At 72.7% G+C, this 187,729-nt stretch carries 173 protein-coding genes, 4 tRNA genes, 3 pseudogenes and 2 riboswitches; of the genes and pseudogenes, 80 read left to right on the top strand and 100 right to left on the bottom strand.

Going from position 1 to position 187,729, the window contains the following annotated elements; genetic code table 11:
- Nucleotides 1-8: 8 nt before the first annotated feature.
- Nucleotides 9-356 (bottom strand): YciI family protein, encoded by a 348-nt coding sequence (locus SM577_RS22970; protein WP_474580132.1) that lies wholly within the window; start codon nt 354-356, stop codon nt 9-11.
- Nucleotides 357-490: 134 nt separating this feature from the next.
- Nucleotides 491-573: riboswitch (ZMP/ZTP riboswitch) on the top strand.
- An 11-nt stretch (nt 574-584) separates the two neighbouring features.
- Here SM577_RS22970 and SM577_RS22965 point away from each other — a divergent pair.
- Nucleotides 585-1,481: a bifunctional 5,10-methylenetetrahydrofolate dehydrogenase/5,10-methenyltetrahydrofolate cyclohydrolase gene (locus SM577_RS22965; protein WP_474587944.1), complete on the top strand. Its 897-nt coding sequence runs from the start codon at nt 585-587 to the stop codon at nt 1,479-1,481.
- 88 nt (nt 1,482-1,569) lie between these two features.
- Complete coding sequence (locus SM577_RS22960) at nt 1,570-1,944, top strand: VOC family protein (protein WP_474587939.1); 375 nt, start codon at nt 1,570-1,572, stop codon at nt 1,942-1,944.
- Between the two features lie 56 nt (nt 1,945-2,000).
- Here SM577_RS22960 and SM577_RS22955 read toward each other — a convergent pair whose 3' ends face one another.
- The 3 genes from SM577_RS22955 to SM577_RS22945 are packed head-to-tail and all read right to left on the bottom strand — an operon-like array spanning nt 2,001 to nt 3,251.
- The gene (locus tag SM577_RS22955; protein ID WP_474587938.1) at nt 2,001-2,444 is read right to left on the bottom strand and encodes an SRPBCC family protein; all 444 of its coding nucleotides are present in this window, start codon (nt 2,442-2,444) and stop codon (nt 2,001-2,003) included.
- Between the two features lies 1 nt (nt 2,445).
- On the bottom strand, nt 2,446-2,796 hold the full coding sequence (locus SM577_RS22950) for an ArsR/SmtB family transcription factor (protein ID WP_474587937.1): 351 nt from the start codon (nt 2,794-2,796) through the stop codon (nt 2,446-2,448).
- On the bottom strand, nt 2,793-3,251 hold the full coding sequence (locus tag SM577_RS22945) for an SRPBCC domain-containing protein (protein WP_474587936.1): 459 nt from the start codon (nt 3,249-3,251) through the stop codon (nt 2,793-2,795). Before SM577_RS22945 ends, SM577_RS22950 begins: the two co-directional genes overlap by 4 nt.
- A 304-nt stretch (nt 3,252-3,555) precedes the next feature.
- On the opposite strand from SM577_RS22945, the gene SM577_RS22940 reads away from it, so the two are divergent.
- Nucleotides 3,556-4,734 (top strand): epoxide hydrolase family protein, encoded by a 1,179-nt coding sequence (locus SM577_RS22940; RefSeq protein WP_474587943.1) that lies wholly within the window; start codon nt 3,556-3,558, stop codon nt 4,732-4,734.
- Between the two features lie 139 nt (nt 4,735-4,873).
- Here SM577_RS22940 and SM577_RS22935 read toward each other — a convergent pair whose 3' ends face one another.
- A complete protein-coding gene (locus SM577_RS22935) occupies nt 4,874-5,305 on the bottom strand; it encodes a MerR family transcriptional regulator (protein ID WP_474580136.1) in 432 nt (143 codons plus the stop codon).
- A 32-nt stretch (nt 5,306-5,337) separates the two neighbouring features.
- On the opposite strand from SM577_RS22935, the gene SM577_RS22930 reads away from it, so the two are divergent.
- Nucleotides 5,338-6,555, top strand: a complete 1,218-nt coding sequence (locus SM577_RS22930) for an MFS transporter (RefSeq protein WP_302922385.1) — start codon at nt 5,338-5,340, stop codon at nt 6,553-6,555.
- 286 nt (nt 6,556-6,841) lie between these two features.
- Here SM577_RS22930 and SM577_RS22925 read toward each other — a convergent pair whose 3' ends face one another.
- Together SM577_RS22925 and SM577_RS22920 are read right to left on the bottom strand one after the other, a co-directional pair.
- On the bottom strand, nt 6,842-7,345 hold the full coding sequence (locus tag SM577_RS22925) for a hypothetical protein (RefSeq protein ID WP_474587945.1): 504 nt from the start codon (nt 7,343-7,345) through the stop codon (nt 6,842-6,844).
- A gap of 427 nt (nt 7,346-7,772) precedes the next feature.
- A pseudogene (locus SM577_RS22920) lies at nt 7,773-8,252 on the bottom strand (EamA family transporter); the annotation flags it as partial.
- On the opposite strand from SM577_RS22920, the gene SM577_RS22915 reads away from it, so the two are divergent.
- Nucleotides 8,182-8,472: a tyrosine-type recombinase/integrase gene (locus tag SM577_RS22915; protein ID WP_474587935.1), complete on the top strand. Its 291-nt coding sequence runs from the start codon at nt 8,182-8,184 to the stop codon at nt 8,470-8,472. The pseudogene SM577_RS22920 and the gene SM577_RS22915 overlap by 71 nt on opposite strands.
- A gap of 89 nt (nt 8,473-8,561) precedes the next feature.
- Here SM577_RS22915 and SM577_RS22910 read toward each other — a convergent pair.
- A tRNA-Gly gene (locus tag SM577_RS22910) sits at nt 8,562-8,635 on the bottom strand.
- 373 nt (nt 8,636-9,008) lie between these two features.
- On the opposite strand from SM577_RS22910, the gene SM577_RS22905 reads away from it, so the two are divergent.
- On the top strand, nt 9,009-9,995 hold the full coding sequence (locus SM577_RS22905; protein WP_474587934.1) for a zinc metalloprotease: 987 nt from the start codon (nt 9,009-9,011) through the stop codon (nt 9,993-9,995).
- 60 nt (nt 9,996-10,055) lie between these two features.
- On the opposite strand, the gene SM577_RS22900 is transcribed toward SM577_RS22905, so the two are convergent.
- A complete protein-coding gene (locus SM577_RS22900; protein WP_302922387.1) occupies nt 10,056-10,589 on the bottom strand; it encodes a pyridoxamine 5'-phosphate oxidase family protein in 534 nt (177 codons plus the stop codon).
- A 79-nt stretch (nt 10,590-10,668) separates the two neighbouring features.
- Between SM577_RS22900 and dcd the strand changes: the two genes are divergently transcribed.
- Nucleotides 10,669-11,247: a dCTP deaminase gene (dcd, locus tag SM577_RS22895; RefSeq protein ID WP_302922388.1), complete on the top strand. Its 579-nt coding sequence runs from the start codon at nt 10,669-10,671 to the stop codon at nt 11,245-11,247.
- Nucleotides 11,248-11,306: 59 nt separating this feature from the next.
- On the opposite strand, the gene SM577_RS22890 is transcribed toward dcd, so the two are convergent.
- The gene (locus SM577_RS22890) at nt 11,307-12,347 is read right to left on the bottom strand and encodes a C40 family peptidase (RefSeq protein WP_474587933.1); all 1,041 of its coding nucleotides are present in this window, start codon (nt 12,345-12,347) and stop codon (nt 11,307-11,309) included.
- A 12-nt stretch (nt 12,348-12,359) separates the two neighbouring features.
- A riboswitch (cyclic di-AMP (ydaO/yuaA leader) is annotated at nt 12,360-12,496 on the bottom strand.
- Between the two features lie 241 nt (nt 12,497-12,737).
- Here SM577_RS22890 and SM577_RS22885 point away from each other — a divergent pair.
- Nucleotides 12,738-14,777 (top strand): N-acetylmuramoyl-L-alanine amidase, encoded by a 2,040-nt coding sequence (locus SM577_RS22885; protein ID WP_474587932.1) that lies wholly within the window; start codon nt 12,738-12,740, stop codon nt 14,775-14,777.
- A 95-nt stretch (nt 14,778-14,872) separates the two neighbouring features.
- Here the strand turns inward: SM577_RS22885 and SM577_RS22880 are convergent, their stop codons facing one another.
- The 3 genes from SM577_RS22880 to SM577_RS22870 all read right to left on the bottom strand — a co-directional run bounded on the left by SM577_RS22880 (nt 14,873) and on the right by SM577_RS22870 (nt 18,358).
- The gene (locus SM577_RS22880; RefSeq protein WP_474580140.1) at nt 14,873-15,883 is read right to left on the bottom strand and encodes a C40 family peptidase; all 1,011 of its coding nucleotides are present in this window, start codon (nt 15,881-15,883) and stop codon (nt 14,873-14,875) included.
- A gap of 167 nt (nt 15,884-16,050) precedes the next feature.
- Nucleotides 16,051-17,052: a hemolysin family protein gene (locus tag SM577_RS22875; protein ID WP_302922392.1), complete on the bottom strand. Its 1,002-nt coding sequence runs from the start codon at nt 17,050-17,052 to the stop codon at nt 16,051-16,053.
- Complete coding sequence (locus SM577_RS22870; protein WP_302922568.1) at nt 17,045-18,358, bottom strand: hemolysin family protein; 1,314 nt, start codon at nt 18,356-18,358, stop codon at nt 17,045-17,047. Before SM577_RS22870 ends, SM577_RS22875 begins: the two co-directional genes overlap by 8 nt.
- 126 nt (nt 18,359-18,484) lie before the next feature.
- Here SM577_RS22870 and SM577_RS22865 point away from each other — a divergent pair, with 126 nt between their 5' ends.
- Nucleotides 18,485-19,165 carry a GOLPH3/VPS74 family protein gene (locus tag SM577_RS22865; protein WP_474587931.1) on the top strand — a complete coding sequence of 227 codons (681 nt, stop codon included), beginning with the start codon at nt 18,485-18,487 and terminating at the stop codon, nt 19,163-19,165.
- 55 nt (nt 19,166-19,220) lie between these two features.
- On the opposite strand, the gene SM577_RS22860 is transcribed toward SM577_RS22865, so the two are convergent.
- Together SM577_RS22860 and SM577_RS22855 are read right to left on the bottom strand one after the other, a co-directional pair.
- Nucleotides 19,221-21,416: a (Fe-S)-binding protein gene (locus SM577_RS22860; RefSeq protein WP_302922394.1), complete on the bottom strand. Its 2,196-nt coding sequence runs from the start codon at nt 21,414-21,416 to the stop codon at nt 19,221-19,223.
- A gap of 386 nt (nt 21,417-21,802) precedes the next feature.
- Nucleotides 21,803-22,066 carry a cell division protein CrgA gene (locus tag SM577_RS22855; protein ID WP_167180432.1) on the bottom strand — a complete coding sequence of 88 codons (264 nt, stop codon included), beginning with the start codon at nt 22,064-22,066 and terminating at the stop codon, nt 21,803-21,805.
- A gap of 229 nt (nt 22,067-22,295) precedes the next feature.
- On the opposite strand from SM577_RS22855, the gene SM577_RS22850 reads away from it, so the two are divergent.
- The 4 genes from SM577_RS22850 to SM577_RS22835 are packed head-to-tail and all read left to right on the top strand — an operon-like array spanning nt 22,296 to nt 26,202.
- Nucleotides 22,296-23,102, top strand: a complete 807-nt coding sequence (locus tag SM577_RS22850) for a DUF881 domain-containing protein (RefSeq protein WP_474587930.1) — start codon at nt 22,296-22,298, stop codon at nt 23,100-23,102.
- Nucleotides 23,099-25,261: a class E sortase gene (locus SM577_RS22845; protein WP_474587929.1), complete on the top strand. Its 2,163-nt coding sequence runs from the start codon at nt 23,099-23,101 to the stop codon at nt 25,259-25,261. The genes SM577_RS22850 and SM577_RS22845 overlap by 4 nt, the downstream gene beginning before the upstream one ends.
- A gap of 4 nt (nt 25,262-25,265) precedes the next feature.
- Nucleotides 25,266-25,547, top strand: a complete 282-nt coding sequence (locus SM577_RS22840; RefSeq protein WP_167180430.1) for a hypothetical protein — start codon at nt 25,266-25,268, stop codon at nt 25,545-25,547.
- 4 nt (nt 25,548-25,551) lie between these two features.
- Nucleotides 25,552-26,202 (top strand): aminodeoxychorismate/anthranilate synthase component II, encoded by a 651-nt coding sequence (locus tag SM577_RS22835; RefSeq protein WP_302922397.1) that lies wholly within the window; start codon nt 25,552-25,554, stop codon nt 26,200-26,202.
- Between the two features lie 191 nt (nt 26,203-26,393).
- On the opposite strand, the gene SM577_RS22830 is transcribed toward SM577_RS22835, so the two are convergent.
- The 8 genes from SM577_RS22830 to SM577_RS22795 all read right to left on the bottom strand — a co-directional run bounded on the left by SM577_RS22830 (nt 26,394) and on the right by SM577_RS22795 (nt 35,780).
- The gene (locus SM577_RS22830; RefSeq protein WP_302922398.1) at nt 26,394-26,735 is read right to left on the bottom strand and encodes a hypothetical protein; all 342 of its coding nucleotides are present in this window, start codon (nt 26,733-26,735) and stop codon (nt 26,394-26,396) included.
- Nucleotides 26,736-26,852: 117 nt separating this feature from the next.
- On the bottom strand, nt 26,853-28,673 hold the full coding sequence (gene pknB, locus SM577_RS22825) for a Stk1 family PASTA domain-containing Ser/Thr kinase (protein WP_474580142.1): 1,821 nt from the start codon (nt 28,671-28,673) through the stop codon (nt 26,853-26,855).
- On the bottom strand, nt 28,670-30,043 hold the full coding sequence (locus tag SM577_RS22820; RefSeq protein WP_474580143.1) for a serine/threonine-protein kinase: 1,374 nt from the start codon (nt 30,041-30,043) through the stop codon (nt 28,670-28,672). The genes pknB and SM577_RS22820 overlap by 4 nt, the downstream gene beginning before the upstream one ends.
- A gap of 1 nt (nt 30,044) precedes the next feature.
- Nucleotides 30,045-31,550 carry a peptidoglycan D,D-transpeptidase FtsI family protein gene (locus SM577_RS22815; protein WP_474587928.1) on the bottom strand — a complete coding sequence of 502 codons (1,506 nt, stop codon included), beginning with the start codon at nt 31,548-31,550 and terminating at the stop codon, nt 30,045-30,047.
- Nucleotides 31,547-33,037 carry an FtsW/RodA/SpoVE family cell cycle protein gene (locus tag SM577_RS22810; RefSeq protein WP_474580144.1) on the bottom strand — a complete coding sequence of 497 codons (1,491 nt, stop codon included), beginning with the start codon at nt 33,035-33,037 and terminating at the stop codon, nt 31,547-31,549. The genes SM577_RS22815 and SM577_RS22810 overlap by 4 nt, the downstream gene beginning before the upstream one ends.
- A 26-nt stretch (nt 33,038-33,063) precedes the next feature.
- Nucleotides 33,064-34,503 carry a PP2C family protein-serine/threonine phosphatase gene (locus SM577_RS22805; RefSeq protein ID WP_302922402.1) on the bottom strand — a complete coding sequence of 480 codons (1,440 nt, stop codon included), beginning with the start codon at nt 34,501-34,503 and terminating at the stop codon, nt 33,064-33,066.
- A complete protein-coding gene (locus SM577_RS22800; RefSeq protein WP_074315675.1) occupies nt 34,500-34,985 on the bottom strand; it encodes an FHA domain-containing protein FhaB/FipA in 486 nt (161 codons plus the stop codon). Before SM577_RS22800 ends, SM577_RS22805 begins: the two co-directional genes overlap by 4 nt.
- 6 nt (nt 34,986-34,991) lie before the next feature.
- Entirely contained in the window at nt 34,992-35,780 is a 789-nt protein-coding gene (locus SM577_RS22795) for an FhaA domain-containing protein (protein ID WP_088996759.1), read from the bottom strand.
- A gap of 225 nt (nt 35,781-36,005) precedes the next feature.
- Here SM577_RS22795 and SM577_RS22790 point away from each other — a divergent pair.
- The 3 genes from SM577_RS22790 to SM577_RS22780 all read left to right on the top strand — a co-directional run bounded on the left by SM577_RS22790 (nt 36,006) and on the right by SM577_RS22780 (nt 38,078).
- Nucleotides 36,006-36,091, top strand: a tRNA-Leu gene (locus SM577_RS22790).
- A gap of 68 nt (nt 36,092-36,159) precedes the next feature.
- Nucleotides 36,160-37,275 (top strand): NAD-dependent epimerase/dehydratase family protein, encoded by a 1,116-nt coding sequence (locus SM577_RS22785; RefSeq protein WP_474587927.1) that lies wholly within the window; start codon nt 36,160-36,162, stop codon nt 37,273-37,275.
- Complete coding sequence (locus tag SM577_RS22780) at nt 37,272-38,078, top strand: WecB/TagA/CpsF family glycosyltransferase (protein ID WP_474587926.1); 807 nt, start codon at nt 37,272-37,274, stop codon at nt 38,076-38,078. The genes SM577_RS22785 and SM577_RS22780 overlap by 4 nt, the downstream gene beginning before the upstream one ends.
- A 63-nt stretch (nt 38,079-38,141) precedes the next feature.
- Here the strand turns inward: SM577_RS22780 and SM577_RS22775 are convergent, their stop codons facing one another.
- Nucleotides 38,142-40,016, bottom strand: a complete 1,875-nt coding sequence (locus SM577_RS22775; RefSeq protein ID WP_474587925.1) for a S8 family peptidase — start codon at nt 40,014-40,016, stop codon at nt 38,142-38,144.
- Nucleotides 40,017-40,239: 223 nt separating this feature from the next.
- Between SM577_RS22775 and SM577_RS22770 the strand changes: the two genes are divergently transcribed.
- Entirely contained in the window at nt 40,240-40,905 is a 666-nt protein-coding gene (locus tag SM577_RS22770) for a hypothetical protein (protein ID WP_474587924.1), read from the top strand.
- Here the strand turns inward: SM577_RS22770 and SM577_RS22765 are convergent.
- The 3 genes from SM577_RS22765 to SM577_RS22755 form a co-directional block, all read right to left on the bottom strand.
- The gene (locus tag SM577_RS22765; RefSeq protein ID WP_474587923.1) at nt 40,870-41,280 is read right to left on the bottom strand and encodes a hypothetical protein; all 411 of its coding nucleotides are present in this window, start codon (nt 41,278-41,280) and stop codon (nt 40,870-40,872) included. The two genes, SM577_RS22770 and SM577_RS22765, sit on opposite strands and share 36 nt — an antisense overlap.
- Nucleotides 41,281-41,531: 251 nt before the next feature.
- Nucleotides 41,532-41,753 carry a DUF397 domain-containing protein gene (locus SM577_RS22760; protein WP_088996754.1) on the bottom strand — a complete coding sequence of 74 codons (222 nt, stop codon included), beginning with the start codon at nt 41,751-41,753 and terminating at the stop codon, nt 41,532-41,534.
- Nucleotides 41,723-42,604, bottom strand: coding sequence for a helix-turn-helix domain-containing protein (locus SM577_RS22755; RefSeq protein ID WP_088996753.1), 882 nt, complete (start codon nt 42,602-42,604; stop codon nt 41,723-41,725). Before SM577_RS22755 ends, SM577_RS22760 begins: the two co-directional genes overlap by 31 nt.
- A 623-nt stretch (nt 42,605-43,227) precedes the next feature.
- Here SM577_RS22755 and SM577_RS22750 point away from each other — a divergent pair.
- Together SM577_RS22750 and SM577_RS22745 are read left to right on the top strand one after the other, a co-directional pair.
- Nucleotides 43,228-43,515, top strand: a complete 288-nt coding sequence (locus SM577_RS22750; RefSeq protein WP_474587922.1) for a hypothetical protein — start codon at nt 43,228-43,230, stop codon at nt 43,513-43,515.
- A 99-nt stretch (nt 43,516-43,614) separates the two neighbouring features.
- On the top strand, nt 43,615-44,046 hold the full coding sequence (locus SM577_RS22745; protein WP_474587921.1) for a hypothetical protein: 432 nt from the start codon (nt 43,615-43,617) through the stop codon (nt 44,044-44,046).
- 174 nt (nt 44,047-44,220) lie between these two features.
- Here SM577_RS22745 and SM577_RS22740 read toward each other — a convergent pair whose 3' ends face one another.
- Nucleotides 44,221-44,994, bottom strand: a complete 774-nt coding sequence (locus tag SM577_RS22740) for a PASTA domain-containing protein (RefSeq protein ID WP_474587920.1) — start codon at nt 44,992-44,994, stop codon at nt 44,221-44,223.
- Nucleotides 44,995-45,253: 259 nt separating this feature from the next.
- Nucleotides 45,254-45,934, bottom strand: coding sequence for a PASTA domain-containing protein (locus SM577_RS22735; protein WP_474587919.1), 681 nt, complete (start codon nt 45,932-45,934; stop codon nt 45,254-45,256).
- Between the two features lie 188 nt (nt 45,935-46,122).
- Here SM577_RS22735 and SM577_RS22730 point away from each other — a divergent pair, with 188 nt between their 5' ends.
- Nucleotides 46,123-47,511: a hypothetical protein gene (locus SM577_RS22730; protein ID WP_474587918.1), complete on the top strand. Its 1,389-nt coding sequence runs from the start codon at nt 46,123-46,125 to the stop codon at nt 47,509-47,511.
- Between the two features lie 43 nt (nt 47,512-47,554).
- On the opposite strand, the gene SM577_RS22725 is transcribed toward SM577_RS22730, so the two are convergent.
- Nucleotides 47,555-49,033, bottom strand: coding sequence for a glutamate-cysteine ligase family protein (locus SM577_RS22725; protein ID WP_474580149.1), 1,479 nt, complete (start codon nt 49,031-49,033; stop codon nt 47,555-47,557).
- 320 nt (nt 49,034-49,353) lie between these two features.
- Nucleotides 49,354-49,935, bottom strand: a complete 582-nt coding sequence (locus SM577_RS22720) for a YceI family protein (RefSeq protein WP_302922414.1) — start codon at nt 49,933-49,935, stop codon at nt 49,354-49,356.
- A 102-nt stretch (nt 49,936-50,037) separates the two neighbouring features.
- Here SM577_RS22720 and SM577_RS22715 point away from each other — a divergent pair, with 102 nt between their 5' ends.
- On the top strand, nt 50,038-50,547 hold the full coding sequence (locus tag SM577_RS22715; protein ID WP_302922415.1) for a MarR family winged helix-turn-helix transcriptional regulator: 510 nt from the start codon (nt 50,038-50,040) through the stop codon (nt 50,545-50,547).
- Between the two features lie 310 nt (nt 50,548-50,857).
- On the opposite strand, the pseudogene SM577_RS22710 reads toward SM577_RS22715, so the two are convergent.
- From SM577_RS22710 to SM577_RS22695, 4 genes and pseudogenes are all read right to left on the bottom strand, one after another.
- Nucleotides 50,858-53,392, bottom strand: a pseudogene (locus SM577_RS22710) (ATP-binding protein); the annotation flags it as partial.
- A gap of 201 nt (nt 53,393-53,593) precedes the next feature.
- Nucleotides 53,594-54,748: an acyl-CoA dehydrogenase family protein gene (locus SM577_RS22705; protein ID WP_302922416.1), complete on the bottom strand. Its 1,155-nt coding sequence runs from the start codon at nt 54,746-54,748 to the stop codon at nt 53,594-53,596.
- A gap of 101 nt (nt 54,749-54,849) precedes the next feature.
- Nucleotides 54,850-56,382 (bottom strand): acyl-CoA carboxylase subunit beta, encoded by a 1,533-nt coding sequence (locus SM577_RS22700; protein WP_088996743.1) that lies wholly within the window; start codon nt 56,380-56,382, stop codon nt 54,850-54,852.
- 326 nt (nt 56,383-56,708) lie between these two features.
- Nucleotides 56,709-57,350, bottom strand: a complete 642-nt coding sequence (locus SM577_RS22695; protein ID WP_474580151.1) for a TetR/AcrR family transcriptional regulator — start codon at nt 57,348-57,350, stop codon at nt 56,709-56,711.
- Between the two features lie 34 nt (nt 57,351-57,384).
- Between SM577_RS22695 and SM577_RS22690 the strand changes: the two genes are divergently transcribed.
- Nucleotides 57,385-57,723, top strand: a complete 339-nt coding sequence (locus SM577_RS22690) for a rhodanese-like domain-containing protein (protein ID WP_302922419.1) — start codon at nt 57,385-57,387, stop codon at nt 57,721-57,723.
- Between the two features lie 55 nt (nt 57,724-57,778).
- Here the strand turns inward: SM577_RS22690 and SM577_RS22685 are convergent, their stop codons facing one another.
- Entirely contained in the window at nt 57,779-58,699 is a 921-nt protein-coding gene (locus tag SM577_RS22685) for a hydroxymethylglutaryl-CoA lyase (protein WP_474587917.1), read from the bottom strand.
- Nucleotides 58,700-58,919: 220 nt separating this feature from the next.
- Between SM577_RS22685 and SM577_RS22680 the strand changes: the two genes are divergently transcribed.
- The 6 genes from SM577_RS22680 (at nt 58,920) to SM577_RS22655 (ending at nt 64,435) form a co-directional block, all read left to right on the top strand.
- Nucleotides 58,920-59,459: a SigE family RNA polymerase sigma factor gene (locus SM577_RS22680; RefSeq protein WP_302922421.1), complete on the top strand. Its 540-nt coding sequence runs from the start codon at nt 58,920-58,922 to the stop codon at nt 59,457-59,459.
- Nucleotides 59,456-60,694 carry a sialidase family protein gene (locus SM577_RS22675; protein ID WP_474587916.1) on the top strand — a complete coding sequence of 413 codons (1,239 nt, stop codon included), beginning with the start codon at nt 59,456-59,458 and terminating at the stop codon, nt 60,692-60,694. Before SM577_RS22680 ends, SM577_RS22675 begins: the two co-directional genes overlap by 4 nt.
- Nucleotides 60,695-60,763: 69 nt before the next feature.
- The gene (locus tag SM577_RS22670) at nt 60,764-61,381 is read left to right on the top strand and encodes a hypothetical protein (RefSeq protein ID WP_474580155.1); all 618 of its coding nucleotides are present in this window, start codon (nt 60,764-60,766) and stop codon (nt 61,379-61,381) included.
- Entirely contained in the window at nt 61,378-62,499 is a 1,122-nt protein-coding gene (locus SM577_RS22665) for a peptidoglycan-binding protein (RefSeq protein ID WP_474587915.1), read from the top strand. Before SM577_RS22670 ends, SM577_RS22665 begins: the two co-directional genes overlap by 4 nt.
- On the top strand, nt 62,496-63,191 hold the full coding sequence (locus tag SM577_RS22660) for an ABC transporter ATP-binding protein (protein ID WP_302922425.1): 696 nt from the start codon (nt 62,496-62,498) through the stop codon (nt 63,189-63,191). Before SM577_RS22665 ends, SM577_RS22660 begins: the two co-directional genes overlap by 4 nt.
- A gap of 62 nt (nt 63,192-63,253) precedes the next feature.
- The gene (locus SM577_RS22655; RefSeq protein WP_474587942.1) at nt 63,254-64,435 is read left to right on the top strand and encodes an ABC transporter permease; all 1,182 of its coding nucleotides are present in this window, start codon (nt 63,254-63,256) and stop codon (nt 64,433-64,435) included.
- 78 nt (nt 64,436-64,513) lie between these two features.
- Here the strand turns inward: SM577_RS22655 and SM577_RS22650 are convergent, their stop codons facing one another.
- Together SM577_RS22650 and SM577_RS22645 are read right to left on the bottom strand one after the other, a co-directional pair.
- Entirely contained in the window at nt 64,514-65,851 is a 1,338-nt protein-coding gene (locus SM577_RS22650; protein WP_474587914.1) for an acetyl-CoA carboxylase biotin carboxylase subunit, read from the bottom strand.
- A 98-nt stretch (nt 65,852-65,949) separates the two neighbouring features.
- Nucleotides 65,950-66,573 carry a TetR/AcrR family transcriptional regulator gene (locus SM577_RS22645; protein WP_474580158.1) on the bottom strand — a complete coding sequence of 208 codons (624 nt, stop codon included), beginning with the start codon at nt 66,571-66,573 and terminating at the stop codon, nt 65,950-65,952.
- A gap of 107 nt (nt 66,574-66,680) precedes the next feature.
- Here SM577_RS22645 and SM577_RS22640 point away from each other — a divergent pair, with 107 nt between their 5' ends.
- Nucleotides 66,681-68,015, top strand: a complete 1,335-nt coding sequence (locus SM577_RS22640; RefSeq protein ID WP_474587913.1) for an MFS transporter — start codon at nt 66,681-66,683, stop codon at nt 68,013-68,015.
- Here the strand turns inward: SM577_RS22640 and SM577_RS22635 are convergent.
- From SM577_RS22635 to SM577_RS22615, 5 genes are all read right to left on the bottom strand, one after another.
- Entirely contained in the window at nt 67,906-68,445 is a 540-nt protein-coding gene (locus SM577_RS22635) for a VanZ family protein (protein WP_474587912.1), read from the bottom strand. The two genes, SM577_RS22640 and SM577_RS22635, sit on opposite strands and share 110 nt — an antisense overlap.
- A gap of 338 nt (nt 68,446-68,783) precedes the next feature.
- The gene (locus SM577_RS22630) at nt 68,784-71,177 is read right to left on the bottom strand and encodes an ATP-binding cassette domain-containing protein (RefSeq protein WP_474587911.1); all 2,394 of its coding nucleotides are present in this window, start codon (nt 71,175-71,177) and stop codon (nt 68,784-68,786) included.
- Between the two features lie 65 nt (nt 71,178-71,242).
- Nucleotides 71,243-71,653: a VOC family protein gene (locus SM577_RS22625; RefSeq protein ID WP_302922431.1), complete on the bottom strand. Its 411-nt coding sequence runs from the start codon at nt 71,651-71,653 to the stop codon at nt 71,243-71,245.
- A 5-nt stretch (nt 71,654-71,658) separates the two neighbouring features.
- Nucleotides 71,659-72,108, bottom strand: coding sequence for a helix-turn-helix transcriptional regulator (locus SM577_RS22620; RefSeq protein ID WP_474587910.1), 450 nt, complete (start codon nt 72,106-72,108; stop codon nt 71,659-71,661).
- Nucleotides 72,109-72,165: 57 nt separating this feature from the next.
- On the bottom strand, nt 72,166-73,353 hold the full coding sequence (locus SM577_RS22615) for an FAD-dependent oxidoreductase (RefSeq protein ID WP_474587909.1): 1,188 nt from the start codon (nt 73,351-73,353) through the stop codon (nt 72,166-72,168).
- Nucleotides 73,354-73,464: 111 nt separating this feature from the next.
- On the opposite strand from SM577_RS22615, the gene SM577_RS22610 reads away from it, so the two are divergent.
- From SM577_RS22610 to SM577_RS22600, 3 genes are all read left to right on the top strand, one after another.
- Complete coding sequence (locus tag SM577_RS22610; protein WP_302922434.1) at nt 73,465-74,043, top strand: TetR/AcrR family transcriptional regulator; 579 nt, start codon at nt 73,465-73,467, stop codon at nt 74,041-74,043.
- 68 nt (nt 74,044-74,111) lie between these two features.
- On the top strand, nt 74,112-74,639 hold the full coding sequence (locus SM577_RS22605) for a SigE family RNA polymerase sigma factor (RefSeq protein WP_302922435.1): 528 nt from the start codon (nt 74,112-74,114) through the stop codon (nt 74,637-74,639).
- Nucleotides 74,636-75,817 (top strand): hypothetical protein, encoded by a 1,182-nt coding sequence (locus tag SM577_RS22600; protein WP_474587908.1) that lies wholly within the window; start codon nt 74,636-74,638, stop codon nt 75,815-75,817. Before SM577_RS22605 ends, SM577_RS22600 begins: the two co-directional genes overlap by 4 nt.
- Before the next feature lie 15 nt (nt 75,818-75,832).
- Here SM577_RS22600 and SM577_RS22595 read toward each other — a convergent pair whose 3' ends face one another.
- From SM577_RS22595 to SM577_RS22585, 3 genes are all read right to left on the bottom strand, one after another.
- A complete protein-coding gene (locus SM577_RS22595; protein ID WP_302922437.1) occupies nt 75,833-76,735 on the bottom strand; it encodes a sulfurtransferase in 903 nt (300 codons plus the stop codon).
- A 177-nt stretch (nt 76,736-76,912) separates the two neighbouring features.
- Entirely contained in the window at nt 76,913-77,680 is a 768-nt protein-coding gene (locus SM577_RS22590; protein WP_302922571.1) for an SGNH/GDSL hydrolase family protein, read from the bottom strand.
- A gap of 164 nt (nt 77,681-77,844) precedes the next feature.
- Nucleotides 77,845-78,225, bottom strand: coding sequence for a hypothetical protein (locus tag SM577_RS22585; protein ID WP_474587907.1), 381 nt, complete (start codon nt 78,223-78,225; stop codon nt 77,845-77,847).
- A gap of 225 nt (nt 78,226-78,450) precedes the next feature.
- On the opposite strand from SM577_RS22585, the gene SM577_RS22580 reads away from it, so the two are divergent.
- Both SM577_RS22580 and SM577_RS22575 read left to right on the top strand, forming a co-directional pair.
- Nucleotides 78,451-79,254 (top strand): helix-turn-helix domain-containing protein, encoded by an 804-nt coding sequence (locus tag SM577_RS22580; protein WP_474587906.1) that lies wholly within the window; start codon nt 78,451-78,453, stop codon nt 79,252-79,254.
- Complete coding sequence (locus SM577_RS22575) at nt 79,245-79,427, top strand: DUF397 domain-containing protein (RefSeq protein WP_474587905.1); 183 nt, start codon at nt 79,245-79,247, stop codon at nt 79,425-79,427. Before SM577_RS22580 ends, SM577_RS22575 begins: the two co-directional genes overlap by 10 nt.
- A gap of 74 nt (nt 79,428-79,501) precedes the next feature.
- Here the strand turns inward: SM577_RS22575 and SM577_RS22570 are convergent, their stop codons facing one another.
- Complete coding sequence (locus tag SM577_RS22570; RefSeq protein ID WP_302922441.1) at nt 79,502-80,458, bottom strand: helix-turn-helix transcriptional regulator; 957 nt, start codon at nt 80,456-80,458, stop codon at nt 79,502-79,504.
- Nucleotides 80,459-80,521: 63 nt separating this feature from the next.
- On the opposite strand from SM577_RS22570, the gene SM577_RS22565 reads away from it, so the two are divergent.
- Together SM577_RS22565 and SM577_RS22560 are read left to right on the top strand one after the other, a co-directional pair.
- On the top strand, nt 80,522-81,640 hold the full coding sequence (locus tag SM577_RS22565) for an epoxide hydrolase family protein (protein ID WP_474587904.1): 1,119 nt from the start codon (nt 80,522-80,524) through the stop codon (nt 81,638-81,640).
- Complete coding sequence (locus SM577_RS22560; RefSeq protein ID WP_474587903.1) at nt 81,637-82,800, top strand: winged helix DNA-binding domain-containing protein; 1,164 nt, start codon at nt 81,637-81,639, stop codon at nt 82,798-82,800. Before SM577_RS22565 ends, SM577_RS22560 begins: the two co-directional genes overlap by 4 nt.
- A gap of 96 nt (nt 82,801-82,896) precedes the next feature.
- Here SM577_RS22560 and SM577_RS22555 read toward each other — a convergent pair whose 3' ends face one another.
- From SM577_RS22555 to SM577_RS22530, 6 genes and pseudogenes are all read right to left on the bottom strand, one after another.
- On the bottom strand, nt 82,897-83,055 hold the full coding sequence (locus SM577_RS22555) for a hypothetical protein (RefSeq protein WP_302922444.1): 159 nt from the start codon (nt 83,053-83,055) through the stop codon (nt 82,897-82,899).
- A gap of 93 nt (nt 83,056-83,148) precedes the next feature.
- Nucleotides 83,149-85,728: a hypothetical protein gene (locus SM577_RS22550; RefSeq protein WP_474587902.1), complete on the bottom strand. Its 2,580-nt coding sequence runs from the start codon at nt 85,726-85,728 to the stop codon at nt 83,149-83,151.
- Nucleotides 85,725-86,351, bottom strand: a complete 627-nt coding sequence (locus tag SM577_RS22545; protein ID WP_302922446.1) for an ABC transporter ATP-binding protein — start codon at nt 86,349-86,351, stop codon at nt 85,725-85,727. Before SM577_RS22545 ends, SM577_RS22550 begins: the two co-directional genes overlap by 4 nt.
- Nucleotides 86,352-86,418: 67 nt before the next feature.
- A complete protein-coding gene (locus SM577_RS22540; protein WP_302922578.1) occupies nt 86,419-86,541 on the bottom strand; it encodes a hypothetical protein in 123 nt (40 codons plus the stop codon).
- A 20-nt stretch (nt 86,542-86,561) separates the two neighbouring features.
- A pseudogene (locus tag SM577_RS22535) lies at nt 86,562-86,747 on the bottom strand (sigma factor); the annotation flags it as partial.
- Between the two features lie 179 nt (nt 86,748-86,926).
- Nucleotides 86,927-87,259, bottom strand: a complete 333-nt coding sequence (locus tag SM577_RS22530) for a winged helix-turn-helix transcriptional regulator (protein WP_474587901.1) — start codon at nt 87,257-87,259, stop codon at nt 86,927-86,929.
- 162 nt (nt 87,260-87,421) lie between these two features.
- On the opposite strand from SM577_RS22530, the gene SM577_RS22525 reads away from it, so the two are divergent.
- From SM577_RS22525 to SM577_RS22505, 5 genes are all read left to right on the top strand, one after another.
- Nucleotides 87,422-88,333 carry an SDR family NAD(P)-dependent oxidoreductase gene (locus SM577_RS22525; RefSeq protein WP_474587900.1) on the top strand — a complete coding sequence of 304 codons (912 nt, stop codon included), beginning with the start codon at nt 87,422-87,424 and terminating at the stop codon, nt 88,331-88,333.
- Nucleotides 88,334-88,494: 161 nt separating this feature from the next.
- Nucleotides 88,495-90,246 (top strand): proline--tRNA ligase, encoded by a 1,752-nt coding sequence (locus SM577_RS22520; protein ID WP_474587899.1) that lies wholly within the window; start codon nt 88,495-88,497, stop codon nt 90,244-90,246.
- A 72-nt stretch (nt 90,247-90,318) separates the two neighbouring features.
- The gene (locus SM577_RS22515; protein ID WP_302922450.1) at nt 90,319-90,744 is read left to right on the top strand and encodes a CBS domain-containing protein; all 426 of its coding nucleotides are present in this window, start codon (nt 90,319-90,321) and stop codon (nt 90,742-90,744) included.
- A gap of 53 nt (nt 90,745-90,797) precedes the next feature.
- Nucleotides 90,798-91,226, top strand: a complete 429-nt coding sequence (locus SM577_RS22510) for a SufE family protein (RefSeq protein WP_302922451.1) — start codon at nt 90,798-90,800, stop codon at nt 91,224-91,226.
- A gap of 19 nt (nt 91,227-91,245) precedes the next feature.
- The gene (locus tag SM577_RS22505; protein ID WP_474587898.1) at nt 91,246-91,881 is read left to right on the top strand and encodes a DsbA family oxidoreductase; all 636 of its coding nucleotides are present in this window, start codon (nt 91,246-91,248) and stop codon (nt 91,879-91,881) included.
- 78 nt (nt 91,882-91,959) lie between these two features.
- Here the strand turns inward: SM577_RS22505 and SM577_RS22500 are convergent, their stop codons facing one another.
- The 5 genes from SM577_RS22500 to SM577_RS22480 form a co-directional block, all read right to left on the bottom strand.
- Nucleotides 91,960-92,508: a YbaK/EbsC family protein gene (locus SM577_RS22500; protein WP_302922572.1), complete on the bottom strand. Its 549-nt coding sequence runs from the start codon at nt 92,506-92,508 to the stop codon at nt 91,960-91,962.
- A 53-nt stretch (nt 92,509-92,561) separates the two neighbouring features.
- Nucleotides 92,562-92,756 (bottom strand): hypothetical protein, encoded by a 195-nt coding sequence (locus SM577_RS22495; RefSeq protein WP_302922453.1) that lies wholly within the window; start codon nt 92,754-92,756, stop codon nt 92,562-92,564.
- A gap of 37 nt (nt 92,757-92,793) precedes the next feature.
- Nucleotides 92,794-93,573: an SDR family oxidoreductase gene (locus SM577_RS22490; RefSeq protein ID WP_474587897.1), complete on the bottom strand. Its 780-nt coding sequence runs from the start codon at nt 93,571-93,573 to the stop codon at nt 92,794-92,796.
- A gap of 88 nt (nt 93,574-93,661) precedes the next feature.
- Entirely contained in the window at nt 93,662-94,306 is a 645-nt protein-coding gene (locus SM577_RS22485) for a GAP family protein (RefSeq protein WP_302922455.1), read from the bottom strand.
- A gap of 173 nt (nt 94,307-94,479) precedes the next feature.
- Nucleotides 94,480-95,868 carry an MFS transporter gene (locus SM577_RS22480; protein WP_474587896.1) on the bottom strand — a complete coding sequence of 463 codons (1,389 nt, stop codon included), beginning with the start codon at nt 95,866-95,868 and terminating at the stop codon, nt 94,480-94,482.
- Nucleotides 95,869-96,234: 366 nt separating this feature from the next.
- Here SM577_RS22480 and SM577_RS22475 point away from each other — a divergent pair, with 366 nt between their 5' ends.
- Both SM577_RS22475 and SM577_RS22470 read left to right on the top strand, forming a co-directional pair.
- Nucleotides 96,235-100,716 carry a cation-translocating P-type ATPase gene (locus SM577_RS22475; RefSeq protein ID WP_474587895.1) on the top strand — a complete coding sequence of 1,494 codons (4,482 nt, stop codon included), beginning with the start codon at nt 96,235-96,237 and terminating at the stop codon, nt 100,714-100,716.
- Between the two features lie 68 nt (nt 100,717-100,784).
- Nucleotides 100,785-101,594, top strand: coding sequence for an MBL fold metallo-hydrolase (locus tag SM577_RS22470; RefSeq protein WP_302922458.1), 810 nt, complete (start codon nt 100,785-100,787; stop codon nt 101,592-101,594).
- Nucleotides 101,595-101,852: 258 nt separating this feature from the next.
- Here the strand turns inward: SM577_RS22470 and SM577_RS22465 are convergent, their stop codons facing one another.
- On the bottom strand, nt 101,853-102,272 hold the full coding sequence (locus SM577_RS22465) for a CBS domain-containing protein (protein WP_302922459.1): 420 nt from the start codon (nt 102,270-102,272) through the stop codon (nt 101,853-101,855).
- A 166-nt stretch (nt 102,273-102,438) separates the two neighbouring features.
- Between SM577_RS22465 and SM577_RS22460 the strand changes: the two genes are divergently transcribed.
- Nucleotides 102,439-103,080 (top strand): hypothetical protein, encoded by a 642-nt coding sequence (locus tag SM577_RS22460; RefSeq protein WP_474587894.1) that lies wholly within the window; start codon nt 102,439-102,441, stop codon nt 103,078-103,080.
- Between the two features lie 67 nt (nt 103,081-103,147).
- Nucleotides 103,148-103,663 (top strand): AAA family ATPase, encoded by a 516-nt coding sequence (locus SM577_RS22455; protein WP_302922461.1) that lies wholly within the window; start codon nt 103,148-103,150, stop codon nt 103,661-103,663.
- A gap of 186 nt (nt 103,664-103,849) precedes the next feature.
- Here the strand turns inward: SM577_RS22455 and SM577_RS22450 are convergent, their stop codons facing one another.
- Nucleotides 103,850-104,722, bottom strand: a complete 873-nt coding sequence (locus tag SM577_RS22450) for an aldo/keto reductase family oxidoreductase (RefSeq protein ID WP_474587893.1) — start codon at nt 104,720-104,722, stop codon at nt 103,850-103,852.
- 132 nt (nt 104,723-104,854) lie between these two features.
- Between SM577_RS22450 and SM577_RS22445 the strand changes: the two genes are divergently transcribed.
- Nucleotides 104,855-105,301 (top strand): winged helix-turn-helix transcriptional regulator, encoded by a 447-nt coding sequence (locus SM577_RS22445; protein ID WP_474587892.1) that lies wholly within the window; start codon nt 104,855-104,857, stop codon nt 105,299-105,301.
- 27 nt (nt 105,302-105,328) lie between these two features.
- Here SM577_RS22445 and SM577_RS22440 read toward each other — a convergent pair whose 3' ends face one another.
- Nucleotides 105,329-105,631 (bottom strand): hypothetical protein, encoded by a 303-nt coding sequence (locus SM577_RS22440; RefSeq protein ID WP_474587891.1) that lies wholly within the window; start codon nt 105,629-105,631, stop codon nt 105,329-105,331.
- A gap of 52 nt (nt 105,632-105,683) precedes the next feature.
- Here SM577_RS22440 and SM577_RS22435 point away from each other — a divergent pair, with 52 nt between their 5' ends.
- The 3 genes from SM577_RS22435 to SM577_RS22425 all read left to right on the top strand — a co-directional run bounded on the left by SM577_RS22435 (nt 105,684) and on the right by SM577_RS22425 (nt 107,284).
- Entirely contained in the window at nt 105,684-106,115 is a 432-nt protein-coding gene (locus tag SM577_RS22435; RefSeq protein ID WP_474587890.1) for an uL11 family ribosomal protein, read from the top strand.
- Entirely contained in the window at nt 106,108-106,512 is a 405-nt protein-coding gene (locus SM577_RS22430) for a hypothetical protein (RefSeq protein ID WP_474587889.1), read from the top strand. The genes SM577_RS22435 and SM577_RS22430 overlap by 8 nt, the downstream gene beginning before the upstream one ends.
- 274 nt (nt 106,513-106,786) lie before the next feature.
- Nucleotides 106,787-107,284 carry a GNAT family N-acetyltransferase gene (locus SM577_RS22425; RefSeq protein ID WP_302922466.1) on the top strand — a complete coding sequence of 166 codons (498 nt, stop codon included), beginning with the start codon at nt 106,787-106,789 and terminating at the stop codon, nt 107,282-107,284.
- 774 nt (nt 107,285-108,058) lie between these two features.
- On the opposite strand, the gene SM577_RS22420 is transcribed toward SM577_RS22425, so the two are convergent.
- The gene (locus SM577_RS22420) at nt 108,059-108,841 is read right to left on the bottom strand and encodes a MerR family transcriptional regulator (RefSeq protein ID WP_474587888.1); all 783 of its coding nucleotides are present in this window, start codon (nt 108,839-108,841) and stop codon (nt 108,059-108,061) included.
- Between the two features lie 113 nt (nt 108,842-108,954).
- Nucleotides 108,955-110,184, bottom strand: a complete 1,230-nt coding sequence (locus tag SM577_RS22415) for a serine hydrolase domain-containing protein (RefSeq protein WP_474587887.1) — start codon at nt 110,182-110,184, stop codon at nt 108,955-108,957.
- A gap of 628 nt (nt 110,185-110,812) precedes the next feature.
- On the opposite strand from SM577_RS22415, the gene SM577_RS22410 reads away from it, so the two are divergent.
- Nucleotides 110,813-111,097 (top strand): hypothetical protein, encoded by a 285-nt coding sequence (locus tag SM577_RS22410; RefSeq protein ID WP_474587886.1) that lies wholly within the window; start codon nt 110,813-110,815, stop codon nt 111,095-111,097.
- A gap of 2 nt (nt 111,098-111,099) precedes the next feature.
- Here the strand turns inward: SM577_RS22410 and SM577_RS22405 are convergent.
- The 6 genes from SM577_RS22405 to gyrB form a co-directional block, all read right to left on the bottom strand.
- Nucleotides 111,100-111,175: transfer RNA gene (locus SM577_RS22405), tRNA-Ala, on the bottom strand.
- Nucleotides 111,176-111,221: 46 nt separating this feature from the next.
- The gene (locus SM577_RS22400; RefSeq protein WP_231928447.1) at nt 111,222-111,350 is read right to left on the bottom strand and encodes a DLW-39 family protein; all 129 of its coding nucleotides are present in this window, start codon (nt 111,348-111,350) and stop codon (nt 111,222-111,224) included.
- A 42-nt stretch (nt 111,351-111,392) separates the two neighbouring features.
- A tRNA-Ile gene (locus SM577_RS22395) sits at nt 111,393-111,466 on the bottom strand.
- Between the two features lie 151 nt (nt 111,467-111,617).
- Entirely contained in the window at nt 111,618-112,547 is a 930-nt protein-coding gene (locus SM577_RS22390; protein ID WP_474580182.1) for a DUF3566 domain-containing protein, read from the bottom strand.
- Nucleotides 112,548-112,551: 4 nt separating this feature from the next.
- Nucleotides 112,552-115,071, bottom strand: a complete 2,520-nt coding sequence (gene gyrA, locus SM577_RS22385; protein ID WP_302922468.1) for a DNA gyrase subunit A — start codon at nt 115,069-115,071, stop codon at nt 112,552-112,554.
- Nucleotides 115,072-115,207: 136 nt separating this feature from the next.
- Complete coding sequence (gyrB, locus tag SM577_RS22380) at nt 115,208-117,151, bottom strand: DNA topoisomerase (ATP-hydrolyzing) subunit B (RefSeq protein WP_302922469.1); 1,944 nt, start codon at nt 117,149-117,151, stop codon at nt 115,208-115,210.
- A 516-nt stretch (nt 117,152-117,667) separates the two neighbouring features.
- Between gyrB and SM577_RS22375 the strand changes: the two genes are divergently transcribed.
- Complete coding sequence (locus tag SM577_RS22375; protein ID WP_302922470.1) at nt 117,668-118,222, top strand: hypothetical protein; 555 nt, start codon at nt 117,668-117,670, stop codon at nt 118,220-118,222.
- On the opposite strand, the gene SM577_RS22370 is transcribed toward SM577_RS22375, so the two are convergent.
- Nucleotides 118,207-118,692, bottom strand: coding sequence for a MarR family winged helix-turn-helix transcriptional regulator (locus tag SM577_RS22370; protein WP_474580184.1), 486 nt, complete (start codon nt 118,690-118,692; stop codon nt 118,207-118,209). The two genes, SM577_RS22375 and SM577_RS22370, sit on opposite strands and share 16 nt — an antisense overlap.
- 87 nt (nt 118,693-118,779) lie before the next feature.
- Here SM577_RS22370 and SM577_RS22365 point away from each other — a divergent pair, with 87 nt between their 5' ends.
- A complete protein-coding gene (locus tag SM577_RS22365) occupies nt 118,780-119,007 on the top strand; it encodes a hypothetical protein (protein WP_474587885.1) in 228 nt (75 codons plus the stop codon).
- Between the two features lie 3 nt (nt 119,008-119,010).
- On the opposite strand, the gene SM577_RS22360 is transcribed toward SM577_RS22365, so the two are convergent.
- From SM577_RS22360 to dnaA, 5 genes are all read right to left on the bottom strand, one after another.
- Nucleotides 119,011-119,616 (bottom strand): DciA family protein, encoded by a 606-nt coding sequence (locus SM577_RS22360; protein WP_474587884.1) that lies wholly within the window; start codon nt 119,614-119,616, stop codon nt 119,011-119,013.
- On the bottom strand, nt 119,606-120,739 hold the full coding sequence (gene recF / locus SM577_RS22355) for a DNA replication/repair protein RecF (RefSeq protein WP_302922474.1): 1,134 nt from the start codon (nt 120,737-120,739) through the stop codon (nt 119,606-119,608). Before recF ends, SM577_RS22360 begins: the two co-directional genes overlap by 11 nt.
- Nucleotides 120,740-120,755: 16 nt before the next feature.
- On the bottom strand, nt 120,756-121,628 hold the full coding sequence (gene gnd / locus SM577_RS22350; protein WP_302922475.1) for a phosphogluconate dehydrogenase (NAD(+)-dependent, decarboxylating): 873 nt from the start codon (nt 121,626-121,628) through the stop codon (nt 120,756-120,758).
- Between the two features lie 49 nt (nt 121,629-121,677).
- Nucleotides 121,678-122,811, bottom strand: a complete 1,134-nt coding sequence (gene dnaN, locus SM577_RS22345) for a DNA polymerase III subunit beta (RefSeq protein WP_302922476.1) — start codon at nt 122,809-122,811, stop codon at nt 121,678-121,680.
- A gap of 960 nt (nt 122,812-123,771) precedes the next feature.
- Nucleotides 123,772-125,586 carry a chromosomal replication initiator protein DnaA gene (gene dnaA, locus SM577_RS22340; protein ID WP_474580187.1) on the bottom strand — a complete coding sequence of 605 codons (1,815 nt, stop codon included), beginning with the start codon at nt 125,584-125,586 and terminating at the stop codon, nt 123,772-123,774.
- A gap of 626 nt (nt 125,587-126,212) precedes the next feature.
- Here dnaA and rpmH point away from each other — a divergent pair.
- The 9 genes from rpmH (at nt 126,213) to SM577_RS22295 (ending at nt 135,785) form a co-directional block, all read left to right on the top strand.
- Nucleotides 126,213-126,350, top strand: coding sequence for a 50S ribosomal protein L34 (gene rpmH / locus SM577_RS22335; protein ID WP_074478258.1), 138 nt, complete (start codon nt 126,213-126,215; stop codon nt 126,348-126,350).
- A 37-nt stretch (nt 126,351-126,387) separates the two neighbouring features.
- A complete protein-coding gene (rnpA, locus tag SM577_RS22330) occupies nt 126,388-126,804 on the top strand; it encodes a ribonuclease P protein component (protein ID WP_302922478.1) in 417 nt (138 codons plus the stop codon).
- 44 nt (nt 126,805-126,848) lie between these two features.
- The gene (gene yidD, locus SM577_RS22325) at nt 126,849-127,088 is read left to right on the top strand and encodes a membrane protein insertion efficiency factor YidD (protein ID WP_231928446.1); all 240 of its coding nucleotides are present in this window, start codon (nt 126,849-126,851) and stop codon (nt 127,086-127,088) included.
- A 3-nt stretch (nt 127,089-127,091) separates the two neighbouring features.
- Nucleotides 127,092-128,078: a membrane protein insertase YidC gene (gene yidC, locus SM577_RS22320; protein WP_302922479.1), complete on the top strand. Its 987-nt coding sequence runs from the start codon at nt 127,092-127,094 to the stop codon at nt 128,076-128,078.
- Nucleotides 128,079-128,290: 212 nt separating this feature from the next.
- Complete coding sequence (locus SM577_RS22315; RefSeq protein ID WP_302922480.1) at nt 128,291-128,881, top strand: Jag family protein; 591 nt, start codon at nt 128,291-128,293, stop codon at nt 128,879-128,881.
- 34 nt (nt 128,882-128,915) lie between these two features.
- Nucleotides 128,916-129,701, top strand: a complete 786-nt coding sequence (rsmG, locus tag SM577_RS22310; protein WP_474580268.1) for a 16S rRNA (guanine(527)-N(7))-methyltransferase RsmG — start codon at nt 128,916-128,918, stop codon at nt 129,699-129,701.
- A 551-nt stretch (nt 129,702-130,252) separates the two neighbouring features.
- Complete coding sequence (locus tag SM577_RS22305; protein ID WP_474587883.1) at nt 130,253-131,539, top strand: ParA family protein; 1,287 nt, start codon at nt 130,253-130,255, stop codon at nt 131,537-131,539.
- 27 nt (nt 131,540-131,566) lie between these two features.
- Nucleotides 131,567-132,577, top strand: coding sequence for a ParB/RepB/Spo0J family partition protein (locus tag SM577_RS22300; RefSeq protein ID WP_474587882.1), 1,011 nt, complete (start codon nt 131,567-131,569; stop codon nt 132,575-132,577).
- Between the two features lie 2,347 nt (nt 132,578-134,924).
- A complete protein-coding gene (locus tag SM577_RS22295) occupies nt 134,925-135,785 on the top strand; it encodes a hypothetical protein (protein ID WP_474587881.1) in 861 nt (286 codons plus the stop codon).
- 147 nt (nt 135,786-135,932) lie between these two features.
- On the opposite strand, the gene SM577_RS22290 is transcribed toward SM577_RS22295, so the two are convergent.
- Both SM577_RS22290 and SM577_RS22285 read right to left on the bottom strand, forming a co-directional pair.
- Nucleotides 135,933-136,922, bottom strand: a complete 990-nt coding sequence (locus SM577_RS22290) for a D-alanine--D-alanine ligase family protein (RefSeq protein ID WP_302922485.1) — start codon at nt 136,920-136,922, stop codon at nt 135,933-135,935.
- A gap of 7 nt (nt 136,923-136,929) precedes the next feature.
- On the bottom strand, nt 136,930-138,243 hold the full coding sequence (locus SM577_RS22285; protein ID WP_474580191.1) for an aminotransferase-like domain-containing protein: 1,314 nt from the start codon (nt 138,241-138,243) through the stop codon (nt 136,930-136,932).
- 294 nt (nt 138,244-138,537) lie between these two features.
- Here SM577_RS22285 and SM577_RS22280 point away from each other — a divergent pair, with 294 nt between their 5' ends.
- On the top strand, nt 138,538-139,203 hold the full coding sequence (locus SM577_RS22280; protein ID WP_302922487.1) for a GNAT family N-acetyltransferase: 666 nt from the start codon (nt 138,538-138,540) through the stop codon (nt 139,201-139,203).
- A gap of 50 nt (nt 139,204-139,253) precedes the next feature.
- Here SM577_RS22280 and SM577_RS22275 read toward each other — a convergent pair whose 3' ends face one another.
- From SM577_RS22275 to murJ, 7 genes are all read right to left on the bottom strand, one after another.
- Nucleotides 139,254-140,417: an N-acetylmuramoyl-L-alanine amidase gene (locus tag SM577_RS22275; RefSeq protein WP_302922488.1), complete on the bottom strand. Its 1,164-nt coding sequence runs from the start codon at nt 140,415-140,417 to the stop codon at nt 139,254-139,256.
- A gap of 226 nt (nt 140,418-140,643) precedes the next feature.
- Nucleotides 140,644-140,967 (bottom strand): thioredoxin, encoded by a 324-nt coding sequence (trxA, locus tag SM577_RS22270; RefSeq protein ID WP_088996685.1) that lies wholly within the window; start codon nt 140,965-140,967, stop codon nt 140,644-140,646.
- A 35-nt stretch (nt 140,968-141,002) separates the two neighbouring features.
- Nucleotides 141,003-141,956, bottom strand: a complete 954-nt coding sequence (trxB, locus tag SM577_RS22265; RefSeq protein ID WP_302922489.1) for a thioredoxin-disulfide reductase — start codon at nt 141,954-141,956, stop codon at nt 141,003-141,005.
- 178 nt (nt 141,957-142,134) lie between these two features.
- Complete coding sequence (locus tag SM577_RS22260) at nt 142,135-143,148, bottom strand: hypothetical protein (RefSeq protein WP_474587880.1); 1,014 nt, start codon at nt 143,146-143,148, stop codon at nt 142,135-142,137.
- The gene (gene sigM / locus SM577_RS22255; protein ID WP_474580193.1) at nt 143,145-143,918 is read right to left on the bottom strand and encodes an RNA polymerase sigma factor SigM; all 774 of its coding nucleotides are present in this window, start codon (nt 143,916-143,918) and stop codon (nt 143,145-143,147) included. Before sigM ends, SM577_RS22260 begins: the two co-directional genes overlap by 4 nt.
- A gap of 43 nt (nt 143,919-143,961) precedes the next feature.
- A complete protein-coding gene (locus SM577_RS22250; protein ID WP_302922492.1) occupies nt 143,962-145,563 on the bottom strand; it encodes a protein kinase family protein in 1,602 nt (533 codons plus the stop codon).
- Nucleotides 145,564-145,999: 436 nt separating this feature from the next.
- Nucleotides 146,000-147,745, bottom strand: coding sequence for a murein biosynthesis integral membrane protein MurJ (gene murJ / locus SM577_RS22245; RefSeq protein ID WP_302922493.1), 1,746 nt, complete (start codon nt 147,743-147,745; stop codon nt 146,000-146,002).
- A 126-nt stretch (nt 147,746-147,871) separates the two neighbouring features.
- Here murJ and SM577_RS22240 point away from each other — a divergent pair, with 126 nt between their 5' ends.
- Nucleotides 147,872-149,335, top strand: a complete 1,464-nt coding sequence (locus SM577_RS22240; protein ID WP_474580194.1) for a CCA tRNA nucleotidyltransferase — start codon at nt 147,872-147,874, stop codon at nt 149,333-149,335.
- 56 nt (nt 149,336-149,391) lie between these two features.
- Here the strand turns inward: SM577_RS22240 and SM577_RS22235 are convergent, their stop codons facing one another.
- Entirely contained in the window at nt 149,392-150,906 is a 1,515-nt protein-coding gene (locus SM577_RS22235) for a flotillin family protein (RefSeq protein WP_474587879.1), read from the bottom strand.
- Nucleotides 150,907-150,934: 28 nt separating this feature from the next.
- A complete protein-coding gene (locus SM577_RS22230) occupies nt 150,935-151,456 on the bottom strand; it encodes a hypothetical protein (RefSeq protein WP_302922496.1) in 522 nt (173 codons plus the stop codon).
- A gap of 116 nt (nt 151,457-151,572) precedes the next feature.
- On the opposite strand from SM577_RS22230, the gene SM577_RS22225 reads away from it, so the two are divergent.
- The 3 genes from SM577_RS22225 to SM577_RS22215 all read left to right on the top strand — a co-directional run bounded on the left by SM577_RS22225 (nt 151,573) and on the right by SM577_RS22215 (nt 153,719).
- On the top strand, nt 151,573-151,977 hold the full coding sequence (locus SM577_RS22225) for a hypothetical protein (RefSeq protein WP_302922497.1): 405 nt from the start codon (nt 151,573-151,575) through the stop codon (nt 151,975-151,977).
- A 146-nt stretch (nt 151,978-152,123) separates the two neighbouring features.
- Nucleotides 152,124-152,612 carry a methylated-DNA--[protein]-cysteine S-methyltransferase gene (locus SM577_RS22220; RefSeq protein WP_474587878.1) on the top strand — a complete coding sequence of 163 codons (489 nt, stop codon included), beginning with the start codon at nt 152,124-152,126 and terminating at the stop codon, nt 152,610-152,612.
- A gap of 171 nt (nt 152,613-152,783) precedes the next feature.
- On the top strand, nt 152,784-153,719 hold the full coding sequence (locus SM577_RS22215) for a hypothetical protein (protein ID WP_474587877.1): 936 nt from the start codon (nt 152,784-152,786) through the stop codon (nt 153,717-153,719).
- Nucleotides 153,720-153,807: 88 nt separating this feature from the next.
- Here SM577_RS22215 and SM577_RS22210 read toward each other — a convergent pair whose 3' ends face one another.
- Nucleotides 153,808-154,887 (bottom strand): inositol-3-phosphate synthase, encoded by a 1,080-nt coding sequence (locus SM577_RS22210; RefSeq protein WP_302922500.1) that lies wholly within the window; start codon nt 154,885-154,887, stop codon nt 153,808-153,810.
- A gap of 23 nt (nt 154,888-154,910) precedes the next feature.
- Nucleotides 154,911-155,549: a PadR family transcriptional regulator gene (locus SM577_RS22205; protein WP_088996671.1), complete on the bottom strand. Its 639-nt coding sequence runs from the start codon at nt 155,547-155,549 to the stop codon at nt 154,911-154,913.
- Nucleotides 155,550-155,723: 174 nt separating this feature from the next.
- Between SM577_RS22205 and SM577_RS22200 the strand changes: the two genes are divergently transcribed.
- The 4 genes from SM577_RS22200 to SM577_RS22185 all read left to right on the top strand — a co-directional run bounded on the left by SM577_RS22200 (nt 155,724) and on the right by SM577_RS22185 (nt 163,695).
- A complete protein-coding gene (locus tag SM577_RS22200; protein WP_474580197.1) occupies nt 155,724-156,191 on the top strand; it encodes a DUF5318 domain-containing protein in 468 nt (155 codons plus the stop codon).
- Between the two features lie 191 nt (nt 156,192-156,382).
- On the top strand, nt 156,383-159,271 hold the full coding sequence (locus SM577_RS22195) for a transglycosylase domain-containing protein (protein ID WP_474587876.1): 2,889 nt from the start codon (nt 156,383-156,385) through the stop codon (nt 159,269-159,271).
- A 113-nt stretch (nt 159,272-159,384) separates the two neighbouring features.
- Nucleotides 159,385-162,084, top strand: a complete 2,700-nt coding sequence (locus SM577_RS22190; protein ID WP_474587875.1) for a transglycosylase domain-containing protein — start codon at nt 159,385-159,387, stop codon at nt 162,082-162,084.
- A gap of 114 nt (nt 162,085-162,198) precedes the next feature.
- Complete coding sequence (locus tag SM577_RS22185) at nt 162,199-163,695, top strand: glycosyltransferase family 87 protein (protein ID WP_474580200.1); 1,497 nt, start codon at nt 162,199-162,201, stop codon at nt 163,693-163,695.
- Nucleotides 163,696-163,817: 122 nt separating this feature from the next.
- Here the strand turns inward: SM577_RS22185 and SM577_RS22180 are convergent, their stop codons facing one another.
- Together SM577_RS22180 and SM577_RS22175 are read right to left on the bottom strand one after the other, a co-directional pair.
- On the bottom strand, nt 163,818-166,280 hold the full coding sequence (locus tag SM577_RS22180; RefSeq protein ID WP_474587874.1) for a hypothetical protein: 2,463 nt from the start codon (nt 166,278-166,280) through the stop codon (nt 163,818-163,820).
- On the bottom strand, nt 166,277-167,068 hold the full coding sequence (locus tag SM577_RS22175) for a deoxyribonuclease IV (protein WP_474580202.1): 792 nt from the start codon (nt 167,066-167,068) through the stop codon (nt 166,277-166,279). Before SM577_RS22175 ends, SM577_RS22180 begins: the two co-directional genes overlap by 4 nt.
- Nucleotides 167,069-167,705: 637 nt before the next feature.
- Here SM577_RS22175 and rpsF point away from each other — a divergent pair.
- From rpsF to rplI, 4 genes are all read left to right on the top strand, one after another.
- Nucleotides 167,706-167,996 carry a 30S ribosomal protein S6 gene (rpsF, locus tag SM577_RS22170; RefSeq protein WP_076468436.1) on the top strand — a complete coding sequence of 97 codons (291 nt, stop codon included), beginning with the start codon at nt 167,706-167,708 and terminating at the stop codon, nt 167,994-167,996.
- A 77-nt stretch (nt 167,997-168,073) separates the two neighbouring features.
- Entirely contained in the window at nt 168,074-168,601 is a 528-nt protein-coding gene (locus SM577_RS22165; RefSeq protein ID WP_199235687.1) for a single-stranded DNA-binding protein, read from the top strand.
- A 41-nt stretch (nt 168,602-168,642) separates the two neighbouring features.
- Nucleotides 168,643-168,882, top strand: coding sequence for a 30S ribosomal protein S18 (rpsR, locus tag SM577_RS22160; RefSeq protein WP_007073789.1), 240 nt, complete (start codon nt 168,643-168,645; stop codon nt 168,880-168,882).
- A gap of 14 nt (nt 168,883-168,896) precedes the next feature.
- A complete protein-coding gene (rplI, locus tag SM577_RS22155) occupies nt 168,897-169,343 on the top strand; it encodes a 50S ribosomal protein L9 (protein WP_302922507.1) in 447 nt (148 codons plus the stop codon).
- A gap of 171 nt (nt 169,344-169,514) precedes the next feature.
- Here rplI and SM577_RS22150 read toward each other — a convergent pair whose 3' ends face one another.
- Nucleotides 169,515-171,179 carry a hypothetical protein gene (locus SM577_RS22150; RefSeq protein ID WP_474587873.1) on the bottom strand — a complete coding sequence of 555 codons (1,665 nt, stop codon included), beginning with the start codon at nt 171,177-171,179 and terminating at the stop codon, nt 169,515-169,517.
- Nucleotides 171,180-171,593: 414 nt separating this feature from the next.
- Here SM577_RS22150 and dnaB point away from each other — a divergent pair, with 414 nt between their 5' ends.
- The gene (dnaB, locus tag SM577_RS22145; RefSeq protein WP_474580269.1) at nt 171,594-172,982 is read left to right on the top strand and encodes a replicative DNA helicase; all 1,389 of its coding nucleotides are present in this window, start codon (nt 171,594-171,596) and stop codon (nt 172,980-172,982) included.
- A gap of 58 nt (nt 172,983-173,040) precedes the next feature.
- On the opposite strand, the gene SM577_RS22140 is transcribed toward dnaB, so the two are convergent.
- The 5 genes from SM577_RS22140 to SM577_RS22120 all read right to left on the bottom strand — a co-directional run bounded on the left by SM577_RS22140 (nt 173,041) and on the right by SM577_RS22120 (nt 178,987).
- On the bottom strand, nt 173,041-173,859 hold the full coding sequence (locus tag SM577_RS22140) for a maleylpyruvate isomerase N-terminal domain-containing protein (RefSeq protein ID WP_474587872.1): 819 nt from the start codon (nt 173,857-173,859) through the stop codon (nt 173,041-173,043).
- Nucleotides 173,860-173,947: 88 nt separating this feature from the next.
- Entirely contained in the window at nt 173,948-174,358 is a 411-nt protein-coding gene (locus SM577_RS22135) for a TFIIB-type zinc ribbon-containing protein (protein WP_302922511.1), read from the bottom strand.
- Nucleotides 174,359-174,377: 19 nt separating this feature from the next.
- The gene (locus SM577_RS22130; RefSeq protein WP_474587871.1) at nt 174,378-175,010 is read right to left on the bottom strand and encodes a phosphoribosyltransferase; all 633 of its coding nucleotides are present in this window, start codon (nt 175,008-175,010) and stop codon (nt 174,378-174,380) included.
- A 99-nt stretch (nt 175,011-175,109) separates the two neighbouring features.
- Entirely contained in the window at nt 175,110-176,399 is a 1,290-nt protein-coding gene (locus tag SM577_RS22125; protein ID WP_474587870.1) for a glycosyltransferase 87 family protein, read from the bottom strand.
- Nucleotides 176,400-176,473: 74 nt separating this feature from the next.
- Nucleotides 176,474-178,987, bottom strand: coding sequence for a putative bifunctional diguanylate cyclase/phosphodiesterase (locus SM577_RS22120; protein ID WP_474587869.1), 2,514 nt, complete (start codon nt 178,985-178,987; stop codon nt 176,474-176,476).
- 810 nt (nt 178,988-179,797) lie between these two features.
- Here SM577_RS22120 and moaC point away from each other — a divergent pair.
- Genes moaC through SM577_RS22100 form a run of 4 tightly spaced genes read left to right on the top strand, consistent with a single transcriptional unit; the run spans nt 179,798 to nt 182,479 of the window.
- Nucleotides 179,798-180,289 carry a cyclic pyranopterin monophosphate synthase MoaC gene (gene moaC / locus SM577_RS22115; RefSeq protein ID WP_474587868.1) on the top strand — a complete coding sequence of 164 codons (492 nt, stop codon included), beginning with the start codon at nt 179,798-179,800 and terminating at the stop codon, nt 180,287-180,289.
- A complete protein-coding gene (locus SM577_RS22110; RefSeq protein ID WP_302922516.1) occupies nt 180,286-180,756 on the top strand; it encodes a MogA/MoaB family molybdenum cofactor biosynthesis protein in 471 nt (156 codons plus the stop codon). The genes moaC and SM577_RS22110 overlap by 4 nt, the downstream gene beginning before the upstream one ends.
- Nucleotides 180,757-180,794: 38 nt before the next feature.
- On the top strand, nt 180,795-182,054 hold the full coding sequence (locus tag SM577_RS22105; protein ID WP_474587867.1) for a molybdopterin molybdotransferase MoeA: 1,260 nt from the start codon (nt 180,795-180,797) through the stop codon (nt 182,052-182,054).
- Nucleotides 182,051-182,479: a molybdenum cofactor biosynthesis protein MoaE gene (locus SM577_RS22100; protein ID WP_474587866.1), complete on the top strand. Its 429-nt coding sequence runs from the start codon at nt 182,051-182,053 to the stop codon at nt 182,477-182,479. The genes SM577_RS22105 and SM577_RS22100 overlap by 4 nt, the downstream gene beginning before the upstream one ends.
- A gap of 39 nt (nt 182,480-182,518) precedes the next feature.
- Here SM577_RS22100 and SM577_RS22095 read toward each other — a convergent pair whose 3' ends face one another.
- Nucleotides 182,519-183,964 (bottom strand): glycosyltransferase 87 family protein, encoded by a 1,446-nt coding sequence (locus SM577_RS22095; RefSeq protein WP_474587865.1) that lies wholly within the window; start codon nt 183,962-183,964, stop codon nt 182,519-182,521.
- A 215-nt stretch (nt 183,965-184,179) separates the two neighbouring features.
- A complete protein-coding gene (locus tag SM577_RS22090; protein ID WP_167180325.1) occupies nt 184,180-184,725 on the bottom strand; it encodes a DoxX family protein in 546 nt (181 codons plus the stop codon).
- A gap of 133 nt (nt 184,726-184,858) precedes the next feature.
- Here SM577_RS22090 and SM577_RS22085 point away from each other — a divergent pair, with 133 nt between their 5' ends.
- Nucleotides 184,859-185,404 (top strand): GNAT family N-acetyltransferase, encoded by a 546-nt coding sequence (locus SM577_RS22085; RefSeq protein ID WP_302922520.1) that lies wholly within the window; start codon nt 184,859-184,861, stop codon nt 185,402-185,404.
- A gap of 48 nt (nt 185,405-185,452) precedes the next feature.
- On the opposite strand, the gene SM577_RS22080 is transcribed toward SM577_RS22085, so the two are convergent.
- Together SM577_RS22080 and SM577_RS22075 are read right to left on the bottom strand one after the other, a co-directional pair.
- Nucleotides 185,453-186,694, bottom strand: coding sequence for an AAA family ATPase (locus SM577_RS22080; protein WP_474587864.1), 1,242 nt, complete (start codon nt 186,692-186,694; stop codon nt 185,453-185,455).
- 155 nt (nt 186,695-186,849) lie between these two features.
- Nucleotides 186,850-187,266 (bottom strand): LppU/SCO3897 family protein, encoded by a 417-nt coding sequence (locus tag SM577_RS22075; protein ID WP_368051297.1) that lies wholly within the window; start codon nt 187,264-187,266, stop codon nt 186,850-186,852.
- Nucleotides 187,267-187,729: the final 463 nt, after the last annotated feature.

Below are 187,729 nucleotides of genomic sequence, written 5' to 3'. Positions count from 1 at the left end.
CCGACGGGTCAGTCACCCGGCTGGTCGGCCAGGTCGGCGAACGGGCGCAGCTCGATCCGGCCCGCCCGGGCCATCGGGTGGGTGCGCGCCACCTCGATCGCCTCGTCCAGGTCCGCGCACTCCAGCAGGTCGAAGCCCACGATCACCTCCTTGGTCTCGGTGAACGGACCGTCGGACACCAGCAGTTCGCCGTTGCGGACCCGGACGGTGGTGGCCGCCGACGTCTCGGCCAGCACGTCGCCGGTCAGCCGGCGGCCGCGGGCGTCGTTCTCGGCCACCCACGCCTCGATGTCGGGCCAGTTCTCCCGGTCGGTGTCCGGCTCGGTGTCGCTGCAGACGAACATCATGTACTTCATCTCGGCACTCCCTGGTCGGTGATTCTCACCAGGGTGACGAACGGGCGGCCCGGTACCGGACCGCACCGGCCAAGATTTTTCCGCCGGCGGCGCCGGGGGTCGCCTGGCGCGGCCGGAACCGGATGGGGCAAGCTGGGTGGGAACGCGACTGGCGGCACGGGGATGGCACCAACCATCGGGGAGCTCGCCGTGGGAGTCGACCGCCTGGGCACCCACGTTGGGGGAGCCATGCCCATCGCCGACGACACCATCGTGACCCCGCACACCGCCCGGCTGCTGTCCGGCAAGCCGCTCGCCGACACGGTCTTCGCCGAGGTGGCCGACCGGGTGTCCCGGCTGCGCCGGGCCGGCGTCGTGCCCGCGCTCGCGACCGTGCTGGTCGGTGACGACGACGCCAGCGCCGGCTACATCCGGATCAAGCAGCGCCAGGCGGCGGAGCTGGACTTCGAGTCGCCGCACACCCACCTGCCCGCGGACGCCACCCAGGAGGACCTGCACCGGGTGATCGCCGGCTACAACGCCGACCCGGGGGTGCACGGGCTGCTCGTGCAGTACCCGGTCCCGGCCCACCTCGACTACGACCGGGCGTTGCAGAGCGTCGACCCGGACAAGGACGTCGACGGGATGCACCCGCTCAACATCGGGCGGCTGGCGCTCGGGCTGCCCGGGCCGCTGCCCTGCACGCCGGCCGGCATCGAGGCGCTGCTGGCCCACTACGAGATCCCGGTCGCCGGGCGCGAGGTGGTCATCCTCGGCCGGGGCGCGACGCTCGGCCGGCCGCTGTCGATCATGCTGGCGCAGAAGCGGCCCACCGCCAACGCGGCGGTCACCGTCGTGCACACCGGCGTGCCGGACTGGGACCGCTACACCCGGCGGGCCGACATCCTGGTCGCCGCGGCCGGCGTACCCGGGATCATCCAGCCCGAGCACGTCAAGCCCGGCGCGGTGGTGATCGGGGCCGGTGTCCGCTACGAGGGCCGCCGGCTGCTGCCGGACGTCGACGAGTCGTGCGCCGAGGTGGCCAGCGCGATCACGCCCCGGGTGGGCGGGGTCGGCCCGACCACGGTGGCGATGCTCTTCCGCAACGCCGTCGACGCCGCCGAGCGGCTGAGCGGACGCGCCTGAGCCGCCGGGTTCCCGCCGGCCGTCCCACCCGGGACGGCCGGCCGGGTTCGTGCTTGACGCGTGCCGGGATGCGGGTATGGACGGTGGCATGGGAGATCGACCTCGGCTGACGCTGACCGCCACCGTGCTGGATTCGCCCGACGCTCGGGAACTGGCCGGGTTCTACGAACGCCTGCTCGGATGGTCGCGGGACGACGACGAACCGGACTGGGTCACGCTGCGCGCCCCGGGTGGCGGCGCCGGCCTGTCGTTCCAGACCGAGCCGAACTACGTACCGCCGGTGTGGCCGGCCGGTCCGGGGGATCCGCAGATGATGGTCCACCTCGACATCCAGGTCGACGACCTGGAGGCGGCCTCGGCCCACGCCGTCGCCGCCGGGGCCACCCTGGCGGACTTCCAACCCCAGGACGACGTGCGGGTGCACCTCGACCCGGCCGGCCACCCCTTCTGCCTCTACCTCTGAGCGGGCACCGAACCCGGACCGGCGCCGGAGCGTCGGTCCGGGTCGGGCCGACGGGATCAGTGCCAGTCGCTGATCGCGACGTCGTCCGGCGCCGGCCGGCCGCGCCCGGTCTCGACGAGTTCCTTGAGACTCATCAGGAACGTCGCCCACTTGGTGCTGCAGTGGCGCATGAACTCGACCGGCTCGCGCCAGCCCTCGTGGGTGAACTGGACGATGGTGTACTCGCCACGCTGGTCCAGGCGCCAGTCGATCTCGGTGCCGAGCCATTCCGCCGGGCCGTCGGTGACCCGCCACCGTACGTGGCCGGCGGGATCGAGTTCCAGGACCTCCATGTCGAAGCCACCGACGTCGCCGAACCGGAACGCCAGCTGCCCGCCGACCTCGCTCTTGCCCGTCGTGTCGGTCGTCCACCAACCGGCGAGGCCCTCGGGAGTTGCCACCGCCCGGTAGACCTCGTCGAGCGGCGCGACGACGCCGACCCGGTGCAGGATGTCGACCATCTCAGTCTCCTTGGTTGTTGTCGCGGCTGCGTTCGATCGCCTCGGCGATCCGCTTGATCCGGCGGAGTCGGGCGTCCCAGGTGGCGCCCACCGCCGACAACTGGGCGACGGCTCGGGCGAGCTGCGCCTCGTCGACCTGGTAGCGACGCTCGCGGCCAGCCGGCGTGCCGTGCACCAGACCGACCCGGTCCAGGACGGCCAGGTGCTTCGAGACGGCCTGGCGGGTGACGGGTAGTCGCTCGCTCAGCGACGTGGCCGTGCCGGGCCCTCCGGCGAGCAGAAGATCGATCATCGTACGCCGGATGGGGTCGCCGACCGCCGACCACAGGTCGTCGTCGATCGCGGTGCTCATGACGTGGCGACCAGCCGCGTGACGTAGCTGCCGAGCCTGGGCAGGTAGTGGTCCCAACCGGTCTCGTGGTCGCGGTACTGCGCCTCCAGCTGGGCGATCTCCCAGCCCATCTCCCGGAACCCGGTCTCGGTCATGCGGACCCGGGTGCCGCCGGCGGTCGGGACCAGGTCGAAGGTGACGAACAACGAGTTCCCGGCCCGGTCCGGGTCCGCGTAGCACCACCGGAAGGAGAACCGCTTCGGCGGGTCGACCTCGACGACGGCGAGGGCGACGGTCGTCGTCTCGCCGGTCTCCGCGTCGCGCCAGACCAGCTCGCCGGGGGCGCCGGCGACCGGCTCGAACCGCGCGTCGTCGGGCCACCACTCCCGCATGTGCTCGGGCCGACTGATCACCTCGAAGACCACCTCGGGTGCCGCGTCGACCTGGATGTCGCGCTCGATGGATCCGTACTCCACGTCTGCCAACCTTTCGCAACCTTTGGTTGCGTCAACCCTACCCACCCGCTTCCCAACGCGCAACCTTCGGTTGCGCATTGGGGCCCTGTGCGGATGCGGTGCGCTCGGCGGGGGGCGGGTCGCGGTGTCCGATATTCAGTCCCGGGATCACTCCGGGGACCTACCAGTGCCCGCCCCCCGTAGCCGCGCTGTCCCACCTGGGGTTGCTCTGACCGGCCACCTGCGGCGCACCCTAGCCAGCGGGTACGACGCAAAGGCCCGACGTAACATGCGCGAAGTGACCACAGGGACCGCCGACGAGGGCATCCATCCATTCCGCATCGACATCCCGCAGAGCGATCTGGACGATCTGCACGAGCGTCTCGACCGCACCCGCTGGCCCGACGAACTGCCGGGCGTGGGATGGGCGTACGGCGTCCCGCGCGACTACCTCAGGGAGCTCGTGCATCACTGGCGCCACGGGTACGACTGGCGGGCCGCGGAGGCCGAGCTGAACCGATGGCCGCAGTTCGTCACCACCATCGACGGTGCGACGATTCACTTCGCCCACCTCCGGTCGCCCGAACCGGACGCCACTCCGCTGCTCATGACGCACGGCTGGCCCGGGTCGATCGTCGAGTTCGCCGGGATCGTCGGCCCGCTCACCGACCCCGGCGCGCACGGTGGCGACCCCGCGGACGCGTTCCACCTGGTGCTCCCGAGCATCCCGGGATTCGGCCTGTCGGGGCCGACGAGGCAGACCGGCTGGGAGTTCAAGCGGGTCGCCGCGGCGTTCGCGGTGTTGATGGAACGGCTTGGCTACCAGCGGTACGGGGTGCAGGGCGGTGACTGGGGATCGATCATCTCCCGAGAGCTGGGCCGTACCCGACCCGACCGGGTCGTCGGCGTACATCTCAACCTGCTGCCCAACTCGTTCCAGCCCGAGGAACCCGACCCCGGCGAGTTGGCGGCGCTGAGCCCGACCGAGCGCGAGCGCACGGTGGCCTCCTGGGAACGCCTCAAGACCTGGAGCCGCGAGCGTCAGGGATACGCCGACATCCAGGCCACCCGGCCGCAGACGCTGGCGTACGGCCTGACCGACTCACCGGTCGGCCAATTGGCCTGGATCGTGGAGAAGTTCAAGGAGTGGACGGACTCCGCGGACCGCCCGGAGGACGCCGTCGACCGCGACCAGATGCTCACCAACGTGATGCTCTACTGGCTGACCGGCACGGCCGGATCGTCCGCCCGCATCTACTACGAGCGGGCGCACGCCGACTACTGGGGCAAACCCCCCGAACCGTCGACGGCACCGACCGCGCTGGCCGTCTTCCCGCAGGACAACTTCATTCCCCTACGACACATCGCGGACCGCACGAACCACATCGTGCAATGGACGGAGTACGACCGGGGCGGGCACTTCGCGGCGATGGAGGTACCGGAACTCCTGGTCGGGGACGTCCGGATGTTCTTCCGGAAGCTCCGCGAGGGCGTCCCCGACTGACGTTGTCGGCGCTCCGGCCGGCCGGTCCCGGAGCAAACCCGCTGCGTCGGCCCGCCCCGGTCGTCACCAGTTGGTCACCCGGCCCGGGAGTCAGACCGTTGAGGCGGAACGTTGCGCCGGCGGACCTACTCCGTACGGATCACGGCGTTGTAGACGCTTCAGGGGCGGCGTCTGGGCGCTTGTCGCCCCGCACTGCGTCGAGGTAGTCAGCTATCGCATCCCTGTTGCGGACCAGGCACTCGATACGTTCGGTCATTCGGTCGCGTTCGTCTTCGAGCGTGGCGATCATTTCCGGGGTCGCATCAGAGAAGTGGATGACCCGGGGCTTGTTCAGGCATGGGAGGATCTGCTTGATGATCCGGGTCGGCAGTCCCGCATCGAGCAGCCCCCTGATCTGCAAAACCCGGTCCACGAGCGACTCGTCGTACGCACGGTAGCCGTTGGCGCAGCGGCTAGGGAAGATCAACCCCTGCTCCTCGTAGTAGCGCAGCAGCCGCCGAGGCGTACCGGTGCGCTCCGACAGTTCTCCGATACGCATGTGACTACCCTCATACATGTTCGCGTTGACCATCACATCGATGTGATGGTTTGAGCATACGCACCATGCGAACCAAGACCACGCAAGTAGCCGGCTCCCCCGCCGAGCCCAAGGATCGGAAACTCCCGCTGCCGGCGCTACTGGCGCTGGCCACGGCCGTGTTCATCACCAGCCTGACCGAGACGCTCCCGGCTGGTCTGCTTCCCGCGATGAGTGCTGACCTCAAGGTCAGCGAGTCGGCGGCGGGGCAGACAGTGACGATCTACGCGATCGGGACCGCGCTGACAGCTATCCCGTTGGCTGCGGCGACGGCAGGGTGGCGTCGCAAACGTCTGCTGTTGACGGCGACGGCGGGATTCGCCATTGCCAACACTGTTACGGCAGTCTCGGGGAACTACGCACTGACCATGGCGGCGCGGTTCGTCGCCGGAGTGGCCGCGGGCCTGGCCTGGGCGTTGCTGGCGGGATACGCCCGGCGCATGGCGCCCGTTCACCTGCAGGGCAAGGCGATCGCGATCGCGATGGCCGGCATTCCGATCGCGCTGTCGCTGGGAGTGCCCGCGGGGACCTTCCTCGGCGCCGCACTTGGCTGGCGGGCAGCATTCATGATCATGACCGGGCTCACCATCGTTCTGCTCGCATGGATCACCGTGACGGTCCCGGACTACCCAGGGCACAGGCCGGAAAATCGAACGTCGATGGTGCGGACCCTCCGCATCCCCGGCGTGTCGCCCGTTCTGTTCGTCACCCTGGTTTTCGTGCTGGCCCACACCATCCTCTACACCTACATCGCCACGTTCCTCGACCGGGTCGGCATGGGCACGTCCACCGACCTCGTGCTGCTGGTCTTCGGTGCAGCCTCCCTGATGAGCATCTGGATCGTGGGCGCTCACATCAACCGTCGGCTGCGAACCCTCACCATCGCCAGCACCCTCCTGGTCGCCGTGGCAGCAGCCATCCTGGCAGCGATGGCCGGCAGCCCCGCTCTGGTCTACGTCGCGGTGCTGCTGTGGGGGCTGGGATGGGGAGGCACGCCTACTCTTCTGCAAACGGCCGTCGGCGATGCGGGAGGCAAGGCGGCAGACGCCGCACAAGCGATGCTCGTTACCCTGTGGAACGTGGCCATGGCCGGCGGCGGAGTCGCCGGCGGGATCCTTCTCGACCTCCTTGGCCACACCTCCTTCCCCTGGAGTGTCCTTGTGCTCCTGATGCCGGTGCTGCTCGTGGTGACCACCGCTCGCGCGCACGGTTTTCCCGCAGAGCGCGTGAGCATGGCCCCATGAACGCAAGCCCGAACACAGCAGAGCAGAGATCGGGCACGTAGCTGGCGGAAGCGCAGGAAGCGGTGGCAACGATCAAGGCCCCAGCCAGGAAGTCGTCCTGAGCTGGGGCCTCGCGTTGGAGCGGGTGACGGGAATCGAACCCGCACTGTCAGCTTGGGAATCTCACAAGATCGGGTCGGAATTGACCGCCACGCCTGCTCGACGCGCTCATGTGGCCTGGGTTGGCCCCCGCTGACACCACTTTGTGGCCCGTGGAAGGCCCGGCGGGTCCTTGGCGGTCGCCCTGTCAGCCGTAGTCGCCTGCACAAGACACGTAGAGAGAAAGAACCACTAGCTGGCCAGACGCCACAAGAGCCCGCTCGTCGGTGGGCAGCTTCTTGAGGTTCCATCCGTCAAACGGTTCACGGTCACGCTGGTACCGATATACCACCACCCGGCACTGACCGCTCGCCTCGCTGGCCCCCTCACCCTCCAGGAGCCGATCCCAGACCGCGAAGGATCCATCGGTGGGCTGAAGGGTGAGCGCAGGGCCTGAGAAAACCTGGCCCGGCTCGATGTGACTCGGGCCGATATAGATGTACTCCAGGTTGCAGTTACAGTTACCCTGGCCGCCCTCACCCACTTTGCGGTACGCGGGGTCAACCTGCACCTGACTCAGATACTCGTGGGCGTGCCTTGGGCCGTCCGGCAGCAGTAGTACCAGCGCCCCAAGGCAGCCGAGCAGCCCTACCATCAACGAGCCGGCCGAAGCGCATGCAATGACGATCCAGACCCGTCTGCGCTGGCTCATGGCTCGCCCCCTCTCGCTGGCCACGGGGGACAATACTGGAACGTGGGCCATCGAATCGGTAGCGGATCTCCTCGTCGGGCAGTCGCCAGACCGTCCAGCCTCCCCGGGCGGGGACCAGGTGGAGCGCCCTGCCGGACGAACGACCTGGTCCCCGCCCGGGGAGGCTGGTAGCCCTTGTGGTGCCCGGCGAGGTGAGCCGCGGCGGCATCTCTGAGGAGGGTCGGGGTTCGGGGCGGAGCCCCGAGGTCTTCATGGTCTGGTCGTTCCGAAGCGTGGCCGGCCGGCCCGGCCGATGCCGGCCGGAGGTCGCCAGCAGGCCGGGCCGGGCCGGCGCCGGCCCCCGTGGGGGGCCCCCTGGTCCAGAAAAAAAGGCCCATGCGGCGACACACACCACCGGCCTCGGCCGGTTCCTCCGGCTGAGGGTTACCCCGATGAGGACCAGGGCGACGCCGGCCTGGATCGCGGGTGTGAGAGCTTCGCGGAGGACAAGCCATCCGAGGATCACGGCAACGATCGGCAGTAGGTACGTGACGACGGATGCCGCTGTTGGCCCTTCGTCCTGGATGATGCGGTAGTTCAGGACGTAGGCGGCTCCGGTGCCGAGTGTGCCGAGGACGAGCAGGCTGACGACGGCGTCGATTTTCCAGCTGGGCGGTTCCAGGCCGGCGATGGGCATGGCCACGGCGAGGAGCACGGTGGCCGCGCCGAGCTGGCTGGGCGACAGCATGAGCGGGCTGATCGCGCGGCCGGTCAGGAAGTGGCCCATGTAGACGTAGCTGATGGCGTAGCTGGCGGCTGCGGCGAGGCAGGCGAGGCCGCCCCAGCTTGCGATCTCGTTGGCGGCGGCGGTCGGCAACCTCGGCGTGCCGGGGCTGCACTTCCATGATCTGCGGCATACCGGTAACACGATCGCGGCGCGGACCGGTGCGAGCACCCGCGAGCTGATGGCCCGGATGGGTCACGACTCGCCGCAGGCCGCCATGATCTACCAGCACGCCACCTCTGAGGCGGATCGGGCCATCGCCCAGGCGGTGAGCGACGCGGTGAAGGCCGAGCGGAAGAAGGCCAGGAAGCCGGCGGCCGGCACGTCGGGCAAGCCCAAGGGTAAGGGGAAGAAGCGTGGCTAGTGGCCCGTGGATGGCCCGTCAGGCGTTCATGGCCGGCGGAGCATCGAAGGCCCCGGCTCGGACTTGCGTCCTGACCAGGGCCTCGATCGTGGAGCGGGTGACGGGAATCGAACCCGCACTGTCAGCTTGGGAAGCTGATGTTCTGCCATTGAACTACACCCGCAGGCGGCACCACTGTACCCGAGTCACCACCCCGATGCATCCAGGTACCCCCCGCGCCGTCGACCGCTGCGGCCAGCGCCCGACCCCACTCCGCAAGATCCACACAACTTCCGGGATGTAGTGGCCTCCGGCCCCCCGCGAGGCAACTACATCCGGGATGTTGCGCGGATCTTGCCCGGCCGCCCGTCCGCACGGCAGCCCGGCGAGGCAGGGCACGAGGGGGTGGCGGGCACCGGGCACCGCTGCCAGGAAAAAGTTTCACTCCGGCAACATATGGTCGTTCTCAAATCTGTCGATCGGTTGTAACGTCTGGCCCACGTTCTCAGCCACGGCGTGACATACCCCCTGTCGCGCCGCCAGAAAGAGGTGGGCCCATGGGACTTCGTCCCGACCTGCTGACCCGGCGTGCCGCCGGTGTCGCGTCGACGACCCTCGCGCTGCTGCTCAGCACCGCCGCGGTGGGCGTCGTACCGGCCGCTTCGGCCTTCTCCGCCGCGCCCGGTGAGGCGTGCGTCGAGCCGGCCGACGTCCACGCCGACGCCCGGATCAAGGCGGGCGGCGCGGCCAAGCACGAACCGAACGAGCTGACCCTCGCGGAGAGCCGCGAGCGGGAGGCCGACCTGGCCGCCGCGCTCCGGGAGCGCGCCCGGTTCCGCACCGGCGCCGGGGCGAGCACCCTCGCCGCCACCGTGACCGTCCCGGTGGTGGTGCACGTGATCCAGCGGGACAGCACCCGGGCCGGCGGCAACATCCCGGACTCGATGATCACCTCGCAGATCAACGTGCTGAACCAGTCCTACAGCGGCGCGACCGGCGGCGCGGCCACGGCGTTCAGCTTCCAGCTACAGAAGATCAACCGGGTGACCAACCCGGCGTGGTACCCGATCGTGCAGGGCTCGTCGGCGGAGCGGTCGATGAAGACCTCGCTGCGTGAGGGCGGCAAGAACACCCTCAACATGTACCTGGGCGAGCTGAGCGACGACCTGCTCGGCTGGGCGACCTTCCCGCAGCGCAAGCTGAGCAGCATGGATGGCGTCGTCGTGCTGAGCGAGTCGCTGCCGGGTGGCACCGCCACCAACTACAACCAGGGCGACACCGGCACCCACGAGGTGGGCCACTGGCTGAACCTCTACCACACCTTCCAGGGCGGCTGCTCGGGTCAGGGTGACAGCGTCAGCGACACCGCGGCCGAGGCTTCGCCGGCCTTCCAGTGCCCGACCGGGCGGGACACCTGCACCGCCCCGGGCGTGGACCCGATCACCAACTTCATGGACTACACCTACGACTCGTGCATGTACCAGTTCACCGCCGGGCAGGCGAGCCGAATGCTGACCGCGTGGAACGCGTACCGCGCGGCCTGACCTGACGTACGCCATCGGTGCCGGCTCCGGAGGACGGAGCCGGCACCGGTGTCTTCGGGCTCAGGCGGCCTCGCGGCGGCGCATCCGGGGGGCGGGGTCGGCGGCCGGGGCGTCGGCCGGCGCACCCGGGTCGAGCCAGACCTGGACGGCGGGGTGGCCGTGCCCGTTGCCGGGGCCACCCGCGGCGCCGGCGTCGCGGCGGGTCAGCATCGCCACGTCGACGGTGAACTCGAACAACCGCCAGTCGACGTGCGGGGCGGCCCGGTAGCTGCGGGCCAGCCGGGCGACCCGGGCCGGGTCGGTGACCGGGCGGGCGCGCCCGGCGACGTAGGCCTCGTCGTCGCTCTCCTCGGGCGGGAAGGAGTGCAGCGCGTAGCGGCCGTCGCGTTCCAGGTCGCGCCGTTTCGGCGAGTCGACCACGAAGCAGAACAGCCCCTCGTCGGTGATCACCGGGGAGACCGGGTGCACCCGGGGCCCGCCGTCGGCGCGGACCGTGGCCAGGTAGCCGAAGCCCGGCCCGTACTGCTGCATGAGAAGGCGGATCCCGTCGGCGAGTCGGGGCTCGTCAGCGGCGAATTCGGACCAGGATGCCATGTGGACATTCTATCGAACAGGTGTACGAAGACCTAGTCCGACACGCAGGTCACCCCGGCCGCTTCGCTATGGTGTTCCGATGCTGCTCTCCGACCGCGACCTGGTCTCCGAGATCAAGGCGGGCACCCTGGCGCTGGAGCCGTTCGAGCCCACGCTGGTGCAGCCGTCCAGCATCGACGTACGCCTGGACAAGCTGTTCCGGGTCTTCAACAACCACCTCTACACCCACATCGACCCGGCGCGGCAGCAGGACGAGCTGACCTCGGTGGTGGAGGTGCCCGACGGCGAGCCGTTCGTGCTGCACCCGGGCGAGTTCGTGCTCGCCTCCACGCTCGAGGTGATCTCGCTCGGCGACCAGCTCGCCGGCCGGCTGGAGGGCAAGTCGAGCCTGGGCCGGCTCGGCCTGCTCACCCACTCCACCGCCGGCTTCATCGACCCCGGCTTCTCCGGGCACGTGACGCTGGAGCTGTCGAACGTGGCGAACCTGCCGATCACCCTCTGGCCGGGCATGAAGATCGGCCAGCTCTGCATCTTCCGGCTCTCGTCGCCGGCCGAGCACCCGTACGGCTCGGCCGTCTACGGCTCGCGCTACCAGGGGCAGCGCGGCCCGACGCCGAGCCGCTCCTGGCAGCAGTGGCGCACCTGGCCGACCCGCTGACGCAGCCGAAAAGGGGCCCGCTCCGGCGCCGGAGCGGGCCCCTTTTCGGTGGTACGCGGTCAGCCCGGCCGGCCGTAGCTGTGGATCGGGCCGTCGTCGACCTTCTTCATCTTGATCGGCACCCCGGCGCGGGAGGCGTGCACCACCCAGCCGCCGCCGACGTACATGCCGACGTGGTGCAGGTCGGAGTAGTAGAAAACCAGATCGCCCGGGCGCAGCTCTCCCCGGCTGACCGTCCTGGTGACCCCGCGCTGCTGCGCGGCGTTGTGCGGCAGCGAGACCCCGGCCTTGGCCCAGGCGGCCAGCATCAGCCCCGAGCAGTCGTACGAGTTCGGGCCCTCGGCGCCCCAGACGTACGGCTTGCCGATCTGGGCGCAGGCGAACTTGACAGCGACCCCGGCCGCGCCGCCCGGGTAGCTGGCCGGGCAGGGGGCGGGGCGCAGCGGCCCGCCGCCGCCGTTGCCGTAGACCTTGATCCGCAGCTTCTGCAGCCGGTCGATCTCGGCGTTGATCTGCTTCTTCTTCGCCGCCAGTTGCGCCTCGGTCTTGGCGAGTTGGGCGACCATCTCGTCCAGCGGCGCCTTCTTGGCGGCCAACTGGTCGCGCAGGTCGGCGACCTGCCGAACGTCCTGCTGCTGGCGGTGGGCGAACCGGTCGAGCAGTTCGAGCTGCCCGACCACCTCGCTCGGCGAGCGGCTGTCCAGCACGGCGTTGATGGTGAGCACGTTCTCGCCCTTGTAGGCGCGGACGGCCAGCGCGCTGACCTTCTCCATCGCCTGGTCGACCTGGGCCTGGAGCGGCTTGATCTGGGCGGCCAGGGCGTCGGCCTGCTTCCGCTTGGCGGCCAGGTCCTGGCGGGTGGCGTTGTGCCGTTCGATGATCGGTTCGAGCTTGTTCCAGTCCTCGTCGATCTGGCGCTCGATCTCGGCGACGGTGGGTTCGGCGTGGGCCGCCGTGGCGCCGCCGGTCAGAACGACGGCGAAGCCGACCAGGGCGGCGAGTGCGGTGGTGCAGCGGGACCAGCGTGGGCGCGGCGCAGCCGTGGTCGGGTCGGCGGACGCCGACCGTGCCGACGGTGGCCGCGGGGCATGGTGTGCCACCGGGCTCCGTACTCCTTCTTCCCAGACCGCCTACCGGGTTAGCTGACGGGTTCGGGCGGGAAGGGGACGCCCTACCGCAGTGGCTGCGGATTCACCCCGGGTTACCTGGTTCCCCGGTTCGCTCGGAAGCGATTCGGCGGTGTCGGACCGTTACCGCCCGGGTTGGACGGACCTGTTGTCGGGCCGACGAATGACCAGAGTAGAGACGCTCGTTATCAATCCGCAACCCGTGTCGCCGTGACACTCCGTACGCCACAGGGATCGACAGCCTTCGGCGGGGCGGGCCGAAGGTTTTCTTCTTCAGGAGTTGATGCATGGAAAGGTATTGACGTAAGGCCGGGCCCGGGGTGAAGGTGACCGCATCGTCCACCCGTCTGAGCAGGGGGTCCGATGCAGTCGTCCACGAGATCCACGAGATCCACGAGATCGAGGAGCAGGCGCGCCCTGCTCGCCGCCGCCGCGGCGCTCGCCATGGCGGTCACCCCGTTCGCCGCCGGTCCGGCCGCCGCCGAACCCCTCGACCGGCAGCAGCAGTACGCCGCCGCGGCCACCGAGTTCGGCGTGCCGGAGAGCGTCCTGCTCGCCGTGTCGTACCTCGAGTCGCGGTGGGACACCCATCCCGGCAACCCGAGCACCAGCGGCGGTTACGGCCCGATGCACCTCACCGACGCCGCCCACGTCACCGCACAGCCCGCCCGCGGCCACATCGACGAGGGCGAGGACCCGCGCGGGGACGACGCTCGGCCGCTGACCGTCACCGCGCCGGTCGGAGCCGGGTCGCCCCCGGCCGCCCCGGCCGACGCCGCGCTGCAGACCCTCCAGGCCGCCGCCGCGCTGACCGGCGCCAGCGAGGAGGCGTTGCGCTCCGACCCGACCGCGAACATCCGCGGCGGCGCGGCGCTGCTCGCCGCGTACCAGCGGGAACTGGGTGCCCCGGTCGGCGCGGACAGCGACCCGGCGGCCTGGTACGGCGCGGTGGCCCGCTACTCGGGCGCCGGCGCCGAGGACACCGCCGCCGCCTTCGCCGACGAGGTGTACGGCCAGATCAACGCGGGCGCGACCCGGACCACCGACGACGGGCACCTGGTGACCCTCGCCGCGCGCGACGTCAGCCCGGACGAGTCGACGCTGCACAGGCTCGGGCTGCGGCGGGCGGAGCGGCCCGACGGGCTGGAGTGCCCGATCGGTCTCGGCTGCGAGTGGATCCCGGCCCCGTACGAGAAGTACGGCCCGGGCGCCGGCGACTACGGCAACCACGACCTGGGCAACCGGCCGGCCCAGCAGAAGATCGAGTACATCGTCATCCACGACACCGAGGGCTACTTCTGGCCCAGCGTCGGCCTGGTGCAGCGGGCGGACTACGTGGGCTGGCACTACACGCTGCGCTCGGTGGACGGTCACATCGCCCAGCACATCAAGACCAAGGACGTCGGCTGGCACGCCGGCAACTGGTACGTCAACGCCAAGTCCATCGGCCTGGAGCACGAGGGCTTCGCCGGCCACGGCACCTGGTACACCGAGGCGATGTACCGCACCTCGGCCAAGCTGGTCCGGCACCTGGCGCTGCGCTACAACATCCCGCTCGACCGGCACCACATCATCGGGCACGACAACGTCCCCGGCACGGTGGCGGCGAACGTCGCGGGCATGCACTGGGACCCGGGGCCGTACTGGGACTGGTCGCACTACTTCGACCTGCTGAAGGCGCCGTTCCGGGCCACCGGCACGGCGCGGACCGGGCTGGTGACCATCGACCCCGACTTCCCCGACAACCAGCCGGCGTTCACCGGCTGCTCGCGGCAGCCGCCGGGGGTGCCGACCCCGCCGCCGCCGGTCACCGACCCCTGCCCGCTGCGCGGCTCCTCCGCGGTGCTGCTGCGCAGCGCGCCGAGCCACGACGCGCCGCTGGCCGTGGACCTCGGCGAGCACCCGGACGGTTCGCCGGGCACCATGTACGTCCCGGACCACAGCGCCCGCGGGTCGGCCGGCCAGACGTACGCGGTGGCCGAGGTGCGGGGCGACTGGACGGCGATCTGGTACCTCGGCCAGAAGGCGTGGTTCCACAACCCCGCGTCGGCGCCGACGGCGAAGTGGGCCACCGGCTTCGTGGTGACGCCGAAGCCCGGCAAGGCCACCATCCCGGTCTACGGGCGGGCCTACCCGGAGCGGGACGCCTACCCGGCCGGCGTGCCGTACCAGGCGATCTCACCGCTGCAGTACACGCTCGCCGCCGGGCAGCGGTACGCGGTGGGCGCGGTCGTGCCGAGCGAGTACTACCGCGCGGTGACCTTCGACGGCTCGTCCCCGGGCGACTGGACCGTCGTCCGCGGCGACCTGCGCTACGTGCAGGTCCAGTTCGGTCACCGGATCGGCTACGTGAACCTGGACGACGTGCTGATCCTGCCGTCCCCGGTCGGCGCTCCGCGGTGAGCCGCCCGGCCTGAGACGGGGCTCGGCACCGATTCGCGGAAACACCGAGGGCCCCCGGTCGGTCGACCGGGGGCCCTCGGGCGGTTCGGGACGGATCAGGGTCGGCGGAATCCGGCGACCGGCATGGTGTTGATGCTGGAGACGTTGACCGGTTTGCCGGCGCGTGGTGCGTGCACCATCTTGTCGTTGCCGAGGTAGAGCCCGACATGGTGCAGGTCGCTGAAGAAGAAGACCAGGTCACCCGGGCGCGCGTCGGAGCGCGAGATGGCCTTGCCCTCGTTCCACTGGGCGCCGGTGTGGTGGGTCAGGTAGACCCCGGCCGCCTTGTAGGCGTACTGGGTCAGGCCGGAGCAGTCGAACGAGTCCGGGCCGTCGGCGCCCCACACGTACGGCTTGCCGACCTGGGCGCAGGCGGTCCGGATCGCGATCCGGGCCTTCTCGCTGACCACCCCGTTGATGGTCGGGCACTGGTCCGTCTTGACGGTGGTCACCGGCAGCATCTTCTCCAGCCGCTTGACCTCGGCCTCGATGTGCTTCTTCTTCGCCGCCAGCTCGTTCTGCTGCTTCACCTGGTCCGCGATCAGCGTGTCGAGCTGCTGCTTCTGGTCGTCGTACTTCTTGCGGACCGCGAGCACACCCTCGATCTGCTTGCGCTCCTGGGCGGCCAGCCGGTCGAGGAGGGTGAGCTGCTCGGTGAGCGTGCTCGGCTTGGCGCTGACCAGCAGGGCGGCGACGTCCTGGGACGGGCCGGTGATGTAGTAGCGGGAGGCGAGGTCGCCCACCCGGTCCATCGCCAGCTCGCTCTCCAGCGCCAGCGGCTGGATCTTCTTCTCCAGGTCCGCGGCCTTGCTGCGGTTCTTCTTCAGCTGCGCCCGCACCTTGTTGTACTGCTCGATGGTGGGCTCCAACTGCTCCCACTGCTTGTCGATCTGCGCCTCGATCTCCTCGACCGAGGGCGCGGCGTACGCCGGCGCGGCGAGCAGACCGGCTCCAACGGCCGCGGCGGCGACCAGGGTGAGCAGACGGTGGGCGGCCCGGCGCAGGCCACCCGGACGAGCAGACCGTCCCGGTGCGTGACGATGGGGGGGCATGGTTGCCACCGGCACCGACTCCTTAGCGTCCGACCGCCGGGCGCCTCGCAGAGGGGAAGAGGCGAGACAGACGACCCACAGCGGCCGGTGCCCCACATTAGGGAAGGCCCGCAGCGGAATCAAGGCGACCAACGTTCACATCACGCCTGCGCAACCGCTTGTGTACCTAGGGTGTGCGCCCGTCAGCCAACGATTGCCGTCAATACATCGTCGAGCGTCACCACGCCGAGCGGTCGCCGGCCGTCGCTCACCAGCACCATGTGCCGCCGCTCGCGGCGCATCGCGAGCAGCAGGTCGGCGAGCGTACGCTCCGGCGGCACCACCGCCAGCGGCCGGTACACCTCGGCCGGCACCGGCGCCCGCCGGCTCACCCCGGCGTAGCCGAGCACGTCCTTGACGTGCACGAAGCCGAGCACCCGCCGGGTCGAGCGCTGCACCACCGGAAACCGGGACCGGCCGGTCCGGGTGGCCAGCACCTCCAGCGAGGCGGGCGAGACGTCCTCGGCGACGGTGGTCACCGCCGACCAGGGCCGCAGGGCGTCGGCGGCGGTCCGCGCGTGCAGGGCGAGCGCGCCGGTGATCCGGGCGTGCTCCTCGGCGTCGAGCAGTCCCTCGGTACGCGCCTGCGACACCAGCCCGGCCAGTTCCTCGGCGGTGAAGACGGTTTTGACCGCCTCGGTGGCCTCGATCCGCCACAGCCGCAGCACCCGCCGGGACGCCCACTTCATGGCCAGCAGCAGCGGCTTGGTGGCCAGGCAGAACGCGAGCATGGCCGGGCCCAGCCAGAGCGCGGACGGCTCCGGCCCGGCCAGCGTGATGTTCTTCGGCACCATCTCGCCGACCACAGTGTGCAGGAAGACCACGATCCCGAGGGCGAGCACGAAGGCGACCGGGTGCACCGCCGGCGCGGGCAGCCCCAGCGCGTGGAACGCCGGCTCCAGCAGGTGGGCCAGGGCCGGCTCGGCGATCGCGCCGAGACCCAGCGAGCAGACGGTGATGCCCAACTGGGCGCCGGCGATCATCAGCGGGATCTGGTTCATCGCGGAGAGGGCCCACCGGGCCCGCTTCGAGGTCGCCGCGAGCGGTTCCACCACCGTGCGCCGGGACGCGATCAGGGCGAACTCGCTGCCCACGAAGAACGCGTTGCCGAGCAGCAGCAGGGCGGTGACCAGCAGCTCAGCCATCGTCGTCCGGATCCTCGGGGCGGAGCACCCGGACCTGCTCGATCCGGCGCCGGTCCACCTCCACGACGGTGAACTCGTACCCGGACTCCTCGACCGTCTCGCCGGCGACCGGGATGTGCCCCAGCCGGGCCATCAGGAACCCGGCGAGCGTCTCGTACGGCCCCTCGGGCAGCCGGAACCCGGTCTGCTCGACCAGCTCGTCCGCGCGCAGCACGCCGTCGACCAGCACCGTGCGCTCCCCGCCGGGCACGGTCAGCTCGACCGGTCCGACGTCGGGCACCGCGGCCGGGTCGAACTCGTCGGCGATCTCGCCGACCAGCTCCTCCACCAGGTCCTCGACGGTCACCACGCCGTCGGTGCCGCCGTACTCGTCGACCACGATGGCGAGGTCCGCGTCGGCGGCCCGGAGCGCGGCGAGCACCCCGTCCAGGTCGAGACTCTCCGGCACGTACACCGGCTCACGGGCCACCGAGCCGACGGTGGTCGAGGCGCGCTGGGCCAGCGGCACGCCGAGCGCGTCCGACACCCCGGCGACGCCGGTGACCAGGTCAAGCGTCTCCTCGTAGACCGGGAACCGGGTCCGGCCGGTGTGCCGGGCGAGAGCCAGCAGCTCGGTCACGGTGGCCGTGGCGCGCAGCGCGATCACGTCCACCCGGGGCGTCATCGCCTCGGCCGCCCGCTTCTCGCCGAAGCGGATGGTGCGGCGCAGCAGCATGGCGGTGTCCGGCGGCAGCGCCCCGGCCCGGGCCGAGATGGCCGCCAGCAGGCCCAGCTCCTCCGGTGAGCGGGCGCTGGCCAGTTCCTCCTGGGGTTCGATGCCGAACGCGCGGACCAGGCGGTTCGCCGAGCCGTTCAGCCCTCGGATCAGCCAGCCGAAGGTGCGCGAGAAGGCCCGCATCGGAGCCGCGGTGGCCAGCGCGGCGGGCATCGGTCGGGCCAGCGCGAGGTTCTTCGGCACCAGCTCGCCGAAGAGCATGGAGACCAGGGTGGCCAGGGCGAGCGCCAGGAACGGGGTGATCCGGTCGGTGGCCGACCCGGCGAGCGGCTCCAGCACCGGTGCGAAGAGCCGGGCCAGCGCGGGCTCGGCGAGGTAGCCGGTGAGCAGCGCGGTGATGGTGATGCCGAGCTGCGCGCCGGAGAGCTGGAAGGAGAGCTCCCGCAGCGCCCGGCGTACGGTCGCGGCCGGGCCGTCGCCGGCGGCGGCCCGCCGGTCGATCTCGGCGCGGTCCACGGTGACCAGGGCGAACTCGGCCGCGACGAAGAACGCGTTGCCGCCGGTCAGCAGCAGGAAGCCGACCAGGGGCAGCAGTGTGGTCAGCAGCAGGCCATCGATGGTCGTCTCACCTCGGCGCGATTCTCGCACGGGCGGGTCGTCGCGGCACGGCCCGCGCGTCGCGGGTGGAGCTCGCCCGGCCGGGCTACCGTCGGGGCCATGGCCGAATTCACCCTCGCGCACGAACTGGCCCTGCTGGCCTACGACGACAAGGGGAATCTCCAGCTCAACCGGCCCGCGCTCGACCACGGGCTGGCCGGGGCGCTGCTGCTGGAGCTGGCGCTCGCCGGCCGGGTCGAGGTGGTCGACGACCGCCTGCTGGTGGCCGACCCGACCCCGCTCGGGCAGCGGCAACTCGACGACTCACTGACCCGGATCGGGGCCGACGTGAAGCGCCGCCGGCCGAAGGACTGGGTCGGCCGGCTCGCCAGGGACCTGCCCGAGCAGGTGCTGGACGGGCTGGTCACCGCCGGCGTGCTGCGCCGGGAGTCGGACCGGGTGCTGTGGGTCTTCCCGCGTACCCGCTATCCGTCCGAGACCGGGGCGGAGCCGGCGGCGGAGGCCCGGGCCCGGCAGCGGATGACCGCCGCGGTGGCCGCCGACGGCCCGGTGGAGCCGCGGACCGCCGCCCTGATCGGCCTGGCCCGGGCGGTCCGGCTGGACCGGCACCTCTTCCGGGACCTGCCCCGGGACCGGGTGCAGCGCCGGCTGGCCGAGATCGCGGCGGGCGACTGGGCGTCGGCCGCGACCCGGAAGGCCATCCAGGAGACCGAGGCCGCCGTGCTGATGGTGATCACCTCGGCCGCGGCCGCCGCCACGATGACCGCCGCCACCAGCTGACACGCCGCGGGCGCGGCACCACCGCCCGGTGGCACCGCGCCCGCGGCGGTACGCCTCAGCCGGCGACCGGCTCGGTCTCCTTGTCGCCCTGCGCCTGCTCCGGCTTGACCGAGCGGAGCAGCACGCTGGCCACGTCGACCACCTCGACCTGCTCGCTGGCGCCCTTGCCGTTCACGCCGTCGTTGAGCATCGTCGAGCAGAACGGGCAGCCGACGGCGACCGTGCGGGCCCCGGTGGACATGGCCTCCTCGACCCGCTCCACGTTGATCCGCTTGCCGATCTTCTCCTCCATCCACATCCGGGCGCCGCCGGCGCCGCAGCAGAAGGAGCGCTCGCTGTTGCGCGGCATCTCGGTGAGCTCGCCGGCGATGGCGGTGCCGAGCACCTCACGCGGCGGGGCGAAGACCCGGTTGTGCCGGCCCAGGTAGCAGGGGTCGTGGTAGGTGACCCCGCCGTCGACCGGCTGCACCGGGGTGAGCTTGCCGGTGGCGACCAGGTGGGCCAGCAGCTGGGTGTGGTGCACGACCTCGAACTCGCCGCCGAGCTGGCCGTACTCGTTGCCCAGGGTGTTGAAGCAGTGCGGGCAGGTCGCCACGATCTTGCGCTTGGCCTTCTCCCGGTCGCCGAACGCCTCGTTAAGCGTCTCGACGTTCTGCTGGGCGAGCATCTGGAAGACGAACTCGTTGCCGATCCGGCGGGCCGGGTCGCCCGAGCAGGTCTCGCCCTCGCCGAGGATCGCGAACTTCACGCCCGCCTCGTTGAGCAGCGTGGCGACCGCCCGGGTGGTCTTCTTGGCCCGGTCCTCGAACGCGCCGGCGCAGCCGACCCAGAACAGGTACTCGAAGTCCTCGACCTCGCCGACCCGCGGCACCTCGAAGTCCAGACCCTTGGTCCAGTCCTCGCGGGTGTTCTGCGGGGCGCCCCACGGGTTGCCCTTGTTCTCCAGGTTGCGCAGCATCACGCCGGCCTCGGACGGGAAGCTCGACTCGATGAGCACCTGGTAGCGCCGCATGTCGACGATGTGGTCCACGTGCTCGATGTCCACCGGGCACTGCTCGACGCAGGCGCCGCAGGTGGTGCAGGACCAGAGCACGTCCGGGTCGATGACCCCGCCCTCCTCGGCGGTGCCGATCAGCGGCTTGTCGGCCTCGGCGAGCGCGAGGACGTCGACGTGGGCGAGCTGGGCGGCGGTGGCCTTCTCCTCACCGGTCAGGTCCTTGCCGCCACCGGCCAGCAGGTAGGGCGCCTTGGCGTACGCGTGGTCACGCAGGCTCAGCACCAGCAGCTTCGGCGACAGCGGCTTGCCGGTGTTCCAGGCCGGGCACTGCGACTGGCAGCGGCCGCACTCGGTGCAGGTGCTGAAGTCCAGCAGGCCCTTCCAGGTGAACTGCTCGACCTGGGCGACGCCGAACTGGTCCTTCTCCGGGTCGGCCTCCTCGAAGTCGAGCGGCTTGCCGGCGCTCATCATCGGCCGGAGCGCGCCGAGGCCGGAACCGGCCCGGTCCGGGTTGCGCTTGAAGAAGATGTTCGGGAACGCCAGGAAGCGGTGCCAGGCCACGCCCATGGTGACGTTCAGCGAGATGACGATGAGCCAGGTCATCGAGATAATGATCTTGATGAGCGCCGCCAGGCTGACGCCCGCCTCCCAGTCCGGCAGGACGGCGCCGAGGGCGTGGCTGACCGGGGTGGCCCAGGCCGGGTACACGAAGTGGTCGGTGGCGACCTTGAAGCCCCGGATCAGGAAGCCGAAGATCAGGACCAGCAGCACGACCCACTCGACGAAGTAGCCCTGCCACATGGTGGAGCCGGTGAACCGGGACCGGCCGCCCGGCCGGGTCGGCCGGTTGCGCAGCCGGATCGCCATCAGCACTCCGATGCCGAGCAGGCCGAGCACCCCGATCACCTCGGTGGCCAGGCCGAAGATCGTCCAGTGCCCGATGATCGGCAGCTCGCCGGTGGTGCTGACCACCTCGAAGTACGCCTCGAGCACCAGCAGCGAGAGCACGATGAAGGCGACCATCACGAACCAGTGCGCCGCGCCGACCATGCTCCACCGGAGCATCCGGGTGTGGCCGGCGGTCTCGACCAGCATGGTCTTCGTGCGGGTGCCCTTGTTGCCGAACCGCTCCGGGTCGGGCTGACCCAGCCGGATGACGGCCGTCATCTTCATGACCGCGCGTACCGCCAGCCCCACCGCCACGGCGGTGATGGCGAACGCGATGATCGTGGTGACGATCTGGACGCTGCCCATCGAGATTGGCCTCCCCGGTCTGCTGCCTGGCGAGCGGCTCGGCGACCGGGGGCCGGGTCAGGGCGCGATCGGCGAGTCGCCGCTGCCGCACCCTCGACCGGACCGGTCGATGACCTCGCTCCGCTCGGTCATGCAGTGCAGCCTACGCGCAAGGTTACCCAGCGGTAACGTGAGTCTTCTCGCACCCGGCCACGCCGCCCTGCGCACACCATAGGGTCCCCCGCCCGGAACTGCCGGGCAGGGGCCGCGTCGAGTGACGTGGATTGCCGCACAGGAGGCGCGGGCGACTCGGGTGCCGCCGCCGCCGCGTCCACGACGGCCTGGCTTCCGCTTGCCGCCGCGACGGCCTCGGGTGCCGCCGCCGCGCGGTCCGCGGCGGCCGAGCGTCAGCGCCAGCGGGAGAGCAGGAGCAGCGAGGCGACCATCGCGCCGAAGCCCACCGCGAGGTTCCAGTAACCCCACGACATGACCGGGTACTCCTGCTCGGAGAGGTAGTACACCACCAGCCAGCCGATACCGGCGACGATGAGCGCGACCGCAGTGATCGGCAACCACACCGGGCTAGGCTTGCGCGTCGCCGCCGTCGCCGTCGGACGCACGTCCGTCGGCGGGGTGTACACCTTCTTCTTGCGGACCTGAGACTTGGGCACGACGCTCTCCAGAGGGGATGACTGACCTCGTCCGGCCTGACAACCGGGCGCGGGGGCGACGGTCCATGGCCAATAATGTTCGACAGCTAGCGTAGTCCCGAAGACCCGTCCGGGCCACGAATGGGGTCAGGCCGGTGCACCGAGTGACCGAAAAAGGTGGGGGGAACCGGTCACCGCACCAGCTCGCGCGGTGCCGGGCGGAAACCAGACGACGCGGAAGGAACGCTCGGTGGAGTACACATCCGGCGCCGCCTCCTGGCAGAAGGTGCTCCGGCGGGCCGTCGCCGGGCTGCTGCCCCGGCGACCTCGGCAGCGACGACCGGGCTGGTCCGTCGGCGTGCCGCTGATCGCCGCCGCGGCCGGACTGCTCTTCACCACCACCGCCACCACCGCCGGTGGCACCGCGCTGCGCGAGGACCGGCGACCCCAGCTCAACCAGCTGATCGAGGACCGCCGCGAGCAGGTGGCGGCGAGCGAGCGCCGGGCCGCGGCGCTCCGCCACGAGGTGGAGCAGCAGACCACCGCGCTGGCCGACACCGACGGCCCGATCAAGGAGCAGCAGCAGCGGGCCGCCGCCGCCCGGGAGGCCGCCGGCTTCACCGCTCTCACCGGGCCCGGCGTCACGGTGGAACTCAACGACGCACCCCGGCGCAGCGAACAGAACCTGCCCGAAGGGGTCAGCAACGACTACCTGGTCGTCCACCAGGGTGACGTCCAGGCGGTGGTGAACGCGCTCTGGGCCGGCGGCGCGGAGGCCATGTCAATCATGAACGTCCGCGTGCTCGCCACCAGCGCGGTACGCTGCGTGGGTAACACCCTGCTGCTGCACGGTCGGGTGTACTCCCCACCATTCAAGATCGTAGCAATCGGCGATCCCGCTGCCCTCCAGCAGGCCCTCGCCGGCTCTGAGGGAGTCCGGTTGTTCAAGGACGCGGTCGACCACTACCAGCTCGGCTACAAGGAGACCGTCTCCACGGTGACCGTCCCGGCGTTCGAGGACTCGACCGCCCTGCGTTCGGCGACGGTGCCGCGGTGAGTCGCGCGCCGGAGGACTGGTGGGAGGACCGGGACGGGCGGCACCGCGACCCGGCCGACGAGCCGACCGCGTTCATCCCCAAGACCGACCGGCCCGCACCGACGGCCCGCACCGCGGGCGGCTGGCCCGATCCGGTCCTGCCGCGCCGGGTGGCCGCCGACCCGACGACCGGCGCCCCGGCCACCGGGCGCGATCCGATCGACCGGCCGCGGCCCGCCGAGCCGTCCCGCGCCAACCGGCCTGCCCGGCCCACCGAATCCGCCGGCCCGGCCGAGCCCACCCGCCCCAACCAGCCCGCCTGGCCCACCGAGTCCGGGCCGGGCCGGCCCGCCCCCACGGCGCGCCCGACCGACCCGACCTGGCCCGCCGAGGCCGACGGCCACGATCGGCCCGCTGCCACCACCCGCTCGACCGATCCGACCTGGCCCGCCGATCCCACCGGGCCGGGTCGCCCCGCTGCCACCACCCGCTCGACCGATCCGACCTGGCCCGCCGAGGCCGGCGGCCGCGACCGGCCCGGCCGCTCCGCGGAACGGACCTGGCCCGCCGACCCGGCGCCCGCCGCCGGAGCCGGCTGGTTCGCCGATCCGGCCGGCTCGGCCGGCCCGAGCCCGGCCACCGATCCGGCTGACTCCGCCGGTCCGGGCTGGTCGCCCGGCGCGTCACGCCCCGCCGGCCCGTCCTGGGCGGCCGACGCGGCCCGCTCCGCCACGCCGGATACTCCCGCCGCGCAGGAGCCGGGCTGGCCGGCGAACCCGAGCCGCTCCGGTCCGCCCACCGAGCCCCGAGCGGCCGCCATCGGCCCGACCGGCGCCCCCGACGCCGCCCGCCACACCGCCGCCGACCGGCCAGCCGCCGGGAGCGGGCGGAGCGGTGTCGCCGGCCAGCCCGCGGCGGTGCCCGGCCAGCCGGAGGCGTCCGCCGGTGCGAGCCACGCCGGCCCCCCGACGGGGCACGCCGACGCGCCGCCGCCGTGGCCGGGCAACGGCACGCTCCGGCCGGCGGCCCCGCTCACGCCGCGCGGCCCGGCCGCACCGGGCCACCCCGGCGGGTCACCCGACGCCGACCGGCCGGTCTCGCCCGCCCGGTCCGGCGCCGAGCCGGCCGGCCGCACCACGGCCCAGGAGGGCCGGCCCACCCCGACCGCCGACGCGCCAACCGCGTTCCTCCCGCAGGTCGCCCGCCCCGCCGCCGCGGGCCCCGGTGCGAGCGCCCCGGTCTCCCCGGCCGGCGCCGACCCCGCGGCCACCGCGCTGATCCCGGCCCTCACCGGGCGTACGCCGGGCGGCCCGCCCGCCCTGGACTCGACAGCGCTGATGGGCGCCGTCCCGCGTCCGCCCACCGACCCGACCGCCGACTCGGAGAACGTTGACGAGCCGCCCCGCCCGCGCCGGGGTGAGCGGGTGGTCCAGCTCCGGCCGGAGCAGACCGGCGAGGGCTATCGGAGCGTCTACTCGGAGCTGACCCGCCCGTCGCTCGGCTCCCGGCTGCGCACCGGCATCCGGGTCACCGGCGAGGTGCTGATCACGTTCGGGCTGGTGGTGCTCCTCTTCGCCGGCTACGAGGTGTGGGGCAAGTCGGCGATCGTGGACGCCCACCAGAACGACCTCAGCCAGCAGCTCGCGCAGGCCTGGGGGCCGGACGGCGATCCGACGGTGGCGCCGTCGGCGAGCGCCAGCCCGACCGGCAAGCCCAAGCCGCCGGTGCAGGGCAAGCCGATCGCCGGCCTCTACATCCCGAAGCTGGACAAGAACTGGGTGGTGGTCGAGGGCGTCACCCAGAAGGACATCCGGTACGCGCCGGGCCACTACCCGACCAGCGCCATGCCCGGCCAGGTGGGCAACTTCTCGGTGGCCGGGCACCGCAACCGGGCCACCTTCTGGCGGCTGGACGAGCTGCACGACGGCGACGCCATCGTGGTCGAGGACAAGAACACCTGGTACGTCTACAAGGTGACCCGCAACCACATCGTGAAACCGACCCAGGTCGAGGTGGTGGCACCGGTGCCGGGCAAGCCGGGCGAGAAGCCGACCAAGCGGATGCTCACGCTGACCACCTGCAACCCGAAGTTCGACAACTACCAGCGCCTGATCATCCACGCGGAGCTGGACCGTTCCCAGCCGAAGTCGGCGGGTCGCCCGGCGGAGCTGGGAGGCTGACGGCGTGTACGCCTGGATCTGGCGGAAGCTCCCGTTCGGGCTGCCTGGCAAGCTCGCCGGCAGCGTGCTGATCGCCGCCGCGATGGTGGCCCTGCTCTGGTACGTGGTCTTCCCGTGGGCGGAGCCGCTGCTGCCCTTCGACGACGTGCAGGTCACCCAGGACTCCGGCGTACCCGGTGACCCGGGCGGCGACGTGGTGCCCGGCGACGCGCCCTCGGGCGACGAGCACGACCTGCCGTACGACACCGAGCGGAACAACACCCCGCCCCCCTCTCCGGACAGGTGAGTCGATGCGCGTCCTGGTGATCGACAACTACGACTCGTTCGTCTTCAACCTCGTGCAGTACCTCGGCCAGCTCGGCGTGGAGTGCGAGGTACGCCGCAACGACGAGATCGACGTGGCCGAGGTGGGGCGGCTCGGCGCGGCCGGCGTCCTGCTCTCGCCCGGACCGGGCAGCCCCGACCGGGCCGGCATCTGCCTCGACGTCATCCGCGCCTACGCCGGTGAGCTGCCGATCTTCGGGGTCTGCCTCGGCCACCAGGCGATCGGCGAGGCGTTCGGCGCCACCGTGGCCCGCGCCCCGGAGCTGCTGCACGGCAAGACCTCGGAGGTACGGCACGACGGGGTCGGGGTGCTCGCCGGCCTGCCCGACCCGTTCACCGCGACCCGCTACCACTCGCTGGCCGTGCTGCCCGAGACGCTGCCCGGCGAGCTGGAGGTCACCGGCTGGACCGGCTCCGGCGTGGTGATGGCGATGCGCCACCGCAGCCTGCCGATCGAGGGCGTCCAGTTCCACCCCGAGTCGGTGCTCACCGAGGGTGGGCACCTGATGTTGGCGAACTGGCTGGCCGGGTGCGGCCACCCGGAGGCGCTGGAGCGCGCCCCGGAACTCGCCGCCGAGGTCGACGCCCGCCGCCGCGCCGCCTTCGCCACCACCTGACGTCATGCCGGCTGGCGCCGGACCGGCCGGGGACTGTACGCGCACGCCACGTGGCGCCAGGCCGCGCCAGGACGGCCTCCAGGTGCCGGCGGACCGCGCCGGCGACCGCCAGCGACGGACGCGCCCACCGACCGTGCCCACCTGTCCGCTCGTGAGCGCCGGTGTCCTGGACCGCCGCCCGCACGGGCCCGTCAGCGCTCGTCGTCATCCCGCCGACGGGCGCTCGCCAGGAGGGTGACGGCCAGGACGGTCAGCGAGAGGACGCCGACGGCCTTGCCGATCCGGTCGATCCGCCGCGAGTTGCAGGTCCGGTACGCCTGCTCCCAGTAGTTCCCGTCCATCGGGCCGACCCAGCGGTCGAGGTCGAGGGCCAATGCGGTGCCGCAGGGCGCCGTCTCGTGGTCGCCGGGTGAGCGGATGTGGATCGGCAGGGTCAGCAGGAGCACCGCTACGGCAGTCCCGAGGAACGCGACCCGCGACGGTGTCACCCAGGTGCGGAACCTCGATCGGGCCGGCTCGGCCGTGGCCTCCATCGGCCAGATGCTAGAGCACCGATCCGCCCCCTGGGGGGCCACGACCGCCCAGCACCGCCCCGCCCGGGTCACCGCCTCGCCGGCGGTCGCCCTCGGTCGCCGGGGCGGTCCGCGGCGTCAGTCGCCGTTGAGGCGGGCCGGCGGGCTCGTCGGCGCGGTCGGGAACAGCGGGAAGCCGCCGCCACCACCGTTGGGCGGCGTGTTCGTCGGCGTCGGGGTCGCCGTACCGGTCGGCGTCGGGTCGACCACCTCCGGCACGCTGACCACGATGGTCACCGTCTTGCCCTTCGCCAGGTCGCTGCCGGCCTTCGGGTTCTGCGACTGCACCCGACCCGCGCGGTCCGCCGGTACCTCGTCGCCCTGCTCCACGTTCACCCGGTAGCCGGCGTCCTCCAGCTCGTCCCGGGCGTCCTCCTCCGTGGCGTTGAGGACGTTCGGCACCTGAGCGACGTTGCCCTTGGAGACGGTGAGCGTGACCGTGGCGCCCTCCGCGACCGACGTGCCCTCGGCCGGCGACACCTTGAGCACGGTGTCCTTCCGCTCCGGGCTGTCCGCCTCCTTCCGGTCGACCACGAAGCCCTCGCTCTCGAGCCGCTTCTTCGCGTTCTCGTACGTCGCCCCCTCGAGCCCGGACGGGATGGCCTTCGTCGCCGGGCCGCCGCAGACCTGGACGGTGACCACCTGGTTCGCCTCCAACTGGGCGTTCGGCCGCGGGTTCTGCTCGGCGACCCGCCCCTTCTGGCAGGTGGCGTTGAAGATCTGGTCGCCGGCCTGGGGGACCAGGCCGGCCTGCTGGATCTGGGCGAACGCCTGCTCCTGGGTCAGCCCGGTCACCGTCGGCACGGTGACCTGCTTGTCCGCCTGCCGGCTCCAGAGCAGCGCGGCGACCAGGGCGATCACCGCGAGCACGCCGACCGCGGAGAAGGTGGCGATCAGCCAGGACGACGCCTTGCGCTGGCGCGGGTCGCCGACCCGGGCCGGAATCTGCCGGGTCTGCGGCGCGCCGGGGGCGGGCGGGTAGCCCGCCGCGCCGGCGGCCGGCGCCATCGGCATGGTCTCGTCCTCGCGCATCACCGGGGTGGCCAGCACCGGCCGGCCGGCCGCCGCGCGGAGCAGGTCGGCGCGCATCTCGCCGGCACTCTGGTAGCGGTTGAGCGGGTTCTTCGACAGCGCCTTGAGCACGATCGCGTCGACCGCCGGGTTGACGTCCGGGTTGATGTCGCTCGGCGTCGGGGGCGCCTCCCGGACGTGCTGGTAGGCGACACTGACCGGGCTGTCGCCGACGAACGGCGGGTGGCCGCAGAGCAGTTCGAAGAGCACGCAGCCGGCGGCGTAGACGTCGGAGCGGGCGTCGACCGCCTCGCCCCGGGCCTGCTCGGGGGAGAGGTACTGGGCCGTGCCGATCACCGCGCTGGTCTGCGTCATGGTGGTGGCGCCGCTGGCCAGCGCCCGGGCGATGCCGAAGTCCATGACCTTGACCTGGCCGGTCTGGGTCAGCATGACGTTGCCGGGCTTGATGTCCCGGTGGATGATGCCGTGCCGGTGGCTGAACTCCAGCGCCGCGCACATGTCGGCGCAGATCTCCAGCGCCCGCCGGGGCTGGAGCCGCCCCTCGGCGCCGAGCACCTCCTTGAGGGTCCGCCCGTTGACGAACTCCATGACGATGAACGGCAGCGTCTCGCCGGTCGGCGCGGTCTCCTCGCCGGTGTCGTAGACGGCGACGATCGCCGGGTGGTTGAGCGACGCGGCGTTCTGCGCCTCGCGGCGGAACCGCATCTGGAAGGTGGCATCCCGGGCCAGATCCGCCCGAAGCATCTTGATCGCGACATCTCGCCCGAGCCGGAGGTCGCGACCGCGGTGCACCTCGGCCATGCCGCCGTAGCCGAGCAGCTCGCCGACCTGGTACCTGCCACCGAGCAGGCGGGCCTGCGCTGTCATCGCGTCTGTCGTCCTTCGCTCGTCGTCGTCTCGCCGCTGCCCGGCCCGGGCCGTACCTGTCGACGGTACGACCATTCGGCCGGATCGTCGCGTCCGTCGAACCGTAGCGCGCCGGACGTCACCGTCTGCGGGGCGAGCGCGCCCGACTGCGTGCCCTTCCGCAGACTGTAGGAAATCACGCCGGAGCAGATGAGTACCAGTACGGCCAGGAGGATGGCGACGAACACCATGCCGCGGGACCGGCGGGGAGCCGGCTGCGGGGCGTACGCCATCGGGCGGGCCGCGGCGGGCGGGGGCACCGGGGCCGCGCCGCGCGGGTAGCCGGGCTGGGCGGCCGGCGGGCGGGGCGCCGCGGCCGGCGCGACAGCGGTCGGGCGCTGCGGGGCGACCGTCGCGCGCGGCGCGACCGGCGGGCGGGACTGCTGCGGCGCGGTGGCCGGCGGCCGGGCCACCGCCGTCGGCGGGCGCACCTGGGCGCGGGCGGCCGGGGCGGCCGGCGAGGACGGGGCGGCGGAGACCGGGCTGGCCTGGCCGGCGGCCCGGGCCTGCTGGGAGAGCGCGACCTTGAGCTGCCGGGCCACCCCGGCCAGCGCGGCGGCGCTGGGCCAGCGGGCGGCCGGGTCCTTGGCCAGGGCCCGCTCGACCACTGCCCGGACCTGCGGCGGAATGTCGGCGGGCAGCGGCCGGGGGGCCTCCCGGACGTGCCGCATGGCGATCTCGAGGGGGTTGTCGCCCTCGAACGGCCGCCGGCCGGCCAGGCACTGGTAGGCGACCACGCCGAGGGCGTAGACGTCCGACGCGGGGGTGGCGACGCCGCCGGTGGCCTGCTCCGGGGAGATGTACGAGGCGGTGCCGAGCACCGAGCCGGCGGCGGTGAGCTGCCCGACCAGGTCGGAGCGGGCGATGCCGAAGTCGGTCAGCACCAGCGTGCCGTTCGGCCGGACCAGCAGGTTGCCGGGCTTGACGTCCCGGTGCACGATGCCCTTCTCGTGCGCCGCGTGCAGCGCGTCGGCCGCCTGGGCCATCAGCGCCATCGTCCGGGCCGGGGTGAGCCGGCCGACCCGGTTCAGGGTGGCCGACAGCGCGTCGCCCTCGACGTACTCCATCACCAGGAAGGCGATCTGCTGGTCGTTGCCGAAGTCGTAGACGTCGACCACACCGGGATGGTTGATGGTGGCCATGGTGCGGGCCTCGCCGCGGAACCGCTCGGCGAAGCCGGGCTCGTCCAGCAACGCGGGGAGCAGGCTCTTCACCGCGACCGTCCGGCCGAGCACCTGGTCGGTGCCGCGCCAGACGTCGCCCATGCCGCCGCTGGCGATCCGCTCGTCGAGGCGGTATCGGTTGCCGAGCAGCACGCCGGGGCTGAGCATGTCAGCGGCCCCCCGGATCGGTGATCGCCGCCCGCATGATCTGGCCGCCGATCCGGGCGGCCTCGGCGCTGCCGCCGTCGCCGGCCTCCTCCAGCAGCACGCAGACCGCGGAGACCGCGTTGCCGTTCTTGTCGAGCGCGAAGCCGATGAACCAGCCGTGGTCGCGGGTCTGCGGGCCGGACTGGGCGGTACCGGTCTTGCCGCCGACGGTGTAGCCGTCGATCTGCGCCTGCCGGCCGGTGCCGTTCTCGACCACGCTGACCATCATCTCGCGCAGGTCGGCGGCGACCTGGCCGCTGACCGGCTGGCGCAGCTCCCGCGGGTCGGCGGTGTAGTAGCTGGTGGTGCGGTCCGGGCCGAGCAGCTGGCGGACCAGGTAGGGCCGCATCTGGCTGCCGCCGTTGGCGACCGACGCGGCGATCATGGCGCCCTGCAACGGGGTCATCCGGACGTCGCGCTGGCCGATCGAGGACTGGGCCAGCGCCGCCGGGTCGTCCCCGCCGTCGGCGTTCTGCATGTCGCCGGTACGGCTGGCCGCCACCGCGTGCCCGCCCTCGCCGAGCTGGCCGACGGTGAGGTCCTCCTGCTCGAAGCCGAACTGGCGGGCCTTCTCCTTGATGGTGTCGGCGCCGAGCCGGATGCCGAGCTTGGCGAATCCGGTGTTGCACGACTCGGTGACCGCCTCCATCAGGCTGACCTGGGACTCCGGGCAGATGGACGGGGCGGCGTTGCGGATCGGGGTGCCGGAGGTCGGCGGGGTGAAGCTGGCGCCGGCCGGGATCTGGGTGTTCTTGCCGACGCCGTTCTCCAGCGCGGCGGCCGCCACCACGATCTTGAAGGCGGAGCCCGGAGGCAGCACCTCGCCGAGCGCCCGGTTGCGCAGCGGGCGGTCCGCGTCCTGCTCCAGCTTGTTGTACGCCGCGGTCGCCGCGTCGGTGTCGTGGCTGGCCAGCGGGTTCGGGTCGAAGCTCGGCATGGAGACGAGCGCCTGCACCGCCCCGGTACGCGGGTCGACGGCGATCGCCGCCCCCTTGCTGACCCCCTGCTTGTTGTTCCGCAGCTGGTCGTAAGCGACGTCCTGGGCGCGCTTGGAGATGGTCAGCAGCACGTTGCCGCCGGCGGTCTGGTCGCCGGTGAACATGTCCTTGAACCGGTCGATGAAGAGCTGGTCGCTGGTGCCGGCGAGGAAGTCGTTCTCGCTCCGCTCGATGCCGGTGTCCCCGAGGTTGACCGGCTTGTAGCCGAGCACGTGCGCGTACTTGGCGCCGCCCGGGTAGGTGCGCTGGTACTTCAGCTCGCCGTCGGTCTCCTTGCTGACCGCGAAAGCGGTGCCGCCGGCCTCGATGTTGCCGCGCTTGCGCTCGTACTCGGCGACCTGGACCCGACCGTTGTAGTCGCTGGTGCGGTATTCATCCGCCTTGTAGGCCTGGATCCAGTTCAGGTTCGCGAAGAGCAGCCCGAAGAGGATCATCACGACGACGCCGACCCGGCGCAGGGGTGCGTTCACGGCCTGATCACCTCCGTGGGAGCACCGTGCAACTGCTCCGGCGGGCCGCCGGCGGGCCGGGCCCGCCCACCACCACCGGTGACCGGACGGCGGGCCGCGTCGGAGACCCGCAGCAGCACCGCGATCAGCAGCCAGTTGGCCATCAGCGACGAGCCACCGGCGGAGAGGAACGGGGTGGTCTGGCCGGTGAGCGGGATGAGCTTGCTGATCCCGCCGACGATCACGAAGACCTGCAACCCGAGGGTGAAGGCCAGGCCGCCGGCGAGCAGCTTGCCGAACGAGTCCCGCACCGCCAGCGCGGCGCGCAGCCCCCGCTCGACGATCAGCAGGTAGACCACGAGCAGCGCGGAGAGGCCGAACAGGCCGATCTCCTCGCCGATGCCGGCGAAGATGAAGTCGTTCTGCACCTCGGGCAGCAGGCCGGGCTGGCCGCCGCCCGGCCCGGCGCCGAACAGCCCGCCGGTGCCGAGCGCGAGCAACCCCTGCACGAGCTGGTAGCCGTCGTCGTGGGGGTCGGCGAACGGGTCCAGCCAGATCTGCGCCCGCAGGTAGAAGTTGGCGAAGGGACCGCCGACGACGTCACCGAGCAGGTACGCCAGGTAGGCGCCGCCGAAGAAGAGCACCAGGCCGATGAGCAGCCAACTGACCCGTTCGGTGGCGATGTAGAGCGTCACCACGAACATGCCGAAGTAGAGCAGCGAGGTGCCCAGGTCCTTCTCGAAGATGAGGACCAGGAGGCTGATCAGCCAGACCACCACGACCGGGCCGAGGTCGCGCCCGCGGGGGAAGTCGATGCCGAGGAACCGGCGGCTGGCCAGCGACAGCACCTCGCGCTTGCGCACCAGGTAGTAGGCGAAGAAGGCCAGCAGCGCCAGCTTGGCGAACTCGCCGGGCTGGATCGAGAACGTGTCGCCGAACTTGATCCACAGCTTGGCGCCGTTGATCTCCGAGTATCGGCTCGGCAGCACCGCCGGGATCATCACCAGCACGATGCCGGCCAGCCCCAGGGTGTACGCGTACCGGGAGACCGACCGGTGGTCGCGCATCAGGGCGAGCAGCCCGGCGGCGAGGATCACCGACAACAGCGTCCAGGCGAGCTGGCGGCCACCCGTGCCGGCGAAGGTGGCCAGGTTCTCCCGGTCGGCCGGCAGCGCCTCGCCGAGGTCGAGCCGGCGCAGGAAGCCCACCCCGATGCCGTTGAGCAGGGCGACCGCCGGCAGCAGGGCCGGGTCGGCGAACGGCGCGAGGAACCGGATCACCAGGTGCAGGCCGAGGAAGACGGCGGTGAGCGCGGCGGCCGGGATCCAGAAGTCGGGGGTGACCGTGTCGAGCACCTTCGCCTCGACCATCGCCCCGTACGCGGCCACCAGGCCCATCGCCAGCAGCAGCAGCGACAGCTCGGCGTTGCGCCGGGACCGGGCCAGGCGTACGCCGGGCTGCTCGCCCGTGGTGGCGGGCGAGGGTGCCGGGGTGGCCGGTGCGGTCACGATCGTCCTCTGGTTCGAGCCGGCGCCTATTCCGGCGACCGGCAGGCGGCCGGATCCAGCGCCGGCGCGATGGTGTCGGAGGGCGGGGCGTCGGGCGTGCTGGCCGGCGCGGCGCTACCGCTCGGCGCGCCGCCGGGCGTCGGGCTGCCGGTGGCGGGACCGGGCGTCACGCCCGGCGACGGCGTGCCCGGAGCGGGCGTCGCGCCGGTGGCGGCCGCCGTCATGGTCGGGCTCGGCGGGCAGATCGGCTTCAGGTTCGGGTTGGTCGGGGTGTCACTGGTCAGCTCGGCCAGGCGGCGCTCGGCGTCCGGCTGGCTCTTGGCCGGGATGCCCTGCTTGACCTGCTCCTGCGCGGCCAGGGTGAGATCGTCCAGCTCGGCCGGGCTGGTGGAGTGCACGGTGGAGAGGTCCATCCCGGCGATCTCGCCCTGGATGCCCCGGAAGACCGCCACCTGGCCGTCCTCGGTCGCCCCGACGTAGTACTGCCGCTGGGTGTAGCTCCACCCGCCGAACAGGCCGCCACCGAGGATCACCAGCAGCGCCAGCGTCATCGCGGCGGCGCGTACCGGGCGGTGCCGGCGGCGCTCCGGCTCGTCCTCGGCGCTCGCCGCCGGCTCCTCGGGAGCGGCGGGCCGGGGGGCGGACAGGGCCGAGGCCCGGGCCGCCGGGGTGGAGACATCGGCGGAGGTGGCCATGCCGCGGTCGCGGGCGGCGGCGCCGCCGACGATCGGGGTGGCCTCGACGATGTCCTGGTCGGTGGCGTCCGCGATGATCACGGTGATGTTGTCCGGACCACCGCCGCGGAGCGCGAGCTGCACCAGCCGCTCCACGCACTGCTGCGGGTCGGCGTACTCGCGCATGGTGTCCGCGATGGTGTCCGCACTGACCACGCCGGAGAGCCCGTCGCTGCAGATCAGGTAGCGGTCACCGGGCAGCACCTGGCGGACGGAGTATTCCGGGTCGATGTCGCGGCCGTCGAGCGCCCGGGTCAGCAGCGAGCGCTGGGGGTGGCTGCTCGCCTCCTCGGCGCTGATCCGACCCTCGTCGACCAGCATCTGGACGTAGGTGTCGTCCTTGGTGATCTGCGCGAACTCGCCGTTGCGCAGCAGATAGGCGCGCGAGTCACCGATGTGCACCATGCCCAGCTTGCTGCCGGAGAAGAGGGTGGCGGTGAGCGTGGTGCCCATCCCCTCCAGCTGCGGGTTGGCGTCCACGGTGTCGCGGAGCTGCTGGTTGGCGGTGCCCACCGCCGACCGCAGCGCGTCCACGAGGGCGTCCCCGGGGACGTCCTCGTCCAGTGGCGCCATGGCGCCGATGACGATGTTGCTGGCGACGTCACCGGCGGCCATGCCGCCCATGCCGTCGGCGACGGCGAGTAGCCGCGGCCCGGCGTAGACGGAGTCCTGGTTACCGTCTCGGATCAGACCGCGGTCGCTGTGGGCCGCATAGCGCAGGGTCAGAGTCATGGCCGTAATTCGAGGGAAGTGCGGCCGATCCGGATCGGCACGCCGAGGGGGACGGGGGTCGGTCCGGTGACCTTAGCGCGATCCAGGTACGTCCCGTTAGTCGAGCCGAGGTCCTCGACGAACCACTGCCCGTCGCGCGGCACCAGCCGGGCGTGCCGCGCGGAGGCGTAGTCGTCGGTGATGACGAGGGTGGAGTCCTCGGCCCGACCGATGGTGATCTGCGCTTCACCGAGAGTGATCCTGGTGCCGGCCAGTTGACCGGCGGTCACCACCAGCTGGTGCGCCGCCCTGCCCCGCTTCACCTTCGCCGGTTTCGCCGCCTGCCCGGTCGACGCGCCGACCGCCCGGGGCGCGGCCACCAGCCGGCCCGACCGGGCGCCCGCGAAGAGATCCCGGCGGATGACGCCGACCACCGTGAACACGAAGATCCACAGCAGGATGAGGAACCCGAACCGGGCGACGGTGATGACGAGTTCCGGCAAGGCGGGTCAGCCGTCCACGCGGAAGGTCAGCGTCGTGGTGCCCAGCTGGATCATGTCCCCGGGGTTGAGCGCGACGGCGGAGACCCGCTGGCCGTTGACCATCGTGCCGTTGGTCGAGCCGAGGTCGGTCAGCACGACCTGGCCGCCGTCGAAGTCCAGCCGGGCGTGCCGGCGCGAGATGCCGACGTCGGGCAGGCGCAGGTTGGCCTGGTCGCCGCGGCCGATCACGGTCGAGCCCATCTGGAGCGGGTAGGTGCGCCCGTCGCCGGAGACCAGCCGGACGTTGCGGCCGCCGCCGTGCCCCGGCGGGGGGCCGTAGCCGCCGCCCTGGTCGTAGGCGGGGTACGCGGGCGGCCCGGCGTCGTAGCCGGGCGCCGAGACCGGGGCGACCTCGCCGCCGGTGTAGACCTCGGCGGTGACCCGGAACATGCCGGTGTCCAGCCCCTCGCCGCGCTCGATCTCGACGATCACGTCGCCGTAGACCGTCCAGGCCTGCTCGCCGATGAACTCCGCCTGCGACTGGGCCAGTTCCTGGGCCAGCGCGGCGGCGTACGGCGCCAGCCGACTGTGGTCGTACGGCGAGAGATCGATCACGTAGCGGTTGGGCACCAACGTGCGCCCACCAGCCAGGATGGCCTTGTGCGCCTCGGCCTCCCGCTGCATGGCGTTGAGGATCTCCACGGGGTGGACCACCCCTTTGAAGACCTTGGCGAAGGCCCCCTCGACCAGGCCTTCCAGACGCTTCTCGAAGCGTTGCAGCACGCTCACCGGCTCCTCCTCGGGTCCCGAGGACATGATGGTATCCGGCCGGGGCGCGCGCAGCTCACACGCCGCTCGGCCGGCTGGCGCCCGCCCGTTCGGACGGGCCGATGTTGTCGTGCTACTCTTTCGTCCGCCACGAACGGTAACCGCTCGACGAACGGTAACCGGTCGCGGTCGACGACCGGAGCCGGTAACCTGGCCGGGCCCCGCTGGAGACAGCAGGACCGGCACAGACTACAGTGTTCGAGGTCGAGCCACGGGGAAGTGGCGGAATGGCAGACGCGCACGGTTCAGGTCCGTGTGCCCGAAAGGGCGTGGGGGTTCAACTCCCCCCTTCCCCACCAGATGTGACGAGGGCTCCGCAGCGATGCGGGGCCCTCGCGCCGTATCGGGGCGTGCCGTACGTCACGCTATGCTCCGATGGTTTCTGCCTCCGATGGACCAGGAGTGGCGTGTGAGTGTCGCGTTCGTGACCGGGTCGGGCGGGCTGATCGGCTCCGAGGCGGTCCGGCACTTCGCCGGCCTCGGTCTCGACGTGGTCGGCATCGACAACGACATGCGGCAGGAGTTCTTCGGCGAGGAGGCGTCGACCGCCTGGAACGTCCGGCGGCTCACCGACGAGCTGGGGAGCGCGTACTCGCACCACAGCATCGACATCCGGGACCGGGACGCGCTGGCGAAGCTGTTCCGCCGGTACGGCAGCGACATCGCCGTGGTGGTGCACACCGCCGCGCAGCCCTCGCACGACTGGGCGGTACGCGACCCGTTCACCGACTTCGACGTGAACGCCGGCGGCACCCTCAACGTGCTGCAGAACGTGCGCGAGCACTGCATCGAGGCGCCGGTCATCCACTGCTCCACGAACAAGGTCTACGGCGACCGGCCCAACAGCCTGCCACTGGTGGAGCTGGAGACGCGCTGGGAGATCGAGCCGGGACACCCGTACGAGCAGGGCATCCGCGAGGACATGTCGATCGACTCGTGCCTGCACTCGATCTTCGGCGCCTCCAAGGTGGCCGCGGACGTGATGGTGCAGGAGTACGGCCGCTACTTCGACATGCGGACCGCCTGCTTCCGCGGCGGCACGCTGACCGGCCCGGCCCACTCGGCCACCGAACTGCACGGCTTCCTCGGCTACGTGATGCGCGCCAACATGGAGCGCCGGACGTACAAGATCTTCGGCTACCAGGGCAAGCAGGTGCGGGACGCGATCCACAGCTCGGACGTGGTTTCGGCGTTCGAGGCGTTCTTCCGCAACCCCCGCTCGGCGGCGGTCTACAACCTCGGCGGCGGCCGGCACTCCAACACCTCGATGCGGGAGGCCTTCACGATCGCCCAGGAGATCACCGGCCACGAGATGATCTCCGAGTACGTCGAGGCGAACCGGATTGGCGACCACAAGTGGTGGATCGGCTCCAACGAGGCCTTCCAGGCCGACTACCCGGAGTGGAAGCAGGTCTACGACGTACCCATGATCATGCGGGAGATCTACGAGGCCAACGTGGACAAGTGGGTGCCGGGAGCATGACGCCGAGCCGCAAGCGCAACGTCCTCGGCGTCCTGGTCGACGCCACCGACTACGCCGCCGCCACCGAGCAGGTGGTGGCCGCCGCGCAGGAGCGCCGGCCGCTGGCGCTGACCGCGCTCGCCGTGCACGGGGTGATGACCGGGGTGCTCGACCGGGCGCACAACGCCCGGCTGAACTCGTTCGACGTGGTCACCCCGGACGGTCAGCCGGTGCGCTGGGCGCTCAACCTGCTGCACGGCGCCGGCCTCACCGACCGGGTCTACGGCCCGACCCTGACCCTGCACGTGCTGTCCCGGTTCGCCGACGAGGGGCTGCCGGTCTACCTCTACGGCTCCACCGAGGAGACCCTGTCCCGGCTGATCCCGGCGCTGGAGCGGATGTTCCCGGCCCTCAAGATCGCCGGGGTGGAGCCGTCCAAGTTCCGCGCCGTGCACCCCGGCGAGGATGTCGAGATCGCCGACCGGATCAAGGCCAGCGGGGCCCGGCTCGTCCTGGTCGGGCTCGGCTGCCCGCGCCAGGAGGTCTTCGCGTACGCCATGCGGCCGCTGCTGGACATGCCGCTGATGGCCGTCGGGGCGGCGTTCGACTACCACGCCGGGCTGCTGCGCAAGCCGCCGCCGTGGATGCAGCGGGCCGGCCTGGAGTGGCTCTGGCGGCTCGGCCTGGAGCCGAAGCGGCTCTGGCACCGCTACCTGGTGCTCAACCCGGCCTACCTGAGCCGGCTGTTCGCCCAGAAGACCGGCCTGTGGAAGGCGACCCCGCCGCCGCCGGCCACCGGACGCCTGACCGACTTCGCTGTCTGACCCGCGTCACGACTACCGCGAGGGGCCCCTCCCGGGCTGGGAGGGGCCCCGATCGGTCGCTGGTCAGAGGGTCAGCGTCCAGGTGTTGAGGTAGCCGGTGTCACCGGAGTAGACGTCCCGCACCCGCAGCTGCCAGGTGCCGTTCGCCGCCTCGCTCGACAGGTTCGCGGTGTAGGTGGTGTTGATGTTGTCCGCGCCGTCCCAGATGCTGCTGTTCTTCAGCCGGTAGGACGAGCCGTCCGGGGCGACCAGGTCGACCACCAGGTCACCGCGGTAGGTGTGCACGATGTTCACCGCCACCGTCGAGCTCGACGAGGCGTTCCGGGCGCACCCGGAGATGGTGATCGAGCTGGACACCGTGGCCCCGGTGTCCGGGATCGCCACGTCGGTGCCGTTGCTGCCGGAGCAGCCGCCGCCACCGGAGCCGGTCACCGTCAGGGTGTACGTCGCGGTCCGGGTGCCGGAGGTCGCGCTGCCGGTGACGGTCACCGGGTAGGTGCCGGGCGGCGTGCTGGCCGAGGTGCTGATGGTCAGCGTCGACGAACCACCCGAGGTCACCGTGGCCGGGTTGAACGTGGCGGTCGCGCCGGACGGCAGGCCGCTGGCGGAGAGGCTGACCGACTGGGCCGAGCCGTTGGTGGTGGCGGTGCCGACAGTGGTGGTCACCGAGCCGCCGGGCGCGGTGGAGCCGGAGGTCGGCGAGACCGAGACGGAGAAGTCGTTCACCGGCGGGGTGCCGTCGTTCACCACGTAGAGCAGCCGGTTCGGGGTGCCGGTGCCCGGGTTCGTCACCACGTTCGGGGTGGCGTTGTTGACCAGGCTGTCGCGCACCTGCTGCGGGCTCCACGACGGGTTGGCCGAGAGCACCAGCGCCGCGGCGCCGGCCACGTGCGGGGACGCCATCGAGGTGCCGCTGATCGTGTTCGTGGCGGTGTTGCCGGTGTACCAGGCGGAGGTGATGTTGACCCCCGGCGCCAGGATGTCGACGCAGGTGCCGAAGTTGGAGAAGCTCGCCGCCGCGTCGTTGTTCTGGGTGGCGCCGACGGTGATCGCCGAGGCGACCCGGGCCGGCGAGTAGTTGCAGGCGTTCTGCCGGTTGCCGAAGATGTCGCCGTTGCCGGCCGCGACGGCGTACGTGATGCCGGAGTTGATGGAGTTGGTGACCGCGGTGTCGATCGAGCTGTTGGCGCCGCCGCCCAGGCTCATGTTCGCCACCGCCGGCTTGACCGCGTTCGCGGTGACCCAGTCGATGCCGGCCACGACCTGGGCGTTGGTGCCCGAGCCCTGGCAGTTCAGCACCCGGACGCCGACGATCTGGACGCCCTTGGCCACCCCGTACGCGGAGCCGCCGACGGTACCCGCGACGTGCGTGCCGTGGCCGTTGCAGTCGTCGGCGGAGCCGCCGTCCACCGCGTCGAAGCCGGAGACCGCCCGGCCGCCGAAGTCGTTGTGCCCGTACAGCACGCCGGTGTCGATGACGTAGGCGCGCACGTTGGACGCCGTGTTCGGGTAGGTGTACGAGTTGTTCAGCGGCAGGTTGCGCTGGTCGATCCGGTCCAGACCCCAGGACGGGGGGTTGGTCTGGGTGCCGGAGATCGTCACCGTGTGGTTCTGCTCGACGTACGCCACCGCGGGGTCGGCGGCGATCCGCGCGGCGGCCTTCGCGCCGACCCGGACCTCGAAGCCGCGCAACGCCGCGCCGTAGGTACGCGCCACCGTGCCGCCGTGCCGGCCGACCAGGCGCTGGGCGTTGTCGCCCACCGCGCTCCGCCCGACGGCGCTGTCCTTGAACACGACGATGTAGCTGTCCGCGACGGCGGTGTCCCCGCCGGCACTGCGGATCACCCCGACCGGTTCGGCGGCCATCGCGGGCGTGGCGGCCGCCACCATCGCCAACGCGGCCACCCCGACGAGTACGGACCTGTGTGGAAGAGCCATCTTCCTACCTCCCTCCTCCGACCAGCACCGAGCGTCCACCCGTTCGTGGCGGGCGGATCGATGGGCACCAATCGGTCTGAGGGTAGATCGACCCGGAGAGACTGATAAACATGTCGAATCGTCAATAACACCAGGGGGATGACCCCCTACGGGACGCGACTACGGGCGGAACGGGGGACGGGCCCGGATTCGCCCGGCCCGCGAACGGGCAAGGCTGTGAGACATGGAGAGCCATCTCGCCGTGCTGCTGCCGGTCGCCGCCGTCTGGCTGGCCGCCGGCTACGTCGCGGACGGGCTGCCCCGGATCGACCACGCCCACGCCCTGCGCCGGCGGGCCGGCTGGTCGCTCGTCCTCACCCTGACCGGACTGGGGCTGACCGCGGCGGTGCTGGCCGCCGGGCTGTCCAGCGGCGGGGCCACCATGGCGGACCGGGCCGCCGGCAACCTCGCCCTCGCGGCCGGACCGGCCGCGCTGGTCGCGCTGCTCGCCGTACGCCGGCTGCGCCGGTTGTGGGCCGGCGCGGGCGCCTTCGCCGACGCGCCGGACACGCCCGCCCCGCACGGCCTGCGGGCCGCCGCCGCGCATCCGATGATCGGGCTCCCGTTGCAGGTCACCGGCCTCGCCACGGTGCCGGCGCTGCTCACCGCCGGCGGCGCGGACCTGCTCGTCGAACCTGGCGTGACCGGTCCGGCGATCACCGTCGGCGCGCTCGCTGTCGCCGTGCTCGGGGTCCGGCACGCGCTGCGGCACAACCGCCTGGCCGAGCGGGCGCTGCCGGCGGAACCGCCGGCGGCGGTGCGCTGGGCGGTGCCGGTCGAGCGGATGACGCTCGCCGAACCGGCCGAGCCGGTGTCAGCGGGAGCGGCCGCCGGCCCCCTGCACGTATAGCAGTTCCAGGATCGCCCGGGTCGCCTCGAACCAGCGGTCCAGCCAACCGGGCGGCGGCACGCTGCCCTTCGGCGGCAACTCCATCAGCAGGCCGCGCAGCAGCGGGTGGTCGGCCAGCGACTCGTTCGGCTCCATCGACCAGCCGCCGGGTGGGAACGAGGGCTCGGTCAACGGGTTCGGGTCCAGCGACGGCAGGGAGAGCGGCGGTCCGGCCTGCTCGGGTGCGGCGGGCGCGGCGTCCCGGCCGACGTTCTCGGTGTCGGTCGACACCACCTCGGTCAGCACGGTGTCCCGGCGCGCCCCCCGGTACTTGCCACCGAACCGCTCCGGTTTGCCCGGGCCGTTGGTGAGGTTGTCTGAACCGATCGTCGTCATCCGTCTCGCCTGCCTAGCCTCGGTTGTCGATCCGCGGCGGGTTGTCGACCAGCGCCGTACCGAGGGGTACAACGAGACGGGACCGATGTGGCGACGGGAATCCCGGCGCCGGGGTCGCGTCCGGGCCGCCGGGCGGCGCCGCGGCGGCGGGCACGGCGGGGCGACGGCGGCCCCGTCCCGCCTGGCACGGGGGCACGGGCGGGTCCCCGTCCGGCGGACCGGACGGGGACAGCCGCGGTGTCACCCGGTGGTCAGTCCCGGCCGAAGCCGCCGCGCTTGGCGCCATCGACGAAGGCGTGCCAGTCGCCCGGGGCGAAGACCAGGGCGGGACCTGTCTTGTCCTTCGAGTCCCGGACCCCGACCGCCCCGGTCACGTACGCCACCTCCACGCAGTTGTCACAGTTCGGGCCGCTCTTCGAGCTCTTGAACCACGTTGCCTGCGTCAGGTCCACGGGGAACCCCTTGGTCGCCATTTCCACAACGGCTCCTCTGCCAGTTTCGCGATGTGTGCGATGGACTCCTCCGGACGAATGGCGGCCGCACGGATGTGATCGAAGATGAAGCTGTACTTCTGCAGTTCGTCACTCTTCTCCAGGAAGAGCCCACCCGTGGCGTTCTCCGCGTACACGACATCCGGATCACCGGGCTCGGGGAAGCTGAGGATCGTGAAGGTGCCGTCCATGCCGGCGTGCGCCCCCACCTCGAACGGCAGGATCTGCAACGTCACGTTCGGCAACTCGGCCACCTCGACCAGCCGCTTGAGCTGGCCACGCATCACTTCGTCCCCGCCCACCGGCCGGCTCACCACCGCCTCATCGAGCACCACCCACAGATCGACCGGATCATCCTGAGTCAGCAACGACTGGCGACCCAGTCGGACACGGACACGTTGTGCGACCTGTTCGGCGGTGAAGTCCGGCCGAGCGGCGCGGATCATGGCACTCGCGTACTCCTCGGTCTCCAACAGACCGGGGACCACCTGCTGCTCGTACGCCCGGATCGAGCTGGCGGCCGCCTCCAGCCCGACGTACGCCCCGACCAGGACCGTGCTGTAGGGGTGCCACCAGCCCTTCTGCCGGGCCTCCCGGGCGATCTGCACCAGCTCGTCGCTCTCCGCGCCGACCACGCCGTAGATCCGGAGCATGTCCCGCACGTCCCGTGGGGTGGCGGTGGTGTGGCCGGTCTCGATCCGGGAGATCTTCGACGCCGAGCACTCCAACTGCTCCGCGACGGCCTCGATGGTGATCCCGGCCGCCTCCCGCTGCCGACGCAATTCGGCGCCGAGCCGGCGCCGGCGGATCGTCGGGCTGCGCCGCTCGCTCACGATCGCACCTCGGCTGCCGTTCCGGACCGCTCGCTGGCCCTCACCGGTACACCTCCGCGTGGACGCGCCGCTGTCGCCGCCCGCCGGGGCGCGACCCTGGGGCAGCGGGCGAGGCGTTCGCGGCAGGGGTGGTGCCGGTCGTCGGCCGGCCGCGACGGGCGAAACCGGCCCCCAGTGTGCCGTTTGGACGGCGACGGCTTCAAGCGTCCCGATGCGCGAGCCGCTCGCGTATCGGCAAAAGTCGACGTGCAACTTGCATGTCGCACGTGTCTGATGCACTCTGTCCGTATGGCACGGGTCACTCACCGTCAAGATCGCTCGCCCGGAGCGGTGACCCCACCAGCGCCCGGAAACCGGACGGTGATCGTGCCCGACCTGCGACAACAAGATCTGCCCCGGGCTGATGACCCCGCCGCTGCACGCCAGCAGACTGCGGCGGCGGGAGCGGTGCCCGGGAGCGATCGGGTGTTGGTCGGGTGGCGGCACGCCACCAGCGGGCGCCGCCCGACCACCACCACCCGCACCCGCCGGCCCACCGGGCACGACCCCGTCGCCCGGCCGGAAACCTTCCCCCGCCCAGCTCCGCCGGCCCGTCCGCCGGCCAACCCTCCCCAGGAGCCCATGTGCTTCCCCGCTCCGGTGACGTACTGCACGTGACTCGCGCGGCGAGTGTCCAGTTCCTCAGGCCCATCATGTTCCGGGTGATCCGGGTGCTCGACTGGCCGACCTACGACGGTTGGCTCTGGCTCGACGGCTACGAGTTGAACGCGGCGGGGGACGCGGTCAACCGGCGGTCGATCTTCGTACAGCGGCAGGGGCTGCGCCATCTGCGGGCCGCCCCGGAAACCCGCCCGCACACCGTGCGGACGGCCCGCCGGCCGGTCGTACGGACCCCGGTCCGGGTGGGCTGACCGCTCCGAACGGCCGCCGGGGGGCATGCCGCCGCCATAGAATCGGTATGCCCACCCCGGCAGGTTTCCACCCCGCGCGTCCAGGACCCCGAACCTGGGATGGCCATGGTCAATCAGTCCGCCGCGCGGCGGCCCCACCGCTCCCGTATCGCCTACGCCTTCGGAATCCTGGCGCTGTTGGGCGCCGCGACCACGCTCGTGGTCGTGGTCCGCGACCCCGCCCTGTCGTCCACCCGACTCACCGATCCGGTCCCGGCGCCCGAGATCACCGTGATCGGCGAGGACCCGTCGGCGCGACCGCACGACGAGTACGACCCGTTCGCGTTCTACGAGTCCGACCCGCCGGCGACCGAGCCGACCCCCGACGCCGGCGCGCCGGTCGACGCCGCACCGCCGGGCGCGGAGCCGGCGGCGGCCGGCGGGCACACACCGGAGGACATCCGCCGTTCGCTGTTCTGGTCGGGCGTCCTCGGCCTGGCCATCTCGCTCGCCGGCCTGGGGTTGGTGGGGACGAGACGCCGAATGTGGTGACCGGTCCCCCGACCGGGCCGCCCGGCGCCGGATCAGTCCGCCGGGCCGGATCAGGCTCGGGCTGGGCTGGGCTGGGCCGGGCTGGGCTGGGCTGGGGCTCGGATCGGGCCGGGGTCGGATCGGGCCCTGGGTCGGTTGGGGCCGGCTCGGCTCGGGCGCGCCGCCGGAATGGGCTCAGCCCGTCGGGGTGGGTCCGGTGGTCGGCTCGCTGGGGCTCGCGGTCGGCGTCGGCCTGCCCCGGGAGACGGTCAACGTGACCTCCTCGTCGGCCGGCACCCGTTCGCCCGCCGCCGGGTCGGTCTCGATCACCGTGCCGGCCGGCTGGTCCGACGCCCGGTACTCGACCCGGTGTTCCAACCCGAGCCGGTCCAGGATCGCCTCCGCCGCCTCCCGCGACAGACCGACCAGCGGCGGCACCGGCACCTCGACCGGTTCACTGGTCGGCGGTGCGGACGGCGACTCGGTGGTGGGCTCCGCGGTGGTCGGCGCGGGCGTGGTCGGCGCGGTCCGGGTCGGTGACACCGACGGGGTCGGGCCGGGTTCCGTCCCGTCGTCCGCCGACTGGAGCGCGAACCACAGCCCGGCACCGAGCAGGGCGAGCAGCAGCAGCACGACCACGCCCCAGAGGATGGGCAGCCACCAGGGCCGGCCGCTGTCCTCGGCGTACCACTCGCCGCCAGCCGGCTGGTAGTCGGCCGGCCGCGGTGGCGGCACCTCGGCCCGGCCCGACCACGGCGCCGGGCCGGGACGGTCGGTCGGCGGCAGCGGGGCGGTCCGGTCGGGCGCGGCCGGCTCGGGCGGCTGCGCCGCCGTCCGGTCCACCGGGCCGGGCAGCCGCTGCGTCCGGTCGACCGGTTCCGGCCCGCCGGCCCGGTCGTCCGACGGCGGCAGCGGCCGGGTGGAGTCGTCCTGCTCCCCGGCGGGCGGCTCCTGGCGCTCGTCGCTCATGCCGGCACTCCGCTTCGCCGCGTGCCGCCATGAGGCACCCTCACGCTGTACCGATGATTCGCTCGCCGACGCTCGCTCATGCCGGCACTCCGCTTCGCTGCGTGCCGCCATGAGACACCTTCACGCTGTACCGATGATTCGCTCGCTGACGCTCGCTCATGGCACGTCCTCCCCGAGCCGGGACGGGCGACTTGGCCCTCGCCCGTCAACCTAGCGGTCCGGGCGGCCATCGGCCGGGATCAGCGTGCCGACCCGCCCGTCACGGCACCGGGGACGCGGTGACCGAGCCGGGCGCCGCCACCCCGCACCAGAGGGCCACCGGGTCGTTCCAGTTACCGGCGGTGTCGCCGGCCGGCTCCTGGCGGGTGACCACGCCCCGCCGGCCAGACCGGTACCGCGGGTAGAAGCCCTCGTCGACCAGTTCGTCGGCCGCGTCGTCGCACTCCTCACCGACCACGTCGGGCACCGTGCTGGCCGGCGCCGGACCGGCGACGTAGAGGTGCACCGTGGTGCCCGGCCGCACCTCCGCACCGACAGCGGGAGAGGTACGGGTGACGCTGCGCCCGGTGCCGGTGCCGAAGATCAGCCGCCAGCCCAGCCGCCGCTCCCGCAGTTCGTCGCGGGCCTCGACGAAGTCGGTGCCGATCAGCGGCGGCACGGTCAGCCCGGTGGACCGGGTCGGCGACGTCGACCGGGGCGCGGTCGGGGTGACCTCGGCACGGCTCGGAGCGGCGCTCGGGCTGCCGGTCGGCACACCGGTGCTGGCGCCGGCGACGGGCCGGCCGGTGGGTTCGGTGTCCTCCCCGGCGAGCAGCCACCCGCCGGTGGCGCCGATCGCGGCGAGCAGCGCGACGGCCAGCCCGCCGCCGAGCACCAGGGTCAGCCGATCCCGCCCGGCCCGCGCGCCGTCCGTTCCCGGGCCCGTGTTCCCGTCCGTCATACCGCCCACCGCCTCATCCCCGGCGACCGTACCCGGCGCCGCCAAGCCCGTTCCGCGCGGTCGCCGCGCGGCACCGTGGTCGCCGTCCGTCATCGGGCGACCACCCGGCGGTACGGTTCCCCGCGTCCCGATCCCCGGCGTGCCCGCACCACTCGCCGCGCCGACCCCGGGACGTTACGCTGCCCCGCATGGCCAGACGGGGCTGGGGAGGATCGATCGCCACCGCGATCGGCGTGGCTGCCGGCGCGGGCGCCGCCCAACTGGGTTTCGGCTACGGGCTGGGCATCATCAACTGGGCACCGGCCGACCCCGGCGCCGGACCGGCGAGCTGGGTCGCCAGTCTGGTCTGGGCCACCTGGATCGCCGCCACGTCGACCGTCTTCGGTGCGGTCTGCGCCCAGCGGCTGCGCGACCGGGGTACGCCGAGCCGCCCGCCGGTCGATCCCCGACCCGGCGACGCTTCGCCCGCCGCCGACCCGACGCCGGGCACCGGCACGGCCGACCCCGACGCCGGACCGGAGCAGGTCGGGCCGCTGCGGCTGCTCCTCCTGGCGCTCGCCGCCGGTGCCGGCGCGCTGATCACCGTGCTGCTGGTCGCCGTACCGGCCCGGATGGCGGAGGTGGCGGACACCCCCTCGCCCCGGGAGGTCGCCGCCGGCTACGCGGCGGTCGGGGTGCTGGTGGGCGTCCTCACCGCGACCTGGGCGCTGCGTTCCCGGGCCGCCGCCGCCAACGTCATCGCCACCATCGCCTGGCTCTGGCTGCTCGCGGTGGTCGCCGTGGTCGACGGCGTGCTCGCCGGGCGCGGGCTGACCAGCGCGCAACTCGGCATCTGGCAGCTCAGCGCCGACGACGGCCGGTACTGGATCCGGGACTACCTCTACTGGCCCGGCGCGGTGCTGTCGTTGGGCTCCGCGCTGGTCATCGGCGCGCTCGCGGCCCGGGGCGCCGCTCGGCACCCCGACCACCGGGTCGGCGCGGTGGCCTCCGGCGCGGCCGGGCCGCTGCTCGTCGCGGTCGCCTACTTCCTCGCGGTGCCCCGGGTGACCGCGATCAGCCCGGAGCAGGTGTCGGCACACCTGATCGCCCCGTACGCGGTGATCGTCGGCGTCGGCGGTTCGGCGCTGGTGGCCGCGCTCGCCCAGCGCGCCGCCCGCCGTTCGGCGCCCACCGCCCCGGCCGCCGTCGAGCCGGCACCGGCCACACCGGCCGAGCCGGGGTCGACGGATCCGGTCGGATCCGGGACGGCGCGGGTGCCCCGGCAGCGTGCCGGCAGGACCGTCCGCCCACCCGCGGTCGGCGACCCGGCCACCGTCGGCGCCCCCGATCCGACCAGCGTGGGCGGCACCGCCGTCGACCCGGCCACTACCGGTGCCACCGGCACCGAGCCGGCCACGGCCGGCGGCCCGTCCGCCGCCCCGACCGGCGACGCGAAGCGGGCCGGCACCTCGAAGCCGGCCGGTGGCGCGGGAACCACGGGGACTGATCCGGCGACGCCGGCGGGCGACCCGGAAGGCGCCGCGGCTGGCGACGGTCCGGCCGGGCGACGCGCCCGGTCGACCCGACGCCCCCGCTGACGGCCATCCCCGACGGGACGACCGGCGGCGGCCGCCGCCTCCGTCAGTCCACCGGCCAGGTGTGCACCGGCTCGTTGCTGCGCTGGAGTTCGGCGTAGCGCTGGACCATGTGGTGCAGGGCGGCGTCGCGGTCCATCCCCCGGTGCCGCTCGGCGGCCCAGACCGCCTCGGTCTGCCAGACCGCGCCGTTGCGGCCGGTACGGCAGCGCTGCTCGATGATGCCGAGCAACCGGTCCCGCTCCGCCGGGGCCACCCCGAACCGGTCCAGTCCGGCCGCCGCCCGGGGCAGCAGCACGTCGAGGACCAGCTTGGTCACCGGCACCTCGCCCAGCCGCGGCCAGTGCAGGACGGCGTCCATCCCGCGCCGCGCGGCGGCGTGGAAGTTCTCCTCGGCCGAGCTGAAGGTGAGCTGGCTCCAGATCGGCCGGTCCGCCTCGGCCAGCCCCCGGGCCAGCCCGAAGTAGAAGGCCGCGTTGGCCAGCATGTCGACCACGGTCGGCCCGGCCGGCAGCACCCGGTTCTCCACCCGCAGGTGCGGACGGCCGTCCATGATGTCGTAGACCGGCCGGTTCCAGCGGTAGACAGTGCCGTTGTGCAGCCGCAGCTCACCCAGTTGCGGCACGCCGCCGCCGTGCAGCACCTCGACCGGGTCCTCGTCCTCGCAGATGGGCAGCAGCGGCGGGAAGTAGCGGACGTTCTCCTCGAAGAGGTCGAAGATCGAGGTGATCCACCGTTCGCCGAACCAGACCCGGGGGCGTACGCCCTGCGCCTTCAGCTCGTCCGGACGGGTGTCGGTGGCCTGCTGGAACAGCGCGATCCGGGTCTCGGCCCAGAGCTGCCGGCCGTAGAGGTACGGCGAGTTGGCGCCGACGGCGACCTGGGCCGCGGCGATCGCCTGGGAGGCGTTCCAGTAGTCGGCGAAGCTGTCCGGCGCGACCTGGAGGTGGAACTGGAGGCTGGTGCAGGCGGCCTCGGGGGCGATCGAGTCGGTGTGCGTCTGGAGCCGCTCGACGCCCCGGATGTCGAGTTCGATGTCCTCTCCGCGGGCGCCGACGATCTGGTCGTTGAGCACCCGGTAGCGCTCGTTGGTGGAGAGGTTGTCGGCGACCAGGTGCCGCTCGGTGAGGGTGGGCAGGATGCCGACCAGGACGATCTTCGCGTCCGACTTGGCGGCCCGCTCGTCGGCCCGGGTGAGGCTGCCGCGCAGCTCGTGCTCGTAGTCGACGAAGCCGGTGCCCTCGATCAGCCGGGGCAGCGCGTTGAGTTCCAGGTTGAACTGCCCCAGCTCGGTCTGGAAGAGCGGATCGGCGATGTCGGCGAGGATCTCCTCGTTGCGCATCGCCGGCTCGGCGGCCGAGTCGACCAGGTTGAGCTCGATCTCCAGGCCGGTCATCGGCCGGTCGGCGTCGAACCCGAAGTCGTCGAGCATCAGCGCGAACACGTCCAGGCAGCGCCGGACCTTCTGCCGGTAGCGGACCCGGTCCTCCCGGGAGAAGGCGCCCTGCGCGACGTCCCTGCCCATGTCGTCCTCCCGGCGCGAGGCGCACTCGGGACGCGTACCGTCCCGGAAACGCATTGTGAACCATCCACGTTAAGAGCGTTGATCGCGGCGGACCAGAGGCCGGGTCCGCGGCCCACCGGCCGGGACGACCGCGACCCGTGCGAACGCGCTCCCGCCGGCATCTCTACCCAGCCGGTCCGGCCGGCCACCGCACCGCCGGGGGAACGAGCCGTGACAAATCGCACCCGTCCCGGCCAACCCCGCGGGCCGGGTCCGGGGTAGGGACGACGTCGGGCCCGTGCCGGCGTGCGGCACGGGCCCGAGTGCGTCGGATCCGGGGATCAGGCCTGGCGGACGGCCTCGCCCTCGATCTCGATCTTGACCTTCTTGCCGACCAGCACGCCGCCGGTCTCCAGGGCGACGTTCCAGGTCAGGCCGAACTCCTCGCGGTCGATCTCGGTGCTCGCGGAGAAGCCGAAGATGTCCTGGCCGAACGGGCTGCGGCCGACACCCTCGAACTCGACCTCCAGCTCGACCTGCCGGGTGACGCCCTTGACCGTCAGCTCGCCGAGGAGGACGAACTCGTTGCCGTCGCGGGACTTCACGCCGGTGCTGCGGAACTCCAGGGTGGGGAACTTCTCCACCTCGAGGAACTCGGCGCTGCGCAGGTGCGCGTCCCGGTCGGCCTGCTTGGTGTCGATGCTGGCCGCCTGGATGGTGGCGGTGACCGAGGACTGCATCGGGTCCTCGGCGACGGTGATGGTGGCGGCGGCGTCGGCGAACTCACCGCGTACCTTGCTCACCATCATGTGTCGGGCGACGAACCCGACGCGCTTGTGCGCCGCGTCCAGCACATAGGTGCCGGCGGTGGGGATGGTGAGGCCCTCCCAGTCGCGGGTAACCGGTTCGACGCTGCTGGTCATGGAAACTGCCCTCCGAGAGATATCGTTTAGTAGCCCAACGACTGCCTCAGCAACTATAGCGGCAGCAATATTCCTCGTGTCAAGGACTGTTAGGATGTACGGGTGAACCAGAACGTGTTCGACGACCCCCGGATCACCGCCGTCGGCCTGCTCTTCGAGGCGCATGCCGGGCTGTCGGCCCGGTTCTCCGCGCAGTTCGAGGAGCACGGCCTGTCGTCGGTCGAGTTCGAGGTGCTGACCCGGCTCGCCCGCTCACCCGGCAACCAACTGCGGATGACCGACCTGGCCGCACAGACCTCCCTGTCCACCAGCGGAGTCACCCGGGTGGTGGACCGGATGGAGCGCGACGGCCTGCTCACCCGGCGCGCCTGCCCCTCCGACCGGCGCAGCTCGTACGCGGTGGTCACCGCCGCCGGCCTGCAACGGCTCGACGAGACGCTCCCCGGCCACCTGCGCATCATCGAGCAGTGGTTCACCGGCCAGCTCGACCCGGCCGCGCTGGACGCGCTGCTCGACGGCCTGCGCCGGGTACGCGACGCCGTGCACCCGGGTGCCACCGCCGGCAGCACCACGCTGCCGGTGGAGTCCGCGGCGGCGCCGACCGGCTGCTGAGCCCGCCCGCCCGCCGGAACCGGCACCTCCGCCGGGCCCCGAACCGGACACCGGCAGAAAGACCGGCAGAACTGCCGCCGGCAGCGGGAGATAGTCGATCAAACCGGACGGGCGTCCCTCGGCCCGGTGGCTAATCTTCCTGCCACGGGGACCCACCGGGGGGTGACGGCGCGGGCGAAGAGCGAGGGGTAACAGGGGGCTTCCTCGCCCGCGCCACCCCGGTCCCGCGTTGCCGCGGCACCCGCGCCACGGGCTCGTCCCCGGCACCCGGCCCACCGCCCGGCCCGGCCGCCCCGCTGCGCGTCTCGGCCAGCGCGTAGAGCAGCCCCTCCTCCTGCGGCAGCAGTCGGATGCCGCTCTCCCGGCAGACCCGGTCGAGCCGGTCGAGCACGCTGTGGTCGGCCGTGCTGGCGGCCAGCCCGACCAGCGCCTCCACCACGTCCCGCCGGTCCTGGCCGTCCACCCCGGCCTCCGCCGCGGCGGCGAACCACTCCGCTGCCAGCTCGCGGTCACCCCGGTGCAGGGCCAGGTTCCCCTCGATCAACGCGCAGATGCCGTCCTCCGGCCGCGGCCCCGAGCCGCAGCCCGCCGCCGGGGCCGAGCGCAGCTCGGCGAGCACCTCGTCCGCCTCCGCCGACCGGCCGTCCTGGGCGAGCGCCAGGCCGACCGTGCCGAGCACCCGGCGCCGGTGTCCCGGATCACCCAGCCCGGTCAGCGCCGCCACCACCTGACGGCCCTGGTCGACCGCGTCCGCGTACCGGCCGGCGAGGCGGGCCACCTCGGCCAGGTTGGCCCGGGCCAGCACCCGCAGCCGGGGCTCCCCGGCCTGGGCGGCGAGCCGGTCGACTGCGGCCAGCCGGCGCCGGGCCGCGGGCAGGTCACCCACCCGGATCTCGTGCCAGGCGAGGTTGTTCTGGGCCACCGCCATGTCCCGGGTCCGGCCGTTGCGGGCGGCCAGCTTCAACACCGCCTCGGTCTGCTCGCGGCCCTCGTCGTGCCCGCCGGTGGCGATCAGCAGCGCGCAGAGCACGGTGCGCGCCTCCAACTCCCCGGTCACGTCGCCGACGTCGCGGAACGCGGCCAGCGCGGCCCGGGCCGCCGGCAGCTCCTCGGCGCCGCCGCCGTGCTCGGCGGCGAGCCGGGCCACGCCGAGCAGCGCCCACGCCCGCAGCACCGGGTCGGCGTCGGCGGTGCGCGGGTCGGCGAGCAGCCGGCACAGCCACTGCCGCCCGGCGACGTCCCGCCCCCGGAACCGCCACCACCGGGTCAGCCCGGCGGCCAGGCGCAGCGCGGTCAGCGGGTCGTCGACGGCGGCGTGCGCGAGCGCGGAGCTGATGTCGCCACTCACCTCGTCCAGCCGGTGCACGGCGGCCGGCAGGTTCGCCCCGACCAGGTCCGGTGCGGTCCGGGTCACCAGCCGGGCGATCACCTGGGCGTGCCGGCGCCGGATCGCGGTCAGCTCGCCGGAACCGGTGGCCTGCTCGATGGCGAAGTCCCGGACCGCGTCGAGCAGCCGGAACCGGAACGAACCGGTGCCCCGTACGCTCAGCAGCCCGATCTCGACCAGCCGGTCGAGCAGCGGCACCGGGTCGACGGCGACCGTGCCGTCCCGGTCTGCCTCGTCGGCGAGCATCTCCTCGGCCAGCTCGACCGACCACCGGTTGCCGAACACGGCGAGCCGGCGCAGCGCCGCCCGTTCGTCCGCGGCGAGCAGCCGGTAGCTGGTCGCCACCGCGTCCCGCAGGGTCATCGCCACCGCCGCCCGGGTGCCCTCCGGCCAGCCCGGCTCGACCTCCCAGCCCGACCGCCCCGCGGGCCCGGTGGCCAGGTCCAGGACCCGGTCGCCGTACCGGTCGAGCAGCTCGTTGAGGTCGAGGATCCGGCCCCGGGCGGCCATCAGTTCGATGGCCAGCGGCAACCCGCCGAGCCGCCGGACCAGCGCGGCCAGCGCCGGCAGCTCGATCGGGCGGGGCGGCTCGCGTCGCACCTGGGCCAGCCGGGCGGTGAAGAGCGCCACCGCCGGGTAGCCGGCGAGCGCGGCGGGCCCGGCCCGCTCACTGCCCGGCGGGGGTACGTCGAGCGGCGACACCGGGCGTACCCGCTCGCCCGGGACGCCCACCGGGTGCCGGCCGGTGACCAGCACCCGCAACGACGGCACGGCGGCGGCGAGCCGGTGCAGCGCCTCGGCCACCGCGTCCGGCGCGCGCTCGACCGCGTCCATGAGCAGCAGGGCGGGCCGGCCGTCGAGCCGGGCGGCGAGTTCCGGCATCCGGGCGACGCCGAAGACGGCCACCGACGCGGCGAGCACGTCGCCCGCGTCCGAGCCCTCCCCGATCAGCACTCCGGCGACGCCGGCGGGATGGCTGCCGGCCGCCGCGTGGGCCGCCGCCAGGGCCAGCGCGGTCTTGCCGACGCCGGCCAGCCCGACCAGGCTCACCAGCCGCGGGCCACGCTCGTCGGCGAGCAGGTCGGCCAGCTCGGCCAGGTCACGGTCCCGCCCGATCAGCTCGACCGGGGGCGGAAGGGCGTTCGGGCCGGCGGCGTCGGCGGGCTCGGCGTCGGCGGACACCCCGGCCGGGTCGGCCGGCACCGCCGGGCGGGCGGCGGCGAGGAACGCCGAGCGGGCCGGCCCGGTCAGGGTCAGCGCCCCGGCCAGCAGCTCCACGGTGGTCCGCTGCGGCCGGGCCGAGCGGCCCCGCTCCAGGTCACGGACGGTACGCACACCGACGCCGGCCCGGGCGGCCAGCTCGGCCTGGGTGAGGCCGGCGGCGAGCCGGTGCCGGCGCAGCAGTTCCGCCAGGCTGGGGCGGCCGGAGCTCGGCGCAGGATCACGGTCCGCGTTCATCGGCTGGAAGCGTACGGATGGGGTGCGACCGCCGGCAGCGGAGCGTCGGGCTGCCGACGCCGCCGCGCCGAAATCCGACAGCCCGAGCCGCCGTGCCCGGCATCGGCACGTCCCGGCACACCGCCGCCCCCGGCGCGGAACTGGTGGCGGCCGGGCCGGGGGTGGCGGCGTGACGCTGGCGGCAGCGGCCCTCGGCGCGGGTCAGAGCCCGAGGTCGCGGGAGATGACCATGCGCTGCACCTCGGAGGTGCCCTCGCCGATCTCCAGGATCTTCGAGTCGCGCCAGAACCGGGCCACCGGGTACTCGTTCATGAAGCCGTAGCCACCGTGGATCTGGGTGGCCTCCCGGGCGTTGTCCACCGCGACAGTGCTGGCGTGCAGCTTGGCGATGGCCGCCTGCCGCTTGAACGGCTCGCCGGCGAGCATCCGGGCGGCGGCGTCGTAGTACGCCAGCCGGGCGGTGTGCGCCTTCATCTCCATGTCGGCGATCTTGAACTGGATCGCCTGGTAGTTCCCGATCGGCTGGCCGAAGGCGTGCCGCTCCTTGGCGTACTTGATCGACTCGTCGACGCAGCCCTGGGCGAGGCCGACGGCGAGCGCGGCGATGGCGATCCGACCCTCGTCGAGGATGCGCAGGAACTGGGCGAAGCCCCGGCCGCGCGCACCGAGCAGGTTGGCCGCCGGCACCCGGCAGTCGTCGAAGGTCAGCTCGTGGGTGTCCGAGGCGGTCCAGCCGACCTTGGAGTAGCCGGGCGCGACGGTGAAGCCCGGCGTCCCGGACGGGACGATGATGGTGGAGAGTTCCTTGCTGCCGTCCGGCCGGGTGCCGGTGACCGCGGTGACCGTGACCAGGGCGGTGATGTCGGTGCCCGAGTTGGTGATGAACGCCTTCGAGCCGTTGATCACCCACTCGTCGGTCGCCTCGTCCAGCACGGCCCGGGTCTGGGTGCCGCCCGCGTCCGAGCCGAAGCCCGGCTCGGTGAGCCCGAAGCCGGCGAGCGCCTCGCCGCTGAGCAGCTTCGGCAGCCACTGCGCCCGCTGTTCGTCGGTACCGAACCGGTAGATCGGCATGGCGCCCAGCGAGACCGCCGCCTCCAAGGTGATCGCCACGCTGGAGTCGACCCGGGCCAGCTCCTCCAGGGCCAGGCAGAGGGCGAAGTAGTCGCCGCCCATCCCGCCGTGCTCCTCGGGGAAGGGGAGCCCGAAGAGCCCCATCTTGCCCATCTGCCGGATCACCTCGTACGGGAAGGTGTGCTTCTCGTAGTGCTCGGCGATGACCGGGGCGACCACCTCGCGGGCGAATTCCCGCACGCTCTCCCGCAGCGCCTCTTGCTCCTCGGTGAGCCGGAAGTCCATGGAATCCTCCTGTGTGACGGGCCACCGGGCGCTCGTGACGCCGGCGGGCGGGTCGCTGGTGCGGGTGGGCCCGCGCCGGCCGGGTGCGGCCGGCGACGGGGTCAGACCGGGGTGACGCCGTGCCGGCGCCGGGAGAAGTGCCGTTCCTTGTGCCGTGCCGCGGCGAACCGGCGGACCAGTTCGGCGCGCAGCTCGTGCGGCTCGACGATCGCGTCCACCACCAGCTCGCTGGCGAGCCGGACGATGTCGATGTCCCGCTCGTACTCCTCGCGCTTGGCGGTGACGAAGGCGGCCCGCTCGGCCTCGTCCTCGATCGCCGCGATCTTGTTGGCGTAGACCGCGTTCACCGCCGCCTCGGCGCCCATCACCGCGATCTTGGCGGTGGGCAGCGCGATGGTGGCGTCCGGCTCGAAGCCCGGGCCGGCCATCGCGTAGAGGCCGGCGCCGTACGCCTTGCGGACCACCACGCAGATCTTCGGCACGGTGGCCTCGGAGATCGCGGTGATCATCTTGGCGCCGTGCCGGATGATGCCCTGCTTCTCCACCGCGCTGCCGACCATGAAGCCGGGCACGTCGCTCAGGAAGAGCAGCGGCACGTTGAACGCGTCGCAGAGCTGCACGAACCGGGTCGCCTTGTCGGCCGAGTCGACGAAGAGCACGCCGCCCTTGAACATCGAGTTGTTGCCGACCACGCCGACGACCTCGCCGTTCAGCCGGCCGAAGCCGATGGTCAGCTCCTTGGCCCAGAGCGCCTGGATCTCGAAGAAGCTGCCCTCGTCGAGCAGGCCCTTGACGTACCGCCGCATGTCGAACGCCTGCCGCTCGCTCGCCGGCACCAGCGCGGCCAGGTCCGCCTTCTCCGGTGCGGGCACGGCCTCCGCGGCGGGCGGGGCCTGCGTCCAGTTCGCCGGCAGGTACGACAGGTAGCGCCGCACCACGTCGAGGGCGTCGGCCTCGGTCTTGCAGAGGAAGTGCCCGACGCCGGACTCGGCGCAGTGCACCTTGGCCCCGCCCATCGCCTCCAGGGTGGTCTTCTCGCCGGTGACCATCTCGACCATCCGGTCGGAGCCGAGGTACATGCTGGCGTTGCCGTCCACCATGGCCACCACGTCGCAGAACGCCGGGATGTACGCCCCGCCGGCGGCGCTCGGCCCGAAGAGCGCGCAGACCTGCGGGATCGAGCCGGAGGCGCGCACCTGGTTCCAGAAGATCTTGCCGGCGCCGCGCCGGCCGGGGAAGAGCTCGACCTGGTCGGTGATCCGGGCGCCGGCCGAGTCGACCAGGTAGACCATGGGCACGCCGGTCGAGTAGGCCCGCTCGATGATCCGGATGATCTTCTCGACGGTACGCGCGCCCCAGCTGCCGGCCTTCACCGTGGAGTCGTTGGCCATCAGGCAGACCGGGCGGCCGTCGATGGTGGCGGTGCCGGTGACCACGCCGTCGGCCGGCAGCCCCTCGGCCATCGCGTTGGCGTAGAGGCCGTCCTCGACGAAGCTGCCCTCGTCGACCAGGAGCGCCACCCGCTCCCGCGCGAAGAGCTTGCCCTTGGCGGCGTTCGCCGCGTGGTACTTGTCCGCACCGCCGGCCCGGGCCCGCTTGCGCAGCTGCTCCAGTGCCTCACCGTCGAGCGTCACGCCGACTCCCTCGCCCCCCGGGGTCGGCCGCCCAATGGCGGACCGACCAACCTGAACGATCGTTAGGCTAGCGCATCGGGCGGCGTCCCGGCGACCCCACCACACCCCCCACCCCACGCCCGCCCACCCCCTCGCCGCCCCCTCGCCGCCCCCTCGCCGCCCCCTCCTGGCATCCTCGCGATCTTGCAGTTCCGGCCCCGACATAGGGCGCAAATGGGGCAGAACAAGGGCCGAAGGTGCAAGATCGCGGGGGTGGCGGGAGGGAGGGCGGGTCGGGGCAGGAGGGCGGGTCGGGGCAGGAGGGCGGGTCGGGGTAGGAGGGCGGGTCAGGGCAGGAGGGCGGTGATCAGGTTGCGGGTGGAGGTGCGGAGGCGGTTCGGGCCGAGTTCGGCGTGGATGGCGCGGACGTGGTCGGCGGCGAGGGCGGCCAGCGCGGTGTGCGCGTCGGCGGCCGGGTCCGGGCGGCCGGCGAGGAGCAGGGCCACGTGCTGGTGCCAGAACCGGTACGCACCGATGCGGTAGCGGGCGCCGGGCGCGGCCGTCTCGGACATCCGGACCAGGTCGAGATGCGCGAGCAGGTAGTCCAGGTAGGCGTCGACGAAGGCGGACAACCGGTCGCGGGCGGACGCCGGCGCGTCGGCCGGACCCGGCCCGAGCGGCGGCGGGCCGAACAGGATCGCCTCCTGGAGTGCGCGTTCCTGCTCGTCGAGGAGCGCGGTGGCGAGACCGGCCTTGTCGCCGAACCGCCGGAACAGGGTGCCCTTGCCGACACCGGCCTCGGCGGCGACGGCGTCCATCGACACGGCCTCGACCCCGCGCTCCCGGAAGAGGGATGCGGCCGCCGCCAGCACCGCGGCACGGTTACGTGCCGCGTCCGCCCGTTCGCGTGGCGGTGCCGCGCGCAGTTGGAGCAGTTCGGCCGGCGGGGTGGCATAACCGGACTGCGGTCCGCTATCGTTCCGAGGCATAACCGGACTCTAGTCCACTTACCTGGAGGTTGCCATGACCATTCGGATCACCCGGGACGACCTGAGGGCCGCCATCGACGCCGGCACCGTCACCGTCGTCGACGCCCTCGGCGGCGAGTACTACGCCCGGCAGCACCTGCCGGGCGCGCTGCCGCTGGTCGAGGCCGACGTGGCCGAGCGGGCCCGCGAGCTGCTGCCGGACCGCGCCGCCACCATCGTCACCTACTGCTCGAACCCGTCCTGCCCGAACAGCGGCCGGGTGGCCGACCGGCTCACCGCGCTCGGCTACACCGACGTGCGCAAGTACGCCGAGGGCATCGAGGACTGGGTGGCCGCGGGCCTGCCCACCGAATCGGGCGCGCTCGTCCGCTGACCGGACCCGGCCCGGCGGGGGGTACGCGAGCCGTCGCGCACCCCCCGTCGACCGGTCAGGCCGGCAGCGGCGTGAGCCGGGTACGCGGGCCGGCGCGCAGGACGCCGGACGGGAGCTTCCTGCCGACCAGTTCCTCGGCCAGTTCGGCCACCTCGATCAGGGCGTCCAGGTCGATGCCGGTGTCGATGCCCATGTCGTGCAGCATGTGCACCGCCTCCTCGGTGGCCAGGTTGCCGCTGGCCCCCGGCGCGTACGGGCAGCCGCCGAGGCCGCCGACGCTGGCGTCGAACTCGGTGACCCCCAGCTCCAGCGCGGTCAGCATGTTGGCCAGCGCGGTGCCCCGGGTGTTGTGGAAGTGCAGCAGCACGGGGATGTGCGCGTTGCGGTCGCGTACCGCGGTCAGCAGGTCGCGGACCCGGCGCGGGGTGCCCATGCCGGTGGTGTCGCCGAACGCCACCCGGTCCGCGCCGTCGCGGACCACCCGGTCCACGATGGCGGCCACCCGGGCCGGGTCGGTGTCCCCCTCGTACGGGCAGCCGAAGCTCGTCGCGATGATCACCTCGGCCTGCGCACCGGCGCCGTGCAGCAGGTCGATCAGCTCGGCGATGTCGTCCAACGACTCCTCGGTGGAGCGGTTCACGTTGCGCCGGTTGTGCGTGTCGCTGGCCGAGACCACCACCTCGATCTCGGTGAACCCGGCGGCCAGGGCGCGCTGCGCGCCGCGGGTGTTCGGGACCAGCGCCGAGTAGCGCACCCCGTCGGCCTTCGTGGCCCGCTGCCACACCTCGTCGGCGTCGGCCATCTGCGGGATCGCCTTCGGGTGCACGAACGACACCGCCTCGATCCGCCGCACACCGGTGCCCGAGAGCGCGTCGAGCAGGCGCACCTTGGCGTCGGTCGGGATCGGGTCCTCGTTCTGGAGCCCGTCGCGGGGCCCGACCTCCCGGATGGAGACGAAGTCCGGCAGTTCCGCCATAAGGGGTCACCTCACTGTGACGGTCTTACGTGATGGGTCCTCCCAGCCTCCCACCCGCACCCCGCCCACGCGAGGTGGCGTGCCGCACGCGCCGGGAACCACGCCGACCCCCGACCCACCGTCGGCGGCGGCGGCGGCGGCGGCGGCGGCGGGAAAATACATCGCCCACCCGTGCAACCGGTCGGCCTCGCGTTGAGCACCTACCGGTGAAGGGAGCGGGATGCGACGCGACGAGGACGAGGAGCGACGCCGGTTCAGCGAGTACTTCGCGGCCCGGCGTGAGCTGGTGCGGCGTACCGCCTACCTGATGTGCGGCGACTGGCACTGGGCCGACGACCTGGCGCAGGCCGCCTTCATCCGGCTCGCCACGAACTGGCACCGGATCCGCGATCCGCAGGCCGTGGACGCCTACCTGCGCACCTGCCTGATCCGGGCGTACCTGTCGGAGACCAGGCGAGTGTGGCGGCGCCGCGAGCGGACCGTCGCCGAGCCGCCCGACGTGGCCGGCCCCGACGACGACGCCGAGACGACGGCCCGCCGGGTGGCCTTCGCACAGGCGCTGAACCAGGTGCCACCGCGCCAGCGGGTGACCCTGATCTGCCGGTTCTACCAGGGGCTCGACGTGGCCGAGACGGCTGCCGCGCTGAAGTGTTCCGAGGGCACGGTCAAGAGCCAGACGGCACGCGGTCTCGCGACGCTGCGCCAACTTCTCGGCGACGCCGTTCCGAGCCTCACCGGCGCCATGGAGGGAAGGGCATGACCGGGCTGCGTGAGCTCTTCGAGGATGCGGCGGGCTCGCCCGCGCGGCCCTCGGGCCTACTGACGGCGAACGAGGTGTACGACGCCGGCCGTCGCCGGCACCGTCGGCGACGCGCGGCGACGACCGTCGCCGGGGCCGCCGCCCTCACCCTGGTCACCGTCGCCGCCGTGAACCTGCTGGCGCCGGTGCCTCCGCCGGTCGACGGCCCGCCGCTCGACGGTCCGGCGACCCCGACCGGGAATCCCGATCCGGCGACCGGAAGCCGGATCCGGTGGGCCGGCGCCGCCGACCGGGACCACCTCTACCTGGCCCTGTCGCACTGCGCCGACGAACCGTGCCGGAAGCAGACCGTCGCCGTGGTCCGCTCGTCCGACGGCGGCCGCACCTGGAGCGACCGGGGCGCCCCGATCGCCCCCGACGCGCTGACGGTCGTCGGCCCCGACACCCTGATCACGACCGCACCCGACGCGCGGTCCGCCGCCGGAACGGCCCTGCTGGCCAGCCTCGACGGCGGTCGCACCTGGGCCGCCGCCCCGTCCACCGGCACGGCCGAAGCCGTACCGGACGGTGGCGTGGCCATCTGCTGGTCCGCTCGGGCCGACCAGCCGTGCGTCCTGCACGCGGTGGACCCGACGACCGGCGGGGTGGGGCGGCTGGCAGCGCAGCCCCCGCTGAACAGGCGGACCGACGAGCTACGGATCGAGGAGTCGGCCGGTCGGCTCCGGATCGCGGGCACCGACCCGACGACCCGCAAGCCCGCCGTGTCGACGAGCACCGACGCCGGCCGCACCTGGTCCACGCACGTCTTCACCGACGCGCCGGCCTGCCCGGAACAGAGGTGCGAGCCGCCCATGCTGGCGGTGACCGGGACGGCGACGGCCTACGCGGTGGTCTCCGTCGACGGCCTACGGACCGTCTACCGGGCCGACGGCACGCGGTGGCAGCGGCTGACCACCGCCGGCCTGCCGGACGGGCTGGCCGGAACCGGCTCCTTCGTCACCGCCGACGGCACCCACGTGCTCACCCAACTGCTGAACGGCCGGGACGGCGACGTGCGCCGCTACTGGGCGGCCAGGGACGGCGACGCGTACCGGGCCGTCGAACTCGACGGGCTGCCGAAGAGCGCCGAAGCCGTCCGCCGCGCGCCGGACGGCTGGTTCTACGCCCCCGACGCCGACGGCACCCTGTACGGCTCCACCGACGGCTGGCGCTGGTCGCCGGTGACCCACCGCTAGCACCCACACCCTCAGCGGGCGATCGGCGATGCGCCGCGCCCTGGTCACCCCGAAAAGATGGGAAAAGTCATGATCTACTCCATGCCGCCTCGCCGCCGACGCTCGTGGTTCGTCGGCCTCGGGGCCACCGCGTTGGTCGTCGCGCTCGCCGCCTGCGGCGCGGAGGACCAGCCGCCGGCGGTCGCCACCGCCGGCGGCCCTGGCACCCAGCCGTCGGCGTCGGCCGCCACGGGCGTCGTCGCCCAGTACGTCGAGGCGCGGCGCCAGTGGGTCGCCTGCCTGCGCGAGAGAGGCTTCCAGGTGCCGGACCCGGATGCCCGGGGCGGAGTCGACCTGCGGGCGCCCGGTGTCCCGAAGAAGGGTGACCCGAAGTGGCTGGAGGCCCAGCGGGCCTGCGCGAAGTACAACGTGCCGGTTCCGGAGGAGGCGGAGGAGAAGCCGTCGGCGCTGACCGCGGAGGAGATCGGGCACCGGCGGGCGTACGCCGGGTGCATGCGTGAGAACGGAATCGCGGACTTCCCGGACCCGGGCCCCGACGGCCACTGGCCCCAGGACGACGACAACGGCGGCCCGGCGGTCAGCGAGCAGCAGGCGGCCGCCCAACGCCGGGCCGGCCAGATCTGCGAGCCGGTGCTTCGTGGGCAACCGTCGACCACGCCCGACCCCCACGCCACCGGCCGCGGATGAGCGACCCGATGGACCGGACCGAGGTGACCCGGCGCCGACCGGCACGGCGGCGGCTCCGAGCCGCCGCCGGGGCCGGCCTGGCGCTGGTGACGCTCACGCTGGCCGGCGCGGCGACCCTCGGCCTGGGCGGTCGCGGCGACGCCCCGCCACCTACCCGTACCGGGCCCGCCGCGACCGCCCCGATCACCCGGCAGACCCTGGTCCGGTCCGTGGCGCTGGCCGGCGAGCTGGGGTACGGCGCGGCCACCCCGCTCACCTCGCTGGCCGCCGGCACGGTGACCTGGCTGCCCGAGACGGGGGCCACGGTCCGGCGCGGCGAGGCCCTGCTGCGCGCCGACGAGCAACCGGTGGTGCTGCTGTACGGCGCCCTGCCGATGTACCGGCCGTTGACCACCGGCGTGCGGGGCTCGGACGTGCGGCAGTTCGAACGCAATCTCGCGGCCCTCGGCTACCGCGGATTCACCGTCGACGACATCTTCTCCACGAGCACCGCCGATGCGGTGAAGCGCTGGCAGAAGGACCTGGGGATACCGCAGACCGGCACGGTGGACCGGGAGCGGGTGATCTACGCCCCCGGCGCGCTCCGCATCTCCCAGCGGCTGGTGCCCGTCGGCGCGAGCGCGACCGGCACCGTGCTGGCGTACACCGGTGGCACCCGGGTGGTGACGGTGTCCGCCAGCGCCGGCGAGGCGACCTGGGCGAAGAAGGGCACCAAGGTCACCGTGACCCTGCCGACCGGCGCCTCGGTCGCCGGGAAGGTCACGTCGGTGGGCCCGCCGGCCGCGGCGGCGGGCGGCCAGGGACCGGTCGACGCGGAACGGCCCGGCACCGGCTCGGCCACCGTTCAGGTCACGATCGCCGTCGCCGACCAGCGGGCGCTGGGCGGGCTGACCGACGCGCCGGTCGACGTCCGGTACCTCGCCCAGCAGCGCGAGATGGTGCTCACCGTGCCGGTCGACGCGCTGCTCGCCCTGGCGGAGGGCGGCTACGGCGTCGAGGTCACCGGGCCCGGCGGCACCCGGATCCTGCCGGTGCGGGCGGGACTGTTCGCCGAGGGACGGGTCGAGGTGCAGGGCGAGGGACTGGCCGAAGGGCTGCTGGTGGGGGTGCCGGGATGAGCGGGTACGTCATCGAGCTGGCGGGTGTCTCCCGGATCTATCCGGGTGGGGTGGCGGCGCTGCGCGGGGTCGACCTGCGCATCGGGTACGGCGAACTGGTCGCCGTCGTCGGCCCGTCCGGCTCCGGCAAGTCGACCATGCTGCACCTGATCGGCACGCTGGACCGGCCGTCGTCCGGCACGGTACGGATCGACCGGCACGACGTCTCGGCCCTCACCGACCGACAGCTGTCCGCCCTGCGTGGGACCCGGATCGGCTTCGTGTTCCAGCAGTTCCACCTGGCCGCCGGGATGCCGGTGCTGGACAACGTGGCCGACGGGCTGCTCTACGCGGGCGTACCGCTGAAACAGCGACGGCGGCGCGCCGAGGCAGCGCTGCGGCGGGTCGGTCTCGGCCACCGGCTCGACCACCGGCCGCACGAGTTGTCCGGGGGCGAGCGGCAGCGGGTGGCGATCGCCCGGGCCGTGGTGGGCGAACCGGCGGTGCTGCTCGCCGACGAGCCGACCGGCAACCTCGACTCCGCCGCCGGCGCGTCCGTGCTGGCGCTGCTGCGCGGCCTGCACGAACAGGGCACCACCGTCGTGGTCATCACCCACGACCAGCAGGTCGCCGCCGGCCTGCCGCGCCGGGTCGTGCTGCGGGACGGTCTGGTCGTGCACGATTCGGCCCGGACACCGGCGGTGCCGGCGTGACCGGGCGCTCCGGCGGCGGGGCGCCCGGAACCATCCCGCCGACCCCAGGTGGGTCCGGGAAGCTGCGACCGGGGCGGCTCTCCCCGACCGACATCGCGCGGGTGGGCTCCGTCGGGCTGCGGACCCACCCGCTCCGGGTCGCGCTCACCGCCCTGGGCGTCACCATCGGCATCGCCGCGATGCTGGCCGTGGTGGGCATCTCCACCTCCAGCCGGGCCGAGTTGGATCGGACCCTGGACCGGCTCGGCACCAACCTGCTCACCGTGGCACCGGGAAAGACCCTGGCCGGGGAGAAGGCGGTCCTACCCGAACAGTCGGTGGGCATGATCGCCCGAATCGGGCCGGTGGAGTCGGTCGGCGCGACTGGCGCCGTCGACCAGGCCGTCTACCGCAACGACCGGGTGCCGCCCGGCCAGACCGGCAGCATCGCGGTGCTCGCCGCCCAGCCGGAACTGCTCGACACGGTCGGCGCGACTGTCAGCTCCGGTTCCTGGTTCACCGCCGCGACGGCGGAATACCCGACGGTCGTCCTCGGCACCACCGCGGCGCGGCGGCTCGACGTACCGAGGGTCGGGCTACGCGTGTGGCTGGGCGGCGAGTGGTTCACGGTGGTCGGCGTGCTCGCGCCCGTGCCGCTGGCCGAGGAACTGGACTCGGCCGCGTTGGTGGGGTGGCCCGCGGCCCGGACCTACCTCCGGTTCGACGGCCGGCCGACCCGGGTCTACGTCCGCACGGCGGAGAGCCACGTCGAGGCGGTCGGCGCGGTGCTGGGGCGGACCGCCAACCCGTCGGCGCCGGAGGAGGTGGTCGTGTCCCGCCCCTCGGACGCGCTGGCCGCCCGGCAGGCTACCGACACCGCGCTCAACGGGCTGCTGCTCGGTCTCGGCGCCGTCGCGCTCCTCGTCGGCGGCGTCGGCATCGCCAACACGATGGTGATCTCCATCCTGCAACGCCGGGCGGAGGTGGGGCTACGGCGAGCACTGGGCGCCACCCGAGGCCAGATCCGGGTCCAGTTCCTCGCCGAGGCGCTGCTGCTCTCCGCCCTCGGCGGCGTCGGCGGCACCCTGCTGGGAGCGGGGATCACCGCGCTGTACGCGTACAGCCAGGAATGGCCCACGGTGGTGCCGGCCTGGGCGATGGCCGGCGGCCTGGGCGCGACGGTGCTGGTCGGTACGGGCGCCGGCCTCCTTCCGGCGATCCGCGCCAGTCGCCTCCCACCCACCGTGGCCCTGGCCGGCCCCTGACGGAACCGGTGTCGATCGAGAGGTTGGCGGCGACGAGCCACGCGCACCGCCAACCTCTCGATCGACACGACGACCGGGTCAGCGCATGCGGGAGACGATGCCGGTGTCGTAGTCGCCGGAGCGGAACTCCTCGTTCTCCAGCAGCTCGGCGAAGAAGGGGAGGTTGCACTTGGGGCCGGCGACCTCGAACTGGGCCACCGCGGCGCGGGCCCGCCGCAACGCCTCCTCGCGGGTGGCGCCGCTGACGATCAGCTTCGCCATCAGGCTGTCGTAGAACGGGGTGACCGTGTTGCCGGCGACGTAGCCGGAGTCGATCCGTACGCCCTCGCCGGCCGGCTCGTTCCAGGTGCTGATCGCACCCGGTCCGGGCAGGAAGCGCTTCGGGTCCTCGGCGTTGATCCGCAGCTCGATGGCGTGCCCGCGCGGCGCGAGCGCGTCCGGGTCGAAGGTCGGGGCCAGCCCGGCGGCGACCCGCAGCTGCTCCTCGACCAGGTCGACCCCGTAGACCAGCTCGGTGACCGGGTGCTCGACCTGGAGCCGGGTGTTCATCTCCAGGAAGAAGAACTCCTGCGTGGTCGGATCGAGCAAGCACTCCACGGTGCCCGCGTTGCGGTAGGCGACCGCCTCGCCGGCCCGCACGGCCGCCGCCAGGAAGCGCTCGCGCAGCTCCGGCGAGACCGCCGGCGACGGCGACTCCTCGACCAGCTTCTGGTTGCGCCGCTGCACCGAGCACTCCCGCTCGCCCAGGGCCACCACCCGGCCGTCGGCCAGGCCGAGGATCTGCACCTCGACGTGGCGCACCCGGGGGAAGTACCGCTCGATCAACACCGAGCCGTCGCCGAACATCCGCTCGGCGAACGAGCGCACCTTGTCGTACTCGGTGCGCAGCGCGGCCTCGTCGTTCGCCACGCCCATGCCCATGCCGCCACCGCCGGCCGCGGCCTTGACCATCACCGGGTAGCCGATCTCCGCCGCCGCGGCGACCGCCGCGTCCAGGTCGGCCGCCGGCTCGGTGGTGCCGGGCGCCACCGGCACGCCGGCCGCGGCCATCAGGTTCCGGGCGTTGATCTTGTCGCCCATCGCGCTGATCGCGTCCGCGCCGGGCCCGACCCAGATCAGCCCGCTCGCCTCGACGGTACGGGCGAAGTCGGCGTTCTCCGACAGGAAGCCGTAGCCGGGGTGGACGGCCTGCGCGCCGGTCGACTTGGCGGCGGCGAGGATGGCCTCCACGTTGCGGTAGCTCTGGGCCGGGTTCGCCGGACCCACGCAGACCGCCTCGTCGGCCTCGGTCACGAACGGCAGGCCGGCGTCGGCCTCCGAGTGCACGGCGATCGCGCGGACGCCGAGCCGCCTGGCGGTACGGATGATCCGGCGGGCGATCTCGCCCCGGTTGGCGACCAGCAGCGACTCGATCATGCTTCCTCCCGGTGTCCAGGGATTGGGACGCTGACAGCGAACCACGCCACCCGAACCCCCCACGAGCCCCCCACCCCAAGCGGGGGTGGGGGTGGGAGTCAGGCGGGAGGGGTGGGGGCCAGCAGCGCGGCCAGGGTGGCGCCGCGGAGGAGTTCGGCCCGGCGGCGGCGGTCCACCTCGCCGCCGAGGAACGGGGTGGAGTTCATCAGGCCGAACGCGGCGTGGGCCAGCACCCGCGCCTCGCCGTCGGGCATCCCGGGGTGCAGCGCGGTCAGCACGGTCACCCACTCCTCGACGTAGAGCCGCTGGAGCCGGCGGATCCGGCGCCGGGGCTCGTCCGGGAGCCGGTCCAGCTCGTGCAGGTGCAGGGCGATCACCGCCGGGTTGGCCAGGGCGAAGTCGACGTGGAAGTCGATCAACGACTCCAGCGCGGCGCGCGGGTCGTCGGGGTGGCCGGCGGACCGCTCCCGGCCACCGGCGAGCAGCCCCTCGCTGACCGGGATCAGCGCGGCGACCAGCATCGCCTCCTTGCCGGCGAAGTGGTGGTAGAGCGCCGGGCCGGTGACCCCGGCGGCCGCGCCGATGTCGTCCATCGAGACGCCGTGGTAGCCCCGCGCGGCGAAGAGACCGACCGCGATCTCCAGGATCTCGTCCTTGCGGGACCGGCGCCGACCCGACCCCGCAGCGGCGTTCGTGCCCCGTGCCTGCTGCTCCACCGTCACCGGGCAAGCGTAGACCGCACGCCGCACCACGTGGAGGCTCGGTTACCCGTCGGTTGGGTCACTCCCGGGTTGACCCTCGACCCGGTCGAGCCCGCAGGGTCCCCGGCATGACCGCACCCCGGCTCGGCCGCGACTACCACCTGCTCTGGTCCGCCGCCGTCTCGTCCCGGTTCGGCGACGCCCTGCGGACGCCGGCCCTGGCCCTGCTGGCCACCACGCTGACCCGGGACCCGCGGGTGATCGCCGCGGTGACCGTCGCCGCCCAGCTGCCGCCGCTGCTGTTCGGCCTGCTCGGCGGCGTGTACGCGGACCGCTGGGACCGGCGCCGGACGATGGCGGTGGCGGACGGGCTGCGCGCCGCCGTGGTGGGCGGGCTCGCCGTCGCGGTGGCCGTCGACCGGGCCGGGGTGGCCGCGCTGCTGCTGGTCGCGTTCCTGCTCGCCACGCTCGGCACGCTCTTCGACGCCGCCGCGTTCGCGCTGCTGCCGGCGGTGGTGCCGCCGGCCGCCCTGCCCCGGGCCAACGGCCGGTTGCAGGCCAGTACGGCGGTCGCCGGCGGCTTCCTCGGCGCCCCCGCCGCCGGCGTCCTCTTCACCGCCGCCGCCCCCCTACCCTTCGCCCTGGACGCCCTCACCTTCCTCACCGCCGCCCTGCTCGTCCTCGCCCTCTCAGTCCCACCCTCACCGCGATCTTGCGCTTTGCGCCCCGGCAAAACGGGCTTAGGGCCACAAAAGGAGGGCCATAAGTGCAAGATCGCGGGGGAGGGGCGGGGGCGGGGGTCGGTGTGGCGGGAGGCCGCGGACGGGGTGCGGTGGCTCCGCGGCGACCACACCATGTGGCGGATCACCGTGCTGACCGCGGCGAGCAATCTGGCGATCAGCGGGCTGATGGCGGTGCTGGTGCTCTACGCGCTCGACGTGCTGCGGGTGCCGCCGGCCGGGTACGGCGGGTTCGCCGCGGCGGCCGTCCTCGGCGGGGTGGCGGGTGCGCTCGGCGCGGGCCGGCTGGCCGACCGGCTCGGCACCCCGGCCGCCCTGCGGGTGGTGCTCGCCGCGCAGACCCTGGCCCTGACCGCGTTCGCGCTGGCCCGGCACCCGGTGACCGGCGCGCTCGCGCTGGCCGTCTTCGCCGCCGGCAGCACCGTGTGGAACAGCCTCTGGGTGTCGTACGGGCAGCGCCACGTGCCGGCCGACCTGCTGGGCCGGGTGGGCGCGGCGCAGCGGGTGGTCGGGCTGCTCACCGCTCCGGTCGGCGCGGCGCTGGCCGGGCTGGTCGGGGCGGCGTACGGCACCGCGCCGGTGGCGGCCGCGGTGCCGGCGATCTTCGCGCTGGTCACCCTCGCGGCGTGGCGGGTGCTGCGACCGGCCGCCCCGCCGCCGCCCGCCGCCCCGCCCACCAGCGACGGGACAGCAGCCCGGCCAGTGCCGCACCCGTCGCGTTGAGCAGCACGTCGTCGACCGAGGAGACCCGGCCGAGGTCCAGCGCGTACTGGAGCGACTCGACCAGCACCGAGCCGGCCGCGCCGAGCAGGAAGAGCCGGCCGACCCCGGCCAGCGCGGGCAGCCGTACCGGGGCGAAGAAGCCCAGCGCGGCGAAGACCAGCAGGTTGCCGACGACCTGGACCACGGCGGTCGTCGCCGGCCCGGAGAGCAGGTCGACCAGGTCGCGCAGCGGGACCAGGTCGACCTCGCGGGACGCGTCGCGCGGGGTGAGGATCATCCACACCCAGGGCAGGGTGCCCGCCACCGCGCCCACCTCGGCCACGCTGCGCCGCCAGCGCTCACCGACGCTCGCCGCGTCCCGCCGGTGCCGGGCCAGCCCTGCGGTGACCAGGACCAACACCGGCAGCCCGGCGAGCGCGGCGAGCACCACGCCGCCCCAGTCGCGTCACACCTGCCCCATCGGCGCAGCCTAGGGGTCCGGCCGACGGTGCGTCAGCCCACCACCAGCGCGGGGCGCCAGTCCGGCGCGGCGCCGGCGAACCCGACCTGCCGGAACAGGCCCCGGGCGCCCTGCCCGCCGAGCGTCCCGCGGTGGGCGTCGATCCGGACCGTCAGCCAGCGACCACCTCACCGGACGAGTGCGCCTCCCGCGCACCAGCCCGCTGGGACCAGCGGGCCCGGTCCACCGGCGCGGACGCGCATGCCCGACCGCCGCCGGGCCGCCGGATCGCTCCGACGGCCCGGCTCCGCGATCGGGCCGGGGGCGGGTCAGGCGCCGACGTAGGCCGCGAGGTGCTCGCCGGTGAGGGTGGAGCGGGCCGCGACGAGGTCGGCGGGGGTGCCCTCGAAGACGATCCGGCCACCGTCGTGACCGGCGCCGGGGCCGAGGTCGATGATCCAGTCGGCGTGCGCCATGACCGCCTGGTGGTGCTCGATGACGATCACCGACTTGCCGGAGTCGACCAGCCGGTCGAGCAGGCCGAGCAGTTGCTCGACGTCGGCGAGGTGCAGGCCGGTGGTCGGCTCGTCGAGGATGTAGACGCCACCCTTCTCGGCCATCTGGGTGGCCAGCTTGAGCCGCTGCCGCTCGCCGCCGGAGAGCGTGGTGAGCGGCTGGCCCAGGCTGAGGTAGCCGAGCCCGACATCGGCGAGCCGGTCGAGGATGGTGTGCGCGGCCGGCGTACGCGCCTCGCCGGCGCCGAAGAACTCCTCGGCCTCGGTCACCGACATCGCGAGCACCTCGGCGATGTTGCGGCCGCCCAGGGTGTACTCCAGCACCGCCGCCTGGAACCGCTTCCCCTCGCACTCCTCGCAGACCGACTCGACGGTGGCCATGACGCCCAGGTCGGTGTAGATGACCCCGGCGCCGTTGCAGGCCGGGCAGGCGCCCTCGGAGTTGGCGCTGAACAGCGCCGGCTTCACGCCGTTGGCCTTCGCGAACGCCTTGCGGATCGGGTCGAGCAGCCCGGTGTAGGTGGCCGGGTTGCTGCGCCGCGACCCGCGGATCGCGCCCTGGTCGATCACCACCACGCCGTCGCGGCCGGCGACCGAGCCGTGGATCAGTGAACTCTTGCCCGAGCCGGCGACGCCGGTGAGCACGCAGAGCACGCCGAGCGGGATGTCGACGTCGACGTTCTGGAGGTTGTGCGTCGACGCGCCGCGGACCTCCAGCGCGCCGGAGGGCGTCCGCACCGACTTCTTCAGGCTCGCCCGGTCGTCGAGGTGGCGGCCGGTGATGGTGTCGCTCGCCCGCAAGCCCTCCACCGTGCCCTCGAAGCAGATGGTGCCGCCGTTCGTGCCGGCGCCGGGGCCGAGGTCGACGACGTGGTCGGCGATCGCGATGGTCTCCGGCTTGTGCTCGACCACCAGCACTGTGTTGCCCTTGTCGCGCAGCCGCAGCAGCAGCTCGTTCATCCGCTGGATGTCGTGCGGGTGCAGCCCGATGGTGGGCTCGTCGAAGACGTACGTGACGTCGGTGAGCGACGAGCCGAGGTGGCGGATCATCTTGGTCCGCTGGGCCTCGCCGCCGGAGAGCGTGCCCGCCGGGCGGTCGAGCGAGAGGTAGCCCAGCCCGATCTCGGTGAACGAGTCGAGCAGGTGCTGGAGCCGGGCGAGCAGCGGGGCCACCGAGGGCTCGTCGAGCTTGCGGATCCAGTCGGCCAGGTCGCTGATCTGCATGGCGCAGACGTCGGCGATGCTCTTCCCGTTGATCTTCGACGACCGCGCCTCCTTGCTCAGGCGGGTGCCGTCGCACTCGGGACAGGTCGTGAAGGTCACCGCCCGCTCCACGAACGCGCGGATGTGCGGCTGCATCGCGTCGACGTCCTTGGCGAGCATCGACTTCTGGATCTTGGGGATGATGCCCTCGTAGGTCAGGTTGATGCCGTCGACCTTGATCTTGGTGGGCTCCCGGTACAGCAGGTCGTGCAGCTCCTTCTTGCTGAACTTGCCGATCGGCTTGTCCATGTCGAAGTAGCCGCTGCCGCTGAAGATCCGGCCGTACCAGCCGTCCATGCTGTAGCCGGGGATCTTGAGCGCGCCCTCGCTGAGCGACTTGGTCTCGTCGTAGAGCGCCGACAGGTCGAAGTCGTTGACCGAGCCCATGCCCTCGCAGCGGGGGCACATGCCGCCGAGGCGGTGGAAGGTCGCCTTCTCGGTCTTCGTCCTGCCCTCGCCGCGCTCGACGGTGATCGCGCCGCTCGCCTTCACCGAGGGGACGTTGAACGAGTAGGCGTTGGGCGAGCCGATGTGCGGCTGGCCGAGCCGGCTGAACAGGATGCGCAGCATCGCGTTGGCGTCGGTGGCGGTGCCGACGGTGGAGCGGGGGTTGGCGCCCATCCGCTCCTGGTCCACGATGATCGCGGTGGTCAGGCCGTCGAGCACGTCGACCTCGGGCCGCGACAGGGACGGCATGAAGCCCTGCACGAACGCGCTGTAGGTCTCGTTGATCATCCGCTGTGACTCCGCGGCGATCGTGCCGAACACCAGGGAGCTCTTGCCCGAGCCGGAGACGCCGGTGAATACCGTCAGCCGGCGCTTCGGGATCTCGACGCTGACGTCCTTGAGGTTGTTCTCCCGCGCGCCCTGCACCCGGATCAGGTCGTGGCTGTCCGCGACCTGCCGCTCCGGCGCTCGGGTGTCCGTCCTCGTGGCCCTGCTCATCGTGTCTCCATCGGTAACTAGGGTGGCGGCCTGCCCGGTGGTCGCCGGTGTCGCCCGGCCCGGGCTCAGCGCAGCTGCTGGATGCGGATCTCGTTGCCGGCGGGGTCGCGGAACGCGCAGTCGCGGACGCCGTACGGCTGCTCGGTCGGTTCCTGGACCACCTCCGCGCCGCTGGACTCCAGCTTGGCGAAGGTGCCGTCGAGGTCGGTGGTGGACAGGTTGACGCCGAAGTAGGTGCCCTTGGCCATCACTTCGAGGATGGTCTGGCGCTCCTCCTCGGTGAGGCCGGGGGTCGCGGTCGGCGGGTGCAGGACGATGGCCGTGTCGGGCTGGCCGGCCGGGCCGACCGTGATCCAGCGCATCCCGGCGTGCCCGACGTCACCCCGGACCTCGAAACCGAGGATGTCGCGGTAGAAGGCCAGGGAGGCGTCCGGGTCGGTGTGCGGGAGGAAGCTGGCGTGAATTTTGATGTCCATGCCGGTCACGCTAATTGCGGCTCGCGGGCCGGCGCTTCTCGATTCCTGACCGGTCTGGTCACGTGTTTCGCCACGCACGGCGGCATCCCGGCCGTGGCCCGGGCCGCCCGCACCCGGTAGACGCTGGGCGGCACGCCGACCAACTCGGTGAACCGGGTGCTGAAGGTGCCCAGCGACGAGCAGCCGACGGCGAAGCAGATCTCGGTGACGCTGAGGTCACCGCGGCGCAGCAGCGCCATCGCCCGCTCGATGCGCCGGGTCATGAGATAGCTGTACGGCGACTCGCCGTACGCGAGCCGGAACTGGCGGCTGAGGTGCCCGGCGGACATGTTGACGCCGCGGGCGAGCGCGGCGACGTCCAGCGGCTGCGCGTACTCCCGGTCGATCCGGTCGCGGACGCGGCGCAGCCGTGCCAGGTCACGCAGGTGCTGCTCCCGGTCGGCCTTGCTGGTCACCTGGGAAATCGTGCCACGTCGCGGCCGGAGTTGCGAGGCTGGCCACGCGGCCCGCCGCTACCGCCGCGCCGCCGGGCGGGCGCCCCGGGCGCCCCGGGCGCGCTGGTCGAGCCCGGAGAGGCGCAGCGCGACCCGGTGCCGGGCCGGCGGCAGCACCGAGATCAGCCGGAACAGCAGGTTCCGGGCCGGCCGGCGGGACGGCGGCAGGGTGGCCAGCCGGGTCAGCCGGTCGGCGAAACCCACCACCGCCTCGGCCATCGGCCGGCGCCGGGCCGCGTACCCGTCGAGCAGCGTCTCGGGGCCACCCGCCAGCACGTCGGCGAGGGTGCTGCCGAGGTCGACCGCGTCCACGATGCCGAGGTTCATCCCCTGCCCGCCGGCCGGGCTGTGCACGTGCCCGGCGTCGCCGGCGAGCAGCACCGGACCGGCCCGGAAGGTGTCGGCGATCCGGTGGTGCAGCCGGAACCGGGAACTCCAGAGCACCTCCGCCACCCGGTCCGGTCGCCGGGCCGGCCCCCGCTCGTCCAGCAGCGCCTGGAAGTACCCGGCGTCGGGGTCGGCGGGCGCCTCGTCCACCGCGGCGACCAGCCGGACCACCCCGTCCGGCAGCGGCGCCCAGACCAGCGGGCCGGAGCGGGCGAGGAAGAGGGACACCTGGTCGCGCGGCAGCGCGCTGGTCACCCGGACGTCGGCCAGGGCGAACGACTCCGCGCCGGTCTCCGGCCCGGAGAAGCCGATGCCGGCCTGCTCCCGCACGAGGCTGCGCATGCCGTCCGCGCCGACCAGGTAGCGGGCCCGCACGCTCGGCGCGCCCTCGAAGGTGACCGTCGCGCCGCCCGCGTCGACCGCCAGCCCGGTCACCCGGTAGGGCCGCAGCACGGTCACGCCGAGCGCGGCGAGCTGCCCGGTGAGCACCTCCTCGGTGACCGACTGGGAGACCAGCAGCGCGTAGGCGTGCGGCGACGGCAGGGCGCGGAACGGCACGGTGAGCAGCACCCGGTCGCGGTCGCGCACGGTGAACCCCGGCGACCGCAGCCCGCGCGCGACCAGCGGGGCGGCGGCCCCGATCCGGTCCAGCTCCTCCAGCGTGTACGCGTGCACGACGGCCGCCCGGGAGGTGACCGGCGGTCGCTCCAGCCGGTCGACGACGGTTACCCGGACCCCGCGCCGGGCCAGCGTGAGCGCGGCGGTCAACCCGGTCGGACCGGCCCCCACCACCAGGACGTCCGTGCTCGTGGGCAGCATGACCGCACCTCCGTCACCATCGATGCCAACACTCGTTGGCCAACGTCTGTTGGCATCACGGTAGGCCCCCGTCGATGGAGTGTCAACAAGCGTTGGCATACGGTGGTGGGCATGACCGAGGCAGCACCCACCCGGCCCCGCCGGTCCGACGCCACCCGGGCGGCGATCCTGCGTGCCGCCCGGGAACGGTTCGCCGCCGAGGGCTACGATCGGGCCACCATCCGGGCCATCGCTGCCGACGCGCGGATCGACCCGTCGATGGTGATGCGCTACTACGGCAGCAAGGAGGGCCTGTTCGCGGCGGCGGCGGAGTTCGACCTGCGGCTGCCCGACCTGACCGAGGTGCCGCCCGGCAACCTCGGCGAGGTGCTGGTCCGGCACTTCCTCAACCGCTGGGAGGGCGACGAGACGCTCGCCGCCCTGCTCCGGGCCGCCAGCACCAACCCCGGCGCGGCCGAGCGGATGCGCGGGGTCTTCGCCGACCAGCTCACCACGGCGGTGGCCAGCTTCGGCACCGACCCGGCAAGCACCGGGAAGCGGGCCGGCCTGGTCGCCAGCCAGATCCTCGGCCTCGCCTTCACCCGCTACATCGTCCGGCTGCCGCCGGTCGTGGCGATGACGCCGGAGGAGCTGGTCGGCTGGGTCGCCCCCACCCTCCAGCGCTACCTGACCGGCCAGCCCGCGAACTGACCCAACCTTTCCCCGGCGCCGAGCGTCTGTCAGGTGACGGGGACGGCGACGGCCGGGAGCGAGGGCGGATGGCACCGGTGAGCAACGACGGGCGCGACGGTTACGTGGCGTTCGTCGAGAGCCACCAGCACCGGCTGCTGCGCGCCGCGTACCTGATCTGCGGCAACCGGCACCAGGCCGAGGACCTGCTCCAGGACGCGCTGCTCAAGCTCGCCCTGCGCTGGCCGGCGGTGCGCGACGGCGACCCGGCCGCCTACGTGCGGGCGATCCTCTACCGGGACGCGGTCTCCTGGTGGCGGCGGCGCCGGCGGGAGTGGCTGTCGGCGTACCCGCCGGAGCAGGCGGCCCGGGACCGGGACGGCGAACTGCGCCTCGCCCTGCACGCCGCCCTCGGCCAGCTTCCGCCCCGGCAGCGCGCGGTGCTGGTGCTGCGCTACTTCGAGGACCTGACCGAGACGGCCACCGCCGAGGCGCTCGGGGTCACCGTCGGCACCGTGAAGAGCCAGTGCCACGCGGCCCTGCGCCGGCTCCGCGAGGTGGCCCCCGAGCTGGGCCGCGACGACGGCCTGCCCAGCGGGATGGAGGTGAAGCCGTGAGGGAAGAGGAACTGACCCGGCTGCTGACCGTGGCCGCCGAGGACGTCCGGCCGGCGCACCCCGCGTCCGCCGGCTGGGAGCGGGCCCGTCGGGTCCGGCGTAACCGCCGGGCCGCCGGCGCCGCCGCCGTGGCGGTCGTCCTGCTCACCGGCGGTACGGCACTGGCCCTGCGCCCCGCCGACCCGCCGGCGCCGATCGCGCCCGCCACGCCGACCGTACGGCCGGTGCCGAGCGCGTCGCCGGTGCAGCGACCGCCGGAGCGGCTGAGCTATCCCGGCGACCCGCTCGGTCGCCTCGGCGACCCGGTGGCCGCGCCGCTCTCCACCCGCCCGGTCCGCCGGGCGCTGGCGCTCTACCAGCCGGTCGACCCGGCGACCGGCGTCGAGGGGCGGATCCGGGTGCTCGGCGACGACGGCGTGGTACGGGACCTCGACGTGTTCACCCCGGCCCGGACCCGCGACGCGGAGGGCAACGAGGCGGTGCCGCTGAAGACCGGCAGCCTCGCCCCGGACGGGCGGCTGGCCGCCTTCGCCCAGACCGACGTGGTCGTCGTGGTCGACCTGACCACCGCCACGGTCAGCCGCTACCCGCTGAAGGGCTACCTGGAGCACGTCCTCTGGGCCGGCGACCGGCTCCTCGTCGGCGACGACGCCGCCACGTACGAGGTGGACCGGGGCAGCGGGACCACCCGGAAGCTGCGGGCGTACCCCTGGGACCTGGTCGCCCCCGACCCCGCGCACGTGACGGACGGCCTGCTGGAGGTGGGTGGCGCCGTGGCGAGCCTGCGGGTGCGGCAGTGGAGCGGCGACGAGACCACGCGCGGCGACACCCGGCTCGACCTGCGCGCGCTGCCCAGCGGCAACCAGGTCGACGAGTTCTACGGGCGGGGCTGGCAGCGCGGCGACCTGGTGGCCCGGGCCGGCTGGCTCACCACCGGCCAGTTCCAGGGGGTCGAGGGGGTGGCGGTGCTGAACGCCCGGACCGGCGTGGTGACCCGCCTGCTCGACCTGGGCCGGGACCGCTGGAAGGGCTGCTGCGAGGTGCTCGGCTGGGACGCCGGCGGCGCGGTGCTGCTGCGCCACGACCCGGGCGGGCTGCTGCGCTGGCAGCCGGAGACCGGGGAGATCACCGGCGTGCTGCGCGACCTGTACGGCGAGGTCTCCCTCGCCGCCGGCTGAGCCCAGCCGCCCCGCTCAGCTCGCCAGCCCGCCGGGCTGGTCGCCCTTGACGACGGGGGCACGCACCAGGTTGCCCCACTCGGTCCACGAGCCGTCGTAGTTGCGCACCTGCGGGTAGCCGAGCAGGTGGCGCAGCACGAACCAGGTGTGGCTGGACCGCTCGCCGATCCGGCAGTACGCGACGATGTCGTCGGCCGGGCTCAGTCCGAGCTGGTCGGCGTAGATGGCCTTCAGCTCGTCGGGCGACTTGAAGGTGCCGTCGTCGTTGGCCGCGGACTTCCACGGCTTGTTGACCGCGCCGGGGATGTGCCCGCCGCGCAGCGCGCCCTCCTGCGGGTAGTCCGGCATGTGCAGCATCTCGCCGGTGTACTCGCCGGGCGAGCGGACGTCGACCAGCGGCCGGCCGGCCGCCACGTGCGCCATCACCTGCTCGCGGTAGGCCCGGATCGGCGCGTCGTCGCGCTGCGGCACCGGGTAGTCGGCGCGCGGCCGGGTCACCTTGTCGCGCGTCAGCTCCCGCCCCTCGGCGATCCACTTCTGCCGGCCGCCGTCGAGCAGCCGCACGTCCGGGTGGCCGAAGAGGGAGAACACCCAGAGGGCGTACGCGGCCCACCAGTTGAAGTTGTCGCCGTAGAAGACGACAGTGTCCTCCCGGCCGATGCCCTTGGCGGCGCAGAGTTCGGCGAAACTCTTCGCGTCGAGGTAGTCGCGGGTCACCTGGTCGTTCAGCTCCAGGTGCCAGTCAATCTTCACGGCGCCGGGAATGTGGCCGGTGTCGTAGAGCAGCACGTCCTCGTCGCACTCGACCACGACGAGGCCCTCGTCGCCCAGGTGCTCTGCCAGCCAGCCGGTGGTGACCAGCCGCTGCGGGTCCGCGTAGGACTGAAGTCGGGGATCGGGATCGCTCGGCACAGACATGATCCCCAAGGTACGCCCGATCCCGCCCCGCCGAGCGGCCATCCCAGATCGAGTCCAGCAGATGTTGTGTGCTCCCCACCACTCCCGCGATCTTGCACCTGCTGCCCCGACAAGAGGGCCATATGACCACGAAACGAGGGCCGGAAGTGCAAGATCGCGGGGAAGGGTGGCGGAGGGCTAGTCCGTGATCGGGGTTAGGGAGGGGCGTTTGGCGGTGATGGTGTCGCCGGAGGAGCGGCCGGTCAGGCGGCGCTTGATCCACGGGGCCAGGTGCTGGCCGGCCCAGCGCAGGTCGTCCGCGCGGGCGGCCAGCCACGGCTTGGGCAGCGGGCGGTCGGGCACCAGCAGCCACTCGTCGTCGCAGCCGACGCCGAGCGCGCCCAACACCTGCGCGGCCACCCGCCGGTGCCCGGCCGGCGAGAGGTGCAGCCGGTCGGTGCTCCACAGCATCGGGTTGAGGTAGGTGTCGTCGGCGTAAAGGTCGACCAGGATCGCGCCGTGCCGCTCGGCGGTCTCGCCGACAGCCCGGTTGAGCAGTTCCACCCGGGGCGCGACGAGCCGCTGCCCGGGCAGCCGGGCCATCACGTCGGCGAACCGGAAGAGGATCACGTCGGCGCCCCCGGAGCGCAGCTCCCGCACCACGTCGTCGAAGCGGGCGACCAGGGCGTCCGGGTCGAAGGTACGGCGGAGCACGTCGTTGCCGCCGGCCGCGAAGCTGATCAGATCCGGCTTCATGGCGACCGCCTCGGGCACCTGGTTGGCCACCACGTCCGGGAAGAGCCGACCGCGGATGGCCAGGTTCGCGTACCGGAAGTCGGGGCCGGCCTCGGCGGCCAGCCGGGTGGCGACCAGGTCGGCCCAGCCCCGGTAGGTGCCGTCCGGATACGGGTCGTCCATCCCCTCGGTGAAGCTGTCCCCCACCGCCACGTAACTGCGCCAGCGCACGTCTGCCACTCCGGCCTCCGGGTCCGATCCGCGTCGGTCGGTCAGTCTTCCACCGCCCGGGCGCCGTCGTGGGCCGGCCACCGGCTCGGTGTGGCGACCCCCACGCCGGACGAGGCACCGGCGGTGCCGGTGTCGACCCGGGCTCACCGCTCACCGCTCACCGCTCACCGCTCGCTGTCCGCCGGCTCGACCACCGGCCGCCGGTACGGCCCCCAGCCGACGAACCGCTCGAACAGCTCGCGCGGGGTGGGGCCGTCGTGCGGGTTCAGCCGGAACAGGTCGTGGGTCGCCTCGTGGTAGAGCCCGGAGAGGTAGACGGCCAGGTCGACGGGGTGGCCGTCGTACTCGACCCGGAGCAGCAGCCGCGCCTGCGCGCACGGCCAGGGCCGGCCACAGGCCCGGCACAGCCACATCGGGCGCAGCGGCAGGTGCGGCACCCGGTCCGCGGGATAGGCCCGGGGCCGGTCGGCGTACGGGCCGAGGCGGGGCAGGGGCAGCGGGCGCAGCCGCACCGGACGCCGATCGCCGTACCGGCGGTTCTCCACGTCGACCTCCTCGGGTTGCCGGGGCCGGGGCCGCCCGGCACGGGGGAACCGGAGCGGCCCCGGCGCGGCCCACCCGCCACCGTTGGCGAGCGTGACCGCTGGTGACACTCTGCTGTGGCGGCCACTACTGTCGGAAGGCATCGACAGCGGGCGAGGCGAGGACGAAGCGACGCGCCGTCATTGCGTGACCCCCCGGGCAGGAGCCGGCGGATCTGTGGAGGAACTGTGGAAACCGAGCCGACCACCGAACTCATCCGCGCCCAACTGCGGCGACTGCGGTTGAAGGCCGAGCTGAGTCAGGAGGAGTTCGGGAAGCTCGTCCACTTCTCGGGCTCCCAGGTGTCCGCCGTCGAGCTTGGGCAACGCCCCCTCGACCGGTTCTTCCTCAAGCGCGCCGACGAGGTGCTGGACACGGGCGGCCTGTTGACGTCCCTGCTCAAGCTGGCCGAGCGGGCCGGGCAGCCGAGCTGGTTCCTGCCGTGGCTGGACGCCATGCGGCAGGCGCAGCAGTTGCGCTGCTACCATCCCTCGCTTGTTCATGGTCTGCTTCAGACGGAGAACTATGCGCGGGCGGTGATCCGCACCGACCCGATGATCAGTGATGACGAGGTGGAGAAACGCGTGTCGGCCCGGATGGACCGGCAGTCCATCCTCTTCGACCCCGACCCGCCGCTGTATGTCGCCGTGATCGAGGAAGCCGCACTCCGCCGGGCCGACGAAGGCTTCCGCGGGCTCATGGTGGAGCAGATCACGCATCTGATCGAGTCCGCCCAACGGCCGCGCATTCACGTCCACCTCATTCCGACCACCATCGCCCTGCACACCGGGCTGGCTGGCCCCTTCTCGCTGGCACGGTGCCGAGACGGCGGTTGGATCGGTAGTCAGGAGACCCAACTCGGCGGCGACGTGGTCGACAAAGACGAGGATCTGGCTAACCTGCTGGCGACGTGGGAGAGCGTCCGCAGCGAGGCACTGTCACGCCAGCAGTCGATCGAGCTGATGAAGGAAGTGATGACGTCATGGAGCTGACCGGAGCGACCTGGCGCAAGTCCACGCGAAGTTCGTCGCACGACTGCGTCGAGGTGGCCGACAACCTGCCGGGCGTCGTCCTGGTGCGGGACAGCAAGGATCCGTCCGGCCCGGTGCTCACCGTCGGCCCGCAGAGCTGGCGGGCGTTCGTCGACTTCGCGCGGCGACGCTGAGGCGTACGCCGGATCGGCGAGGTGGCGGCATCACCGCGCCGCCGACACCCCCCACCTCGCCGACCCGGAGTCGATCAGCCCACCGCCCGGGTGGCCCGGCCGCCGATCTCGCGCAGGTAGGCGACCAGCTCCGGCGGTTCGTGCACCTCGAACTCGCAGCCCAGCGTCACCAATCGCCAGGCCAACCACTCCAGGGTGTCGCTGTGGCTGGTCAGCCGGCAGCTCCGCGCGTCGATCGGCACCAGATCCGCCGGGGTGTCGCCGACCCGGCCGGCCATCGTCTCGGCCGGAGCGTGCAGGGTCACCACCGCCCGGTACACCGGGGTCAGCTCGGTCAGCTTGCCGGTCACGTACGCGGCGGCGTCGGCGGCCGGCAACTCCCGCGCGGCGGTGCGCACCCCGATCGAGACCGGCTCGCTGATCCGGTCCACCCGGAACATCCGCCAGTCGTCCCGGTCGTTGTCGTAGCCGACCAGATACCACCGGCGCCCGGCCGACACCAGCCGGTGCGGCTCCACCCGGCGTTCAGCGGTCACACCGTCGTGCCGGCGGTAGCTGAACCGCAGCCGCTCGCGGTTGGCGATGGCGGCGGCCAGCCCGGTGAGCTGCTCCGGGTCCACCGTCGGCCGGCTCCAGGTCAGCAGCGGTTCGGTGGCCGCGCCGAGCGCCCCGACCCGGTGCCGCAGCCGGGTCGGCAACACCTGCTCCAGCTTGGCGAGCGCGCGTACCGATGCCTCCTCGATGCCGGCGACCGCGTGCCCGGCGGCGGTACGCAGCCCCACCGCGATGGCCACCGCCTCCTCGTCGTCGAGTAGCAGCGGCGGCAGGGCCTTGCCGGCGACCAGCCGGTAGCCGCCGATCGCGCCCATCGTGGCCTGCACCGGGTAGCCCAGCTCGCGCAGCCGGTCCACGTCGCGGCGGATGGTGCGCAGGCTGACGCCGAGCCGCGCGGCCAGCTCGCTGCCGGGCCACTCGCGCGGGGTCTGGAGCAGTGACAGCAGGGTCAGCAGCCGGGCGGGGGTGTCGGACATGGCCGCCAGACTAACCACCATGTATGCCAGAACCTGACCTACATGGCACCTAGCGTGGTCGGCATGACGCCCTTCCGGATCGACATCCCGCAAGCTGACCTCGACGACCTGCGCGACCGGCTCGCCCGCACCCGGTGGCCCCGGCAACTGCCCGGCGACGGGTGGAGCCGCGGGGTGCCGCTGGACTACCTGCGCGACCTGGCCGAGCACTGGGCGACCGGGTACGACTGGCGGGCGCAGGAGGCGCGGCTGAACGAGTTCCCCCAGTTCGTCACCGAGATCGACGGACTGGACGTGCACTTCCTGCACGTCCGCTCGCCCGAGCCGGACGCGCTGCCGCTGATCCTCACCCACGGCTGGCCGAACTCCTTCGTCGAGTTCACCGAGCTGATCGGGCCGCTGACCGACCCACGGGCACACGGGGCCGACCCGGCGGACGCCTTCCACGTGGTGGTGCCGTCGGTGCCCGGCTTCGGCTTCTCCCAGGCCCCGCCGGAGACCGGGTTCACCGTCGGCCGGGTCGCCCGGATTTGGGCCGAGCTGATGCGCCGGCTCGGCTACCACCGGTACGGCACCCAGGGCGGCGACCTGGGCGCGTACGTGGCGCCGGAGCTGGCGGTGGCGGATCCCGAGCACGTGGTCGGCGTCCACATCGACGGCGGGCTCGGCTTCCCCACCGAGGCCGACGTGCCGGACATGAACGAGGCGGAGCGCGCCTTCTGGGCCGAGATGCAGCAGTGGATGAGCGGCGGCGTGGACCACCACACGCTGTTGCGCGCGGCGCCGCAGACCTTCGCGTACGCCTGGCAGGACTCCCCGGTCGGCCTGCTGGCCTGGCTGGTGCAGAAGTTCAAGGAGTTCACCGTCACCGCGGCCACCCCCGACCAGGCCATCGCCCGCGACCAGTTGCTGACCAACGCGACGCTGTGGTGGCTGACCGGCACCGCCGGCACCTCGTCCTGGTTCATGTACGACAACACCGCGTTCGCCTGGCCCAAGGGCCAGGACCGGGTGCCCAGCGGCGTCTACGGGGGCGGGCCGGCGCTCGTCCGCCGCCTCGCCGAGCGGCACAACAGGATCATCCACTGGCCGGAGGGGAACCCCGGCGGCCACTTCGTGGCGATGGAGGTGCCGCACGCGCACGCGGCCGACATCCGGACCTTCTTCGGGAAGCTGCGATGACCACGCTGACCTGGTCGCAGGTCTGCGCCCGCCGGCTCGAACGACACGCGCTCGCGTCGCCGGCCGGCGCGGCGGGCGGGGCCGGTCCGGCGGAGGCGGTGGCCGGCGTGGTCTCCGCGATCTGCGGCGCGCACGCCCAGGTCGCCTCGGCCGCCGAGCTGTCGATCGGACTGCGGGTGGCCGGCGCCACCCGTACCACCGTGCGGCAGGCCCTGTGGACGGACCGCACGCTGGTCAAGACGCGCGGGCCGCGCGCCACCGTGCACCTGCTCGCCGCCGCGGACCTGCCGCTGTGGACCGGAGCGCTGGCCGCGATGCCGGTCCCGCCGCACGAGCAGGCCCGCACCCTGCTCAGCACGGAGCAGACCGAGCAGGTGGTGGCGGCCATCGCGGACGCGCTGCGCGACGCCGAACTGACCACCGCGGAGCTGACCGAGGCGGTGGTGGACCGCACCGGTCCGTGGGCCGGCGACCGGGTGATGGACGCTTTCCAGGACAAGTGGCCGCGGTGGATCGCCGCGATGGAGGCCGCCACCCGGCGCGGGGCGATGTGCTTCGGCCCGAACCGGGGGCGGGCCAGCACCTACACCGGTCCGGCGCGCTGGCTGCCCGGGTTCACCCCGATGGCCGGCCCGGCCGCGCTCGCCGAACTGGTGCGCCGCTACCTGTACGCGTACGGGCCGGCCACCTCGGCGCAGTTCGCGCAGTGGCTGTCGGCGCCCCGGCGGTGGGCGGCGGAGCTGTTCGCGTCGCTGGAGCTGGACCAGGTCACCGTCGAGGGCACCCCGGCGTGGGTGGCGGCCGGCGACACCGACTTCCCGCCGGACGGCCCGAGCGGGGTGCGGCTGCTGCCCTACTTCGACGTGTACCAGGTCGGCTGCCACCCCCGTGAGCTGCTCTTCCCCGGCGAGGTCGGGCAGCGGGCGCTGGCCCGCGGCCAGGCCGGCAACTATCCGGTGCTGCTGGTGGACGGGACGGTCGCCGGGGTGTGGCACCAGCGCCGCTCCGGCCGCACCATCCACGTCACGGTGGAGCCGGTGACGCCGCTGCGCGCCGCGACCCGGCGGGCGGTGGAGGCGCAGGTCGAGCGGGTCGGCGAGATCCTGGAGGGCCGGCCGACGCTAACCATCGGCCCGGTGAACGTCGGCCCGCACGCCTGACGACGACGCCCCGGATCGGGCGATGTGGCGGATCGGCGATGTGGCGGCCTCCGCACCCGCCGGACACCCCACATCGCCGACCCGGTCGCTCCCGTCCTAGCCGCCCACCCCGATGATCTGCATGCCCCTGAGGCTGGCCGGCTCGGCCTGCTCACCGTAGACAGCGGCGAACATGGTGCCCGCGAAGACCCGGGCACCATGTTCCAGGCCGGGCTGGGCTTCCCTGCGGTCGTCCGCCACTCGGTTTCCGGTCACCTACTACGCCAATCAGTTGACCTGGCAGTTGATGTCGGCCTGCCTCATCTCCACGTTGCCGTCGTCGACCTCGCCGTTGCGGTGTCTGTGGCGTCAGATACCTGTGCCGAGTTGCTCGCGGGCGCGGAGGCTCAGGGCGGAGCGGAGTGCGGCCAGGGCAGTGGCTAGGTAGATCGCTGTGAGCAGGGTGAGCAGTTGCGCCCATGGAATGCTGAGGACGAAGCCGGAGATTCGCAGGGCAATGACCACCGTGGGCGGCAAGGCAATGATCAGACTGAGCAGGGTGCTCGTAGCGATGAGGATGCCGTACTGGTAGAGCAGAACGTGACGTGCCCAGGTGGGGGGAATGCCGATGGATACCAGGCGGGTCAGGTAGCCGCGTAGCGTACGGGTCTGGGCGCGGGTAGCGGAGAACACGGCGGTGAGCACGAGGATCACCAGCCCAGCGGCGGTGGCTAGCAGTGCAGCGGCTGGAACGGGTGGCTTGGGTGGCACGTAGATCCGGACCGCTTGCGCATCGATGCCTGCACGACCGACGGCCTCTTGCATGGCCTTGGCTGCGCTATCGGAGACCTCAGTGATGATAAGAGGCGCGTTCCGCGGGACGGGTAGGTTAAGACTGGCCGCCGTGGAGCGGAGCATCACGCCGTCGGTGCCGGTGCGCCATTCGACGAGTGGCACGTCGACGATGGCCACGGGTAGCTCAGGGGTCCGGCTGGTGACCTTGTCGCCCTCCTTCACGGCAAGGCGCGTGTTGCGCGTCGGTGCGTCGGGTGCGTCGGCCCATACAAGCAGTCCGCCTTCGGCCAGCACGGCGCGTTGCGTCGGGTTGAGGGAGTGGCCGATCAACTGTTCGACCTGGCCGTCGGTCTCTACGGCAAGAAGGTTGCCGTTGTGGCCGTCGCGGGTGACCGACCGTGTCGGGATGCCGGACTCGTCGGTGGTGAACAGGTAGGCCAGTTCCGCACGGGGCAGCCCGTCGGCGAGGCCGGAGGCGTCCACGGCTCGTAGTAACGCCGCTGGTGGGGGAAGTGTGCTGCTGGCGCGGTCGGCCAGGAGTACTTGGCCGGGTAGCGCGTCCGGGTAGGCCTGCTGATCCGTGGTGCGAATGAGGGTGTCGAGCAACGTCAGGAAGCCCATGGACGCGCCCAGCAGCACGGTGAGGATGGCGACAATCGCTCCGGCGCGGAGTCTGTCGGCCGCTAGTTGCCGAAGCGCCAGGCGACGGCGTGGCCCGCCTTCGGGCAGCACTCGCAGCACCAGGTCGAGCACGTCGGGAACGACGAGCAGCACCGCGAGCGTGAGCACACCGGTAAGAATCATCGCTTTGGCCGGAGAGTCGACTCGCACGGCGTAAGCGACGGTGGCGCACCATGCGGCGACGGCGAGGAGGTGCCGCGCATCTCGGATGTGTCGCTGAGCCGTAGATGTCGTCTGGGATTCTGGACGGGAACGATGAGCCACAGCAGAGCTGACCCGTTCCTTGTCGCGGGCGAGCGCTGCGCCGGCGCACACGCTGGTGAGCACGACCAGTGCGAGCATCTGCAACGGGGGCGCGGCAAGTCCCTCGATCGGGCCGGGCGGCCAGTCACGCAGCTGCGCGATGACCGCTCTGGCCACCCCACCGATTGCTGTCCCGACGATCGCTCCAGCTGCGGCTGCGGCTGCGCACCAGGCTGAAGCGGCGATGGTGAGCGCAGCGGCGGCGGTCGCTGGGCGTACGCCGACAGCCACGAGTCTGGTCGATATCCGTCGGAACCGTCGATTGTTGAGTCCGAACACGAGCAGGACCGCCGCGACGGGTAGCAGCAGCGAAGGAATGGTGTAGCCGGCAGGTGTGCGCTCGATCGAGGTGCGCTCGGGCCGCTCGAGGAGTTGCTCGCGGAACCGCAGTGTGCCACCGACCACGAGGGCGTCCGCCCCCTCGGTGACGGTGGGCGACCGTCGGGTGTAGTCGCCTATCGCGGTGGTGAAGGCTGTCACGGCGCTTTCGGCGTCGCCCCCAGACCACAGCAGCAACGGTTGCGCGCCCAGCACCGGAAATCCCTGGGCAAGGCTTGGATCCAGCGATGCCCAGGTGCCCGGGGCGACCAGCAGGTTCGTGCTACGGGCAAACTGGTCCTCAGCGGTGCCGACGACGGTGAACCTCACCTTGCCGCCCAGCAGGGGTAGGGTGCCGTCGGCAGTCTCCGGGGCGTCCTGGGGCTCGGTGAGGACTACCTCGCCTGGTCGGGTCGGCCACCGACCGGACAGCAAGTCGTACCGATCAGGGAAGGGCTGATCCCGCCAGGAGGCCTCCAGCATAGGCACGCTACGCGCGGGAGTGGTGGCCAACTGCGTGGAGGACGCGCTGAGCATGACCTCGTAATCGGTGAGTCCGGCGCGGAGAGCCTGCGCCCGCACGTCCGACACGAAGTGGTTTTCTCCGGGTGGCAGCACGATGCTGCCGTAGCCGACGGAGGCGCCGAACCGACCCAGATCCCGGTCAGCGATCTGAGCGCCCGACAGGGACAGCGTCCGCAGGGTGACGAACATCGCCATGATGGCCAGACCGGCGACAAAGACAATCGACGCTGATCGGGCCAGCTCGCGAGAGCGGATGAGACGCCGGGCGAGCCGCAGGACGAAACGCAGGCGCGCCACGAGAGACGCCGGAGAGCTTGCTTCGGTCATGAACGGGCTTCCAAGCGTCCATCGATGATCTCGTAGCGAGTGTCGGCGTAGTCGCGGCACCGACGATCGTGCGAGCAGACCACGGCCGTGACTCCCTGGTCGCACAAGGCGCGGATGAGCGCGAACAGTTCTTGGGTGGCGGCGGAGTCCAACGCCCCGGTCGGCTCGTCAGCCAGGAGAACGGCTCTCTGTCCCGTCAGCGCCCGCGCGATCCCTACCCGTTGGCGCTGTCCGCCGGACAACTGTCGAGGTAGCCGGTTGTCGAGGCCTTCCAGCCCGACTCGGCGCAGTTGGTCGGCGGCTTCGGCTCGCGCGGCCTCGGCCGGCATGCCGCGCGCCTCCGAAGGCAGTGCGACGTTCTCCACGGCCGTGAATTCCTCGATCAGGTTGTGATCCTGAAACACGACGCCCACCGTCTCGAGCCGCAGCTGCGCGCGTTGGCTCTCGTTCGCGGTGGTGACATCGACGCCGCTGACCTGGATCTCGCCGGAATCGGCGAGATCCAGGCCAGCCATCAGGTTCAGCAGCGTCGACTTGCCTGAGCCGCTGGCACCATAGATGCACACGAACTCACCCGGGCGAGCTTCGAAATCCACATCTCGTGCGGCCCACACGGTCTCCACCTCAGAGTGGTAGGCCTTGCGCACCTTTTGCGTACGGATGAGTGGTGACATCACGATGTCTGACTATTCAGCAGCTGTAGGCCGTACGCCAGGACGACACCTCGTCGCTGTTGGCGGGAGCCACGTTGCTGTCGTTCTGGTTACGCCCCAACGTCTGGTCGTCCCCGGACCCGTTGGCGTCCTTCCACATGCAACCGGAGTGGGTCGTGGCCGGGTGTACGCCTCGGCGTTGCCGCTGTCGTGCAGCCGGCCCCAGGACCGGTGGGCCCGGGCCAGCGCCGACTGGACGAGGTCTTCGGCGAGGTGCTGGTCCCCGGTCAGCAGGTACGCCGACCGCAGCAGGGCGGGTGTCCGGGTCCGGACGAACGAGTCGAACTCACTCAGCGCAGGGTCCACACGAGCCGATCCTTGGGGTAGTCGTTGACGACACCCCAGACGTCACCTCGGGGTCCCCGGGTTGCCGCCCGGGCAGCCGAATTCCGGGTCAGTCTGACCTTCCTGCCGTCAGCGCCGGTCGACACCCCAGCCCCACCTCGTCGCAGTAGGGAGGCTTGGCAGTGGGACGGAACCGGTAGCTAAGTGTCGCGGGGCTGGCGGATGTTGACACCCCTGCTGGCGGCGATGGTCGGCTGGTGCGTGATGGCCCACTCGGCGAGCGCCGAGAGCGGCTCCAGTAGTGAGGTACCGAGTGGCGTGAGGCGGTATTCCACACTGGGCGGGTTGGTGGGGAAGACCTCTCGGTGCACCAACCCGTCTTGCTCCAGACCGCGCAGCGTGCGGGTGAGCATGCGCTGGCTGATGGCCTCGATACCGCGATGGAGTTCGTTGAATCGGTGCGGCCGTTGCCCGAGCAGCACCACCACCAGCACCGTCCACTTGTCGCCGACCCGACGGAGAACGTCGGTCACGGGGCACTGGTCGTGCTCGTCACGAGGCACAGGGCTCGGCAGCGCCGTGTTGAGCAGGGCAGGCACACCAGTGTCCGGTACTGACATCGAACTGCCTTCTTCCGCGATCCTGACCGCTTACGGATGATGGTGGTAATTACCAACAGTAACCGGGGGTTTCTCATGGTCGACCGGCAACGGGACAACGACGTCGACGCCGTACGAGGAGCAAGGAGCGTCGTTGTCACCGGCGGAACCGATGGCATGGGCCGAGCGGTCGTCCTGGGCCGGGCCGAGCGGGGGGACCGCGTCCTCGCGGTGGGCAGCAACCCTGCCAAGGGCGACCGGTTGCTCGCCGCGGCGGAGGAGGCTGGCCTGGGCGAACGTGTCGGGTTCCTGGCTGCCGACCTCAGCACGATCGCGGGAAACCAGAAGGTGATAGAGCACGTCACGGCCGAATACGGCGCCATCGGCGCCCTGGTGTTGGCGGCCAACCGGCAATCCCCGAAGCGGATCGAAACCAGCGACGGTCTGGAGTCGACTTTCGCGCTCTACTATCTCAGCCGCTATCTTCTTGGCCACGGGCTGATGCCCACGCTGGCGGCCGGCCTGCGTCGCTCGGTGATCATCAACATCGCCGCCGTCGGTCTCACCTCCGGGCAGATCCACTGGAACGATCTCCAACTGCGCGACCGCTACCGCACGATCACCGCGCAACTCCAGGCCGGTCGCGCGAACGACCTGCTCGGTGTCGCGATGGCGGCGCAGTTCGGTCACCAGGTTCCCTACGTCCTCTACCACCCGGGTTTCACCCGGAGTGGTTACTCCGCGATGGAGCAGATCAACCCGCTGACACGAGCGCTCATCAAGACCATCGGCCGGGCCGCTGCCCGGCCTGTGGAGAAATCCGTCGCGCCCGTCCACGACTTCATCGACGCGCCACCCACAGCGCCGTTGACCGCGGTCGACCGCGGCAAGCCCGTGCCGCTGGGCCTGAAGACCCTCGACCCCGCCGCGGCGCGACGGCTCGCCGACATCACAGCAGCGCTGGTCAACGCCGACCCGATCCGCACAACCCGAGGCGATGGCTGGTGAACCCCGCGGTCGACTGGGCAGGCAAGAGGCGGCAGGGCTAGCGCCCACGCCCGCTGTGTCACCCCACCGATCACGGAGTTGTCCGCCCGGCTGATCGACCTCCCGCCCGCCGCACCGGATTCCGGTCGCCCGTCCTGCCGGGTCAGCCGTACGCTGCGGCAATGCTGCTCCGAATGTCGACCCTGCTGCTCCGGACCCTGCGCGAGGACCCGGCGGACGCGGAGGTGCCGAGCCATCGGCTCCTGGTGCGCGCCGGCTACATCCGCCGGGCCGCGCCGGGCGGCTACACCTGGCTGCCGCTGGGCAAGCTGGTGCTGGACCGGGTCACCGAGATCGTCCGCGAGGAGATGACCGCGATCGGCGACCAGGAGGTGCACTTCCCGGCGCTGCTGCCGGCGGAGCCGTACCGGACCAGCGGGCGGTGGACGGAGTACGGCGACGACATCTTCACTTTCGCCGACCGCAGGGGCGCCGAGCACCTGCTCGCCCCCACCCACGAGGAGTTGGCCGCGCTGCTGGTGCAGGATCTCTTCTCCTCGTACCGGGACTTCCCGGTGACGATCTTCCAGATCCAGACCAAGTTCCGCGACGAGGCCCGGCCGCGGGCCGGCCTGCTGCGCGGCCGCGAGTTCCTGATGAAGGACGCCTACTCGTTCGACCTGGACGAGGCGGGCCTGCAGGCCGCGTACGACCGGCACCGGGGCGCCTACCGACGGATCTTCGACCGGCTGGGGCTGGAGCACACCATCGTGCACGCGATGTCCGGGGCGATGGGCGGTTCCGCCTCGGAGGAGTTCCTGGCCGCGGCGCCGGTCGGCGAGGACACCTTCGTCGGCTGCACCGCCTGCGGCTACGCCGCGAACACCGAGGCGGTGACCACGCCCGCCGCGCCGGCCGGCGACCCGGACGCGCACCCGCCCGCCGAGGTGCACGACACCCCGGAGACCCCCACCATCGCCACCCTGGTCGAGCTGGCCAACGCCCGCCGGCTCGGCGGCCGCAGTGACTGGACCGCCGCCGACACGCTGAAGAACGTGGTGCTGACCGTGCACCGGCCGGGTGCCGAGGAGGCCGACCTGCTGGTGGTCGGGCTGCCCGGTGACCGGGAGGTGGACCTGAAGCGGGTCGCCGCCGCCGTCGCCCCGGCCACCGTGGACGTCTTCGACGGCTGGGACGACCACCCCGAGCTGGTCCGCGGCTACATCGGCCCGCAGGTCATGGCGAAGCTCGGCGTCCGCTACCTGGTCGACCCGCGGGTGGCGCCGGGCTCGGCCTGGCTGACCGGCGCGAACGAGCCCGGTCGGCACGCGGTGCACGTGGTCAGCGGCCGGGACTTCACCCCGGACGGCACCATCGAGGCGGCCGAGGTGCGCGCCGGCGACCCCTGCCCGGCCTGCGCCACCGGCGAGCTGACCATCCGGCGGGGCATCGAGATCGGGCACATCTTCCAGCTCGGCCGCCGCTACACCGACGCGTTCTCGGTCGACGTGCTCGGCCCGCAGGGCAAGCCGGTCCGGCCGACCATGGGCTGCTACGGCATCGGGGTGTCCCGGGCGGTGGCCGCGATCGCCGAACAGCACCACGACGAGCGGGGACTGGTCTGGCCGGCGGCGGTCGCGCCGTGCGACGTACACCTGGTGGCGGCCGGAAAGGGGCCGCAGCTGGAGGCGGCGCTGGAGCTCGGCGGGCAGCTCGCCGCGGCGGGCCTGCGGGTGCTGGTCGACGACCGGACGCACGTCTCGGCCGGGGTGAAGTTCACCGACGCCGAGCTGGTCGGCATTCCGCGCGCCGTCGTGGTCGGCCGCCGCCTCGCCGACGGGTACGTCGAGCTGCGCGACCGGGCCACCGGCGAGCGCACCGAACTGCCGGTGGTGGAGCTGGTGGACCGGCTGCGCGCCGAGGTGACCCGGTAGCCGCCGGGGTGTAGCAACCGTGTCACTGGGTACCGCATGTGGATCGGGTGGACGTTGTTTCGGAGGACTCTCATGACCGGTTACCGGGTCGCTGACGTGATGACCAAGCAGGTCGTGTACCTGCCGGCGGAGACCACCCTGGACGAGGCCGCCAAGGTGATGAAGGAGGCGGACATCGGCGACGTGGTGGTCACCGACGGCGCCACCCTCGCCGGCATGCTCACCGACCGCGACATCGTGGTGCGGGCGGTGGCCGAGCGCAGCGACCCGGCCACCACCACCATCGGCTCGGTCATCACCCGCGAGGTGGTGATGATCGAGCAGAACTCCAGCGCCGGTGAGGCGGCCGCGCTGATGCGCGAGCGGGGCATCCGCCGGGTGCTGGTCTGCGACAGCGAGCGCAAGCTGGTCGGCATCGTCTCCCTCGGCGACCTGGCCATGCAGCTCGACCCCCAGTCGGCACTGAGCGAGATCAGCGAGCAGGCGCCGACCGTCTGAGCGGGTGTCCGGCGGCGCGGCGGCGTACGTCGGCGACGGCGTAGCCTCGGGGCATGTCATCCATGCCGGCCAGGCTGGCCGAGATCGTCGAGGAGTTCGCCGCCGCGCCCCGGGACGTGGTGCTGGAGATGCTGCTGGAGTACGCGGACGTGATCCCGCCGCTGCCGCCGGACGCCGCCGACCGGGAGGGCATGGAGCAGGTCCCGGAGTGCCAGACCGCGTTCTTCCTGCGCGCCCGGGTGACGCCGGAGGGCACCGTCGAGACGCTCTTCGACTGCCCGCCGGAGGCGCCGACCACGCGGGCCTTCGCCGGCATCCTCGCCGAAGGGCTGGCCGGGGCGAAGCCAGACCAGGTGCTCGCCGTGCCCGACGACCTCTACCAGCGGATGGGGCTGGCCCAGGCGATCAGCCCGCTGCGGGTGCGCGGCGGCACCGCCATCCTGGCCCGGCTCAAGCGCCAGGTGCGGGAACAGACCAGCTGACCGGGAGGTTGCCCCGACCATGGAGATCGAGATCTACGCGGACGTGGTCTGCCCGTGGTGCTACATCGGCAAACGCCGGCTGGAGCAGGCGCTGGAGTCGTACGACGGCGAGGTGACAGTCCACTACCGGCCGTTCCAGCTCGACCCGTCGCCGGTGCCCGAGCCGCAGCCCCTGCTCGACGCGCTGGGCGCCAAGTTCGGCGGACCGGACCGGGCCCGGCAGATGGCCGAGCACGTGACCGGGGTGGCCGCGGGCGCCGGCCTTAAGCTGGACTTCGGCCGGGCCGTCGCGGCGAACACCTTCGACGCGCACCGGCTGGTCGCCTGGGCCACGGACCAGGGCCGCGCCGGCGAGATGGTCGAGGCGCTCTACCGGGCGCACTTCACCGACGGCGTGGACGTCGGTTCCCGCGACGCGCTCGCCGCGCTGGCCGCCGAGGTGGGGCTGGACGCGGCCGAGGCGCGCCGGTTCCTCGACTCCGACGAGCGGGTGGCCGAGCTGACCGCCGACCTGACGGCGGCCCGGCAGATCGGGGTGACCAGCGTGCCCACCTTCGTGCTCGCCGGCAAGTACGCGGTGACCGGCGCCCAGGAGCCGGCGACCCTGCTGGCCGCGCTGGCCGAGGTCGATCGGCGCGAGTCGGGCACCGACTGACGCCACCGTCCTCCGTGGCGAGTCAGACATCGACACACGTGATGTTTCACGTGCAACGGTATCGACGGCGGTGATCGCTCAGGCGGGCCTGGCCAGGTCCTCCACCACCCGCGCACCGGGCAGCGCACCCAGCGCCGGCCCGGGCAGCGCGATCTTGCTGTGCCGCACGCCGGACCCGATGATCACGTGTGGGGTGGCGATCACCCGGGCGTCGACCAGGATCGGCCACTCCTCGGGCAGGCCGATCGGGGTGATCCCGCCGTACTCCATGCCGGTCAGCTCCACCGCGTCGGCCATCGGCGCGAAGCTCGCCTTGCGGACGTCCAGCGCCCGCCGGGCCACTCCGTTGACGTCGGCCCGGGTGGTGGCGAGCACGACGCAGGCCGCGTAGCGGACCACCCCTTCGCGCTTGCCGGCGATCACCACACAGTTGGCCGACTCGTCCAGCCCCACCTCGTACGCGGCGCAGAACGCGGCGGTGTCGGCGAGGTCGGCGTCGATCGGCGCGACCAGCACGTCGTCGACGTCCACCGGGGCGTCGGCGGGCCACTGCCCGAGCGCGGCGGCGACCGGCGGTGCCAGCAGGTCGAGCCGGGTACGGGCGGGTTCGGTCTTCAGCGTCCCCATCACGGGAGCGATCCTCGCACCACCCGGCCGGTCCCGCCCACCCGAACCGCGGGTCAGCTGCCGGTGAGGAAGGCGTTCTCGCGGAGCATCGTGCGGTCCCGCACGGCGGCCAGCTCCTCCGCCCGCTGGGCCTGGACCCGGCGCACCTCCAGATCCTCCATGGCGTGCCGGACCGCGAGCCGGATGACGCCGTAGAGGAAGACGAAGCCGGCGACGTAGAGGATCACTGTGGTGACGATGGCGAACATGGCGTCACGGTAGGCCGAACGTGAACGGGGAAGGTTCTCATCTTGCCCGGGTTCCCCCGTACGTGTCCGCGAGGTGGTCGGCCCAGGTCCGGGAGCCCGTCGGCGTCGCCTCGGTGACCAGGCCGCCCGAACGCAGGGCCCGGCCGAGCCGGCCGGGGATCCGTACCGGCAGCAGCGGCCGGCGGGACCGCCGGGCGGCCTTCCAGGCGCGTACCGCCTGGTCGAAGCGGAGCACCTCGGGCCCGCCGTACTCCTCGACGCCGCGCGACGGGCCGGCGGCCAGCCGCTCGACCAGCCGGGCGGCCACGTCGCCCGGATCGACCGGCTGGGCGAGCACCGCCCGGTCGCCGATCACCGGGCCCAGCCGGCTCGACGCGACCAGCAGGTCGTCCAGGAACTGCGGGAACTGGGTGGCCCGCAGCACCGACCACGGCACCGGCCCGGCGGCGACCACCCGCTCGGCGGCCAGCTTGTGCCGGTAGTACGGGATCGGCACCCGGTCCACCCCGACGATCGAGACGTAGACCAGGTGGCCCACGCCGGCGCTCCCGGCGGCCCGGACCAGCTCGCGGGTGCCGAGCACGTCGACCTCGTGGGTGCGCCGGTCGGGCGACGAGGCCAGGTGCAGCACGGCGTCCACGTCGCGTACCGCCTCGGCCAGCCCGTGGGCGGTGGCCAGGTCCGCCACCACCCACTCCACCGCCGGGTCGGTACGCGGCCGCCGGCTGGTGGCCCGTACCGCGTGCCCGTCGTCGAGCAGGCGGGGCAGCACCGCCCGACCCAGGCGGCCGCCCGCTCCGGTGACCAGCACCCGCATGATGTCCTCCTTCTCCGCGCCCCCGGAACCGGGGCGTCCGGGTCGGTGACGGCGCCGGGCCGCCCGATGTGACCGGCCGTGCGGCAGCTCACCGCAGCAGGTCGACCAACGTCACCACCACGAAGAAACCGATCACGAGTTCGCTGACCACCCAGGAGTGGTGGGTGGTCCAGTCGCGGATCCGGGGCAGCACCGTGGCCGCCCGGCCGCCGAGCAGCAGCAACGCCAGCAGGGGCAGGGCCAGCAGGGTCAGGGTGGCCAGCACGAACGGCAGCAGGTGCCACCAGGACAGGTCGTGCCGGGCGGCGCTCGCGCCGACGGCGAGCATGGTGAGGTCGTCGGTGGGCGTGGCGAGGAAGAGCAGCACGCCCAGCCGGGCCGCGTAGCCCGGGCCGGCCTGCTGGAGCTTTCCCATCCACCGGGGCGGGCCGGTGGAGTGCCGCCGGAGGAAGACCACCAGGGCCAGCACCACCAGCAGGACCAGCACCACCTGGTCGATCCTGGTCGTGATCGGGCCCCGACCGCCCTGGTCGCCGCCGCCGAAGTTGACCTTGACCGCGCGGGTGACCAGCCAGCTCAGCGTGACCCCGCCGCCCACCACCAGCCCGGCGCCGGCCAGGTAGCCCGACGAGGCGGCCCGCGGCCGGTCGGCCGCGGCGAGGAACACCGCCGCGACCAGTTGCGTCCCGGCGACCATCACCACGGCCAGCGGCAGGACGGTCAGGAAGCTCATCTCCCCGCCCATCCTGCCGGCCACCCACCCCGGCGACCCGCCGATCCGCCGACTACCGGCGGCGCTCACCGCTCGGACGACCTCCACGACCGCTCTCGCGCCCTACGGGTCCGTTCGCCACCGACACGCCGGTGACGACCACCCGCGGGCCCGGCACCGGGCGGGGCGTGCCCTCAGCCGGCCGCCCGCGGCCCCGGCACCACGCGGCCGGCGAGCAGGAGACCGAGCAGCGCCAGGCCCGACGCGACAGCCAGCGTCCCGGCGTAGTCGCCCGCGCCCGGGGCGGCGCCGGCGGCCAGCACCGCGCCGGTCAGCGCCAGCACGGTGGCGGCGAAGAGCGAGTCGCCCAGTTGCAGCGAGGAGCTGTTGCGGCCCTGCTCGCCCGGGGCCGACAACTCCAGGGTGAGCACCGACAGCGACGGGTAGAGCAGGCCCATGCCGAGCCCGGCCACCGCCCAGCCCAGCACCCCCACCAGGACCGGCACCGCCGGCACGACGGTGAGCGCGACCACCGCGGTGCCGCCGGCGATGCAGGCCAGCCCCGCCCGGGGCAGGCTGGCCCGGGACCGGGGCGCCGGCATCCGGCCCTGCAACCACGACCCCACCGACCAGGCGAGCGCGCCCGTGGTGAGGACCAGGCCGGCCGCGGTCGGCGAGAACCCCCGCTCCCGGGAGAGCATCAGCGGGATCACCACCTCCGCGCCGACGAACGCGGCGGAGGCGAGGCCGCGCAGCCCGACCACGGTCGGCAGGCCCCGGCCCGCCCGCAGGAATCCGGCCGGCAGCAGCCGGGGCGCGCAGACCAGCAGCCCGACCAGCGCCACCACGACCAGGGCGACCGCGGAGCCGCCGCGCTGCTGTCCCCCGATGTGCAGCAGTGCGGCGCTCACCCCCGCCCCGCACGCCCAGCCGATCCGGGCCACCGCGCCGGCCGGCCGGGCCGACCGCGTCGCCGGGCCGACCGCCCGCAGGCCGGGGTGGATCAGCAGCACCGCCGGCACCGCCACCAGCGGCACCGCGAGGAAGACCCACCGCCAGCCGAGGTACTCCACGATCAGCCCGGCCACCGCCGGCCCGACCAGCGACGGGACCACCCACGCGGCGGCGAACGCCGCGAAGATCCGCCGGTGCAGCTCCTCCGGGTACGCCCGCCCGACGATGACGTAGAGCGCCACCGAGAGCAGGCCGGAACCGAACCCCTGCACCACCCGGCCGACGACCAGCGCGCCCATCGCCGTGGCGCTGCCCGCGATCACCAACCCGAGCACGAACCAGACCAGCCCGTGCCACATCGGCGCGCGCGGCCCCCGGCTGTCGCACCAGATACCGCTGGCCACCATGGCCAGCACCCCGGCCGCGAACGGGCCGCCGAACGCGATCCCGTACAGAGCCAGCCCGTCCAGGCTGCGGGCCACGGTCGGCATGGCGGTGCCGACCGCCAGCGCCTCGAACGCCAGCAGCGAGACCAGGGCGACGCTGCCCACCGTCATGGCCCGCAGCCGGGGCGCGAAGAGGCCCGGGGCCGGGGCGACGGGTCCGGCCGGCGCGGCGGTGGCGGTCACCGGCGACGCGCCGTACGGCGCGGCCAGATCGGGGAGGGACGGTTGCCGGCGCGGGACGGTCGGGGCAGCTCGTCCCGGCGTACCTCGGCCCTGAGCAGTTCGATCAGCATGGGCTCAGCCTCCGACCTGAACCCGGATTGAGGTCAAGCGTGACCGGCATCTCCTCAGGTCGCCGGCAACGCCGCCCGCGCGGAAGTTCCCCTGCTCGGGGGGCATAACGGACGGCCGGGCGGGAAGCCAGGCCATCGCCGTGCAGCCGCCCCGGGACCGGGCGGCCACCGGAGCAGACGTGGGAGGCGAGATGGCGTACGGCAGGGGGAGCGACCGCGGAGGACCTGGCCGGCGCCTGTCCGGTCGTACGCCTCGATGACCTCGCTGGGCCGCCTCGCCGGCCGCCTCCGGCCGCCGGTCGCCGTGCCGCCGGTGGTCGGCGAGGCGACCCGGACCGTCGGGTCGGCCGCGACCCGGCTGGCCCGCCTGGCCGGGCTGACCAGCCGCCGGGTCTGGTCCCGCCCCGGCCGGCACCACATCGAGGTGCACGGCGTCTGCCAGGACGGCGGCGACCTGCTGGCCCGCCAGGTGGAGGCGGCGCTGGAGCGGATGCCCGGGGTCGAGTGGGCCCGGGTGAACGCGCCGTCCGGCCGGGTGGTGGTGGCCGTCGGCACGCCGCCGCCGAAGCTGCGGGACCTGATCGCCACGGTGGCCCGCACCGAGCGCACCTGCCCGCACGAACCGGACCCGGAGATCCCGCCGCCGCACCCGCCCGAGGAAGGCCCCCGCACCCCTCGCACGCTGGGCGCGCTCGCCTCGGACGCGCTCGGCCTGACCATCTCGGCGGCCACCCGGATCCTGCCGTTCACCCCGATCCCCGGCGAGGTCGCCGGGCTGCTCGGCGCCGTCGACCTGCATCCCAAGCTGCACTCCCTCGCCGACCGGGGGCTGCGCGCCGACCCCCGCGCCGACCTGATCTTCCCGTTCGCCGAGGCGGTCGTGCAGGGCCTCACCGGCGGTTGGGCCGGGATCGTGCTGGACGGCGCGCAGCGGGTGGTGCAGTGGGGTGAGGCGCGCGCCCAGCTCGCCGCCTGGGGAAAGGCGGAACCGCGGCTGACCGGTACCCCGGAGCGGGCGGTGGCCCGGTCACCGGCCGGCGAGCGGGTCACCCCCAAGCCGGACGGGCCGGTCGAGCGGTACGCCCATCGGATGCTGCTCGTCGGCGCGGCCGCCGCGGCGGCCGCGACGCCGGTCGTCGGTCGGAAACGGGCCGCCGCGCTGGGACTCTCCGCGCTGCCCAAGGCCCCGGGCAGTGGCCGCGAGGGGTACGCCGCGCAGCTCGGCCGGATCCTGGCCCGGCGCGGCGTGATCGCGATGGACCGCAGCGTGCTGCGAGACCTGGACCGGATCGACACGCTGGTGCTGGACGCCGCCGTGCTCGGCTCGAACCGGGGGGTGCTGGCCGACCTGGCGCCGCTGCCCGGCGCGGACACCGGGCAGGTGGCGACCCGGGCGTTCGCGCTCTTCGACCCCGGCCACCCGCACCAGCTGCGGCACGCCGACGGCTGGCGGCTCGGCCCGCTGGACCAGCTCGACGCGCACGATCCGGGGGACACCGCGGAGAGCCGGCGGCTGCGCGACAGCGGCGTCGCCCTGCTCGGTCTCGCCGACGGTGACAGCCTGGCCGCCGTGCTGCGGGTCGAACCCGAGCCCGCGCCGGGCGTCGACACGCTGCCGGCCGTCGCCCGCCAGGCCGGGTTGCGGCTGGTCGTGGCCGGTGACGACGAGCAGCGGTACGGCTTCGCCGACGCGCTCGTGGCCGGCGGGGCGCGGCTGGCCGACTCGGTCCGGGCGTTGCAGCGGGACGGTGCGGTGGTGATGCTCGCCTCCGGCGACCGGGCGGCGCTCGGCGCCGCCGACTGCGGGCTGGGGCTGTCCGCCCCGGAGGAGCTGCCGCCCTGGGGCGCGCACCTGCTGGTCGGCACGGACCTGCGGATCGTCGCCCTGCTCGTCGAGGCGACCGGGGTGGCCCGCCGGATGACCGCGCAGAACATCCAGCTGGCCCTGGCCGGTACCGGTCTCGGTGCGCTGAACGCGTTCACCGCCGACCCCGCACGACTGCCCGGCCGTGCGCTTGGCGCGGTGAACGGCGCCGCCGCGCTCGCCTTCGCGCACGGCGTCTGGCGGGCCCGCCGGCTGCCGGACCGGACGGACACCCCCGCGCCGACCATCACCGCCTGGCACCTGATGCCCACCGACACCGTCCTGGACCGGCTCGGCACCGGCCCGGACGGGCTCAGCAGCGCCGACGCCGAGCGCCGCCGGGGGGCCGGCGCGGGCGACCTGCCCGGGCCGTCCGGGTTGCTCAGGGCCTTCGTCGACGAGCTGGCCAACCCGCTCACCCCGGTGCTCGCCGCCGGCGCGGTGCTCTCCGCGACGTTCGGCTCGCTGGTCGACGCCGCCCTGGTCGGCGGGGTGGTCGGCGGGTCGGCGCTGATCGGCGCGGTGCACCAGCGCAACACCGAGCGGTCCCTGGCCCAGCTGCTCTCCCGCTCGGCGGTGACCGCCCGGGTCCGCCGGGACGGCGCGGAGCGGATGCTGCCCGCCGACGACCTGGTGCCCGGTGACGTGATCAGCCTGGAACCGGGGGACTCTGTGCCGGCCGACTGCCGGGTGCTGGAGGCGGTCGGCCTGGAGACGGACGAGTCCTCGCTGACCGGCGAGTCCCTCCCGGTGGGCAAGACCGACCAACCGGTGGTGGCCGCCGCGGTCGCCGACCGCCGGTCCATGCTCTACGAGGGCACCACGGTCGCCGCGGGGTACGGCACCGCCGTGGTGGTGGCCACCGGTGCCGACACCGAGGCCGGACGCAGCCTGGCGCTGGCCCGGCAGGCGCCCCCGGCCAGCGGCGTGGAGGCCCGGCTGGGCCGGCTGACCAAGGCGGCCGTGCCGCTGGCCGCCGGCTCGGCGGTGGCGGTGGCCGGCGCCGGGCTGCTGCGCGGCGTACCGCTGGCCGAGACAGCCGCCACCGCCGCCAACCTGGCCGTGGCCTCCGTGCCGGAAGGGCTGCCGTTCCTGGTCAGCGCCGCCCAGCTGGCCGCCGCCCGGCGGCTCGCGGAGCACGGGGCGCTGGTCCGCAACCCGCGCACCATCGAGGCGCTGGGCCGGGTCGACGTGCTCTGCTTCGACAAGACCGGCACCCTCACCGAGGGACAGTTGCTGCTCGCCGGGGTGGGCGACGGTCACCGGTACGCCCCGGCGGACCGGCTCGACGACCGGCTCCGGCCGACCCTGGCCGCCGCGCTGCGGGCCACCCCGGCCGCCGCCGACCCGGACGAGCTGGCGTTGCAGACCGACCGGGCGGTGCACCGCGGCGCCGCGTCCGCCGGCGTGACCGAACAGACCGACGTGCCGGGCTGGCGGCCCACCGGCGGCCTGCCCTTCGAACCGTCCCGGGGCTACCACGCCACCGTGGGCGAGGACGGGCACCGGCGGCTGCTCAGCGTGAAGGGCGCGCCGGAGACAGTGCTGCCCCGGTGCGCGTACCGGCGGGTCGACGGGCACGACCAGCCGCTGGACGACGGTGGCCGGGACGACCTGCACCGGCTGCTCGCCGAGCGGGCCGGGGCGGGGCACCGGATCCTCGCCGTCGCCGAGTGCCCGGTGGACGACCCGGCGATCGGCGACGACGACGTACGCGACCTGGTGTTCGTCGGCTTCCTGGCGCTCGCCGACGGGGTGCGGGACAGCGCGGCGCCGGCCGTGCGGCGGATCCGCCAGGCCGGCGTGCACACCATCATGATCACCGGCGACCATCCGGCCACCGCCGAGGCGATCGCCGCCACCATCAGCGACGGCGACGACCAGCAGGTGGTCACCGCCACCGAACTCGACCAGCTCGACGACGACGCGCTGGCCCAGCGGTTGGCCCGCACCGACGTGGTGGCCCGCTGCACGCCCGCGCACAAGGTCCGGATCATCCAGGCGTTGCAGAAGTGCGGCCGTACCGTCGCGATGACCGGCGACGGCGCCAACGACGCGCCGGCCATCCGGCTCGCCGACGTCGGCATCGCGCTCGGCCAGCGCGGCACCCCGGCCGCCCGGGCCGCGGCCGACCTGGTGGTCACCGACGACCGGCTGGAGACCATCATCGCCACCCTGGTGGAGGGGCGGGCGATGTGGTCGTCGGTACGCCACGCGCTGAGCATCCTGGTCGGCGGGAACCTCGGTGAGATCGCGTTCAGCGTGCTGAGCGCCGCCACCACCGGCCGTTCCGCGCTCACCGGCCGGCAACTGCTGCTGGTCAACCTGCTCACCGACCTGGCGCCGGCGCTGGCCATCGCGATCCGCCCACCCGGCGCCGACCACGCCGACGGGCTGCTTCGGGAGGGGCCGGACCGGTCGCTCGGCGAGACGCTCACCCGTGAGATCGGGTTGCGCGCCGCGGCCACCACGCTGGGCGCCACCGCCGGCTGGACGCTGGCCCGGTACACCGGACGCCGCCGGCGGGCCGGCACCGTCGCCCTGGTCTCGCTGGTCGGCACCCAGCTCGGGCAGACCGTGCTGGCCGGTGGCACCAGCCCGGCCGTGCTCGCCTCCACCGCCGCGTCCCTCGGCGTGCTGGTGGCGGTGGTGCAGACGCCCGGCGTCAGCCAGTTCTTCGGCTGCACCCCGCTCGGGCCGGTGGGCTGGACCATCGCCACCGGGTCGGCGCTCGGCGCCACCGTCGCCAACGGCGCGCTCACCCGGCTGGTGGCCCGGCTGCCCCAGACCCACCCGGCCGGGTCGGACGGCCCACCCGGCTCCTCCGCCGCTGATCCACCGGTCGACGATGACCGCTCGGCGGAGCCGGGCTGACGGGCACCGGCGGTGGACCCCGCGCATGGGGCCGGTGATCGGGGGTACCGCTGTGGATGGAGGTGGTCATGGAAGGACAGCCGGAGGTCACGTTCGTCGGCACCGCCACCACCGTGCTGCGGATCGGCGGGTTCACCCTGCTGACCGACCCGAACTTCCTGCACCGCGGGGAGCGGGCGTACCTGGGCAAGGGACTGTGGTCGCGGCGGCGTACCGACCCGGCGCTGCGGATCGCCCAACTGCCGTCGCTGGACGCGGTGCTCCTGTCCCACCTGCACGGCGACCACTTCGACCGGGTGGCCCGGCGGGAGCTGGACCGGGAGCTGACGATCGTCACCACCCCGGCCGCGGAACGGAAACTGCGCCGGTGGGGTTTCCGGGCGGCGGAAGGGCTGCCCACCTGGCGGTCGCGGGAGCTGCGCCGCGACGGTGAGACCCTGCGACTGACCGCCATGCCCGGCCAGCACGGGCCCGGTCTGGTGGACCGGCTGATGCCCGACGTGATGGGCACGATGATCGACCTCGAACGGGACGGCTCCCGGCAGTTCCGCCTCTACGTCACCGGCGACACGCTGAACAAGCCACTGCTCGCCGCCATCCCCGAGCGGTACCCGGACATCGACGCCATGCTCATCCACCTCGGCGGCACCAAGATCGCCGGCATCCTGCTCACCATGGACGCCCAACAGGGCGCCGACCTGGTCGAGCTGGTCCACCCCAAGCTGACGGTGCCGATCCACTACGACGACTACCCGGTGTTCCGCTCGCCGCTGGGCCACTTCGTGATGGAGGCCCGCCGGCGCGGCTTCGTGCAGCGGGTGCGCACGATCGCGCGCGGCGAGACGGTCCCGCTCACCCCGGTCACCCCACCGGCCTGAACCGCCCGCCGCCGGGCCGCGCCCCGGCATGGCGGGTCCGGGCGTACGCACCACGCGCCCAACCGCTGACTGGCGCAGCGCCCGGTCGGGTTCACCACGGTGCCCCGCCCACCTGCCCCGTCCACGGGGGCAGCTCGACAGGACCCGCGGCCATACCCAGCCATGGGCGCACCGAGCCCGGGTTTGCTCGCGGTGGAGATGCCGACGCCGCCTGCCGGCCGGTGTGGCCGGAGGCGGCGTCCGCTGGGTCGGGACCGGTCAGCCGCGCTCGGAGATCGCCTCGATGAGGTCACCCACCGGGCGCTCCGGCAGCGAGCGGGCCACGTCGGCGACGGCCACGATGCCGACGAGCTCGTGCCCGTCGATCACCGGCAACCGGCGCACCTTGTGCTGACCCATGGTGCGCAGGATCTCGGCCGCGTCGTCGTCCGCGCCGATGGTCACCGCCTCGCCCTGGGCAAGCTCGCCGGCGGTGACACTGCCCGGGTCGCGGCCCTCGGCGAGCACCTTCACCACGATGTCGCGGTCGGTCAGCATGCCCTTGAGCCGGTTGTCCTGACCACAGATCGGCAGCGATCCGACGCCGAGCTGCGCCATCTGCTTGGCTGCGGTGCGGAGGTCGTCCTGCTCACGGACACAGGTCACGTCGTTGGTCATGATGTCGCGTGCGGTCGGCATTGGCATGACACCTCACTTCCGGGGGGTTGTTGCCGTTTCTCCTACCCCCGCCGGTGGCGCCCATGCACGGACCAGGGCGCAGCAGCAGACTCCAGGGCCACCCGGCGTTCGCCATGTTCCTGCTCGACGTGCCAGCACCGGCTGACGCCGCGGCTACCCTCACCCGGTGAGTTTCGGCACGTACGCGCGGAAGGTCCGGGACCGGTCGCTGCCGTACGGCCTCCGCGTGTCGGCGCTGCGGTCCTGCGTCCAGCTCTACCGGCCGATCGGATTCCACGCGACGTTGAGTTTTCTCGCGGAGATCGCCGGGCCCTACCAGCGGGATGAGGGGGCGCTCCTGAGGGCGCTCGACGCCATCGAGGCCAGCCGCGCCCGGTGGCACGCCGAGGTACGGGACTACGCCCACAGACGCCGCCGGGCCAAGCGACGCGGCCAGCGCGTCCCGCCCGTCGGCGAAACCAACCCGAACGGCTCGCCACGGATCTGGTACGGCGCGGCCCGGCAGGCGGCGTTGTCCGCCCTGCGCTACTGGAGCCGCCGACGGCTCCCCGCGTTGACCGCGACCGGTGACAGGACAGCCAACACGATCGACACCCTGGTTGCCGCCGCCCTGTCGTCGGGTGGTGACCTGACAGCGGAGCAGCGGCAGCTTCTCGCTGTCGCCGTAGCGGAGCTGCGGCAACGGATGCCCGGCCTCTGGTCCGACGACCAGGTCGGCTACTTCCGGGCCCTGGACCTGTTCCGGGTCGCGTACCTGGTGGAGACCGCCGGCGACGACGGACAGCCGCGACCATCGTCGGCCGGCTAGGCCGAGCGTCATCCGGAAGGTGGCGCCCGGCACGTCAGCGGAGCTGCGGATCTGTCAGGATCGGCTGATGGTGGCGGGGGAACGGCCGGTGGTGATCGCCGTGTGCGGGTGTCCGGGTTCCGGGAAGACCACCGTCGCAGCCGCAACGGCTGGCCGTTTCGGTATCCCGTTCCTGACTCGGGACGAGATCAAGACTGGTCTCGGGTTGTCCTCCGCCCGCCGCGCCGAGGACGGCGCCGTCCGGCTCGACCCGGGCTTCCACGTTGCCGGCGGGCCCGTCAGCCTCCGGGCCGAGACCGTGCTGGTCGACGCGGTCCGGCTGCTGGCGGCGTCCGGGGTGAGCTGCGTCGTGGAGTCCTCGGTGTTCTCCGACGAACTGCTGGATGTGCTGCTCGCGTGTGGCGCCCGGGTCGTGGCCGTCCACGTGGTCGCCGACGACGCGGTCATCGGCCGGCGGCTTGGTGCTCGGGCGGCCGGCGGCGGGGCGATCGACCGGCAGCTCCTGTCGCTGTTCCAGCGGGGCGAGATGCGGCGGTCGATTTTCGAACCGCCGGCGGGAGTCGACCTTTCGGCCAGAAGGTGACCCCGGTCACCGATGCGGGGTAGCTGCCGCCGCCGGTGGACACAAGTTCCTGACGGTTGATGATCTGAAGTCAACCAGGTGAGGGCGAATCGTCCTGCTCCGGTCCCGGTCGCGCGAAGGCGACCGGGACCGAAACATGAACGGTGGCCTTGGTCGTGGCTTGTGGGCCGTTCGGCTACGGGGCATTCAGCGGCCGATGTCATCCAGCTCGGTCAAGTCCTCATGCGAGAGGGAGAGTCCCGCGCCGGCGATGTTCTCGCGCAGGTGCGCTGTCGATGACGTGCCGGGGATGAGCAGGATGTTCGGTGATCGCTGGAGCAGCCAGGCAAGCGCGACGGACATCTGTGTCGCCTCCCGTCGAGCGGCGACCGCCGAGAGAGCCGAGGACTGAAGCGGGGTAAAGCCCCCGAGGGGGAAGAAGGGCACGTACGCGATGCCTTCGGTGGCGAGCCGGTCGATGAGCTTGTCGTCGTGGCGGTGGGCGAGGTTGTACATGTTCTGCACGCACACGATCGGCGCGATGCTCTGTGCTTCGGTGACCTGCTCCTCGGTGGCGTTGCTGACCCCGAGGTGGCGGACCAGGCCCTGCTGCTGGAGTTCCACGAGCGGGGCGAACGCGTCGGCGAGCGAGCCGGGCTGGGGACCTTCGGCGTTGCCGAGTCGGAGGTTGACCAGGTCGAGTACGTCGAGCCGGAGGGACTTGAGGTTGTCGTGGACCTGGCGGCGCAGGTCTTCGGGTCGCCGGGCCGTGGGCCAGCCACCCTGTTCGTCGCGGGTCGCGCCCACCTTGGTCACGATGTGCAGCGACTCGGGATAGGGGTGCAGTGCCTCGCGGATCAACTCGTTGGTGACGCGCGGCCCGTAGGCGTCGCTGGTGTCGATGTGGGTGATACCGAGGTCGACCGCTTCACGCAGCACGGCCAGGGCACCCTCGCGATCGGTGGGCGGCCCCATGACCCACGGGCCGGCCAGTTGCATGGCGCCGTAGCCGAACCGCGTGACGGTCAGGTCACCCAGAGTCCAGGTGCCGCCGGGAAGAGAGAAGGAGGGTGCGCTCATCCTGTTGCCTTTCGTCGTGCGAACTGGGGGTGGCGCCTGCTGCCTCCCTGCATCAGCATTGGAGAGAAACTTCCTGTCGGGAAGTAGGCACTCTGGAGTGCGTAACCCACCCATCGGTGAGAGGTGCGATCAGTGACGACGACGAAGGCGGCCCAGAAGAGGGCTCAGGCCAAGGTGGAGTACAACGCGTTCCTGGCAGGGTGCCCCAGCCGGCAGCTGCTCGACCGAATCTCGGACAAGTGGGTCGTCCTGATCCTGTGTGCGCTGGGCGGAGACAACAATCCTGGCCAGCCCGGTGTACCACACGCAGACGCTCCGAAGGCGATGCGTTACTCCGAGATCTCTCGTCTTCTGGCCGGGGTCAGCCAGAAGATGCTGACCCAGACGCTACGGTCGCTGGAGCACGATGGCCTGCTCACCCGTACCGTGACGCCAACCGTCCCGGTCACCGTCTCCTACGAGCTGACCGACCTCGGCCTCTCGCTTCATCACATGACGCGCGGGCTCAGAAACTGGGCGCAGACACACATGGCCGAGGTCCTCGCAAACCGCGAGAACTACGACTCTCGCACCTCCTGACGACTCACATCCAACCGTCCAACAGCTCTATGTTCTCGGCGCCACACCCTCAACTGCGAGGAGCCCGAAAACGCTCAGCCACAGGCGACGATCGCGCATCGGCTTCATGGCGAACACCAGCCGCCGTTCGGAGAGGTCCGACACCAACCTCCAACCCGACTCGCGGGCGACCTTCGCCGGCTCGCCGGGCGCGGCGAAGCAGCCACCGTTGAAGAATGAGCGCGCCACCTGGACCGGCCCGGCCATAGCAGGCCACGCGAGGTAGCCACCGACAGCGCAAACGACGAGCATGACGGCGAACCCCGGCATGCCGGCGGCGATAGCGGCCACCGGGACGTGCTGATTTGACCCTTACGCTACGTAAGATTTTAGCTTCGCTCGCATGGCGAAGCAGATGAAGGTTTCCCGTCGCGTGAAGCTCGAACTCGACGCGGGTAATGCCGCAATGGTCGAGATCGGCAAGATGCTCGGTCCGACTGGGGTCAACACCCGGCAGGTCAAGCTCGACTACGACGCGGCGACCGCGGGCCAGCGGGGCGACATCGTGCCGGTTGTCGTGACGATTTTCGAGGACCGTTCCTACGCGCTGGAGTACCGGACCCCGCCAACGTCCTATCTCATCCGGCGGGTCCTGGGGTTGTCGAAGGGATCGGGTCGGCCGGCAGCTGATTCGGTGGCGAAGATGTCGCGGGAGCAGTTGCGGGAGGTCGCGTTGCGGAAGCTTCCGGACCTCAACACCGATGACGTGGAGGCCGCGATGAAGCAGGTAGCCGGCACCGCGCGATCAATGGGTGTCCTCATCGCCGATGAGTGACCGCCTCTGGCGGGCCGTCGTGCCGCCGTACCGGATGCTCGATCCTGGCCTGCTGTTGGCCGAGACGACGCTCGTGGACACGCTGGCGGAACTTTGCGCGGTGCTCCCCGACGAGAAGAGAGCCAGCTGCCTCCTCAACGAGGCGCTGATTCGCGCCGGGGCGACGCCACAGCTCATCGGACGCGACGGCGAATGGCGGATGGTGGTGGCGGGGCACGACCCACACGCCGCTGCCGCCACCGCCCTGGCCGTGCTGGTTGCCGCGTACGGATGGCGACGACTCAAGCGCTGCGTCAGGTGCGGGCGGCCCTTCATCGACCGCACCAATGGCGTGAGTCGCCGGGGTTGTGCCGACCACCCGAGCCGTCCCCGTGGCTGCCGTACCGCCGAGCGCTGAGGCAAGCCCGCTCCACCTCGGCCAGCGATGCTGCGGCGGATTCCCGAGGAGGGCCGGGGTTCGGGGCGGAGCCGGAGCTTTTCAGGTGGCTGTACAGGCAAGGCTGTGGGCGCCGCGAAGCGATCAGACCTGCAGGATGGGCCGATGTCTTCTGACCTTGAGCAATCGTCCCGGCCTGCCGGCCAGGCTCTGGGCAACGACTGTACAGATGGCTGTACACGGAGCGGTTGTGGCTGAGTGCGGCAGCGACTGCGTCGGCCGTGATACTGATGGCATGGTGCAGCTCGAGATACGCACTGCCCGGGCGGAGGAGGCGGACCTGCTCGGCGAACTCGCGCTTCGTTCAAAAGGGCATTGGGGCTATGACCGCGCCTTCTTGGACGCATGCCGGGCTGAGCTGATCTTTGAACCCGAGCAGTTGGCCGCCCGACGCGTGTCCGTCGCCGAGTCGGCGGGCCGGGTGCTGGGCTTCTACAGCGTTGATGGACAACCACCGAGCGGTGAACTCGGCAACCTATGGGTCGAGCCTGACATCATCGGCAGCGGCGTCGGACGCCGCCTGTGGGTCCACGCGATGCAAACGGCGCGAACGGCGGGCTTCACGAGCCTCCACATCGAGGCTGATCCGTTCGCGGAGGGGTTTTACCTGGCGATGGGTGCCGAGCGCATCGGCCAGACACCGTCAGGCTCGATACCGGGCCGCGTCCTCCCGATGCTGAAGGTACGCATACCGTCGCCGCCGCGAGAGTCAGGGTCGGACAACTCGGACTGATGAAGCCAGTACCCTGCTGTCGGCACTCGCTGGTGACCGGTTGGAGTCGCTGTTCGGCAGGTTTGCTCCGTTCTCTCCGCAGTTCGGCAATGTCTCAGTTTCATCGACTTGAGCCGCATCTTGAGCAGGCCCAGGGCCGTTGATCAGGACGTCGGTGACCGTGATGACAATACGGGTGGCAGGTGGAGCTGTTCTTCGTAACTCCGACACTTCGACACCGGGCGACAACCCCGCGTGGCTCTTTGTTCAGTAGACGAGTTACAGCGCCACGCGTCGGTGGCATTCAGCGCCACGGAGTTCGGGCCGAAAGGAGTGTCGCTGAGGTCCGGCGCCACCAGATCAAGGCGATTCCGGTTGCATGGTCATCGGGATTCGGCAGCAAACCACATCGATCCCGAGCCGTCATCCCAGAGGCTGACCTTCTCGGCCGACCCCATCTCTCGCTGAGCGCTTCTGAAAAGTCGGTCACGCTGCTGTTCGATGGCGTCTCGGACGGGCCCGACAACCTCCTCGCTCCGGTCATCCCAGACCTGCTGGGTGATAGAGAGCCGAGCGACGTGGTGGTCCAAGGGGCATGACGAGCATCCGGACGGAAGGTCCCGTTAGCGGAGCGCGACTCAGCCGCTTGCCGTGATTTTCGTCCGGATGCGCCTCGTAGACGGATCACGCAGGCCACGACCCCAGGACGTTGTTCGTGAGCTGGGCCGTGTTCGTAGGGGAAACGGTGGATGGCGAGGAGATGCACGCAGCGTTGGACGAGCCGCTCCGGCGCGGTCAATGGGTGTCTGGTCTGGGGATGTGGATGCCCGCGGCGCGGAGCTTGGCCTCGACGAGCGCGACCCCCCGGGCCGTGGCCGATCCTTGTTCTTCGCCGTGGTGGGCGATCAGGTGGTAACGGGCCGCGGCGTCGGTGCGGGCTTGCAGGCCGGTCACGATCTTCAGGTGTGCGGGGTTGGCCAGGAGGTGGTCGGCGATGGCAGTGGCGAGTTCGGCCAAGCGTGGGTCGTCCGGCTCCCATGCCGTGGCTTCGGTTGCCTGCTTGCTCAACGCGACGAAGCGGGGGTTGTCGAGAGCGTGTTCGACATGGGTGAGGAAGTCGTCGAAGCCCTCGGGGACCAGGGCCCTAGCCAGCACCCAGCCTTCCCTGGTGGCCGCCACCTCGTTCGCGGGGAGGCCGAGGCCGGACATCCGCTCCAGTAGCGCCACAGCGCGCTCGGGCAGCAGAGCCCGGTCTCCGTCGGCGAGCCGGTGCAGCGTGTCACGGCGCGCGATCAGCTCCTCGATCCGTTCGGTGAGTTGCCGCTCGACGTCGGCGAGCGCGGCGGCGAACTGGGCGGGGTCGGAATCGAGCAGGGGCCCGGTCTCGGCCAGCGGCACCCCGGCGGCTGCCAGCGTCCGGACCTGCACCAGCCGCAACAGCTCGGCCGATCCGTACCTGCGGTAGCCCGAGCTGTCGCGTTCCGGCTCCTGCACCAGGCCGAGCTTGTGGTAGTGGCGCACCGTCTTCACAGTGACGCCGACGAATGCCGCCGCCTGCCCGATCGTGACCCCGTTCATCGGCAACATCCTGCCTTGTACCCGAGCTCGGCGACCAGGCAAGACCACAGCTCACCTTCTACTTCCGCACGACCAGAAGGGCTCGCCTCGCCAGGCGTGCAGGTCACAGGTGTTCAGTGCGCCGACCGAGCCGGATCGGCCTGCTCGCCGCAGAACACCTCGCTGACGAGCCTTTGCTGAGCATTCCGAAACGCTGCCGCGATTGACATGTCGGCGTCGTCCACCCAGTTCAGTACGGCGGTGAGGGTCTTGCCGCCGTCGGGTGTGCTATACATCAGCGACGCGGAGCCGACGTTGCCGCCGTTGTGGGTGATGACGGTGCCACCGCACTCCGTCTTCTGGACGAACACCCCCAGCCCGTAGTCCATGTTCGGGATGCCCGTGGCGTGCGGGGTGCACATCTCGGCCAACAGCGGGGCTGGCAGGAGCCTGCCGCCTACCAACGCGGAGATGAACGTGGCTAGGTCCTGGCTGGTCGAGATCATGTCACCGCCGGTGCAGACCCAGGAGGGGTTGTAGCGGGTGATGTCGATCGTTTTCTGCTGGCCGGCGTCCTCGTTGCGGTAGTAGATGTGGGCGTGCGGCTCAGGGATCTCCGGCGAGACGCCAGGCACCACCGTGCCCGTCAGGCCGAGCGGCCCCAGGATCAGCCGCTGCATCTCCTCAGCCAGCGAGCGGCCGGTGACCCTCTCGATCAGCAGCCGGGCCAACACGTAATTGGTGTTGGCATAGCTCCAGCCCGTCCCCGGCTCGAACCGGGCCGGCTTGGACAGCGCCAGACGTACCAGTTCCTCGGGCCGGTAGGTGTGGAACCGGTTGTCCAGCCACTTCTTGCCCGTACTGCCGTAGGGCACGGGGACCCCGTTCACGATCGACCCGTCCTCATAGATCTCGCCGGTGAAGTTGAACAACCCGCTGGTGTGCTGCAACAGCATCCGCACCGTGATCCGCCGGTCCAGCCCCAACTCAGGCAGGTAGTCGGCTGCCGGAGCGTCCAGCTCGATCTTGCCCTCGGCCACCAGCTGCAGCACCAGGGTCGCGGTGAAGGTCTTGGTGTTGCTGCCGATCCGGGCATGCCCGTTGACCGGCGGCTTGGCGGTCCCGCCCAGCTCGGCCACCCCGGCGCTGCCGGCCCACTCGCCCCGCTCATCGCGCACACGCAGTGACACCCCGAGGAAACCAGACTCGACGATCTCCTCGATCGCCTTCTGTAGCTCCGGGCGATCCTGCCCGGCTGCCGACACGGTCCCGCTGTCCGCAACGTACACCCCGGCGGCGTCGACGGCGCCGGACGCGGCAACCCGCAGGGTGCTCCTGTCCTGGTCAGAAAAATTGATCGTCATGGTGGTTGCCCTTCGAAGTTGTTGTGCCTGGTCGGCGTCGCGCCGCTGCGCCGAGCTTCCACCTTGACCTGAGGTCAACCTCAACCATGACCTAGCTCACATCTACATCGGGTCTTTGAGACAGCTTCGGGAGCCAGGACGGCGTCGCCCGCACTCTCATCCCGTCTGCCGTCGGCCCCCCTCCTGGGGAGCGGGGCCGCCGCCCGGCCCGCCACGTCAAGCGGACCTTGACGCACGTTCGGACGCTGGCGGGTCGGGCGGTGGTCTGCTCGGCTTGCCCGGATCGACGGCAGACGGGATGCCTTGCTCTCCGCGACCACCCACAGACCGTGACCCGCCGGCGGAGCCCCGGTCATCCTGGAGCCGGAGCGCCCCCGCCGGAGGCGCAGTGACCGCAAACCCCGTGACCGCCGCCAACTCGCCGACGCCGCCGGCGTGCGCTCCCCTACCCGCGCGGGCTCGTGGCCGCGCCGCCCGGCCGGCTGCCGGCCCACCCCTCACCCGTCAACGGCCTGTCGTTCTGCGGCGGCCCACCGGGCTCCCCGCTTCCACGCCAGCCGCCGGGCGTCCGGCGTGACGGCCGCAGAGCGACAGCGGCAGCGGCCGGCGCGCGCCCTGGCGGCGGCGCGTGCGGCCCGTCAAGGGCCGCCTTGACACCGCCACCGAACCCGCCACCGCTACCGCGACCTGGTTGGTGTCCGGCGGCGTACCGGTCAACATCGTCCAGGCAGTGATAGGCCACGAGCAGGCGTCGACCACGCTCAACCGCTACACGCACACGCCGGCCGATTTCCACGAGTCGGTGCGCCGGGTCTTCGGGCAGTCTGCTGACGATCCGCTGACCACCAAAGATGATCCTCTATCCGAGGGAAGCCAACGGAGGAGAAAAATTGGCCATGAGCTGGCCGGATGACATGGTGGAGCCCAGGGGACTCGAACCCCTAACCCCTGCCTTGCAAAGGCAGTGCTCTGCCAGTTGAGCTAGGGCCCCGCGGGCGGGCGACGCCGCCTGGTGGTGCTGACCGCGACGAGCGGACTCAGCGCAGGTCGGGGGCGGTGGTCGCCTCGTGCCAGAGAGCGCGCTCGTCGTTGGAAGCCTTGACCTTCTTGGCCACGACGGCGGCCACACCGACGACGCCGGCCAGAATCAGCAGCTTCTTGAACATGGGGCTACCCCTCGCGCTCGACTGTCGTCGGACGGTGTGCGGTGGGGCTAGCTGGAATCGAACCAGCGACCTCAGAGTTATCAGCTCTGCGCTCTAACCGACTGAGCTATAGCCCCGCGTAGCGACGGCCAAGGTTAACCCATCGGCCTACCCGGCCCCAAATCGGGGCCCCGGCCGCGCGGCGTACCCCGTCGCCCTGTCGAACGTACCGGAGTACGGGACGCCGGGGCGACCGCTTTCGCGGTGCCCCGGCGGTCCGGTAGTCGTTCAGTCCCGCTCGGCGAGGGTCAACTCGATCCCGCCGACCAGGTCGGCGCAGACGTTGTAGACGAACGCCCCGAGCGTGGCGAGCGCGGTGAACAGCACGACGTTGACCAGGCCGATCAGCGCCGAGCTGAGGATCACTCCCTTGGCGGTGATCTGGAAGCCGTCGGTGCCCTGCCCGCCGCCCGCGCTGACCAGGTCGGTCAGGCTGTCGTTGACGCTCTGGAAGACGCCCATCGCGTCCAGCGCCAGGTAGAGCACCGAGGTGGCGACCACCACCACGATGAAGAGCACCACGGACACGGCGAAGGCGAACTTCATCACGGACCAGGGGTCGATCCGCTTGAGGTTCAGCCGGGCCCGGCGCGGCCCGCGCGACGCGGCCGAGCTGACCGACGTACGCGCGGCGCGTACCGCGTCACCCACCCGCGCGGCGCCCACGGCGGCCGCGCTGCTGATGCCCGGCGGCAGCCCGCCGCCGTTGGGCCGGCCGCTGGCGCCCGGACGGCTGCCGTCCGGCTGCGGCCGGGTGCCCGGCGTGACCCGCGGCTGGGTGCCGGTGGTCCCGCTGGCGCCGGCCGCGCCGGTGGCCGACTGGCCCGCCCGTACGCCGATCGGCTGGGTGGTCGACGGCCGGTTGCCGGCCCCGGCCGCCGGGGTGGGGGTGGAGGTGGCGGTGCCGCCGGAACTCGGCTTCTCCGGCGCCGCCACCGGCTCGGTCTTCTCGGCCGGTGCCGAGTCGTCGCTCGGCTTGTCCGGCGGCGGCGCCATCCCGGGAGCCCGGGTGAATTTCGGGGCAGGCGCGTCGGCGGGGACCGTGGCCCGGCCCACGGCCGCGCGGCCGGTCGCTGGTGTGCCGCTCTTCGCGGCCTCCTCGTCGACCGGGTTGGCCGAGGTCCCCGTGTTCCCCGACTTCGCCTGTGTCTCCGTCATTCAACTAGTCCTGTTCGTCAGGCTCGTCGGCATTGCGAGCAATCGCCACGATAGTCACGCCGTCCGGGAGGTCCATCAACTTGACCCCCATTGTGTTCCGGTCACGCGTACGGCGTACAGGCTTCACCGGAGTCCGGATGACACCACCGTTGCTGGTGATGGCGAACAGCTCGTCGTCCGGGTCGATCACCACCGCGCCGACCAGACCACCGCGTCGTTCAGTGATCTTCGCAGTCAGCACGCCCTTACCTCCCCGGCCCTGCACGGGGTATTCCTCGATCGGGGTACGTTTCGCGTATCCGCCGTTCGTGGCCACCAGGACGTCCATGCCCGGCCGGACCACCTCCATGGCCAGCAGCACGTCGTCCTCGGCGAAGCGCATGCCGATCACGCCCGAGGTGGCCCGGCCCATCGGCCGCAGCGCCTCGTCGCTGGCGTTGAACCGGATCGCCTGCGCGTTCTTGGAGACCAGGAGCAGGTCGTCCTCGGGCCCGACCAGGGCAGCACCGACCAGCTCGTCCTCATCGCGCAGGTTGATCGCGATGATGCCGCCGGACCGGTTGGAGTCGAACTCCTCGAGCCGCGTCTTCTTCACCAGGCCGTTCTTCGTGGCCAGTACCAGGTAGGGGGCCACCTGGTAGTTCGGAATCTCGATGATCTGTGCGATCTGCTCGTCCGGTTGGAAGGCGAGCAGGTTGGCCACGTGCTGGCCCTTGGCCACCCTAGTGGCTTCCGGGAGTTCGTAGGCCTTGGCCCGGTAGACCCGGCCCTTGTTGGTGAAGAACAGGATCCAGTCGTGGGTCGAGCAGACAAAAAAGTGGCTGACGATGTCGTCCTGGCGCAGGGTCGCGCCGCTGACGCCCTTGCCGCCGCGCCGCTGCGAGCGGTAGAGGTCGACCTTCGTCCGCTTGGCGTAGCCGGTCCGGGTGATCGTGACGACCACGTCCTCGCGGGCGATGAGGTCCTCCATCGAGACCTCGCCCTCGAAGGGCACGATCTTGGTGCGCCGGTCGTCGCCCCACTTGGCGACGATCTCGCCGAGCTCCTCCGAGACGATCTTCCGCTGCCGCTCCGGCTTGGCGAGGATGTCCTTGAGGTCGGCGATCTCCAGCTCCAGCTTGGCCAGGTCGTCGAGGATCCGCTGCCGCTCCAGCGCGGCGAGCCGGCGCAGCTGCATGTCCAGGATCGCGGTCGCCTGGATCTCGTCGATCTCCAGCAGCCGGATCAGGCCCTGCCGGGCGTCCTCGACCGTGGGCGAGCGCCGGATCAGGGCGATCACCTCGTCGAGGGCGTCCAGCGCCTTGGCCAGACCGCGCAGGATGTGCGCCCGCTCCTCGGCCTTGCGCAGCCGGAAGGCGGTCCGCCGGCGGATGACCTCGACCTGGTGCTCGACGTAGTAGCGGATGAACTGCGCCAGGTTGAGCGTGCGCGGCACCCCGTCGACCAGGGCCAGCATGTTGGCGCCGAAGGTCTCCTGGAGCTGGGTGTGCTTGTAGAGGTTGTTCAGCACCACCTTGGCGACCGCGTCGCGCTTCAGCACGAGCACGATCCGCATGCCGGTACGCCCGGAGGACTCGTCCCGGATGTCGGCGATGCCGCCGAGCTTGCCCTCCTTGATCAGCTCGGCGATCCGCTCGGCCAGGTTGTCCGGGTTGACCTGGTAGGGCAGCTCGCTGACGACCAGCGCCGGGCGGCCGCGCTTGTCCTCCTCGACCTCCACCACGGCGCGCATCCGGATCGAGCCGCGCCCGGTCCGGTACGCGTCCTGGATGCCGGCCTGGCCGACGATCAGGCCGTGGGTCGGGAAGTCCGGACCCTTGACGATCTCCAGCAGCGCTTCGAGCGTGGTGGCCTCGTCGGCCTCCGGGTGCTCCAGGCACCACTGCACGGCCGCGCCGATCTCCCGCAGGTTGTGCGGCGGGATCTTGGTGGCCATGCCGACCGCGATGCCCTCGGAGCCGTTGACCAGCAGGTTGGGGATCCGGGACGGCAGGATGGTGGGTTCCTTGGCCCGGCCGTCGTAGTTGTCCTGGAGGTCGACGGTGTCCTCGTCGATGTCCCGCAGCATCTCCATGGCCAGCGGGTCGAGCTTGCACTCGGTGTAGCGCATGGCCGCGGCCGGGTCGTTACCGGGCGAGCCGAAGTTGCCGTTGCCGTCGACCAGCGGGTACCGCAGCGACCAGGGCTGCGCCATCCGGACCAGCGCGTCGTAGATCGCCGAGTCGCCGTGCGGGTGGAACTGGCCCATCACGTCGCCGACGACCCGGGAGCACTTCACGTAGCCGCGGTCCGGCCGGTAGCCGGAGTCGAACATGGCGTAGAGGATCTTGCGGTGGACCGGCTTGAGCCCGTCCCGGACGTCCGGCAGCGCCCGCCCGACGATGACGCTCATCGCGTAGTCGAGGTAGGAGCGCTGCATCTCCACCTCGAGCCCGACCGGTTCGATCCGGTCGTGCGCGACGACGGCCGCGAGGGTCTCGGGGACCTCGGGCTCGTTCGGTGTGGACTCGGGGGAATCGGTCACTGTTTACCCTTATCAGACTCAGAGTCGTTTTCGTGCTGTGGATAACCGCTGTGGATACCGGCCAAGCTGTGGATAACTCTGTGGATCGGCGGGTCGACCGGTGGATGTCCGGCCGGCCCGCCGATGCCGATGCCCGTCAGATGTCCAGGAACCGGACGTCCTTGGCGTTGCGCTGGATGAACGAGCGACGCGCCTCGACGTCCTCGCCCATCAACACGCTGAACAACTCGTCTGCGGTTGCCGCGTCGTCGAGCGTGACCTGACGAAGCGTACGGGTCGCCGGGTTCATCGTGGTCTCCCACAGCTCCGGGTAGTTCATCTCGCCCAGACCCTTGAACCGCTGGATGTCGTCCGGCTTGGCGTTCGGCTTCTTCTGCTGGCGCAGCGCGATCAGCCCGTCGCGCTCCCGGTCGGAGTACGCGTACTGCGCGTCGTCGCCCTTCTTGTTCCACTTGATCTTGTAGAGCGGCGGGGCGGCCAGGTAGACGTGCCCCAGCTCCACCAGCGGTCGCATGAAGCGGAAGAGCAGGGTGAGCAGCAGCGTCTGGATGTGCTGGCCGTCGACATCGGCGTCGGCCATCAGCACGATCTTGTGGTAGCGCAGCTTCTCGATGTCGAAGTCGTCGTGGATGCCGGTGCCCAGCGCGGTGATCAGCGCCTGGACCTCGTTGTTCTTCAGCACCCGGTCGATCCGGGCCTTCTCCACGTTGAGGATCTTGCCGCGGATCGGCAGGATCGCCTGGGTCCGCGGGTCGCGCCCCTGCTTGGCCGAGCCGCCGGCCGAGTCACCCTCGACGATGAACACCTCGGACTCGCGCGGGTCGGTGGACTGGCAGTCGGCCAGCTTGCCCGGCATCGAGCCGGACTCCAGCAGCGACTTGCGCCGGGCCAGCTTGCGCGCCTGCTGCGCGGCGATCCGGGCCCGGGCGGCCTGGGACGCCTTCTGGATGATGATCTTCGCCTCGGCGGGGTTCCGGTCGAACCAGTCGACCAGCCACTCGTTGCAGACCCGCTGCACGAAGCTCTTCACCGGCGTGTTGCCGAGCTTGGTCTTCGTCTGGCCCTCGAACTGCGGGTTGGCCAGCTTGACGGAGATGATCGCGGCCAGGCCCTCACGGATGTCCTCGCCGGAGAGCTTCTCGTCGCCCTTGAGCAGCTTGCGCTCGGCGCCGTAGCGGTTCACCACGCTGGTCAGCGCGGCCCGGAAGCCCTCCTCGTGGGTGCCGCCCTCGTGGGTGTTGATCGTGTTGGCGAAGGTGTAGACCGACTCGCCGTACGACTCGTTCCACTGCATGGCGATCTCGACCGACATTCCCTCCTCCTCGGCGCCGAACTCGACCACCGTCTTGTGGATCGGGTTCTTCGAGGCGTTCAGGTGCCGGACGAAGTCGGCGATACCGCCCTTGTAGAGGAAGGTCACCTCGCGCGGCTTGCCCTCCTCGTCCTCCGAGCGCTCGTCGAGCAGGTGGATGGTGAGGCCGCGGTTGAGGAAGGCCATCTCCTGGAGCCGGCGGTAGATCGTCTGGAAGTCGAAGTCGACAGTCTCGAAGACGGTCGGGTCGGGCCAGAAGGCCACCGCCGAGCCGGTGCGGTTGGTCGTCTCACCCTTCTCCAGCGGGGTCGGCTTGGAGTTGGTGTACTGCTGCCGCCAGACGAAACCGGACTTGTGGATCTCCACCGCCATCCGGGTGGAGAGGGCGTTCACCACCGAGACGCCGACGCCGTGCAGACCGCCGGAGACCGCGTACGCCTTGCCGTCGAACTTGCCGCCCGCGTGCAGCACGGTCAGCGCCACCTCGACACCCGGCTTCTTCAGCTTCGGGTGCAGGTCGACCGGGAAGCCCCGGCCGTTGTCGGTGACCCGGACCCCGCCGTCGGCGAGCAGCACCACGTCGATGGTGTCGCAGTGCCCGGCCAGCGCCTCGTCCACCGCGTTGTCGACGACCTCCCACACGAGGTGGTGCAGACCACGCTCGCCGGTCGACCCGATGTACATACCGGGCCGCTTGCGGACCGCCTCCAGACCCTCGAGAACGGTGATCGACTCTGCGCCGTACTCCTGCTTGTCCTGCGCTGCCACCCTCGGCCACTTTCTCGCGCCGTCCGCACCTGGGGGCGCGTCGGGCGCGGGTTCGGCGGACAGGACGCGACGTCGGCACGCGGACCGGCACCGGGCATAATTCCGGGGTACGGGTCGAACGCGCCGGTCGCCGCGGTTGCCCGCGGATCGCGATCGGCTCGACCCGACGTGGACGATGATCGCGGGCCGTGTCGGGCCCGTGTCTCGTCGCTCCGCACCGGGTCTTCGTCTCAGCCTCAATCTTACTGTGCGCGGCCGACTAAACCACCACTCGGCACCCCCGCAGGACGGCTGAGAATGCCGTAGCCGGCCGAATCGCGCTGTCTGCGACTCCCCCTACACGCCTGCCCCGGATCTTCGGCGGCGCCGCCCGACGGCCGCGGTGGACCGATCTCGCGGAGCGGGCCGCCGTGTCGTAGGTTGACGGCGCCGCCGGCGCCGGCCTTGATCTTTCCCGGCCGGAACCGGACGATCGACCCGATCGACCCGACTCGTGCTGCTAAGAGGTGACGCCAGATGGGGCTGGACAACGTCGCGGTGCACTGGCCGCGGACCGGCCGCTTCTACGACCCGGTCGCGCCGGCCGAGTTCGTGGACTTCGGCGAGATCGTCGACATGCCGCGGATCTCCGCGCCGACCGCCGCGCTGGCGGAGCTGATCGCCAAGACCGGCACGGTCCGGGCGACCGCGTACACCGAGCTGGTGGATCTGCTGCTCGGCCTGGAGGGTGTGCTCTACGCCACGGACGCCGCCGCCGAGGACGAGGACCCGGTGATCGACCCGGACGGGTGCGCCTGGATCGCCGGCGGCATCGAGCGGTTCGTCGCCGGGCACCGCGAGCTCGGCGAGGAGGTGACCTTCGACTCGGTCAGCCGGGTGCTGCGCTCGCTGCTCGCCGACGGCCGCCTGGCCGAGCAGCAGCTGCGCTGGCTGGACAGCCGGCTCGACGCGCTGCGCGACGAGAGTGGCGCGCCGCCGCAGTGGACCTTCACCTGCGCCGAGCTGAGCGTGCTGGCCGCCTTCTACCGGCGCTGCGCCGACCGCGGCTTCGCCGTCTACGCCGACGCCTGACCCGGCCGGTCGTCGCCGGCCGCCGCGGCCCGGTTCGCCGCGGCGATCACCTCGGTGAGCACGGCGTGCAGGTGCCGCAGGTCCGCCAGCGGCAGCCCGAGCCGCGCCACGACCGCCGGCGGGATCTGCTCGGCGCGCGCCCGGAGGGCCTGGCCGCTGGCGGTGAGCGTGACGGCCAGGCTGCGTTCGTCCGACGCGTCCCGTTCCCGCCGTACGTAGCCGGCCGCCTCCAGGCGCTTGAGCAGCGGGGACAGCGTGCCGGGGTCGAGCTGGAGCAGGCGGCTCAGCTCCCGGACCGACAGTGGCGCGTACTGCCACAGGGCCAGCATGACCAGGTATTGCGGGTGGGTCAGCCCCATCGGCTCCAGCAGCGGGCGGTAGACCGCCACCACGCCCCGCGCCGCGACGGAGAGGGCGAAGCACACCTGCTCCTCCAGCGCCAGGGGATCCCCGTCGAGCTGGTCGGGCACCGGTGAACCTCCTCGTCGTCGTTGCGATGGTACCAACGATTGGTGTACCAATTATTTGCACACCAACTGCCGCGGAGAGGCGAGGCGATGAGCGCGGAGAAGCCGAACCACAAGGCCCCGGGCGAGGGTGGCCGCCTGATGGCCTTCGCCTTCCGGCACCTGGCCGGCCCGCCCGAGGTTCAGGGCGCGGTGCAGGGCGGCTCGGACCAGGCCCGCGAGGCGTGGAAGCGGGACCTGGAGCGCCGCAAGCAGTGGAGTCGCGAGCAGCGGGAACGCAAGCGCGCCGAGCGGGCGGCCCGGCGCGCCGGGGGCTGAGCGTCAGCCGTAGGTGTCCCGCGGCCCGCGGCCGCGGACCCGGCGCGGCCCGCGCGACCAGGACGGCGCCGCCGGGCCGTGGATGTGCAGCTTGCGCACCACGTTGTGGCCCACCTCGCGGCCGATCTGCTGCAACAGCGAACCGGCGAGCAGGCGCAACTGGGTGGCCCAGGCGGTCGAGCGCGCCTCCACGGTCAGCTCGCCGTCCTCCAGCTTGACCGGGCGGCTGTGCTGGGCGACCTCCGGCCCGACCACCCGCTCCCAGGCCCCGAAGACCGTCGCCTCGGCGGCCGGCTGCTGCCAGCCGCGCGCCTTCACCAGCCGGTCGAGCACCGCGCCGAGCGGCTGCGGGTCGCGCGGGTCCGGGCCCGGGCCCGAGTAGCCGCGCAGCCGCCGCTGCTGCCCGCCGGCGCCGTCGCCGCTGCCACCGGGGGTACGCCGGCGGGTTCGCGCCGCCGCCTCCCGGCGGGCGCGGGCCGCGTCGAGCACCGCCCGGGCCAGCTCCGGCCCCGACGCGCCGCCCTCGACCGCCCCGGCCCCCGGCCCGCCGCCCTCGGCCGCCGCCGGTGTGCCGGCCGTCCCGCGCGGCGACTCCGCCTCATCCGACACGGCGCACCGTCCCCTCGCCCACCTCGTAGCGGGTGCCGCGCAGGGTCGCCGGCACGTCGTCGTCCACCGCGCAGGTGACCAGTAGCTGGCTGGCCCCGCCGACCAGCTCCGCCAGCCGTTCCCGCCGGCCGGCGTCCAGCTCGGCGAAGACGTCGTCGAGCACCAGCACCGGCTCGATCCCGTCCGAGCGGAGCAGGTCGTAGCCGGCCAGCCGCAGGGCCAGCGCGTACGACCAGGACTCGCCGTGGCTGGCGTAGCCGCGGGCGGGCAGCGGGCCGAGGGTCAGGGTGAGGTCGTCGCGGTGCGGGCCGACCAGCGTGGTGCCCCGCTCGATCTCCGCCGACCGGGACTCGGCGAGCGCCGCGGTCAGCGCCTCCGCCAGCACCGCCCGGTCGCTGGTCGGCTCGGGCAGCTCCACCGACGGCCGGTACGCGATGCCGGCCGCGCCCCGGCCGGCGGCCACCGCGTCGTACGCCTTGGTCACGTGCGGGGCCAGCGCGGCGACCAGCTCCAGCCGGCCGGCGAGCAGCTCCGCGCCGTGCCGGGCGAGGTGGGTGTCCCAGACCGCCAGGGTGGACAGGTCCCCGCCCCGCGAGCCGCCCGTCTTGCGGGCCAGGTAGGCCGTCCGCAGCAGGGCGTTGCGCTGCTTGACCACCCGGTCGTAGTCGGCGCGCACCCCGGCGTACCGGGGCTGCCGGCTGACCAGCAGGTCGTCCAGGTAGCGGCGGCGCTCGGCCGGGTCGCCCCGGACGAGTTCCAGGTCCTCCGGGGCGAAGAGCACCAGCCGCAGCGCGCCGAGCACGTCCCGGGCCCGGCGGGCCGGTGACCGGCCGAGCCGGGCCCGGTTCGCCTTGCCCGGCACGATCTCCAGCTCGACCAGCAGCTCGCGTCCCTCGTGCACCACGGCGCACCGGATCACCGCCGAGCCGGCGCCCATCCTCACCAGCGGGGCGTCCGTGGCGACCCGGTGCGAATCCAGGGTCGCCACGTAGCCGAGCGCCTCGACCAGGTTGGTCTTGCCGACGCCGTTCGGCCCGACCAGGACGTTCGCCCCCGGTTCGAGGTCGACGCCGACCCGCTCGTACGAGCGAAAGTCGACCAGTTCGAGCCGGCGGACGTACACAGGCTGTGGATACCGCTCAGCGCTTGCGGACGGCGTGCCCGCCGAACTGCTGGCGCAGCGCGGCGACCGCCTTCATGGCCGGCGAGTCGTCCTGCCGGGACGCGAACCGGGCGAAGAGCGAGGCGGTGATGACGTTCAGCGGCACGGCGAGCCGGACCGCCTCGTCCACCGTCCAGCGGCCCTCGCCGGTGTCCTCGGTGTAACCGCTCAGCTCGGCCAGCTCCGGGTCCTCGTCGAGGGCCCGGTCGAGCAGGTCGAGCAGCCAGGAGCGGACCACGGTGCCCTCGCGCCAGGACTTGAACACCCCGGGCACGTTGGTCACCAGCTCGGACGCGGCCAGCAGCTCGTAGCCCTCGGCGTAGGCGTGCATCAGGCCGTACTCGATGCCGTTGTGCACCATCTTGGCGTAGTGCCCGGCGCCGACCGGCCCGGCGTGCACGAAGCCGAACTCGCCCGCCGGCTTGAGCGCCTCGAAGATCGGCATGAGCCGCTCGACGTGCTCCTGGGCGCCGCCGACCATCAGCGCGTAGCCGTTCTGCCGGCCCCACACACCACCGGAGACGCCGACGTCGAGGTAGCCGATGCCGCGGTCGTTGAGCCGCTCGGCCCGGGGCGCGTCGTCGCTGAACCGCGAGTTGCCGCCGTCGATGATGATGTCGCCCTCGCCGAGCACGTCGGCGAGCTGGTCGATGGTGGTGTCGGTGACCCCGGCCGGGACCATCACCCAGACCGCGCGCGGCGACTCCAGCTTCTCCGCCAGTTCCGCCAGGGAAGCGACGTCGCTCAGCTCCGCGTTGTGGTCGAAACCGACCACCTCGTGGCCGGCGGCGCGCAACCGCTCGCGCATGTTGCCGCCCATCCGGCCGAGTCCTACCAGGCCGAGCTGCATCTGCTCCTACCTCCGTCGTGCGTTCTCTGGGGTGTTCTCCGGGGCGCGATCAGCGGGAAACCCGGATCGGCATGATGAGGTACCGGTACCCAGGGATGACCTCGCCATCCTCGCCCGCCGGCGAAATCACCGCGGGCTTGAACGCGTCGACGAACGAGAGCACGGCGTACTGGGCCCCGAGGTTGGCGAGGCCGTCGATCAGGTACTGCGGGTTGAAGCCGATGGTCAGCGGCTCGCCGGTGAAGGTGGCCTCCATGGCCTCGCTGGCCCGCGCCTCCTCGGTGCCGCCGGCCTCGACCACCAGCCCGTCGGCGCTGAAGCTGAGCAGCACCGGGGTGGTCCGCTCGGCGACCAGCGCGACCCGCTTGACCACCTCGACCAGGGCGCTGACCGGCACCCGGGCCTCGGCGTTGTGGCTGGCCGGGAAGAGCGAGCGCACCGGCGGGTAGTTGGCGCCGTCGAGCAGCCGACTGGTGGTGCGCCGGGTGCCGCCGGCGAAGCCGATCATGCCCTCGCCGGCACCGCCCTGGGACAGCGCCATGGTCACCTCGCCGCCGAGCGGGCCGAGCGCCTTGGCTGTGTCGTGCAGCGTCCGCGCCGGCACCAGCGCGTTGATGCTGATCTCCGGGTCGTCCGGGTTCCACTGCATCTCGCGCAGGGCGAGGCGGTAGCGGTCGGTGGCGAGCATGGCCAGCGTGCTGCCGGAGAGCTCGATCCGGACACCGGTCATCATCGGCAGCGTCTCGTCCCGGCCGGCGGCCACGGCCACCTGGGCGACGGCGGCGGCGAACGCGGCCGCGTCGACGGTGCCGGCGCTCTCCGGCATCTCGGGCAGCGACGGGTAGTCCTCCACCGGCATGGTGGGCAGGGTGAACCGGGCGCTGCCGCAGACCAGTTCGAGGTGCGCGCCGACGGCGGCGATGTCCACCGGCTTGGCCGGCAGCGCCTTGGTGATCTCGGCGAGCAGCCGGCCGGAGACCAGCGCGGCCCCGTCGGCGTCCCCCTGCACCTCGACGGTGACCTGGCTGGAGACCTCGTAGTCGAACCCGGAGACCTGCAGGTTGCCGTCGGTCACCCGGAGCATCACGCCGGCCAGCACCGGTACGGACGGCCGGTTGGGCAGGCTCTTCGCGGTCCAGGCCACGGCCTCGGCGAGCGCGTCGCGCTCCACTCGGAACTTCATCAATGCCTCCGCGTCGACGTCAGCGACAACTCTCTCATGCCGACCGCTGCCTGCCGACCCGCCTGACGGTGCGGGTACCCATCGCACCTTAGGGCGCGTGGGCATCGGCTGTGCGCCCGACCCCGTGGATCCCGGTGCCGGCCCGGCCGCCCTCGGCGGTCTCCGGCCCGATCCACAGAAAGTCCAACGGTGATGATTGGTTTTTGTTCTTTCAGAAGAGATAACTCATCGTCTTCATCGCACCTGTGCAAACTGTGGAGAACCGGCGTCCGCGCAGGTCAGACAGGTTATCCACCGGTGGTTTCGCTGTGGAGAACCAGGGGTACAACCCGTGTTCTGGTCCACAGGCCGCCCGGTCCACCGGGTTGTCCACGGTTGTCCACCGGTTGTCCACCGGTAATCCACCGACTTTCTCCCCAGCCCTGTGGACCGGCGACGACGGCTTGACCGGCGTCATCCCCAGAACCTTCAACAGCCCGCCCACAGGCCGACCGTCCGCGGTGGACAACGGAGCGGTTGTCCCCAGGCGTCCACAGCGTCGTCCCCAGGGTTTCTCCACAGGCTGTGGGTAACCGGGTCCGGACGGAGCGTGGTTTTCCACCGGCGGTGGACAACGAGCTGTGGACAACGAGGCGGTGCGGTGGATGGTCACGGCTTCGATGCTGTGGTCTCGACCTCGTCGAGGGTCAAGTCCCGCGCCCGGGTGGACCGCCCGGACTCGGTGGATGACGCGGTGCGGGCGCCGGAGTGGCCGGGCGTGTGCGTCGCTGGGCACGTGCGTCGGACGGGATGCGTGCGTCGCCCGGCACCGTCGGCACGCTCCGGCGGCGGGCGCCGTGGTCGGCCGGGCACGGAAACGCCCGGCCAGCAGCCTGGCCGGGCGCGGTCACGTCTCGGGCGTACGCGACGACGGCTTCGGTTCGGCGCGCCTGACGCCGCGCCGCGCCCTGAAGCCGTCGCTCAGGTGTTCTGCTTGATCCGGTTGGTCAGCTCGGCGATCTGGTTGTAGAGCGACCGGCGCTCGGCCATCTGCTGGCGAATCTTGCGGTCGGCGTGCATCACCGTGGTGTGGTCCCGGCCGCCGAAGGCCTGCCCGATCCGGGGCAGCGAGAGGTCGGTCAGCTCGCGGCAGAGGTACATGGCCACCTGACGGGCGTTGACCAGCACCCGGGACCGGGAGTGGCCGCGCAGGTCCTCCAGGCTCACCCCGAAGTAGTCAGCGGTGGAGACCATGATCTGGTCCGCGGTGATCTCCGGCCCGGCGCCGTCCGGGATGAAGTCCCGCAGCACCTCCTCGGCCAGCGACAGCTCGACCGTCGAGCGGGTCAGGCTGGCGAACGCGGTGACCCGGATCAGCGCGCCCTCCAGCTCGCGGATCGAGTTCGACACCCGGGAGGCGATGAACTCCAGCACGTCCGGCGGGGCGTACAGGCGCTCCTGCGCTGCCTTCTTCTGCAGGATCGCGATCCGGGTCTCCAGGTCCGGCGGCTGGATGTCGGCGAGCAGGCCCCACTCGAACCGGGTCCGCAGCCGGTCCTCCAGCGTCGCCAGCTGCTTCGGCGAGCGGTCGGAGGTGATCACGATCTGCTTGTTGGCGTTGTGCAGGGTGTTGAAGGTGTGGAAGAACTCCTCCTGGGTGCGCTCGCGGTTCTCCAGGAACTGGATGTCGTCGATCAGCAGGATGTCGACGTCGCGGTAGCGCCGCTGGAACGCGCTGGTCTTGTCGTCCCGGAGCGAGTTGATGAAGTCGTTGGTGAACTCCTCGGTCGAGACGTACCGCACCGACCGGGCGTTGCCGAGCGTGGTGGCGTAGTGCCCGATGGCGTGCAGCAGGTGCGTCTTGCCGAGCCCGGAGCTGCCGTAGATGAACAGCGGGTTGTACGCCTTCGCCGGTGACTCGGCCACGGCGACCGCCGCGGCGTGCGCGAACCGGTTGGACGAGCCGATGACGAACGTCTCGAACATGTACTTCGGGTTGAGCCGGTTGCCGCCGGCGTCGGCGGGCAGCCGCCGCTCGTCCCGGCCGCCGGGTCGGTGGTCCGCCCGTCCGGGGCCGCTGTCCGGGCCGCCGTCGCGGGGCAGCGCGCGGATCACGTGCTGGTCGCGGGGGGAGACCGCGTCCTGCGGGTAGCGCGGCTCGTAGGGGCGGGCGTCCGGGCCGGGCGGGTCGAGCCGGGCGGCCTGCTCGTCGAAGCCGCGCGCGGTGGGCGTACGCCGGGCCGGGCGGTCCGGCCGGGGCGGCTCGGCGAAGGCCGTGCTGAACAGCGCCTCCTGGCCGCCGGGGCCGGCCGGACCCGGCCGGTCCTCGGTGGGCTGCCCGGGCGGCGGCGCGTCGGTCCGGCGCTCCGGGTGCGGCTGCTCGGGGATGAGCGGGGGCTGCTGCCGGGCGAGCGGGTCGTCGTCCCGTGGCTCGGGGCCGGTGCCGTCGAATCCCGCCGGGCCGCCCTCGTGGTCGACCGGCGCGGGCTCCGGACCGGAGCGGTAGACGGTGCCGGCCGGCCGGCCCGCGCCGTCCTCGGCCACCCGTACGGTGACCGCCACCTGGATCGGGCGGCCGAGCCGGCGGGTGAGCGCCTCGGTGATCGCCGGCCGCAGCCGCGACTCGATCACGTCCCGGGTGAACGCGTCCGGGACGGAGAGCAGCGCGGTGTCCTCGACGATCGCGCGCAGCCGGGTCAGCCGCAGGTACGCCCGCTGCTGGGCTGAGATGATCTCGTCGGCGAGCTCGTCGGTCGTCGCCATCCAGACAGCGGCGAGGTCGGTCGTACCGGTCACCGTCGTGCCACCCCCTCGCCTCTGCCCCCCGGACGCCGCCGTCGCCCCGGCCGGTCTTCCGGGCCCGCCGCCCTCGAGCTGGTGGACCTTCACCCACCCGGACGGCCGACCGGTCGTCGTCCACAAGTTATCCACAGCCTGTGTACCGACCGATTGTGGCCGCCCGCCGGACGCGGGTCTGACCTGCCCCCTGCCTGAACGGGCGCTGAAGCGGGTTCACCGTGCCGAACGATTCACTACCGGGTCCGGTCTTGCCTGCCGGCGACACCGGGACCCCCGACGCTGACCGCAATCGGGCACGGTAACAGCGTTGTCCACGCGCCATCAACCGGCGACGCGCGGCCGGCCTTGTCAACATCAGCGAAAACCGCCGCTTCGGTCGCCGGCCGGGCCCGGTGTCCGCCCTGGTGGGGGTATTTGACGGTCATTGCCCCCCTGCGTAGGCTGGAGCGGCTGCTCTGTCGCCCTCTGCTAGGGTGATGGGTGCTTGCTGTCCGCCGGTCGCGCCCCGCACGCCGAGGGTCCCGCCGGGCAGCACCGATCGGGGCCACCGCCGAGGTGGCCTGGACCACCACACGACCCCGGCGGTCCCCTCGCCCGGGGCGTACGACAACGGAGAGCCTGACGTGAGCAAGCGCACCTACCAGCCGAACAACCGCCGGCGCGCGAAGACCCACGGCTTCCGGCTGCGCATGCGCACCCGGGCCGGCCGCGCCATCATCTCGACCCGTCGCGCCAAGGGCCGCACCCGCCTGTCGGCCTGAGGCCGACCGGGTCAGGTCCGGGGGGACGTGGACAGTCGTGCTGGCGGCCGCACAGCGACTGCGGCGTAGCACCGACTTCGCCGCAGCGGTTCGCGGTGGCCGCCGCGCCGGTCGCGGCGCGGTTGTCGTCCATCTCACCCTGCCGACCGGGGCCGAACCCACGGCACAGACCTCGCCGGAGCCGGCGCGGGACGCCGGTGCGGAGCAGATCTCCGCACCGACCCGCGCCGGCTTCGTCGTGTCCAAGGCGGTCGGGCCGGCAGTGGTCCGCAACCGGGTCCGCCGTCGGCTGCGACACCTGGTCCGCGAGCGGCTGGCCGACCTGCCGCCCGGCAGCACCCTGGTCGTACGGGCGCTGCCCGCCGCGGCCGACGCGTCCTACCCGCGGCTCGGCGCCGACCTGGACGCCGCCATCGCCGCCGCGCGCTCGCCCCGAGGGCGGCGGTCGCGGTGAGCGGCGGACCGACCGTCCCCCGGCCCAGCACAGCCGGTGCCCGTGTGCTGACCGGCCCCATCATCGCGTACCGTCGGTGGATAAGCCCGGCTCTGCCGGCCCGCTGTCGGTTCTATCCGTCGTGCAGTGCGTACGCCCTCGAGGCGGTGGCCCGGCACGGCGCGCTCCGGGGAGCCGGCCTCACGGTCCGGCGGTTGCTGCGCTGCCACCCATTCCACCCAGGTGGACACGACCCGGTGCCGGAGCCGGGCGGTCGCCGACGTGCCGATGTGACTGGAGCCTGAGAATTGAGTCTCGACTGGATCTACTACGCGATTTCGTGGATCCTGCTGGCCTGGCATTCGGCCTGGGACGCCATCGGCGTGCCGGACGGCGCGGTGATCGGCACGAACTGGGCCTGGATCCTCGCCATCGTCTTCCTGGTGGTCACCGTCCGGGTGATCCTGTTCCCGATCTTCGTCAAGCAGATCAAGTCCCAGCGGGCGATGCAGGCGCTCCAGCCCCAGGTGAAGGCGCTGCAGGAGAAGCACAAGGGTGACCGGGAGACGCTCCAGAAGGAGATGATGGAGCTCTACCGGAAGGAAAAGGCCAACCCGCTGATGGGCTGCCTTCCGATGTTCCTCCAGATCCCGGTCTTCCTCGGCCTCTTCCACGTGCTCCGCCGGCTCGACCCGGCCAACGGCGGCAAGACCCTCTACGGCTGGACGGTCGGCCAGTTCGAGAGCGCCTCGCAGGCGAAGCTCTTCACCGCCCCGATCGCCGGCAAGTTCGGCTCGACCGCCGAGGAGCTGGCCCGCCTCGGCGCCAACGGCACCACCGTCAAGGTCATCGCCGGCATCCTGGTCCTGGTCATGATGGGCACCACCTACCTGACCAGCCGCCAGATGATCCTCAAGACCGGCTGGGCGGAGGACCCGCAGCAGCGGATGATCCAGCGGCTGATGCTCTACGGCATCCCGCTCTCGCTCCTGGTCTCCGGCGCGATCTTCCCGATCGGTGTGATCATCTACTGGGTCACCAACAACCTGTTCACCCTCGGCCAGCAGCAGTGGGTGCTCCGGAAGTTCCCGCCGCCGGCGAACGTCAGCACCACCAAGCCGGGCACCTCGCCCCGCGGCCCGGTGCAGCCGGCCAAGTCGGGTGGCCTGCTCGGCCGCGCCAAGCCGGCCGCCCAGGTGCCGGCGAAGCCCGCCGCGCCGAAGGTCGCCGCCCCGAAGCCCGGCGCCAAGCCGGTGAACCCCAAGAAGGGCCGCCCCGCCAAGCGGAAGGGCTGACCTGTCCGGGCCGCCGTCGGGAGACCGGCGGCGGCCCGTTCCGCACCGTGCAGCCGCCGTACGGCCGGCGCCGGAGCGGAACGGCCGCGCGGGGCGCGGCCACGGGCGAGACTGCCCTACAGACGTGCCCGCGGGCACCGGCGAAGCTCCCGCCGGCCCCCGGGGAACCAGCGGACCCGACGGTCCGGCCGAGCGAGTACGGAGATGAGACCGTGACGGACACCAGCATCCCCCGCGCCGACGAGTCACTGGACGAGGAGGGCGTCGCCCCCGCCGCGGCGGAGGACGACACCGAGGCGGAGGAGACCGAGGAGGGCCCGCGGGAGAAGAAGGCCGCGGGCGAGAGCGAACTGTTCCGGCAGAGCGAGATCGCCGCCGACTACGTCGAGGGGCTGCTCGACATCCTCGACTACGACGGAGACATCGACGAGCTTGTATCGGGCGGGCGCCCGGTGGTCGAGGTCGTGGGCGGCCGGTTGCAGAACCTGGTCGGGCAGCGCGGCGCCACCCTGGAGGCGTTGCAGGAACTGGCCCGGCTGGCCGTGTTCCGGCAGACCGGGTCGCCGAGCCGGCTGCTGCTCGACGTCGGTGGCTACCGGGCCAACCGCCGCAAGGAACTGGCCGCCGTGGCGAAGAACGCCGTCGAGAAGGTCAAGGAGTACGGCGAGCCGGTCCGCCTGGAGCCGATGTCCGCGTTCGAGCGCAAGTGCGTGCACGACGTGGTCAACGCGATGAGCGGGGTGGAGAGCGAGTCCGAGGGTGTCGAGCCGAACCGGCGCATCGTCGTCCGGCCGGCGGACTGACCGCGTGACCAACGACGACACCACGGCCGGGGCCGTGGCCGGCCCGGGTGGCACGCCGCCCGGGCCGTCGGCTGTCCGCCCCGGCGTCACGCCCTCGCCGGCCGACGCGGTGCTGCCGCCGGAACTGGCCGGCGCGGCCCGCACCCTCTTCGGCGATCGGCTCGACCTGGCCGCCGCGTACGCCGAACTGCTGGCCACCGACGGGGTGCTCCGCGGGCTGATCGGCCCCCGCGAGGCGCCGCGGATCTGGGACCGGCACCTGCTCAACTGCGCGGCCGTGGCGGAGCGGATCCCCGAGGGCGCCGCCGTGCTCGACGTCGGCTCGGGTGCCGGACTCCCCGGGCTGGTGCTGGCGATCGCGCGCCCCGACCTGACCGTGACGCTGATCGAGCCGCTCGCCCGACGGACCTCCTTCCTGGTCGAGGCGGTGCAGGGGCTCGGCCTGGCGAAGACGGTGCGGGTTTTCCGGGGCCGGGCCGAGGAGGCGGCGGCCGGCGCGGGTGCCGAGCCGCTGCGCGGTGACGTGGTCACCGCCCGGGCGGTCGCCCCGCTGGACCGGCTCGCCGCCTGGTGCCTGCCGCTGGCGGTGCCCGGTGGACGGCTGGTGGCGCTCAAGGGCGCATCGGCCGCGGAGGAGATCGCCGAGCACGCGGCGGCGGTGGCGCGGCTGGGTGGTGGCGAGCCGACGGTGCACCGCTGCGGTGAGGGCGTGCTCGACGCGCCGACCACGGTGGTGGAGATTGTGCGCGAACGGGTGGTGGGGCCGGTCCGGCGACCGGCCGCCAAGAAGTCTCGCGGCGGGCGGTCCCGCCGCCGCTGACCCGGTGCGGCCGTGCGCCCGGGGTGGACCCGGTACTGGCGCTGATCCCCGCGCACCTGGCCTTGCCCCGGTAGGGCCCGAGACGCGGTTGTCGCTCCGCTGCTGGGGCGGGCTGGTTTGCTGCAGCATCGCGCTGTTCCTGCTGTCACACGCCGCGTTCCAGGATGGACAGCAGCACCCCGCGCATCGGCCGGGACGGTGGCCCCTGAACGCCGGGCCGCTGAACGTCGTGCTGCCTCAACCGGCCGTGATGCCGATCACCACCCAGCGGTTGGTCCCGCTGACCCGCCGCTCAGGTGCCTGCTACCGGCTTTCCGGCCGGCTCCTGGGTCGTTGAACCGGGTGGGTGGAGGGTGCGGGTTGCGAACCCGACGTGGACCGGCCGCGCCCGTGAGCCGTAGGCTGACCGCGCGTCGATAGTGTGGAGCGGGCGGCAACGGCGTCACCGGGTCCCGACCGCTTCCGCCGCGCCGGACGCGCAGTGCGAGTACGCGTACGGCCGGGGTATGACGGGATGCGGACCGACCATCCGAAGCGGGCAGGGATGACAGGTGCATGACGACGGCAGGTACGACGATCCACGCGTGACGGGTTCGACGGGCGCTCCTGTTTCACGTGAAACCGACTACCAGAGCTGGCCGCCTTCCGGGGCGTCGGCGCAGGGCCCGTCGAACCGGCCGCCGGACGTCGAATCCGGGGAGCGCCGGGACCTTCCGGTGACCGGGGCGGGTCGTGCGGACTCGACGGTGCCAGGCGGTGCCCAGCCGGCTGGCGCGGGCGGACGGGTCATCCCGATCCGGCGCAACGCGGCGGCCCGGTTCGAGGCGCCGGTACCCCAGCAGCCGACCCCGGAGGCGGTGCCGGACGCGACCCCCGGTCCGGTCTCCGACACGACAGCGGCCTTCGGAAGCGCCGCCGTCGAGCCCGCGTACGTTTCACGTGAAACACCGATGCGCGAAGAGGATGACCCACCGTTGGCTATGGAGGCGATGCGTGCCGTGCAGATCCTGAATCCCAGTGGCGAGGTGACTATGCCTCGGCCGGAGCGGACCCGGGTCATGTGCGTCGCGAACCAGAAGGGCGGCGTGGGGAAGACCACGACCACGGTGAACCTGGCGGTGGCGCTCGCCCTGCACGGCAACCGGGTGCTGGTGGTCGACCTCGACCCGCAGGGCAACGCCTCCACCGGGCTCAACGTGCCGCACCACACCGGCGTGCCGGACGTCTACGACTGCCTCATCAACAGCGTGCCGCTGGAGGAGGTCGCCCAGGAGGTCGAGGGGATCCCCAACCTGTGGTGCGTACCGGCCACCATCGACCTGGCGGGTGCCGAGATCGAACTCGTCTCGGTGGTCGCCCGGGAGTCCCGGCTGGCCCGCGCCATCACCGCGTACCCGGGCCACTTCGACTACGTCTTCATCGACTGCCCGCCCTCGCTCGGCCTGCTCACGGTCAACGCTCTGGTCGCGGCGCAGGAGGTGCTCATCCCGATCCAGTGCGAGTACTACGCGCTGGAGGGCCTCAACCAGCTGATCCAGAACATCAACCTGGTTCGGCAGCACCTCAACCCGCGGCTGGAGGTCTCCACGATCCTGCTCACCATGTACGACCGGCGTACCCGGCTGGCCGACGCGGTGGAGCAGGACGTCCGGAACCACTTCGGTGACAAGGTGCTCCAGGCGGTCATCCCGCGTAACGTCCGCGTCTCCGAGGCACCCAGCTACGGCCAGTCGGTGATGACCTACGATCCCGGATCGCGGGGGGCGACGAGCTACTTCGAGGCCGCCCAGGAGATCGCCGAGCGAGGCGTCAAGGAGCCGGTGAGCCGGAATGCGTAGTGCGGACGAGGCGCTGGGAGGCGTGGCATGAAGAACCGTCCTCGGGGCGGGCTGGGTCGAGGCCTGGGCGCACTGATCCCGACCGGACCGGCGCCGGCCGCCGATGCCGCGGTGGGCGCCCCCGACAGCGGCGTCACCGTCGCGGCCGTACCGGCCGGAGCGCCGGCAGCGGTCGATCCGCCAGCGCCCGCGCCCGCGTCGGCGACACTCGGTCCGGTGCCCGGCGCCCGGTTCGCCGAGATCCCGGTCGACGCCATCGTGCCGAACCCGAAGCAGCCCCGGCAGGTCTTCGACGAGGAGGCGCTGGAGGAGCTGAAGACCTCGATCCGCGAGGTCGGATTCCTTCAGCCGATCGTGGTACGCCAGCTCGACGACGAGAAGTACGAGCTGGTGATGGGCGAGCGTCGGTGGCGCGCCGCGCAGGCGGTGGGCCGGGAGAGCATCCCGGCGATCGTCCGGGACACCCGCGACGACGCGATGCTCCGGGACGCGCTGCTGGAGAACATCCACCGGGCCAACCTGAACCCGCTCGAAGAGGCGGCCGCGTACCAGCAGCTGCTCGAGGAGTTCGGCGCCACCCACGAGGAGCTGGCTCGCCGGATCGGCCGGAGCCGGCCGCAGATCTCCAACACCATCCGGTTGTTGAACCTGCCCGCGCAGGTGCAGCGGCGGGTCGCGGCCGGCGTGCTCTCCGCCGGGCACGCCCGGGCGTTGCTCAGCCTCGACGACGCGGAGGCGCAGGAGCAGTTGGCGCTCCGGATCGTCGCCGAGGGCCTCTCGGTCCGGGCGACCGAGGAGATCGTGGCCCTGGCGCTGAGCGACGGCCCGACGAAGAAGGACTCGGCCCGGCGGCGGCCCAGGCCGCACGCGCCGGCGCTCACCGATCTGGCTGACCGCCTCTCGGACCGTTTCGACACCCGGGTGAAGGTCGACATCGGCCGGAGCAAGGGCAAGATCACGATTGAGTTCGCGACGGTCGACGACCTGGAGCGGATCGTCGGAATCATCGGGGTCGACCGGGAGGAGCCCGAAGCCTGACCCCGGTACGCCGAACGGCCGCGCGCACCCCGCAGGTGCCGCGGCCGTTTCCGCGCCTCCGGGCACCGCAGCCGTTCTCCTTGCCGCCCCGGCCCGCCGGGGACACTCTCTGGTGCCCTGCCCTGCCCTGCCCTGCCCTGCCCTGCCCTGCCCTGCCCTGCCGGGCCGGGCCGCGCCGCGCCGGGCCGCGCCGCGCCGCGCCGCGCCGGGCCGGGCCGTGGTGTGCCGTGCGGGCCGCGCTGCGCCGTGGGTGACGTGAGGACCGTGCCGTGCCGTGGGGGCCGCGCGGCGCCGTGGGGTGCCGTGCCGGGCCGTCTTTCGGGGCGCACCCGTGCCGCGTCGCCGTGTCGCGGCGTGCGGTGCTGTGCCGTACCGCGCCGTGCTGTGGTGTGCAGTGCCGGACCGTTCCGTGCCATGCGTGCCGCGTCGGCCTTGCGGTGCGTGCCGATGGCCGCCGCGCCGGTATCTCGCTTCCCCAGTCGGTCCGCTGCGGTACGCGGCCGAGTATCGGATAGAACGCGGAGCCTCCGACCTAGTGCCGCCGTTTCACGTGAAACAAGGCGCCGTCACCGGCCAGGACGCCGTGGCGTCGGGGCCAGCCATAGGACCGGGCGATGACGCTGTAGGCGGACGACGGTGGCGGGTTGGCTCCCGCAAGGGCTGCCGCGGGCGGGAGGCCCTCTGCGGCGTCCTGAGGGCCGCCGTCCGGACTTCGAGGCCGGGGAGCGCCCGGACGCCGTCGGGGGCTCGGGCAAGGCAGGAGGTTCCGCATTGTCTAGCCAGCAGCGCCACCCGGCGGCGATCGGTAGCGACGCGGCCACCCGCAACGGGAGCGGGCTCGCCACGTCCGCCGGCCGGGCGGCCGGCTCGGTCTGCGTGGAATTCAGGGTCGTCCCCGGTGCCTCACCTCTCAGCGGTCTGGCACAGGCGGCCGGTATCCGATCCGTGGCGGCGCACCAGCCCGGACGGGGGGTCCACAACGGTCGGCCGGCGTGGTGGAGGCAGTGACCGAGGCCGGCGCCGAGGTGTGTCGGTGCCGGGCGGGGCCTGCGGTACGTCGCCAACAGCCAGCGGCATCGGCGAATCGGGGTCGGGGCGATCGCCGGCTATGGACGCATCCTGAGGATCGCCGTCGGAGGCCGCCGCCCTGCTGTGCACCGGCAGGGAACCGTGGCCCTGCGAGCCCGCCGGCACGACGAGGCCGAGACAGACGCTGTTACTGGCACCGTCGGCCGCTGCGCACGCATCAGCCGACCGCTTGGCTTCGGACAGCGCAGTCGTCGCGAGGCGGTGGGTCGCTGCCAAGAGGTCCTGATGACCAGTCGCCGAGTCGGGGACTCGCCGTTTCACGTGAAACCCGCCGCGTGCTCGGTGGTAGCCACCGAGGTTGCGCGGCGGGCACCGGCACCCGAGCATCATCCGGCTGCCCGGCTGCCCGGCTGCCCGGCTGCCCGGCTGCCCGGCTGCCCGGCTGCCCGGCTGCCCGGCTGCCCGGCTGCCCGGCTGCCCGTCCGGGTCCAACGCGCCGCCGCCGATGGCTGCGGACGCGGCGACCGGTGAGCGGTGGCGTGCCTGGAAGCGGGAGTGCGACAGGGTCGGCGTGCATTGCCCCATCCACGCGGGCAGCTCGACAGCGCCCGCAGGTGCACGCACCTAGCCCTCAGCACCGGATCGCCCACTGACTTCTTCACCGAACTCCCGGAGACCGACCAACCTCCGACCTGTCGGACCTCGGAGACTCCTCCCGGCCGCAAGGCGGCACGCGGCATCGTTGGGGATCGCGGCGGCGTACCGCCCTACCGCCCTACCGGTCATCGCCCGGCCCGGCTCTCTGCTTCACCGCCCCTGGGACGGCCCAACCTCGCCAGAAGCTCAGACTTGGACGCCCACAGCGGAACGAGGGGAATGACGCCGGGCAGTACCACAGACTCGCGGTCGGATGCCCGAACCTCCGGCGGCGCCGGCAGCGACCGGGCGCCGAACCGTCACCGGTCTAGCGAGCCCCGCATCGGCGTGACCGGGTTGAGAAATCGGCGAGACCGACCAACAGTCCAACCGAGCCCGCCCAGAGCCCGCCCGCCGAGCCCGCCACACCGTCCCGTGGACCCGCCAAAGTTATCCACACCGGTTTTCCACAGGCAGCCCCGTTTCACGTGAAACCCCGTGTGGAACAGGGGGTGTGCCTGTGGATGACGGGGTGTGTTCGGCGCCGTGGCGGCCTGTGGACAAGCGGTCGCGGGCCCGGTGCGACCCCCGTCGACCGATCGCCGGTCCAGCCCGGTGGCGGTCGGGAATGACGCTGATTCAAGTAGGGACAGCGGTGCCGGACTCGGTTAGGGTCAGCCTCGTGCAGGACACCCCTCCCTCAGTTCCGGACTTCACCCAGTGGCCGTCCTTCCCCTTCGAGGGCGACCTCCGGGTCAAGCAACTCGACGATCCGGTCCCGGTCGAACCGCCCCGCAAGGGCGAGGGACTCCGGGAATGCACCGCCTGCGGCGCTCCCGACGAGGCGTACATCTGGGTGAGCGAGCGCTGGCGGGTACGCGCCATGGACCGCCCCACCGGGCTGCCGATGGTGCTGATCCTCGAATCCCGCTCGCACCTCGATCTCGGCGATCTGCCCAACCTGCTCGCCGCCGAACTCGGCGTGATGACGGTACGGCTCGAGCGCGCGATCCGGTCGCTGGACGGCGTCGCCCGGGTCCACGTCAACCGCTGGGGCGACGGCTCCGCTCACCTGCACATGTGGTTCCTGGCCCGGCCCCTCGGCCGGCTCCAGTTGCGCGGCACGTTCCTGCCGCTCTGGGACTCGATCCTGCCGCCGATCTCCGAGGCCCAGTGGCGGGAGAACCTCGCCCTGGTGGCCGCCTGGCTCGCCGAGTTCGGAGGGCGGCCGCTGGCCGAGCCGCCGCGCATCCAGTGGCAGGCGCCCTCCAGCCTGACGGACGCCGCTCCGGCGACCAGCGAGCGGGCGGACGAGGAGGCGGCATCGGTGATCGAGGCAGCGGCGGAGATTCCCGAACCGGCGTCCGGGAGCGAGCCCGACGCCCCTCCAGCGTCCACCACCCTCGGCACCTCGGCCACCGAGCACACCGGACAGCGGCAAGGGGATGCCTCGGCAGCACCCGCCGACAGGGGTGAGGTCGCACCGCCCGCCGGAACTCCGGGAGTTGCCGCCTCGGGCACCGCCCGCTCGACGGACAGCTAGTCCGCCGGACCGCCCAGGGTCGCGGTATCGCGGATCGGCACGGCCAGGGCTGAATCCTGTTCACAGCAGCCCCGACCGAGGGGCCGAGTCAGGAGACGTCGAAGCCGTGCGGCCAGACGGAACGGCCGGGGTAGGGAGTAGCCGCGCTCAGGCGCGGCTCGCGGCCCGGGTCACCAGGGAGCCGAGCACCCGGCCGAAGTCGAGACCGGCGGCCTGCACGGCGAGCGGCAGCAGGGAGGTCTCCGTCATCCCCGGGGAGACGTTGACCTCCAGCACGTGCGGCTGGCCGTCCGCGTCCACGATCAGGTCGACCCGGCTCAGGTCGCGCAGGCCGAGCGCGGCGTGCGCGGCGAGCGCCACCTCGGCGACCGTGTCGGCCACCGCCGGGTCCAGCCGGGCGGGCGTGTGCCAGGTGGTACGGCCGGCCGTGTACCGGGCGGCGTAGTCGTACACCCCGTTGCGGGGCACGATCTCCACGGCCGGCAGGGCGCGCGGACCGTCACCCAGGTCGACCACGGAGACCGCCACGTCCATGCCCGGCACGTACCGCTCGACCAGCGCCGTGGAGTCGTAGGCGAAGCAGCCGACCATCGCGGCCGGGAGGGCCGTGGCGTCCCGGACCACCGCGGCGCCCAGACCGGAGCCGCCCTGGGCGGGCTTCACCATCAGCGGCAGGCCCAGCCGGTCCACGATCCGGTCGAGCACCGCCACCGCGCCCAGTTCGGAGAACCGGTCGTGCGGCAGCGCCACCCAGTCCGGGGTGGGGATGCCGGCCTCGCGGAGCACCGCCTTCGCCGACGGCTTGTCCCAGGCGAGCCGCGAGGCGCGGGCGTCGCAGCCGACGTACGGGATGCCGCAGAGATCGAGCACCCCGCGCAGCGAGCCGTCCTCGCCGGTGGCGCCGTGCAGGGCGATCACCACGGCGTCCGGCGGGTCGGCGGCCAGCGCCGGCAGCAGGGCCACGTCGGCGTCGCGCAGCTCGGCGTCCATGCCGACGGCGCGCAACGCGTCGAGCACCCGGCGGCCGGAGCGCAGCGAGACGTCCCGCTCGTAGGAAAGGCCGCCGGCGAGGACCAGCACGTGCAGGTCGGCGGTGACGGGGGTCGCGGCGGGATGTTCGGCAGCGGTCGCGCTCATGCCGAAATCATGCCAAGTCAGGTCCCGGCGTGTCCGAACCGGCCTGCCCGCGTCGCACGCCGGGCCGGCCCACCGCGCCGAAGACCTTCCGCATGGCGATGTCCTGCTCCATCACGCCGGCCAGCCGGCGCACGCCCTCCCGGATCCGCTCCGGCGACGGGAAGGAGAAGTTGAGCCGCATGTTGCCGCTGCCGGTGCCGTCGGCGTAGAAGCCGGTGCCCGGCACGTACGCCACCCGGGCGGCGATGGCCCGCGGCATCATCGCCTTGGAGTCCAGCCCGTCGGGCAGGGTGGCCCAGACGAAGAGGCCGCCACCGGGGGTGGTCCAGGTGGTGCCGTCGGGCATCAGGTCCGCCAGCGCGGTGAGCATCGCGTCCCGCCGCTCCCGGTAGACCTCCCGGTAGACCTTGAGCTGCTGCCGCCAGGGCATGGTCGACAGGTAGGTGGTGACGGCCGCCTGGGCGTAGCCGCTGGGGCAGAGGATCTGCGCCTCGCTGGCGATCACCAGCTTGTCGCGGACCGCGTGCGGCGCGAGGATCCAGCCCACCCGCAGCCCGGGGGCGAAGGTCTTGGAGAACGTGCTCAGGTAGAAGACGCCGTCCCGCCGGCGCGCGCGCAGCGGCGCCGGCGCGTCGCCCTCGAAGCCCAGCTGGCCGTACGGGTCGTCCTCGACCACGAGCAGGCCGGCGCGCTCACAGATGTCGAGTACCCGTTCGCGCCGCTCCTCGGTCAGCGTGACGCCGGTCGGGTTCTGGTAGGTCGGGATGGTGTAGAGGAACTTCACCCGGCGGCCGGCGCGCGCCTGCTCGGCGATGGCCACCTCGAGCGCCTCCGGGATCAGCCCGTCGTCGTCCATCGGCACGTGCACGACCTGGGCCTGGGCCGCCTGGAACACCCCGAGTGCGCCGACGTAGGTCGGCCCCTCGGCGAGCACCACGTCACCCGGGTCGAGGAAGAGCCGGGCCACCAGGTCGAGCGCCTGCTGACCGCCGACGGTGACCACCACGTCCTCCGGGGAGGCGCCGCAGGCCGCGTCGATGCCGGAGAGGGACATCACCTCGCAGATCCGCTCGCGCAGTTCCAGGGTGCCCTGCCCGATGCCGTACTGGAGGGTGGTGGTGCCGTGCTCGGCGCCGAGCCGGCCGAGCATCTCGCCGACCGCGTCCAGCGGCAGTGCCGCGATGTAGGGGGCGCCACCGGCGAGCGAGACCACCTCCGGCCGGCTGGCCACCGCGAAGAGCGCTCGGATCTCGGAGGCGGTCATGCCCCGGACCCGACGGGCGTACCGGTCGGTGTAGTCGTCGAGTGTCGTGCCGGTCATGACATCACCTCGATGGCTGCTCGGGTGGCTTCCGTCCCGGGGTACCCCGGACACCGGCGACCATGGCGACACGGGACGCCGAATGTCGATCGTAGTCCGCTCGCGCCCGGATGACGCCGCGCCGGGGGCAGGCTTCCACATGCCGGACCCGGCGGACGGCCACCCGGAGGTGGGGTTTCGCGCGTCCTCTCCCCTGACGTCCGTTCGCGGCGTACGATCGCTGGTCGGGGGCAGGAAGGCGGCGGGGTCGTTCCGTGCCGGTTCATCACCGAGCCTGAGTGTGGGGATGCGCCAATGTCGCGACGTCTGGTCAGTCTGACCCTGGACACGCTGGAGGACCTGCCCCGCCCCTGCCGGCAGTGCGTCTTCTGGGAACTCGACCCGGTCTCCGCCGACCGGGCCTGCGCGGCCGGCGACCCGGGCCTGGAGAAGGAGGCGTGGGTCTCCCAGACGCTGCTGGAGTGGGGCTCCTGCGGCAAGCTGGTCTACGTCGACGGCATGCCGGCCGGCTTCGTCATGTACGCCCCGCCCGCCTACGTGCCCCGCTCGATGGCGTTCCCCACCTCGCCGGTCTCGGCCGACGCCGCGCTGCTGATGACGGCCAACGTGGTGCCCGCCTTCGCCGGCGGCGGGCTGGGCCGGATGCTGGTCCAGGGTGTCGCGCGGGACCTCACCAAGCGCGGCATCAAGGCGATCGAGGCGTTCGGCGACGCCAAGTTCGGCGACTCCGACGACCCGGCCGGCGGTTGCCTGGCTCCTGCCGACTTCTTCCTTTCGGTGGGCTTCAAGACGGTTCGTCCGCATCCCCGCTTCCCGCGCCTCCGCCTGGAACTGCGCACCGCGCTGAGCTGGAAGTCCGACGTCGAGTACGCGCTGGAGAAGCTGCTCGGCTCGATGAGCCCGGAGACCCTGCTGCGGCCGGTCCGACCCGCCCCCGCCACCCGCTCCTCGATCGGCTGAACGCCGCACGCCCGACCGACCACTCCCGGGACGGGACGCCACGCCGCCGGTCAGTCCACCACCGTGCCGGCGGCCACCACCGCCCGCAGCTCGCTCACGTCGATCGAGCCGGTCGGCACGTCCCGCTCGATCGGGAAGTACATCCGCTGCACCCCGGCCACGATCGCCTCGACCACCCGGTCGCGGAACCGCGGATCCACCAGCCGGGCCCGGTCGGCCGGCGAGGTGAGGTAACCGACCTCGACCCGGACGGCCGGCATCCGGGTCAGTCGCAGCAGGTCCCACGCCTTGGCGTGGGTACGGCAGTCGCGCAGCCCGGTACGCGCCACGATCTCCCGCTGTACCAGCCCGGCCAGCCGCTCCCCGGTCGCCGAGGTCACCCCGTTGTCGGTGCCGTAGTGGTACGTGGCCACCCCCTCGGCGGCCGGGTTGGCGTGCCCGTCGGTGTGCAGCGAGATGAACACGTCCGCGCCGAGCGAGTTGGCCAGCTGGGCCCGGTCGACGTCGGGCAGGCAGGTACGCGGCGACGGGCCACGGGTGAGCTGCACCCGGACCCCGGACGCGGCGAGCCGCCCCTCCAGCCGGCTGGCCAGGTCGTGCACCAGGTCCGCCTCGGTCCAGCACAGCGGCCCGTCCCGCACCACCACGCCCGGGTCGGTGCCACCGTGCCCAGGGTCGATCACCACCGTCTTGCCGACCAGCGTCGGCCCGGACTGCCGGATCGCGTCCGACTCGCGCAGCCACTGCGGCCGGCCCCCGACCACCTTGCGGCCCAGCCGGCGCAGCGCGTCCATGGTGTGCGGGCCGCACGAGCCGTCCGGGGTCAGCCCGACCTCGCGCTGGAACTGGGCGACCGCCCGGGCGGTCCGGATGCCGTAGATGGCGTCCGCGCGCCCCACGTCGTACCCCATCTCCAGCAGCCGCTCCTGCAGCGACCGGACGTCCTCACCGGTGAGCGGCTCGGGCACCGCGTGGTAGAGGGTGCGGGCGCCGAGCCGCCAGCGGGCGGCGTCCAGGGCCCGCCAGGTCTCCGCACCCACCCGCCCGTCCACGCTCAGCCCACGGGACTGCTGGAAGGCCCGCACGGCCCGTTCGGTCTGCGGGTCGAACTCGTCGCCCGGGCCGGGCGACGGGGTGAGCAGGTCGAGGCCGGAGAGCACCGTACGGATCTCCGTCACGGCGGGCCCACGGTCTCCGGGTCGGATCGGACGCACGCACGACCCCCTCTGCGCGGATGCTGGCTGGCCGGGCCCCGCGGTCGCAGGACCGCGACTGGAACGGAGGTGCTCGCCTCGTTGACGGGTTGCCGGGGCGCCGGCCACCGGGCCCCGGGTTGAGGTTATGCGTTCCGCGGGGTCGAGGTGCGGCCGTCCGGAAAAGACGAACCCCGCGCCCGGCTGTTGCGCGGGCGCGGGGTCGGAAAAGTGGTGTTTATGCTGCTCAGAGCGCGGATTCGATCAGCTTGACCAGTTCGCCCTTCGGCTTGGCCCCGGCGATCGACTGCACCGGCTCGCCGTTCTTGAACACGGTGAGGGTCGGCACCGACATCACCCGGTAGGTCCGGGCGGTCTCCGGGTTCTCGTCGATGTTGAGCTTGACGATGGTGACCTGGTCACCCATCTCGCCGGCGATCTCCTCCAGCAGCGGCGAGACCTTGCGGCACGGCCCGCACCACTCCGCCCAGAAGTCCACCAGCACCGGCTTGTCGGACTTCAGCACGTCGGCCGCGAAGCTCGCGTCGGTGACCGACTTGGTTGCACCCATCTATGACCCTCCTCCGGGGATGTGTATCTGGTTGTTCAGCCCTGCAGCGTGGCGATGAAGCGCTCGGCGTCCAGCGCGGCCGCACAGCCCGTGCCGGCGGCGGTGATCGCCTGCCGGTAGGTGTGGTCGACCAGGTCGCCGGCGGCGAAGACACCGGGCACGCTGGTCCGGGTGCTGGGAGCCTCGACCTTCACGTACCCCTCGGCGTCGAGTTCCACCTGCCCCCGGAAGAGCTCGCTGCGCGGGTCGTGGCCGATCGCCACGAAGACACCGGTGACGTCGAGCACCTTCGACTCACCGGTGTGCACGTTGCGCACCCGGACGCCGGAGACCTTGCCGTCGGCACCGAGGATCTCCTCGACCACGGTGTTCCACTCGACCTTGATCTTCTCGTTGCCCAGCGCCCGGTCGGCCATGATCTTGCTGGCCCGGAACGAGTCCCGGCGGTGGATGATGGTCACCGAGTCGGCGAACCGGGTCAGGAAGCTGGCCTCCTCCATCGCCGAGTCGCCACCGCCGACCACCACGATGTTCTGGTTGCGGAAGAAGAAGCCGTCACAGGTGGCGCAGGAGGAGACACCGTGGCCCAGGTACTCCTGCTCACCCGGTACGCCCAGCGGACGCCAGGCGGAGCCGGTGGCGAGGATGACCGCGCGGGCCCGGTAGGCCGTCTCGCCGACCCAGACCGTGCTGGTCGCCCCGGAGCCGACGTCGCCGGTGTCCACCAGCTCGACCCGGGTGACGTCGTCGGTGAGGAACTCGGCGCCGAACCGCTCGGCCTGCTTGCGCATGTTGTCCATGAGTTCGGGACCGAGGATGCCGTCGGCGAAGCCGGGGAAGTTCTCCACCTCGGTGGTGGTCATCAGCGCGCCGCCGGACTGCACGCCCTCGATGACCAGCGGCTTGAGGTTGGCGCGTGCGGCGTAGACCGCCGCCGTGTAGCCGGCCGGCCCGGAGCCGATGATGATCAGGTTGCGGACCTCGTCCACTGCCGTCTCCCGATTGTGTGTGTTCGCCATCGGCACGCGCACCGATGCCGATCCGAGTGCCGACGCCTCGGGGGTGCCGGCAGCTGACTTCCAGAACGTCATCGTACGAACCGGGGATTCCCGAGCCGGTCATCCGGTGGGTCAGGTCACGTGGACGGTCAAACGCCCGACCGCGATTTCACCCTACCCGCGTGCGGTACCGGGTGTCCGCGCCAGATCCGGGGACACCGCACCCGGGTCCGCTGACCCAGGCCCACCGGGCACCGGAGTTGTCGGTGAAGCGCACCACCAGCGCCGGCTGCCCCTGGAACCGGGCGTAGTCGACCACCTCGACCACCAGCGGCCCGGCGCCGTGCTCGGTGCCGATGTCGCCCAGGCAGGCGGTCAGCGCGGCCTGGTCGGCGAGCCGGTCGAGACCGCCCGGGGCGGCCATCCGCCCGCCCTCCGCGTCGACCCGGGCCGGGGCGCCGCTGCCGAACGGCACGGCCTTCAGCGTGGACAGGCCGCCGAGCGTCTCGGGGGTGTAGTCCGTCCCGCTGCGCTGCTGGGCGCCGGAGGCGCCGGCCGCCGCCGGACCGGCCGCCTCGGGCGCGGTCCGGCCCTCGGCGCTGTCGCTCACCGCCGTTCCGGCCGCCCCGTCCTCCGACCGGTTACCGGCGAGCTGGTTCACGCCGAGCCCGACCGCGGCGATCGACACCGCGGCGACCGCCACCGGACCGGCGAGCCGGGTGAACCGGCGCCGCCGCCGGCCCGGGCCGGTCGCCGCGCCGCGCCCCGGCTCCGATCGGGGTACGCCGGCCGGGCGCCGCCCGGAGCCACCCACCGGCTGCGCCGGCACGACCGCCGGCGCGGCGGCGGTGTCCGGCTCGGCGGACACCGCGCGCGACCCGGTGGCCGCGGTGGGGTCGGCCGGAGTCTCGTCGGACGGTACGTCGACGGGCTGCGCGGCGAGGGCGGCCAGGATCCGGTCGGTCACCGCCGCCGGCATCGGCTCGGGCGATTCGCCCCAGCCGGCCAGGTCGGCGCGGACCCCGGCCACGGCCGCGGCCAGCAGCGCGTACGCCTCGGACCAGGCGGGGTCCTCGGTGACCAGCCGGGCGACGGTGGCCTCCTCGGGGGTGCCCTCCAGCGCCCCGCCGACGTAGTCGGCGAGCAGGTCGTGGTCGACCTCGCTGAAGCCCCCGGCGCTCACGCGTCCTCCTGGTTGGCATCCCGCCGGGATCGTCCCGACCCCGATCCGACGCCCTCGGGAGCCCGGGGGTTCCCGAGGGTGACACCCGGCACGTCCGGCTCCGGCCCGCCCGCCGGCTGTCCGGGCCGGGCGGTGGTTCGCGGCCGGAGGTGACCGAGCATGGTGGCCAGCCGCGCCCGGCCCCGGGCGCACCGGCTCTTCACCGTCCCCTCGGCCACGCCGAGCATCCGGGCGACCTCGGCCACCGGGTAGCCCTGCACGTCGACCAGGACCAGCGCGGCCCGCTGCTCGACCGGCAACGCGGCGAGGGCGTCGCGGACGACCAGCGCGGTGTCGTGGTCCGGTGCCGGCGCGGCCGGCTCGACGCCGCCGGTGGCGGACCCGGACTCCCGGTCGTGCACCCCGTCCGGCAGCGGCACGGTCGGATGCGCCTGGCGGCGCCGGATCCGGTCCAGGCAGGCGTTCACCACGATCCGGTGCAGCCAGGTGGTGACGGCCGAGTCGCCGCGGAAGCGGGCCGCGGCGCGGTGCGCCGAGAGCAGCGCGTCCTGGAGGGCGTCCGCGGCCTCCTCGCGGTCGCCGAGGGTGCGCAGGGCGACCGCCCAGAGCCGGTCCCGGTGCCGGCGGAACAGCTCGGCGAAGGCGTCCCGGTCGCCGGCCACGTGGGCGTGCAGCAGGTCCAGGTCGCTGGCCTCGGCCGGTGACGACGCGAGCGGCGGGCCACCCGTGGTGCCCGCCGACCCGTCCGCCCGCTCGCCGTGCCCGGTCATCATCGCGTCCGGCGGAGGCGACGCCCGGGGTGCGACGAGCGGCTCACGAACCCTGGACCTTGATCTCCTGCACGCCGACCTTGTAGCCGCCGTCGCTGTCCGGCAGCTCGGTGATCCAGAAGAGCAGGTAGCGGTACTTCTGTTCGGCGTTGAAGCCGGTGAAGGTCATGGTGGTGCCGTCGTGCTCCTCGAATGCCCGACCGACCGGCTTCTGCTGGTAGTCGGCGACGAGCTGGGCGTCACCGGCCTTGGTCGACGGGTGCTCGGTGGTGCCGTGGAAGAGCTGGGCGGAGGCGCCCTGGGCGGAGAGCAGGACCTGCACCGACTTCACGTTGCGCTCGGAGCCGAGGTCGATCCAGACCCCCATGCCCTTCTTGAGGTTGCCGAAGTTGGCGGCCCGCCGGTAGGTCTGCGTCTCCCAGCCCTCGTCCTCGTCACCGTCGAACACCTTGTCGGCGTTCTTGACCTCGGTCCGGTCTCCGTCCGGGTCGATGATCTGAGCTCTGGTGATCTTGATCGGGCCCACGGCGGGAGCCGGGCTGGCGTCGTCGGCGGGAGCGCTGGAGGTGGGCTGGGCGACCGGGTTGGTCTGCGGGTCCTTGTCGTCGCCACCGAGCGCGCTGATGCCGATCAGCAGGCCGACCAGGGCGACGGCGAGCAGGCCGGCGATGCCGATGGCCACCTTGCGACCGCCGGCGGCGGCCAGCGGCGACGGCTCGTCGCCGGTGTCCGCGGCGAACCGCAGCGGGCCGCTGTTGTCCAGGTACTGCTCGTCGGCGGGCACGTCGAGCCGGGCCAGTTCGGCCGCCAGCACGTCCGAGGACGGCGGCGCGACCTCGGCGTCGAGCAGGTCCATGGTCAGGTCGTCGAGGTACGCCGGCACGCCGGCCCGGACCTGCCGGGGCGCGGCGAGCGCGCCGGTCGCGTCGCGCACCGCGTCCGGGATGGCGGCCCGGCCGTGGCCGGCGGTGGCGCCGCGCAGCGGGGCCTCGGTGTGCGGCCAGTGCCCGGTCAGCGCGAAGTAGAGGATGCCGCCGACCGCCCGGACGTCGCTCTCCTGGCTGTCGTCGCCGTCGGTGCGCGCGTCGGCCAGCACCACCCGGCCGTCGTCGCTGATCATCACCGTGCCGGGGTGGACGTTGCCGTGCACCATGTCGGTGGCGTGCACGGCGGCCAGCGCGCTGGCGACGGCGTTGCCGATGGTGGTCGCCCGGGCCCCGTCGAGCGGGCCGTCGGCGACCAGTTCGCGCAGCGACCGGCCGTCGACCCACTCGCGAACCACGTACGCCCGTTCGCCCTCGTCGATCGCGTCGTAGACGCCGACCAGGTTGGGGTGGATGACCCGGCTGGCCGCGACGGCGGCTTGGAGCATCTCGGTGGCGGACTCGCCGCCCGGGTAGCGCAGCACGACCGCGACGGGACGGCGCAGTACGACGTCGACCCCGCGCCAGACCAGCCGGCCCGCGCTGTCGTTGTTGATGTGCTCGACCAGCTCGTAACGCTCGGCGAGGATCTCACCGGCCGTGGGAGCACCGAAGGTCATGACCGGAGGAGCGCTCTCGTCCGCGTCCTGACCCTCGCCGACCTGGGTCACCCGTCCTCCCTCGGTGATCGTGTCGATCGATGGACCCGCGCTGCTGGGCATGTGGCTTCCCGCTCTGTCTTTCAGGGGCCGGCCGACCGGTGTCGGCGCGAGCGCCGGTGCCTGCCGTACCCGTCGAGAGCGACCTTACCCGGCTGGGCCGTCTCCCCGACATGTCATCTTCCCGCCGCACCCAGCGAGGTTTCGGGAGTAGACGAGCTCGTCCGGTTACGACCGTTGTCAACCACGTTGCTGGCACATGTACTAGCCAATCTAGAGGTAGACCGCAAGGGCTCGACGCAGGGGCCGGAACGGTGTCGCGGCCGCGTCGATGTCCGGGGGGTTCCCGACGAACGGGGCGCCATACTCAGCCGTCCGGTTGGTTATCCACAGCTCGATCCGGTGACTGAGCGGGGAATCGCGGAGTTATCCACAGGCGCATCCCCAGGCTGGTGATCCACCGTCACGCTTCGTACCGGCGGGTAGGGCCGGGCGGCGGTCAGCGGCCGAGCCGGCGCCGGACCATCCCGACCACCTCGGTGATCTCACCGATCCGCAGCGCCATGGCCAGACCGAGATAGGTACCGCCGATCACCGCCCCGCCGATCACCAACTGGGCCAGCGCCTGGGCGCGGCTCGGCGTGTCGTCGCCGGGCAGCAGCGCGACCACCAGCAGGCCGACCAGGGCCGCGCCGAGCGCGGCGACCGCGACCCGGGCCAGGGTGCGGGTGATCGCGCCGAGCCCGATCCGGCCCACCCGGGGCCGCAGCAGCCAGGCGGAGGCGATCGCGGCGGCCAGGTAGGAGACCGCGTTGCCGATCATCATTCCGGCGGCCGCGAAGTGCGCGGCGAAGGCGGCGAAGAGAATGATCTGGACGCCGATCCGCAGCGCCACCACCGGAATGTTGATCAGCGCCGGGGTGCGGGTGTCGGGGAGCGCGTAGAAGGCGAAGGTGAACAACTGGCTGATCGCGAACGGCACCAGCGCGAGCGCGGCGACCAGCAGCACCAGCGAGGTGTCGGCGGCGTTGTCGTCGCTGAACGCGCCGTAGCGGAACAGGGTCACCGACAGCGGGGTGGCCAGCACCGCGTAGCAGACGGCGATCGGGGCGAGCACCGCCGAGACGGTGCGGGTGCCCCGGGACAGGTCGGCGGCGAGGTCGGCGTACCGGCCGTCGGCGGCGGCCGCGCTCATCCGGGGCATCAGCGCGGTGATGATCGAGACGGCGATGATGCCGTGCGCCATCATCAGCAGCAGGAAGACGTTGTTGTAGATCAGCGCGCCGGCGTCCCCGTCACCCGCCCGGTTCAGCAGGTTGAAGAGCACGATCAGGCCGATCTGGCTGACCGCGACGTAGCAGAACATCCAGGCGCCGAGGCGGCCCAGCTCGGCCAGGCCCAGCGCCCGGAAGTCGAACCGGAACCGCCACCGGAAGCCCACCTTGCGCAGCGCCGGCAGCAGGCCGGCGGCCTGGATCGCCACGCCGAGCAGGGTGCCGCCACCGATCAGCAGGATCCGCCCGGTGGTCATCTGCTCCGGCCGGATGATCTCGGCGCCGAAGATCGCGATGTAGAGCCCGGCGGTGGCGATCACCACGATGTTGTTCAGGATCGGCGCCCACATCGGGGCGGCGAAGTGCCCCCGGGTGTTGAGCACCGCACTGATCAGCGCGCTGAGGCCGGTGAAGAAGATCATCGGCAGCATCAGGTACGACAGGTTGGTGACGAGTTCCTGGTAAGCCTCGCCGCGGTTGTCGCTGGTGTAGAGCATGGTGAGCAGCGACGCGGCGGCCACGGCGAGCAGCGCGGCCGCGGCCAGGGTGACCACCGCGAGGGTGAGCAGCCGCTGGGCGTACGCCTGACCGCCGTCGGCGTCGGCCTTGCGCCGGCGCACCAGCACCGGGATGAGCACGCTGGTGAGGATGCCGCCGAGCAGGAACTCGTAGACCATCCCGGGCAGGATCTGCGCGGTGGTGTACGCGTCGCCGACCAGGGCGCCGCCCAGCGCCGCGGTCAGCGCCAGCGTGCGCAGGAAGCCGGTGCCCCGGCTGACCAGGCTGCCGATCGCCATCACCGCGCTGTTGGTCGCGGCGCTGCCCTCGGCCACCTGCTCCGGCGGCGGGGCGGTCGACTCCATCGCCGGCTGGTTGAGCGGCTCCGCCGAGATGAACGTGGCGCCGTCCGCCGGAGGCCGCCCGCCGCCGTCACCCATGGCGTTCGCGCTGCGGTAGAGCCCGCCGCTCATCTTCTCGCCTCCAAGGGGTATCCGGAGCCGGCACCGGCCCGCACGAGCATGACGATAGTCAACGCGCACCTGCTACCCGCGCCCGGCAGAGGACATCCGCACCGGGACCGATAGGCTGGCGATCCCATGTCCGAAGCCTCCGCTCCCCGTGCCGCCGCCGACCGCCGCGAACTCACCGCCGCGCAGCGCAACGCCGTCGCCGAACTGCTCCGGGTCTCGCCGGTCGCCGACGAGCTCGGCCGCCGGTTCGCGAAGGCCGGCCACGAGTTGCACCTGGTGGGCGGTTCGGTGCGGGACGCCCTGCTCGGCCGGCTCGGCGAGGACCTCGACTTCTGCACCGACGCGCTGCCCGACCAGACGCTGCGCATCGTCCGGGGCTGGGCCGAGTCGATCTGGGAGACCGGCCGCGAGTTCGGCACCATCGGCGCCCAGCGCGACGGGCTGCGGCTGGAGATCACCACCTTCCGGGCCGAGGCGTACGACCAGGTCACCCGCAATCCGGTGGTCAGCTACGGCACGGACCTGACCGAGGACCTGAAGCGGCGGGACTTCACCATCAACGCGATGGCGGTCAGCCTGCCCGAGCACCGGTTCACCGATCCGCACGGCGGGCTGGCCGATCTCGCGGCGAAGGTGATCCGGACCCCGGCGTCGCCGCAGGAGTCGTTTCGGGACGACCCGCTGCGGATGCTCCGGGCCGCCCGGTTCGCCGCCCAGCTGCGCTTCGCGGTGCACCCGGACGTGCACGCGGCGATGACCCGGATGGCCGCCGACCTGGACCGGATCACCGCCGAGCGGATCCGCGACGAGTTCACCAAGCTGCTCTGCGGCGCCGACCCGGTGACCGGGCTCCGGTTGCTGGTCGACACCGGGCTGGCCGACCGGTTCCTGCCGGAGCTGACCGGCCTGAAGCTGGAGATCGACGAGCACGCCCAGCACAAGGACGTCTACGAGCACACCCTCACCGTGGTGAGCAACGCGGTCTCGTACGAGGAGGACGGCTGCGACTTCGTGCTCCGGATGGCCGCGCTGATGCACGACGTCGGCAAGCCGGCGACCAAGGCGGTCGGCCCAGACGGCCGGGTCAGCTTCCACCACCACGAGGTGGTCGGCGCCCGGCTCACCAAGGCGCGGATGAAGGCGCTGCGCTACCCGAAGGACGTCACCGCTCAGGTGACCGCGCTGGTCGCGCTGCACCTGCGGTTCTACGGCTACGGCCGGGGCGAGTGGACCGACTCGGCGGTGCGCCGCTACGTCGCCGACGCCGGTGACCTGCTGCCGCGGCTGCACAAGCTCACCCGGTCGGACTGCACCACCCGTAACCGGCGCAAGGCGGCCCAGCTCGCCGCCGACTACGACGCGCTGGAGGAGCGGATCGCCCGGATCGCCGCCGAGGAGGACCTGGCCCGGGTCCGCCCCGACCTGGACGGCAACGCGATCATGGAGCTGCTCGGCGTACCGCCGGGGCCGGTGGTCGGCCGCGCCTGGAAGCACCTGAAGGACCTGCGCCTGGAGCGCGGCCCGCTGGACCGCGAGACGGCCGAGGCCGAGCTGCTGCGCTGGGCCCGCGACGAGGGCCTGCGCGACTGAGCCGACGCGGAGGGCGCCGCCCCCGGGGAGCGACGCCCTTCGCCCTACGGTCGGCGCTACTTCGCCTCGACCGCGGTGCCGTCCACCGCCGGCTTGCCGTTGCCCGACGACGACGCCGAGCCGAGCTTCGCCAGCAGGCCGGCCAGGTCGATGCCGGTCAGGTCGCTGCCCAGTTGGAGCCCCTGCGCCACGTTGCCGGCCACCGACTTGGTCAGCGAGGAGGCCCCGTCGGTCGAGATGACCGTCATCTTGTCGATCGCGCCGATCGGCGCGCTGGCCGCCTCGACCACCTGCGGCAGCACCTTGACCAGCAGGTCGAGCACCGCCGCCTCGCCGTACGCGGCGAACGCCTCGGCCTTGCGGGCCATCGCGTCCGCCTCCGCCTGCCCCTTGGCCAGGATGGCCGCCGCCTCGGCCTGGCCCTCCCGCTCGACCGCCTCGGCGATCGCGGAGCGCCGCCGCTGCTCGGCCTCGCCCTCCTTGGCGCCCTCGATCGCGTTCGCCTCGGCCAGCGCGGCCCGCCGGGCCCGCTCGCCCTCACCGGTGAGCCGGGCCTGCTCGGCGGCGGCCTGAGCGGCGGCGATGACTGCCTGCCGCTGCGCGTCGGCGTTCAACACCGCGGCGTTGCGGGCCGCCTCGGCCTCCTGCTCGACCTTGTACCGGGCGGCGTCCGCCGGCTTGCGCACCTCGGTGTCCAGTTGGCGCTGCTTCAGCTCGGCGTTGCGCTCGGCCACCTTCTGCTGCTCGGAGAGGATCGCCTGGTCCCGCTCGGCCTGGGCGAGCGGCCCGGCGGCGGCGGACTTCGCCTTGGCCGCGTCGATCTCCGCCTGGATGGCTGCCTGCTTGAGCGCCAGGTTCCGGTTGGCCTCGGCGATCGCCTCCTCGGCGAGCAGCCGCTCCTGCTCGGCCTGCTGCCGGGCCCGGGCCTCGGCGATGGCCGCGTCCTTGAGCACCCGCGCGGCCTCCGGCCGGCCCAGGTCCTGCAGGTAGGAGCCCTCGGCGAGGATGTCCTGGAGCTGGAAGGTGTCCAGCACCAGGCCCTGGTTGGTCATCGAGTGCTCGGCCTCCTCGGCCACCGCGCTGGCGAAGGCCGCCCGGTCCCGGATGACCTCCTCGACGGTGAGCCGGCCGACGATCGAGCGCAGCGCGCCGGCGAGCACCTCCCGGGTGAAGTCCTCGATCTCGTCCTGCTGGTGCAGGAAGCGCTGGGCGGCCGCGCGGATGGCGTCCTCGGTGCCGCCGACCTTGACGATCGCGACCCCGTGCAGCTCGGTACGGATGCCCTGCTTGCTCACCGCGCCCTTGATCCCGACGTCGATCCGGCGGCTGGACAGGTCCAGCGACTGGAGCTTCTGCACCACCGGCAGGACGAAGACCGAGGCGCCGAGCACCACCTTCTGCCCGGACATGTCGGTCGACCGGCCGCCGTCGGCGGTCTGCGTGGTGCGGCCCTTGCGGCCGGTGACGATGAAGGCCTCGTTCGGCCCGGCGACCTTGATCCGGGAGAGCACGAAGAGGATGAGCACGAGGACGAGGAGGACCGCGCCGCCGATGGCGATGAGAAGGGGCATGTGACCGTCCTGTTTCTTATGAGGGGGTTCAGTAGGTCTCGACGTGCACGCTGGTCTCGCTGAGCGCCTCGACCACGAAGATCTGGGCGCCGACCGGGATCGGCCGGTCGGCCCGGGCGTTGAGCTTCACCGGCTGGCCGGCCACGCGGACCCGGACCTCGCCGTAGCCGTCGACCGGCACCGGGGTGACCACCAGGCCGAGCGCGCCGACCAGGTGGTGGCGGTTGGGGGTCGCGTCGGTGGGCATGTCGCGGGCCGCCCGGCCGAGCCGGGCCGCCACCCACGCGGTGGGCACGGCCGCGAGAACTCCGCCGGCCACCGCCGCCGCGATCGCGCCGGGGCCGCCCCCGCCGAGCAGTTCGTTGACGATCGCGGCGCCGAAGCCGAGCGCCCCGACGAACCCGGCGACCGCCTCGACCGACACCGGACCGTCCAGATCGGGTTGACCGAAGTGGAGCAGTTCGGTGCCGAGCAGCGCGAGCGCCAGCACCCCGACGCCGATGCCGCCGATGATGAGGAAGAGCAGGGTCCCCGTGGCCACGACCCGCACGGTATCGATCCCGCGCAACGTCCCGGCCGGTCGCGGCGGGTGTCCGACAAGGAATCTAGCTGTTGACAAGATTGCGTCGATCGGTGAATCTTGACAATGACAAGACGGAGGTTTCCATGTCCGAGGCAACCCGCACCACCGCCGGCGTCCTGCTGATCACCGTGGTCGCCGTCGCGTACGGCGGCCTGACCCTGCTCACCCACCTGGCCCGGCGCAAGGCCGGCTACCTCGACAACCCGGTCCGCCGGGGGCTGTGGACCGCCGGCCACGCCCACGCCGGGGTGCTGGTGCTGTTCGCGCTCGCCGTGCTGCCCTACGTCGACCAGGCCGACGCGTCCGACGGCACCCGCACGCTGATCCGGTCGCTGCTGGTCGCGGCGCCGATCCTGATGCCGCTCGGCTTCTTCCTCTCGGTGGTCCGGCCGCAGGACACCCGGCCCAACAAGCTGATCTGGCTGACCGTGGCCGGCGGGGCCTGCCTCGTCGCCGGCGCGCTGCTGCTCGGCGTCACCCTGCTCTGAGCGCCGGCCGGAGCCGGGGCGGCGTCAGCCCGGTAGGGGCGCCGCGGCTCCGCCAGCCCGCTGCGCGCACCAGGGCCTCTCGACCGGGACGCGGCACCGGGCGGCTGCCGGCGGGATCTGTCGGACCGGTGGACGACAATGGGTGGATGCGCTGGACCGTGCTCGACTCGCCGATCGGAGAGTTCTCCGTGGCCACCGACGACGACAGCGTCCGCGGTACGCGTTTCGGCCGGGTCGCCGGCGCCGCCGACGAGCCGGGCGACGGGTTCTCCCGCCGCGCGGTGGCGGAGCTGCGGGCCTACTTCGCCGGCGAGCTGATCGAGTTCAGCCTGCCGGTGGCGGCGCCCCGGGGCTCCGACTTCGAGCGGGCGGTGTGGCGCGAGATGACCCGGATCCCGTACGGCGGCATGCTCACCTACGGCGAGGTGGCCCGGCGGGTGGGCGATCCCGGCGCCGCCCGGGCGGTCGGGGTGGCCTGCAACCGCAACCCGGTCCCGGTCATCGTGCCCTGCCACCGGATCGTCGGCGCCGGCGCCAAGCTGGTCGGCTTCGGCGGCGGTCTGGACCGCAAGCGCTTCCTGCTCGAACTGGAGGCCCGGGTCGACTTCGAACGCTCCCTGCTCGGTTCCGGCTGACCCACCGGCGGCTCCCGGCCGGCCGGAGAGCACGCGAGCCGTCGGGCCGGCCGGAGACACGCGAGCCGTCGGCCGAACGGATCGGGAGCGACCGATCGGTCGATGCGACGGATCACGCTCGGCGCTGAGGATCGAGGCGTCTGATCCGCCCGACCTCGACGGGGGCTTCCCATGAACGACAGGCAGGACAGGACCGTCAACCGCCGCCGGCTGTTGCGCCGAGCGGGCACCGTCGCCGCGGGGATCGCCGGCACCGGGGTGGTCGGGGCGAGCGCCGCCGGCCCCGCCCAGGCCGCTCCCGGAGACCCGGTCCTGCAAGGCCGGGACAACGACGCCGTGGACCAGACCACGACGTTGCGGAGCGCCGCCACGGGCGCCACGCTGCGGCTGGAGAACGCCAGGACGACGCCGTACCCGAACGACATCACGCTGGCCGAACCGGCGCTGCGGCTCGCCCCGAGCGGGGACACTCTTCCGCCGACCGCCGAGGTCGGCTCGATCGGCATGAACAGCGCCGGCACGCTGCTGGCGGTCTCCGGCCGGTCCGACGGGTTCAGCATCGTCGACTTCGTCTACACCAGCGGCACCGCCAGCCGGATCGTCCCGGTCACGCCGCAGCGGGTCATCGACACCCGCACGCCGATCGGGCGGGCCCGGATCGAGAACCGCACCGGCAACCTGGACAGCTCCGGCCGGCTCCTGGCCGGCCGAACGATCCACGTCAACCTGGGCGACTACGTCTTCTTCGGTGAGGGCGTGTTCGGCAACGTGACCGTCACCGGTCCGCTCGGCGCCGGCTTCCTCCAGATCTTCCCGGAGGGCACGCCGCGCCCCGCGGAGTTCTCCACCATCAACTTCCAGGCCAACCAGACGCTGTCGAACGCGTTCTTCTCGGGCGTCAGCAACGACCTCGACCTGGTCTCGGTCTACACGCTGAAGACGACGCACGTGATCATCGACGTGGTGGCGTTCGTGATCAGCTACGGCGAGGTGAACCCGATGTTCCAGCCGATCTCCGGCGGGGAGCGGTTGAGCGCCGAGGCGCTCGCCGCCCGCCGGGCGGAACGCGCGGCCGCGGCCCGGCGGAGCAGGCCCCGCTGGAGCTGACCGGCCGGTCCCCGTACCCGATCGACCGGAACACGCGAGGGCCGGGTCCGTGCGGACCCGGCCCTCGGCGGTGCTGGTGGTCAGCGCGTCAGCGCTCGACCTCGCCGGCGATGAACGCCTCGACGGCGGCGTGCGCGTCGTGGTCGGCGTACTGCACCGGCGGGGACTTCATGAAGTACGACGAGGCCGACAGGATCGGGCCGCCGATCTTCCGGTCCAGCGCGATCTTCGCGGCCCGGACCGCGTCGATGATGACGCCGGCCGAGTTCGGCGAGTCCCACACCTCGAGCTTGAGCTCGGCGTTGAGCGGGGTGTCGCCGAACGAGCGGCCCTCCAGGCGGATGTACGCCCACTTGCGGTCGTCCAGCCACGGCACGTGGTCGGACGGGCCGATGTGCACGTCGCTCTTGCTCATCTCGTGCGGGATCTGGGAGGTCACCGACTGGGTCTTCGAGATCTTCTTCGAGACCAGGCGGTTGCGCTCCAGCATGTTCATGAAGTCCATGTTGCCGCCGAAGTTGAGCTGGTACGTGCGCAGCAGCTCGACACCGCGGTCCTCGAAGAGCTTCGCCAGCGCCCGGTGCACGATGGTGGCGCCCACCTGGCTCTTGATGTCGTCACCGACGATCGGCAGGCCGGCGTCGGTGAACTTCTGCGCCCACTCCGGGTCGGAGGCGATGAAGACCGGCAGGGCGTTCACGAACGCGCAGCCGGCGTCGATCGCGGCCTGGGCGTAGAACTTGTCGGCCTGCTCGGAGCCGACCGGCAGGTAGGAGACGACCACGTCGACCTGGGCGTCGCGCAGCGCCTTGGCTACGTCGACCGGCTCGGCGTCCGACTCCTCGACGATCTCGCGGTAGTACTGCCCCAGACCGTCGAAGGTGGGGCCGCGCTGCACGGTGACGCCGGTCGGCGGCACGTCGCAGAGCTTGATGGTGTTGTTCTCGCTGGCCACGATCGCCTCGGCGAGGTCCATGCCCACCTTCTTGGCGTCCACGTCGAACGCCGCGACGAACTGCACGTCCGAAACGTGGTAGTCGCCGAAGGTGACGTGCATGAGACCCGGGACGCGGTCGTTCGGGTCGGCGTTCCGGTAGTACTCCACGCCCTGTACCAGGGACGAGGCGCAGTTCCCCACACCGACGATGGCGACGCGGACGGAGCCCATAGCGTCTGCCTCCTTCTTCTTCATCACGGCCGCTCTTTCCTGGACTCTCCAGGCGGAGGCGGGCTGGTGTCTTCTCGTCGGCCGCCGGCCGTCCCGGGCTGCGGGACCGTCGGGGCACGGCCGGAGCGCTCGTTGGCGATGAGCTCCTCCAGCCAGCGAACCTCGCGCTCACAGGCCTCCAGCCCGTGGCGTTGCAGTTCCAGGGTGTACGCGTCGAGGCGCTCGGCCGCCCGGCCGAGCACGTCACGAAGCCCTTCGCGACGCTCCTCGATCTTTCGCCGGCGACCCTCCAGGATGCGCAGTCGGGTCGCCTGGTCGGTCCGGGCGAAGAACGCGAAGTGCACACCGAAGCCCGTGTCGTCGTACGTCTCGGGCCCGGCCTGTGCGATGAGTTGAGCGAAGCGTTCCTTGCCCTCCGCGGTGATTTTGTAGACCACCCGACCTCGTCGGCTGGTCAGCGCGGGAACCTCCTCGGCGGTGGCGGGTGTCTCGGCGGCCTCGGCGATCCAGCCCGCCGCCTGGAGCCGCCGCAGGGTCGGGTAGAGCGAGCCGTAGCTGATCGCCGCCCGGATGGCTCCGAGCTTTGCGGTCAACTCCTTGCGCAGCTCGTAGCCGTGCATCGGAGACTCCTGCAACAGGCCGAGGATGGCGAGCTCGAGCACGGACCACCCTTCCCTTACCCTGTGCGGGGAGTGCTAACCGCCGCGATGTATCGGACCGATACATCGCACGTTAGCGGTTCACCGTGATCAGGGCAAACCCCCAATCCGAGTTCCTGTCGTCACGCATCGTCACCACGGTCGCCTCGTCAGGCGAGACCGCGTACCCTTCTCCGCATGCGTACGCAGCGCCAGGTCGTCGACTACTCGCTCCAGAAGCGGGCGGTGCTGCGTGAGCTCCTCGCCGGGCGGGTCGGCACCTACGACGTCTGCGACGCCTCGCCGTACCTGAAGAACGCTGCTCGGTTCCACGGTGAGCCGACCGACGAGCGGTGCCCGATCTGCCGGAGCGAGAACCTGATCCACGTCCACTACATTTACGGGGACGAACTCAAGCAGTCCGCCGGCCAGGCCCGCACCCTGGCGGAACTGCCCGTGCTGGCGATGACGCTGCGTGAGTTCCAGGTTTTCGTGGTGGAGGTGTGCCTCGGCTGTGACTGGAACCATCTCGTCGAGCAGTTCCTGCTCGGGCGGGACGGGCTCACCGGTGGCGGCGAGGGCGGGCCGGACCAGGACGCGGTGGGTGGCGGCAACGCCGCGGCCGCCGCGCCGGCCACTCGACGGAGGCGAGAGGCGCAACGGTGATCCCAGCTGGATCGGTTGACCCGGTGGAGGAGAGCTGGGGCGACCGACAGCTCGTTGGTCCGAATGGCCCGATTGATACGGAACTGACACCGGCTGATCGGCACGTGTGTGCCGCCGTGGCGGGTGTCTCAACTCACGGCAACCCGGTGGCGGCGCATCCGCGCTCCACCGCGACCGGCAGGGTGTGAGGAATGAACTCGTACGGCGATCCCAGTTCTTCGCGTGGGCGGGCCCAGATCCCGGGCCAGAACGGCGACCCGGGACGGGCGGACGACGCGTACGGCCGCGGTGGTGAGCCGCGCGCGAACGGTTGGGCGGCCGCGGACGGTTCGGCCCCGGCCGGCCGGGCCTCGGTGGGGCCGCGGGGCGGGGCGGGTGGCCGAGCCTCGGTCGGCGGTTCGGCCGCTGTGCCCCCGCGCGGCGGCTCGGCGGCGGGTTCCGCCTCCGTCGGGCGCGCCGGCCGGGCCTCGGTCCCGGTCTCCCCGGCGCCCGGCGGTGGCCGGGCGGGCGCGGGTCGGGCCACGGTGCCGGTCTCCCCGGCGCCGGGCGGTCCGGCCGGGCGGGCCACGGTCGGAGCCGCCGCGGTGGGTGCGGCGTCGGCCGGGCGGGCCCGGGTAGGCGGGTCGGCGGCGGTGGCCCGGGCCAGCGTGTCGCCGGTCTCCGGCGGGCCGGGTGGCCCCGGCGGGCCGACCGGTCCCGGTCGGGGTGGTCGTGGCGCGGGTGACCCGGCCGCGGCGGCCCGGGCGCGCAAGCGCAAGCGGATGAACATGCTGATCGCCGGCTTCGCGGTGTTCATCATGCTGGCCGGCCTCGGCGTCGTGGGCTTCACCTACTACTCCACCAACGTGGTGCTGCCCGAGGACACCGACCCGCCGCAGGCGACCACCATCTACGCCTACGACAACAAGACGATCATCGCCAAGCTGGGCGAGGAGAACCGCACCCTGGTCACCATCGACCAGATCCCGCAGCACGTGCAGGACGCGGTGGCGGCGGCCGAGGACCGGAACTTCTACAAGCACTCGGGTGTGGACTACAAGGGCATCGCCCGGGCCGCGTGGAACAACTTCACCGGCGGCGACAAGCAGGGCGCCTCGACCATCACCCAGCAGTACGCCCGCAACGCCTACGACAACCTGAACGACGACACGTACGCGCGGAAGGTGAAGGAGGCGATCCTCGCCTCCAAGCTCAACGACAAGTACACCAAGCCGCAGATCATGCAGCACTACCTGAACGTGATCTACTTCGGCCGCGGCGCGTACGGCATCCAGGCGGCGGCGCAGACGTACTTCAAGAAGGACGTCAGCAAGCTGACCGTCGCCGAGGGCGCGGTGCTGGCCGCGCTGATCAAGCAGCCGCAGGCCACCGCCACCCACAAGGGTTACGACCCGGCGGTCAACCCGACCGACGCGCAGGGCCGCTGGCAGTACGTCATCGACGGCATGGTCGCCGAGGGCTGGCTGGACGCGCCCGGCCGGCCGCAGCGGCCGACCGAGTACCCGAAGAACATCCAGAAGCCGAACAAGGGCGCCATCGGGGTGGACTTCGGCGTGAACACGCCCCAGGGCAACGTGATCAACTACGTCCGGGACGAGATGCGCGAGAAGGGCCTCTGCGTCGAGAGCGAGGCCGACGTCACCGACGCCAAGCCGCTCTGCTCGCAGGCGCTGATGGCCGGTGGCTACCGGATCCGCACCACCATCGACAAGAAGATCCAGGACGCGGCGGTCGCGGTCGCCCAGCGCAAGGCCAAGGATTCCGAGCTGAACGGCCAGCCGGCGAACCTGATGGCGGCGGTGGTGGCGGTCGAGCCGAAGACCGGCCGGGTGCTCGCCTACTACGGCGGCGACAACGGCACCGGCACCGACTACGCCGGCAAGAACACCGACTCCAACGGCAACGTCACCGGCGGCCACTCGCCGGGTTCGAGTTTCAAGATCTACACGTTGGCGGCGGCGCTCAAGGAGGGCAAGGCGCTCGAGTCGCGCTGGAAGGGCCGGGCCTTCACGCCGCCGGGCACGAAGTTCAAGGTCAGCAACGCCGGCGTGGACAACCCCTCCTGCGGCAACTCCTGCACGCTGAAGGTCTCCACGCTGAAGTCGCTGAACGTGCCCTTCTACCACGTGACCGAGGACATTGGGCCGGACAAGGTCATCCAGATGGCCAAGGATGCCGGGGTCAGCACCATCTGGCGGTCGGACACCAACCCGCCGAAGGCGTACGACCTCACCAGCAGCGACCCGGAGAAGATCGCGCACCCCAACGGGCCGTTCTTCCACGTCGTTGGTTACGGCCAGTACCCGATCACCGTGCTGGACCACGCCAACGGGGTCGCCACCTTCGCCAACCAGGGCGTCTACCACAAGGCGCACTTCCTCTACAGCGTCGAGAAGCTGGACAAGAACACCGGCAAGTGGGTGAAGGTCCCCGGCGGCGGCGAGAAGCTCAAGGGCGAGCAGCGGATCCCGAAGGACGTCGTGGCCGACGTGACCTCGGTGCTGGAGCAGTACCCGGCCCAGGTCAACCACCGGCTCGACGACGGCCGGAAGGCCGCCTCCAAGACCGGTACCTGGGAGCAGAAGCCGGACAGCCCGGAGAACGGCGACGCCTGGATGATCGGCTACACGCCGCAGATCGCCACCGCGGTCTGGGTGGGCAACGTCAAGGAGCGCAAGCCGCTCAAGATGAAGAACGGCACCCGGATCAGTGGCGGCAACCTGCCGGGCACCATCTGGGAACGGTTCATGGACGAGGCGCACAAGGTCAAGGACTGGGACAAGCTCGACTTCCCGCCCGCGGCCAACGTCGGTGACCCGGAGTCCGGCAACGGCGAGGCGCCGCCCCCGCCGACCGTCCCGCAGAACCCGCCGGGCTGCCCGAACCCGCTGAACCCGTTCTGCCCGCGCGACGGCAACAACGGCGGCGGCAACGACGGTGGTGGCAACGACGGCGGCGGCAACGACGGTGGCGGCAACAACGGCGGCGGTGGCAACAACGGCGGCACGACGAACCCGTTCGGTGGCGTCGGGGGCGGACTGTTGCCCAGCACACCACCCCGCACCACTGCGGGCTACTGAGGCCGGGAACGCCGCCGGCGGCCGGAGAGATCCGGTCGCCGGCGGCGTTTCGCGTCCCCGCCACGACGTGAGAGGGGCACGCGGGGCCGGCTCGTGCGGCAGGATGCGGTTTCATGAGCACGAGTGGAGTGGACGGTCATCCCGGTTCCCCACGCGGGCGGGCCCGGATTCCGGGTCGCCACGGCGATCCGGCGCCGGCGGACGCGTACCGCCGCACAGGCGGTGAGCCGCCCGGGCGGGTCGGACCGGCGGCCGGGGGTACCGCCCCGGTCGGTCGCCCCGGCAGGGTCTCGATGCCACCCGCCGCTGGCGGTCGGGCCGGGCGGGCCACGGTCGGTGGCGCCCCGGCAGGTGCGGCGCCGGCCGGGGGACGGGCCCGGGTCGGCGGTTCGGCGGCGGTGGGCGCTCGGGCGTCGGTGGCCCGGGCCACCGTGCCGCCGGCCGCCGGCGGGCCGGGTGGGCCGGCCGGTCCGGTCGGTCCCGGCGGCGGCAGGCGCGGCGCGGGCGGTCCGGCCGCGGCCCGGCCACCCAGGCGCAAGCGAAAACGGCTGAACACGCTGGTCGCGGGGTTCGCGGTCCTCATCATGCTGGCCGGGCTCGGCGTCGTCGGCTTCACCTGGTACTCGACCCGGGTGGTGCTGCCGAACGAGGTGCCGCTGCCGCTCTCCACCACCGTGTACGCCGCGGACGGCAAGAGCATCGTGGCGAAGCTCGGCAGCGAGAACCGCACGTTCGTCACCATCGACCAGATCCCGCAGCACGTGCAGGACGCGGTGGCGGCGGCCGAGGACCGGAACTTCTACAAGCACTCCGGGGTGGACTACAAGGGCATCGCCCGGGCCGCGTGGAACAACTTCACCGGCGGCGACAAGCAGGGCGCCTCGACCATCACCCAGCAGTACGCCCGCAACGCGTTCGACAACCTCCAGGACGACACGTACGGCCGGAAGGTGAAGGAGGCGATCCTCGCCTCCAAGCTGAACGACAAGTACACCAAGCCGCAGATCATGCAGCACTACCTGAACGTGATCTACTTCGGCCGCGGCGCGTACGGCATCGAGGCGGCGGCACAGACGTACTTCAACACCTCCGCGGCGAAGCTGACCCCGGCCCAGGGCGCGGTGCTCGCCGCCCTCATCAAGCAGCCCGTCGCCAGCCAGACCCACCAGGGTTACGACCCGGCGGTCAACCCGACCGACGCCCGGTCCCGCTGGCAGTACGTCATCGACGGCATGGTCGCCGAGGGCTGGCTGGACGCGCCCGGCCGACCGGACCGGCCCACCGAGTACCCCAAGGTGCTGCCCCCGCCGAAGGACGGCAACGGGTTCGGCGTGAAGACCCCGAGCGGCAACGTGGTCAACTACGTCCGGCAGGAACTGGAGCAGTGGGGGATCTGCTCCGACTCCGGTGCGCCGGGGAAGCCGGCCTGCGTCGACGAGCTGCGCGACGGCGGCTACCGGATCAAGACCACCATCGACTGGAAGCTGCAGAAGGCGCTGGAGGCGGCGGCCCAGCCGGACAGGAAGGGCTCGGTGCTGCACGGGCAGCCGAAGAACCTGATGGCGGCGGCGGTCTCCATCGACCCGGGCAACGGCCGGGTGCTGGCCTACTACGGCGGGGACAGCGGCGCCGACTTCGACTACGCGGGGAAGAACACCAACGCCAACGGCGACGTCGTCGGCGGGCACCCGCCGGGCTCGTCGTTCAAGGTGTACACCCTGGCCGCCGCGATCGACGCCGGCATCTCGGTCAAGTCGCACTGGGACGCCACCCCGTTCAAACCGAGCGGGTTCAAGGACAAGGTGCAGAACGCCGGCCGGGGCGCGGGCGTGTGCGGCAAGTGGTGCACCCTGGAGGAGTCGACGATCCGGTCGTACAACGTGCCGTTCTTCCACGTCACCGAGGAGATCGGCCCGGACCGGGTGGTCGAGATGGCCAAGCGCGCCGGGGTCGGCACGATGTGGACCGTCGATCCGCCCAAGCCGTACGACCTCACCGCGTCCGAGGCGGCGGAACTCGCGCCGCGCCGGTTCGACCGGGTGGTGGGCTACGGCCAGTACCCGATCACCGTGCTCGACCACGCCAACGGGCTGGCCACCCTGGCCAACGACGGGAAGTACAACAAGGCGCACTTCGTGCTGTCGGTGGAGAAGCAGGACAAGACCACCGGCGAGTGGGTCAGCGTGCCCGGCACCGGGGAGAAGCTGCACAAGACCGGCGGCCAGCAGCGGATCCGCGCGGAGGTGGCCCGCGAGGTGACCGCGGTGCTGAAGGAGATCCCGGAGAAGAACAACGCCGACCTCGACGGCGGCCGGGACGCCGCCGGCAAGACCGGCACCTGGGAGCACAACGGCACGCCGCGCAACGCGCACGCCTGGATGGTCGGGTACGACAGGAACGTCGCCACCGCGGTCTGGGTCGGCAGCCGGGACGCGAAGAAGCCGACGATCGTCGACGACGACGGCAACGACATCGGTGGCAGCAGCTTCCCGGCGAAGCTGTGGAAGCGGTACATGGACGCCGCGCTCAAGGGCAAGGCCAACGCCGACCTGCCGGCCGTCACCGGAATGGGTGACGCGGACACCGGCAACGGCACCGAGCCGGCCCCGCCGTCGCCGCCACCGACCCAGCCGTCGACGCCGCCCGGCTGCCCGGACGTACTGAACCCGCTCTGTCCGCCGGACGGCGGCGACAACGGCGGCGGCAGACCGACCGGCCCGACCCTCCCGGCCACGCCACCGCCGCCCGACAACGGCGGGACCGGCGGCGGGCTGTCGCCCACCACCCCGCCGCGCACGACCGGGCGGTACTGACCCCACCGGCTCCGCCGGCGGCCGACGACAACGCCGGCCGCCGGCGGCGTTTCGGGTACGACAAGTCGGGCGGGACGGGACGCGGAGCCCGCGCGTACGGCAGGATGCTCCTTCATGAGCACGCAGTCGACGCGCGGCATCGACGAGGCCCCCGACCACCCGTCCCGCTCCGACGGGTTCGTCCGCGGGCTCTCCGGACTGATCGGCGGCCCACTGGGTGACCACGCGACCGCGCTGGACCGACCGGCCGGGCGCGAGCGCCGGTTCTGGACGGCCGCCCGGATCGTGCTGGCCCTGGTCTGCCTGACCCTGGCCCTGCACTGGGTGCAGAAGTCGCCGTGCCAGGACGGTGCCTGGCAGAACAACGTGCAGTACACCCGGTTCTGCTACACCGACGTGCTGGCGCTCTACTACGCCGAGGGCCTCAACGAGGGGAAGGTCCCCTACCGCGACCACCCCGTCGAGTACCCGGTGCTCACCGGCTACTTCATGGGCGCGCTGGGCCTGCCGGTGCACGCGCTCGGCGACGGCGACCCCCAGCTCAACCAGGGCCAGTGGTTCTACAACCTGAACGCGCTGGTGCTCGGCGCGCTGGCGGTGGCCACCGTCGCGGTGATCCTCGCCCTGCGCCGCCGCCGACCCTGGGACGCCGCGCTCTTCGCGCTCGCACCCGCGCTGCTGCTCACCGCCACCGTCAACTGGGACCTGCTGGCCATCGGGCTGGCCGCGTTCGGGCTGCTCGCCTGGGCGCGGAGCCGACCCGTCCTGGCCGGCGCCCTGCTCGGCCTGGCCGGAGCGGCCAAGCTGTGGCCGCTGTTCATCCTCGGCCCGGTGCTGGTGCTCGCCCTGCGCGCCGGACGGCTGCGCGCCGCGCTCACCGCCATCGGCAGCGCCGTCGTCGCGCTGGTGGCGGTCAACCTGCCGGTGGCCATCCCCTACCGGGAGAACTGGGACCGGTTCTTCGAACTCAACACCGAACGCGCGATCGACTGGGGCACCCTCTGGTACATCGGCCGCTACCTGGACAACAAGGTGGGCAGCCCGGACCCGACCAGCCTCGGCCCGTTCGAGTGGCTCAACGTCAACATCCCCACCCTGAACGCGCTCTCGTACGCCCTCTTCGGGCTGGCCTGCCTCGGCGTTGCCGCGCTGGCGCTGGCGGCGCCACGCCGTCCCCGGCTCGCCCAGCTCGCGTTCCTGGTGGTCGCCGCGTTCCTGATCTTCAGCAAGGTGTGGTCGCAGCAGTTCGTGCTCTGGCTGCTGCCGCTGGCCGTGCTGGCCCGCCCGAAGTGGGGCGCCTTCCTGGCCTGGCAGGCGGCCGAGGTCTGCTACTTCGTGGCCTTCTACGGCGAACTGCTCGGCGCGGCCACCGCCCGGCCGGTGTTCCCGGAGGGGGTCTTCGTGTTCGCCGCCACGCTGCGGCTGACCACGGTGGTGGTGCTCTGCGCGCTGGTCATCCGGGAGATCATGCGCCCGGAACTGGACCCGGTCCGCACCACCTACCCGGACGACCCGGACGGCGGGGTGCTCGACGGCGCCCCGGACGCCGGGTGGCTCGACCACTGGCGACACCGCCCGGTCGAGCCCGCGCCCGCGCCGGCCACGCCCTAGACGCGCAGGTCCGCGACGGCCTGGCAGCGCCAAGGGTTGTCGGGAGCCCACCCGGCGGAGGGATCAAGCGTGACCGCCCGGAGCCGGGCGGGCTCCCCGCACCCCACCGCAACCGGTCCGGCTCAGAGACGGAAGACCACTACCTGGCCGATCTCCTCGCGGGTGATGTCGAGCCCGTCCACCGGCGCGTCGATGGTGATCTCCCACGGCGTGCCGGCCACCTGGTCGCGCATCAGCAGCACGTTGCGTACACCGAGGGTGCGCAGGTAGTCGACGCTGGTCTGGTCGGGGAAGGCGACCGACACCCGGCGCACCTCGTCGAGCTGGCGCGGGGTGAAGCCGCTGCCCCCGTTGACCACGTCCTGGAACCGGCTGGTCGACCAGAGCATCACCGGCTGGTCGAGGCTCTGGTTGCTGGGCAGCACCAGCAGCGGGCCGTCCACCGTCCGCATCGCGGCCGGCTGCGGCGGCACCACCGGGTGCGGGGTGGTGTTCAGCCCTTCGAGGATCACCAGCAGCAGCGGCACCAGCGTGGCCAGCCGCAGCCCCGGGCTCGGCCAGGACGGAATCCGCTCGGCGGAGATCTCGCGTACCCGGGCGGCGAACGCGCTCACCGCGCCGGCCGCGAGCAACCCGAGCAGCAGCGTGGTCCAGAGCATCAGCCGGCCGGGCGTCCGCAGGCCGTTCCAGCCCGGCAGGTGCTCGAAGAGCGGCACGTAGGTGAACGTGCCGTCGAAGAACCGGGTGCCCATGGCGAGCACCATGGTCACCACCACCCCGGCGAGCAGCAGCAGCCGGTGGCGCAGCTTCCACACCGAGAAGAAGAGCCCGCCGATGGCGAGCGCGTAGAGCACGTAGCCGGGCAGCAGGGTCATCTCCGGGTGCCACGGCAGCGTGGCCCGGGCGCCCTCGTGCAGGCTTCCCCACACCCGGGACTCGGCTGGCGCGGTCAGGAAGCCGACGGCCGGCGGCGAGAAGATCGAGATGTCGCCGATGGTGCGCTCCGCCTGCGGGTGCAGCTCCGCCACCTTGAAGTAGGGCAGGGCCATCAACAGGCCGACCGCGGCGAAGAGCGCGCCGCCGACCACGTCCGCCTGGAACAGCCGGCGCCCGAACGGACGCTTCTCCGGCCGGATCACCCAGCGCCGCAGGAACCAGGTCACGGCCGCGACCAGGACCGTCCCACCGAGGAAGTACGCGAACGGCAGCCCGATGCCGAAGCCGAGACTGAGCTGCCAGGCCGCCACCGACCAGCCGGCGTAGACCCAGCCGACGCGCCGGCGCTCGGGGCGGTAGCCGTGGCGCAGCGAGTAGCCGTGCCCGCGGGCCAGCATGGCCAGCGCCAGCGGGATGCCGCCGTTGGAGACCACGTGCAGGTGGCCGGCCTGGGCCAGTAGCCACGGCGCGTAGGCGTAGCTGACCCCGGCCACCGCCGAGCCGATCCGGCCCGCGCCGAGCTGCCGCGCCAGCGCGTACGCCCCGAGCGTGGCGAGCGCGTGCGCCAGCACGAAGATGATGTTGTAGCGGAGGATGGCGGCCTCGGGGCCGATGCCGAGCATGCCGGCCGGCGCGTAGCCGAGCAGGGTGTCGGAGAAGGCGAAGCTCCAGGACTCCGGGAAGAACGCGTTCGCGTGCCAGAGCTGCGCCGGGTCGGTCCGCAGGATGTGCCCCGACCACGCCATCTGCCAGGCCTGCAGGCTCGGGTCCCAGTAGTCCTGCGGCAGCGTGTGGCGCGGGTAGCGCAGGGTGGGCCAGGTCAGCAGCACGGCCAGCACCAGCGAGCCGACGGTGGCCAGGGTCCACTCGTGGATCAGGCCGCGACCGACCGCCCGACCGATCCGCCGGACCCGGGTGGGCACCGGCTCGGGCGCCGGCGCGAAGGCGGCCCACGGGTCGGCGTCGCCGTCCGTGCCGTCCCCGGTCTTGCCGTCCCGGGTCTTGCCGTCCCCGGTCTTACCGTCCGTGGTCTTGCCGGGTCTGCCCTTGCCGTCCGTGGTGCCGTCGGGGTCGCTCCCGCCGGTTCCGGCCTTGCCGTCGGCGTCGCTGCCGTCCGTGAGCTTGCCGGACGTGCCGCTGCCGCCCGTGGTTATGCCGGAGGCACTGCTGCCGCCCGCGTTCTTGCCGGCGGCGCCGCTGCCGTCGGCGGTCTGGTCTGAGGCGCTGCTGCCGCCCGTGGTCTTGTCCGAGGCACCGCTGCCGCCCGTGGTCTTGTCGGACGTGCCGCGGTCGTCGGTGGACTTGCCGCCCGTGCGCTTGCCTTCGGCGGTCTCGCCGGATCCGGCCTGGCTGCCGGGCTCGGGGCTGCCGTCCGTGGTGCTGCCGGGCGCGCTCCCGCCGGTTCCAGCCGCGCCGTCCGCGCCCTTGTCGGTGGCGCTCTTGTCGGCGGCGGGCCTTCCTGCGGCGGCCTGGCCGGAGGTGCCGCGGCCCGCCGTGGTCCGGCCGCCCGCGTCCCGGGCGCCGGCGTCGCTGCCCGATCCGGCCCCACCGGGCGCGGGCTGCTCCGCCCGCGTGCGGTCGGCGTCGCTCTGGGCGCCGGACGCGTCGGTCGGCTGCGGTCCGCCGGCGGCGGACTGGTCCGTCGTCATGCCGCCGGGCTCTCCGTCCCGAGCTGCTCCCGGAGGAAGGCGATGTCGGCGGACTGGCCGGTCACCCCGCCCGGGGTTTCCACGATCACCGGGGCGCCGGCCGCGCGGATCACCGCGACCACCAGTTCCGGGTCGATCGTGCCGCCGTCGAGGTTGTCGTGCCGGTCCTGGCCGGAGCCGAACGCGCCCTTGGAGTTGTTGGCGTGCACCAGGTCGATCCGGCCGGTGATCGCCTTGACCCGGTCCACCAGACCGAGCAGCTCCTCGCCGCCGGCGTGCGCGTGGCAGGTGTCCAGACAGAAGCCGACACCGTAGTCGCCGACCGCGTCCCACAGCCGGGCGAGCGCGTCGAGGCGGCGGGCGCAGGCGTTGTCGCCGCCGGCGGTGTTCTCGATCAGGACCGGTACCCCGAAGCCGCCCGACTCCGCCGCGTACGCGAAGGTCTTGCGCCAGTTGTCGAAGCCCACCGCGAGGTCGTCACCGGCGTTGACGTGCCCGCCGTGCACGATGAGCCCCTTGGCGTCGATCGCCGCGGCCGCCTGCGCGTGCCCGAGCAGCAGCTTGCGGCTCGGGATCCGGATCCGGTTGTTCAGGGTGGCCACGTTGATGACGTACGGCGCGTGCACGTAGAGGTCGACGTCGGCGGCCCGCAGCCGCTCCGCGTCCTCCCGGGGCTTCGGCGCCTTCCACCCCTGCGGGTCGGCGAGGAAGAACTGCACTGCCTCGGCCGCTCGGGCGGTCGCCTCCGCCAGCGGGTCGGTCGGATCGACGTGTGCTCCGATACGCATGCAGGGGAGCCTACGTCGCGCGCCCGACAACCGGGGTGACGCCCGCCCCCGAATCGGGCCGTCCGCGTCACCGGACCGGCCGGCACTCGTTGAGCGGAGTGGGATCGACGGTCGGCTCTCCGATAGGTCGTGGCGCACCTCGTGCCGCCCGCCGCCGTGGACCGTCGCCACAGCGGGCCAGCCCCGTCGCGCGGCCCGGCGCGACGGGGTGCGCCCCACCGGCGAACCGGCCCTTCCCGAGGTGCTCGAAAGAAATTGTCGGAGATTTAGCCATTTACCCCGACAAGCGGCGAGTTCCGACGTATCGTCGGGTAACAACATGATAAAGCTCCGCGGGGCGTCCCCGGTCCAACCTCATCGGTGTGGTCGTTCCTCCCCAGGTCCCACCCAAGGAATGCGGACGGGACGCCCCGCGGCCTCGGTGACGGGGGCCGGCCACGACAGTGCTGTCGCGGCGGCCCCCGTTACCGCGTCCGGCGCCGGCCGCGACCTGCCCGGGCATGATCGTCCGGACCGGGTATCCTGGTCCGGTTGTCCGCGTCCGGGCGGGATCCCCCGACTCCGGAGCGGGCCACGACGCACGACCTCCTGCCACGGAAGGACCGTGGCCGCTTAGCCCACAGGAGGTGAGCACGTCTTGCGTCATTACGAGATCATGGTGATCCTCGACCCCAGCCTCGAGGAGCGCACCGTCGCCCCGTCGCTCGACACGTACCTGAACGTGATCCGGACCGCGGGTGGCTCGGTGGAGAAGACCGACGTGTGGGGCCGCCGGCGCCTCGCGTACGAGATCAACAAGAAGGCCGAGGGCATCTACGCCGTCATCGACCTGCAGGCGACGCCTGCGGCGGTGGCCGAGCTGGACCGTCAGCTGCGACTCAACGAGTCGGTGCTGCGCACCAAGGTCATCCGGCCGGAGATGCGCTGAGCATTCCCCGGTAACGCCCGGATCAGCCTCATCGGCCTGTCGGAGGGTTCTGAGAACCTGTACGGCAGAACGGATGAGTGCGCGAGGAGATGGTCATGGCAGGAGACACCACCATCACGGTCATCGGCAACCTGACCGATGACCCCGAGTTGCGGTTCACCCCCTCCGGTGCCGCGGTCGCCAAGTTCCGGGTCGCCTCGACGCCCCGGTTCATGGACAAGGCGTCCGGCGAGTGGAAGGACGGCGAGCCGTTGTTCCTCTCGTGCACGGTCTGGCGGCAGGCCGCCGAGCACGTCGCGGAGTCGCTCCAGCGCGGCACCCGTGTGATCGTGTCCGGCCGGCTGCGCCAGCGGTCCTACGAGACCCGCGAGGGTGAGAAGCGCACCGTCATCGAGCTCGAGGTCGACGAGATCGGCCCGTCGCTGCGCTACGCCACGGCGAAGGTGCAGAAGATGTCCCGCTCCGGTGGCGGTGGCGGCGGCTTCGGTGGCGGTGGTGGCCAGGGCGGCGGAGGCAACTTCGACGACCCCTGGGCCTCGGCTGCCCCCGCGCCCTCCCGTTCCGGTTCGGGCGGCGGAAACTTCGACGAGGAGCCCCCGTTCTAATGGCGCCGAGCGCCCGCGATCGCAAACCAGGAGCAAGAGCAATGGCCAAGGCTGCGGCACTGCGCAAGCCGAAGAAGAAGGTGAACCCGCTCGACAAGGACGGGATCACCTACATCGATTACAAGGACACCGCGCTGCTGCGCAAGTTCATCTCCGACCGCGGCAAGATCCGCGCTCGGCGGGTGACCGGCGTCACCTCGCAGCAGCAGCGGCAGATCGCCCGTGCGGTCAAGAACGCCCGTGAGATGGCGCTCCTGCCGTACACCGCGACGGCGCGCTGAGAGGAGGCACCGACATGAAGATCATCCTGACTCAGGAGGTGTCCGGCCTCGGTGCCCCGGGCGACATCGTGGAGGTCAAGGACGGCTACGGCCGTAACTACCTGCTGCCGCAGGGCTTCGCGATCGCCTGGACCAAGGGTGCGGAGAAGCAGGTCACGCTCATCAAGCGCGCCCGCTCCGCCCGGGAGATCCGCGACCTCGGTCACGCCAACGAGGTCAAGGACCAGCTCGAGGGTCTCAAGGTCAACCTGAAGGCCCGCGCCGGCGACGGTGGCCGGCTCTTCGGCTCGGTCACCCCGGCCGAGATCGTCGACGCCGTCAAGGCGGCTGGCGGTCCGGTCCTCGACCGCCGTCGGCTGGAGCTGCCGGGTCACATCAAGTCGATCGGCTCCTACCCGGTGCGCATCAGGCTGCACCCCGAGGTGACCGCCAAGTTCGACCTCAACGTCGTCCAGGGCTGACACCCACCAGCACCACAGCAGGGCCCCGCACCGGTCGACCGGTGCGGGGCCCTGCTTCGTCCGCACGTACCGCGGCGGTGCGAGCCCAGCTGGATGGAGCGCCCGGCAGCGCGGTGCGTCCGGCCGGGTGGAGCGCCCGGGACGGCGCGGCAGCGGGGGCGTCGCGGAGCGTCAGCCGATGGGTTGGCCGGTTATCGCGCTGATCATCACCGTGGACAGCCCGCCACCCACCACCGCCGCGGCGAGCGCCACCGTGGTCGACCGCCAGGTGGTCCCCACCCGCCGCAGCAGCAGCGCCACCACCAGGCTGCTCGCCAACGCCAGCCCGAAGCGCGGCATGCCCTCCAGCATCGAACCGAGCGCCCGCGAGCGCGGCGAGTCGCAACCACCGCCGCTGATGTCGGTGACACAACCGGCCGGCGCCTGACCGTCGAGGGTCAGCAACCAGAAGAAGACCATGACGGCCGGCAGCAGGTAGCAGGCCGCGGTGTAGAGCAGCGGCCGCAACGAACCGCCCTGATCCGGGTCGAGCAGGTCGTCCTCGAGACGCCGTGACCAGGCTGCCGGATCTGCCCGGCGTACGGCCGTCGGCGTGCCGGCCCGCGAAGAGCCGACCGGATCGGCGCGGCGTGGCGCGGAGCGGGGCCGCGGCGCGGTGTAGCCGACCACCGGCGAGCGCGGCGCCGACACCGGTGCGTCCACCCAGCGGGGATCGTCGCCGGCCAGCCGGGTGCCGGACCAGAAACCCTCCTCCGGCCCGTCCTGCCCCGGCCACGACCAGGGGCCGGCGGGGCCGACGGACCGCGGCGGCGCCGTCCGGTCCCACCCCTCGTCGGGATACCGGTCCCACTGGCCCGTGCTGTCGGGCTGGTGCCACTGGCCGGTGCTGTCGGGCTGGTGCCACTGGCCGGTGCTGTCCGGCTCGTCCCACCGGCCGGTGCCCGACGTCCGGTCCCAGCGGTCCGCGCCGGCGGCCGGCTGCCACGCGTGCATCCCCGAGGCGTCCCACGGATCCACCGCCGGGCGGTACGCCGGCTCGTCCGGCTCCGCGCTCCGCTCCCAGGGGTCGACGCTCGGCCGCGCCCAGGGCTCGGCCGACGCCCACCGGGCCCGCCGCGACGGCCGCTCCACCTCCGGCTCGACGGTGCCGCCGGTGCTCTCCTCCTCACCGCCGGACCAGATCACCGGCTGCTGCCGGGACGGCGTGCGGCGCGGGCGGCTCTGCGGCGGGATCGCGGAGACCGGGTCGTCATCGGCCCGCCGGCTGCCCACGTAGCCCTGCTCCTGCGGGCGGTCGAAGGTCCACTCGCGGGTGTGGTCCGACGCGGGGCCGGCCTCGATCGCCGGCACCTCGCGCCAGCTGGTCTCGGCGACGCGACGCCAGCCGGTGCCGCCCTCGCCCGTCCGCCAGTCACCCGTCGACCCGGGTGTCCCCCAGTCGCGCCCGGGCTCGTTTGCCCGCCAGTCGCTCGCGGACCCGCCTGTCCGCCAGTCGCTCGGGGTCCCGCCCGTTCCCCAGTCGTTGCCGGTGTCGGTCGGTGTCCGCCAGTCACCGCCGGAGGAGGGCGGGGCGATGTCGTCGTCGTCCGGGGCGGCGTGGCGGCCACCGCCGTCGGCGCTGCGTACGCCCGACTCCAGCGCCCAGCGCGGCAGGTAGGTCTCGACCGGCTCCTGCTGGCCGCGTTCGATCGCCCGGCGGCGGCTCGGGGTGCGGTAGCCCTCGGCGTCAACGGAGTAGGGATCGGCCGGGAACGCACCGGCGGGCTCGTCCCGGCGGGCGACCGATCGTCGCTCGCGCGGACCGTCCTCTCCGCGTCCCCAGTCCCGGTAACTCACGGCCGGAGCGTGACCCTTCTCAACCGATGGCGCAATCCGCTGTCCAGGTGTAGCCGTTCGCTGGAGATAGTACGGGACGATCGACCCACGGGATCGACCGAAAACTTCTCCTCCACAGGGTGGGGATCGTGTTTCCCCAGGTCAGAGCGGTACGGCCAGGAATTCCCCAGCCGTTGTCCACAGCCTGTGCACACCCTGCGCACATGCTCGCCCATCGGCGTCCACAGGTTGTCCCGAGGCTCGTCCACCGCGGCTGTTGAGCGGCTGAGCTCGGGTTCCGTATGGTTACCCCCCGACCGACCGCGCGATGACCCCCGATCGACCCGGCCGGTCGGGAGATTGTCGTACCCCGGCGGTAGAGCTGGATGAGGATCCGACGCAGTGGAGGGGGGCCCGGTGTCGGTCACCGATGACATGCGGTCGGAGTCGCGAGCCGGCGGGCCGCCGCCCGTCCCGGCGCAGCCCGACGGGCAGTTCGACCGCACCCCGCCGCAGGACGTCGCCGCCGAGCAGTGCGTACTGGGCGGCATGCTGCTCTCCAAGGACGCGATCGCCGACGTCGTGGAGATCCTCAAGACCAACGACTTCTACCGGCCGGTGCACGCCACCATCTTCGACACCATCCTGGAGATCTACGGCCGGGGTGAGCCGGCCGACTCGATCACCGTGGCGGCGGCGCTGGCCGACTCCGGCGACCTGGTACGGGTGGGCGGCGCTCCCTACCTGCACACCCTGATCGCCAGCGTGCCGACCGCGGCGAACGCCGCGTACTACGCGCGGATCGTCAGCGAGCGGGCGGTGCTCCGGCGACTGGTCGAGGCCGGCACCAAGATCGTGCAGCTCGGCTACGGCACCGCCAACGGCGGCAGCCGGGACGTCGACGACATCGTCGACCTCGCCCAGCAGGCCGTCTACGACGTCACCGAGCGCCGGGTCAGCGAGGACTTCGCGGTCCTCGCCGACATGCTCCAGCCGACCCTCGACGAGATCGAGGCGGTGGGCGCCCAGGGCGGCGTGATGACCGGCGTGCCGACCGGCTTCACCGACCTCGACCGGCTGCTCAACGGCCTGCACCCGGGGCAACTTGTGATCGTGGCAGGCAGGCCTGGTCTGGGCAAATCGACGGCAAGTATGGACTTTGCCCGAAATGCCGCCATCCGCGCCAACCAGGCGGCGGCCATCTTCTCGCTGGAAATGAGCAAGGTCGAGATCGTCATGCGACTGCTCTCGGCCGAGGCCCGGGTGCCGCTGCACGTGCTGCGCAGCGGGCAGCTCTCCGACGACGACTGGACCAAGCTGGCCCGCTGCATGGGCGAGATCAGCGAGGCGCCGCTCTTCGTCGACGACACGCCGAGCATGAACCTGATGGAGATCCGGGCCAAGGCGCGGCGGCTCAAGCAGCGGCACGACCTGAAGATGATCGTGGTGGACTACCTCCAGCTGATGACCTCGCCGAAGCGCACCGAGAGCCGCCAGCAGGAGGTCGCGGACCTGTCCCGGGGTCTCAAGCTGCTGGCCAAGGAGGTCGAGTGCCCGGTCATCGCGGTGAGCCAGCTGAACCGTGGCCCGGAGCAGCGCACCGACAAGCGACCACAGCTGTCAGATTTGCGCGAATCTGGCTCAATTGAGCAGGATGCTGACGTGGTGATCCTCCTGCACCGGGACGACTACTACGACAAGGAGTCCCCCCGGGCCGGGGAAGCGGACTTCATCGTCGCCAAGCACCGGAATGGCCCGACCGACACCATCACCGTCGCCGCCCAGCTGCACCTGTCCCGCTTCGTCGACATGGCCATCGTCTAGACCGTCCGGGCGGGCCAGACGCCCGGCACGCCCGGGCAGCACGTGGTCTGGTCGCCGCTCAGCCGAGCAGCGGGAACCAGCCGGCGACCTCACCGAGTTCGAGCCGGTCGCGGTCGGTCAGCGGGAGCCGTCCGGTGGCCTTGAGCAGGAACTCCTCGTCGCTCCATGCGGCCGGGCGGACCGCCTCGTCGCTGAGCAGGCCGTCCATGGTGGCCACCGCCACGCGTACCGCGAGCACGCCGGGGCGCGGCGCGTCGGGCAGGTCCAGCACCAGGTCGAGGTGGTGGACGACCGCCTCGGTGGTGAGCGTGGCGAGGAAGTCGGGCACCCGGAGGACGTGGCCCTGGGTGCTGACGAAGCCGTCCGGGTCCGCCCGGCCGGCGGCGCGCACCGCGGCGGGGGCGGTGTCGCACCAGAGCCGGACCACGCCGCTGGGCCGCTCGAAGGCGGCCGCGGAGCGGCGTACCCACCAGGCGTGCCGGGCGGCGGTGTCGTCCGCTTCGCCGGGGAAGCCCCGCCAGTAGCTGACGTCGTCCACGGTGGCCGGGCCGTCGGCGGGGCTGGCCAGCGCGACCAGGGCCCGCTGCGCGTCGCCGAGGACGTGCAGCAGCAGGTCGGCGACGAGCCAGCCGCGGCACCGGGTGGGCCGTTGCAGGTCGGTGTCGTCGAGGTCGGCCACCACCCGGGTGATCCCGTCGTACGCCTGGGCGAGCGCGATGTGGTGCCGGGCGGAGGTGGCCGGGAAATCCGGCGGCGGCGGACGACCGCCGGCGGTGGAGACCGGTGCGGGTGCGACACCGCGCTCCGCCGGGCCGGATCCCCGGCCGGGCTCCGGCTCGCGCACCCCGGGGCTTCCCGACGGTCTCTCGGGCGTCATGGGAGGCAGCGTCGCACGATCGGCCGGGTTCGGCACGCCGACGGGCGCGACCGGACCGGCGCGCCGCCGGCCCGGTCGCGGTCGGTGCTCAGCCGAACATCTCGTCGAGGAAGCTCTTGTGCTTCTTGCGCCGGTAGTGCCCGTGGTAGCCGTGGTGCTGGCCGTGGCCGCCGTAGGCCGGGGCCGGCGCCGGCGGGTAGCCGTGCGCGGGCGGCGGGGGCGGCGGCACCGCGCCGTAGCCGGGCTGGTGCGGCGCGGGCGCGGGCGGGGGCGGCGGGGGCGGCGGGTAGCCCCCCTGCGGCTGACCGGGCTGGCCCGGCTGCCCGGCCGGAGCGGCGGCGTGCTGGCGGTTCCAGTTCGCCTCCGCCTCGAACAGCTTCTCCAGTTCGCCGCGGTCGAGGAAGATCCCTCGGCACTCCCCGCACTGGTCGATGACGACGCCGCTGCGCTCGTACTGGCGCATTTCTCCGTGACACTTGGGACAGGTGAGGCTCATCACCCGACGGTACCCGGTCCGGTCACGCGGTCGCCGTCAGCGCCTCCGTGACCTCGTCGTCGGAAACCTCGTGGAAGTCGTCGTAGTAGGCGCTGACCGCCATGAACTCCGGCGGGTGCTGGGCGCAGACGACCTGGTCGGCCTCGGCGGAGAGCATCTCGTACGCCTCCTGGGAGCCGACCGGCACCGCGACGACCACCCGGCGGGCGCCGAGCCGGCGGGCGACCGCCACGGCGGCCCGGGCCGTGGCGCCGGTGGCCAGCCCGTCGTCGACGATCACGGCGGTACGCCCGGAGAGGTCCAGCGGTGGCCGGCCGGCCCGGTAGAGCCGCTCCCGCCGGTCCAGTTCGGCCTGCTCGCGGCGGGTGACCTCGGCGATGTCCTCGGCGCTGAGCCGGCTCGCGATCTGGTCGTTGAGCACCTGCACGCCGCCCGGTCCGAGCGCGCCGAAGGCGACCTCGGCCGCCCAGGGCATGCCGAGCTTGCGTACCACCAGCACGTCCAGGGGTGCGCCGAGCCGTTCGGCGACCACCTCGGCCACCGGTACGCCGCCGCGTACCAGGCCGAGCACGATGACGTCCGGTTCGCCGATCAGGGCGGTGAGCCGGTCGGCGAGCATCCGGCCCGCCTCGGCCCGGTCGCGATAGGTGGTCATGTTCCAGGTGTACGCCCTGCCGCCGCGCTTCGCCCGCCAGTTGGCCGAACCGGTCACGGCGGCGGCCCGCTCGGCCCGCGTCGGCTCGCCGGGTGAGCCTCACCGTGGCGTCGGGCCGGCCGAGTCGATCCGCGGCGGCCGCAGCGCGGCTGCCCAGACCAGGAACGCGACCGGGTAGAGCAGGTAGCCGAACCGGGTCGACGGCATCAGCAGGATCGCGGCGAGCAGCCCGTACCCGCAGATCAGCGCGGCGGTGGCGGCGGCGCGGGGCGGGCGGCGGGCGAGCCGGACGGCGATCGCCAGCCCGGCGGCGACGAGCAGCGCGGCGGCGACCGCCCGGCCGGCCGGCAGCGTGGTGGCGATCAGGTGCCCGGGGAACGGGGACTGGGCGGGACTGGTGACCAGGCCGTGGCCGAGTGGAAAGCGAAGCACGTTCTCGACCAGCGCGTCCCGGTCGACGAGCAGCACGGGCAGCAGCGCGGCGACGGGCAGGCCGAGGGCGCCGGCCGCCACCCGCAGCCCGGCCCGGCGGGTCGCCCCCCAGATCACCAGGACGAGCGCGACCGGCCAGGCGAAGAGCTTCAGTGCGCCGGCGACGCCGACCGCGACGCCCGCCGCGCCGGGCCGGTCGGCGGCGGCGAGCGCCAGCGCGAGCAGGCAGAGCGCGAGGACCGGCAGGTCGTCGCCGCCGGTGGCCAGGGTGAGGGCGCAGATCGGCAGTACGGTGGCGGCCTGCACGCCGCGCAGCAGCGCGCCGTCCCGGTCGGTGCGCCGGCCGTCCGGCCCGCGCAGGGCGCGGACCGCCAGGGCGAGCGCGATCGCGGTGCCGACCGCGAACCACACCCGCGCGTCGGTCCACCAGGCGTCGACGGCCGCCCGGGGCAGCCCGAACAGCGCCATCCCCGGCTGGTACGGGGTGTAGCCGAGCAACTGCTCGCCGGGCGGCAGGGCGGCGATCGCGTCGTGGCCGAGATAGGGGGTGCCGGTGTCGACGAGCCGGTCGCCGGAGTGTTCGACCACCAGCACCTCCTCCTGCGCCCGGTCGGTACGCCCACCGGCCCGCTGCACGCTCTGCGCGACCAGCGGCAGCAGGGCGGTGGCGGCCCACGCGAAGGCGGTGACCGCCCAGCGGGCCCGCAACCCGGTCAGCGGCGACCCGGGCGACCGGCGGTGGAGTAGGAGCTGCCCGCTCGCGGTGAGCGCGGCGAGGAGGTAGCCGACCGCCGCGATGCCACCCCAGGCGCGGTGTGGCAGCAGGGTGGAGGTGGCGGCGGTGACCGCGGCGAACGCGGCGGAGACGGCGTACAGCCCGAGGTCGAGGGCGAGGCCGCCGGCGGCGGTGTCCAGCTTCCGCCAGACGGGACGTCGGGTGGTGGGGGCGGCGGTCACGCGGGCCAGTCTGGCAGACCGCCGGCGGACGGCTCACGCGCCGACGCGGGTGGCGTTCGCGGCGCCGATCGGGTTCAGGCGGGCAGGGGCCGGTCGGTGCGGCCGCGGCCGTTCGGCCGGCGGCCCGGGGCGAACCGGATCACCGCGCCCGCGTCGTGCAGCGGGGGCGCCAGCGCGCCGGGGCTGCCGCCGGAGCCGCGTTGCAGGGCGGCCAGCAGGGTGCCGGCGGGCATCGGCCGGCCGAAGAGGTGGCCCTGCCCGGCGGCGCAGCCCAGTTCCCAGAGCGCCCGGCGCTGCGGTTCCCGCTCGACCCCTTCGGCGACTACGGCGAGGTCGAGGCTGCGGCCGAGGTCGAGGGTGGAGCGGATCACCGCGGCGGCCTCGGCCGACGTCTCCATCTCGGTGACGAAGCTCCGGTCGATCTTCAACTCGTGCACCGGGATCCGGGACAGCAACGACAGTGACGAGTAGCCCGTGCCGAAGTCGTCCAACGCGAGCCGGACGCCCTCGTCGCGGAGCCGGCTGAGCACCCGGTCGACCACGTCGAGCTGGCTGAGCGTGAGGGTCTCGGTCAGCTCCAGCACCAGCCGGTCGGGTGGCAGGTCGTGCGCGCGCAGCCGGGCCAGCACGGAGCCGGGGAAGCGGGCGTCGAGCAGGCTGCGCGGGGAGACGTTGACCGCCACCGGCACGTCGAAGCCGGCGTCGCGCCAACTGCCGGCCGCGATGAGCGCCTGGTCGAGGATCGCCTCGGCGAAGGCGGGCAGCAGGCCGGAGCGTTCCACCGCCTCCAGGAAGCGCAGCGGGTCGATCACGCCGTGCACCGGATGGTGCCAGCGGGCCAGCGCCTCCGCGCCGGTCACCTCGCCGGTGCCCAGGTCGACGATCGGTTGGAAGTTGACGGTGAACTCCTGGTCGGCCACCGCGCGGGGCAGTTCGCCACCCAGGGCCAGCCGGCCGAGGTCGGCGGTGTCCCGGTTCGGGGCGTAGGTGGAGGTCCGCTGGCCGGCGCGCTTCGCCTGGTACATCGCCACGTCGGCGCGGCGCAGCAGTTCGGCCATCCCGCCGCTGGCCGGGGCGGCGGCGATCCCGCCGCTGGCCTCCACGCTGATCCGCATGCCGTCCAGGTCGAACGGCTCGTGCAGCGCGCCGAGCAGCGCCTCGGCCCGGTGCGCGGCCACCGCGGGCGCCGGCAGCCCGCGCAGCAGCACGGCGAACTCGTCGCCGCCCAGCCGGGCCACCAGGTCGCCGTCCTGGGCGGCGCCGCGCAGCCGGTCGGCGACCTGCACCAGCACCTGGTCGCCGGCGGCGTGCCCGAGGGTGTCGTTGACCTCCTTGAAGTGGTTGAGGTCGATCAGCACCAGGGCGGTGACCCCGTCGGCGTGCCGGGTGCTGAGCTGCTCGGTGCCCTGCTCCAGCAGGTGCCGCCGGTTGGCCAGCCCGGTGAGCGGGTCGTGGGTGGCGGCGTACGCGTGCTCGTCGGCGACCCGGGCCAGTTCGGCGTACGCCTGCGCGTTGCGTACGGCGGTGCAGAGCGCCGAGGCGAAGGTGCGCAGCGTGTACTGCTCGCGTTCGGAGAGCCGTACCGGGCCGCGGAACCGCAGCCGGAGCACGCCGACGTCGATCGCCCGGTCGTGCCCCTCCAGCGCGGCCGGGACGACCGTGCCGTCCACGGTGGTGGGCTGGCCGGCCGGGCCGTCGTACGTCACGCCGCCGGTGCCGCCCCGCACGGTGCGGCCGTCGTCGCGCAGCTCGATCTCCACCTCGTCGGCGGAGAAGAGTTCGGCGGCCTGGGTGACCGCGGTGGTGAGGACCTTGTCCAGGTCGACCACGTTCAGCGCGTCGGTGGTGCGGGCCAGCCGCTGCCACGCCTGCTGCTCGGTGCGGGCCCGGAAGCGGGTGGAGTAGGCGAGGTGCAGGCTCAGGACGAGCAGCGGCACGGCGAGCAGCAGCCGGTTGTCGATCCGGATGATGAAGACGGTGCCGATGATGACGAGGAGTCGGGCCAACCCGCCGCCGAGCCGCAGGTCCCAGTCCCCGCGGAACACGGCGCTGAGCCGGGTTCCGGTCGCCAGCGCGATGACCGGCAGCGTGATCGCCTCGTCGACCACCACCGCGGCGAGGTACGCGACAGCGATCGGGCCGACCACGCCGAGCACGTCGCCGCCGTCGGTCTGCCAGCCGCTGGCGTGCAGGACCAGCCCGGCCACCGTGGCGACCAGCATGTTCTTGCCGACGCCGAACAGCGCCTTGACGGGGGTCAGGCGCGCCAGCGCGGTGGCGATCGCGACGCCGGCTCCGGTGGCCAGCACCACCGTGGGCAGCGGTGCCACCGCGAGCGCGATCATGATCGCGGTCTCGGTCCAGGCGATGTAGTGGTGGGTGGCGCGGATCCGGATCCGCACCTTGACCGTGAAGCCCACCGCCACCAGGGAGATCAGGGCCGCCCAGACCACCGCCGTGTCCGGCAGGCCGTGGAGCGGGACGCGGGTCGCGGAGACGGCCCCGGCCAGGCCGGCCACAACGACGACGAGACCGACTAGCAGCCGTAGCTGCCGATCGGTCCCAGTCTGTCGATCCTGTGGAGCCACCCGTCTTCCCTGTCGTCATCGACGGTTGCGCTCCGCAAGACTACTGCGATTGTGGTCACCTACAGAAGGTGAACCAACCGCAACTCAGCCCCATTCGTTCGACGTCATTTCGACCCCCAGCTGATCGGTACCGGCTTTCGATGGGGTCAGCCTAAGGGAACTTGGCGCTGGTTTGAGACGATAAATGTCCATATGCGCAATATGAGCTAATACGGCAATGAGCTGTCACGGTCAGTTCGGTGATCCTGACGCAATGCGAACGCTTCTTTCGCTATGCACTTGTCAGGTCGCTCTGCGCGACATCCACCCGCCACAGTCAATGCGTGTAATCAGTCTGACGACTGGTCGCGGCCACCTCATCGTCGGTTCGGCCAGGTGTCCGACTCAACCCCTATGGTGTCCCCATTCTCGGCGGGTTCGTGCTGGTTGGGCGGCACTTCCGGCCTTCTTTCCGCTCACCCGGCAGCATCCCGTGACCACCTGAATACCCGCTTAGTCGAAGCAGCCGCCGCAGTGCGGATTCGCGTTCTCGGGGGCTTGTCGGTGCAAGTTGCCCCGGGCAGGGTGCACGGCGGAACCGGGCAGTAGCACAACGTTCTCCCGGCGCTTGACCACACCACCTGGACAAACGGTGACGGCCGCTCAACTCGTGGATGAACTCCGGGGTGACCGGCCCACCACAATTGCCTATCCACAGCCCACGGCGCCGGCCCGGGGAACTGGTCGACGCGGGCCGGAACCCTGAATGCCGGCAGTCGGGCGACCGCGGCACCGGCCCGTGCCGCGCGGCCGGGGGATAGGCTCGCCCCCGTGACCGAACCCGCGCAGCTCACCCACGTCGATTCGGCCGGCGCGGCCCGCATGGTCGACGTCTCCGCCAAGCCGGTCTCCGGCCGGGAGGCCGTCGCCGCCGGCCGGCTGCGGACCACCGCCGAGGTGATCGACCTGCTGCGCCGCGACGGCCTGCCCAAGGGCGACGCGCTCGCCGTCGCGCGGCTGGCCGGCATCATGGGCGCGAAGCGCACCCCCGACCTGATCCCGCTCTGCCACCCGATCGCCCTGCACGGGGTGACGGTCGACCTGACCCTCACCGACGACACCGTGGAGATCACCGCGACCGTCCGCACCGCCGACCGGACCGGGGTGGAGATGGAGGCGCTGACCGCGGTGGCCGTCGCCGGGCTGGCCCTGGTCGACATGGTCAAGGCGGTCGACCCGGCGGCCAGCGTGGACGCGGTGCGGGTGCTGCGCAAGACCGGCGGCAAGACCGGTGAGTGGATGCGCCCGGAGGACCGGCCGTGATCCGCGCCCGGGTGATCGTGGCGTCCAACCGGGCCGCCGCCGGGGTGTACGCCGACACCAGCGGGCCGCTGCTCGTCGCCGGCCTGCGCGAGCTGGGTTGCGAGGTGGCCGAGCCGGTGGTGGTGCCCGACGGCGACCCGGTCGGCGCGGCGCTGCGCACGGCGGTGGCCGACGGGATGGACGTGGTGGTCACCAGCGGCGGGACGGGCATCAACCCGTCGGACCGGACTCCGGACCTGACCCGGGCGCTGCTCGACTACGAGATCCCCGGCATCGCGGAGGCGATCCGGGCGCACAGCCGCGACAAGGTGCCCAGCGCGGCGCTCTCCCGAGGGCTGGCCGGCGTCGCGGGTCGCACGCTGGTGGTCAACCTGCCCGGCTCCACCGGCGGCGCCCGCGACGGACTCGCCGTACTGGGCCCGATCCTGCGCCACGCCGTCGACCAGCTCCGCGGCGGCGACCACTGACCCGCCCCCCGAGCGGGTCGCCCGGATAGGCTCGGCCGGTGAGCACCGACACCGCATCCGCCGCCGGCCGGGTCGCCGCGCCGCCGCCGGCCGGCTGGGAGGAGGCCCGCGACCGGGCGTACGCGGTCGGGCTGGCCGCCGCGCTGCCCGCCGAGCGCCGGCCGCTCGCCGAGACCGACGGGTACACCCTCGCCGAACCGCTGGCCACCCGGACCGACCTGCCCGCCTTCCCCACCTCCAGCGTGGACGGCTGGGCGGTGCGCGGCGAGGGCCCGTGGCGGGTGGTCGGGCGGGTGCTGGCCGGCGGCACGCCGGCCCCGTTGACCGAGGACGGGACCACCGTCGAGATCGCCACCGGCGCGATGGTGCCCGACGGCGCCACCGCCGTGCTGCGGGTCGAGGAGTCCAGCCGTACCGCCGACGACCTGGTCAGCGGCGTGCCGCGACCGACGCCGGAGTGGCGGGCGCCCGGCGAGGAGGCGTACGCCGGTGAGGAACTGCTGCCCGCCGGCACCCCGGTCGACCCGGCGCTGATCGGCCTGGCCGCCTCCTGTGGCCAGGACGCCCTCCTGGTGCGGCGGCAGCCGCGGGCCGCCCTGCTGGTCTTCGGCGACGAGCTGCTCACCGAGGGCCCGCCGGCCGCCGGCCGGGTCCGCGACGCCCTGGGCCCGGCGGTGCCGGCCTGGCTGCGTCGCTACGGCTGCCAGGTGCGCCCGGCCGACGTGGTGGGCCCGGTGGCCGACACCCTGCCCGCGCACGTGGCGGCGGTACGCGCCGCGCTGGCCGAGGCGGACCTGGTCTGCACCACCGGCGGCACCATGCACGGCCCGGTCGACCACCTGCACCCCACGCTGACCGCGCTCGGCGCGGACTACGTGGTGAACACCGTGGCCGTCCGGCCCGGCTTCCCGATGCTGTTGGCCCGGCTGGTCGGCGACGACGGCCGGGTGCGCTTCGTCGCCGGGCTGCCGGGCAACCCGCAGTCCGCCGTCATCGCCCTGGTGTCCCTGGTCGTCCCGCTGCTCGCCGGCCTGGCCGGCCGCCCGATGCCGGTGCTGCCGCACGCCACCCTCGCCGAGCCGGTGCCCGGCCGCGGGGATCACACCCATCTGGCGCTGGTCCGGCTGGACCGGGTCGCGGGCACCGCCCACCCGGTCCGGCACGTCGGTTCGGCGATGCTGCGCGGCCTGGCCGGGGCGGACGGCTTCGCGGTGATCCGCCCGGGCACCTCCGGTGAACCGGGCGACCGGGTGCCGGTGCTGCCGCTGCCCCTGCTGCCCGGGGAGCGTGCCTGGTGACCGCCCCGACGACGACCTACGGCGAGGTGACCGACCAGCCGCTGGACCTCGCCGCGCACGAGGCGGCGGTCGCCGACGTGCGGGCCGGCGCGGTGGTCTCGTTCCAGGGCGTGGTCCGCGACCACGACCACGGCCGCGCGGTGACCAGCCTGGAGTACGAGGGCCATCCGAGCGCCGAGCGGGTGCTGCGCGAGGTGGCCGCCGAGATCGCCGCCGACCCCGAGGTGTACGCGGTCGCCGTGTCCCACCGGATCGGCCCGCTCGCCATCGGCGACGTGGCCCTGGCCGCCGCGGTCAGCACCGCGCACCGGGCGGCGGCGTTCGCGGCCTGCGCCCGGCTGGTGGACGAGGTCAAGGCGCGGCTGCCGATCTGGAAGCGGCAGGTCTTCGCCGACGGCACCGAGGAGTGGGTCAACTGCCCCTGACCGGTTCCCCGGGTCCCCCGGTCGGGGCGGGTTCCCCGGTCAGCGGCGGGCGTTGAGCGCGGCCTGCCGGCCGAGCCGGTCGGCGTAGAAGACCGGCTCGGCGCCGGGCCGCCAGGGCAGCGCGGCCACCAGCACGATCAGCGCCAGCGCCAGCGAGTTCTCCATCAGGGCGCCGAACAGGCCGTCCTGGTAGTGCGAGACCTCGGGCAGCTGGTGCTCGTACGGCCAGATCGGCGAGACCAGGAAGAGCAGGTAGAGCCCGGCCGCCGCCACCCCGTGCCGCATCCCGGTCAGCGTCGGGTACCAGATCGGTGGGCGCAGCCCGTTCACCCCCGGCGGCCCCCCGTACGACGACGCCTGCGCCGCCCGCTGGTTGAGGCCGCGGCTGGCCTCGCGGCGGCGGACCGCGGCGTCGGCCAGCACGATGATCGCCGGGATGACCCAGACCAGGTGGTGCGTCCAGGAGATCGGGCTGATCACGTTGGCGGTGAGCCCGACCAGGGTAAACGCGGTCAGCTCGTCGCCGTCGGCGTGCGCGTTGGCGGCCCGGGACAGGCCCAGCGCCAGCATCAGCACGGCGAAGGCGAGCCAGAGCAGGCCCGGCGTCTCGATCGAGTCGTAGAGGCGGGCGAGCAGGCCGGCCAGCGACTGGTTCGGCGTCATGTCCGCCGCGCCCACCCGCTCGGTCTGCCACAGCACGCTGCCCCAGTAGGCGCGCGACTCGGTGCCGACGATGGCGAAGGTGCCGACGGTCACGCCGATGGCGGTGCCGATGGCGGTGGCCGCCGCCCGCCACTGTCGGGTGATCATCAGGTAGCCGATGAAGAGCGCGGGGGTCAGCTTGACAGCGGTGGCCAGGCCGATGCCGGCGCCGGCCCACGCGCCGCTGTAGACGAACCGCAGCAGAGCCCCGTCACCCTCGGCGACGTGGGTGCCCCGGCGCGACCGCCAGCGCAGGCCGATCAGGTCGGCCATGACCAGGGCGAAGAGCAGCACGTTGACCTGGCCGTAGCCGAGGGTCTCGCGGACCGGCTCGATCGCCGCCGCGAGCGGCACCGCGATGGCGACGGTGTACCAGAGCGGCCAGCCCAGCCGGTCGACGATCGGGCGCAGCAGCCCGGCCAGCACCACGGCCAGCGCGGCGAGGCTGCCCAGCGCGTTGACCAGCCCGGCCCCCGCGACCGGCAGGTGCGCCATCGGCAGCATGACCAGCCCGGCGAAGGGCGGGTAGGTGAAACCCAGGGTGGTGCCGGGTGCGATGAACTCGTACAGCTCATGACCGCTCGCCCACCACGCCACCGCGCCGTGGTAGATCTTCATGTCGAAGAAGTTGTACGGCCGCCCGAATGCGCCGATGGCGAGCCATGCGGCGTAGGCGACGGCGGCCACGACGCCGGTCCGTACGACTGTCCTACGATCGATCCCACGCGTTACGCGACGGACTGGGGCGAGGCGGTCCACCCGTCTTCCGACGGTCGCCGGCATGGCGTGGCCACCCCCGTACCAAGGTCGTCCTACCCGTCCAGGTCCAGTACGGAGCCTAGAACGGCGCCTCACGTTACTGCCTCCCGCGTTATGCGACCGTGTCCGATCCCACACATGTTTTTGATATTTCCACCGCGTTAACGCCTACCTGGCGGTTCAGGTGATTCGCGGCGTTGGGAGGGGTGAGACTGGTAAGGGGAGGGTATCGACGCAGGTCAGCCGGGGAGTCGCCGGGCCGTCGAGGCGGACCGTACGGCGATCCGGGCCTCCCGACGGGCGGTCCGGACGGCGCGCTGCACCGAACGTCGAGAGTGGCCGATGCGATGGCCGGTGCGCCAGCGCAGGCCGGGCTTCCCCTCGGTGTCGGCAGCGGCCAGCAGCAGCCCGCCGAACAGGCCCAGGTTCTTCAGGAAGTGGATCTGGTTGTTGTTCCGCGCCGCCGGGTCGTCGTTGTTCCAGAAGGGATGCCCCGCGATGGTCACCGGGACCAGGGTGCCGGCGAGGACCAGCGCCGCCGGCCGGGCGAACTTCCCGGTGGCCAGCATCAGGCCGGCGCCGACCTGGACCGCCGAGTTGACCCGGATCAGCGTCGTGGTGTCGGTGGGGATGCGGGGGTTGGCCCGCTCCAGCAGCGGTGTCACCCGGTCCGTCACCGGCTTGGCGGCCGTGACCAGCCGCTCCGGGTTCGCGAAGTTACGGGCCCCGCTGACCACGAAGATGCCGCTCAACATGGCTCGGGCGAGGGAGCGTACGGGTTTCATGGATCAGTCATACCCCGTCGCGGGCACGGCTACCCCGACAACCGCCGATCCGATCGGCCGACGTGGACGTCGCGCCACGCCGATTCGAGCGACCGTCGCTGATGGACCGGCCCCGGCGGGTAACGTCCCCCGGGTGACCACGCTGCGGCTCCGTCCCGAGGATCCGGCCGACATCGGCCCGATCCACCGGGTGCTGGCGGCCGCCTTCGCGCGTCCCGACGTGGCCACCCCGCCCGAGGTGGAGTTGGTCGACGAGCTGCGCGACAGCGACGCCTGGGTGCCCGAGCTGGCCATGGTGGCCGAGTACGGCGGTGAGGTGGTCGGCTACGCGCTGCTGACCCGGGTGCGGGTGCGCTCCGACGAGCACACCGCGCCGGCGCTGGCCCTCGGGCCGGTGGCGGTCGCCCCGCACCGGCAGCGGATCGGGCTCGGCACGGCGGTGGTGCAGGCGGCCCTCGACGCGGCCACCGAGCTGGGCGAGCGGCTGGTGGTGGTGCTCGGCGCCCCCGCCTACTACCGCCGGTTCGGCTTCGTCCGGGGCGACCGGATGGGCCTGACCAGCCCGTGGTCCGGGCTCGGTGAGCCCTGGCAGGCGCTGGTGCTGCCGCCGTCCACCAGCGGTGACGGCCCGCCGCCCACCGGCGAGGTGCTCTTCCCGGCGGCCTGGTCGCGGGTCTGACCCGCCCCGCCCGGCGCCGGTCGACCCGCCGGGCCCACCGCCCGCGGCTCAGGCCGGCTGGGTGCGCAGGTACCGGCCGAAGTGCGGGACGGTGAAGGCCACCGTGCCCCGCTCGCCGGAGTAGATCAGCCCCTTCTTGATCAGCGCGTCCCGCGCCGGGGAGAGGCTGGCCGGCTTGCGCCCCAGCGCCCGGGCGATCTCGGCGGTCGGCACCGCGGCGTCCATGTCGTCCCGGCCGCCTCCGTCCGTCTCGCCCTCGACCAGCGAGAGGGTGGCCATCGCGCGCATGTACTCGCGCTCCGCCGGGGTGGCCCGCTCGAACCGGGAACCGAAGAAGCCGACCGCCAGCTCCGCCTCCGCCTCCGGCGCGGCCACCCGGACGTCCGCGGCGGTGATCGGCGAGCGCGGGGCGTGGTCCCAGGTGGCCTTCCCGTACGCCTGGACGAAGTACGGGTAGCCGCCGGACTTCTCGTAGAGCAGGTCGAGCGCCTTCTGCTCGTACTCCACCTCCTCGCGCTCGGCCGGCGCGCAGAGTGCCCGGTCGGCGGCGATCCGGTCGAGCCGGTCGATGCGCTGGTACCGGAAGAGCCGCTCGGAGTACGACTTGGCGGCGCTGAGCACGGCCGGCAGGTGCGGCAGCCCGGCGCCGACCACGATCAGCGGCGCGCCCAGCTGGGACAGCTCGTGGCAGGCGGCGCAGAGCGCGGAGACGTCCTCGGGCCCGAGGTCCTGCATCTCGTCGATGAAGATGGCGATGCCGGTGCCGACGTCGCTGGCCACCCCGGCGGCGTCGGTGAGCAGCTCGACCAGGTCGATCTCGATGTCGCCGGAGTCGGCCCGGCCGCTGGCGGCGGGCACGTCGATGCCGGGTTGCCAGCGGTCCCGCAGCTTCGGCGCGGCGCCGCCCCGGCCGGTCGGCGCGGAGCGCTGGGCGAACGCCTTGAGCACGCCGAGGAAGGCGTCGATCCGGTCCGGCGCGCGGTGTCGCGGGGCCAGTTCGCGGACCGCCATGTGCAGGGCAGCGGCGATCGGGCGGCGCAGCGACTGGTCCGGCCGGGCCTCGATCTTGCCGCTGCCCCAGAGCCGGTTGATCGCCTGCGAGCGCAGGGTGTTGAGCAGCACGGTCTTGCCGACGCCGCGCAGGCCGGTGAGCATCAGGCTGCGTTCGGGGCGGCCGCGCGCGATCCGCTCCAGCACGATGTCGAAGACGTCCAGCTCGCGTCCCCGCCCGGCGAGTTCGGGCGGACGCTGGCCGGCGCCCGGGGCGTACGGGTTGCGGACCGGATCCACGCATCGCACAGTATCGGGCCGTCTAGCTGGGAGGCTAGACATCCGTAGATGGGGCTACCGCGTGTCGCGCCGGTCGACCGGCCGGCCGGAGCCGCGTCGAGACAAAACTAGGGCTGTCTAGCGTCCACGCTAGACAGCCCTAGTTTCCGCGATGACTACCGCTTCCGGAGGCAGAGCACGTAGTCGAAGATGTCGACCGAGTTGTCGTGCACGTAGTGCGCGGTCGACCGGGGCGCCCGCGTCTTGCACTGGTCGGCGTCAGTGGTCGCCGGCAGCCGCAGCAGCACCTCGTACGTGTTCGGGCCGCACGGCACCTTGCGCAGCTCGGCGTCGTCGTCGGTGCCGTCGTTGACCACGCAGTCGCCCTTGGCGTAGTCGTCGTCGTCCTTGGTCGGGCTCGGTTCCGCGCTGCTCTCGTCCGGGCTCGGCTCGGCGGTCGGGTCGGCCGACGCGCTCGCCGACACCGTCGGCGTCGGGCTCGGGTCGTCGTCCTCGCCGGCCTGCCACACCGCCCAGCCGGCCAGGCCGAGGCAGGGACAGAGGACCAGCACCACGACCAGGCCGATGATCAGGGCGATCTTCCCGCCGCCACCCCGCTTCGCCGGCGGGGCGGGCGGCGTACCGAACTGACCGGGAGCCGGCGGGGGCGCGCCCCACTGCCCGGCGGCCGGCTGGGCCGGCTGCGGCCCGGCCGGCGGGAACGGCCCGGGCGGCGGCGGGTAGCCGGCCCCGGACGTGGGCGGCGGGTAACCGGCACCCGAGGTGGGCGGCGGGTAGCCCGCGCCGGGTGGTTGCGCCGGCCCGGGAGCCGGCGGCGGGTAGCCGGCGGGCGGCTGCGGCGGCTCGGCCGGCTGCGGTGCGCCGGCCGGCGGCTGGGCCCACATCGGCGTGGTGGGCGGCTCGGCGCCGCCGGAGACGGGCTGGCCCCACTGCGGTTGGGTGGGCGGTTCCTGGGCCGCGGGTGGCTGGCTCCACTGGGGCTGGGTGGGCGGTTCCTGGGCCGCGGGTGGCTGGCTCCACTGGGGCTGGGTGGGC

It is taken from the genome of Micromonospora desertarenae, from assembly GCF_056150265.1.
This window is presented reverse-complemented; position numbering and strand designations above follow the sequence as displayed.

Excerpts from the sequence above, each read along its gene's own strand:
- SM577_RS22970 (WP_474580132.1), bottom strand. The coding sequence starts at position 356 with ATGAAGTACATGATGTTCGTCTGCAGCGACACCGAGCCGGACACCGAC.
- SM577_RS22965 (WP_474587944.1), top strand. The coding sequence starts at position 585 with ATGCCCATCGCCGACGACACCATCGTGACCCCGCACACCGCCCGGCTG.
- SM577_RS22960 (WP_474587939.1), top strand. The coding sequence starts at position 1,570 with ATGGGAGATCGACCTCGGCTGACGCTGACCGCCACCGTGCTGGATTCG.
- SM577_RS22955 (WP_474587938.1), bottom strand. The coding sequence starts at position 2,444 with ATGGTCGACATCCTGCACCGGGTCGGCGTCGTCGCGCCGCTCGACGAG.
- SM577_RS22950 (WP_474587937.1), bottom strand. The coding sequence starts at position 2,796 with ATGAGCACCGCGATCGACGACGACCTGTGGTCGGCGGTCGGCGACCCC.
- SM577_RS22935 (WP_474580136.1), bottom strand. The coding sequence starts at position 5,305 with ATGGTCAACGCGAACATGTATGAGGGTAGTCACATGCGTATCGGAGAA.
- SM577_RS22930 (WP_302922385.1), top strand. The coding sequence starts at position 5,338 with ATGCGAACCAAGACCACGCAAGTAGCCGGCTCCCCCGCCGAGCCCAAG.
- SM577_RS22925 (WP_474587945.1), bottom strand. The coding sequence starts at position 7,345 with ATGAGCCAGCGCAGACGGGTCTGGATCGTCATTGCATGCGCTTCGGCC.
- SM577_RS22905 (WP_474587934.1), top strand. The coding sequence starts at position 9,009 with ATGGGACTTCGTCCCGACCTGCTGACCCGGCGTGCCGCCGGTGTCGCG.
- SM577_RS22900 (WP_302922387.1), bottom strand. The coding sequence starts at position 10,589 with ATGGCATCCTGGTCCGAATTCGCCGCTGACGAGCCCCGACTCGCCGAC.
- dcd (WP_302922388.1), top strand. The coding sequence starts at position 10,669 with ATGCTGCTCTCCGACCGCGACCTGGTCTCCGAGATCAAGGCGGGCACC.
- SM577_RS22885 (WP_474587932.1), top strand. The coding sequence starts at position 12,738 with ATGCAGTCGTCCACGAGATCCACGAGATCCACGAGATCGAGGAGCAGG.
- SM577_RS22875 (WP_302922392.1), bottom strand. The coding sequence starts at position 17,052 with ATGGCTGAGCTGCTGGTCACCGCCCTGCTGCTGCTCGGCAACGCGTTC.
- SM577_RS22865 (WP_474587931.1), top strand. The coding sequence starts at position 18,485 with ATGGCCGAATTCACCCTCGCGCACGAACTGGCCCTGCTGGCCTACGAC.
- SM577_RS22860 (WP_302922394.1), bottom strand. The coding sequence starts at position 21,416 with ATGGGCAGCGTCCAGATCGTCACCACGATCATCGCGTTCGCCATCACC.
- SM577_RS22835 (WP_302922397.1), top strand. The coding sequence starts at position 25,552 with ATGCGCGTCCTGGTGATCGACAACTACGACTCGTTCGTCTTCAACCTC.
- SM577_RS22830 (WP_302922398.1), bottom strand. The coding sequence starts at position 26,735 with ATGGAGGCCACGGCCGAGCCGGCCCGATCGAGGTTCCGCACCTGGGTG.
- pknB (WP_474580142.1), bottom strand. The coding sequence starts at position 28,673 with ATGACAGCGCAGGCCCGCCTGCTCGGTGGCAGGTACCAGGTCGGCGAG.
- SM577_RS22820 (WP_474580143.1), bottom strand. The coding sequence starts at position 30,043 with ATGCTCAGCCCCGGCGTGCTGCTCGGCAACCGATACCGCCTCGACGAG.
- SM577_RS22805 (WP_302922402.1), bottom strand. The coding sequence starts at position 34,503 with ATGACTCTGACCCTGCGCTATGCGGCCCACAGCGACCGCGGTCTGATC.
- SM577_RS22795 (WP_088996759.1), bottom strand. The coding sequence starts at position 35,780 with ATGTCCTCGGGACCCGAGGAGGAGCCGGTGAGCGTGCTGCAACGCTTC.
- SM577_RS22785 (WP_474587927.1), top strand. The coding sequence starts at position 36,160 with ATGCTCCGATGGTTTCTGCCTCCGATGGACCAGGAGTGGCGTGTGAGT.
- SM577_RS22780 (WP_474587926.1), top strand. The coding sequence starts at position 37,272 with ATGACGCCGAGCCGCAAGCGCAACGTCCTCGGCGTCCTGGTCGACGCC.
- SM577_RS22775 (WP_474587925.1), bottom strand. The coding sequence starts at position 40,016 with ATGGCTCTTCCACACAGGTCCGTACTCGTCGGGGTGGCCGCGTTGGCG.
- SM577_RS22770 (WP_474587924.1), top strand. The coding sequence starts at position 40,240 with ATGGAGAGCCATCTCGCCGTGCTGCTGCCGGTCGCCGCCGTCTGGCTG.
- SM577_RS22765 (WP_474587923.1), bottom strand. The coding sequence starts at position 41,280 with ATGACGACGATCGGTTCAGACAACCTCACCAACGGCCCGGGCAAACCG.
- SM577_RS22760 (WP_088996754.1), bottom strand. The coding sequence starts at position 41,753 with ATGGCGACCAAGGGGTTCCCCGTGGACCTGACGCAGGCAACGTGGTTC.
- SM577_RS22745 (WP_474587921.1), top strand. The coding sequence starts at position 43,615 with ATGGCCATGGTCAATCAGTCCGCCGCGCGGCGGCCCCACCGCTCCCGT.
- SM577_RS22740 (WP_474587920.1), bottom strand. The coding sequence starts at position 44,994 with ATGAGCGACGAGCGCCAGGAGCCGCCCGCCGGGGAGCAGGACGACTCC.
- SM577_RS22735 (WP_474587919.1), bottom strand. The coding sequence starts at position 45,934 with ATGACGGACGGGAACACGGGCCCGGGAACGGACGGCGCGCGGGCCGGG.
- SM577_RS22730 (WP_474587918.1), top strand. The coding sequence starts at position 46,123 with ATGGCCAGACGGGGCTGGGGAGGATCGATCGCCACCGCGATCGGCGTG.
- SM577_RS22725 (WP_474580149.1), bottom strand. The coding sequence starts at position 49,033 with ATGGGCAGGGACGTCGCGCAGGGCGCCTTCTCCCGGGAGGACCGGGTC.
- SM577_RS22720 (WP_302922414.1), bottom strand. The coding sequence starts at position 49,935 with ATGACCAGCAGCGTCGAACCGGTTACCCGCGACTGGGAGGGCCTCACC.
- SM577_RS22705 (WP_302922416.1), bottom strand. The coding sequence starts at position 54,748 with ATGGACTTCCGGCTCACCGAGGAGCAAGAGGCGCTGCGGGAGAGCGTG.
- SM577_RS22695 (WP_474580151.1), bottom strand. The coding sequence starts at position 57,350 with ATGCCTCGGAACGATAGCGGACCGCAGTCCGGTTATGCCACCCCGCCG.
- SM577_RS22690 (WP_302922419.1), top strand. The coding sequence starts at position 57,385 with ATGACCATTCGGATCACCCGGGACGACCTGAGGGCCGCCATCGACGCC.
- SM577_RS22685 (WP_474587917.1), bottom strand. The coding sequence starts at position 58,699 with ATGGCGGAACTGCCGGACTTCGTCTCCATCCGGGAGGTCGGGCCCCGC.
- SM577_RS22680 (WP_302922421.1), top strand. The coding sequence starts at position 58,920 with ATGCGACGCGACGAGGACGAGGAGCGACGCCGGTTCAGCGAGTACTTC.
- SM577_RS22675 (WP_474587916.1), top strand. The coding sequence starts at position 59,456 with ATGACCGGGCTGCGTGAGCTCTTCGAGGATGCGGCGGGCTCGCCCGCG.
- SM577_RS22670 (WP_474580155.1), top strand. The coding sequence starts at position 60,764 with ATGATCTACTCCATGCCGCCTCGCCGCCGACGCTCGTGGTTCGTCGGC.
- SM577_RS22665 (WP_474587915.1), top strand. The coding sequence starts at position 61,378 with ATGAGCGACCCGATGGACCGGACCGAGGTGACCCGGCGCCGACCGGCA.
- SM577_RS22660 (WP_302922425.1), top strand. The coding sequence starts at position 62,496 with ATGAGCGGGTACGTCATCGAGCTGGCGGGTGTCTCCCGGATCTATCCG.
- SM577_RS22650 (WP_474587914.1), bottom strand. The coding sequence starts at position 65,851 with ATGATCGAGTCGCTGCTGGTCGCCAACCGGGGCGAGATCGCCCGCCGG.
- SM577_RS22640 (WP_474587913.1), top strand. The coding sequence starts at position 66,681 with ATGACCGCACCCCGGCTCGGCCGCGACTACCACCTGCTCTGGTCCGCC.
- SM577_RS22630 (WP_474587911.1), bottom strand. The coding sequence starts at position 71,177 with ATGAGCAGGGCCACGAGGACGGACACCCGAGCGCCGGAGCGGCAGGTC.
- SM577_RS22625 (WP_302922431.1), bottom strand. The coding sequence starts at position 71,653 with ATGGACATCAAAATTCACGCCAGCTTCCTCCCGCACACCGACCCGGAC.
- SM577_RS22615 (WP_474587909.1), bottom strand. The coding sequence starts at position 73,353 with ATGCTGCCCACGAGCACGGACGTCCTGGTGGTGGGGGCCGGTCCGACC.
- SM577_RS22610 (WP_302922434.1), top strand. The coding sequence starts at position 73,465 with ATGACCGAGGCAGCACCCACCCGGCCCCGCCGGTCCGACGCCACCCGG.
- SM577_RS22605 (WP_302922435.1), top strand. The coding sequence starts at position 74,112 with ATGGCACCGGTGAGCAACGACGGGCGCGACGGTTACGTGGCGTTCGTC.
- SM577_RS22595 (WP_302922437.1), bottom strand. The coding sequence starts at position 76,735 with ATGTCTGTGCCGAGCGATCCCGATCCCCGACTTCAGTCCTACGCGGAC.
- SM577_RS22575 (WP_474587905.1), top strand. The coding sequence starts at position 79,245 with ATGGAGCTGACCGGAGCGACCTGGCGCAAGTCCACGCGAAGTTCGTCG.
- SM577_RS22570 (WP_302922441.1), bottom strand. The coding sequence starts at position 80,458 with ATGTCCGACACCCCCGCCCGGCTGCTGACCCTGCTGTCACTGCTCCAG.
- SM577_RS22565 (WP_474587904.1), top strand. The coding sequence starts at position 80,522 with ATGACGCCCTTCCGGATCGACATCCCGCAAGCTGACCTCGACGACCTG.
- SM577_RS22560 (WP_474587903.1), top strand. The coding sequence starts at position 81,637 with ATGACCACGCTGACCTGGTCGCAGGTCTGCGCCCGCCGGCTCGAACGA.
- SM577_RS22550 (WP_474587902.1), bottom strand. The coding sequence starts at position 85,728 with ATGACCGAAGCAAGCTCTCCGGCGTCTCTCGTGGCGCGCCTGCGTTTC.
- SM577_RS22540 (WP_302922578.1), bottom strand. The coding sequence starts at position 86,541 with ATGTGGAAGGACGCCAACGGGTCCGGGGACGACCAGACGTTGGGGCGT.
- SM577_RS22525 (WP_474587900.1), top strand. The coding sequence starts at position 87,422 with ATGGTCGACCGGCAACGGGACAACGACGTCGACGCCGTACGAGGAGCA.
- SM577_RS22520 (WP_474587899.1), top strand. The coding sequence starts at position 88,495 with ATGCTGCTCCGAATGTCGACCCTGCTGCTCCGGACCCTGCGCGAGGAC.
- SM577_RS22515 (WP_302922450.1), top strand. The coding sequence starts at position 90,319 with ATGACCGGTTACCGGGTCGCTGACGTGATGACCAAGCAGGTCGTGTAC.
- SM577_RS22510 (WP_302922451.1), top strand. The coding sequence starts at position 90,798 with ATGTCATCCATGCCGGCCAGGCTGGCCGAGATCGTCGAGGAGTTCGCC.
- SM577_RS22505 (WP_474587898.1), top strand. The coding sequence starts at position 91,246 with ATGGAGATCGAGATCTACGCGGACGTGGTCTGCCCGTGGTGCTACATC.
- SM577_RS22500 (WP_302922572.1), bottom strand. The coding sequence starts at position 92,508 with ATGGGGACGCTGAAGACCGAACCCGCCCGTACCCGGCTCGACCTGCTG.
- SM577_RS22495 (WP_302922453.1), bottom strand. The coding sequence starts at position 92,756 with ATGTTCGCCATCGTCACCACAGTGATCCTCTACGTCGCCGGCTTCGTC.
- SM577_RS22490 (WP_474587897.1), bottom strand. The coding sequence starts at position 93,573 with ATGCGGGTGCTGGTCACCGGAGCGGGCGGCCGCCTGGGTCGGGCGGTG.
- SM577_RS22485 (WP_302922455.1), bottom strand. The coding sequence starts at position 94,306 with ATGAGCTTCCTGACCGTCCTGCCGCTGGCCGTGGTGATGGTCGCCGGG.
- SM577_RS22475 (WP_474587895.1), top strand. The coding sequence starts at position 96,235 with ATGACCTCGCTGGGCCGCCTCGCCGGCCGCCTCCGGCCGCCGGTCGCC.
- SM577_RS22470 (WP_302922458.1), top strand. The coding sequence starts at position 100,785 with ATGGAAGGACAGCCGGAGGTCACGTTCGTCGGCACCGCCACCACCGTG.
- SM577_RS22465 (WP_302922459.1), bottom strand. The coding sequence starts at position 102,272 with ATGCCGACCGCACGCGACATCATGACCAACGACGTGACCTGTGTCCGT.
- SM577_RS22455 (WP_302922461.1), top strand. The coding sequence starts at position 103,148 with ATGGTGGCGGGGGAACGGCCGGTGGTGATCGCCGTGTGCGGGTGTCCG.
- SM577_RS22450 (WP_474587893.1), bottom strand. The coding sequence starts at position 104,722 with ATGAGCGCACCCTCCTTCTCTCTTCCCGGCGGCACCTGGACTCTGGGT.
- SM577_RS22435 (WP_474587890.1), top strand. The coding sequence starts at position 105,684 with ATGGCGAAGCAGATGAAGGTTTCCCGTCGCGTGAAGCTCGAACTCGAC.
- SM577_RS22430 (WP_474587889.1), top strand. The coding sequence starts at position 106,108 with ATGAGTGACCGCCTCTGGCGGGCCGTCGTGCCGCCGTACCGGATGCTC.
- SM577_RS22425 (WP_302922466.1), top strand. The coding sequence starts at position 106,787 with ATGGTGCAGCTCGAGATACGCACTGCCCGGGCGGAGGAGGCGGACCTG.
- SM577_RS22420 (WP_474587888.1), bottom strand. The coding sequence starts at position 108,841 with ATGAACGGGGTCACGATCGGGCAGGCGGCGGCATTCGTCGGCGTCACT.
- SM577_RS22415 (WP_474587887.1), bottom strand. The coding sequence starts at position 110,184 with ATGACGATCAATTTTTCTGACCAGGACAGGAGCACCCTGCGGGTTGCC.
- SM577_RS22400 (WP_231928447.1), bottom strand. The coding sequence starts at position 111,350 with ATGTTCAAGAAGCTGCTGATTCTGGCCGGCGTCGTCGGTGTGGCCGCC.
- SM577_RS22390 (WP_474580182.1), bottom strand. The coding sequence starts at position 112,547 with ATGACGGAGACACAGGCGAAGTCGGGGAACACGGGGACCTCGGCCAAC.
- SM577_RS22375 (WP_302922470.1), top strand. The coding sequence starts at position 117,668 with ATGGGGCTGGACAACGTCGCGGTGCACTGGCCGCGGACCGGCCGCTTC.
- SM577_RS22365 (WP_474587885.1), top strand. The coding sequence starts at position 118,780 with ATGAGCGCGGAGAAGCCGAACCACAAGGCCCCGGGCGAGGGTGGCCGC.
- gnd (WP_302922475.1), bottom strand. The coding sequence starts at position 121,628 with ATGCAGCTCGGCCTGGTAGGACTCGGCCGGATGGGCGGCAACATGCGC.
- dnaN (WP_302922476.1), bottom strand. The coding sequence starts at position 122,811 with ATGAAGTTCCGAGTGGAGCGCGACGCGCTCGCCGAGGCCGTGGCCTGG.
- SM577_RS22300 (WP_474587882.1), top strand. The coding sequence starts at position 131,567 with ATGAAGAACCGTCCTCGGGGCGGGCTGGGTCGAGGCCTGGGCGCACTG.
- SM577_RS22290 (WP_302922485.1), bottom strand. The coding sequence starts at position 136,922 with ATGAGCGCGACCGCTGCCGAACATCCCGCCGCGACCCCCGTCACCGCC.
- SM577_RS22285 (WP_474580191.1), bottom strand. The coding sequence starts at position 138,243 with ATGACCGGCACGACACTCGACGACTACACCGACCGGTACGCCCGTCGG.
- SM577_RS22280 (WP_302922487.1), top strand. The coding sequence starts at position 138,538 with ATGTCGCGACGTCTGGTCAGTCTGACCCTGGACACGCTGGAGGACCTG.
- trxA (WP_088996685.1), bottom strand. The coding sequence starts at position 140,967 with ATGGGTGCAACCAAGTCGGTCACCGACGCGAGCTTCGCGGCCGACGTG.
- sigM (WP_474580193.1), bottom strand. The coding sequence starts at position 143,918 with ATGACCGGGCACGGCGAGCGGGCGGACGGGTCGGCGGGCACCACGGGT.
- SM577_RS22250 (WP_302922492.1), bottom strand. The coding sequence starts at position 145,563 with ATGCCCAGCAGCGCGGGTCCATCGATCGACACGATCACCGAGGGAGGA.
- murJ (WP_302922493.1), bottom strand. The coding sequence starts at position 147,745 with ATGAGCGGCGGGCTCTACCGCAGCGCGAACGCCATGGGTGACGGCGGC.
- SM577_RS22240 (WP_474580194.1), top strand. The coding sequence starts at position 147,872 with ATGTCCGAAGCCTCCGCTCCCCGTGCCGCCGCCGACCGCCGCGAACTC.
- SM577_RS22235 (WP_474587879.1), bottom strand. The coding sequence starts at position 150,906 with ATGCCCCTTCTCATCGCCATCGGCGGCGCGGTCCTCCTCGTCCTCGTG.
- SM577_RS22225 (WP_302922497.1), top strand. The coding sequence starts at position 151,573 with ATGTCCGAGGCAACCCGCACCACCGCCGGCGTCCTGCTGATCACCGTG.
- SM577_RS22220 (WP_474587878.1), top strand. The coding sequence starts at position 152,124 with ATGCGCTGGACCGTGCTCGACTCGCCGATCGGAGAGTTCTCCGTGGCC.
- SM577_RS22215 (WP_474587877.1), top strand. The coding sequence starts at position 152,784 with ATGAACGACAGGCAGGACAGGACCGTCAACCGCCGCCGGCTGTTGCGC.
- SM577_RS22210 (WP_302922500.1), bottom strand. The coding sequence starts at position 154,887 with ATGGGCTCCGTCCGCGTCGCCATCGTCGGTGTGGGGAACTGCGCCTCG.
- SM577_RS22200 (WP_474580197.1), top strand. The coding sequence starts at position 155,724 with ATGCGTACGCAGCGCCAGGTCGTCGACTACTCGCTCCAGAAGCGGGCG.
- SM577_RS22195 (WP_474587876.1), top strand. The coding sequence starts at position 156,383 with ATGAACTCGTACGGCGATCCCAGTTCTTCGCGTGGGCGGGCCCAGATC.
- SM577_RS22190 (WP_474587875.1), top strand. The coding sequence starts at position 159,385 with ATGAGCACGAGTGGAGTGGACGGTCATCCCGGTTCCCCACGCGGGCGG.
- SM577_RS22185 (WP_474580200.1), top strand. The coding sequence starts at position 162,199 with ATGAGCACGCAGTCGACGCGCGGCATCGACGAGGCCCCCGACCACCCG.
- SM577_RS22180 (WP_474587874.1), bottom strand. The coding sequence starts at position 166,280 with ATGACGACGGACCAGTCCGCCGCCGGCGGACCGCAGCCGACCGACGCG.
- SM577_RS22175 (WP_474580202.1), bottom strand. The coding sequence starts at position 167,068 with ATGCGTATCGGAGCACACGTCGATCCGACCGACCCGCTGGCGGAGGCG.
- rpsR (WP_007073789.1), top strand. The coding sequence starts at position 168,643 with ATGGCCAAGGCTGCGGCACTGCGCAAGCCGAAGAAGAAGGTGAACCCG.
- rplI (WP_302922507.1), top strand. The coding sequence starts at position 168,897 with ATGAAGATCATCCTGACTCAGGAGGTGTCCGGCCTCGGTGCCCCGGGC.
- dnaB (WP_474580269.1), top strand. The coding sequence starts at position 171,594 with ATGCGGTCGGAGTCGCGAGCCGGCGGGCCGCCGCCCGTCCCGGCGCAG.
- SM577_RS22140 (WP_474587872.1), bottom strand. The coding sequence starts at position 173,859 with ATGACGCCCGAGAGACCGTCGGGAAGCCCCGGGGTGCGCGAGCCGGAG.
- SM577_RS22130 (WP_474587871.1), bottom strand. The coding sequence starts at position 175,010 with ATGACCACCTATCGCGACCGGGCCGAGGCGGGCCGGATGCTCGCCGAC.
- SM577_RS22095 (WP_474587865.1), bottom strand. The coding sequence starts at position 183,964 with ATGCCGGCGACCGTCGGAAGACGGGTGGACCGCCTCGCCCCAGTCCGT.
- SM577_RS22090 (WP_167180325.1), bottom strand. The coding sequence starts at position 184,725 with ATGAAACCCGTACGCTCCCTCGCCCGAGCCATGTTGAGCGGCATCTTC.